The 219,739-nt window shown below is 60.9% G+C and carries 173 protein-coding genes (1 of these 173 running past the window's edge); 80 read left to right on the forward strand and 93 right to left on the reverse strand.

The window, feature by feature from the left end; all coding sequences use genetic code 11:
* The 4 genes from rnr to NG895_RS22800 all read right to left on the reverse strand — a co-directional run.
* On the reverse strand, positions 1-1,351 hold the 5' portion of the coding sequence (rnr, locus tag NG895_RS22785; RefSeq protein WP_252854847.1) for a ribonuclease R. The gene continues 995 nt to the left of window position 1, outside the view; only the first 1,351 of its 2,346 coding nucleotides appear in the window; the start codon lies at positions 1,349-1,351; its stop codon lies beyond the left edge, outside the window.
* 306 nt (positions 1,352-1,657) lie between these two features.
* Positions 1,658-1,993 carry a hypothetical protein gene (locus tag NG895_RS22790; protein ID WP_252854848.1) on the reverse strand — a complete coding sequence of 112 codons (336 nt, stop codon included), beginning with the start codon at positions 1,991-1,993 and terminating at the stop codon, positions 1,658-1,660.
* Positions 1,994-2,031: 38 nt separating this feature from the next.
* Positions 2,032-2,904: a TerC family protein gene (locus tag NG895_RS22795; protein WP_252854849.1), complete on the reverse strand. Its 873-nt coding sequence runs from the start codon at positions 2,902-2,904 to the stop codon at positions 2,032-2,034.
* A gap of 194 nt (positions 2,905-3,098) precedes the next feature.
* Positions 3,099-4,070, reverse strand: coding sequence for a 3'-5' exoribonuclease YhaM family protein (locus NG895_RS22800; RefSeq protein WP_252854850.1), 972 nt, complete (start codon positions 4,068-4,070; stop codon positions 3,099-3,101).
* Positions 4,071-4,255: 185 nt separating this feature from the next.
* Between NG895_RS22800 and proS the strand changes: the two genes are divergently transcribed.
* The 6 genes from proS (at position 4,256) to NG895_RS30960 (ending at position 11,536) form a co-directional block, all read left to right on the forward strand.
* Entirely contained in the window at positions 4,256-5,752 is a 1,497-nt protein-coding gene (gene proS / locus NG895_RS22805) for a proline--tRNA ligase (protein ID WP_252854851.1), read from the forward strand.
* Positions 5,753-5,897: 145 nt separating this feature from the next.
* Complete coding sequence (locus tag NG895_RS22810; protein ID WP_252854852.1) at positions 5,898-6,380, forward strand: hypothetical protein; 483 nt, start codon at positions 5,898-5,900, stop codon at positions 6,378-6,380.
* Positions 6,381-6,509: 129 nt separating this feature from the next.
* Complete coding sequence (locus NG895_RS22815) at positions 6,510-7,079, forward strand: DUF4416 family protein (protein WP_252854853.1); 570 nt, start codon at positions 6,510-6,512, stop codon at positions 7,077-7,079.
* 78 nt (positions 7,080-7,157) lie between these two features.
* Positions 7,158-8,330, forward strand: coding sequence for a DUF1573 domain-containing protein (locus NG895_RS22820; RefSeq protein WP_252854854.1), 1,173 nt, complete (start codon positions 7,158-7,160; stop codon positions 8,328-8,330).
* Between the two features lie 144 nt (positions 8,331-8,474).
* A complete protein-coding gene (locus NG895_RS22825) occupies positions 8,475-10,121 on the forward strand; it encodes a multiheme c-type cytochrome (RefSeq protein WP_252854855.1) in 1,647 nt (548 codons plus the stop codon).
* Positions 10,122-10,615: 494 nt separating this feature from the next.
* A complete protein-coding gene (locus NG895_RS30960) occupies positions 10,616-11,536 on the forward strand; it encodes an RHS repeat-associated core domain-containing protein (protein WP_425267248.1) in 921 nt (306 codons plus the stop codon).
* Between the two features lie 808 nt (positions 11,537-12,344).
* Here the strand turns inward: NG895_RS30960 and NG895_RS22830 are convergent.
* Entirely contained in the window at positions 12,345-12,677 is a 333-nt protein-coding gene (locus NG895_RS22830; protein ID WP_252854856.1) for a hypothetical protein, read from the reverse strand.
* Positions 12,678-12,977: 300 nt separating this feature from the next.
* Between NG895_RS22830 and NG895_RS22835 the strand changes: the two genes are divergently transcribed.
* The 4 genes from NG895_RS22835 to NG895_RS22850 all read left to right on the forward strand — a co-directional run bounded on the left by NG895_RS22835 (position 12,978) and on the right by NG895_RS22850 (position 16,588).
* Positions 12,978-13,388, forward strand: a complete 411-nt coding sequence (locus tag NG895_RS22835) for a hypothetical protein (protein WP_252854857.1) — start codon at positions 12,978-12,980, stop codon at positions 13,386-13,388.
* Between the two features lie 106 nt (positions 13,389-13,494).
* Positions 13,495-14,112 (forward strand): hypothetical protein, encoded by a 618-nt coding sequence (locus NG895_RS22840; protein WP_252854858.1) that lies wholly within the window; start codon positions 13,495-13,497, stop codon positions 14,110-14,112.
* 209 nt (positions 14,113-14,321) lie between these two features.
* On the forward strand, positions 14,322-15,854 hold the full coding sequence (locus NG895_RS22845; RefSeq protein ID WP_252854859.1) for an NBR1-Ig-like domain-containing protein: 1,533 nt from the start codon (positions 14,322-14,324) through the stop codon (positions 15,852-15,854).
* A 113-nt stretch (positions 15,855-15,967) separates the two neighbouring features.
* A complete protein-coding gene (locus NG895_RS22850; protein ID WP_252854860.1) occupies positions 15,968-16,588 on the forward strand; it encodes a PEP-CTERM sorting domain-containing protein in 621 nt (206 codons plus the stop codon).
* On the opposite strand, the gene NG895_RS22855 is transcribed toward NG895_RS22850, so the two are convergent.
* Positions 16,557-18,218 carry a hypothetical protein gene (locus NG895_RS22855; protein ID WP_252854861.1) on the reverse strand — a complete coding sequence of 554 codons (1,662 nt, stop codon included), beginning with the start codon at positions 18,216-18,218 and terminating at the stop codon, positions 16,557-16,559. The two genes, NG895_RS22850 and NG895_RS22855, sit on opposite strands and share 32 nt — an antisense overlap.
* 284 nt (positions 18,219-18,502) lie before the next feature.
* Between NG895_RS22855 and NG895_RS22860 the strand changes: the two genes are divergently transcribed.
* From NG895_RS22860 to NG895_RS22870, 3 genes are all read left to right on the forward strand, one after another.
* Positions 18,503-18,880, forward strand: a complete 378-nt coding sequence (locus tag NG895_RS22860; RefSeq protein WP_252854862.1) for a hypothetical protein — start codon at positions 18,503-18,505, stop codon at positions 18,878-18,880.
* Between the two features lie 106 nt (positions 18,881-18,986).
* A complete protein-coding gene (locus NG895_RS22865) occupies positions 18,987-19,748 on the forward strand; it encodes an MIP/aquaporin family protein (protein WP_252854863.1) in 762 nt (253 codons plus the stop codon).
* A gap of 202 nt (positions 19,749-19,950) precedes the next feature.
* The gene (locus tag NG895_RS22870) at positions 19,951-21,291 is read left to right on the forward strand and encodes an MFS transporter (protein ID WP_252854864.1); all 1,341 of its coding nucleotides are present in this window, start codon (positions 19,951-19,953) and stop codon (positions 21,289-21,291) included.
* A 153-nt stretch (positions 21,292-21,444) separates the two neighbouring features.
* Here NG895_RS22870 and NG895_RS22875 read toward each other — a convergent pair whose 3' ends face one another.
* From NG895_RS22875 to nusA, 7 genes are all read right to left on the reverse strand, one after another.
* Positions 21,445-22,119 carry a 3-keto-disaccharide hydrolase gene (locus tag NG895_RS22875; protein WP_252854865.1) on the reverse strand — a complete coding sequence of 225 codons (675 nt, stop codon included), beginning with the start codon at positions 22,117-22,119 and terminating at the stop codon, positions 21,445-21,447.
* A 197-nt stretch (positions 22,120-22,316) separates the two neighbouring features.
* On the reverse strand, positions 22,317-23,762 hold the full coding sequence (locus NG895_RS22880) for a sulfatase family protein (RefSeq protein WP_252854866.1): 1,446 nt from the start codon (positions 23,760-23,762) through the stop codon (positions 22,317-22,319).
* Positions 23,763-23,883: 121 nt separating this feature from the next.
* Positions 23,884-24,639 (reverse strand): YebC/PmpR family DNA-binding transcriptional regulator, encoded by a 756-nt coding sequence (locus NG895_RS22885; RefSeq protein WP_252854867.1) that lies wholly within the window; start codon positions 24,637-24,639, stop codon positions 23,884-23,886.
* Positions 24,640-24,722: 83 nt separating this feature from the next.
* Entirely contained in the window at positions 24,723-25,634 is a 912-nt protein-coding gene (locus NG895_RS22890) for a hypothetical protein (protein WP_252854868.1), read from the reverse strand.
* A gap of 100 nt (positions 25,635-25,734) precedes the next feature.
* Positions 25,735-26,163, reverse strand: coding sequence for a 30S ribosome-binding factor RbfA (gene rbfA, locus NG895_RS22895; RefSeq protein WP_252854869.1), 429 nt, complete (start codon positions 26,161-26,163; stop codon positions 25,735-25,737).
* 89 nt (positions 26,164-26,252) lie between these two features.
* The gene (gene infB / locus NG895_RS22900) at positions 26,253-29,102 is read right to left on the reverse strand and encodes a translation initiation factor IF-2 (RefSeq protein ID WP_252854870.1); all 2,850 of its coding nucleotides are present in this window, start codon (positions 29,100-29,102) and stop codon (positions 26,253-26,255) included.
* A gap of 273 nt (positions 29,103-29,375) precedes the next feature.
* Entirely contained in the window at positions 29,376-30,764 is a 1,389-nt protein-coding gene (gene nusA, locus NG895_RS22905; protein ID WP_252854871.1) for a transcription termination factor NusA, read from the reverse strand.
* A 484-nt stretch (positions 30,765-31,248) separates the two neighbouring features.
* Between nusA and NG895_RS30390 the strand changes: the two genes are divergently transcribed.
* Positions 31,249-31,383 carry a hypothetical protein gene (locus NG895_RS30390; protein ID WP_261361724.1) on the forward strand — a complete coding sequence of 45 codons (135 nt, stop codon included), beginning with the start codon at positions 31,249-31,251 and terminating at the stop codon, positions 31,381-31,383.
* A 27-nt stretch (positions 31,384-31,410) separates the two neighbouring features.
* On the opposite strand, the gene NG895_RS22910 is transcribed toward NG895_RS30390, so the two are convergent.
* Complete coding sequence (locus NG895_RS22910) at positions 31,411-32,298, reverse strand: sialate O-acetylesterase (protein WP_252854872.1); 888 nt, start codon at positions 32,296-32,298, stop codon at positions 31,411-31,413.
* A 257-nt stretch (positions 32,299-32,555) separates the two neighbouring features.
* Here NG895_RS22910 and NG895_RS22915 point away from each other — a divergent pair, with 257 nt between their 5' ends.
* Complete coding sequence (locus NG895_RS22915; protein ID WP_252854873.1) at positions 32,556-33,902, forward strand: aminotransferase class V-fold PLP-dependent enzyme; 1,347 nt, start codon at positions 32,556-32,558, stop codon at positions 33,900-33,902.
* A gap of 85 nt (positions 33,903-33,987) precedes the next feature.
* Here the strand turns inward: NG895_RS22915 and NG895_RS22920 are convergent, their stop codons facing one another.
* The 6 genes from NG895_RS22920 to NG895_RS22945 form a co-directional block, all read right to left on the reverse strand.
* On the reverse strand, positions 33,988-34,635 hold the full coding sequence (locus tag NG895_RS22920; protein ID WP_252854874.1) for an SIMPL domain-containing protein: 648 nt from the start codon (positions 34,633-34,635) through the stop codon (positions 33,988-33,990).
* A gap of 278 nt (positions 34,636-34,913) precedes the next feature.
* Positions 34,914-36,236 carry a beta-ketoacyl-[acyl-carrier-protein] synthase family protein gene (locus NG895_RS22925; protein ID WP_252854875.1) on the reverse strand — a complete coding sequence of 441 codons (1,323 nt, stop codon included), beginning with the start codon at positions 36,234-36,236 and terminating at the stop codon, positions 34,914-34,916.
* Positions 36,237-36,384: 148 nt separating this feature from the next.
* On the reverse strand, positions 36,385-37,686 hold the full coding sequence (locus NG895_RS22930) for a hypothetical protein (protein WP_252854876.1): 1,302 nt from the start codon (positions 37,684-37,686) through the stop codon (positions 36,385-36,387).
* Positions 37,687-38,127: 441 nt separating this feature from the next.
* A complete protein-coding gene (locus NG895_RS22935) occupies positions 38,128-38,670 on the reverse strand; it encodes a hypothetical protein (RefSeq protein ID WP_252854877.1) in 543 nt (180 codons plus the stop codon).
* A gap of 198 nt (positions 38,671-38,868) precedes the next feature.
* Positions 38,869-39,276 carry a hypothetical protein gene (locus NG895_RS22940; protein WP_252854878.1) on the reverse strand — a complete coding sequence of 136 codons (408 nt, stop codon included), beginning with the start codon at positions 39,274-39,276 and terminating at the stop codon, positions 38,869-38,871.
* Positions 39,277-39,368: 92 nt separating this feature from the next.
* Positions 39,369-39,827 carry a hypothetical protein gene (locus NG895_RS22945; RefSeq protein WP_252854879.1) on the reverse strand — a complete coding sequence of 153 codons (459 nt, stop codon included), beginning with the start codon at positions 39,825-39,827 and terminating at the stop codon, positions 39,369-39,371.
* A gap of 460 nt (positions 39,828-40,287) precedes the next feature.
* On the opposite strand from NG895_RS22945, the gene NG895_RS22950 reads away from it, so the two are divergent.
* Positions 40,288-42,069 carry an ankyrin repeat domain-containing protein gene (locus NG895_RS22950; RefSeq protein ID WP_252854880.1) on the forward strand — a complete coding sequence of 594 codons (1,782 nt, stop codon included), beginning with the start codon at positions 40,288-40,290 and terminating at the stop codon, positions 42,067-42,069.
* A gap of 641 nt (positions 42,070-42,710) precedes the next feature.
* Here the strand turns inward: NG895_RS22950 and NG895_RS22955 are convergent.
* The 6 genes from NG895_RS22955 to NG895_RS22980 form a co-directional block, all read right to left on the reverse strand.
* Complete coding sequence (locus NG895_RS22955) at positions 42,711-44,570, reverse strand: FAD-dependent oxidoreductase (RefSeq protein ID WP_279676594.1); 1,860 nt, start codon at positions 44,568-44,570, stop codon at positions 42,711-42,713.
* Between the two features lie 238 nt (positions 44,571-44,808).
* On the reverse strand, positions 44,809-45,726 hold the full coding sequence (locus NG895_RS22960) for a DUF302 domain-containing protein (RefSeq protein WP_252854881.1): 918 nt from the start codon (positions 45,724-45,726) through the stop codon (positions 44,809-44,811).
* A gap of 298 nt (positions 45,727-46,024) precedes the next feature.
* Positions 46,025-47,308, reverse strand: coding sequence for a hypothetical protein (locus NG895_RS22965; protein ID WP_252854882.1), 1,284 nt, complete (start codon positions 47,306-47,308; stop codon positions 46,025-46,027).
* Between the two features lie 276 nt (positions 47,309-47,584).
* The gene (locus tag NG895_RS22970; protein ID WP_252854883.1) at positions 47,585-49,354 is read right to left on the reverse strand and encodes a pentapeptide repeat-containing protein; all 1,770 of its coding nucleotides are present in this window, start codon (positions 49,352-49,354) and stop codon (positions 47,585-47,587) included.
* A 348-nt stretch (positions 49,355-49,702) separates the two neighbouring features.
* Positions 49,703-52,831, reverse strand: a complete 3,129-nt coding sequence (locus tag NG895_RS22975; RefSeq protein ID WP_252854884.1) for a pentapeptide repeat-containing protein — start codon at positions 52,829-52,831, stop codon at positions 49,703-49,705.
* A gap of 761 nt (positions 52,832-53,592) precedes the next feature.
* Positions 53,593-54,444 (reverse strand): TIGR01457 family HAD-type hydrolase, encoded by an 852-nt coding sequence (locus tag NG895_RS22980; protein WP_252854885.1) that lies wholly within the window; start codon positions 54,442-54,444, stop codon positions 53,593-53,595.
* A 381-nt stretch (positions 54,445-54,825) separates the two neighbouring features.
* On the opposite strand from NG895_RS22980, the gene NG895_RS22985 reads away from it, so the two are divergent.
* Positions 54,826-56,325 carry a sulfatase family protein gene (locus NG895_RS22985; protein ID WP_252854886.1) on the forward strand — a complete coding sequence of 500 codons (1,500 nt, stop codon included), beginning with the start codon at positions 54,826-54,828 and terminating at the stop codon, positions 56,323-56,325.
* Between the two features lie 106 nt (positions 56,326-56,431).
* A complete protein-coding gene (locus tag NG895_RS22990) occupies positions 56,432-57,442 on the forward strand; it encodes an aldo/keto reductase (RefSeq protein WP_252854887.1) in 1,011 nt (336 codons plus the stop codon).
* Positions 57,443-57,445: 3 nt separating this feature from the next.
* On the opposite strand, the gene NG895_RS22995 is transcribed toward NG895_RS22990, so the two are convergent.
* The 7 genes from NG895_RS22995 to rpmF form a co-directional block, all read right to left on the reverse strand.
* Positions 57,446-59,749: a glycosyl hydrolase family 18 protein gene (locus tag NG895_RS22995; protein WP_252854888.1), complete on the reverse strand. Its 2,304-nt coding sequence runs from the start codon at positions 59,747-59,749 to the stop codon at positions 57,446-57,448.
* A 127-nt stretch (positions 59,750-59,876) separates the two neighbouring features.
* A complete protein-coding gene (locus tag NG895_RS23000; protein ID WP_252854889.1) occupies positions 59,877-61,097 on the reverse strand; it encodes an SGNH/GDSL hydrolase family protein in 1,221 nt (406 codons plus the stop codon).
* 301 nt (positions 61,098-61,398) lie between these two features.
* Positions 61,399-62,634, reverse strand: a complete 1,236-nt coding sequence (gene fabF, locus NG895_RS23005; protein WP_252854890.1) for a beta-ketoacyl-ACP synthase II — start codon at positions 62,632-62,634, stop codon at positions 61,399-61,401.
* Positions 62,635-62,833: 199 nt separating this feature from the next.
* Positions 62,834-63,073 carry an acyl carrier protein gene (gene acpP / locus NG895_RS23010; RefSeq protein WP_252854891.1) on the reverse strand — a complete coding sequence of 80 codons (240 nt, stop codon included), beginning with the start codon at positions 63,071-63,073 and terminating at the stop codon, positions 62,834-62,836.
* Between the two features lie 241 nt (positions 63,074-63,314).
* A complete protein-coding gene (gene fabG / locus NG895_RS23015) occupies positions 63,315-64,076 on the reverse strand; it encodes a 3-oxoacyl-[acyl-carrier-protein] reductase (RefSeq protein WP_252854892.1) in 762 nt (253 codons plus the stop codon).
* A 119-nt stretch (positions 64,077-64,195) separates the two neighbouring features.
* Positions 64,196-65,107 carry an ACP S-malonyltransferase gene (gene fabD / locus NG895_RS23020; RefSeq protein ID WP_252854893.1) on the reverse strand — a complete coding sequence of 304 codons (912 nt, stop codon included), beginning with the start codon at positions 65,105-65,107 and terminating at the stop codon, positions 64,196-64,198.
* A 110-nt stretch (positions 65,108-65,217) separates the two neighbouring features.
* Positions 65,218-65,403: a 50S ribosomal protein L32 gene (rpmF, locus tag NG895_RS23025; RefSeq protein WP_252854894.1), complete on the reverse strand. Its 186-nt coding sequence runs from the start codon at positions 65,401-65,403 to the stop codon at positions 65,218-65,220.
* A 213-nt stretch (positions 65,404-65,616) separates the two neighbouring features.
* On the opposite strand from rpmF, the gene NG895_RS23030 reads away from it, so the two are divergent.
* From NG895_RS23030 to NG895_RS23055, 6 genes are all read left to right on the forward strand, one after another.
* Positions 65,617-66,114: a GNAT family N-acetyltransferase gene (locus NG895_RS23030; protein WP_252854895.1), complete on the forward strand. Its 498-nt coding sequence runs from the start codon at positions 65,617-65,619 to the stop codon at positions 66,112-66,114.
* Between the two features lie 77 nt (positions 66,115-66,191).
* Entirely contained in the window at positions 66,192-66,491 is a 300-nt protein-coding gene (locus NG895_RS23035) for a hypothetical protein (protein WP_252854896.1), read from the forward strand.
* Positions 66,492-66,623: 132 nt separating this feature from the next.
* Positions 66,624-67,025: a hypothetical protein gene (locus tag NG895_RS23040; RefSeq protein WP_252854897.1), complete on the forward strand. Its 402-nt coding sequence runs from the start codon at positions 66,624-66,626 to the stop codon at positions 67,023-67,025.
* Positions 67,018-67,308 (forward strand): hypothetical protein, encoded by a 291-nt coding sequence (locus NG895_RS23045; protein WP_252854898.1) that lies wholly within the window; start codon positions 67,018-67,020, stop codon positions 67,306-67,308. The genes NG895_RS23040 and NG895_RS23045 overlap by 8 nt, the downstream gene beginning before the upstream one ends.
* Positions 67,309-67,364: 56 nt before the next feature.
* Entirely contained in the window at positions 67,365-68,942 is a 1,578-nt protein-coding gene (locus NG895_RS23050; RefSeq protein ID WP_252854899.1) for a radical SAM protein, read from the forward strand.
* 33 nt (positions 68,943-68,975) lie between these two features.
* Positions 68,976-69,713 (forward strand): prolipoprotein diacylglyceryl transferase, encoded by a 738-nt coding sequence (locus NG895_RS23055; protein ID WP_252854900.1) that lies wholly within the window; start codon positions 68,976-68,978, stop codon positions 69,711-69,713.
* Here the strand turns inward: NG895_RS23055 and NG895_RS23060 are convergent.
* The 4 genes from NG895_RS23060 to ruvB all read right to left on the reverse strand — a co-directional run bounded on the left by NG895_RS23060 (position 69,703) and on the right by ruvB (position 75,254).
* The gene (locus NG895_RS23060) at positions 69,703-72,444 is read right to left on the reverse strand and encodes a DUF1559 family PulG-like putative transporter (protein ID WP_252854901.1); all 2,742 of its coding nucleotides are present in this window, start codon (positions 72,442-72,444) and stop codon (positions 69,703-69,705) included. The genes NG895_RS23055 and NG895_RS23060 overlap by 11 nt on opposite strands.
* Positions 72,441-72,824 carry a BlaI/MecI/CopY family transcriptional regulator gene (locus NG895_RS23065; protein WP_252854902.1) on the reverse strand — a complete coding sequence of 128 codons (384 nt, stop codon included), beginning with the start codon at positions 72,822-72,824 and terminating at the stop codon, positions 72,441-72,443. The genes NG895_RS23060 and NG895_RS23065 overlap by 4 nt, the downstream gene beginning before the upstream one ends.
* Before the next feature lie 187 nt (positions 72,825-73,011).
* Positions 73,012-73,830 (reverse strand): PEP-CTERM sorting domain-containing protein, encoded by an 819-nt coding sequence (locus NG895_RS23070; protein ID WP_252854903.1) that lies wholly within the window; start codon positions 73,828-73,830, stop codon positions 73,012-73,014.
* Positions 73,831-74,186: 356 nt separating this feature from the next.
* Positions 74,187-75,254, reverse strand: a complete 1,068-nt coding sequence (gene ruvB / locus NG895_RS23075; protein WP_252854904.1) for a Holliday junction branch migration DNA helicase RuvB — start codon at positions 75,252-75,254, stop codon at positions 74,187-74,189.
* A gap of 174 nt (positions 75,255-75,428) precedes the next feature.
* On the opposite strand from ruvB, the gene NG895_RS23080 reads away from it, so the two are divergent.
* On the forward strand, positions 75,429-76,544 hold the full coding sequence (locus NG895_RS23080) for a PrsW family glutamic-type intramembrane protease (RefSeq protein WP_252854905.1): 1,116 nt from the start codon (positions 75,429-75,431) through the stop codon (positions 76,542-76,544).
* A 13-nt stretch (positions 76,545-76,557) separates the two neighbouring features.
* Here the strand turns inward: NG895_RS23080 and NG895_RS23085 are convergent, their stop codons facing one another.
* The 12 genes from NG895_RS23085 to metK form a co-directional block, all read right to left on the reverse strand.
* Positions 76,558-77,400 carry an alpha/beta hydrolase gene (locus NG895_RS23085; RefSeq protein ID WP_252854906.1) on the reverse strand — a complete coding sequence of 281 codons (843 nt, stop codon included), beginning with the start codon at positions 77,398-77,400 and terminating at the stop codon, positions 76,558-76,560.
* Between the two features lie 226 nt (positions 77,401-77,626).
* Positions 77,627-78,445 (reverse strand): alpha/beta hydrolase, encoded by an 819-nt coding sequence (locus NG895_RS23090; RefSeq protein ID WP_252854907.1) that lies wholly within the window; start codon positions 78,443-78,445, stop codon positions 77,627-77,629.
* 134 nt (positions 78,446-78,579) lie between these two features.
* Positions 78,580-79,950: a hypothetical protein gene (locus tag NG895_RS23095; RefSeq protein ID WP_252854908.1), complete on the reverse strand. Its 1,371-nt coding sequence runs from the start codon at positions 79,948-79,950 to the stop codon at positions 78,580-78,582.
* A 172-nt stretch (positions 79,951-80,122) separates the two neighbouring features.
* Positions 80,123-80,746: a Holliday junction branch migration protein RuvA gene (gene ruvA / locus NG895_RS23100; protein WP_252854909.1), complete on the reverse strand. Its 624-nt coding sequence runs from the start codon at positions 80,744-80,746 to the stop codon at positions 80,123-80,125.
* A gap of 107 nt (positions 80,747-80,853) precedes the next feature.
* Positions 80,854-81,240 (reverse strand): DUF5615 family PIN-like protein, encoded by a 387-nt coding sequence (locus NG895_RS23105; protein ID WP_252854910.1) that lies wholly within the window; start codon positions 81,238-81,240, stop codon positions 80,854-80,856.
* Between the two features lie 3 nt (positions 81,241-81,243).
* A complete protein-coding gene (locus NG895_RS23110; RefSeq protein WP_252854911.1) occupies positions 81,244-81,468 on the reverse strand; it encodes a DUF433 domain-containing protein in 225 nt (74 codons plus the stop codon).
* 95 nt (positions 81,469-81,563) lie between these two features.
* Positions 81,564-82,067, reverse strand: coding sequence for a crossover junction endodeoxyribonuclease RuvC (gene ruvC / locus NG895_RS23115; protein WP_252854912.1), 504 nt, complete (start codon positions 82,065-82,067; stop codon positions 81,564-81,566).
* Positions 82,068-82,108: 41 nt separating this feature from the next.
* A complete protein-coding gene (locus tag NG895_RS23120; RefSeq protein WP_252854913.1) occupies positions 82,109-82,549 on the reverse strand; it encodes a hypothetical protein in 441 nt (146 codons plus the stop codon).
* 58 nt (positions 82,550-82,607) lie between these two features.
* Complete coding sequence (gene cysS, locus NG895_RS23125; protein ID WP_252854914.1) at positions 82,608-84,311, reverse strand: cysteine--tRNA ligase; 1,704 nt, start codon at positions 84,309-84,311, stop codon at positions 82,608-82,610.
* A 135-nt stretch (positions 84,312-84,446) separates the two neighbouring features.
* Positions 84,447-84,935, reverse strand: a complete 489-nt coding sequence (ispF, locus tag NG895_RS23130; protein ID WP_252854915.1) for a 2-C-methyl-D-erythritol 2,4-cyclodiphosphate synthase — start codon at positions 84,933-84,935, stop codon at positions 84,447-84,449.
* A gap of 127 nt (positions 84,936-85,062) precedes the next feature.
* The gene (locus NG895_RS23135) at positions 85,063-85,926 is read right to left on the reverse strand and encodes a hypothetical protein (RefSeq protein WP_252854916.1); all 864 of its coding nucleotides are present in this window, start codon (positions 85,924-85,926) and stop codon (positions 85,063-85,065) included.
* 173 nt (positions 85,927-86,099) lie between these two features.
* Complete coding sequence (gene metK / locus NG895_RS23140; protein WP_252854917.1) at positions 86,100-87,302, reverse strand: methionine adenosyltransferase; 1,203 nt, start codon at positions 87,300-87,302, stop codon at positions 86,100-86,102.
* 789 nt (positions 87,303-88,091) lie between these two features.
* Here metK and NG895_RS23145 point away from each other — a divergent pair.
* Positions 88,092-89,798 carry a choice-of-anchor Q domain-containing protein gene (locus NG895_RS23145; protein ID WP_252854918.1) on the forward strand — a complete coding sequence of 569 codons (1,707 nt, stop codon included), beginning with the start codon at positions 88,092-88,094 and terminating at the stop codon, positions 89,796-89,798.
* Here NG895_RS23145 and NG895_RS23150 read toward each other — a convergent pair.
* The gene (locus NG895_RS23150; protein WP_252854919.1) at positions 89,765-91,078 is read right to left on the reverse strand and encodes a TAXI family TRAP transporter solute-binding subunit; all 1,314 of its coding nucleotides are present in this window, start codon (positions 91,076-91,078) and stop codon (positions 89,765-89,767) included. The two genes, NG895_RS23145 and NG895_RS23150, sit on opposite strands and share 34 nt — an antisense overlap.
* Before the next feature lie 212 nt (positions 91,079-91,290).
* Here NG895_RS23150 and NG895_RS23155 point away from each other — a divergent pair, with 212 nt between their 5' ends.
* The 8 genes from NG895_RS23155 (at position 91,291) to NG895_RS23190 (ending at position 99,895) form a co-directional block, all read left to right on the forward strand.
* Complete coding sequence (locus tag NG895_RS23155) at positions 91,291-92,559, forward strand: dipeptidase (RefSeq protein ID WP_252854920.1); 1,269 nt, start codon at positions 91,291-91,293, stop codon at positions 92,557-92,559.
* A gap of 215 nt (positions 92,560-92,774) precedes the next feature.
* Positions 92,775-94,190 carry a UTP--glucose-1-phosphate uridylyltransferase gene (locus tag NG895_RS23160; protein ID WP_252854921.1) on the forward strand — a complete coding sequence of 472 codons (1,416 nt, stop codon included), beginning with the start codon at positions 92,775-92,777 and terminating at the stop codon, positions 94,188-94,190.
* 22 nt (positions 94,191-94,212) lie between these two features.
* Positions 94,213-94,761 carry a class IV adenylate cyclase gene (gene cyaB / locus NG895_RS23165; RefSeq protein WP_252854922.1) on the forward strand — a complete coding sequence of 183 codons (549 nt, stop codon included), beginning with the start codon at positions 94,213-94,215 and terminating at the stop codon, positions 94,759-94,761.
* A gap of 135 nt (positions 94,762-94,896) precedes the next feature.
* Positions 94,897-96,246, forward strand: coding sequence for an MFS transporter (locus NG895_RS23170; protein WP_252854923.1), 1,350 nt, complete (start codon positions 94,897-94,899; stop codon positions 96,244-96,246).
* Positions 96,247-96,355: 109 nt separating this feature from the next.
* Positions 96,356-97,558 (forward strand): lipid-A-disaccharide synthase, encoded by a 1,203-nt coding sequence (gene lpxB / locus NG895_RS23175; RefSeq protein WP_252854924.1) that lies wholly within the window; start codon positions 96,356-96,358, stop codon positions 97,556-97,558.
* A gap of 63 nt (positions 97,559-97,621) precedes the next feature.
* The gene (locus NG895_RS23180; RefSeq protein ID WP_252854925.1) at positions 97,622-98,425 is read left to right on the forward strand and encodes a site-2 protease family protein; all 804 of its coding nucleotides are present in this window, start codon (positions 97,622-97,624) and stop codon (positions 98,423-98,425) included.
* Between the two features lie 248 nt (positions 98,426-98,673).
* On the forward strand, positions 98,674-99,225 hold the full coding sequence (locus tag NG895_RS23185) for a hypothetical protein (protein ID WP_252854926.1): 552 nt from the start codon (positions 98,674-98,676) through the stop codon (positions 99,223-99,225).
* A 379-nt stretch (positions 99,226-99,604) separates the two neighbouring features.
* Entirely contained in the window at positions 99,605-99,895 is a 291-nt protein-coding gene (locus NG895_RS23190; protein ID WP_252854927.1) for a hypothetical protein, read from the forward strand.
* A 157-nt stretch (positions 99,896-100,052) separates the two neighbouring features.
* Here NG895_RS23190 and NG895_RS23195 read toward each other — a convergent pair whose 3' ends face one another.
* From NG895_RS23195 to NG895_RS23215, 5 genes are all read right to left on the reverse strand, one after another.
* Positions 100,053-101,129 (reverse strand): Mrp/NBP35 family ATP-binding protein, encoded by a 1,077-nt coding sequence (locus tag NG895_RS23195; RefSeq protein ID WP_252854928.1) that lies wholly within the window; start codon positions 101,127-101,129, stop codon positions 100,053-100,055.
* An 87-nt stretch (positions 101,130-101,216) separates the two neighbouring features.
* Positions 101,217-101,735 (reverse strand): hypothetical protein, encoded by a 519-nt coding sequence (locus NG895_RS23200; protein ID WP_252854929.1) that lies wholly within the window; start codon positions 101,733-101,735, stop codon positions 101,217-101,219.
* A 65-nt stretch (positions 101,736-101,800) separates the two neighbouring features.
* Positions 101,801-102,853, reverse strand: coding sequence for an AAA-type ATPase lid domain-containing protein (locus tag NG895_RS23205; protein ID WP_252854930.1), 1,053 nt, complete (start codon positions 102,851-102,853; stop codon positions 101,801-101,803).
* Positions 102,846-104,564, reverse strand: coding sequence for a dockerin type I domain-containing protein (locus NG895_RS23210; RefSeq protein ID WP_252854931.1), 1,719 nt, complete (start codon positions 104,562-104,564; stop codon positions 102,846-102,848). The genes NG895_RS23205 and NG895_RS23210 overlap by 8 nt, the downstream gene beginning before the upstream one ends.
* A 341-nt stretch (positions 104,565-104,905) precedes the next feature.
* On the reverse strand, positions 104,906-105,193 hold the full coding sequence (locus NG895_RS23215; RefSeq protein WP_252855014.1) for a calmodulin-binding protein: 288 nt from the start codon (positions 105,191-105,193) through the stop codon (positions 104,906-104,908).
* A 579-nt stretch (positions 105,194-105,772) separates the two neighbouring features.
* Between NG895_RS23215 and NG895_RS23220 the strand changes: the two genes are divergently transcribed.
* The gene (locus tag NG895_RS23220) at positions 105,773-106,879 is read left to right on the forward strand and encodes an FG-GAP repeat protein (protein ID WP_425267253.1); all 1,107 of its coding nucleotides are present in this window, start codon (positions 105,773-105,775) and stop codon (positions 106,877-106,879) included.
* A 76-nt stretch (positions 106,880-106,955) separates the two neighbouring features.
* Here NG895_RS23220 and NG895_RS23225 read toward each other — a convergent pair whose 3' ends face one another.
* The 9 genes from NG895_RS23225 to NG895_RS23265 all read right to left on the reverse strand — a co-directional run bounded on the left by NG895_RS23225 (position 106,956) and on the right by NG895_RS23265 (position 119,248).
* Positions 106,956-108,032 (reverse strand): TlpA disulfide reductase family protein, encoded by a 1,077-nt coding sequence (locus NG895_RS23225; protein WP_252854933.1) that lies wholly within the window; start codon positions 108,030-108,032, stop codon positions 106,956-106,958.
* A gap of 179 nt (positions 108,033-108,211) precedes the next feature.
* Positions 108,212-109,258: a TlpA disulfide reductase family protein gene (locus NG895_RS23230; protein ID WP_252854934.1), complete on the reverse strand. Its 1,047-nt coding sequence runs from the start codon at positions 109,256-109,258 to the stop codon at positions 108,212-108,214.
* Positions 109,259-109,437: 179 nt separating this feature from the next.
* Positions 109,438-110,580, reverse strand: a complete 1,143-nt coding sequence (locus NG895_RS23235; RefSeq protein ID WP_252854935.1) for a serine hydrolase domain-containing protein — start codon at positions 110,578-110,580, stop codon at positions 109,438-109,440.
* A 113-nt stretch (positions 110,581-110,693) separates the two neighbouring features.
* On the reverse strand, positions 110,694-111,479 hold the full coding sequence (locus tag NG895_RS23240; RefSeq protein ID WP_252854936.1) for an MBL fold metallo-hydrolase: 786 nt from the start codon (positions 111,477-111,479) through the stop codon (positions 110,694-110,696).
* A gap of 103 nt (positions 111,480-111,582) precedes the next feature.
* Positions 111,583-112,458, reverse strand: coding sequence for an SDR family oxidoreductase (locus NG895_RS23245; protein ID WP_252854937.1), 876 nt, complete (start codon positions 112,456-112,458; stop codon positions 111,583-111,585).
* 34 nt (positions 112,459-112,492) lie between these two features.
* Entirely contained in the window at positions 112,493-115,699 is a 3,207-nt protein-coding gene (locus NG895_RS23250) for an error-prone DNA polymerase (RefSeq protein ID WP_252854938.1), read from the reverse strand.
* A 789-nt stretch (positions 115,700-116,488) separates the two neighbouring features.
* Entirely contained in the window at positions 116,489-116,980 is a 492-nt protein-coding gene (locus tag NG895_RS23255; protein ID WP_252854939.1) for a GxxExxY protein, read from the reverse strand.
* 5 nt (positions 116,981-116,985) lie between these two features.
* Positions 116,986-118,533: a Y-family DNA polymerase gene (locus NG895_RS23260; protein WP_252854940.1), complete on the reverse strand. Its 1,548-nt coding sequence runs from the start codon at positions 118,531-118,533 to the stop codon at positions 116,986-116,988.
* On the reverse strand, positions 118,433-119,248 hold the full coding sequence (locus NG895_RS23265) for an ImuA family protein (protein ID WP_252854941.1): 816 nt from the start codon (positions 119,246-119,248) through the stop codon (positions 118,433-118,435). The genes NG895_RS23260 and NG895_RS23265 overlap by 101 nt, the downstream gene beginning before the upstream one ends.
* Positions 119,249-119,544: 296 nt before the next feature.
* Between NG895_RS23265 and NG895_RS23270 the strand changes: the two genes are divergently transcribed.
* Positions 119,545-121,704, forward strand: a complete 2,160-nt coding sequence (locus NG895_RS23270) for a S9 family peptidase (RefSeq protein WP_252854942.1) — start codon at positions 119,545-119,547, stop codon at positions 121,702-121,704.
* On the opposite strand, the gene NG895_RS23275 is transcribed toward NG895_RS23270, so the two are convergent.
* The 5 genes from NG895_RS23275 to NG895_RS23295 all read right to left on the reverse strand — a co-directional run bounded on the left by NG895_RS23275 (position 121,696) and on the right by NG895_RS23295 (position 126,675).
* Positions 121,696-122,580, reverse strand: a complete 885-nt coding sequence (locus tag NG895_RS23275; RefSeq protein WP_252854943.1) for a DUF72 domain-containing protein — start codon at positions 122,578-122,580, stop codon at positions 121,696-121,698. The two genes, NG895_RS23270 and NG895_RS23275, sit on opposite strands and share 9 nt — an antisense overlap.
* A 93-nt stretch (positions 122,581-122,673) precedes the next feature.
* Positions 122,674-123,120 (reverse strand): Holliday junction resolvase RuvX, encoded by a 447-nt coding sequence (gene ruvX / locus NG895_RS23280; protein ID WP_252854944.1) that lies wholly within the window; start codon positions 123,118-123,120, stop codon positions 122,674-122,676.
* A 123-nt stretch (positions 123,121-123,243) separates the two neighbouring features.
* Positions 123,244-124,278 carry an esterase/lipase family protein gene (locus NG895_RS23285; RefSeq protein ID WP_252854945.1) on the reverse strand — a complete coding sequence of 345 codons (1,035 nt, stop codon included), beginning with the start codon at positions 124,276-124,278 and terminating at the stop codon, positions 123,244-123,246.
* Between the two features lie 39 nt (positions 124,279-124,317).
* Positions 124,318-125,412: a mannose-1-phosphate guanylyltransferase gene (locus NG895_RS23290; protein WP_252854946.1), complete on the reverse strand. Its 1,095-nt coding sequence runs from the start codon at positions 125,410-125,412 to the stop codon at positions 124,318-124,320.
* A gap of 183 nt (positions 125,413-125,595) precedes the next feature.
* Complete coding sequence (locus tag NG895_RS23295) at positions 125,596-126,675, reverse strand: thiamine phosphate synthase (protein WP_252854947.1); 1,080 nt, start codon at positions 126,673-126,675, stop codon at positions 125,596-125,598.
* Between the two features lie 423 nt (positions 126,676-127,098).
* Between NG895_RS23295 and NG895_RS23300 the strand changes: the two genes are divergently transcribed.
* From NG895_RS23300 to NG895_RS23330, 7 genes are all read left to right on the forward strand, one after another.
* Positions 127,099-127,731, forward strand: coding sequence for a tetratricopeptide repeat protein (locus NG895_RS23300; RefSeq protein WP_252854948.1), 633 nt, complete (start codon positions 127,099-127,101; stop codon positions 127,729-127,731).
* A gap of 108 nt (positions 127,732-127,839) precedes the next feature.
* On the forward strand, positions 127,840-128,073 hold the full coding sequence (locus tag NG895_RS23305) for a Clp protease N-terminal domain-containing protein (protein ID WP_252854949.1): 234 nt from the start codon (positions 127,840-127,842) through the stop codon (positions 128,071-128,073).
* A 137-nt stretch (positions 128,074-128,210) separates the two neighbouring features.
* Entirely contained in the window at positions 128,211-130,790 is a 2,580-nt protein-coding gene (locus NG895_RS23310) for an ATP-dependent Clp protease ATP-binding subunit (protein ID WP_252854950.1), read from the forward strand.
* A 150-nt stretch (positions 130,791-130,940) separates the two neighbouring features.
* Entirely contained in the window at positions 130,941-131,480 is a 540-nt protein-coding gene (locus NG895_RS23315) for a hypothetical protein (protein WP_252854951.1), read from the forward strand.
* A 207-nt stretch (positions 131,481-131,687) separates the two neighbouring features.
* A complete protein-coding gene (locus NG895_RS23320) occupies positions 131,688-132,548 on the forward strand; it encodes an MlaE family ABC transporter permease (RefSeq protein ID WP_252854952.1) in 861 nt (286 codons plus the stop codon).
* A complete protein-coding gene (locus NG895_RS23325; RefSeq protein ID WP_252854953.1) occupies positions 132,545-133,411 on the forward strand; it encodes an ABC transporter ATP-binding protein in 867 nt (288 codons plus the stop codon). The genes NG895_RS23320 and NG895_RS23325 overlap by 4 nt, the downstream gene beginning before the upstream one ends.
* A gap of 17 nt (positions 133,412-133,428) precedes the next feature.
* Positions 133,429-134,589: an MlaD family protein gene (locus NG895_RS23330; RefSeq protein ID WP_252854954.1), complete on the forward strand. Its 1,161-nt coding sequence runs from the start codon at positions 133,429-133,431 to the stop codon at positions 134,587-134,589.
* Between the two features lie 80 nt (positions 134,590-134,669).
* Here NG895_RS23330 and NG895_RS23335 read toward each other — a convergent pair whose 3' ends face one another.
* Positions 134,670-135,269, reverse strand: coding sequence for a PEGA domain-containing protein (locus tag NG895_RS23335; protein ID WP_252854955.1), 600 nt, complete (start codon positions 135,267-135,269; stop codon positions 134,670-134,672).
* Positions 135,270-135,532: 263 nt separating this feature from the next.
* On the opposite strand from NG895_RS23335, the gene NG895_RS23340 reads away from it, so the two are divergent.
* The 4 genes from NG895_RS23340 (at position 135,533) to NG895_RS23355 (ending at position 141,468) form a co-directional block, all read left to right on the forward strand.
* Positions 135,533-136,747 (forward strand): PP2C family protein-serine/threonine phosphatase, encoded by a 1,215-nt coding sequence (locus NG895_RS23340; RefSeq protein ID WP_252854956.1) that lies wholly within the window; start codon positions 135,533-135,535, stop codon positions 136,745-136,747.
* Between the two features lie 201 nt (positions 136,748-136,948).
* Positions 136,949-138,130, forward strand: a complete 1,182-nt coding sequence (locus tag NG895_RS23345) for an LptF/LptG family permease (protein WP_252854957.1) — start codon at positions 136,949-136,951, stop codon at positions 138,128-138,130.
* A 201-nt stretch (positions 138,131-138,331) separates the two neighbouring features.
* Positions 138,332-140,017 carry a sensor histidine kinase gene (locus NG895_RS23350; RefSeq protein WP_252854958.1) on the forward strand — a complete coding sequence of 562 codons (1,686 nt, stop codon included), beginning with the start codon at positions 138,332-138,334 and terminating at the stop codon, positions 140,015-140,017.
* A gap of 68 nt (positions 140,018-140,085) precedes the next feature.
* Positions 140,086-141,468, forward strand: a complete 1,383-nt coding sequence (locus NG895_RS23355) for a sigma-54-dependent transcriptional regulator (protein WP_425267250.1) — start codon at positions 140,086-140,088, stop codon at positions 141,466-141,468.
* Positions 141,469-142,084: 616 nt separating this feature from the next.
* Here NG895_RS23355 and lexA read toward each other — a convergent pair.
* Complete coding sequence (lexA, locus tag NG895_RS23360; RefSeq protein ID WP_252854959.1) at positions 142,085-142,684, reverse strand: transcriptional repressor LexA; 600 nt, start codon at positions 142,682-142,684, stop codon at positions 142,085-142,087.
* A 317-nt stretch (positions 142,685-143,001) separates the two neighbouring features.
* On the opposite strand from lexA, the gene NG895_RS23365 reads away from it, so the two are divergent.
* The 5 genes from NG895_RS23365 to proB all read left to right on the forward strand — a co-directional run bounded on the left by NG895_RS23365 (position 143,002) and on the right by proB (position 148,919).
* Complete coding sequence (locus NG895_RS23365; RefSeq protein WP_252854960.1) at positions 143,002-144,537, forward strand: trypsin-like peptidase domain-containing protein; 1,536 nt, start codon at positions 143,002-143,004, stop codon at positions 144,535-144,537.
* Positions 144,534-145,679: a S1C family serine protease gene (locus NG895_RS23370; protein ID WP_252854961.1), complete on the forward strand. Its 1,146-nt coding sequence runs from the start codon at positions 144,534-144,536 to the stop codon at positions 145,677-145,679. The genes NG895_RS23365 and NG895_RS23370 overlap by 4 nt, the downstream gene beginning before the upstream one ends.
* An 88-nt stretch (positions 145,680-145,767) precedes the next feature.
* The gene (locus NG895_RS23375) at positions 145,768-147,171 is read left to right on the forward strand and encodes a WD40 repeat domain-containing protein (RefSeq protein ID WP_252854962.1); all 1,404 of its coding nucleotides are present in this window, start codon (positions 145,768-145,770) and stop codon (positions 147,169-147,171) included.
* 175 nt (positions 147,172-147,346) lie between these two features.
* The gene (locus NG895_RS23380) at positions 147,347-147,649 is read left to right on the forward strand and encodes a putative quinol monooxygenase (RefSeq protein ID WP_252855016.1); all 303 of its coding nucleotides are present in this window, start codon (positions 147,347-147,349) and stop codon (positions 147,647-147,649) included.
* 115 nt (positions 147,650-147,764) lie between these two features.
* Positions 147,765-148,919: a glutamate 5-kinase gene (gene proB, locus NG895_RS23385; RefSeq protein WP_252854963.1), complete on the forward strand. Its 1,155-nt coding sequence runs from the start codon at positions 147,765-147,767 to the stop codon at positions 148,917-148,919.
* A gap of 39 nt (positions 148,920-148,958) precedes the next feature.
* On the opposite strand, the gene NG895_RS23390 is transcribed toward proB, so the two are convergent.
* From NG895_RS23390 to NG895_RS23415, 6 genes are all read right to left on the reverse strand, one after another.
* A complete protein-coding gene (locus NG895_RS23390; protein WP_252854964.1) occupies positions 148,959-149,432 on the reverse strand; it encodes a type II toxin-antitoxin system VapC family toxin in 474 nt (157 codons plus the stop codon).
* Positions 149,429-149,683: a ribbon-helix-helix domain-containing protein gene (locus NG895_RS23395; RefSeq protein WP_252854965.1), complete on the reverse strand. Its 255-nt coding sequence runs from the start codon at positions 149,681-149,683 to the stop codon at positions 149,429-149,431. Before NG895_RS23395 ends, NG895_RS23390 begins: the two co-directional genes overlap by 4 nt.
* A 50-nt stretch (positions 149,684-149,733) precedes the next feature.
* Positions 149,734-150,693: a CNNM domain-containing protein gene (locus NG895_RS23400; protein WP_252854966.1), complete on the reverse strand. Its 960-nt coding sequence runs from the start codon at positions 150,691-150,693 to the stop codon at positions 149,734-149,736.
* Positions 150,690-151,982, reverse strand: coding sequence for a CNNM domain-containing protein (locus tag NG895_RS23405; RefSeq protein ID WP_252854967.1), 1,293 nt, complete (start codon positions 151,980-151,982; stop codon positions 150,690-150,692). Before NG895_RS23405 ends, NG895_RS23400 begins: the two co-directional genes overlap by 4 nt.
* A gap of 201 nt (positions 151,983-152,183) precedes the next feature.
* A complete protein-coding gene (locus tag NG895_RS23410) occupies positions 152,184-152,462 on the reverse strand; it encodes a hypothetical protein (protein ID WP_252854968.1) in 279 nt (92 codons plus the stop codon).
* A 97-nt stretch (positions 152,463-152,559) separates the two neighbouring features.
* Entirely contained in the window at positions 152,560-153,333 is a 774-nt protein-coding gene (locus NG895_RS23415; RefSeq protein WP_252854969.1) for an SGNH/GDSL hydrolase family protein, read from the reverse strand.
* Between the two features lie 175 nt (positions 153,334-153,508).
* On the opposite strand from NG895_RS23415, the gene NG895_RS23420 reads away from it, so the two are divergent.
* Both NG895_RS23420 and NG895_RS23425 read left to right on the forward strand, forming a co-directional pair.
* A complete protein-coding gene (locus NG895_RS23420; protein WP_252854970.1) occupies positions 153,509-156,532 on the forward strand; it encodes a VWA domain-containing protein in 3,024 nt (1,007 codons plus the stop codon).
* Between the two features lie 112 nt (positions 156,533-156,644).
* Entirely contained in the window at positions 156,645-157,145 is a 501-nt protein-coding gene (locus NG895_RS23425) for a hypothetical protein (RefSeq protein ID WP_252854971.1), read from the forward strand.
* Positions 157,146-157,736: 591 nt separating this feature from the next.
* On the opposite strand, the gene NG895_RS23430 is transcribed toward NG895_RS23425, so the two are convergent.
* Both NG895_RS23430 and NG895_RS23435 read right to left on the reverse strand, forming a co-directional pair.
* On the reverse strand, positions 157,737-158,477 hold the full coding sequence (locus NG895_RS23430; protein WP_252854972.1) for an ABC transporter permease: 741 nt from the start codon (positions 158,475-158,477) through the stop codon (positions 157,737-157,739).
* 55 nt (positions 158,478-158,532) lie between these two features.
* The gene (locus tag NG895_RS23435) at positions 158,533-159,090 is read right to left on the reverse strand and encodes a sigma-70 family RNA polymerase sigma factor (protein ID WP_252854973.1); all 558 of its coding nucleotides are present in this window, start codon (positions 159,088-159,090) and stop codon (positions 158,533-158,535) included.
* A gap of 512 nt (positions 159,091-159,602) precedes the next feature.
* On the opposite strand from NG895_RS23435, the gene NG895_RS23440 reads away from it, so the two are divergent.
* Positions 159,603-159,899, forward strand: a complete 297-nt coding sequence (locus tag NG895_RS23440; protein WP_252854974.1) for a hypothetical protein — start codon at positions 159,603-159,605, stop codon at positions 159,897-159,899.
* A 219-nt stretch (positions 159,900-160,118) separates the two neighbouring features.
* Here the strand turns inward: NG895_RS23440 and NG895_RS23445 are convergent, their stop codons facing one another.
* The 3 genes from NG895_RS23445 to NG895_RS23455 all read right to left on the reverse strand — a co-directional run bounded on the left by NG895_RS23445 (position 160,119) and on the right by NG895_RS23455 (position 162,847).
* Positions 160,119-160,649, reverse strand: a complete 531-nt coding sequence (locus NG895_RS23445) for an FHA domain-containing protein (RefSeq protein ID WP_252854975.1) — start codon at positions 160,647-160,649, stop codon at positions 160,119-160,121.
* Between the two features lie 513 nt (positions 160,650-161,162).
* Positions 161,163-162,629 (reverse strand): VCBS repeat-containing protein, encoded by a 1,467-nt coding sequence (locus tag NG895_RS23450; protein WP_252854976.1) that lies wholly within the window; start codon positions 162,627-162,629, stop codon positions 161,163-161,165.
* Positions 162,629-162,847 carry a hypothetical protein gene (locus NG895_RS23455; RefSeq protein WP_252854977.1) on the reverse strand — a complete coding sequence of 73 codons (219 nt, stop codon included), beginning with the start codon at positions 162,845-162,847 and terminating at the stop codon, positions 162,629-162,631. The genes NG895_RS23450 and NG895_RS23455 overlap by 1 nt, the downstream gene beginning before the upstream one ends.
* 211 nt (positions 162,848-163,058) lie before the next feature.
* Between NG895_RS23455 and NG895_RS23460 the strand changes: the two genes are divergently transcribed.
* From NG895_RS23460 to NG895_RS23470, 3 genes are all read left to right on the forward strand, one after another.
* A complete protein-coding gene (locus NG895_RS23460) occupies positions 163,059-163,241 on the forward strand; it encodes a hypothetical protein (RefSeq protein ID WP_252854978.1) in 183 nt (60 codons plus the stop codon).
* Positions 163,242-164,028: 787 nt separating this feature from the next.
* Complete coding sequence (locus NG895_RS23465) at positions 164,029-165,834, forward strand: CotH kinase family protein (RefSeq protein ID WP_252854979.1); 1,806 nt, start codon at positions 164,029-164,031, stop codon at positions 165,832-165,834.
* A gap of 236 nt (positions 165,835-166,070) precedes the next feature.
* Entirely contained in the window at positions 166,071-169,280 is a 3,210-nt protein-coding gene (locus NG895_RS23470; RefSeq protein ID WP_252854980.1) for a carboxypeptidase regulatory-like domain-containing protein, read from the forward strand.
* Positions 169,281-169,298: 18 nt separating this feature from the next.
* Here the strand turns inward: NG895_RS23470 and NG895_RS23475 are convergent, their stop codons facing one another.
* The 3 genes from NG895_RS23475 to pnuC all read right to left on the reverse strand — a co-directional run bounded on the left by NG895_RS23475 (position 169,299) and on the right by pnuC (position 176,024).
* Positions 169,299-173,972 (reverse strand): lamin tail domain-containing protein, encoded by a 4,674-nt coding sequence (locus NG895_RS23475; RefSeq protein WP_252854981.1) that lies wholly within the window; start codon positions 173,970-173,972, stop codon positions 169,299-169,301.
* 335 nt (positions 173,973-174,307) lie between these two features.
* Positions 174,308-175,318 (reverse strand): AAA family ATPase, encoded by a 1,011-nt coding sequence (locus NG895_RS23480; RefSeq protein ID WP_252854982.1) that lies wholly within the window; start codon positions 175,316-175,318, stop codon positions 174,308-174,310.
* Positions 175,281-176,024 carry a nicotinamide riboside transporter PnuC gene (gene pnuC / locus NG895_RS23485; protein WP_252854983.1) on the reverse strand — a complete coding sequence of 248 codons (744 nt, stop codon included), beginning with the start codon at positions 176,022-176,024 and terminating at the stop codon, positions 175,281-175,283. The genes NG895_RS23480 and pnuC overlap by 38 nt, the downstream gene beginning before the upstream one ends.
* Before the next feature lie 86 nt (positions 176,025-176,110).
* Here pnuC and NG895_RS23490 point away from each other — a divergent pair, with 86 nt between their 5' ends.
* The 3 genes from NG895_RS23490 to NG895_RS23500 are packed head-to-tail and all read left to right on the forward strand — an operon-like array spanning position 176,111 to position 180,339.
* Positions 176,111-177,112 (forward strand): AAA family ATPase, encoded by a 1,002-nt coding sequence (locus NG895_RS23490; protein ID WP_252854984.1) that lies wholly within the window; start codon positions 176,111-176,113, stop codon positions 177,110-177,112.
* A gap of 6 nt (positions 177,113-177,118) precedes the next feature.
* A complete protein-coding gene (locus tag NG895_RS23495; protein ID WP_252854985.1) occupies positions 177,119-178,426 on the forward strand; it encodes a DUF58 domain-containing protein in 1,308 nt (435 codons plus the stop codon).
* The gene (locus NG895_RS23500; protein ID WP_252854986.1) at positions 178,426-180,339 is read left to right on the forward strand and encodes a DUF4129 domain-containing protein; all 1,914 of its coding nucleotides are present in this window, start codon (positions 178,426-178,428) and stop codon (positions 180,337-180,339) included. Before NG895_RS23495 ends, NG895_RS23500 begins: the two co-directional genes overlap by 1 nt.
* Positions 180,340-180,413: 74 nt before the next feature.
* Here the strand turns inward: NG895_RS23500 and NG895_RS23505 are convergent, their stop codons facing one another.
* On the reverse strand, positions 180,414-180,998 hold the full coding sequence (locus tag NG895_RS23505) for a hypothetical protein (protein WP_252854987.1): 585 nt from the start codon (positions 180,996-180,998) through the stop codon (positions 180,414-180,416).
* 584 nt (positions 180,999-181,582) lie between these two features.
* Between NG895_RS23505 and NG895_RS23510 the strand changes: the two genes are divergently transcribed.
* A complete protein-coding gene (locus NG895_RS23510) occupies positions 181,583-182,848 on the forward strand; it encodes an MDR family MFS transporter (protein ID WP_252854988.1) in 1,266 nt (421 codons plus the stop codon).
* Between the two features lie 320 nt (positions 182,849-183,168).
* On the opposite strand, the gene NG895_RS23515 is transcribed toward NG895_RS23510, so the two are convergent.
* Positions 183,169-184,581 (reverse strand): tetratricopeptide repeat protein, encoded by a 1,413-nt coding sequence (locus tag NG895_RS23515; protein ID WP_252854989.1) that lies wholly within the window; start codon positions 184,579-184,581, stop codon positions 183,169-183,171.
* Positions 184,582-184,881: 300 nt separating this feature from the next.
* Here NG895_RS23515 and NG895_RS23520 point away from each other — a divergent pair, with 300 nt between their 5' ends.
* The 13 genes from NG895_RS23520 to NG895_RS23580 all read left to right on the forward strand — a co-directional run bounded on the left by NG895_RS23520 (position 184,882) and on the right by NG895_RS23580 (position 199,218).
* Positions 184,882-186,723 (forward strand): ABC transporter permease subunit, encoded by a 1,842-nt coding sequence (locus NG895_RS23520; RefSeq protein ID WP_252854990.1) that lies wholly within the window; start codon positions 184,882-184,884, stop codon positions 186,721-186,723.
* A 37-nt stretch (positions 186,724-186,760) separates the two neighbouring features.
* On the forward strand, positions 186,761-187,207 hold the full coding sequence (locus NG895_RS23525; protein WP_252854991.1) for a gamma-glutamylcyclotransferase family protein: 447 nt from the start codon (positions 186,761-186,763) through the stop codon (positions 187,205-187,207).
* Between the two features lie 88 nt (positions 187,208-187,295).
* Complete coding sequence (locus tag NG895_RS23530; protein ID WP_252854992.1) at positions 187,296-187,724, forward strand: hypothetical protein; 429 nt, start codon at positions 187,296-187,298, stop codon at positions 187,722-187,724.
* Positions 187,725-188,331: 607 nt separating this feature from the next.
* Entirely contained in the window at positions 188,332-190,197 is a 1,866-nt protein-coding gene (locus NG895_RS23535) for a patatin-like phospholipase family protein (protein WP_252854993.1), read from the forward strand.
* Positions 190,198-190,469: 272 nt separating this feature from the next.
* Entirely contained in the window at positions 190,470-191,447 is a 978-nt protein-coding gene (locus NG895_RS23540) for a PstS family phosphate ABC transporter substrate-binding protein (protein WP_252854994.1), read from the forward strand.
* Positions 191,448-191,531: 84 nt separating this feature from the next.
* Positions 191,532-192,467: a phosphate ABC transporter permease subunit PstC gene (gene pstC, locus NG895_RS23545; protein WP_252854995.1), complete on the forward strand. Its 936-nt coding sequence runs from the start codon at positions 191,532-191,534 to the stop codon at positions 192,465-192,467.
* On the forward strand, positions 192,464-193,354 hold the full coding sequence (gene pstA / locus NG895_RS23550; protein WP_252854996.1) for a phosphate ABC transporter permease PstA: 891 nt from the start codon (positions 192,464-192,466) through the stop codon (positions 193,352-193,354). Before pstC ends, pstA begins: the two co-directional genes overlap by 4 nt.
* A 107-nt stretch (positions 193,355-193,461) precedes the next feature.
* Positions 193,462-194,298, forward strand: coding sequence for a phosphate ABC transporter ATP-binding protein PstB (gene pstB / locus NG895_RS23555; protein ID WP_425267252.1), 837 nt, complete (start codon positions 193,462-193,464; stop codon positions 194,296-194,298).
* A gap of 63 nt (positions 194,299-194,361) precedes the next feature.
* Complete coding sequence (gene phoU / locus NG895_RS23560; protein ID WP_252854997.1) at positions 194,362-195,045, forward strand: phosphate signaling complex protein PhoU; 684 nt, start codon at positions 194,362-194,364, stop codon at positions 195,043-195,045.
* Between the two features lie 13 nt (positions 195,046-195,058).
* The gene (locus NG895_RS23565; RefSeq protein ID WP_252854998.1) at positions 195,059-195,769 is read left to right on the forward strand and encodes a winged helix-turn-helix domain-containing protein; all 711 of its coding nucleotides are present in this window, start codon (positions 195,059-195,061) and stop codon (positions 195,767-195,769) included.
* 186 nt (positions 195,770-195,955) lie between these two features.
* Positions 195,956-196,546, forward strand: a complete 591-nt coding sequence (locus tag NG895_RS23570) for a TetR/AcrR family transcriptional regulator (protein WP_252854999.1) — start codon at positions 195,956-195,958, stop codon at positions 196,544-196,546.
* Between the two features lie 51 nt (positions 196,547-196,597).
* The gene (locus NG895_RS23575) at positions 196,598-197,806 is read left to right on the forward strand and encodes a M24 family metallopeptidase (RefSeq protein ID WP_252855000.1); all 1,209 of its coding nucleotides are present in this window, start codon (positions 196,598-196,600) and stop codon (positions 197,804-197,806) included.
* A 386-nt stretch (positions 197,807-198,192) separates the two neighbouring features.
* Positions 198,193-199,218, forward strand: coding sequence for a helix-turn-helix domain-containing protein (locus NG895_RS23580; protein WP_252855001.1), 1,026 nt, complete (start codon positions 198,193-198,195; stop codon positions 199,216-199,218).
* A 181-nt stretch (positions 199,219-199,399) separates the two neighbouring features.
* On the opposite strand, the gene NG895_RS23585 is transcribed toward NG895_RS23580, so the two are convergent.
* Complete coding sequence (locus NG895_RS23585; protein WP_252855018.1) at positions 199,400-201,727, reverse strand: heavy metal translocating P-type ATPase; 2,328 nt, start codon at positions 201,725-201,727, stop codon at positions 199,400-199,402.
* Positions 201,728-201,945: 218 nt separating this feature from the next.
* Here NG895_RS23585 and NG895_RS23590 point away from each other — a divergent pair, with 218 nt between their 5' ends.
* Positions 201,946-202,875: a hypothetical protein gene (locus NG895_RS23590; RefSeq protein ID WP_252855002.1), complete on the forward strand. Its 930-nt coding sequence runs from the start codon at positions 201,946-201,948 to the stop codon at positions 202,873-202,875.
* A 32-nt stretch (positions 202,876-202,907) separates the two neighbouring features.
* Here the strand turns inward: NG895_RS23590 and NG895_RS23595 are convergent, their stop codons facing one another.
* Both NG895_RS23595 and NG895_RS23600 read right to left on the reverse strand, forming a co-directional pair.
* Positions 202,908-203,381 (reverse strand): hypothetical protein, encoded by a 474-nt coding sequence (locus tag NG895_RS23595; RefSeq protein WP_252855003.1) that lies wholly within the window; start codon positions 203,379-203,381, stop codon positions 202,908-202,910.
* 54 nt (positions 203,382-203,435) lie between these two features.
* Positions 203,436-204,266 carry an Fpg/Nei family DNA glycosylase gene (locus tag NG895_RS23600; protein WP_252855004.1) on the reverse strand — a complete coding sequence of 277 codons (831 nt, stop codon included), beginning with the start codon at positions 204,264-204,266 and terminating at the stop codon, positions 203,436-203,438.
* 622 nt (positions 204,267-204,888) lie between these two features.
* On the opposite strand from NG895_RS23600, the gene NG895_RS23605 reads away from it, so the two are divergent.
* A complete protein-coding gene (locus tag NG895_RS23605; protein WP_252855005.1) occupies positions 204,889-205,608 on the forward strand; it encodes a nuclear transport factor 2 family protein in 720 nt (239 codons plus the stop codon).
* Here NG895_RS23605 and NG895_RS23610 read toward each other — a convergent pair.
* Both NG895_RS23610 and NG895_RS23615 read right to left on the reverse strand, forming a co-directional pair.
* Complete coding sequence (locus NG895_RS23610; RefSeq protein WP_252855006.1) at positions 205,605-210,245, reverse strand: Lhr family helicase; 4,641 nt, start codon at positions 210,243-210,245, stop codon at positions 205,605-205,607. The genes NG895_RS23605 and NG895_RS23610 overlap by 4 nt on opposite strands.
* A 39-nt stretch (positions 210,246-210,284) precedes the next feature.
* The gene (locus NG895_RS23615) at positions 210,285-211,397 is read right to left on the reverse strand and encodes a lysyl oxidase family protein (RefSeq protein ID WP_252855007.1); all 1,113 of its coding nucleotides are present in this window, start codon (positions 211,395-211,397) and stop codon (positions 210,285-210,287) included.
* 250 nt (positions 211,398-211,647) lie between these two features.
* Between NG895_RS23615 and NG895_RS23620 the strand changes: the two genes are divergently transcribed.
* Positions 211,648-214,593 carry a PSD1 and planctomycete cytochrome C domain-containing protein gene (locus NG895_RS23620; protein WP_252855008.1) on the forward strand — a complete coding sequence of 982 codons (2,946 nt, stop codon included), beginning with the start codon at positions 211,648-211,650 and terminating at the stop codon, positions 214,591-214,593.
* A 42-nt stretch (positions 214,594-214,635) separates the two neighbouring features.
* Positions 214,636-216,108 (forward strand): DUF1501 domain-containing protein, encoded by a 1,473-nt coding sequence (locus tag NG895_RS23625; protein WP_252855009.1) that lies wholly within the window; start codon positions 214,636-214,638, stop codon positions 216,106-216,108.
* Between the two features lie 27 nt (positions 216,109-216,135).
* Here NG895_RS23625 and NG895_RS23630 read toward each other — a convergent pair whose 3' ends face one another.
* The gene (locus NG895_RS23630) at positions 216,136-216,759 is read right to left on the reverse strand and encodes a hypothetical protein (RefSeq protein ID WP_252855010.1); all 624 of its coding nucleotides are present in this window, start codon (positions 216,757-216,759) and stop codon (positions 216,136-216,138) included.
* Between the two features lie 343 nt (positions 216,760-217,102).
* Here NG895_RS23630 and sthA point away from each other — a divergent pair, with 343 nt between their 5' ends.
* Positions 217,103-218,521 carry a Si-specific NAD(P)(+) transhydrogenase gene (gene sthA, locus NG895_RS23635; protein ID WP_252855011.1) on the forward strand — a complete coding sequence of 473 codons (1,419 nt, stop codon included), beginning with the start codon at positions 217,103-217,105 and terminating at the stop codon, positions 218,519-218,521.
* Positions 218,522-219,739 lie beyond the last annotated feature (1,218 nt).

Below are 219,739 nucleotides of genomic sequence, written 5' to 3' on the forward strand. Positions count from 1 at the left end.
ATCGGCGGGCGCGGAGAATCATCGCCAGCTCGAACATGTCGCCCAGCAGCGTGTCGACTTCGGGCTTTAGGGTGTCGACAACTCCCTCGGCTTTGCGGGCAAGGGGGCGATCCACCAGTTTCTTGACCGACAGGTACTCGTCCACTTCTTCGTAGGTGAACCGGCGGCAGCTTTTGATGGCGCTCTTGAACACGTCCACGGCCACCGGTACACCCTCGGCCGATAGTTCGATTTCGCAGGTCATGGCGTAGCGAACCTTGCCGGGTTGCAGGCTCGCCAGGTTGTTCGAGATGATCTCCGGCAGCATCGGGATCACCGTGTCGGGCAGGTAGACGCTGGTCGCTCGGTTGTAGGCTTCGCTGTCGAGTGTCGTCTTCGGCGGCACGAAGTGACTGACGTCCGCGATGTGCACGCCCAGCAGCCAGTGGAAGCCTTCGCCGAACTTGCTGTCAATTCGCTTCAGCGAAATGGCGTCGTCGAAGTCCCGCGCAGTGGCCGGATCGATGGTGATGATGGTCTCGGCCGTCAGGTCACGGCGATCGGGGCCAATCGACTCGTCGAACTTGTCGGCCTGCGCGTGGGCGTCGGCAATCACTTCGTCGGAGAATTCGCCCGGCAGGCCGAATTCGTAGATGATGCTGGTGGTATCGACACCTGGCTCGCCCTTGCCGCCCAGCACCTGGACGATCACCGCTTCGCCATCGCGGCTGTGCGAAGGGAAGCGGACCATGTCGATCACCACCTTGTCGTCCGGCTTCACACCCTTGGCACCGGGGTCGCCGACGTAGATGGGATTGGTGAACACCTTGCCGTCGACCTCCACCAGTCCCATATCGGCCCGCTCGAAGTAGGTGCCGACGAACTGGCTGGTGGAACGTTCCACCACGTCGATTACGCGTCCCTCCGGCTTGCCCTTGTAGCCCGACTGTTTGTCGATCTTGATGCGAACCGTATCGCCGGTATGGGCGTCGAGCGCGGCCTTCTTGGCGATGTGGATATCGGCATCGCGGCCAGCGCTGGCCTGCGTGCCCGCAGGGCGGACGAACCCCTCGCCGGTCGACACCCGGCGGAAGGTGCCGACGATCTGGTTCGAGGTGTCCTCCCGCTTGGGTTTCTTCTTAGGCGCCAGGTTTGCCCGCGAGGGATGATCCTCGTCCACCGGCAGCACCAGGTGGTTTGGCCCGTACTCGAGCTCGCCGGCCTTTACCATCTTCTTGATGGTCCGCCGCACCGCCTTGATGCGGTCCTCCTCGATCAACCCCAGCCGCTCGGCGATCACCACCGGCTTAATCGGCTTGTAGGCCGGCTGATTGGTGTAGGTGAAGATGGCAACGCGAAGATCAGAATCCATCTGGGAGGGGCTGGGGGCTAGGGGCTAGGGACGAGGGACTCTAACGCAAGAGCCCCAATAGCTGGCGAGCGACGCCTCGCCGGACAGTCCTTTCATCGTACTCTTTATCCAGACCCGGTGTTAGCCGGTGGAGTTCACCCCAGCGAGCCGGAAGCGTCACCGCCCGGAGTGAACCACCGAGGAATTTTCAACCACGGAGAGCACAGAGGTCACGGAGAAGAGTTGGAACACTAATCCACGCTAATAACCACTACTTGTGTTAGCGAATATTAGCGCCGGTTAGTGTTTGATATGCCATCGGAACGGCTATTGATTCGCTTCAACTACGCGCCTCACCAAATCGGCACCTTGCTGCATATATTCTCGGATCGCAGGATCTTCGACATCAGATAGAGACTCCGATTCCATCACGATGATTTCTCCGAGCTCTACAAGCTCAGGATCGAGTGACGCACCTTTCGCTCCGTGGGCGATTACTATCTCGGTCAGGGAGCCAGGCACGTAGTCTTCCATATGTGCTGGTGGGCCCGCTTCCAGGTAATTTCGACACTCGATTTGCAAAGATGTTTGTCGGTGGCCGCAACCAGTCGTGACAACGAACAATGTGGTCGCCACCAAGATCCATTTCATCGTGTGTGGCATTGCAATCTCCTCTGCGCTCTCTGTGTCCTCCGTGGTGATTAAGCCGTGCCGCCGGCCTTGGCTTTGTTCATCGCCTGCAGCTTCTTCTGGTAGCGGCCTTGGACGATGTCGACTACCACCAGCACGGCGATCACGAAGTAGAAGGTGCTCTTGGCCATCGGCTCGACGATGTAGCCGAACAGGTGCAGGTGCGCCAGGTGGCCGCCTTCGGAGATCAGCAGCACGCCGACGATGAACAGGATGAACAGGCCGAGCACCTCGTACAGGCGGTTCTTCTTCAGGAAGGCCGACACGGTATCGGCCAGCACGATCATCAGTACGCCGCTGATGACGATGGCCACCGCCATGATCCAGAAGTCGTGCGTCAGGGCCATGGCCGACAGGATCGAGTCGAACGAAAACACCAGGTTCATCAGCACGATCCAAAAGATCACGGCGCCCACGCTTTTGCGGCCGCCCTCTTTCACATCGTGGCCCGGTTCGTCGATGGAGATCAGGTGATGAATCTCCTTGACGGCCGTATAAAGAATGAACGCCCCACCGGCCAGCGAAATCAGACTGTGCAGCGTGAACGCCCCGGATGTGTCGTGGTCTTTCGAGAGCCCCGGTATGGTGAAGCCAAAGAGCGGCTCCTGCACGTACTCCAAAACGCTGAGAATCACAAACAGCAGAATGATTCGCAGCACGATGGCAATGCCAATGCCCAGTCGCCGCACGTACGCCTGCTTCTCCTCGGGCGCCCGCTTCGACTCGATGGAGATGTACAGCAGGTTATCGAACCCCAGCACTGCCTGCAGCAACACGAGCATCAGCAGCGTGAACAAGCTATTCAGGGGATTGTCGATGATCGGCTGGAAGGAGAACATTTCCATCGGCAAGATGGCCAGGCTGGGGAGCATTGATTGGTGCATGGCGACGAAATCCATGTGGGAGGCGACGAAAGCAAAGCGGAGCGTAATGTATCAAAAAAAAGCCGACGAGGTGTAGCTCGTCGGCTATTGTTGCAGGTGAGTGATGTGCGTGGCGTGAAATTCAAGCACTGCGTTTTGGCAGATCCTGCGGGTCGCTGAACTCCCCCCCAGGATGACAAGACTTACTCACCTACTCACTCTTCCGTCACTCCCTTATACAACTTCCGCCCCAAGTTGCCAAAGTACTGTGTCCAGTTGCTGTCGGAGTTCGGGCAGTCGGCGATCAGGGTGCCGAAGCTGTTGATTTTGGCGTCCAGGTTGTCGAGGTGGTGCAAGGCGACCGCTTCGAGCGTCATCGGCAGCTTGGCGCTGCCGTATTCGTACTCGCCGTGGTGGCTGATGATCATGTGCTTGATTTCAATGGCCAGCGGCTTGGGGAACGGCTCGCCGGAGAGCCGCTCGGCCTCCACAATCTTACTGTCCAAGAGACTCATCGCCATGACCATATGCCCCAGCAGTTGGCCTTCGTCGGTGTAGCCAATCTCCCGATCGTACGACAGCTCGTCGATCTTGGAAGCGTCGTGCAAAAAAGCGCCGATCAGCAGCTTGTCTTCATCGATCTGCGGATACCGCGGGGCCACCAGCAGCACCAGTTCCATCACGCTCACCACGTGTTCCAGCAGGCCACCTTTGTAGGCGTGGTGGTTCTTCATGCCGGCTGGGGCGGTGGTGAACTTCTTCATGAACTCGTCGTCCATCAGGAAACACTCGGCCAGGTTCTTCAGCTCCGGTGTCTTGATGCCGCGGAGGAGCTCGGCCAGCCGCGTGGCGTACTGATCGATCTCGGCCGGCTGCCGGACCATGAAGTCCCCCTCATCCACCTCGTCGGGCCGAGCGCGGCGGATCGAGTTGATGATCAGTTGCATATTGCCCTGGAACAACTGCGTGCTGCCATCCACCAGCACGTAGTCGCCATTGTCGAAGTCCTTGTAATCCTTCTCGCTCGCATTCCACAGGCGGGAGTCGATCGAACCGCTGCGGTCCGCCAGCTGCAGTTGCAGGTAGTAATTGCCGTTGCGGTTGGGCCGCAGGTTCTTGTCGCTGGCAAGGAACGTCTGGTGAACGTGCTCGTTGTGGGCCAATTGGGTCGCGTAACGTCGGGACATTTGGGAGGATTCGGGGGTCAGAGGTCGGGGGTCAGGGAACCCAGGGTAACACGTTTTCTCGGTCGGAAACTAGCCGACGAGCTCCGACCTGCCCGTGGCCAGACTCGGATTTAACTGAACATGCGTGTGCTTTAGAATGTCGAATCTTGAAACCCTGACCCCCAACCCCCGAAACCCGACTCCTCATGGCCAAGACCGCTATCACCCCCACTCGCGAGCAAGATTACCCCGAATGGTACCAGCAGGTCATCAAAGCCGCTGATCTGGCCGAGACTTCCGACGTCCGCGGCTGCATGGTCATCAAACCGTGGGGCTACGCCATCTGGGAGAATATGCAGCGGAAGCTGGACGACATGTTCAAGGCCACCGGGCACGAGAACGCGTACTTCCCGCTGTTCATCCCCATGAGCTTCCTCGAAAAGGAAGCCGAGCACGTTGAGGGATTCGCCAAGGAATGCGCCGTGGTGACGCACCACCGGCTGGTCGATAATGGCTCCGGCGGCCTGATGCCTGATCCCCAGGCCAAGCTCGAAGAACCGCTGATCGTTCGCCCCACCAGCGAGACGATTATCGGCGCCACGTTCGCCCGCTGGGTGCAGAGCTACCGCGACTTGCCCATCCTGATCAATCAATGGGCCAATGTGGTCCGCTGGGAGATGCGGACCCGCATGTTCCTTCGCACGGCCGAGTTCCTCTGGCAGGAAGGCCACACGGTGCACGCTACGAGCGAGGAGGCCCAGGAGGAGACTCGGCAGATGCTCGACGTGTACGCCGACTTCGCCGAGAATTACATGGCGATGCCCGTGATCAAGGGGCGCAAGACCGCCGGCGAGCGGTTCCCTGGCGCCGTCGACACGCTTTCGATCGAAGCGATGATGCAGGATCGCAAAGCCCTGCAAGCTGGCACCAGCCACTTCCTGGGTCAGAACTTCGCCAAGGCGCAGGACATCAAGTTCCAAAGCGAGTCGGGTGACCTGACCCACGCTTGGACCACCAGTTGGGGCGTCTCGACGCGGCTCGTCGGTGGATTGATCATGAGCCACGCCGACGACGATGGCATGGTTATCCCGCCCAAGCTGGCCCCCGCGCACGTGGCGATTTTGCCCATCTACAAGAACGACGAAGAGCGAGCCGTGGTGCTGCCCTACTGCCAGTCGCTCAAGGCCGAGCTCGAAGCCCAGACATTCGACGGCGCGGCGGTCCGCGTGAAGCTGGACGATCGCGACATCCGCGGCGGCGACAAGAAGTGGCAATGGGTGAAGCGCGGCGTTCCGATCCGCGCCGAGATCGGCCCCCGCGACGTGAAGGGCGAGGGAGCGTTCGTCGCCCGTCGCGACATTGGCGGCAAAGGCACCGGTACGCCCCGCGGCGAACTGGTCGCTGGGATCACCAAGATGCTCGAGGAGATGCAGCAGAACCTGTACGACCGGGCCGCGAAGCTCCGCGAAGAGTCTACGGTCGAGCTCAACTCGATGGACGAGTTCCAGAAGTTCTTCGCCGAAGACGCCCCCGGTGGCATGGCCTACTGCCACTTCGTCGACGGGGCGGAGATGGAAGCGAAGCTCAAAGCGATGAAGCTCACCGCGCGCTGTATTCCTCTGGATGGGAAAGAGGAAAAAGGCAAGTGCATCTTCACCGGCGGCGAGAGCCAGCAGCGCGGGGTATTTGCGCGAGCGTACTAGGGGGTTGATAGGGCTGGTTCAAGGGAGAACCGCGTAGTTCGTTGACAGCGAAACGTGGTGGTGTTATTTTGTTCACGTTCTGGTGAATGGAGTCACTTCCCCCTAGCCGGACCGCCACGCGGTCCGCGAACAAGTCTCCCACACCATGCCCTGCTACCTCTTCACTTACCACGCGTACGGATCGTGGATGCCGAACCGCGAGCGGGGATACGTTCGTCGCGATGAGGGGCTCGTCGCGCAGGATGCCCATATGGATCGACTTTACGTCGAGTCGATGAAGGGCGATCAAATCCGTCTGACGGCTGAGCTTCAACGGGTAATCGCTCTTAGCGTTGTCGCTTCGCAAGAGAGGCAACGATTTGTTGCGTGCTATACCGCTACAGATATCTCTCATGCACACGTGCTTATCTCGTGGACCGACGGCCGAGACGCGGTGAAGATGCGAGGTCTCGTAAAAGGGTCGCTTAGCCGAGCCCTGAATGCCGCGTTTCGCTCGCAAAAGTGGTTCAGCGAGGGGGGAAGCCGTAAGCGAGTTCGCACTCGCAGTCATTTCGACTACCTGCTCGGCACTTATCTCCCTTCGCATCGCGGAGTAAAGTGGAGTCGCTACACAGGCTTTGTGACTTAGTCGCGGAGGGCGTGGCCCTCCGGCTATTGGGTACTCTACTGCAGCGTTTCCACTTGCATTCGACTTTAATACCGGACCGCCTCGCGTTCCGCGAATCCACCGCGCGTCTGCAATCCTAAACACATCCCCATGGGTTCCATCCACCCCCCACAACCGGTTCTCAGGCTCGTCGCGATCATCAGTCGGTACGACGAAGCACTCGCGTGGGCTCGCGAGCGCGTGGAAGCCGAGTGGGGGGAGCATGCGGTGGTGAGCGATGCGTTCGTGTTTCACGATACCGATTACTACGATGCCGAAATGGGCATTGAGCTGAAGAAGCAGTTCGTTTGCTCCGCGGTGCTCGCGAATCCCGGTGAGCTGGCCAGCGTGAAGCACCTCACCAATGGGTGGGAAGCCGAATATGCCGCCGCGGCCGATCATCCTGAGCCGCGGCCGCTGAATCTCGATCCCGGTTACATCGCCGAGTCGAAGCTGGTGCTGGCATCGACCAAGAATCACTCGCACCGCATCTACCTGTCGCGCGGCATCTACGCCGAAATTACGCTGGGGTATTCCCGCAGTTCGGGGTGGAAATCGATGCCGTGGACCTATCCGGATTACCAGCGGGACGACTTTCAGCAGTATTTCACCGCTGCCCGGGGGTATCTCCGCCAGCAGCTGCGGAGCCGGGCGCCGGGCGAAGAATTGCCCATTGATTGACCCGCCCCGCCGTGGCGGCCTAAGATTTGAAAAGGCCCCCATTTTTGTCCGTGTTGAATTTCCAGCGAGCTTTCTCCTATGCGTGCTCTCCCGATTGTGGTTGTGTCTCTTCTCATCGGTAGCAGCGTCGGCGCGTGGTCGGCGTATCAAAGTGTTGGCAGCCAGCGGTCGGCCGAAGAGATCAGTGCACTGCGGGGCGACACCACCGGTGACGAGTCCGATTATCCCAAGTTCGAGATCGACGCCGTGCAGTACGACTTTGGCTCCATGCAGCGGGGTACCTCTCGCAAGCACAGCTTTAAGGTCACCAACAAGGGGACCAAGCCGCTTACCGTGCAGGTGGTGAGCACCACTTGCAAATGCACGGCCGGCGACATGGCTAAGAACCCCATTCCGCCGGGCGAGACCGAAGACCTGACGCTCACCTGGGTAGCCAAAGTGAACGCCGGCACGTTTCGCCAGACCGCCACGCTGGAGACCAACGACCCCCGCGCCCGGCGGGTGGAGTTGACTGTCGAGGGCATGGTAAACAACGTCAGCACCGTCGAGCCGAACCAATGGTTCTTCGACAAGCTGCGGGCCGAAGACCAACGCACCGAGTCGTTGTACGTCATGTCGTTCGAGGACGAAGACCTCGAGATCGAATCGGCCAACATCGAAAACCCGGAGGATGAAGGCAAGTACAACATCGAAGTTGTCGAAGTGCCCCACGACGAACTGCCTGACGCCAAAGCCAAGGCCGGATATCGAGTGGATGTGACGCCGCTTGGCAAACTTCCGCTCGGACCGATTCACGACTGGGTCATGCTGCATACCAATATCAAGGAAGCCGAAGAACTGCGGGTGCCGATCATGGGCACCGTGGTGGGCGACATCGAACTTCGCGGCCCCGCGGCCTACAACGATGTGACCGGTTCGGTCCACTTTGGCGATGTCCAGAGCGAGGAGGGCGCCGAGGTCAAGCTGTTCCTCAACGTTGGTGGCGAGCATGCAGCCGATACCAAGTTCGAGGTGGCCGAGCTCGATCCCGAATACCTGGAAGTGGAACTGGGCGAGCCCCGCAAGCTGCGCGACGACCTGTATCACGTGCCGCTGACTCTGCGGCTGCCACCCGGCCTGCCGCCGGCTATTCGTAACGGTACCGGCCAGGGCGAAGGTGGCAGTGTGGTGCTGAAGACCAATCATCCCACCAGTCCCGAGATCAGCTTTGGCGTCCGGTTTGTGATTAAAGGTGCGGCTGTCACCAAATAGACCGGCCGGGCACACGCCGTGTGACCAACCCTCCCGCCTGCGGCGACTTTTCCAGCCCGCGTGGGTGGGGGTGGAGAAGTTTGCCGTAAGTTCCGACAATCCGAGTACGGCCCGTTCCGATACCCCCTCCCCCCGAATTACCACATGACGAAGCATCCCGCCATACGCCGTTCGCGTCCCTTCCTGGTTGTGCTGTTGTTGTTCGCCGCTCCCATGTGGGCGGCGTTTGCCTTTACCGACAATGCGGCCAGCGAAACGCCCCACGAGACCATCCGGGTAGGTCCCAAGTTCGAAGCCCGCTTTGTCGCCAAGCCCGTTGTCGAACTGGCCGCTGGTCACAAGCCCAAGCCCGATCCCATCGAAGCGAACGGCCCGATCTTCGTCGACTGGCCCAAGCCCGATCTGGCGATGGTGTTCACTGGCGAACAGATGGGCTTCCTCGAACCATGCGGCTGCGCCGGGCTCGAGAACCAAAAGGGGGGCTTCAAGCGGCGGATGACCATGATGAAGCAGCTTCGCGATCAGGGGTGGCCGATCGTTGCCATGGACACCGGCGGCCTGGTGCGGCGCTACGGCCCGCAAGCTCAAATCAAGCTCGGCAGGATCCTCGAAGGTTTGGTCGAGATGGATTACTCGGCCGTCGGCTTTGGCGAAAAGGAACTGAAGCTCGACATGCTGTCCGAAGCAGCGAACCTGAGCCCCAACCCGCTGGTATCGGCGAACGTGGTATTGGTGGATCCCGAGTTTGGTTTCACCCGACCTTACCGCGTCGTCGAAAAGAACGGTTTCAAAGTTGGTATGACCGCCGTGTTGGGCAAGCAAGGCATTGCTTCCGTCGCGTCGATGACCGACCTGGTGACCGTCTCGCCCGAGGAGGGCATTCAGCAAGTGCTGCCCAAACTGCTGGCCGAGAACTGCGACGAAATGGTGCTGTTGGTCTATGGCGAAGTGTCCGAGGCCAAGGCGCTGTCCGCCAAGTTCCCCCAGTTCCGCTGGGTTGTCGCCGGCAAGGGGGGCGACGAACCACCCAAGCAAGCAACACCTATCCCTGAGTCGGGCGCCAACCTGATCGAGATCGGTCACAAGGGCATGTACGCCGTGGTGATTGGTATCTACAAGCAAGGCCAGCCGCGGTACCGCTATCAAAAAGTGCCCATGGACCATCGCTTCGAAGATGCCCCCGAGATGCAACAACTGATGGTGCGTTATCAGAACCAGCTCAAGACGCTTGTCACCTCGGGCAAGGGGTGGGAACCTTTGACCGGCAAGCCGCTGGCAACGCCCGGTGGCGGTAGCGGCTTCGTCGGCAGCGAAGTCTGTGCCGACTGTCATACCGACGCCTGCGACGTGTTTATGAAGAGCCCGCACGCTCACGCCACCGAGACATTGGTGCAGCTCGACCCGCCCCGGCACTTCGACCCCGAGTGCGTCAGCTGCCATGTGACGGGCTGGAATCCCCAGGGCTTCGCTCCCTACGTGACGGGATACGAGAGCCTGGAGAAAACACCCCATCTCAAAATGCAGGGTTGCGAGAACTGCCATGGCCCGGCCAAGGATCACTACGATGCCGAGATGGGTAACATCGATGCAACCGACACCGAAATCGAGAACTTTCGGGCGGCCCTGCGGATGAAAGTGGTCGAGAACGAGGGCAACATGGAAGGTCAGGTGCTGGGCGACGTCGTGAAGAACTGCCTGGAGTGCCACGATCTGGACAACTCCCCCGACTTCGACTTCCAGGACTACTGGGATCGCGACGAGAACCCGGTGAAGCACGAAGGGAAGTATTGAGCGGCGCACGCCGTAGCTACCGTCGCCAGACGGTGGATTCCCCGCCGCGAGCCGGCTCGCGCACGGAAGTTTTGGGCCAACATCCGGGATCTACATCCATGGGCCCAAAACTCCAGCGGTTTTGTCCTCCCCCAGGTGGTGAAACCCCTTGTTTTCTCGGTAAAACCATTCGCGGCGTGCGACAAAACCCCGCGCGTTGTTCCCCGCATGTGTTTTGGGCCACCGCCGTGGGCCCAAAACTCCGTTGGCCCAAAACTCCAATAGTGGCCATTCGCTCCGCGAATGAGCGCCTCCGGCATTACGCTCGTTCGCGGAGCGAACGGCCACCAACGACCTCTGGCCTATAGCTTATAGCGCACAGCCAATCGCCATTCCGATTGCCAAACAGCCACGGCAGGTACAAACGGCCGCAACTCCATTGGACCAAACCGGCGGACGACTTCAACAGTCACTTTTTTACACGTGCTGTTTCTTACCCCCCGCAACCGCACAAGATGGCCTCTCCCGTGCTGGCGACGTCTTACCTGCGGGACATTGATAACGAGTTTCTCTATACCGGTAGGAGACTCGATCCCGAGACGGGGTTACAATATTCGAGGTATCGGTACTACCACCCGCAGCTTGGTCGGTTCGTGAATCGGGACCCGATTGGGTATCGCGGCGGGATGAATCTGTATGCCTATGTGGGGGGGATGCCAACTCGGTATACTGATCCGATGGGGTTGGTGATTTGCAAATGCATGTGTAAGGAGGAGGCTCAAGGACTGGGAGAAGGTGGCTATAATAAGCCAAAGCCAATTTTCGTTACGGCACCAAACCGCGCTGCTTGTGCCGCAAGTTGCACGAACTTGGATTACTCTTCGTTTATCGGAATTGCTGTGATCAGCAGGTCTTGCAAGAATTCTCCACTGACACCGGATGAGGGATCCGTTGAGGCGTTGTGTGCTGGTAATCCAAAGTGTGAATCTGCCTTTGTAGATATCATGCAGATTGTAGGCGACACAGGGCAGACTGGTGATCCACCTTGGCCCTACACAGGAAGCTGTTTCGAGTACCTTCAAGCAGTCAAAGACAAATTGCCTGAGAACACAGTATTACCCGGCGGCTGCACTGTAGAATACCTAATTGTGCTCCCGGAGGACTACGTCCTTGAAGACAGTTGGCTGTATGGGCCCGTAAGACCCACATACTATAATCGGCTTGGAATGATCACGCATGGGTTCATAGCACACGGTGTGGGCCGATTATGTTGTCCACAGAAAGATGGCACGAAAAAATGTATGTACTTTGATGTTGGTCATGGGACGATGAAGGGACAGTATGGGGGAGATGATCATTGGTTTTCACCGAACGACCCCGATTGGCTATTTGATATTGATCAAGATGGCATGAACCCATACATAGGTAACCAATAGTAGTTACTAGATGAAAATAAACTTCATCACGAACGCAAGTTGGCTGCTTGTGCTCAGCATGCTTTTGCTTGTGCAACTTGTTGGTGTCTATTGGATAGTGAGCCACTTGCGCACACCTTCCCTCCCTTCGCCGGCTAGGTTGTCGCTGATTGTGATGACTCAGCTTGCAGTGGACATATGGATATCAAAGCGATTGCCGATATTGAGAAAGCGGCTGAGCTACCAAGTCGGTCTTATCGTCGCGGTATATCTACTCTCATTATTATTGCTATATCCTTTCGCTCCGTCCGTGGATGGGATTAACATCGATACAGCTTTAATCAAGCATAAAATCGAAAGCGTGATATGTATCGTTGTCTTAATCGGTTTTGTGACGATGAACATTGTTCATATGTTAAGGTGGGTTCTGCTAAGAAAAAGCGACAAGTCCGCAACTCCAGAAGACTCAATCGTGTAAGCCCCGTAATGATGCCCAGTAGGAAGTCTCACCAGGTACGATAGCAACTTGACTCCCACAGAAGCGAAGAACCGCTGAACGATAACACCGAAGCATCGCGTGGTTCAAACTAAAAACCCGCCGCCCTCGAATGAGGGGCGACGGGCGTAACCAGATTTCTCTATCTGGCTTTCTGATTTAGCCCACAGTTGTTCCGCCGAATCGTGTTTGCCCAGACTCGGCGGCTGTGGGTCCGGTCGCGGCTGCTGGCCGTAGCATCGAATCACAATCTCACGACCGAAGATGGTTTAAAGCCACGCCTACCCCGGCTACTAATCTTTCTTCCATGGTGGGCAGGTGTGGCCTGGAGGATTACTCAGCCGATTCAGGATCGGCCAACGTGTCTAGCTCCGCGCTGTTGGCCTCTAGGTCCGCCTCTAGCTTGTCCCGCTGTTGCATTAGCTCAGCCTCTCGGTTGGCTTTCCTTGCCCCCATTACTAGGTCTACCTGTTTCAGCAGCCTCTGGGCTTCCACTGGGCAATGATCGGGCTCGGCAATTTGACGGCGGGCCTTATTGAGTAGCACCCGGAATCGCATGTCAGATTCTGGATCCCAATTCTCATCACCGATGAGTTTATCGAGCACCTCCAGTTTCGGGGCCACGCTCTTGAGGTGGTTGGCCTTGTGTTGCTTGGCTTGCAACACGACGGGTGGCACTGACTAGCCGCCACTTTTCTGTGTGCCACGGGCTCCGCCCGTGCTTTGAACTACCATGACGCCATGCACCGAGATCCCCAGTGAAAATGAGTCTGGCATTGTGAAGGGGCAAAGACAGGTGTAGTAGATTAACCGGAGTGGTGTGCAAGCCGAACACCAGTGGCTTGCACGGGCAGAGCCCGTGGCACACACCAGGACAGTGCCACCCAGCCGTAGAGTGGCACTCGCGGCTAGTGCCACCCGTCGACAAGTCCCGACGAAAAGAAGCGACCGCGTGAGGAGCCCCGGATGCATGTCGAGTTTTGGATAGTCGTTTCTGTTACGCTGTGGTTTGGTGTCGAACTGGGCGTTCGCCATCGCGGGCTTCGCGTTGCGCTGCAGAGTGTCATGGTGCTGGGGTTTTGCTTCGTGTTTTTCAGTGTCGGTTCACTCGTCGGGAAGTTCGAGCCAAACCTGGCAGCAAATAACCGGCTAAAGAATCTGACGCGCGGCCTGGTGGCGATTGCAGGCGATGAAGACTTCGACCGAGCTGAGTTTCTAGAGCGGTTGAAGCAACTCGAACAAGGAGTCATACCCACCTACGAGACTCAAAGCGACTCCCGGGAGGCTGTGGTTAGGTTTTTGGGTGCGTACAACATGGAGTTCGAAGACGAGATCCCGATCGAGGCTGACCAAGGTGTTGACTCCACCTCCGAGTAGGGCGAAGCTCGTTGAAGGGGCGACTTGACTCCGCCCCCTTCGAAGTCTGGGACTGCTCGGGCTGCGTCGATAGCGAGCCGGCCATTCTGGAAAACAGGAATACAAAATGAACACTAGATTACTACCAGCAAGGGCAACACGGTATCTTGGGTTAGCGCTACCATGCCTGTTGGTGTGGAGTTGTTCCGTCTCGGCACAGGACCTGGCAGACGCGCAATCGATTCCGACGAAAGCCTTCACGGAGTCGAAGGACCAGGCCAGTCAGGTTGTGGAAGTCACCTCGGAGAAGCAGCTACAGCAACTGTTGAAGGTACTTACGGCCAGTGAGCCGAGTGCAGCGACAGTTCGCGATGGCAGGGAGTATACGTTTCCAGGGCGTTATCTGATCCGTGGCCGTGTGCCAGGCTATGGGACGAAGTGTCCGGACGAGTTGAATGCTGGCTGGTATTCCTTTTCTCTCAGGCAAAGTTGGCCGGACAAGGTCTTCCGCGCGGGAGGCGAATACCCCACGGTCGTAGCGGTGGGGCGACTTTTCTATCGAACATCCTTCGAATACCAAGCACCCGATCCCAAGGAAGCGAGGCATCCAAAGGCCGATCGCCCATCGCAGTACAAGCCGGGCGATCAAGTCCCTGCCAAGTTCCGATTCGAAGTCGAAGAAGTCTGGACTCAACAGATTCTGAAGGAGAAGGAACCAGCTCCCCAGCAACTCCCGCAGAAGTGAGTCCGGCAAGCGCAATGTCGTTCTCGAACCGCGGCCCAGTTGTCTAACCGCAACCAAATGCAAATCGGACACAGTTGTCTTGCACTGCACCGGTGCGCGGCATTCTGTATGTAGCACGCCTGGTGGTTGGCTTACATCGCCCGACAACTGTGGTTAGCATTGCGGGTAGTAGACCTCGTACCTGTTTCCATTCTCTGGCGAGGTGTTGGATGCACACAATCGCGCGCAATTCATCCGCTAATTGGGTCCTGGCTCTGTCGGCGACGCTGCTGACTTTCGCCGCCAGCATCGCGTCGGCACAGCAAGTGCCCGCGGATCTCTCGACGCCGGGCAGGAGTTTTGAACTGGGCGACAAGATTGTCAGCACCAGTTTCTTCGTGTGGTATCGCTCCGACGGGGGTCAGCAGGACGGTCCCTGGCTGCCAATCGAGGGGCGTGAGAACTGGACCGGCGAGGTGCCGTTCTGGAAGACGCAGATCAAGCAGGTGATGGCGGCCAATATCGACGCGATGAACGTCCATTTGACGGACGACTTCCACCAGCAGCGGCGCAACCTGTTTGCCGCCCTGCGCGAACTGCGGCGCGAGGGGTACGACGTGCCGAAAGTGACGCCGTTTCTGGATCCCATCATCATCTGGGGGATGAACAACTCGCTCGATGTCTCCACGGCCGAGGGAAAAGACACCTTCGTCGGCATGTACAGCAAGTTCTACCAGCAGTACTTCGACACCAACCCCGACGAGCACGCCGATAGCTATCTCACCCACATCGATGGACGCACCGTGCTCGATGTGTGGCACGTTCACCATTCATTGGCCCATCTGTCGTCGCTCACCCGCGCGGAGGTCCAGGGGCGCCTGGCGGCAGAGTTCGCCGCCCAACACGCGATGTTCCACGACGACATCTACATGATCACTACGGCCGTCAGTCCGGCGACGCTCGGCTTCGCCGACGAAAAGGTGGTTCAGTTCGAAACCCAGGCCTACTTCGATCCGCGGAGCTACAACTCGCTCCGCACGGTGCAATTGAAACCAGGCTACTGGGACCAGAACATCCGCGATCCGGGGTACTTTCTGCCGCGAGCGGGCGGATCGCACTACGCGGCGGCCTGGGCCAAGGTTGCCAGTCAGAAGTCGTCCATCGACCGGGTGTACGTCGAGAGCTGGAACGAGTATGCCGAAGGCACCGGCATCTACGCGGCCGATACCCGCGGGGCCCAGGTGCTCGATCCGCCCAACGATAGCGGCAATACGGATACCTGGTCGAGCGACAACGATCCGTACCAGTACATCCGCACCACCGCCGAAGGGGCGCGGCAATACAACGACGTGGCCGATCTGGATGCGAGGATCCTCTGGCATAACCTTCCGGAGACCTTGCGTCCCGGACAGACGGTCACAGCCCAGGTGATCGTACGCAACACCGGTGATGTTCGCTGGACAGGGGCCGCGGGGTTTCAGTTTGGCCAGAACGAGCAACAAGACGTGGTACTGTTTGGCACCGGCCGTTATAAGCTGAACGACGAGGATAACGAGATACCGACGTACGGCGGCATCTTCCGCGGGCGTCCCGTCAAGTTCGATGTCACGCTCACCGCCCCCGCGAAGGCCGGCCGCTACGAGACCCACTGGCAGATGCTGCACGCGGGGGACGCCCGCTTCGGCGAGGAGTTGACCCACGCGATTGACGTGGTGGCGCCAGAAGACGCTCGGCACGAGGGAACCGCTGGCCTGGTCGATTGAGTTGCAATGCGAAGACATTAGCCCCTTCACCTTGTTGGAACCCAAGCCGACTTGCGAGTAGGATAAAGGTTGCTCGGCCGTTAAGCGACCATTGAGAATCAGGGGAAGGCACCATGTTGCGACAATTTATGGCACTCGTTGGAGTGTTCGGTTCACTGTTGGCCGCGGCACCTCCGTGTTCGGCCGCGCGAATCTATCAGATCGTCGATTACCCCGAGTTTCAGCAAGGCTATTCTTTGCGCGGTACGATCACCACCACCGACAATGCCCACCAGGATGGGACGCTCGATGGCGAGGAGATTCTCAACTGGCATTGGGCGGTAGATGGCCCCCAGGCGTTCGCATTTTCCAGCGGCGCCGGATCCTCTCTCGATTTCCAGGGTATCGGCATTACCGAAGAGGCCATCTCGCTGCCGCAAACCGAGATTGCCAGTGCCTACCTGCGAGGGATCGAAGGGGTCGGCAGGGGAGCCAGCACGTACACGTTGCAGTGGTATACGCAGAGGGGTACTAGAACTGGCGACTACTACTACATGACCTCGCTGTCCGGAATCATCGAGGGCGACATTGCGACGAGATTCTGGGACAGCTCTCAAGTAGGGGCAGGTGACGGCGTACACATGATCGCCCGCGCGGTGCCCGAGCCCGCAGCGATTCTGCTGCTTGCCGGGGCTGGGCTCTTGGGTGGGGCTGTGTGTGTAGCTACTCGCCGCCGATCGCCGGCCGGAGCGTGATAGCGCCGCCGTCGGGGGTGATGCGGAAGCCGCCGTCCGTCTGCGTGAAGCTTCCCTCGGTGGCGTTCACCCGGTAGTCGTGCGATTGGAACGAGCAGTCGAGCGACTTGGCTTGCACGCGGGTAAAGGGCAGATCCGCGTCGGGGGCGGCGCGGAACTCGGCCCACCAGTCGGCGCTCAAGCCTTCCAAAGCGATGTGCATGGTCCGTTCGGCAAGTTCGATCACCAACGCGCCTTCGACATTCGTCAGCGGCCACAAGATGCGTAGCTCGCCCGGTTGGGGGCTGGTGACTTCTGGCTCGCCGCCGGTCAACTCTACGTCTTGGCCATCGATGCGGGCTTTGAACACGATGCCGGCCAGCACCTCGCGGGAGCTCCAATGAAAACCGTCGACCACCGGCTGGGCGTAGAACTCCACCGCCGGGCTGGTGATCTTCTGCTTCAGGATGGGCGACTCGACCGACTCGTCGAACAGGTGGATGTCGCGAATTCTCAGGTGGCGATCCTGCCAGATGAGGCTGGTGCGATAAAAGCGGCTGTTGAACCACACCGTCTGGCGGGTGTCGTCACGCAGCGGCGATTGGTAGGTCATCGACGTCGCAGGCGTGGTCTCAAAGTTCCGGCGGAACCACTCGCCCGACTCGTGCAGCGTCTCAACGCGCACTTTGCCTTCGTCGCGCAGCTGGGCGATGAGCGGGAACTGGTACTCGAGGCCACGATGCATGCCGTCCCAGGTAAAGGAATTCTCCTGTCCGGCCTGGGTATAGTTGAAGGCCAGGCACTCGCCGTCGACAAAGTTCTCGAGGAACCAGTCGACCCATGCCGCATCGCCACCACTGTCGCCATACACGGGCTCCAGCGAAATCACGCCCTGGTGCGTGTGGCCAATGCCGTTGTCGTACTGCCGCAACGGATCGCTGCCGAGCATGCGGAACACGGGAACGGGTATCTGCTGCGACTCGGTCTGCGCGGGCATGTAGGCATTCACCTTGCTGGGGTAGTAGGCCTGATTCCAGTACCCGCCCCATAGGGTGTAGCCATCGGTGCCAACCTGGTCCTTGCAGTTGGCGCTGGCGACAATGCCGTAGCGATCGCGCATGTATTGCAGCGTATGAGCATCGATAAACCACGAAGCGACCGACTTGGGGTAGTAACCAAACGCTTTCTTGAAGTCGGCCATGTAGACGTCGACCAGCTTCTCGCGCTGCTCGGGCGTGTAGCCAGACGCGAACCCAACGTCGGCGTGCCAGTCCCAGGGAAAGCGGCCCCGCCACTCGAGCCCGGCCTTCTCCACCAGCGGCTGCGGCAGTTCCCACCAGGCGCCGATTTCGAACTGCTCGTCCGGCAGCCCCTCGAGCAACTGCTGATACCGCGATTCCATCAACGCGTCGTACTGCAACAGAAACGTACCGGGCAACTTGTGCTGCTTCATCAACTCGGTCTGCTTCACCACGGTCTCGTACAACACGTCCTCGGTAATGGCCTCGCTGCGGGGTTCGAGCAGCCGAATGAAGTTCACGATGTTCACGATCCGCGGCGCCCGGGCTTCGGCCTTGGAGTCTTCGGCCCGAGCCGTAATGCATGCGGTGAAGAGGAGAATCGTCGAACAAGCAATAGCAACGTATCGCATGGAATTCATCGGGGAAGTAGTGGGTCGGAAGGCGTTTCGCAGGAGTCGCAAGTTCGCCATGGAAGGTGAGGGCACACCCTTACGCTTTTATATGGTAACCGCGGCAGTTTTTGACAGGAAATCTTGCCAGGACCCTCAAGTATTAGGGACAGCAGTAATCGGAGGCCGCGGTCCAATACCCGTGGATCGTGCTTCGCTCGTGCCGGACCGGTGAGGCCGTTATAACCACGTGTTGGACGCCGAGGTCTAAGCGGTGCGTAAACTCGACAACCCAAGGTGGTTTGATGAACGACTCGAACGATCAACCGCTGCCCTGCATCGGCGCCATGGCGCTGGCCGTGGTGTTGCACGTAGTGGCCCTCGTTGCGCTGGTGATGGTGCTGGTGTTTGTGGTTCCGCTGCTACGGGAGGTGTACGCCGAGATGGACCTGCCACTGTCGCCGAACGTCCTCTGGCTGGTGCGGCTGTCGCAGTTGGCCGTCTCGTACTGGTACGCGCTGCTTGGCATGGGACTGATTGCCGATATCGCGCTGGTGTGCTTGTTGGGGTGGACCCGGTTTCTCGCCGACAAGGTGCTGCCGCTGGTGAACTACGCGGTGCTGCTGGGTACACTGCTGCTGGTCACCATGATGATGCTCGTGCTGATGACACCATTTGGATAGCAAGTGACTCCCCAACGGCTGCGCGAGCCGTTATAACTGTGTGAAACTCCCGCCGCCATCGCTTGGGCGGCCCACCGTAGGAGCCCACCAGACAAAGGCGGATTAGATGGAAGCGTATCTCGGCGAGTTTCTCGGTACCGCGCTGTTGATCCTGCTGGGAGGCGGCGTGTGCGCAAACGTGTCGCTGCCGCAGACCAAAGGGCAGGGTAGTGGCTGGATCGTCATCTCCTTCGGGTGGGCGATGGCCGTGTTCGTCGCGGTGTGGTGCGTGGGCGAGATGAGCGGCGCGCACATCAATCCGGCCGTGACGATTGGATTGGCCGCCGCCGACGAATTCGAGTGGGCCAAAGTGCCCGGCTTTCTCACCGCGCAACTGGCGGGGGCCATGGTCGGTGCGGCCGTGGTGTGGCTCGCTTATTACGACCACTTCAAGGCCTGCGACGAGCCGGCCACCAAGCTCGGCGTGTTTGCCACAGGGCCGGCGATTCGCAACTATCCCTTCAATGTACTCTCCGAAGTGGTGGGCACCTTCGTCTTGGTGCTGGCCGTGCTGTTGGCGGCCGATCCGTCGGTAGAGTGGCCCTCGCCGACTTCTTCGACTGCGGAAGAGCAGGTCACGACCAAGGTGGGCCTCGGTGCATTGGGGGCCCTGCCGGTTGGGCTGTTGGTGCTGGCGATTGGATTGAGCCTGGGCGGCACGACGGGCTACGCGATTAACCCGGCCCGCGACCTCGGTCCCCGCATCGCCCATGCCTTGCTGCCTATCCCGGCCAAGGGGTCCAGCGATTGGTCTTACGCGTGGGTGCCAATCGCCGGACCGCTGATCGGGGCCTTGCTGGCCGCCGTGGTTGTCCGCATCATCGGATGACGAAACGCCCGGCGTTGCCTAGAATGCCAGTAGACGCGTAGCATGGCGGCCGAACATCGGCAGCCACTGACGTGTCTCAACTCCCACCTGCAGCGCCGAACTCGGACCGCGGCGGCATGGATCAAGCCGCCCCCGTCGAGCGCCATCAAGCAATCGTGTCGCACGCTGCCGCGATTGTTCGTTTCGTGTCGAAGATAGGTTTATGGAAAACGACCCGCCCCCCGAGCCCAAGCACCTTCCGGATCCCACGCCGACTCACCCCCTGCAGATTTCCACATTCCGCGCTTACCTGGTGGTGCGACTTTGCACCATCGTCAGCGCCTCGGGCATGCGGCTGATTGTCGCCTGGCAGGCGTACAACGTGGCTCGCGAAACAATGTCCACGGCCGGTGCCGCGGCGCAGTTGGGTTTGATCGGTCTGATCCAGTTCGTCGCCCTGTTCCTGCTGACCCCGCTGGCGGGGCTTGTTGCCGATCGGTTCAAACGAACTCGCATCGCCAAAGTCACGCTGAGCATGCTGTTGGCTGTGGCCGCCGTGTTGGCCATGGCCAGCTACGAAGGCTGGATCAGCCTGCCGCTGATCTTCGTTCTGGCGGCCGTGCTGGGGGCGGTGCGAGCGTTTCAGGCGCCCGCCATTGGGTCGCTGGCGCCGAATATCGTGCCGCCGCTGCTGTTGCCGCGGGCGATCGCCTTCAGTTCCATCATCTGGCAGACCGGCAGCATCGTCGGCCCCGCGATTGCCGGCTACGCCTACGCCGTGCAGCCCCACTGGGCTTACCTGGTGAGCGCACTGTTGTTCGGCCTGGCCCTGATCGGCCTGTTCGTGGTGGGCCACGTTCCCCAATCGCCACCTCAGAAGGACCGCCATCCGATACGGCAGATCGTCGACGGGCTGAACTACGTCCGCACCAACCGACTGGTTTTCGGGGCCATCACGCTCGACCTGTTTGCGGTGCTGCTGGCCGGCACCACGGCGCTGCTGCCAGTGTATGCCCGCGACATTTTGCACGTGGGGTCCGAAGGACTGGGGCAACTGGCCGCCGCGCCGGGCATCGGTGCGGGGCTAACCGCACTGTGGTTTTCGTTCTGGCCGCTCAAGCATAACGTGGGACCCAAGATGATGTGGGCGGTGGTGGTGTTCGGTCTGGCCACAATGCTGTTCGGAGCCACCGCCTTCCTGCCGGCGTCGAATGCCCTGTGGGTGGCGCTGGCCGCGATGGCCGTGTGGGGCAGCGCCGACATGTTCTCGGTATTCGTGCGGCAGTCGCTCATCCAGATCCACACGCCCGATGCGATGCGGGGCCGCGTGAGCTCGGTGTCGATGCTCAGCATCTCGGCCTCCAACGAATTGGGCGAAGCCGAAAGCGGTTTTCTGGCCGCGCTCATTGGCCCGGTCGGCGCCGTAATTGCCGGCGGCGCCGGCGCCATCGTGGTAACCCTCGCCTGGCTGCGACTGTTCCCCGAGCTACGCTATGCACGGAGCTTTGATCCACCGGAGGACCTGCACGAGAAGCGGCTGGAAGGCGGGCTGCAGGCGTCCTGAGTGATGAAACGATTTCTGCTTGCGGGACGTCGATTTCAGTTGGTCGGGGGACGGTAGAGATATCTTCAATAGCAAACACCGGGGCAACGCTATCCATTTTGGACGGCGTTGTCCCGGCGAGTTATCTTCTGCCAGCAGTCTGCCTGCAGCTACTTACAGCTTCTTGATCCGCAAGTTCCGCCAGCGGACTTCATAAGGACCTTCATTCCCGCCGATGGCGTGCACCTGCAGGCCGATGAAACCCTTGGGGTGGGTCTTGTAGATTTCCTCGTCGGTCAGGTCGGCCACTGGCTCGCCGTTGACGAAGGTCTGAATCCGCGGGCCCTTGGCTACGATGCGGTAGTGGTTCCACTCGCCGTCTTTGAAATGCTTGTGCGGAATCAGCTTGTCGTCCGGGATCAGCCAACCGCGACCGGTGGCCTCGCCGTAGATGTAGCCGGCCTCGGCGCCTGCGCTGCCACTGGCTTCAATCTCCACCTGCGGTCCGTTCACGCGGCCCGTGTTGTAGACGGACTTGCCGGGACCTTTCTCTGTCTTCGAGCGAATCTGCACGCCCGAGTTCAGCGGGTTGTCGACCTTAACGTCGAACTCCAGTTCGAAGTCGCCGTAAGGCACCACCGAGCAGAGGAACGAGTTGGGGCTGCCAGGATTCGTGCGGCCGACGATCGCATCGTCCTCGACACTGTACTTGGCAGTGCCATTCTTGAGGGTCCAGCCTTCGAGCGTCTTGCCATTGAACATCGATGTCCATTCCTCCGCCGTGGCGGTGGTGCAGGTGGCAAGAACAAAGCAAAGTGACAGTGCCAGCGTGAGTTGCAATCGAGACATGAGGGGGCTCGCCTGGTAGGAGGGAAGGGAAGGTGGGAAGGCCCCATTGTAATCCACCGCCGAGGGCGCGAGCAAAGGCTTTTGGGTTGGAGAAGTCGGTGAATTGCCACGCTGATTCTGGTCAGCATACGTGCCAGCGAGAAAGCGGAGACGGTATGCGGAATGCTCACCTGCCGCGCCGGGCTGTCGAGGTGGTCCTAGTAGCCATTCTTCTCCAAATAGCTCTTTAGATACTTCGCGCGATAGGGATAGCCGTCGAACGGGGCGTCACCGTCGGTGAAGCGTGGGTCGCCCGTCGATTCGAGATACTTCACCAGCTGACCGCGGAGCTGCTCGACGGTCTCGGCGTGCGCCGGATCGTCGGCCAGGTTGTGGACCTGGTCGGGGTCCGCCTGGCAATCGTACAGTTCCACCGGCGGGCGCTTGGCGAAGCACAGCGCGTAGTAGGGGGCCACGTCAGGATCGTCCTGGTGGGCGATCAGCCACTGCTTGGTTGGGCCGTCGTCGCAATCCGCGTACTTGTCGATCGGATGGGTTGCTCCCTCGGGCACACCGGCTGGCCAGCGCTCGGGGTCGACGTTCAGGATCAGCAGCCATCGGTCGGTGCGAATCGCGCGAGCAGGATAGCCGTCCATGGTGGGTATCTTTTGGGCCGGCACGTGGCGTTCGCGGCCGTACACTACGAATTCGCGGCCGGCGGGCTGGCTCGGCTCTTCGACCCCCATTTCGCCCAGCAGCGAGTGCCCGGTCATTTCCTCGGGTATCGGTACGCCGGCCGCTTGGAGAAATGTGGGTGCGAGGTCCGTTAGCGAAACGAACTCTTCGAACTGTTGGCCCGGATTGATTTTTTTGCCCCAACGAATGGCCAGCGGCACGCGCGAACCCCAGTCGTACAGGTTGCCCTTGCACCGTGGGAAGGGCATGCCATGGTCGCCGGTCATCACGATGATGGTATTCTCCAACTCGCCCGCCTCTTCAATCAGCCGGATCGCGGCGGCGACGTCGCTGTCCCACCGCTGTACTTCAAAGTAATAGTCGGCGATGTCGCTGCGAATCTCGGGCTTATCGGGGTAGAAGCTGGGCACCGGCACCTTGGCCAGGTCCATGCCCGACTCGCCGCCGGAGCCTTTCTTGTAAGGACGGTGGGGATCGGAGGTGCCGAACCAGAAGCAGAACGGCTTATCCGCGTCACGCTGCTTCATGAACTTGGTGAACTTCGAGCCCGGGCCGCAGGGATGCTCCTTGTAGCCGAGCGCCGTGTGATCGCCGGGACCCCATGCCTTTCGCCAGTGGCCGATCTGATAGCCAGCGTCGCGCAACAGGAACATGAAGTTCGGGTGCGCCGGATCGAGCGAACTGTGCAGGTTTGCGCCCTGGCCGAGTCGATAGAACTGCTGACCGGTGAGGATCGCGTTGCGGCTGGGGGTGCAACTGGGGCTGGAGATGTACGCCCGATCGAACAACACGCCCTGGCGGGCCAGATCGTCGAACGTGGGCGTCTCGACTACCGGATCGCCATACACCCCGGCGTGGGGCCAGCCCCAATCGTCGGCCATGCAAAAGAGAATGTTCGGCCGCTCGTCGGCCAGCAGATTGCCTGTGAGAGCACACAGGACACACAGCATCACGGCTTGTCGAAACACGGTGGAACTCCGGTTGCAGAACTGGGGTAGCTCAATGCGAGTTAACTCCAGTTATAGCAAAGCCACAAGGGCCGTGCGCGTTTTCGACGCGTTAACGCTGCTGGTCCGACCGGGGGTGCACTCAGCCGGCAGCTTCGATTTCGGCCATCACTTCGTCCGAGATATCGAAGTTCGCCGCCACGTTCTGCACGTCGTCGTGGTCGTCGAGTCGCTCCATCAACTTCAGCACGTTGCGGGCGTCGTCCACGCTCAGGTCGATGGTGTCCTTGGGCACCCAGGTCAGGTCGCGGCTCTCGGTTTCGATCTCCGCGGCGGCGATAGCATCGCACACGTCGGAGTAAGCATCCGGCTCGCACACTACTTCGTAGCTGCCGTCTTCGTGGCGGACGTCGTCGGCACCGGCTTCGATGGCCAGTTCCATCAGCGATTCTTCGTTGGTCTTGTCGTCCGCGATGACAATCACGCCCTTGCGGTCGAACGTCCAGGCCGCGCAACCGGTGGCGCCGAGCTTGCCACCGCACACTTCGAACAGCTTGCGAATCTCGGGTGCGGTGCGATTGCGGTTGTCGGTCAGGATTTCGCACATGATGGCGACGCCGGCCGGGCCGATGCCTTCGTACAGCACCTCTTCCAGGTTGCCACCATCCAGTTCGCCGGTGCCTTTCTTGATGGCCCGCTCGATGTTGTCCTTGGGCATCGAGACCGCTTTGGCGTCGTTGATGGCGTAGCGAAGCCGGAGATTGGCATCCGGGTCGCCGCCACCCATTCGCGCAGCGACGATGATGGCCTTGGAGAGTTTGCTCCACACCTTGCCACGCTTGGCGTCGATAGCCGACTTTTTGCGGGCGATGTTCGCCCAGTGCGAATGTCCTGCCATACTCAGTCAGTGACCAATTGTCAATGAACAATGACCAATGTTCGCAAGCATTGGTCATTGGTCATTGGCGCTTGGCAACTCTCCTACTTTGGTTTGCGTTTTACTTTCTTCTTTTTCTTGCCGGCCACTTTCTTCGTGCCGCTGCCGGTGGCCTTCTTGGCCACCTTCTTCTTCACCTTCTTCTTGGTCGGTGCGTCGTCCGCCGCCGCGGTCTTCTTGACCTTCTTCTTTTTCTTGGTCGGCGTCGCGCCGCCGGCAACCTTCTTGGCTACCTTCTTCTTTTTCTTTGGCTTGGGCGGTTCCGGCTCGGGAGCGGGCTTCTTGGGCAGGCGGCTCTTGCTGTCCGGATCGATGGCCAACAGCGCTTTCTTGGCTGTCTGCCCATAAGGGTTCTTGCCGACCTCGACCCCCAACTGGTGCAGGATGGTGGCCATCTCGACACCCTTGCTCTTCGGCACGGCACGTTCCAGGCCCGGAATGTGCCAGCCGTCGGCTTCCTTCTGGCTGATAATGTCGAACACCAGAAACGCGGTCAGCAGGCCCTGATTGGCAGGGATGGCGTGGCCCCCCAAGGCGTTCTGAGTGACGAACGCCACGGTAAACGGCGAGGTCCCCTCGTACTTCTCGATGGTCTTCGTGGCCTGACCCAGGTTCTGCTTCTTCAGATGCTCGAGGTCGTAGACGTACACCGATTCGAACACGCTATGCAGGGTCCGCTTCAGCCGTTCGGCGGCCGTTTCGGGGTCGTTCAGCGTCTTGAGCGTCTCGGCCAGTTCCCGCTTGGTGCTCACGCGAACTTCGTTCCAGTCGAAGTACTCGGTCTTCAATCGCTCGAAAGCTTCCTCGGCTGCTTCATGGGGGGAGTTTTCCAGCAGGCACGCAAAGATCAAGTGCTCGATCAGCGTGCGATCTTTCGTCACGCCAACCGGCTTGTAGTGCTTCTTGATCTGTCCCAGAAGCTTGGTGATGCGAGTGCCGCGATTCTGTGCTGTCATGGTTGCCCCTCAGGCCGATCCACTTCTCGATTGTGCAGGTGAGGCGAGCTCTGTTGGCCGCTCGCGTTCGGCAGGTGCCGATTCCAATGGGGTGGGTAAGTTAGTTATCCGCCTCGGACGGCGGGTTCTCGATGCCAGCTTCCTCATCCATGGCTGCTTCATCGGGCGGAGTTGGCGCGACCTCGTCGTCGGGCAGCACCTCGCGGAGCATCTTGCTGATGGCAATCGACTGCTTCACGCCCTGGTCGAGTTCGAACTTCAGGCGGGGAGTGTAGCGGGTATCGATGCGTTGGGCGATCTTCGACTGCAGGTAGCCAGCCGAACTCTCCAGACCCTTCAGGCAGGTCTTTTGCTTGCTCTCGCTGCCCATCACCGACACGTGGACTTTCGCCCCGCGCATGTCGGGCGTGACTTCCACGTAGGTGACGGTCACGTCCTCGATACGAGGGTCGTGCAGATCCGTGAGAATCGCCATGCTGACGACTTCGCGGATGGCTTCGGCGGCTTTTAAGACTCGACGGGAGGGCATAAGGCGATTGAGCGGGGCTTATCGTTGAAAGGCCGGTGGACGAACGTCAGACGCTTCCCGCAGCTGTACCGGTCTGCGGGGCTCTGCGACTACTCATCAAACGTACGGCCGATCTCCTCTACCTTGTACACTTCGAACAGATCGCCTTCCTTCACGTCGTTAAAGCTGGACAGCTTGATACCGCACTCGTATCCTTCGCGGACCTCCTTGGCGTCATCCTTCTCGCGGCGAAGCGTGTCGATGGGGTAATCGCCGATCACGGTGCTGTCGCGGATCACTCGGGCGCGGGAGTTGCGTTCGATTACGCCCGCCAGCACACGGCAACCGGCCACCACTCCAATCCGGCTGATCTTGAATACCTGCTGCACCAGGGCGCGGCCGAGTTCGACCTCGCGTTCCTCGGGCCTCAGCATGCCCTCCAGGGCCAGCTTCAGATCGTCGGTGATCTTGTAAATGACGTCGTAGCGGCGAATCTGCACGCCCAGGCGGTCGGCCAACTGGCGCGCTTTTTCGTCGGGCACGACGTTGAACGCCAGGATCACTGCATCCGAAGCGTGTGCTAGTTGCACGTCGCCCTCGGTCACACCGCCGACGGTGGCCAGCAGCGTCTTGAGCTTTACTTCGGGGTGATCGAGTTTGGTGAATTCCTTCTGAATCGCTTCCAACGAACCACGCACGTCCGATCGCAGGATCAGATTGAGCGTTTGCACCTCTTCGGTGTGTTCGAGTCGATCGAACAGGTTTTCCAGCGTCACGTGAACCGGCCCCGTGCTGCCGAGCGTTTCCTTGCGGGTTTGCTCGCGCCGCGTTTCGGCCAGTTCGCGGGCCTGGGCGATGTCGTCCAGTACGTAGAAGTGCTCGCCAGCGGCCGGCGCGACGTCCAAGCCCAGCAGATTCACGGGCGTGCTGGGACCAGCTTCCTGGATGGCCAACTCCGGACGCAAGGTATCGAACATGGCTCGCACTTTGCCGTACGAGTCGCCACAGACCACGTTGTCGCCAACGCGGAGCGTGCCGTTCTCGACAATCACCTTGGCCACGACACCGTGACCCGATTCCTGTTGCGCTTCCAGCGAAGTGCCCAGGGCGGAACGGTGAGGGTTGGCCTTATACTCGTGCAGGTCGGCCACGGTCAGCAGCGTTTCGAGCAGGTCGTCCATGCCCTCGCCGGTGATGGCGCTACACTTTACGACTTCGATGTCGCCACCCCATTCGCTGGGCTGCAGCCCGTTGGCCGACAGATCGGCCATGGCCTTGTTGGGATCGATGCCGGGAATGTCGATCTTGTTCAGCGCCACGACGATCGGCACTTCGGCCGCCTTGGCGTGGCTGATGGCTTCCTCGGTCTGCGGCATCACACCGTCGTCGGCGGCCACCACCAGGACGGCAATGTCCGTCACGTTGGCACCGCGGGCACGCATTTCGGTAAACGCTTCGTGGCCCGGCGTATCGACGAACGAGATGCCAGCGCCGTCCTTCTCGATTTGATAGGCACGAATGTGCTGGGTGATGCCGCCGCTCTCGCCACTCACCACGTTGATGCCGATCAGGCGATCGAGCAGCGAGGTTTTTCCATGGTCGACGTGACCCAGGAACGTGATCACCGGCGGACGCGGTTCCAGTTGGTCTTCGGGATCCTCGGCCTCGCGAATCGAGGTCAGCAGTTGGTCTTCCAGCGTGACCGGTTGCACGAAGTCGACGTCGACGCCCAACTCGGCGGCGATGAACTCGGTGAGTTCCTCGTCCATCGTGTCGTTGATCTTCGCCATCACCCCTTCCTGCATCAGGATCCGCTGGATCTGCATGGCGGGGATACCGGCCGCTTCGCTCAAATCGCGAACTGTGCAGGGCAGTTGAACGGCAACGCGTTCCTTACGCGGGGCGGCCGTGCTGGCACCACTGCGACGCGAGGTGCGGCGAATGGTGCGGCGTCCACGTCCGCGTCCGCTGTCGTCGTCGTCGCTGCGATTGCTCCGCCGGCGACTCAGTTGGCGCTGTTCGCGACCACCCAGCATGGGGCGATCCTCTTCGCCGCGTCCGCGACCCTTGCCGCGTCCACGTCCCTTGCTGGCGTCGTCGCCATCGGTGAACCCGGGACCGGTCTTCCGCGCCTTTTCGGCCTCCAGGTTACGTTCGGCGCGGCGAAGGTGTGCCGCCAGCGGCTTGTCGCCCGCTTTGCCGCCCAGCACTTCGGCCGGCAGTCGCATGTCGGGCTTCTGCGCGGGGGCTTCGTCTTTTTTGGGTTTCGGCTTGGGGGGCTCGGAGGGGCCGGGTATCGGCGCCAGCTTGATCGCCGGGCGGGCGCGACCGCCAGAACCACCTGGCTTGGGCTTCTTCTTCACAGGTTGACCCATGACCGGCGGCTTGCCCTCGGCCGACGCGCCGGGGCCGATGTAGTCCTCCCGACGCACCATGCCAGCCAGCGGACCTTCCCCTTCGGGCGAGGGCGATGTGTCTTGCGTCACGGATTGCGACTCTTCGGTCTGCTTGGCCTGCTCCGTGGTCGGCTGCTCTTGCGGGGACTCGGCGGACTGGGCGGCCGCGGCCGTTTCTGCCGGTGCGGCGGGGCTCTCGGCTGCAGGAGTCTCGGTCTCGGTACCGGTGTCCGTGTCGGTGTCTGTCACCTTGGCCTCGCGGGCTGCCTTGACCGCTTCCAGCGGGGCAGGGGCCTTGGGAGTGACGATCACCTTGATGCGGTCGCCCTGGGCCGGAGCCGGCCTGGGACGCTCCATCGCCGGAGGCGCTCCGGAGGCTTTGGGCTGTTTGGCGGACTTTTTGCTGCCGCCATCGAGGAACTGCTTGACCTTCTCGACTTCGCTCTCGGTCAAGCTGGCCAGCGCAGAACCCTTACCGGGTATACCGGCGCGCGCGCAGATGTCAGCCAGCTCTTTCGTGTCAAGTTTTAGCTCTTTGGCAAGAGCGTAAATGCGAACCGCCAAGATGCGTTCTCCATTTGGCCTCGGTCAACAACCCTACTGCTGCGGGACACAGTCGCGGTTGCTTCGCCGTCGGCCTGACAATCGGTCACCGAATCATAGCCACGTCTCCCGTGATGATTGCGGATAAAAATCAGTAAACTGAAATGTACGTTACTCCCGGTACAAGGGCGCCAATCTGGTCGCTGCCCGTAGCCGCGAGGGAGCTCACGCGTGCCAGGAACCAGAATTGCCGTGGCGACTGCTTTCGCAGGCCGCCGAGCCCTGTACTATCGACTACGCGGGGGGCTGTTGTCCAGCGTCCTCCGCGGGTTTTTCACTCTCGCCCCCCTCGGGGACGGTCTCGACCTGGTCGGCCGATTCTGCTGTTTCGTCCGCTGGGGACTCGGTTTCGCCGTCGGCTTCAGCGGCCTCATCGCCGCTGCGGGCCTCGGCTGCGGCGGCTTCGGCCTGGGCCACTTCGGCCTCGAGCCGTTCCTGCTCGCGTTTCTGTCGCCGTGCCTCGGCAGCTGCTTCTTCAGCGGCTTCGGCTCGTTCTTCTGCCTGTTCGACGATCATATTCACTGTTTCTTCACTCAACGACCCCATTTGCATCAGGTCGTCCGGCTCGATGATCGATAGGTCGTCGTAGCTCAGGAAGCCTTCTTCCACCAGCTTCTCAGCCACTTCCAGGGTCATGCCCTCCAGTTGGCTGAAGCCCTCCACCGCCCGATCGATCGACTCGGCCAGCTCTTCCTGGGTCATGATTTCGATGTCCCAGCCTGATAGCTTGCTAGCCAGGCGGACATTTTGCCCCCGCCGGCCGATGGCCAGCGACAACTGATCTTCGCTCACCAGCACGATCGCCCGACCGAGCATCCGGCACAAGATCACTTGCTCGACCGTGGCGGGCGACAGGGCGTTGGGAATCAGCACCTCCAGGTCTTCATCCCAGCGGACGATGTCGATCCGCTCGCCGGCCAGTTCGTCGACGATGTTCTTGATGCGGTTACCACGCACACCCACGCAAGCACCCACGCAATCCACCCGCGCGTCGCTGCTGGAGACGGCCACCTTCGAGCGGTAGCCCGGCTCGCGCGAAATGCCGCGGACCTCGATCACACCGTCGGCGATTTCGGGAATCTCCTGCTCGAACAACCGCTGCACCAGACTGGGCGAGCGGCGGCTGAGGATCACCTTCACGCGGCTGCCCGCCTTGCGAACCTCGTATACGGTCGCACGGACCCTTTCGTTCGCGTGGTGGGTTTCGCCGGGGATCTGCTCGCTGCGGGGCAAGATGGCTTCGACGTTGGTCAGGGCCACGGTGGCCGCTCCCCCCTCGTACCGCTGAATGATGCCGCTGACCATGTGGTTCAGCAACTCTTCGTATTCCTCGTACAGGGCGTCCCGCTCCGCTTCGCGGATCTTCTGGATCATCACCTGCTTGGCGGTCTGGGCGCCGATGCGGCCCACGGCCTCTTCGGAATCGAGTTCCTCGCCATCGATGCTGGCACGAATCGTGCCGTCTTGGCGATCGATGTTAACCGTGATGTCGGACTCTTCGCCGTAGTGCTTCTTCGCTGCCGAGACGAGGGCCGCTTCAATTCCCTCGAACACAATCTCTTTGTCGATGTTCTTGTCGCGGTGTATGGCGTCGACGATTCTCAGCACTTCGTTGGCGTTCATGGCAGTCCCTGTTTCCCGCGGCCTATTCGCCTACCGCGCGAGGCAATTCGAGTTGTCGGATTGTGAGTCGGATTGTAGGCCACCTGCCTTCTGCCCCAACCGGTCCGGGTGACGAAACCCTTTATAGATTCAGGACTTAAAGCAGGCGGTAATCCGCTAGCCTACCTTGCTATATGGGTAGTGTCAACCGGGGCGGGCCGGGTGGAGCGGGTTATACAGCTTGGAATGCCCCATCTTGGCGAGATAAGCGATGCTTCCTCGTCCAGCTCTCGCTCTATCTCGCCATCACAGAACCCATTGGGCATGTCGCAGGTCCATCCCCCACTCAAGACCGCGGTCTAGCCGTTGCCGCGGTGCTTGCGGAGTTGGCCATCCGACGCGAGCTAGTGCGATAGTAGCGCCTGCTGAAGCTCGAAGACCAACTTGGTCGTCAGGTTGCCTTGCGTGGCAGGTCTCGTTGCATGAACGACGGCTGGAACAAGCGATGCTCCCGCGGCTCGACCAGGTCTCGCTGAAGTCCGATCGCGACCTGGCCAACTACTACATCGTTCGCGAGCCCCGCTGGGAGCCACTCCGCGGCGGGCTATTGTTTCCGGAGCTGCCGGTGCAGGAAGAGTGAGGAGGCCCTGTTGTGCTCACTCGTTAACTATTCTTTCGCCTGAAGTTCGCCGATCGCCTTGGCGAACTTCCGCCCCAATTGCAATTGCCCCGCCGCATTGTAGTGAACGTGGTCGGGCAGCAGCGGGCAGTCGTCGGTCGAGACCATCCGCGCTTGCGCGATGGCATCGGGCGTGCCTGAGTTGCCGTCGGCGCGGGCCATCGCAGCGCGGATTTCCGCGCGGTGCGTGAAGCGGGGCACGGGTGGTTCGTGGGGGCAGACCTGGCCGAACACCATCGGCAGTGGCTCATGGAGCGCGAGGTCCTCGACGATCCGGCGTTGTAGTCGCGCGAGACTCTCGGCGTACTTGGTGGCCGATGCCTCGTTCTTACTGTCCTGCTCGCCCTGCATCCAGAGGAAGCCGCGGACCCGGGGGGTGTGTCCCTCGCGCTCGAGCTGTGCGAGGCCATCCTTGAACAGGCGGATCATCTTGCGATAGAGCGTGCCTTGGTTCTTGTCGTCAGCGGACATGCCAGGATAAAAGTTGCGGCGACCGGCCGCCGGCTCGCCTCCTTCCCATTGGTTGCCATTCCACCCATGGTAGAGCGGCATGCCGCTGGCGTGATACTTGATCAGGTAGATGGGACGCTCGCTGGTTGCCGTGGCCAAGGCAAATCCCACCTCGGGGCCGAACTCACCGGCGCGGGTTGAGTTACGCGTCTTGCCGAGCACCAGCGGCTCGAACTCCTGGCCATTGAAAAAGTACGTGTGTGGAATCTCAGGCGACACGTCCTCCGGCAGGTTCTCCATTTTAGCGATGCCCTGCATGTTCGACTGCCCGCCGAGCAGGTAGACGTCGACCTCTTCGGCGATGGCCGATGAGAAAGGCAGGGCGACTGCGAGCAGGAGAACGTAACGGCAGGAAAGTTTAGTCATGGCTAGTGCAGCAGAGATAGAGTTATTGGACCAGCTGTCGGGTTCCATCGACTAGCTCAGGGAGGAACCAGAACGCGGTTACGTGCGCGGTGGTTCGTTCTCCGATCCGCGACAATCCGTTCTGATCCGCGCACATTTGCGATTCCTCAGCGAGTCGAAACGCCTGCAGTCCCAGGTTGATGATCACCTAGAGTCTATCCTCCCAACCGAACCCCGGCCAGTTTGCCCCGCATTGGCGGCCATCGGCTCGGTGGTGTATGCTCCGACGCATGACAAACACCCCGCCAGAGTCCCTCCCACCGACCTTCCCCCCAGCGCCGCCTGCCGCCCAGCATTGGCGGCTTGATCCGCAGCTCGTTTACGTAAACCACGGCTCGTTCGGCGCGTGTCCGCGCGAAGTGCTCGCCGCGCAAGACCAGTGGCGCGCGCGAATGGAAGCCGATGCCGTGTCGTTTTTCACGCAGCACCTGTTCGGTATGCTCGACCGCTCGCGCACCGCGCTAGCGAGTGTGATGGGTGGCCGGCCGGAGGACTATGTGTTTTGCCGGAACGCCACAACGGCCATTGCCACGATTCTGGATAACGTCGCGCGGGGGCATGGGCTGGCCGATAACAAACCGCTCGGACCGGGCGACGAGCTGTTGGCGCTCGACCACGAGTACACGGCCTGCGTGAATAACCTCCAGCGGGTAGCGGAGCGCACCGGCACGCAGGTTGTCACCGCCACGATGCCGATCGAGCGCGATGGCGGCCCGCTGATCGATGAAGATCAAATTGTCGACGCGTTGCTGGCGGCCGTGACCGCGAAGACACGAGTTTGCCTGTTAAGTCACATCACCAGCGCCAGCGGAGCCGTGCTGCCGGTGGCGAGAATCGTTCGCGAGCTTGATAGCCGCAGCGTCGTGACCATCGTCGATGGCGCTCACGGGCCGGGCGCCGTGGAGATGGACATCGAGACCCTGGGCTGCGCGTACTATACGTCGAACTGCCACAAGTGGCTCTGCTCGCCCAAGGGTTCGGCCTTGCTGTGGGTGCGGCCCGACCTGCAGCCCGGCTTCCGGCCGCTGGTGCTGAGCAACCACGCGCAGCCGAACGCCCAGCCGCCACTCGCCGCCCGGCCGCGGAGTCGCTTCCAGATGGAGTTCGACTACACCGGCACCGACGACTACACGGCCGCCGGCGCGATTGCCGACGCGGTGGAGGTGATGCCCAAAATCGCCGGCTGCGACTGGCCCGGCATCGTAGAGCGCAACCGCGCGCTGGTGCTCGAAGCTCGCGACGCAATCTGCGCGAAACTCGGCGCCGAAGCTCCTTATGCCGATGAACTGATCGGCCCACTGGCCACAATTCCGCTGCCAATCCTGCCCGAGCCACAGCGCGAGCAGCACCTCGCCCGACCGACGTACTTCCACGACGCCCTGCAGGACGAGCTACTGACCCGCCACCGCATCCAGGTGCCAATCATCCGCTCGCACTCGCCCGGCAAAGAGTGGAACGGCCGACGATACGTGCGGATTAGCGCGCAGCTTTATAACTGTTTGGAGCAGTATGAGTATTTGGCGGAGGCGCTGGTGGAAGAACTCGCGCGGGAGTTTCAGGGGTAGAAGAATTCGTCGCGGATCGACGCGGACTTGGGCGGATGGTCGCGGATTGATAGATTCGGAGGCCGATTTGCGAGTTGGCCGTCAGCTACGAACCGGCCACAAGAAAGTCTGCCGAGGTACTCACCGTTAAACGTGCCGTGTGCGTGAGTGACATTTGTGATAGTTCCGTCTCGGCCTGCTCCAATTTGCGTGTTCGCCTGGCTTTTCCAAAAGCGGAGGGCGGACGTGTCACGCCGTCGATGCCAGAGCTATCGTACGACAGTCGGTGAACTCCGGCGAGTGTTGTACCAAGTGCTTGAGCAATCTGTTCGGCCGATGCCTTTGCGTTTCGCACGGCCTGCTGCAATACATCCCGTTTCGCATCTTCTAGCGCCGAAAACCGCCACGTGATCGAATCCGTCGTGGCGTTCTTCTGGGAACTGATGGCAGCTAGCGTCGGCCCTATTGATTCCAGGGTGGTGAGCTTCACCCGCAGGATGTAAGTTGCCGACGACGACTTGGTCAGCAGACCAGACTCCACTTCGGTCAGCACGTTTACCAGGCTGATGTCGTCTTCGGCGACACCCAATTGTGTGAGGGAGGCCGTGAAATCGGCCACTTCTTTAGCCTTCTTAAAAGCCTCTTGGCCTGTGACAAACGACTGCCCAGCAATACGAACGACAATCTCCGCACCATCGGCCGTGAGCTCCCGCGAAGCCGACTCTTTGACCGAGATTAGATTCAATTCTGCCATCTAGGTACTCCAAGAAGAGACATGACCGCTTTGTTTGGAATATAGCAGGTTGTCTTGACTTGGTGCCGAGAAGAGTTCGTCGCGGAAGAACGCGGATCTTGGCGGATGGTCGCGGATGGATAGTTGAGGGGACTAGTGGGAAGCACCGATCCTTGTCCGACTCGAGATCTCCAAACCGCGACTCTGGCTTGGAACGACTGTCGGTTCTACACACCAGAGTTCGATCCGCGCTTCTCCGCATAAATCCGCGCAGATCCGCGTCTGATTCCAGCGGCAGCTTAGCCAGCCACTACGGCCAGCACCGATGCCTGGCCTTGCGGCGTGACGCTCAGGTTCAAGAAGCTGTTGCCGGGCTTTGCTTCGCCGGTGGCGACGTTCAGGTCGCACTCGGGGTCGGCCTCAGAGTAGTTCAGCGTGGCGGGAAGCTTGCCATGCTTCAGGGCCAAGAGGCTGCCGGCGAGTTCTACCACGCCGCTCGCCGCGCCAAGGTTGCCGAAGTAGCTCTTCAGCGCCGTGACGGGGACCTGCTTGCCGGCTTCGCCGAGCGCCGCGTTGATGGCGGCTGCTTCGCTCTTGTCGCCGGCGGTGGTTCCGAGGCCATGGGCATTGATGTGGCCAAGGTCGCCGGGCGTGAGTTCCGCATCGCGGAGGCACGCCTTGATGGCGTTGGCCATTGCCTTTTCGGTGTCGCCCACCAGGTTGCGATCGGCCACCAGGCTGGAGCCGATGCCGGTCACCTCGCCATAGATCGTGGCGCCGCGGGCCTTGGCCGCCTCGAGTTCCTCGAGCACCAAAACGCCAGAGCCTTCGCCGGCCACCATGCCCAGGCGATTCTTATCGAACGGGCGGCAGGCCTTGGCCGGATCGCAATCGTCGTCGGCCAGTTGTTCGGTCTGCATGGCGTGGATCGCCTGCATCGGGAGGATGCGGGTGCCAGTGGCGCCGGCCAGCATGAAGTCGGCGTGGCCGCGGGCGATGGTGGTGAACGCCTCGCCTACGGCCATGTTGCTGGAGGCCTCGCGGAGGGTGAGCGAGTTGTTTGGTCCCCGCAGGTCGTTGAGGATCGCGATGTGACTGGCCGGCATGTTCGGCAGGTACTTGAGCATCCACAGCGGGGTCATCTGGCTCAGGCCGTCGGTGCCCCAGTCCTCGTAGTCGAACTTGCCTTCCTCGGTGCACTTGTTGATGCCGTCGATGTAGTCCTCGGGCATGGTGAGCATGTAGTCGCTGCCCAGCACGACGCCGCTTCGCTCGGGGGCGAGCGAGCCTTCGGCCACCTTGGCGTCGACCAGGGCCAGCTCGGCCGCGGCCACGGCCATCTGCGTTTCGCGGCACATCATCTTCAGCGCCTTGCGGATGGTCTTCTTCTTGGCCTTTTCGAGCTCGCCAAAGTTGTCGATGTCGCCCGTGAACTGGCGGCACTCGCCGGCGTATTTCAGGGGCAGTTTGGCCGATTCGACCGGCAGCACGTCACAGGCCACGATGCCGCTGGTGCCGGTGGAGAGCGCACCCCACACCACCTCGGGCTGGCTGCCCAGTGGGCAGATGATCCCGATACCTGTAACCACAACGCGACGGCACTTAGCGGAGGACTCAGTCATAGTTTGCGCAGGATAGCAGGGAGGGGGCAGAAGGCGGAAGGGGGAACTGACGCGGTGACACGACCAATGTCGAATGATCAATGACCCAGTGCTTGGAAATTCGTGTCATTTTTCCCTCGTCCCTGATCCCTCGATCCTGGCCCCTCTATTAGTAGCGACCTTGGAACGTGGCCGGATTGCGGAGGGCCGTGGATACGGGGGCATTCGGTGCCGCCGGCGGCAGGACGCTGCCCTTGGCCTCGATGAACAACAGGGCGTCCGCCCGGGGGGGAGTCTTCAGGATGGGTAGCGCCGCCGTGAGGGCGTTATCCCGCGTAGGGCCCGGCGTGCCAATCACGCCCATCGACAGCAGCAGCACCTGGTCGGTCGGCCAACGGAACCGCTCGTGCAGGTTCGCCATGGTGACCTGGGGCACCTGAACCTCCATGCGTTGCGATTCGGCCACCGGCGTCTGCACGTCGAGTTTCACGGGCACCATCTTTTCCACCTGGTGTAGCTTCAGCTTGATCACCGCGTCGCAGGTCGCCTTGTCGAGCGCCAGCAGCGGACTGAACTCCAGCGAGAAGCCTTCCTGCAGTTGTCCCTGCTCGGGCTGGAAGCCGGGCCAGACCTGCGGGGTGGGCATGACGCCTTTGATGTAGCTCCGCGGCCGCATGGTGCTGATCAGGATCGATTGGCCGTTGCCCACCAGCTGCGTGGGCGAGTTGTATTCGCGGTAGTCGGTGCGGCGCGTCAGGTCGCTCAGCAGCACGGCCACGTTCTCCTTGGCCATGATCCAGCCCTGCACGCCAGGCGACTGCACGGGAATCGGCGTCATCAGCGGCAGCGCCTTCGACCGCCAGTTGGGATTGGTCACGGTGGCCACCCGCAGCGAGAACGCTTCGCTTTCGGACTGTTGATTGACGAACCGGTCGACGATGTCGGCCACCATGGCCTGCATCTCGGGCGTGTGATAAACCCGCAGCGTATCGCGGCCGGCGCTCAGGATACCCAAGGGTTCGCTGTGCCAGGCTTCGTAGCCGGTCTCGCGGAGGATCCAGTCGACTACCGCTTGTTCGGGCTTGGCCGAGCCTTGTGCGCGGGCCGTGTAGGGACGAATGTCGTACTCGCGCCACACTTGACCGTGATCGCGAGGCAACGTGCCCGAGCCCTTGGTCACGCGGGCCCGCGTGGGTGCGGGGCCAGCGATCGGGGCGAGTGGTGTCGTGGTGGCCGGTGCAGCGGCGGGTTGGGTGCTGCTGAGCGGAGCCGGCGTAGTCGCGGCGGGCGCTGCCGGTTGCGTGGCGGCGGGTGGCGTGGTCGTAGACAGCGGGGCCGTGGCCGCGGCCGGTTCGTTCGCGTAGCGGTTGTTGGCCATCGACTGCCAACCACCAGGTTGCTGAGCCACCGCCGTGGCGCAGCTTACGAGCAGCATGGCGAAGCAGTAGGCCACGTTTCGTTCGCCCATCATGTCGTTCTCCGTCCGTGGAAAAGTTGGGTAGCTAGCGCATGCGGGGTCACACGCGGGGGGCGAGTATAGGAACGCAGTACGGAGGACACAAGGCCGACGCATTTTCCACAGACAAGCACCAAGCGGCAGTAGCAATGCTAGCCCCGCGTCACCAGCCCCTAGCCCAGGGTAAGCTTGCCCGGGAGCAATCGAACGTTTGGGACTCTTATGGATGGCCAGCCGGGGAGCGGCGACAGCGCATAGCCCGGCGGCGAAGTCCCGGGAATCAGGTGGAAAGCATCTGAGAAAGCCACGCCAGTGGCGACAGCGACTGAGAATTGCTGAGGGGCTGTACACCGCGGGGGATTAGGACTTCGGCATAACGGCGGGCGTAACCGGGCGGGCGCCATCCGTTTTCCATTTCAGAAGACACGGATCGCCCGCTCCGTGTTCACGCCATGGTTATCCCTCTTCACAATACGCCGGGCCGTTTTGATCTGGAACGGGCTCAAGATTCGATCGTGCGTTTAGTTTTTCAACGCCGTCAATAATCCCACGAACATACGCATCTCGCAAGTCTTGGGACTTGAACGTGTACTTTCGCTTGCAATCAATATCGTGCCAATTCGTTACGTCACCACGATGCGAGACGCGAACGCCATCGAACATACCCGCACAGCCAGGTGCACCGCACGAACATGTCCAGATGAAGAACGTACCATCATTGTTCAAGCTAGATTTTAGCTGGGCCAAGTCAATATGCTCTGGGTCATCAACGTTGGCCTGCTCGCCATTGAACTCGAGTACCGCCACAAGTGAATCCGGTTCTCCGTCTTCAGTTTGAATGAGGTGACGCAGACGCACGGTCTTGACCACGACCGGCCGGATCGCTCGTGCAAGAATCCGTTGCACGAATTTGGGCCACTCAATGTGGACGTGAACAGGAACGGGCCAACGTAGCAATCTCATGATGGATAACGGGTTGGCGGATGAGCTGCCAAGCATGGATGCTTGTCCTCGATCCACGTGGTGCGCTTGGTCAGTTCCATCCGCCTTGATCGGCGCGCATCCATGCGGGCCAAATCCAGACGTTCTCCGCGCGGGAAAACGTCCGCCGAGGTAAGTGCGACTTGGGCCTCCAAGACCCCAGGTCGTAGTTGCGCGGCGGTGCGCCGCACCAGCAAGGTCAGCTCCATCCCAATGTTAGACGGCACCACGATATTCCACCATCGTTTCAAAGGCGAACAACTCGTCATTCGCGACACCCTCACGCGAAAACTCGACTTTACCAGTGCACTTAACTTCGTAGCGCGTCCCAATGCGGGTCAAGGTGAGTTTCTCAATCTGATACCAATTGTGCGCTGCGCCGACATAAATGGATGCTTCGACATCGGGAGTACGGCCCATCACGATCTCGATGCCATCAAGTGCCGCTGGATCATCGAGCCCTAAGTTTATCCACTCCACTACGAGTTCTGTACATTCAGGTTGCGACACGTAGTCCAGGCCAGAGTCGAACGATTCGAACGGAATTCGGATGCGGTGAAAGAGAGTCCTCGGGAGACCGATGTGCTCGTTTTCGAACCAGTAGCACTCAATGATGCCATCCAACGGTTTTGCTTTCGAATTGAGCCCTATGTTTTGCATTGAATTTCTTGATCCGGCAGCAGACGCTCGCGTCGACGTATCCGTGCCGTCTAACGTTACCGATCAGCCGGCGGCGACGATTGATCCTCTACTTTAAAACGCCCGACATCGCCGCTCGGTTGCATCGGATGGTTCGTCCGCTTTGTGCTCGCGGCGTCCAATGGGGACATCTTACCATCTTGCACCACGAAAAGATGACACCGGTCCAGATTAGCGCGGAGGCGATTGACGTCATCCACAGCCAGCTCACAGTTTTCGAATGCAATTCCAACCCAGCCTCGCATATTGTTGGCGATCCTGAGTTGATCCAATTGGTCTGGAGTCGGTAGCGAAGTCAATGTAATGCGGTATTCAGTGCCAAGTGGCCACAATGGAATCGACCCATTGCGCCCGCCGATTTGAGAGACGGCATGCGAAAGGAGGTTCTCTTTTCGCGTGACATTCCAATAGTCGATTGCAAGTGCAATGGCAGCCAAAGCAGCAAGCAGCAGGATGAATTTCGAGAATCGCTTCATTACTGGAGCCATCCTGCGGACGAACAATAAATGGACAGAAAGGATTCTGTTTATCTCTCAATTATTCTAGAAAAGCAGATTCCCCAAAGTCAAACCACCACAAGACTTGCGGCCAGATCGCTACATGTTTCGGTGGATATTGCAGAAATGGCTTCGAGTAGGGTACCCGCGACGTTGCCATTGCTTAGGCGCCGAGGATGTCACAACCGCTGTCGGATACAGAACTTGCGGAACCGCTGAGGTTGGGCACACCGCTGTTAGTTCGGTGGGTCGGCGAAAACTGCGTCTCACGATGTGGCCGAGGTACGCTGTGCAACATGGCATGAACAGTTTAACTCGTCGGCGCGATCCCAGTGCGTTATAGTGAATCTTTCCAACTCTATATGGGGCATTTGGTAAGAATCCCAGACAATAACAAGTTGCCTGCTTAGGCAGGCTGAGGGTTTACACGGACTTCACTATGGCTCGAATCTTATTTTTGCTTGCGCTAGCGACCACGTTGGGCCTTTCTCACGCGTGCTTCGCACAGACGCCACATGATCTTCTGTGGGACGGTACTCCACAGGAGGGGCAAAGAGCGCTTGAAATAATGAAACAGGACCCCACTTGGGTTGCTCGGCGAGATTCAAGACAGAGGACACCACTTCATGTCGCAGCCCGCTTCAACCACAAAGATGTTGTGGTGTGGCTTCTTGAAAATGGCGCTGATGTTGAAGCTCAAGCTTACAACAGATTCACGCCACTGCATGTGACCAAGAATCCCGAGATCGTCGAACTAATCCTGGGGAAGAAGCCAAACTTGCAACTTGAATCGGTTTCAGGCACGGTACTGCAAAGTGCGATTGATGACCTTAGGCATTGCATTGAGATTGCAGAACGATCGCCCACAATGAGACAGCAAACCGCCGATCTGCGGAAGATCGTCGACATGTATGTTGACCACCTTGGTGACGACATCGACCTGATTTCGGCGGTGAGGCTCGGTCAATTGCACACGGTCAAGAACCTTGTCGGCCGAAATCCAAGTGCTGCACATGGCCAAGAACACGGTCCGAATCCACTTCGAGAGGCCGCAAATTGGGGACACCTTGATATATGCAAATTCCTAATCGAAGAACATCAAGTCGACGTCGACGACTTTGAAGGTGGAACAGGTTATCCGATTATTAAAACGGCTTTGAAGTATCCAGATATAGTCAAATATCTCATCGAACAAGGAGCAAATTTGGAGACCCGCATTACCTGGAGAGGGGGAAGGACTGGTGTTTGGATTATCGGCGACGATGCAACGGCTCTTCACTTTGCCGCCCGCGATGGCGTGCCAGAGACGATCACAATTCTCTTAGATGCAGGCGTTGACGTATTTGCTACTGCACACGATCCGCTAGACGAAGAAGTCAATCAATCCGCGTTGGACGTCGCAGCGTACTTCGGAAAAACGGACAACGCCATGGCCATTCTCCATCATTCTCAGTTCAACGATGCTCGGGGAAAACTCCGCCAAGAAGTGTTGGATCGATCTTTGGCGATTGCTTCGTATCCCAGTTGGTTGGCCTTTGAGGCTCAGGACCGTTCTGAATTGATCGACGCTTTGATAACGCATGGCGCGAACGCAAGAACTACTGGCGACAAACGCTCGCCCATACAGATTGCCGTCAGCGGCATTCACCCAGAGGACAATGCGAAAAACGAAAGTATCAAGAAAATGGTCTCCGTATTACGAAAGCATGGAGCCGAACTGGATGTGTTCTCTGCAGTAGCAATCGGAGATTCCGATGCACTCGCGAAACTGCTTGAAAAGGATCCGAAGGTCTCAATCTCCTATTCGATTGAGGGCTATCCGGCAATGCATATGGCAATCCAAATGAATTATCCCAAGGCGGTGAAGATGTTGTTGGATGCCGGGTGCGACGTTGAGATCAAGAGCAAGAGCGAATCACACGGCTGGGATGAAGAAACTCCACTCTTGTGCGCCGCGTTTTGGGGGCACGATGAAATCGCGAAGATGCTCGTCAGGGCAGGGGCGAATGTCAACGCGAAGACTGAATCAGGTGTGACACCACTTCACGAGGCAGTCAGACTGGGCCATGTCGCAGTTGCAAAGCTCCTGCTGGAAAACGGAGCAAATCAAGAAGCGAAAGACCAAAAAGGAAAGATACCGTTAGAGTGGGCAAGCAACCAAGCTAGTGCCGAAGAATTCACCGCATTGTTCTCCAAGTTTGAAGAGTTTCCAACGGAGTAGCCAATAGGCGCGAAAGCAATGCGATCAGCTGCTGCCTTGGAGCCAGACTGCGGTTGGCTTGAGATTCAATGCTCGCGACCTGCATATCCCGGCGGTTGGTTGCCTCGGCGTGAAACGTCTACGCGTGTTTCGAGGTACCTACTCAAGCCACTGAGGTTGCCACAACCTCTATCAGTTACGGAACTTCCTATCTGCAGTCGTTGCAGCTCACCCCGGTGAGATAGCCTTCCCCAAAAATCGCACCAACAAACAGTCCAAAGCCTGTTTCAGAATCCCACCGCGGCCCGTTGCGGTCTCGGTCGCACTCCGGCTAGTGGAGAATCGGTTTCTCGACCGCTAGTTTGTGCTACTTAAACTTTCCAGGGTGGTGCTTGGCTCGCCATTTCTGCCACAAAACATGGCGCCGGCGCTTACCCTGGGCTTTCGAATTTCGCTCCTTCGGAGCTGGGCTTGGTCGACACGCCTCCTGCAAAGAATCCGTGTCCATCAGTGTTCATCCGTGGCTCAGTTGGTGATCGCCAGTCCTCAGATTATTAGCGTCAATCCGTGTTCCTCACTCTTTCTCTGTGCTTCTCCGTGCCCTCTGTGGTGCCTTTTTCTCGGCGACCGGCCGCGGCCTGTTGTGGTCTTGGCTTCCTGCGTTATTGCTTCCCCACGCCGGTGCGGAGCAGGGCCTTCAGTTCGTCCAGGTGGTTGATGTAGACGTCGCGGGGTTGGGTGTCGTGCTCATGACAGATCGAGGCTGCCATGCCGACCACTTCGCCCATCATGCCGCAGGTCCGCATTACCCGCACGGCGCCCAGGGCTTCGTGGTTGACGCTGATGTCGCGGCCCACCATGAACAGGTTGTCGATGTTGCGGCTGTACAAGCAGCGGTACGGCGCCCAGTAAGGACCGTCGTACTCGCCATAGGCGGCCTTCGAGATAAACGGGTCCTCATGCTTGTCGTATTTCGGATCGGCCAGGTGCAGGTCGAGCTTCCAGGTGCAGGGGAAGGCCGCGTCTTCGAACGGCGTGCCGTTGCGGAAGTCTTCGCCCGAGAGCACCACGTCGCCCAGCAGCCGCCGCGACTCCCGTTTGCCGGCGATAAAGGCGGACCACTTCAGTCGATGGTTGGGGTACTGGCCGTCGACGTTTTTCAGCGTGTCCCAGGCGCCGTACATCGCCCGCAGGTTCTGATCGCGGACTTGCTCCATGTCGGTGATGGGGTGCTTGTCGAAACCGCTCTCCCAGAACCAGCCGCCCAGCTTGCCCAGGTTCGGCTTGTTGTTGCCGGTCGCGCGACCGGGAAACGACTTTTCGCTCAGGTCCACCGCCCACGGACAGCGAGGAAAGGGCGCCGGCTCGTCGCTGGGGGTGAAGGCCAGCGACAGCGGGTCGTCGTCTTCGCACAAGCATTTCAGTTGATACTCGTTCTTTTCGACCGCCCCGACGTTCCACAGGTTGCTGGCGCCCAGGTGTGCGGCGGTGGTCATCTCGAAGTCGGCGCCCACCAGCGCGCCCAGCACGCCATCGCCTGTGGCGTCGACAAACCAGCGACCGCGAATCTGTTGGCGACGGCCGGAGCGCACGTCCTGGGCCACCACCGCATCGACCACCCCATCGGTGGCCGTGGCGGCGTTGACGCGATTCATGAGTAACAGCTTCAGGTTCGGTTCGGCCTTGGCCAGGTCGAGCTTCCGCTGGTCGTCGTATACCTGGGCGTCCTTGGCGTTGCCGTCGCCCGAGCCCTTGCTGCGGATCAGTTCCGAAACCAAGTCACCCACGTGCGGGTACGGTTCGAGGTTCGTCTTGCCTTCGGGCCATACACGAACTTCGCTGCTGGCGTTGCCACCGAGGACGGGGCGATCTTGAATCAAAGCCACCGACAGGCCCAGCCGCGCGGCGGATATCGCCGCGCAGGTGCCGGCGACGCCGCCACCCACCACCACCAGATCGTACTCGCCGCCATCGGCCGGCTCGTGGTCCCAGCCCAACAGTCGGCTACGCAGCACGGCCAGCGATCTACCGCCGTCCGGTGGAGTGAATTGCAGATCGCGGCTCAGCAGGATCGCGTCGCAGCGACCCTCGAAGCCGGTCAGGTCGTGCAGGGTGAGCGTGGTCTTTGCGCCGAGCTCGACAATGCCGCCGTCCTGCCAGTGCCACTCAGCGCCCTCGGTGCCGAACACCGTCTCGAGCGGCTTGCCATCCACCAGCAATTGAAACTTGCCGGGCGCACCTTCGACGTTCCATGGCGCCACCCAGTCGCGGGTCCGCACCCACACGCGATACCGACCGGCCGCGGGCAGCTCGACGGTGCTATGGGCGTCCAGTACCGGCTCGCCCAAGCCGTGCGCCAGCAGATAGGGTGACCCCATCAGGTCCATGAACTGCTGATCGATCACCCAGCCGCCCGTCTCGTCGAACGACTCGGGCTCAATTAGTACCAGATCGTTGGCCCGGCTACCGCTGACCAGACAGAACCCTACGAGCAGGAGCGCCCACTGAATACGCATCGACATTTCTTCCGCCTTTGGGAGACTGGCTTCGTGGTCCGCAGAGCGGGCGATTGCCCGCTACCAACAGTGGCCCACATTTTAACCGAATCGCGCGCCGGGTGCGCGATCGGCCGCCAGTCCAGCTGTTTGCTGGCGGCGGAGATGCAGAAATATTGCGGCAGTCTGGGTGTGAGTGCCGGCGGACTTGGCGTTACTCGCCTGGAGCCATCGGTGCTCCAGGCGAGTTGCCGCAAGGGCCAGCTTACCGGCCGCCAGCCACCTGCTTCAGCGCCACCTCGATGGCCGCCGGGCTCGGCCGCAGCTTCATGAAGCTGTTGGCGCCCATCATCTTCAAGTCGGGGTAGTGCACGGCCATGCGAAACCTCATGTGGAGGGCGACCACTTTGTTGCCATCGACGAGAATCTCGTAGGGCAGATAGGCGGTCCCCTTTCTGGTTTTGAAGTCGACGGTGCTCATGATGAACTGATCGTCCATGTATTGCTCGTTGCTCGTCGGCGCCTTGCGAGCGACTCCAAAGACCGTTGTCTGGTTGTTCAGGTCGAGGCGATACACCCCGGACATGCCGGCGACCTGCGTGTTGAGATTGTTTTGCACGGCGGCAACTGCCTCCGCGTGGCTGGAATACTCCGCCAGCTGGTAAACGTCATCGAACTGCTCCATACCCATCATGTAGCGATAGCTAGCCAGTGCATCTTTCGACTTCCCGTCCTGCGAACCAAAGCTCTCATGGGCGCCCAGGTAAGTGCGCAGACTCGCCGTGACCTGCGCCAGGTCCGATTTCAGGCGGTAGGCGTGGGCGATGTACTCCGGGTTGGCGTACGCCACCTGGTTAAGACCGCCCGCTTGCGTGACCGCAATCCGCCAGGGTGCTGCGAACGCACCGTATTTGGTCAACTGCGCAGCCTGTTTCAGTTCGCTATTTGTCACCACGATCACGTGAGCGTGATCGACAAACGTCTTCTCATACGGGGAGTACTCCCCGAGAATCTCAAAACCTGCTCGCTCGAGCCGCAGCTTGGTGTCCTGGACGGCTGTGGCAAAATCTCCTGGGGCGGCCGAAGCCAACACAAACGGTTTGAGTCCCTCGGCCAAGAGCTCTGACGCCGTGCTGGTCATCACCGCGGTCAAAAGTAGCAGGGATAGACGTGACCTCATCATGTTCGAACCTCCTTGTCGTAGTGTGGTCGCCGCTGAAAGGGCGTGCCGCATGCGGGCACGCCGTAGCGAACAAAAACATCGATAGCCTATATATCGTTAGGTAGCGATATATGGGATAGAGATTCTTGGGATTTTCTGGGGAGTCACCGCACGCAGCGCTATGAGGCGGTTTCCCGCGGGCGCGAACGCCAGCACTGCTTCACCGCGATAGTCTCACGAAGGCCCAGAGTTCGGCAACCAGTTTGATAGCTCAACCAGTCACATGGCCTCTGCACAACATTTGGCAAGCAGCCCGCGGCTACGGCATCGGCCAGCCTTTGTGGATGCCTTCCTGGGCAATCGCGCGCGCTTGTTTCTCCGTGACGCCGTGCCGGCTGGCGACGACCACGTAGGAGAGGTCGGGGTCCATGTCCGTGTCCTGTGCTTTGACCAGATCCCAGAAGATTTGTTGTTTCTTCGAAGTAGATAGACTCGTTGTTTTCACACCGTAGCTGGAGCGAGTTCCTAGCGCATTGCCGGCGGTGATGTTGAGACGCTTGCCGCCGGTGGCTGCCGACATCGTCGACCATTCTCCCCAAATGGCTTTGCCCGCGGTGAAATGACCATGGTGGTCGCTGTCGGGCAGGTAGAACAAAAACTCCACCGCGTGGGCGGAGGTGTACTGCGTGTTGCTGGCCAGGATCTCGCGGCAGATGCTGTCGATCTGGCTCTTGCTCAGCGAGCCTTGGACGCGAATTCTCAGCTGATAACGTCGCTTGCCCGGCAGGCTGAACTCCTCACGCTCCAGGACGCGATAGGTGGGAGGGCTGGAGCGACTACCAGTGCCGAAGGTCGACATGAGGGTCGTGGCACGTTGCTCGGCCGCCAACTCGGCTTCAATTTCGGCGAGGTCCTCGGCCGTCGGCTTCCAGAACACCCAACCGTTTTGCGGCTCTTCCTCTTCGGACTTGGCTACTTCCTCCGATTCGTTGTCATCGCTGCCAGTCAACTTCAGCTCGTTGTCCTCCGAAGCCGGTGTCGATTCCGGCACGATCTGCTGGGCTATCGCCGAGGCGATCTTGTCCTGTAGTTGCTCTTTCAGCGAGGTTCGCTCGATAGCAAGTACCCACATTCCGTCCGGGCTGGTCGCGGTGATGGTCCGGTCGCTATTGGGGAATGTCCAAATCGAACGTTCTCCTTCCACCTTGTGAGGTGCACCAAATCGGTCGACGGTTTGTTGCATCAACGTGTCCACTCCACCCAGTTCTGCGATGCGATCGCCGAAGTGGCTGGTGATGATGGACATCAGTTGTTCGTCCAGGAACTGGAATCCGACGACGCTCTGCTTCGAGCCATGATCCTGAATCGCATAGTGGGCGACTCCGTGCTCTGCATTGTCTTCGGTGGCATCCACTGCACCGCGGTAAGCCTGCCTGAACTCGGAGTGGGTGACGTCGAAGTCAACGTCCTCGTAGCCGATAGCTGCGATGGGATCGGCCGGTGGTGGCGAGGCCATACCGCTCTCTGGAGCACAGCCGGTGCTCGACGAAAGTAGCAAGAACGGCAGAGCGAGTACGATTGCCAGTGGTGTGTAGCGGCCCATGTTTTCCCCTGAAATCGGCTGCTGTGATGATATGCGGCCGCCAGCTCGTGGCGGCGCAGGTTTTCACAAACATAACCCACAGCCGAGCAGTTGCAGGTCGACGCTATTGGTAGCGGAAGAAGAGTCGGGTTATGCGGATCGTAGGTTGCGAGAAGGCAACATGCGTGGATGTGCGGCTTGCTAGATCAGTCGCAGCATGGGGCACCAGGCGACGGCGCCGCCGTCCCATTCTTGTCGCCAAGAGGAATGACGAGACACCCAGCGCCCGGCCGCTGCTCACGTTCGCCGTAGAGCCAACACGCCGAGTAGACCGATGGCCACCAACGCGAAACCAGTCGGTTCGGGCACCGTCGCCGGCACCGCCCATGGCGGGCCAACACGAGAGCCGAAGTTGTTCTTCCACACGGTGTAGTCGCCGGCGTCGACTCCACCGGTGCCGTTGCCTGCGCTGTTGATGGCCAGCTCGCTTGCCGCGCCCAGGTTGTTGCGCCACACGGTGTAGTCGGCCAGGTTCACTTGGCCGTCGTCATTGAAATCGCCGGGCAGTCCGCCCGCCGACAGCAGCGTGACTTCTCCCGTGGTATAGAGCTGTGAAGTATCCCAGGTGGTGTTGGGCTCCATTGCAATCTGGTCGAATGCACCGGTGGGCGAAACGCCGGCCCAGTCGAACAGCTGGAACGTGGTGCCTGCGAGCGATTCGGTGTCGACTTCGTCGTCCAGCAACAACTCGAGCGTTCCCCCCAGGGAGACCGGCACGCCTGCATCGAACGACAGCGTCGAGCCCCATTGGTCGTCTTCGAACACGGTGCGGAGTGTGCCGAGCGGGTCGATCGACATTCCATCTTCCACGACGATCGCAATCGGCGTTTCGTGGTGGTAGTCCCATAACCGCATGGTCTCGCCCGCGGCAATGTCGAGTCCCGCGACGTGGCCATCGAGGCGGATGAGGTTTTGCGTGGTGGACGAGGCCGTATTGAGGAACCTGGCCCCACGGGCGTCGGCGCCATTCAAGTTGGTGCCCGTCAGCGTGGCATCCTGGAACGAGACGTTGGTCAGATTGCTGCCAGAGAAGTTGGCGTTAGTTAGCGTAGCGTCGTAGAACACCGCGTCGGTAAAGTCTTGCGCAGAAAGATCCCACCCGGATAGGTCATCTTGGCCCAGTCGGACTCCGCTGAGGTCGCCCTGCTGGTAGCTGGCGGTCGAGTAAAGCTGCGAGGCGGTGATGCCATTGCCGGCATTCGAGTAGAGACTCGCACCCCGAATGATGGCACCAGTCAGGTTGGCACCCGTTAGCGTGGCGCTAGTGAGGTTCGCCCCGCTCAAGTCTTGGCCGGAGAGATCCCAGTCGGACAGATCCTCGTAGGTAAAGTTGATTTCGGTGAGGTCCCGCGCCTGGTAACTGGCAGTGGAGTAGAGTTGCGCCGCGCTGAGGCCCGGTTGGGTCTCCGAGGCGAAGTTCACGCCCCGAACGATGGCGCCAGTCAGGTTGGCGCCGGTGAGCGTGGAGCGATAGAAGTGCGCGTCGGTGAGGTCCTGCCCGGAGAAGTCCCACCCCGACAGGTTGTTGTAGCTGAGTTCAATACTGGTGAGGTCGCCTGCCTGGTAACTGGTGGTGGAGTAGAGCTGTGCCGAGACGAAACCGTTTTGAGTGACCGCGTGCAGACGCGCGCCGGCAACCACCGCGCCCGTCATCGTCGCGCCCGCGAGCTTGGCACTGACAAAGTTCGCGTCTTCGAGTTGGGCTCCCGTCAGGTCGGCATCCTCCAACGTGGCGAAACCAAAGTTGGCGCCGTTCAGATTGGCGCCGATCAGATACGCCTTGGTAAGGTTGTCGTTGGCCGCATTCAGGCCAGGACCCGCCGATAGCCCCGCGCCGTCGGGGCAAAGGACGTTCGATGGCTGCTTTCCTTGGGAAGGGTCCAGTGGATCGACCCACTCCCACTGGTAGATGTCACCTCGCACCAGGGATGTCGTGCAAGTGACGATGATGAGCGTGGAAAACGTGCGGACCAGCAGTTGGTAATGGATGGCCCGAAGATGCTTCACGAAAAGACGCTGGAACACATGGACCTCGCGTATTCTGGGGAGCAAAGACTAGGGTGCCGACACTTCAAACCGATATGCGGAGGTGCAGAAACACCCGCCCAGTATAGCCGTTCTCGCTTGGCCAGTGAAGGAATTCGGTGTCGCACGCGAAAAGCATGACGTGCAGGGCAGGTATCGAGTCCCGATGCCGGCGCTTCGCGGGTTTTTGCTGCTTTCCCTCGTTCGTGATAGCAATCTTACACCGAGTGCGGGAAAATACCGGGGGACGAATCGGGGGAGCTGCGCGGCGTCCGAGCGCTTGTGAGGAGGGCTGCGGGATGAGGGTGCGGGCTTAGCGCGGCGGTTGGCTCACGCTCGTCGAAGAGTCAACACGCAGATCAAGCCGAGTGCCAGCATTCCGCACGACATCGGCTCGGGCACGGCTGCTGGCGAGGATAGGGGGCCACCGGTGGAACCAAAGTTGCTCTTCCACACCGCGTAGTCGCTGGCATTAACGCCAGGCTGCCCATCGCCGGCGTTGTTGATGGCCGAGTCACTCGCCGCGCCCAGGTTGTTGCGCCACACAGTGTAGTCGGCCAAGTTCACGATGCCGTCGCCGTTGAAGTCGCCTGCGAGCACCGCAGCCGACAGCAGCGTGACTTCGCCAGTGGTGTAAAGCTGCGAGGTATCCCAGGTGGTGTCGGGTTCAAACACAAACTGGTCGAACGCGCCGGTTGGCGACACGCCGGACCAGTCGAACAGCTCGAACGTGGTGCCGACAAGCGTTCCGTGGGCCACGTCGTCGCCCAACAGCAACTCGAGCGTTCCGCCTAAGGAGACCGGCACGCCTGAATCGAACGAGAGCGTCGAGCCCCATTGGTCGTCCTCCAGCACGACGCGCAGCGTGCCGAGCGCGTCGATCGACATTCCTTGCTCAACAACGATCGCAATCGGCGTCTCGAGGTTGTAGTCCCATAGCCTCATTGTTTCGGCCGCAGAGATGTCGAGTCCCTCCACGTGGCCATCGGGGTGGATGAGGTTTTGACTGGCGGAAAAGCTCGTCTGAAGCAATTGTGAGCCCCGGGTGTCGGCACCAGTCAAGTTGCAGTCGATCGGCGTGTTGTTGTAGAAGTACGCACCGGTCAGGTTCGCGCCAGACAGATCGGTACCGTGAATATAGCTCGCCCGGAGGTTGGCTTCGCTAAGATTTTGGTTGGAGAGGTTCCACCCGGTGAGGTCGTTATAGCTAAGATCGACTGTTGCGAGGTCGTCCGATTGGTAGCTCGCCGTCGAGTAGAGCTGAACGGCCGTGAAGCCGGCGTCGGTTGTCGATCTTAAATTTGCGCCGCGAATCACTGCGCCAGTGAGGTCGGCGCCTGTCAGAATCGTGTCTCGGAGGTTTGCGCCGGTGAGATTCTGTCCGGAGAGGTCCCATCTGGCGAGGTTGTTGTAGCTAAGGTCGATTCCGGCAAGGTTACCCACCTGGTGGCTGGCGGTTGAGTAGAGCTGCTGTGCGGTGAAGCCGTAGGAGGTGCTCTCTTTAAAGAATGCACCGTGAATCACAGCACCAGTAAAGTTAGCGCCGGCGAGCGTAGCGTGTTCGAAGTTTGCGTCGGCGAGATCTTGAGCCGAGAAGTCCCATTCGGTGAGATCGTTATCGCCAAGGAAGATTCCAGTGAGGTTTCCCTGCTGGTAGCTGGCGGTCGAGTAGAGTTGCGCGGCGGTGAACCCGAAGTCGGTCGTTGAAAGAAACCGCGTGCCCTCAATAACGGCTCCAGTTAGGTTGGTGCCTGTCAGTGTGGCACTCGAGAAGTTTGCGTCGGTGAGATCTTGTGAGGTAAAGTCCCACCCGTTCAGCTCCATGTAGCTAAGGTCGATTCCGGCGAGATCCCTTGTTTGGTAGCTGGCAGTTGAGTAGAGCTGAACTGCGGCCAAGACGGCAGGAGACATACCTCCAAAGGTGGCGCCCTTAACAACCGCATCAGACAGGTCGGCACCCGTTAGCGTGGCGCGGGAGAAAACGGCATCGGTAAGGTTGATCTCGGAGAAGTCCCACCCGGAGAGGTTGTTGGAGCCCAGCTTGATTCCGGCGAGATTATGCTGCTGGTAACTTGCGGTCGAATAGAGCTGCGCCGCGGTGAAGCCGGAGTGGGTCGTGAAGTTAAAGCTCGTGCCTTGAACGGTTGCCCCAGACAGGTTGGCGTCGATCAGTGTGGCGTCGGTGAAGCTCGCCCCCGTGAGGTTTTGATTGGTGAAGTCCCACCCTGAGAGGTCGTTGGAGCCAAGCCTTACATAAGTGAGATCGCCTGTCTGGTAGCTGGCGGTCGAGTAGAGCTGTTCTGCAGTGAAGCCGAAGTCGGTTGAGCGGGAGAGGTGAGTTTCCTGGATGATCGCGCCGGTCAGGTTGGCGCCCGAGAGTGTGGAGCCATAGAAGTTCGTATCGGTGAGGTTTCTCCCAGCGAAGTCCCACCCGGAAAGGTCATTGTACCTCATGTCGATTCCGACGAGATCGCCCGCCTGATAGCTGGCGGTCGAGTAGAGTTGCGCTGCGGTGAAGCCGGAGTCGGTGGTCGAGTCAAGTTTCGTATGTCGAAGAATGGCATCCGTGAAGTTCACGCCTGAAAGCGTGGTGTCATCCAAGTTGGTGCGGGTCAGGTCGGCGCCGGACAGGTTGGCGCCTGTGAGTATGGCATCAGCGACCCATGCGCCGAACAGGGTGACCCCAGACAGGTTGGCGTTGGTCAAGTTGGTGTTGTTGAATGACACCTGCGTGAGATCGGCGCCAGAAAAGTCGGCGCCCGCTACCGTGGCGTAGGAGAAGAAGGCGCAGGTCAGGTTCTGTGTGGAGAAATCCCAGCCAGACAGGTCGTTGAAACTAAGGCTGATGCGAGCGAGCTTGCCTGTCTGGTAGCTGGCGGTCGAGTAGAGTTGCTCTGCGGTGAAGCCGGAATAAGTTGTCTCTCTGAAGGAGGCGTCCTGAATCACCGCACCAGCAAAGTTGGTGCCGGTGAGGGTCGCGTATTCGAAGTTGGCGCCGGTGAGATCTTGTGAGGAGAAGTCCCACCCGGTGAGATCGTTGCTGTCCAAGTGGATGCGGGCGAGGTTGCCCGCTTGGTAGCTGGCAGTGGAGTAGAGTTGTGTCGCGGTGAAGCCGGAGTCGGTCGTGGAGTAGAATTGCGCGCCCCCGACCACGGCACCAGTCAGGTCGGCGTCTTTCAGCGTCGTGGCACTTAACCTCGCGTTCGTTAGATCAGCGCCGATCAGATACGCCTTGGTAAGGTTGTCGTTGGCCGCGTTCAGGCCAGGACCCGCCGATAGCCCCGCACCGTCGGGGCAAAGGACATTCGATGGCTGCTTTCCTTGTGAAGGGTCCAGTGGATCGACCCACTCCCACTGGTAGATGTCACCTCGCACCAGGGATGTCGTGCAAGTGACGATGACGAGCATGAAAAACGTGCGGACCAGCAGTTGGTAATGGATGGCCCGAAGATGCTTCACGAAAAGACGCTGGAACACATGGACCTCGCGTATTCTGGGGAGCAAAGACTAGGGTGCCGACACTTCAAACCGATATGCGGAGGTGCAGAAACACCCGCCCAGTATAGCCGTTCTCGCTTGGCCAGTGAAGGAATTCGGAGTCGCAGGCGAAAAGCATGACGTGCAGGGCAGGTATGGAGTCCCTACGCCGGCACTTCGCGTTTTTTGCTGCTTTCCCCCGTTCGTTGTAGCAATCTTACACAACCTGCGGGAAAATATGGGGTGAGGCATTGTGAACCCGCGCGGCGTCCGAACTCTTGCGAGTCCGGCTACGGAGGAGGTGTGCGCTCGTTCGGCAGAGCCAGCGGCCACGATGGGAGTTTTGGTCCAACCGACTATTGGGCCAACTCGGCGAACATGCGGGGAACAACGCGGAGGGTTTTGGGCCCATGCTGTTGAGACGGACTCAGTAAAACACGAGGTTTTCGAAAGCCAGTGGGGACAAAACGGTGGGAGTTTTGGGCCCATGAATGTACTTGGCCCAGAGTTGTACCAAAAAGCGTTGCTGCAACCTGAACCGCTGAACCTTGGTGCGCTAGCTTGGTCGGGTTCAGCCCGGAGTGTGGTCGATGGGTGGCTGGGGGCTCGCGGAGCTCGACCCCAGCCACCTTCCCAGGATGAAATTGCGAGTGACAAAAAAACTCCCCCGAGCGCGAACGTTCGGGGGAGCGGAGGAGTTTTATGTTGTGGTTGCAGCCTCGGGTTCTGTCCGGCCCGAAATGTTAACCGGCGTGGGCTTTCGACCAGGCGTCGATGTCGTGCGGGGTGTCATCCTCGCGGTTGTAGGTGGGCAGCACCTGGTGGATCAGCACCGAGGTGTCGCACAGGTCGGCCACCGAGTCGACGATCAAATCAGGCTGGTAGGCGTAGTTGGCCAGGTCCTCGCGCTTAGTGCCACCGGACAGCACGAGCACCGTGCGGTAACCCATTTGGACGCCACCCAGGATGTCGGTCTCCATGGTGTCGCCCACCATGATGGTCTCGCTGGTGGCCATGCCGAGTTCCTTGCGCGCTTGCCGCATCATGACGGGGCTCGGCTTGCCAACGCTGAAGGCTTTAACGCCGGTGGCCTCTTCGATGAGGCTGACGATTGCGCCGCAGCCGGGGCGAGTGCCGTTCTTGGTGGGGCAGTTGGGATCGAGGTTCGTGGCGATCAGCTTCGCGCCGTCGAGCACCATCTGCACGGCCGTTTCCAGCATTTCGAACGACAGCGTGCGACCTTCGCCCACCACGACGTAGTCGGGCGACTTGTCGACCACGGCGTAGCCGTTCTTATGCAGGGCGGTCTGCAGACCACCCTCGCCAATTACGTACGCGGTGCCACCTGGCTGCTGCCGGGCCAGGTACCGCGCAGTGGCCATCGCGCACGTAAAGATGTGTTTTTCAGTAACCGGGATGCCCATTCGCTCGAGCTTGGTGGCAACGTCGCGACGGGTCCGCTGGCTGTTATTGGTCAGAAACATAAACGGGATATCGGACCGCTGCAGCGTGTCGATGAATTCCCGGGCGCCGGGAATCAGCTCGCTGGAGCGATAGATCACGCCATCCATGTCAATCAGAAAACCTTTTTGCATCGTCTCTTTTCGCGGGGGGGGAGGTAGGTGGGATAGGGAGGCAGGAGCCTCGACGGCGACTTGGTGGACGTCGGCGAGGCCGGGTTGAGGAAGGAAGCCGAACGGTTTGCAACCGTCGTGCCAATGAATGCGGATTCGCACCTATCCACACGCGAAGTGCCGTTTTCCCGAGAAGTTCTTCCAGAATTGCTACGCTTCCGCGCCTTAACAATGAAGAACCGATGAACTGCATTGACCTGGGACACGCGACGGTGCCCAATAAATGAGCAAGCGAGAAGCTAGCACCAGTCGTAAGTTGTCATTGCCATTCACGCGAACTTAATATGAGCTTCAAGACGCTTCCCACAGGGGAAGTCCAACCACCGTGCCAGCGGAGTTAGCATGATCGACATCGGGCGGATGAGTTTTTGGTGGGCCAGCGTGCTGTGCCTGGCTGCCGGGGCCAGCTACGTGGTGGCCAGCGAGCAGCCGAACATCTTGGTGATCATCTCGGAGGACAATGGTCCCGAGTTGGGCTGCTACGGCGATCCCTATGTCAGCACACCGGTGTTAGACAAGCTGGCCGACCGTGGCATTCGCTTCGAGCATGCGTACGTGCCGCAGGCGGGCTGCAGCCAGTCGCGGGCCGCGTATATGACGGGGCTCTACCCGCACCAGAACGGTCAGATCGGCCTGGCCACCTGGAAGTTTCGCATGTATCGCGAGGACACGCCGAACCTGGTCCGCAGCTTGAAGCAGGCCGGCTACCGCACCGGCATCATCGGCAAGCTGCACGTGAATCCCGAGTCGGCCTTTCCGTTCGACTTCCACGCGATTCCCAGCTCGAACTTCAGTCGCAACAACCTGGGCCGCTACGCCAAGCAGGCCGAGAAGTTCATCGCTGCCGGCGAGGCGCCGTTCTATCTGGCCGTGAACTATCCCGACGCCCATCGGCCGTTCACCCCGCGAAAGCCGAAGCTGCCGGTCACCAAGTTGACAGGGCAGGACGTCAAACCGCTGCCGTACATGGGGCTCGACTCCGACGAGCTGCGGCAGCAAACGGCCGACTACTACAATTGCATGAGTCGACTCGATTCGCTCGTTGGCGACTTGTTGGAGGTGCTCGAGCGATCGGGCAAGGCCGACAATACGCTGGTAGTCTACTTCGGCGATCACGGCGCCGACCTGCTGCGTGGCAAGCGGACCTCCTACGAAGGGGGCGTCCGCGTGCCGATGATTGCCTACTGGCCCGGTCACACCGCAGCTGGTGGGGTCCGCAACGAGCTGGTTTCGACGCTCGATCTGATGCCGACGTTTCTCGAAGTGGCTGGCGCCGAGCCGGTTGCCGGACTGGCGGGTAGCTCGCTGGTGCCGCTGCTGGGCGAGTCGCCGGCCGACTGGCGCGAGTACCTGTTTACGGAATTCCATACCCACTCCGCGCACAACTACTATCCCCAGCGGACGGTCCGCAACGAGCGGTTCAAGTTGATTCAGAGTCTGCTGGTGGGCGAAGAGAACCCCGACTACAGCTTCACATTGAGTTCGCACTTCCCCCAGGGATTCGCCGAGCGAGTGATTGAAACGGCCAGTCCGCCGATGCAAGCCGTGTACGCCCGGCAGCAGCACCCGCCCGAGTTCGAACTGTACGATTTGAGTTCCGATCCATACGAGCTTCGGAACCTGGCCGACGATCCCGAGTATGCCGAGGTGCTGGCCGAGTTGAAGGACCAACTGGCAGACTGGCGCGAACGCAGCCAGGACCCGTTGTTGGATGTGGAGAACCTGCAGCGATTGAAGAGCGAGATCGAAGCCTGTCGCGTGGAGGGAAAATTTCGCAAAGAGTTGTTGGAGCTCGATTATCCACAGTACTTCTTTGATGATGCGGCGAACGGCAAACCGTGATGCGAATTCGCCCTGCAGTGGCATCGTACTTGCACTGATGGGGGAGGGGGAAAGAACACACGTCGATTCGTTTCAATTTGGTTTACTCACTCCTGGAGAGGACACCATGCTCAATACTACCGATCGCCGTCAGTTTCTCCACACCGGAATGGTCTCGGGTGCGCTTCTGGCCATGGCCAACGAAGTGTTCGCCCAGCAGCGTGACGATGGCGCTGGTCTGCCCAAACGGCAACTGGGAAAGAATGGCCCGTTGGTCTCCGTGTTTGGACTCGGCGGACACCACATCGGCCAGTTAGGCAAGCGCGAAGGCGATCCGGCCGCCGTTAAGCTGATGCATCGCGCGCTCGACGAAGGGCTTACCTTCTTCGACAATGCCTGGGACTATCACGATGGCTACAGCGAACAGCTAATGGGCAAGGCCATTGCCGACCGCCGCGATAAGGTGTTCCTCATGACCAAGGTGTGCGACCGCGACTACGAGGGGGCCAAGCGCCAACTCGACGAGAGCCTGCAACGGCTGCAGACCGACGTGATCGACTTGTGGCAGTTCCACGAAATGGTATACGACAACGATCCTGATTGGGTGTTCGAAAAGGGCGGCATTCGCGCCGCCCGCGAGGCGGTGAAGGCCGGCAAGGTGCGGTACATCGGATTTACCGGTCACAAGGATCCCAGCATCCATCTGAAGATGCTCAACAAGCCACAGGCGTGGACCTCGTCCCAGATGCCGATAAACGTGTGTGATTACTTCTTCCGCAGCTTCCTGCACCAGGTGGCGCCGCAATGCCAGGCGCAAGGGACCGGCGTGATTGCCATGAAGACCATGGGCGGCGGGGCCGGCAACATTCCCAACAGCACCGGCGTGTCGCACCCCGACTGCCTGCGCTTCGCGCTGTCGCAACCGGTGAGCACCGCCGTGACGGGCATGACCAGCGATCGCGACCTCGACCAGGCGCTCGAGGTGGGGCGGAACTTCCAACCGCTGTCGGCCAAAGAACAAGCGGCCATGCTGGCCAAGGTCGAAGAGGTGGCCGCCGACGGTCGGCACGAGCTATTCAAAACCACCAAGAACTTCGACGGAGGGTACCACCGCAAGCAACACGGTTTTGCGACTTAAACGTCAGCGGCGACGAGCTACCAGACCCACTGCAGCGATGGCGACCAGCACTAGCGTATGGGGTTCAGGCACGCCAGTCGCCTGCGCCACAGCGGCGGCGGACGTACCGAAGTTCAGCTTCCACACCGCATAGTCGCCGGCGTCCACGGTGCCATTGCCGTCGGCATCGGCCGGCAGGTAGTCGCCCGAGATGCCCAGTGAGTTTCGCCATACCGAGTAGTCGGCCAGGTCTACCAGGCCATCGCCGTTGAAATCGCCTATCGCCGCCGACGGCAGGGCGAAGTAGTCGGCCGCAGTACCGATCCAGACATTGCTGACCGTGAAACTGCCCTCGTACAGACTTTGCAGGCCGAGTTTCGTGATCACAGGATTAAAGTCGGCGCTATTGTTCGCGGTGATGTCCCACGCAAAACTATCGGAGGCAAAGTTGCCGATGTTCGCACCCGCGGGCAACAGTGCAGCCGAGATGGAGTTCTCGCCGGCGCCGTTGCCGGCGATTCGACCGACCAGCATGAACGTCGTGTCGGGTGCGAAGCCGGTCGTCGAGACGTCCTCGCCCGAGCTATCCGCCTGGCTGCGGATGGATATTTGCTGCTGCTGGCCATGCAGGGCGATGTCGAATTGGTTATCGCCCGCGGCATCCAGAAACTGCAGCGCCAACTCGCGATTGGGGGATGACAACTGATTGCTAAGCAAAGGATCCGTGTTCTGCCGCACCAGCATGGTGAAGTATTGCTCGCCGTCGGTGCCCAGGTCGATGGGCGTTTCGAGCGGGATCTCCATCGTCCGTGGAGCGGTGTTGAGCTGGTCGTAACGCTCGGCCGCGTTTTGATTGCGAATGGTGATGGCGGCCGTGCTGTGCATTGCCGCGCCGATGCCGGTGGCAGTGTAGGACAGGTATCCGGCAGTGTGCTGGGTGAAGTTACCGGTCTCTTCCAGTGCGCCGCCAGTGTCGCGTCCTCCGAGCCAACGTCCCGTGGTTCCGCGGCCGTCGGCGAAGTTCTCAAAGGTGCCGGTGTAGGCAAGTCGGTCGGGCAGGGTGAGCCCCAGGGCGGTGAACCGGTCGGCCAGCCAGTCGGCGTCGTCCTGCCGCACGAAACCGTTGCCGTCGTGGTCGCCTTGTTCCCAGTTGCCGCGCATGTAGAAATTTTCGAACCGCGCCAAGGTGTTGGTGCCCGTCCAGCCTGGCACGCTGCCCATATGATCGGCCAGGATATTGGCATCCTGTTGATCGACCAAGCCATCGAGGTTCAGGTCGGGCGTCTGCGTGGCGAATATCGCGTAGTGATGGGCCACGCGGTGCAGGCTCATCTCGTTGGTGGCATCGTAGTGCAACGTCCACGACATCACGCCGGGCATGTTATTGTCGATGGCAAACTGCACCTTGTCCCGCACCTGATATCGGCTCTCGATGGTCCACGTACCGGTGCGAAGGGTACCATTCAGGTCACGCACCGAGCCGGTAAACGTGGTGGCGTCGGCCGGCAGATTGGGATTGGCCGCCACAATGTTCTTGAGGCTCACGGTCGCAGGTCCATCGGTGCCCCAGGTGCCAATGCCCGGCACCAGTTGCTCGTTGACGAAGGCCTTTTCCACACCTTGGTCGGTGAGATTGCGTTTGTAAGCGGCGAACGATTCGTAGTCGAGGTTCGTGCCGTTGTCGGCCGGATAGTGATAGCCCATGATGAACAGCTGATCGTAGGTCCGCGCGTCGAAAACCGGCGTGTCGTCCCAGTCGGAATCGGAGAATCCGAAATCGTCCACCGACACCTCTCGCGCCGTACCAAACGCTGCTTTCAGGTCCTTCGCCAGTTGGGTGTAGTTGGCCCACTCGGTATCAGTGCTGGGGCGTTCCCAGTCGAGGTTGAAACCCGACATGTCGTAGGTGTCCATCAAGTTGACGACGTTGGACACGAAATTGGCCCGGTTGGTGCTGTTTCCGACGATGGAGTTCCACACATCGTCCACGCTGCCACCCGAGACGGTGAACATGCTCATGTGCAGACGGAAGTCATGCGTGGCGGCGTGTGCCTTGAGCTTGCTCAGATGTTGCGCGCCGGCGGACGTCGTAACCAGGTTGCCACTTGAGGTGGGACGAACGCCACCAAAGTACAGCACGTCCGACACGTGGTCATACACTCCATCGCTGGAGAACGAAGTGACTTGCGACTGGGGGGTCCAGTCGGGCACGAAGCCCCAGATACGAAACTCCGCTGCGTCCCAAGCCGAGATGGCAGTATCCGCCAAGGCCGTCTTCACGCAGAAGGCTACCGCAACCGCGCAGATTGCGAGGCGGACGAGTTTCATGGCGTAAGAGGGGGAGGTTAGCTGCAGGTGAAAAGGGATGGGCATGTACGCATTCTGGCCATGAATTCCGTTAAGTGCAAACCAATGAAGCGACTCCACTGCAGTTTTTGTGGCTTCGCGAAGAACCCTATCGCTGAACAGAGATTCGCGTGCGCAAAAGGCTCATGTGGCCGCCCATATAGCTCATTGCCACGGCCAAACAGACAAGCACAAGGCCACCAGGCTCGGGGACTTGAGCGGGTGCAGATGGCGATGTCGTAGGAGGTTGCCAGCTACCGAAGTTGTCTTTCCATACGACGTAGTCGCCGGCGTCAATACCGGGCACGTCGTCGCCCGCCATGTTAATGAGCGAGTCGTCGGTCGCCCCCAGGTTGTTTCGCCACACGGTGTAGTCGGCCAGGTCCACCAGGCTATCGCCATTGAAGTCGCCGGCAAGTACTTCCGGCGTGGTAAGGAACTCATAGATGGCGTCGGCCAGGTGGGCATGCATTACGCGCGTGGGATGCACGTTGTCCCAGAATAGGTACTCATCGGGGTTCGCGACCACGTCACTATTGTCGTACGAGTAGGTACCTGGCTCGAGATCGGGCGCGGCGGACTCCGAGACGTTGGTCAGCCCATAGTCGCCGGGATTGGCGAGCACCTGGTCGAACAACGCCTCGATGTCGAACCGCCGGATCGAGGCGTCGCCGATGCTGGCCTCGAGGTCGTCCAACCCGCTGGCGAGCGTCGTATTGAACATCTGCGTGCGATTGTTCCAGTCGGCCTGGCTGGCGGCGGTGCCGTTGTACTCGGGCGTGGCTCCCAGCTTGGGCAGGTTCATTACCAGGAACTGCCGCGCGCCGTCGTCGTACAATTGTTGAATATCGTTGGTGATGTTGCCCACCGGGATCGACATGTTCATCTGGTTGTCGAACAGGTCGTTGGCCCCGGCCCATACGATGTACAACGCTTCGGGATCGCCGGTGCGATTGTCGACATAGTCGGCCACCTGCTCGCCCAAGTCGTTGAGGAACAGACCGGTGACCCAGTCGGAGCCGGACGTCTTGGCGCCGCCGTAGGCGAAATTGTCGCCACCGTTCGAGCTGCGCGTGAGTGTTCCCAAGCCGAGTTGCTGGGAAAGCAACTCGGAATAGACCTGGCCGTTGGAAAAGCGCCCCTCGTAGTAGGCCGAGCCGGGGTAGTTGCCAAACGGAATCCACGCAGTTGCCGCATCCGTATTGCCCACGTCGGACAGGCTATCGCCGAATACGAACAGATCGCTGAAAGCGTCGGCGTCGCTGCCGAGCAGGAGTGCTAACGTGACCGCACAGGCTAACAGACCGCGATGGAACATAAAGCTGAGCAACGAATAGTCCGCATGACTTGCCAACCTCCGGCGCAGATCGAGACCAATAGCAGAGTGCAGTTGGTCGCTGGCCCGGGGACGCGGCAGATTGTAGCACTTGCAGGAGTAGCCGTCGCCCCGAAGTTCTGCTGTTACACCACGCAGGCAGCCACTGGGGTACCGGGCATGCTGTCACCCGAATGTTGTCACCAAGTCACCGGCGAACTAGTCGCTGGGAACTCCGCGAGGCAAGGCAACTCGGCCAGCAGATGCCATGGCGAGAAACCGCAACGGTAGCGCGGCCTTGTCACTGCCAATCGCTCTAGATGCGGCCCGCCACGATACTGGCGTTGTGCCCTCCAAAGCCGAAGCTATTGCTCATCACGATGTTGAGCGGTTTCTCTTTGGGCTCGTTGGGGGTGTAGTCCAGATCGCACTCGGGATCAGGCGTCTGGAGGTTGATGGTCGGCGGGACCACGCTGTGCTTGAGCGCCATGAGGCTCAGAATCATCTCTACGCCACCGCTGGCGCCGAGCAGGTGGCCAAGTTCGCTCTTGGTGCTCGAGACACTCAACTTGTAGGCGTGGTCGCCGTACACGCGTTTGATGGCGGTCGACTCGGCCTTGTCGCCCAGCGGAGTGCTAGTGCCATGGGCGTTAATGTAGTCGACCTGGTCGGGCGAGATCTCGGCGTCCTTGAGGGCTTCGCTCATCGCGCGGCCAGCGCCGGTGCCTTCGGCATCGGGCTGGGTGATATGCCCACCGTCGGCGCTGGCTCCGTAGCCCAGCACTTCGGCGTAGATTTCCGCTCCGCGAGCCTTGGCGTGCTCGTACTCTTCGAACACCAACAGGCCGGCACCTTCGGAGAGCACAAAGCCATCGCGATCGACGTCAAACGGCCGGCTGGCACCTTGGGGATCGTCGTGGCGTTCGCTCAGCGCTTTCATGTTGGCAAAGCCAGCCAGTCCCATTGGCGTGCAAGCCGCTTCGGTGCCACCGGTGATGACAATATCGGTTTCGCCGGCGCGAATCGATTGGAAAGCCGATCCCATGGCGTTGGTGGCACTGGCACAGGCCGTGGCCACGGCGAAGTTGATGCCCCGCAGTCCGTAGCGAATGGAAACATGTCCGGCCGCTGCGTTGACCATTAACTTGGGAATGGTGAAGGCCGATACGCGGTCGGGACCTTTGGTGATGAGCCGGCCGACTTGCTCCTCAATCTCGTTAAGTCCGCCGATCCCCGAACCGATGATCACGCCACAGCGGAAGGGATCCTCCTGGGAGAAATCGAGACCCGAGTCGTTCACCGCGTCCACGGCACATACCAGGGCGAACTGCGTGAAGCGGTCGAGCTTCTTCAAGTCCTTGCGTTCGATATAGCCCTGTGGATTCCAGTCGTGGATGTCGCCGCCGAACTTTACCTTGTGATTCGAGGTATCGAACAGCTTGAGCTCATGAATACCGCTCTGGCCGGCGAGAATCTTTTGCCACAGATCATCCACCTTCAGGCTCAGTGAAGTCACTGTGCCCAATCCGGTTACTACCACGCGCCGTTTCATCGTCCTGTCGCTTTCCGGGTTGGTTGAGTAGCGTAGCGGGTGAGTGGGGATGCCGATGTCTCTCCACCAGTCTTGGGCTTCACCAACTCACATCCAGACCTTGTTCACAAAAAAAGGCGCACGTTTTTGAAGCGTGCGCCTTCGAAAGTTCTGCGCACCGCCACAAGGGTATCGGCGCGGTGTCGGTCGCCGGCGGCGATTAGCCGTTGCCGTTCGCCTCGATGTAATCCACCGCCTGACCGACGGTTTGGATCTTCTCCGCCGCGTCATCGGGGATGTTGATGTCGAATTCTTCTTCCAGTTCCATGACCAACTCGACGGTGTCGAGCGAGTCGGCGCCCAGGTCGTTCACGAACGACGTTTCGGGGGTGATTTTGTCTTTGTCGACGCCAAGTTGCTCGGCGACGATGTCTGCTACTCGTTCCAGAACTGAGGCCACGTCAGGTCCTCCTAAAATATCCGCACAATGTTGTCGAAACCGAGGAATCAGGAGTCCGGGGTCCGCCGCGGCGCCTGTTTATCCGGTGGGTACCGGCCTCGGGTGGTTACCGATTCTATGGTCGTGTGTAAGCCTCTCAAGATAGAGCGTCTACACAAGAGTGGTCAAGATATACCGCGTTTCCTCGCGGGTGTCTAGGCGGCTTCGGGGTTGGTTGCCGCTGTTTGTAAGTATTGCCCTGTTAGGCGGTTAGGCCACCATCCACGACCAGCACCTGCCCGGTAATGTAGCTGCCAGCATCGCTGGCCAGATACAGCACCGACTGGGCGATTTCGTCCGCTTCGCCGAGTCGCCCCAAAGGGATCTTCTCTTTGACCATCTGCTCCAGGGCCGGGCCCAGGGCTTCGGTCATGTCCGAGGCGATAAATCCAGGGCAAATAGCGTTGACCGTGATCTGCCGACGCTTGCTGCCCAGCTCGCGGGCCACCGTCTGCGTGAAGCCAATGATGCCCGCCTTGGAGGCCGAATAGTTGGCCTGGCCAGGATTACCCATCAGACCCGAGACGCTGGAGATGTTGATGATGCGGCCTTTCTTGGCCCGCATCATGGCTCCGGCCCCGGCCCTGGTATACAGGAACACGCTCCGCAGGTTGGTGGCCATCACAGCGTCCCAATCTTCGTCGCTCATCCGGGGCAGTAGGGTGTCGCGGGTGATGCCGGCGTTGTTCACCAGGATATCCAGCTGACCCCACTCCTCCACCACCTTGTCGACGGCCGCCTGGGCCGCTTCGCTGTCGGTGGCGTCGGCGGCAATCACGATGGCCTCGCCACCCGCTTGTTTGATTTCGTCCACCGTGGAGGCCAGCTTCTCGGCATTGCGGGCCAGGCAGGCCACCTTGGCTCCACTGGCAGCGAGCGACAAGGCGATGGCCTTGCCAATGCCTTGCGACGCGCCGGTCACCAGGGCAGTTTGGCCGGATAGATCAACTGTGAGGGAAGGCATAGGTGAATTGCTTGGTTGAGTTTGCTGTGAACAGCAGGGTGATTTTGAGTAAGCGGTGCGATGAACGATAAGCGCCGGGCGAGGACCACCGGAGTGGTGCCCAGCGTGTTGTTGGTAGCTTACGCCGTGATGCCTTCGCAGGGGAACTTTCGCTCGATGCGTTTCAGCAGCCCGCGCAATACGCGTCCTGGACCAATCTCCCAGCAGGTATCGACGCCGTAGTCGGCAAGCACCCGACGCATCGAGTCTTCCCAGCGTACGGCATTGACGACTTGCTCGCCCAGCAGGCGGCGAATCTCCACGGGGTCGTCGTGCGGTTGGGCGTCGACGTTGGAAATCACCGGAATGCGCGGCGGGCGCAGGTCCACCGTCTCCAGCACCGCTTCCAGTCGCGCGACGGCCGAACGCATTAGTTCGGTGTGAAACGCACCCGCGACGGCCAACGGTACCACTCGCATGGCGCCACCTTGTTCGGCCAGTTCCGCGGCACGCTCGCACGCGCTGTTGGCGCCGGAAACCACAATGTTGCCGGGGCACAGGTGATTGGCCACGGCCAGCACTTCGCCTTGCGAAGCTTCCGCGACAATTTTTTCGATGTCGGCCAACTCCATTCCCAGCACACTGACCATGCCGCTGGGCGAGGCCTCCGAGGCGTCCTGCATCGCGGCGCCGCGTTCGGCCACCACACGCAGGCCGTCGGCAAACGACAGCGACCCGGCGAACGTCAGCGCGGTGTACTCACCCAGGCTCAAGCCGGCGGTGACCACGCACGAGTCGACCACGTCGGGATGCTCGGCATCGAGTCGTTCGAGTGCCGCCAGGCTGGCAACGTAGATGGCAGGTTGGCTATGGGCCGTCGAGTCGAGTTGCTCGGCCGGTCCGTTGGTGCACAGGGCTAGCAAGTCGTAGCCCAGAATCTCCTGCGCCTGAGCGAATCGCTCTTTGGCCTGTGGGAACTCGGCACACAGCTCGGCTGCCATGCCCACCGTTTGAGCGCCTTGGCCCGGAAACAGGAATGCGGTCTTGCCCACGGAACTCCCTCGCGCGAGTGACAAGGAAAGGGGAAAATGCGACAGCCGGAAGAGGAATGACGAGAGCAGCTCGTGCCCGAGCTTTCAGTTTCCCCCCTCCGCCGCCGCGGTTAGGATGCCTCGGCGACCATCTGACGGCCCATGTAATGGCCGCAATGCTCGTTGGGGCAAACCACGTGGCTGGGCTTGGGCTCGCCGCACTTGGGGCAAGGTTGCAGTTGGCGGCCCTTCAGCTGGTCGTGCGAGCGACGCTTACCGGAACGCGAATTGGAGTGTTTACGTTTGGGGACAGCCATCGGACGGCCTCACGAGGGTAACATGCGGGAGCTTGGTAGTTGGGTAGAAACCAAGTAGGTTAACTCACGTGCCGGCGAGGTGTCAATGGGCTCGGAGGGGAGTCGAGGTGGCCCATTTTCCCTGAATTCGCGGTAAACTGGGCCCTCCGTTCGAAACCTTCCAAGCCAACGCCGCCCGGCGTGGTCCCCGTGAGAGTAGCCACCAGCCATCCGATGAACGCACATCCCACGCTCGAAATTCGCCTGGTCGATAAGGAGAATCCCGCCGACATTGAGGTGCTGGTGGCCATGATCGACGCCTACGCCCAGGACGTGATGGGGGGGGCCGAGCCGCTCGACGAGCGGGTTCGCGCCGAGCTGCCCCAGCGATTCTCGCTGCATCCTGCCACGCTGGGTTGGCTGGCCTGGCTGGGGGACGAACCCGTTGGGGCCGTGGCTGGTGTGTTGATGTTCGGTACTTTTGCCGCCCGCTCGCGGGTGAACATCCACGACCTGTCAGTCGTGGCCGGGCACCGCGACCAAGGCATTGGACGGAAGTTGCTCGCGGCCGTGGAAGACTACGCCCGGCGGAACGATTGCCATGCGCTGACCTTGGAAGTCCGCGCCGACAACGATCGTGGCAGGCATCTTTACTGGTCGTTCGGCTTCCGTGGCCCCACGGAGTGGTCGCCCCCCGAAAGTATGGCGTTCTGGAAAAAAGAGCTCGCCTGAAACTGGCGCCGCGCTGTGCGGGTATCCTATGCGGTGTTGAATCGATCAATTGATCCATTGCAACGCGGGGGCCCGGTTTGCATCGCTACCAGCGGCGACATCGTGAGAGACTCCGTGAACGCCAACGCAAGCGTCGCCGGCAGTGGCTGGTAGCGCTGGGGGTAGTGCCGGTGTTGCTGGCCGGTTTTATCTGGCTGGTTACCGTGTGTTCCACAGGCCGATTCAACCAATCTCCATCGCCGGACTCGCTGATCGAAATGCTTCTGAATGTCGTCGCGCAAACGAGCGTCGCCAATGCCGCGGGGCTGGCGCTGCTGGTGCTCTCGCTGCTGAAGCTCATCACCGGTTGGTGGCGGATGATTATGCGTCGCAGGTGAAGCGTGCGCGCCCACTGGCGGGCACCGCAGAAAATGTGTTGGCTCCTCAGCCCAATGTGGTCTAATGCGAGAGGTGAGCGGGGGGCATCCATTGTGGGCGTGGTTGCATGGACTACTGTGAGGAGGTCATCCATGGATAGCCAGCAACCACAACCAGAGGAGGATGAGAATCCTTATCAGGCACCCCAGCGACTTCCCGATCACGGTGAGCCGGGGCACCTGATGCGGCGGCTTTCACTTTTTGTCGGGTTTGTGTTTCTCACCCCACTAGCGATGTTGATTGCTTTTGGTGTGACTTGCGGGGCGACCGTGCTTGGCATGGAGATTATTGGCAACGCCGTGGGCACGGTGCTGCACTCGCCGCAGCTTGCAAGTGTTTGTGGCTCGGCCGGTTTTATCCTTGGGATTGTGCTGGGAGTACTGGTGGCGGGAAAGATTGCACAGACGAATCGCGAGCGATGGCGGCGATGGGGCAGTGTTGCAGAACCCGAAGATTCCAAAGGCGAGCAAACGCAGGGGACTCGTAATGAGTGACGATCAGACACCAATCGAAGAGCCGAATCCGTTCGAGTCGCCGAGAAACGGGATGCGAACTTCGGATTCGTCGCGGGCGACTGCCGTTCGCCGAGTGATCGTGGTGCTTGTTTCGGTAGTGCTCATTCCACCGGCCGTCATCATTGCCTTTTTCTTTGGTTGCCTGGCCAGCGGTTCCCCATTCGATTCGATGGCGATCGGGTGCGTTGGTGGCACCATCGCGGGGTTGGGCGTGTTGGTGGGGATGTGCTATGTCGCCAACAAGTTGTGGAAGAGGTCGTAGCTGGTGTCGGCTTCCCAGTGCGAGTCATTGCGGCCGTAGGGTTCTGGAAATTAATCATGAACTTTCGCAACTATCAATTCCTTGGCGCCACACAAAGTCTGTGTCCCGAGTGCTTGACGGTGGTCCCCGCAAAGATCCTCAACCGCGACGGGCGAGTTTACTTTCGCAAGCATTGCCAAGAGCATGGTATGCGTGAGGACTTTGTGTGCAGCGACGCCACGTGGTTCGATCGGCACGTCGGTAGCGCTCCCGGCAAAGTGCCGCTGGAAATGGCGGTGGAGCCCAATCGCGGCTGCCCCTACGACTGTGGGCTCTGCACCGAGCACGAGCAGCATACCTGTCTGGGTCTCTTGGAAATCACGGCCAACTGTAACCTCGAATGCCCGATGTGTTTTGCCTCCAGTGCGCCGGGACTCAAACACCTGTCGTACGACGACTGTGTCCGGGCGATCGACCATCTGGTGGCCGCCGAGGGGCAACCGGAAGTGCTGCAGCTTTCCGGCGGCGAGCCGACCATCCATCCTCGCTTCCTCGACCTTCTGGCTTACGCCTGCGATCAGCCGATCGACGTGGTGATGATCAACACCAATGGCGTACGGCTGGCCCGCGACCGAAGGTTCCTGGAAGTAGTCGCCGAGCATCGCAAGCGGGCGGAGGTCTATCTGCAGTTCGATGGCTTCGACAACACGGTGTACCAGTCGCTGCGTGGAGAGCCGCTTCTCGAATCGAAGCTTGCCTGCGTCCAGGCGTGTGGCGAACTTGGCATCAACGTCACCCTGGTGGCGACGCTCCAAGCCGGAGTGAACTTCGGGGCGAATTCCGATTCGTCGTGGCTCGGCCGCTTGCTCGACTTTGCTACCGAGCGACCCTGGGTGACGGGGGTGAGTTTCCAACCGGCCACGTACGTCGGGCGGCACTTTCTGCCCGAGGAACTCGAGCAGCGGGTGACGTTCCCCGATGTCATCCACGCCATCGAGCGCGAGACGGATGGGCGCTGGCAGGAGAGTGACTTCACGCCACTACCTTGTGCCCACCCCAACGCTCACACCGTGGCGTATGGCTACCGCGCTGGCGGACGGACTACGCCGTTGGCGCGGTTGATCGATATTGCCGAACACATCGACCTCTTGTCCGGCCGCATCACGTACACCCGCCCGCGGGCACGCGATTTGATTCAGGAAGTGATGAATCGCAGGTGCTGCGGTTCAGGTGGTTGCTGCGAACCTCGTGAGCCGAACGCGCTAGCGTCGGGTGAGTTGCCAGTGGTCTCGACGACGAGTAACAGGGTGAATTTGGGGAGGGAACCCGCGGCTAGCGCCTACGGCTCACAGTCGCTGGAAGAAATCGGTCAGGAATTCACCCTCCGCGCGCTCTCGGAGAATCTCGACCCTTGCGACATGTTCCGCATCACCACCACCAGCTTCATGGACGCCTACAATTTCGACATCCGCCAGTTGATGAAGTCGTGCGTCCACTTTGTCTTGCCGAGCGGCCATATCATCCCCTTTAGCGCGTACAACACGCTTTACCGCGAGGGCCACGTACCGCTGCCAGAACTGAAGGCGGCGTCCCTTTGTCATTCTGACGGGAGCTCCGCGACCGAAGAATCTCGTTTGCCTGTGAGAGAAGGTTGAGTAGTTCCTTCAGTCGCTTGCCGCTCCCTCTGGATGACAATCACCGTTCGCACCTTCGCCATTCCCGCCATGTATCCCCTCATCATGCTCGTGGCCGTCCTCTCAGGCGCTGCTTTGTTGCGGCTGTCGCAACGGTCGCTCGACATGATTTGGGAAGACAAGCTGGCCATTGGCATCGGCGCGTTTTGCGGGGCAATGATCGGCGCGAAGTTGCCCTTTGCATTGTTTGGCGACGCGGAGTTCTGGACCGCCGCGGCGTGGCTCTCCAACGGCAAGACGATCCTGGCCGGCCTCGTAGGTGGGTATGCGGGCGTAGAGTTTGTGAAGTGGGTGCTCGGCATCCGCACCAAAACGGGCGACTCGTTCGCCGCGCCGGTCGCGCTGTCGGTTGCTATTGGTCGGCTGGGATGCTTCTACGCCGGTTGTTGCTTTGGCACCCCAACCAACTTGCCGTGGGGCGTCGTGTATCCGGCGGTCGACACGGTGCCACGCCACCCGACGCAGATTTACGAATCGCTGTTTCACCTCATCATGGCCGTCGCGCTGCTGGTGCTGCAGCGACACGGGATGTTCCGCGGACAGCTCTTCAAGCTCTACATCATCACGTACGCGATGTACCGCCTGGTCACCGAGCAAATCCGCCCCGAGCCCGAAATGTGGGGTCAGCTGACCGCCTACCAATGGGCGTCGCTCGGTATTATCGCCGTATTCAGCTACCTGTGGTGGCGGGATAATAAGCAGCTGGCCAACATACAACCCGTCAGCGGTTGATGGCATTGCCATCGGCTTTCTCGAGCAGCCATCGCAACATCGTATCATCAATGCTTTGCGAAACAGCCTGAACACTCCCGTCGGCAATGCCAGCCAGGAAGATGTTTGGATGCCAACCGCCAAGTTCGGGTAACGGTTGCTCGGAGTCGTAGGCAATGTCTACTGGTTTAGTCCAGGGAACCTCGCGTTTGGCTTCGACCAGGGCGATCGTGTTGGACAGGCCATCCGTTACTTCGGCGAAACGCGTCCCTTTTTCGTTGTAGAACATTGTCTCAGGGCCAGTGATGGCAAAGTAGCTGGTGTTAGTGGACGCAATGTCATCCGATGGCGAACGGAACATGTCGGGTATCTTGGCCAGCACCTTCAGGTTCGCTTCGCTGTCCCAAGGCTCGTCCTTGCGATACTCCTTGGAGAGCCCCATATCTGCCCGCTCGAGGTACGGCAGAATTTCCACCCGCCAGCTGCGAGCGACTCGTTTGCCATCGGGCAACTCTTCATAGACGACCGCGGGCGGGAGGTGATTGTAGGCAGCGTGGTAGTTGTGCAGTGCGAGCATCAACTGCTTCATGTTGTTCATGCTCTGGGTCCGCCGCGCGGCTTCGCGCGAGGCTTCCAGTGCCGGCAGCAAGAAGCCTGAAGCAATCGCCAGTTTTTCGGCATCCATTTTCTGGCTGGCAAACTTCAAGGTTACCTGCTGATCGACGGATTCAATCTGCGACTCGCTGGTAAATTCGGCGGCCAGATCGAACAATGCGTCGACCGACGCCAAGTTGTGTTCGGGTATTCTCAAGTCGCTAGCTTCCCCTTTCGCGACTGCCCGCTGCTGCTGGACCATGTTGCCCATGAGTGTGATCGCTGCCTGGCTCGTCGCCGCTACGGAAGCGGCCGATTTTTCGTCGTTGCACTGCACCAAGGCGTCGAGCTTGAGCTGGTCGATGGCGTCCATCGAAGCGACAGCCCACTTTGTATCGGTCAGCAGGGGGGCAAACATCTGCATGGGGAAGCCACCCACCAACTGCGCTTGGTCCTGCGGACTCGCTTGTGCCTGGAACCGCTGCATATCGAAGGCCATGACAATTTGTTTATCCGCCGCCTGTTGCCACTGCTCGGCCCAAGCTCGCTTGGTTTGCACTGCCGGTGGCAAGCTGCGTTTCGCATCCGCTCTGCCGAACTGGTCGAAGACAATGGTTCGCGCGTCGATCTTCGTAAGCCGTTGGTATTTGGTCTGCCAAACGGTCGAACTTGGCGCGGTGTACTGCTCGTCGTCTTTCATTTTGTCTACCGTCGTGGCGACGAGTGCATCGCATGCCGGTGCGTCGACGAACCGGACGACGAACCGTGGTTCCTCCATTGGAAACCCATACACCAAGACCAAGAATTCAGCCACTTGGGCGACTGAGATGTTGCTGTTTTTTAGGCGACTGCTCTGAAGCACTTCGTCGATTTTTGGAACTAACTCCTTGAGCGAGGGCTGTCCCAAGAGCTCGGCCGGGCGTATGGAAACAGCGTATACGGTGCTGTCTGGAAAGACCTCCAGGCCGATGCGGGGTACCTTCTCCAACTTCTCAGCACTACCGCGCGGCCCCGTATCGGCAAGCAGTTCTGCCGCGTCTTGTCCAATCGCCACCTGGCGGACACCGGCCACGGCCACCGCCGCCAGGGCCAGGCTCACAGCAGCCACCGAGCGAGCCAGCGGGCCAATCGACTTACTGGAAGTTCGTTGCTTTGCTTCGCGTAACATTTCCACTCTCCTCATGAGTAGGGAGCGGCCGGGGATCAGAGTCCTCGCCGGTCCGGACAAGCGATGATTGGGAGTCGCCAGCGCCAAGGACGCCAGCGAATGGAGGTAGCTTTGCCGGTCGCCCACCAGTCGCACCGCCAGAGCGTCGGCGGCCAGTTCTTGTTCCATCTGCAGGCGGCCGGCCAGCCAATGCACCAGCGGATGGTAGAAGTGCACCGCCACGGCCAGTCGCGCGATCAGCCAGGAGCGGTAGTCGCGGGCAGCGATGTGCGCAAGTTCATGCGCCAGCACGACCTTTCGTTCATCGTCCGACCAGTCACGCCAGCGCGCCGGCAGCAAGATCGTCGGTCGCCACCAACCGACCGTGGCGGGGGTGGCGATGGTGGACGACTGACGCAACTGAACACCAGCGGTGGTGCCGAGCCTCGTCTGCAGATCAGCCAGCAGCGACAGAGTCGACGCATCTTCCGCGCCCAGTGGGCGACTTTCGGCCACCAGTCGTCGCACGATCCACACGCCCCATGCGAAGCGGGCGACACCAATCACCAAGCACGCGGCCAGCAACCACCGCGCGGCGGTTCGCCAGGAGAAAGTGATCGATGCCGGTTCGGCCGAGTCGGCTGGTGGAGCAAAATCGGACAGCGCATCGGTAAACGCGTCCCATGCCGCCAGGGCAGGGGAGAGCAGCGAGTCGTCTGTCGCCGGTGCAGAACTCGGTGCTACCGGCGTGGAATCCTCTGCAGCGGCTGCTTCCGTTGTAGCGGGAGTGGAAGTAGCCACTTCGCCCGCCGTGCGAGCCGGCGATAGTTCCCACCGCGGCCAGGGGCTGGCGGCCAGCGCTGTGAGCACGAGCACCAGCGTCAGACTGACCGACGCGGTGATCGAACCGAGCGAGGCGTGCAATCTTCTTGCCACCAGATACACCACGCCCGCCACCACGGCGAACAGCGTGACCTGCACCACGCACGACACAAGAACTGCTGTACTCATTGTTTGCCCCCTTCGAGAATCTGCTCCAGTACTTCGCGTTCTTTCTTGGTGAGCTTCCGCCCATCCAATAGCCGCACCAGCAGGGCCTCGCGCGAACCTTGGAATACCCGCTGCACCATGTCGGTGACCAGCCGTTTGGAGACGTCGTCGAAGTCCTTCAGCGGCTTATAGATGAACGGCCGGGCGTCGCCTGTTTGTTCGAGGAAGCCTTTGTCGACGAGAATCTTCACCAGTGTGGCGACCGTGGTGTACGCTAGGTCGCGGCCCCCCTGGGCCAACTGGTCGCGGGCATCCATGGCGGTCATGGCCCCCTGATCCCAAAACACATGCATCAATTCGAGCTCGCGCTCGGTGAGCTCGGTAGCCTTTGGCCGCGCCATTGCAGAGTCCCCGTGGCGTGATGTTTGGTTATTTAGATTTGGTTTTATCGACAAGCGTGGCGTGCGTCAAGCCTTTTCTGAGAATACAAGGAATTGATCTCCTATCCGTCGCGCAAAAAAAAGAACGCCACCCCAGGGGGGCGGCGTTCTTGGTTGTCACGCTTTCGATAGAAAACCTGGAGGAACGTTAGGCCAGGCGTTTGCACGCCAGGGCCGTCACGCCGGCAAGGGCCAGCATCAACATGGAGCCCGGCTCAGGAACTCTTTCGCCACTTAGTGCGAACACGGCCATGCGATCACCGCCCGTGTTGGTAATGGTCACGGAGGTCAGCGTCTTCGCGGCGTCTGCCGGGGTAAGATCGAAGAGCGACTCGTTGATGCTGATGATCGGGTTCTCTTGATAGAAGATGACGGTGTAGCCCTCTTCACTCTTGTTGGAAGCACGCCCGCCCACGTTGAAGGCCACGTCGGCGTTGGTGTTGAACCAGTCGGTGCCGATGCCAGTACCCGAATCGACGAAGTAGTCGGAGGTTGACGCGTCTTCGAACCCGAGGGTTACGGTTGCGGTCTTGGCGCCGAACCCGGATGCGCCATAGAGAGCGATCGAGCTGAACTGGCCGGGCTCGGCCAGAGTCAGCGTGCCCGAGGTGCCACCGTCGAGACCGATGACGTTGTTCTGATCGAAGGGCTGGAACTCAAAGGTCCCGTTGCCGGTCAGACTGCTGTGCGTTCCGGCGACGAGCCCCTGGACCTGCGTGTCGGGAACGCCTTGAGCGCCGTCCCACACCGTGAAGAGGCCCTCCTCGACCCAGGTTTGGTTCTCGGCTTGGCCGAATCCTCCGTCCATCGTTCCGGTGACCGATGTGTTGTAGGGCGCGGACCCTACTTCGATCACCATGTCATGGTTCCAGCCGGTCGCCGCGAGCGGAGTGACCGCGGCATTGGCGGAGTTGCTCGCGGCGGCGATCGCGCACGCGAGAGTAGCAAAAACCCAAAAGTCCCTCATTAGATCTTCCTCACATTGCAAGTACGTCAACAGAGCAGAAAAACACAGAAAAGCAAAACAGCGAAGAGACAGTCCCTCCCAGTTATGTAGATACCGCCGCCCGCGCTTTGGTTACAAAAAAAACGCAGAAAATTGCGGTTTTCCCGGAAAGCTCGCACACTGCACACATTCCGCCGAGTCGGCCGGTGCCTGAGTTAGTCGTCGACTTCCTGTGGCGGCGGTCCGCCGCAACGGTTCAAGAGAATCCCACCCCCGGTGCAACGGCCGTCCCACGGGGTACGGAGCATGCGTTGTGCGTCGGTATTCAGGCGGAGCCTTATTACAGGAGTTCGAGAGGCGATGGGCTCGCTCCATCCTCAGCTCGCAAACAGCGCCGTCTCACCAGGAGGCGATTGCCCCAGGTGCTCGTAACCCTTGGTGGTGAGTTTGCGGCCGCGGGGGGTGCGGACCACGAGTTCGGTCCGCAGCAGGAAGGGTTCCACTTCGTCGGTCAGCGTGTCGCACGCCGTGTTCAGCGTGTGGGCTACTGCTTCGACGCCCACTGGGCCGCCGTGGAACACGCGGAGGATGGTCTCCAGGTACTTGCGATCCTGCGGGTCGAGCCCCAGTTGGTCGACGCCCAGCATGTCGAGCGCCGCGGTGGCGATCTCGCCAGTCATGTCGCCGTCGGCTCGGCTCGTGGCGTAATCGCGCACCCACCGCAAGCGGTTGTTGGCGATGCGGGGCGTGCCGCGGCTGGCGCGGGCGATCTGCTGGGCTGCGTGGTCGTCCAGCACGGTGCGAAGCTTCGTCGCGTTGCGGTGGACGATCTCCATCAGTTCATCGAGGGAGTAGAAGTCGAGGTGCTCGCGAATCTGAAACCGGTCCCGCAGCGGTGCCGACAGCAAGCCGGTGCGAGTTGTGGCGCCAATCAGAGTGAACGGACGCAGGTTCATGTTCACCGTGCGGGCGTTGACCCCTTCGCCCAGCGTGATGTCGATGCGGAAGTCTTCCATCGCCGGGTACATGAACTCTTCCACGGCCTTGGGCAGGCGATGGATCTCGTCGATGAACAGCACCGATCCTTCTTCGGCGTTGGTGAGGTACGGCAGCAGGTCCTTCGGCGCGGCGAGCGCCGCGCCGCTGGCGATCTGCAGGCTCACCCCCAGGTCGCGGGGAATGCAGGTGGCGAAGGTGGTTTTGCCGAGTCCCGGTGGGCCGTCCAGCAGGATGTGCCCGAGCGGTTCGCCCCGCTTGGAGGCCGCATCGACGGCGATGCGGAGCCGCTCGGCCACCTGCCGTTGGCCAACCATCTCGTTCATGTGCTTGGGCCGCAGCGCAATGTCGTCCTCGCTGTTGCGTTCTGGCTGCACCGAGCCGAGCGTGCTTTCGGATTCGTCCTCGGGCCAGGAGTCGTCGGACGAAAGGATGGTTTCGCGGGGCATGGCAGCATAGGGGGCAAAAGTACAGGCGGTCCAGTTGTCCGATCATACCAAATCGCCCCACCAATGCGGAATGCGGATCGGCCAGAAGCGAGTGTGCCGGCGGTTTTCCTCGGCCCAGTCGTGCTATACTCGCTGTTTTCCGATCTGTGAACCGATTCTTCGACCCCGCTTGTCATGCAACTGCAGACCTACTTGCGTTCCCGTACCCGCCAGCCAGAGTTTCTTGGCCGCATGATGCTGATCATCCTGGCGGTAGGGCTGTTGCTGGCGTTTGTGGTGCAAGCATCCGAACCGAACTCGGAGGAGGGCGGGGCGTTGCTACGGGTGTCCGATCAGCAAGGCGCCATCTACGACAAGCTCACGCAGCTTTCGCAAAACCGCCAGTGGGTTGAGTACTGGTGGACGATTCCCCGCTACATGTGGCACTCTATCGTGCCAGGGCCGGCGCTGCTTGCGGGCCTGACCGGAATCTGCTGGTTTGTCTTCATCGTTCAGGCGGGTCAGCCGCATCGCCAGGGTGGAATTCGCTGGCCGCTGGCCGCCGTGGCGGTGGTGCTGGGGGTGCTTAGTATCTGGCCAACCTTGTTTGCCGTGGACTGGCAGAGGATCGAGTGGAACCTGGTGATGACGGATGACCTTCGCGGGGGACTCCGGTTCTTTATCCTGGGGGTCGGGCTGCGCGAGGAACTCTCGAAGTTGCTGTTGTTCCTGCCGCTGGTGCCTTGGATTATTCGTCGCGGCAGCGAGCGCGAAGCACTACTCGTGGCGGCCTGCGTGGGGCTGGGCTTTGCCATGGAAGAAAACATCGGCTACTTCTTGCGGGGTGAAGATGCTTCCGGCCGATTTTTGACCGCTAACTTCTTCCACATGGCGACCACTGGGTTGTGTGGATTGGCCGTGTGTCGGGCGATCTGGAACCCTCGCCAGCGATTGGGCGAAGCGATCGCCATCGTGCTGCTGATGATCGTCGGTCATGGCTTGTACGACGCCGTGATCGTGCTGCCGAGCCTGCAAATGTACGGCATCTTCAGCTTCCTCTTGATCGTGGGGCTAGCCTACTGGTTCTTTCACGAACTCCGCACCTGGTGGCAGTCGCCCGGTGAGACCATCAGCTTGACCGCCACGTTCCTGGCATCGGTATCGATCATCGTGGCCGCGACACTCGTCTACCTGTCTTCGCTGGTAGGGCTGCAACAGGCTGCACAGTTGGTGATCTTGCCGACCCTGGCACTCGGCTTGACGGTCTACATGTTCCTGCGCGAAATGCCCGAGTCGATCATCGACGTGTAGAGAGTGGGCTGTGCTAGTTCGCCTGCAGCACGTGGGACGAATCGTCCAACTGCTGGGTGTCCGAATTGTGGAACGAATGGCTGCGTTCGACACGGTTCAGGAACTTGTCGAGTGCCGTGTAGTAGTCGGGCGGCAACGGTTCGTTGTGCCGACCGCTCGGAATCTCGAAGAACTGCTTCAGGTAGCCCGGCGCGCGGTCGGTCAACTGTCGGGCGAGTGCCACGGGCACCACTTCGTCGGTGGTGCGATGGCTTTGGAACACGGGGCCCTCGTACCGTTGGATTCGCTCCAGCGAATCGTAGCGATCACGCATCAGGGTCTTTACGGGCAGCCACGGATAATTGTAGCTCGCGGCGTCGACCATTCTGGGGAACGTGGCGTGCAGCACCACGGCCTTGGCCGAACGTTCGGCAGCGATTGCTACGCTTATACCGCCACCCAGCGAACGACCCATCAGGATCACGTCGTCGGCTGCCATGCCGGTTCGCTTGAGCAACCACTCGTGCGCTGCCAGTCCGTCGGCAATCAAACCCTTTTCGGTCGGACGACCTTTGCTCTTGCCGTAGCCACGATAGTCGTACACGAACACCGTGGCGTCGAGCATCGACTGCAGCCGCAACAGCTGGTTCACCTGGTTGCCCACGTGCTCGTTATTGCCGTGCGAGTAAAGGATGACGTGCTTGGGCTCGGGGTGCGGTACGAACCAACCATGCAGCTCGGTACCATCGGCCGAAGGGAAGAAGACGTCTTCGTTCTCAATCCACTTCGGCGACCAATCGCCTGTGGAGGTCGAAGGAGACGGGTACACAAGTAGACGCTCGACGGCGCGAATCGGATTCAATGACAGGTGAGGCATGTTGGCCAGAAATGGGCCTGGGGGTGGGGAGGGCAGGTGTGCGGCTACCACACCTTCTATCGGAGGCAGGTGCCACAACACATCAGACTAGCTCATGGAGCCATTGGTGTCGATCGGGTAATCTGCGGGGATTTTGAGGGCGGCGGGAGCGGACATCCGCACGCGACACCTTTTTGCAGCCCTTTTTTCGACTTGCCGCCGACCGTTGGCTCGCCGAGCTGGCAAGTTAGAAATCCAAAAACTCGCGGAGCTTCGGGTAGTAATCGTCCGGCTGAGGTGTGTTGTGCAGACCGTCGGGAACATCGTACCACAGCTTGCGATCGGACTTCACCGACTTGAACAAAAGCTGAGCCTGACTGTAGGGAATCACTTCGTCGCTGGTGCCGTGACTTTGCAGTACCGGGCCATCGTAATCGGCCAGGCGGGCGACCGAATCGTAACGGTTGCGCATCACCAGCCGCACCGGCAGCCACGGATAGTGCACGGCCGCTGTATCGACCATGCAGGCAAACGTGCTTTGCAGCACCACGGCTTTCGCGCCGAGCTTGGCAGCCGCGGCTGCCGCCACACCGCCGCCCAGCGAACGCCCCATGAGCACGATCTCATCGGGTTCCACGCCCGCCTGCTCGGCAAGATGCTTTTGAGCCGCGATGCCATCGGCCACGACGCCCGCCTCGTGGGGCTTGCCCACGCTGTTGCCATAGCCGCGGTAGTCGAACACCATCACCGTGGCATCGAGCTCGTCACGCAGCCGCGACATCAGACGCACATTGTGAGCGACCAACTCGCCATTGCCGTGGCAGTACAGCACGATGTGCTGGGGGCTGGGGTGCTCGAACAACCAGCCATGCAGCCGAGTGCCGTCGGCTGAGTCGAACCAGACGTCCTGGTGATTGAATCCCTCGGGTTGCCAGTTCCCCGTTGATAGCTGCGGGGCAGGGTAAACGAGCCAGGTTTCCAGAAAGGTCATAATCAGCACCACAATCAGATAGGCCATCAGCAGCGGCCTTACAACACGCCAGGTTCGCCCAAGCATAGCGTACATAGTGGCTTCCTGAGTAGTGATATGTCCAGTGGACGATAGCAGTTGCTACTGCCAGCCGCACTAGCAAATGTCGGCCCCGGCATAGTAATTGTAGAGTTGCCCGTACAGATTCTCGCCAATGCTTGCACGACGATTCAGCGAGCCATCTTGGCCAGCAGTCCGCCCCCTACCATGAGGGCGATCACGGCAAGACGTACCAAGCCGACGTAACGGCGGGCCTTGGACGAACCGGTTTCGTCCACGACGTTGCCACTGCCGTCTTCCACGGTATCGATCGTGATGCCGCAGCCCGGGCACTTGCCGCCTGCTTTGAAGTTCGAGACGACCCAGGTGTGGTTGCACGACCCGCAAGTCATCGTTTGCACTAATTGCTCCTCTGGAACGTTCGCAGACGTGGGATAGGTGGGCGAAGACGATTGGGGCGCATTGAATCCCGGTGGCTGGAATCCGATGTCGTTGTCATTGGTGTGCGATGGCGAGGCGGTGGGAGCAGATGCCAAACGCTCATTAAGCCGCCGCTCGCGTTCCAGGCTGGCTTGCTCCAAGCGTCGCTGGTTCTCTCGGGCGCTAGCCAGTGCATCGTTCTGCGGCTGTCCCATTCCGGAGTTAGAGTGGGACCCCCCGGTGTTTGATCCGCCGAAGTGGGAGCTACCCATGTTCGAGTTACCCATGTTCGAGTTACCGAGCCCAGGGTTCATGCGGCCCCGGATGGCGTCTTGGGTGTTGTTGAAATTGTTGCCACCAGCCGAAGCAACTTGCGGCGCTGCCGGAGCGGTGGGTTGGCTTTGTTTGGCAACCTGGTCCAGCACATGTTCGCTCACCCAGATCTGATCTTCCGTCGAGAAATCCAAGATCGGTACCCGCCATTCTCGATTCTGGAAGAAGAGCACGATCTTGTCGCCTTCGAGTCCCCGATACTCGGCCTCGATGGTCTTGCCACGCACGTCGGTCCAGCTTCGTATCTCGCCCGAGCCTGGGATCACTCCGCTCTCCAGTCCGCGACCGCGAGAAACCCCGCCTGTTGGTCTGTTGGAGAGTCCGCCAATCGCAGGACTGCCAATATTGGGACTGCCTGCAGTGGGGCTATCGGTGCCATACACGGTCGCCAGCAGTTCGCGGTCGGCGTCGCTGAGCCCTTCGAGTGTTAGCTCGACCTGCTCGTTCAGGTCGCGATCGCTCAGCGTGATCTCGTCGCCTTCGATTTCCGACAGCTTGGCGCGGCGCGTGCTGCCATCGATCATGGTCCACTCGCGCCAGCGATTCAACTCGCGGACGTCCTTGATCCACTCCTTGTCGGCGTCGCTCAAACGACTGATCGGCGCGCGGACGATGTTGCCGTCCTGGTCGAGGATGGCCGTCGACCCGGAGACACGTAGCAGCTTGGCGTCGATTGTCTCCCCTTTGTCGTTGGTCCATTTACGGACCGGGTAGTCGTCGGCTTCTGCGGCGACTGGCAGGCCAACAGCGCAGCAAGCCATCAGGAGCAGAATGGATAAAAGACGCATGTCGTACCTTCCTCCCCGAAAGGCTACTCTCGACTCGAGAGGCGGATGATTGCAGAACCTGACTTGCCGCACCGACTGTTCTATTATCCTAGCAAAGCCGAGGTCCACTTTCACCTTTCGAGGGAGGCAAAATCGGAAAAAGCACGAAGGAATCTCGGGTAGTGGTTTACTGCTAAGCACCGCGGTTTTCGTACACGCCGCGTAGCAGGTCTTCCACGTCCTTGTACTTCTTCTTGCGGCCCATGGCCTCGTCCAGCAGTCGCCGGGCGTCTGCTTCGCTGTGCCCCAGGGCGCGGAGCGTCTCGAACGCCTCGCCGGCCAGATCGCGTTCCCGGGGGGCCACGTCGGGTGCGTCGCGGCCAATCAAAAGAGCGAACTTAGGTACTTTGCGGCGGAGTTTGGCGATTACCCGCTCGGCCGTGGCCGGACCGATGCCGGGCAGCGCTGCCAGGCCCTTGGCGTCCTGGTCTTCGATTAATGCGGCTACCTCCTGCACGGGGCGAACCATGGCCCTTAGCGCTTTCTTCACACCTACTCCGTCCACCTGGCAGAACAGCTCGAAGAACTCCCGTTCGATGCCGGAAGTGAACCCGACCATCCGCGGTGTCATCCGCCCCCGCGTGGGATCGCCTTCCATGTATTCGATGGTGTGCAGCGAGGTGTCCTTGCCAATCGTGTCCTGCAGCTTGCGGCGGGTGAACTCGGGGATAAGCACTTCATGCTCGTAGGGACCCACCGCCAAGGTGAGCGCGTCGCCAGCCAGGGAAACCAATCGTCCAGTGATTTTGGTGATCATTCGAAGGGGAGGGGGGAGGATTCAGGGGTCGGGGATCAGGGATGCTATAAGTTGCGGAGAGGATTCAACAGCCGGACCGCCACGCGGTCCGCAAGGAGCCAAGTGGACTACTTGGGTTGATTTGGTCGTCCTCCAAAGGGAAGCAATCGCACGCGCACATTGGAAGTGGTCACCGATACCGCAGCCCCTGTTTCAAGCTCATCGCTTGCAACTGTAAGAACTTTCAGAATGGTGATAGCTGCTTCAGGTCCCTTTAGACCTTCGATACGAATGCGAATAACCGACGGAGCTTGAGCGGATCGTTCTGCCAACAAACTGTGAAAGTCCGCGTCCAGCGTCACCACCACTCGATCCGACTCAACAGCAAAGTCAAGGATTTGCTCATCAGTGGCAGTCGACATTCCCAATTCGCCGACGTGTATTGCATCGAAGCCCGCTGTTTCCAGATGCCATTTGGCGCTTCTGGGCAGCCCTTGATCGAGTAGAAGCTTCATCACTTAATTCAATTCTACGACGCGATCGTCGAGGTTGGCCGCAGCAAAGGCTAGCGCCTGCCGAATGTCTTCCTCTTCGAGTTCCGGGTACTCCTTGGCAAGTTCGGCGCGATCGGGATACAAAGCCACTGCTTCCAGCACCCGCCGCACGGTCAGTCGCATGCCGCGAATACAGGGTTGGCCAGACATCACGTCTGGATTGATGGTGATTCGATCAAAAGCGTCCATACGTCCCTCGCACTATCCGGGGAGGCTAACAATGTTTGTGACTTGAATTGTATTCCCATCTGTCGTTGGGGACAGCACCTACTCTCTATCAGCCACTACTTACTACTCTCCACCGACAACCGGCAATCCAAGAACCAATGCGTCATCGCAATTGCCAGCGCATCGGCCACGTCGGCTGGTTCGGGCGGCGCGGGGAGGCCCAACTCGCGGGCGATTGCTTGTTGCATCTGCGTCTTCGGCGCGCGGCCGTTTCCGGTGAGCGTCTTCTTGATTTGCGTGGCCGCGTAGTGTTTTACCGATAGCCCGCCAAGCTGCCCGGCGAGGATGATCGCCCCCCGGGCGTGGCCCATCAGGATGGCGGTCTTCGGCCGATCGTAGTGCGAGTAGAGTTCCTCGATGGCCATCACCTCGGGCGCGTGGGTCTCGATCACCTCGGCCACGCCCTGATGCACTTCAGCTACCCGCTCGGCCAGCGTGCGATTGGACGAACTACCCCCTCGCACGACACCGGCCTCGACCAGCCGCACCCGCCGGCCGGCGGTTTCGATCACCCCGTAACCGGTGATATTGAGGCCAGGATCGATGCCGAGAATTTTCATAAAGCTGTAGCCGGATTCGCAAGAATTCGGAGATGTCGTGGTCAATCGTCGGCGTCAAATTCGTCTGGGTCAACCAGGATCGCAACTGCCGGTTCGAATTCTTCGACTTGGAGGATTCGAACTCCGGAACTAGTGATCTCCGCTTTGCATTCAATTGGCGTGTACGAACTAACGTATTCGGAGCTGAAGTAAATATCTGCTTGCAGTAATCCCTCCCGCTTGCCCTGTAGCCAGTCCGCGATGGATGGGTTCTCGTGCGAGAAGTTTTTCAAATCTAGCCGCTCGCCGGGGCCCAGCTTCCGTTTCTCAAACAAGTTCGATTCTTCCAGCATCCTCATTGCCGCTTCGTGGTCGCCTTGCTTGATGGCGTGTTGCAGTCGCTCAGCCACCACTTGTGGCTGGCTGCGAACGTAGCAAAATGCCGCCACGGCTGCCACTACGGTGATGACTCCCAGCAGGACTTTGAGCGAGAAGCGTGGCATGCCGTGAGGAATGGGTTAGACAGGTCCGAATTCTTGCGAATCCGGCTACGTTGATTGGCTATCCCCGCGTCCACTCGGTGCCGCCGGCGCGGTCTTCCAGCACGACGCCCAGGTCCTTCAAGCGGTCGCGGATTGCGTCGCCGGTGGCAAAGTCCTTGTTGGCCCGCGAGGTCTGCCGCAGTTCGATGAGCATCATCATCACGCCGTCGAGCGAGCCATCGTTGCCGCCGGACCACTCGGTGCCGCCGGCGCGGTCCTCGAGCACTATGCCGGTCGGAGCCAGCCCATCGCGGATGGCATCGGCCGTGGCGAAGTTCTTGGCCTGGCGGGCGTCGGCGCGAAGGTCGATCACCAGTTGCATCACCTGGCCCAGTAGCTCGTCCGAGCCACCGGCTGCCGCCGGGGGCTGGAGGAACAGTCCGAGGGTGTTCGAGAGCTCTTTGATGGTTTCCATCAGCAGATCGAGCACGGCATTGCTGGCGGCATCGCCGGCCCCCTTGCCCTCGAGGTCGGCTTCGTCGCAGTACTTGTTGGTGAGGCTCGCCAGTTCGAAAAGCTCGGCGATCGCGCCGCCGGTGTTGAAGTCGTCGTCCATCGAGGCGAGGAACTTCTTCTTTGCCTCGGCGGCGGCTGTGAGCGTGGGGTCGTTGCCCTGATCGATGGACGGCGCGCCACGCTTGGTTGGTGCGGTCAACGAGTAGAACTCGGCGCCCGTGATCCGCTTGTAACGTTTGAACAACCGGTAGAAGGACTCGAGTCCTTTGGCCGCTTCCTCGATGGCCGGCTCGCTGAACAACACCGTGCTGCGGTAGTGCGTCCGCAACAGGAAGAAGCGAATCCGCTCGCCACCTTGGCGGTCGATTAACTCGTGCAGTCCGCCTGCACCGGCGCTGCGGCTCATCTTGCCCCCGATCTTGCCGGCGGAGTTGTCCTTGCGCAACAGTCCGTTATGTGCCCAGTACTTGACCATCGGTTTGTGGTGGCAGCATTCGCTTTGGGCGATTTCGTTTTCGTGATGCGGGAACACCAGGTCGAGGCCGCCGCCGTGGATGTCGAAGGTCTCGCCCAGGATCTTCTTGCTCATGGCCGAGCACTCGATGTGCCAGCCGGGTCGGCCTTTGCCCCAGGGGCTGTCCCAGCTCGGCTCGTCCGGCTTGGCTGACTTCCACAAGGCGAAGTCGGCTGTGTTCTTTTTGCGATCGGCGGTGCCGCCACCCTCGCCCTGCATGGCGTCGAGCGAGCGGTTCGATAGCTTGCCGTACTCGCCGTCCTTGCCGACATCGAAGTACACGTCGCCCTCCGACGCATAGGCATAGCCCTGGTCTACGAGCGACTCGATGAACTCGATGATGTCGCCCATGCATTCGGTGGCCCGGGGGAACTGGTCGATTTGATCGACGCCCAACGCCGCGAGGTTCTTGTTGTAGTCGGCGATGTTCTCTTCGGCCACTTCCAGCATGGTGAGGCCACGCTCGTTGGCTTTGTGGATCAGCTTGTCGTCCACGTCGGTGATGTTCACCACCCAGGTCACATCGTACCCGCAGTACACCAGGTACCGCTTGATGCAATCGAATATCACCGGGCCGACCATGTGGCCGATGTGGGCCTCGGCGTACACCGTGGGGCCGCACAAGTAGATGCCCACCTTGCCGGGCAGCACCGGTTCGAAGGGGGTCTTCTTCTTGGTCAGCGTGTTATAAATCTGCAGCGAAGGATGGGCGGCAGTGCTAGCAGCGGTCATGGCTTGCGTGGCTGTGGACATAAGGCGAGGTGCGGGTTCGACAGATAGGACTCCATTCGGCGATCGAGGATCGCGCCCGTTAGGTTAAAGCCTTCCGGTGGTGTAGGGAAAGCCCAACCGGCCTGTGAGAGCTCGTGCAAGTCGGCTTGCAACGTGCTAATGAGGCTGCATTGATCGCTCGACGAGCACCACGGCGCGGGCTTCGATCGACTCGCCGCGGCCCACGGGGCCCACTTCTTCGCCCGTTTTGGCTTTGATGCCGATATCCAGGGGATTGGCCCCCAGTAGGCCGGCGATGCGGTGCCGCATGGCGTCCTTGTAGGGGCTGAGCTTCGGTGCCTGGGCGGCCACCACGCAGTCGGCATTCACCAGAGAGAACCCGGCCTCGCGGACCTTGGCGTAGGCCGCGGTAAGGAAGTCGGCCGAGTTGCGACCGCGGTTTTCCTCAGCCGTATTGGGGAACAGCTGCCCGATGTCCGGCAGGCCGGCCGCTCCCAGCAGCGCGTCGGTCAGGGCGTGCAGCAGCACGTCGGCGTCGCTGTGCCCCACCAGATGGTGGTCGTGCGGGATTTCGATGCCGCCCAGCACCAGGGGGCCACCCGCTGCCGTGCGGTGCGTGTCTTCACCCAGACCAATTCGGAACACGGTGGATTCGGGGGCAGGATTCGGGGGGCGGGGATTCCAAAGCGTAGCTTTGCACACTCAATCTGCGACTAGAATGGCAAGTATGGCTCGGAGACGCAACTTGCAATGGCGCTTCGGTTCCTTGCCCCTAGCCACTGACTCCTGAGCCCTCGCCTTCGTACGCGGCCACCTCCACGGTAACCACCGAGGCTTCCAGCTCAGCGGTGTCGAGTTCCACCTCGACTTGCACCCCATTGTGCAGGGTCTGCGTTACCTTGGCTACGGCCGCCGGACCTTCGATCACTTCGGCCTCGACCTCGGGCAGGGTCGGAAAGGGGGGGCAGAAGCCCACATGCAGGGTGGTCCGCCGCTGACCGGCGGCCAATTCGCCACGCAGCGTGGCGTGCACGTATTCGCGGCCATCGGCGTCGCGCACCCTCACAATGTGCTGCAGAACGATCTCGCCGTCTTCGCCTGGTTTCCCCGCGCCCAATGGTTCATCGCCCTCGGGTTCCTGGCCCAGGTGGCCTTCGCCCAGTTGTTCAAGCTCGTTCTCAGCGATCTCGGCCGTGGGCTCCAGGGCCTGGGGGGTCATCGATCCGCCCGGCGGTACCGGGGCATTGGCCACCGAAGAGTCCCCCGGGCGAAGCAAATGCATGAGCCACCAATCCGAGGCAATGGCCGCTGACCAGATGACCCAGGCCCCGGGTTGCGAACCAGGCCACGAGCAGACCACTGCCCAGAACAGCAGGACGGCGGTGGGCACCCAGGGAAAAATCGCCCCGGCGGCGGCCCTGCGAATGGCGTAAACCAACAGCAGGAGTACCGCCGCCGTGGCAAGGGTGGACCACAAGCTGAGCGGCTCGGCTTTAGCGAGCATTATGCGACGAACGGCCAATACCAGACCGAACGCGACGACAAGGCCAAGGGCAACGTGCGTAGCGGCCGCCATCGGGCGAACCAGCGGACGCACAGCCGATTGGCCAGCAAATTGTTGCTGGGCAACGTTCATTGAGTGGGCAGCTCTTTTAAGGTTGGCCAAGGCGCAAAACCAGCTGGCAGCAACTTGCGAGCAAGTCCTGCGTGCCGCACTCCGCTCAACCAGACTACAATGTCGCAGCCCGGCCATCCGATTTCAACCTTTTTCCCGGTTTTCGGGAAAATTCAGTTGAATCGAGGCCAGCATCAGGTGGCCGCCGTGGCAGCCTCGGCCGCTTCGGCCAGGGTCTTTGCCAGGTCGGTCTTCTCCCAGGAGAATTCCGGTTCGCTGCGACCGAAGTGCCCACCAGCAGCCGTCTTACGGAAAATCGGGCGACGCAGATCCAGGTGCTTGATGATGCCGCTGGGCGTGAGCGGGAAGTGCTCCCGCACCAGATCGCAGATCACCGAGTCGTCAATTCGTCCGGTGCCTTCGGTGTCGACATACACGCTCACAGGCTCCGAAACGCCAATGGCGTAGGCCAACTGCACTTCGCAGCGATCGGCCAGGCCCGAGGCCACGATGTTCTTTGCCACATAGCGGGCCATGTAGGCGGCCGAGCGGTCGACCTTCGTGGGGTCTTTTCCGCTAAATGCACCACCGCCGTGCCGGCCCCAACCGCCGTAGGTGTCGACGATGATCTTGCGACCCGTCAGACCGCAGTCGCCGTGAGGTCCACCCACGACGAACTTGCCCGTGGGATTGATGTGATAGGTAATGTCGTCGTTGGCCCAATCTTCCAGAGCCGGCTTGATCACCTCGTTGATGATCTCCTGCTTCGACTCGTCGTTCATCAGCTTTCCATCGGGCGTCAGCACGCTCTCGTCGTGCTGAGTGCTCACCACGACGGTATCGACCCGCAGCGGAGTGTTTTCATCGTACTCCACGGTGACTTGGCTCTTGCTATCGGGACGCAGCCAGGCCATTTTGCCGCTTTTCCGAGCTTCGGTCAGGCGATTCATGATGCGGTGCGACAGAGCGATCGGCAGCGGCATCAGCTCCTTGGTGTCGTTGCAGGCGTAGCCGAACATCAAGCCCTGGTCGCCGGCGCCCACGTCCTTGCCTTTTTCGTCGTCGCTGTCGACGCCCATCGCGATGTCGGGCGACTGCTCGTCGATGGCCACCATCACGGCGCAGTGATCGGCGCTGATGCCCATCGCGGAGTCGGTGTAGCCGACGTCTTTCACGACTTCGCGGACGATTTTCTGCATATCGACCGAAGCCTCGGTCGTGATCTCGCCGGCAATCACGACCACGCCAGTCGTAACCATGGTCTCGCAGGCAACGCGGCTATTAGGGTCCTGTTCGAACAGGGCGTCCAGTACGCCGTCGGAAATCTGGTCAGCGAGCTTGTCTGGATGGCCCATGCTCACCGCTTCACTGGTGAAAAGATACTTTCCGGATGCCACGAGGGAATCTCCACTAATAAAGTCAACAATTTTCAGAACTTGGTAGCACCACAGTATAAAGGTGCCGGGGAACCACTGGCAAGCCGCGGTACAATAGGTGCAGAAGCCGTTTGGTCCCGAGTAGGGAGTGCCACGCTAGCGTGGTTGGGCTCGGCCCGGCTGGCGACCTGCTCTTTTTGGGCCAACGTTTTGGGCCAACGATGGGGGATCTACATCCATGGGCCCAAAACTCCCACTGTTTTGGTCCCCTCGAGGCGCAAAAACCTCTGGTTTTCTCGACCAAACCACTTGGAGGGTGCGGCAAAACTCCCCGAGTTGTTCCCCGCGTGTGCACCGTGTTGGCCCAAAACCCTCCGTTGGCCCAAAACCCAGATAGTCGCCGCTGGCTCCGCCGAACGAGTGAAGAACCCACCACCGCGCTCTCTTGCGCGAGCAGACCAGAACTCCGAAGTGTATTCCGATTTCAGCGAACACATTGGACGGTCAACTTTCGCGGACGACGTGGTCGTCCGGCTACTCAAGACGGGACCGCGAAGGGCAAGCAAGTGGACTACCTACTCTCCAAGCTCACCCCGCATTATCCCCCACCGAGTGTAAGAAAACTACAAGCAACCTCGTAGGACGGAATTTATTCCGTTGCTGGCCCATCGGTTAACGGCATGAATTCTGTTCAACGGGTCTTCTTACTGCATTCACACCAATTTCGCTGCAATGTGCCGAGCGGCGGTGCAACCGGTTATACTGGGAGGACCATCGCACTTCTGAGTCATGCACTAAAACCGTCTCCCGATGCTCTTCCGCAACCGCAAGCTCCGCCTCGAACCGCTCGAAGACCGCCGCGTGCTCACCAGCGTCGTGGTGACCAACAACCTCGACACGGTGGACGGCGACACCTCGAGCCTCGCGGCCCTCGAACTCACGCCCGGTGACGATGGCATCAGCATTCGCGAAGCGATCGAAGCGGCCAACAACACGCCGGGCGCCGATGAGATCACGTTTGACTTTGGGCATGATGGGCCGGAGGTGATCTTGCTGACCGAGGGGGAGCTGGAGATTTCCGACTCGCTCTCGATCACGGGGGATGGGGCCAATCTACTGAGTTTGGACGCATCGGGCAGCGATCCAACACCCGCATTGGACAATGGTGATGGTAGTCGCGCGTTGCGTATTGGCGATGGCAATCCTGCCGACATCAAGCGGATCACCATAACTGGCGTCCATGTGACCGGCGGGGACCATCCTCATTTGGGCGGAGGTATTTTTACCACCGAGGATCTGCAGTTACGCCAGGTATGGATCGAAGGTAACACGGCCGTCCGAGGTGGCGGCATTGCGTCAAGCTTCGGGAACCCCAACTTTCCTGCCAGGCCTATCGAACTTGAGATAGTCGAAAGCACCATAAGCGGCAATTATGCACGCACGCAAAGCCTCCGCGATCCGGACGGAGGATACGGTGGGGCGATTTTTTCCAATGGCTTCCTCAGCACCCGGCTCCATCAAACGACCATCACCGGAAACATTGCGAGAAGCGGCGCCCTGCATGTGACCGGCGACATTACCATTTCGCGAAGCGTCGTCTACAGTCAAGGCGCAGACACCTTTGCATCGAGTGACGGTATCTGGCGTGGCTCATCCTATTTGCAGCCCGAATTATCCATTGAGATATCGAACTCTATCGTGAGTACCTTCGTCGCGCAGTTAGGAGGACCACTCGATGTGTCCTACAGCTTGATTGGCTATAGTTCAGATCCATGGTCGGACCTCGACGAAGCACCGGTCGGCATGCCCGACGCCAACGGCAACCTGGTTGGCGGCATTGTTCATGGCCCGATCGACCCCCAGCTCGGCCCGCTGGCCGATCACGGTGGACCGACCATGACGCGCGCCCTCCTCCCCGGTAGTCCGGCCCTCGATGCAGGTGACCCAAGCATTGCGTACGATCCGATGGAGTATGACCAGCGAGGCGCACCCTTTGCCCGCGTCGCCAACGGTGGCGATGGCCTCCGCATTGACATGGGCGCGTACGAGTCGCAAGGCGTGCCTGACTATCCCGTGGGCGACTACAACCATGATGGCATTGCGAATCTGGCCGACTATGTCGTATGGCGAAACCATCTGGGCAGCACGATGAACCTGGCGGCCGATGGTAGTGGTAACCAAGTGATCGACGCGGCCGACTACACGGTGTGGCGCGAGCACTTTGGCAACACACAGATTCCGCTGATAACGGTAGAAACGCCGACCGAGGCTGCGTTTGCGTTGTTCCTGTCGCCAACCGATGAAAGTGATACCGGTCCGCCCGCGGCGACGCCCAGCGAGGGGGCTGCCGAGGCGCGCTCCGACAGCGCATTGCTGCTACTGCGCAATCCATGGCGGCCTTCTCAGCGACGTGCAGACTCAAACCGTCTTGATTCGCAGCAGTCGGAATCGAAGGATTTGGAACGAGACGCCGCGGCAATCGATCAGTCTTTCGAAGTGCTGCCGATCTTGCGCTGAATCTTGCTGATCAGGTTGGCGCACTGCATCAGGAAGATGGAAAACGTGCGGTCGCCGCGCAGGTCTTCGTGCGTCAGGTTCGAGAGCGCCCGCAGTTTGATCTCGGTCACATCGTCCAGTAGTTTCTTTAGTTGTTGGACGTCGTCGACGCTCATCTGTTTGCGTTCGATGGCCAGTGTCTGCTCGAGGAATGTATCGAGCCGCTCTTTCTGACGATGCACCTGCTGCTGGTTTTCCTTCTCCTTGAGCCGCCGCCAGCGATCCCACGCCAGATAGACCGCCGCGCCCAGGGCGAACAACAGCTCCTTGCCGGCCGCCAGCCCTTCGAGAATGGTATGCATCAGTCCGTACTGGCCGAACGGGTCGTGGTAGCGGCGGGTCACGGGATGGAGGCGCGCCGGCGAGAGGTCGCGGGCCTCTTGCGGCGCGAACATCGTGGAGAAGTGCGACAGCAGGTTGTCTTCGAACAGCGAATCGAGCAGCAGTCGCACCAGCTTGTCGGATGCATCGTCACGCACCACCACCAGTGCCGAGGCGGCCACCGTGGGGATAGGTCGGTCGGGCACCGGCGGCCACATGTTCTGGGGGATCTCGTAAGGATCGAAGTGCCGATATCGCCGAGCGAGCGCCTGGGAGTCGAGCGGCACGAGGCCGAACTGTCCGCTGGAGAGAACGTTTCGCAGGTCGCCATTCTCCACCCCCGAAGTGATGATGGCCGCGTCCAGGGTGTCGTCGGTCAGGAGGTCCGTGAAATGCACTTCCCGCAGCGTCGCGCGATCCACCAGGTTGTAGTGGGTGAGCACATCACGGGCGCTGGGCTGCATGCCCGAGCCCGGCAGGCCGACCGAGATTCGTTTGCCCGCCAGGTCCATCATCGAGGTAACTTGTCCCTCGGCGGCGGACTCGTCGAGCAGTTCCCGGCGTACGACCACGTGTACCACGTCGTGGTGCAGGGGCGTGACGATCGCCAGACCGTTGAGCGACACGGTGCCGCTTTGAATGATGGCCACGTCGATGTCGCCATTTCGCAGTCGCTCGTAGTTTTCCTGCGATCCCGAGGTGGGAACCACTTCGGTGGGGTGACTGGTACGGCGATCGAGCGCCTCGGCGACACTCAGACCTTCCTCGTAGTACAGGCCGCCTTCGACAGCGGTGCCGATGCGAATCACTGGCGGCAACGTGTCGCGCATGAAGAACCAGGTGGCCAGCGACATCACCAGTACCAACGCCATCAACCAGGCGAACCACCTGCGGAGCAGACGCGAGAGAGGTTGGGTCATATTGCATCGATACCAGAAAGGCGAGCGGGCGAGCCGCGGTTTTCCGTCGATTATAGCCTTGGGGGTGCCTGGATGCGCATTTTCCAACACCACTGGTGACGAAATCTGCTTTCGCCTGGCGCGCGGACTCACTACGATAGCACGCAGCCCCGCCGGTGGACTGCCTTGTCCGCCCATGCCACCCGCCACCCGCAGCAGGACAGATTTGTGTCATGGCTATAAGTTTCCTCACCATCGTGCGCCACGGTCTGATCTTCAGCCTCGCGCTGGTCGCCTTGTTGTCCACTTCCGCAGTGCCGGCTGAAGAAGCAGAAGAAACCGTCACGGACGAGACCATGAACTACGGCGAACCAATCGTGCTGACCGAACGGGCCAAGAAGCTGCATTACGATTGCCTGCTGGTCGATGGCCACAACGACATGCCATGGGAGATTCGCGATACCTTCTCCAGTAGTCTGGCGAACGCCGATATCGCGCAGCGGCAGCCGAAGATGCATACCGACATCCCGCGCCTTCGCGAAGGGGGGGTAGGGGCGCAGTTTTGGAGCGTCTGGGTGCCTGTGAGCGCCGGCTATCGCGGCACCGCGCTGGGCGACACCATCGAGCAGATCAAGCTGGTCAAAGCGATCATCGCCCGTTACCCGAACGACTTCGAACTCGCGCTGTCGACCGACGACATCGAACGGATCCATGCCGAAGGGCGGATCGCTTCGATGATTGGCGTCGAGGGAGGGCATTGCATCGAGGAATCGATGTCGAATCTCAAAAACCTATACAACATGGGCGCGCGGTACATGACGCTCACCCATAGCGACACCTTGAGCTGGGCCGACTCGGCTACCGACGAGGGTAAGAATGACGGCCTCAACGAGTTCGGTGTGCAGGTGGTGAAGACCATGAACGACCTGGGCATGTTGGTCGACCTGTCGCATGTCTCGGTCGCCACGATGCACGACGCATTGGACGTGACCAAGGCACCGGTCATCTTCTCGCATTCCTCCGCCCGCGCCGTGGCGGGCACCAAACGCAATGTGCCCGACGACGTGCTAAAGCGACTGCCCGAGAACGGTGGTGTGGTGATGGTGAACTTCTACTCCGGATTCCTCGTGCCCGAGGCGGTGGAGAACTACGAACAGGGCATGGCGATGAAGCGCAAGCTGGAAGCGACCATGGACGAAGCCGAGGTCAAAGCCCAAATGCAGCGGTGGTACGCGGCGAACCCGATGCCCCGTGGCACGATTCACCATCTGCTCGACCATATCGACCACCTGGTGAAAGTGGCCGGCGTGGAGCACGTGGGCATTGGCTCGGACTACGATGGTGTCGACGCGCTGCCGCTACAACTCCAGGATGTAAGCACCTACCCTTACATCACGCAGGGATTGTTGGATCGCGGCTACTCGGATGAAGATATCCGAGCCATCATGGGTGGCAATCTGATGCGGGCGTTCCGCGCTGCCGAGAAAGCGGCCCAGCAGTAAGCCAGTTCGGCGAGCAGCGTCTGAAACACGGGCCGAGGCAACGGGGCTTTCGGTGCCGAGACCGCTGTGACGCGGCATTTTACCTGCCGCTAGCACGCTCGGCACCCTTGCAGCCGTCGGGCCCAGCCACGCAAGGCTAGGCATACCGGGCGCCGGCGCGGATAATCAACGGGAGTGCCCCCGTCCGTCCGTTGTTTCTCGATTTGCCGTAAACTATGCCTTCACAAGAACTTGCAAAGAGCCTGGAGTCGTTCGGTCAACAGCACCTGCTGGCGTTTTGGGACTCGCTCCCTGCCGAGCGGCAGGCCGAACTCGAGTCGCAACTCGAGTCGATCGACCTCGAATTGATCGCCGCACTGTTCAAGGGAGACGTCGATCAACCCGACTGGGCGGCCGAGGCCCGGCGGGCCACGCCGCCGCCGGCCATGCGTTTGGCCGATCGCCGTGGCGAGGGGACCTCGTCTCTGGGACTCGATCCGGTCGATGCGAAAAAGGCGGGCGCCGCAGCCATGGCCGCGGGCAAGTTGGGCATTTTGCTGGTTGCTGGAGGGCAGGGAAGTCGCCTTGGGTTCGAGCACCCCAAGGGAATGTACCCCATTGGTCCGGTGTCGGGCGCAACGCTGCTGGAGATTCACCTCCGCAAGGCGGTGGGCCTGGCCAAGAAGTACGGCAAGAGCGTGCCAGTGTACTTGATGACCAGCCCCGTGACGCACGCCGAAACGATCGCCTTCCTTGCCGATCACAATCGCTTTGGCATGCCCGAGGAGGATGTGTTTGTGTTCTGCCAGGGCACGATGCCCGCGGTGGATGAGAAAACCGGCAAGTTGCTGCTGGCCGACAAGCATCAACTGTTCTTGAGCCCCGACGGCCATGGTGGCACGGTGGCCGCGCTCGAGAAGAGCGGCGCGATTGCCAACATGAAGGCGCGCGGCATCGAGCAGTTGTTCTACTTCCAGGTGGACAATCCAATTGTACCGATGTGCGACGCCGAGCTGATCGGCTATCACCTGCTGAGCAAGTCGGAACTCACCAGCATCGCTGTGGCGAAGCAAACGCCTCAAGAGAAACTCGGCAACTTCGTGATGCTGGGCGATCGGCTGCACGTCATCGAGTACAGCGACTTCCCCGAGGACGTGGCCCAAGAGCTGAACGACGATGGTTCGCTGAAGTTCTGGGCCGGCAGCATTGCGATTCACGTGTTCGACGTGGCGTTCCTCGAGCGGATGTTGTCGTTCAAGGACGCGCTGCCGTTCCACGTGGCCCACAAGAAGGTGCCCCACCTGAATGCCGAGGGCAAACTTGTCGAACCGACCGAGCCCAACGCGCTGAAGTTCGAGCGGTTCATCTTCGATCTGCTGCCGCAGGCCGAGCGGCCGATTGTGGTGGAGTATACCGAGCAGGAGTGCTTCGCCCCGTTGAAGAATGCCCCCGGCGCGCCCAAGGACACCCCCGAGTACGTGCAGCAGTTTATGGTCGACCAACATCGCGAGTGGCTCGAGGCGGCCGGCGCGAAGGTCGACGGCGACGTGGCCGTGGAGATCGACCCCGTGTGGGCGGTCGACGCCGACGAAGTCGCCAAACGCGTGGATGCCGACACCACTTTTACCGAAGCGACCTACCTTCGCGATTAGCCCGCTTGGTGCGATCAACGTCATGCAGCTTGAAATCGAACAAAAATTCCGCGTTACCAATGCCGACGACTTGCTCGCGCGGATCGCTAACCTATCGCCGCAAGAACTCGCGCCGGTCGAGCAGCGCGATACCTATTACAACCACCCATCGCGCGACTTTCGCACCACCGACGAGGCGCTGCGCATCCGGCGTTCCGGCAATGGGGCTGTGGTTACCTACAAGGGGCCGAAGTACGACACGGTGGTGAAGACCCGCCCCGAGATCGAACTGCCGCTGGCCGAACCCGAGTCGTGGCCCGCGTTGCTCGAGGCGCTGGGGTTTGGTGAAGTCGCCACGGTGAGCAAGCACCGGCGACGATTCCAAGTGACCGCCGGCACGTTCGACGTCGAAGTAGCAATCGACCGGGTGGACGAGGTGGGGAAGTTCGCCGAAATCGAGATCGTCGCCGACCAGTCCCAGGCCGGCGAGGCTCAGAAGGTCGTGCTCGAGTTGGCTCAGCAGTTGGGGCTGGGCGAGGCCGAACCGCGTAGCTACCTGGGGATGCTGCTCGAACATCGCGAGACGATTTAAAGCTGCAGCGTCTCGCCTCGCGTAGAGCTGGCCCGGAGAGTTATCACTCAGGGGCCAATGTCGGAGAGTTCGAATGCAGGTTCGGGCTTTCGTAGCGGATCCCAGTCGCCACTTCTCCAGCCCCCGACTTTCATTTTGCGTTACTCTGACGAACTGCCAGTAGACGTCGAGCCTTACGCATCGCGGATGAAGGCCGACCCGCGGGAGCGGCGAGACGAAGCGGTGAACTTCTCGCTGCTGGCGCTACACCAGATCTTGTTGCGGGTGGGTTGGATCTTCAAGACCGAGAGCATCGTGATGCCGGTGTTCATGAGTGTCGTGGGGGGCGGGCCGGTGTTGCAGGCCTGCCTGGTGGTACTCAGTCGATTGGGGCTCAGCATTCCGCCGGTGTTGTTTTCGCGCACGCTGAAGATTGCTCACCGCAAGAAATGGTGGTACGCCGGCTGCAGCCTGGCCATGGCGGTGCCGTTCGGTGCGCTGGCCGTGCTGTGTGCGACCGGCTGGTGGCAAGACAACCAAGGGCAGCCGCGGTGGTGGATGCCCGCGGTGTACCTGGTGTTGTACGCATCGTTCTTTGCACTGACCGGCATGAACCAACTCACCGCCCACGCGCTGCAAGGCAAGTTGGTGCGTGTCGAGCGACGTGGCCGGTTGTTTACGGCTAGCGTGGTGGTGGGCTCGCCCATTGCGATTGTTGCTGCAATGTGGTGGATGCCGGGTTGGCTGGCGAGCCAGGAGCAGGGGTTCGCCGCACTGTTTGGTTGTTCGGCCGTGCTGTTCGCCCTGGCCGGCGTGGCCACGCTGTTTTTGCGTGAAGCGCCCGACGACTTCCGGCAGTCGCGTTCGCCGCTGTGGCGGTACTTCCATCATGCGTGGCAGGTGATCGAACACGATGCCAATGCCAGGGCCCTGGCCATTCTCACGGTGCTGTTCAGCACGTCGTTCATGTTGTTTCCGCACTATGTCAGCGCGGTGACCGACGGCGGCGCGTTCGATCTGCGGCGGATGACGCTGTGGGTCTGCATGCAGAACGCCGGCGTCGCCATGTTCAGTTTTATCGCCGGACCGCTGGCCGATCGCTACGGCAATCGCGCAGCACTGCATCTTACGGTGGCCGGCGCTACGATTGCGCCGCTGCTGGTGATCGCAGCGCTGTTGGGCTTCGAGCAGCTACGGGGCAACTACTCCTGGCTGGTCTTCGTGCCGCTGGGCTTCACGCCGGTGACGATACGCTTCCTCACGAATTACGCCCTGGAGATAGCCTCCCGGCACGACCATCCCAAGTACATCAGCGCTATTGGCCTGTGCATGGCGTTGCCGGTGGTGGTGGGCGCTCCGTTGGTGGGCCTGCTGGCCAAATGGGCGGGGTACCTGCCGGTCTTTACGCTGGGCTTCGTCGCGTTGCTGGTAGCGCTGTGGCAGACGTTCCGCATCGCCGAGCCCCGCCACGGCGAGTCGAGCATCATGCAGGAAGCCCTGAAATAGCCGAGTCGAATTGCGGTTTGCCCAGTTTCCCAATTCTGGGATACTCCGCGACGGATGCTGGCTGCCAGCAAGGCCGGCCCGATAAACGACTCCCCGCATGACTGCTGCGATGAAAATATTCTTTTCCGTTGGCGAACCGAGTGGCGACCTGCATGGTGCGAACCTGATTCGGGCGCTGTCCGAGCGCCAGGCGGGTGTCGAGTGCGTTGGTTTTGGTGGTCCTCGCATGGCGGCTGCCGGATGTGATCTGCACCAGGATCTCACGCAGCTCGCCATCATGTGGTTCGGCCGCGTGCTGCTGCACTTGCCCAAGTTCTTTGGCTACCTGCGCGAGGCCGACGAGTACTTCGAGCGCGAACGTCCCGACGCAGTGGTGTTGATTGACTATCCCGGCTTCAACTGGCACGTCGCCCGCAAGGCACACGATCGTGGCATTCCCGTGTTCTACTACGGTACACCCCAGCTATGGGGGTGGGCGCCCTGGCGGATCAAGAAGATGCGCCGCAGCGTAGACCATGCGTTGTGCAAGCTGCCGTTCGAGGAAAACTGGTTCCGCGAGCGCGGCGTGAACGCCACCTACGTGGGGCATCCTTACTTCGACGAACTCAGCGAGCGCCAGCTCGATGGCGAATTCATCGCCGCACAGCAGTCGGACGGCGCGCCGCTGGTCTCCATCCTGCCAGGATCGCGGACCCAAGAAGTGAAAAGCAATCTCCGCGACATGCTCAAGGCGGCCCAGTTGGTCCGCGAACAGGTGCCCGAGGTGCGTTTTGCGATTGCCTCGTTCAAGGACAGCCAGGCGAAGATGGCCCGCGGCATGTTGGCCGAGTGCGGTTTGGAGGCAGCAGTGCACGTTGGCCGTACGCCCGAGCTGATCGAGGCCGCCACGGCAACCATGGCCGTCTCGGGCTCGGTTTCGCTGGAGCTACTGTATCACACCAAGCCAACGGTCATCCTGTACCGCATTTCGCGCCTGGCCAACGCCCTGCAGCAGCGTTTCCGCAAGGTGCGGTATATTACGCTGGTGAATCTGCTGACAACCGACAATCTGTTTACCGACGCGCCCACGGTGTACGACCCTGCCTGTCCGGAAGACGCGCATGTGTTGATGCCCGAGTACCTGACCAGCGACGACCGTACGGGCGATCTCGCGCGGCATGTGGTCGAGTGGCTCACGGACCAACAGAAGCGTGACGATCTGGTCGGTCGGATGCGGCAATTGCGCGATCGCGTGGCGCTGGGTGGCGCTTCGCAGCGGGCGGCAGACTACATTACCGCTGAGCTGGGCCATCAGGGGGCCGCTGCAGCGTAAGCGCCGCAAAGGCTATACTCTACTCGAATCTTACCGCCCACCGCCCACGAGTCCGAACTCTTCATGCTTGGCGAACCTGCACCCACTCCGGCCGACATCCACTTTCGTATCGCCGGGTTTCCGGTCCGCATTCATCCACTGTTCTGGGTGATCGCGCTGCTGATCGGACTCAGCGCCTTCGATGGCGAGCCGGTTGCTTCCTTGCTGACGATGGGAGTGGTGTTCGTGTCGATTCTGGCGCACGAACTGGGCCACACCGTGATGCAGCGCAAATACGGCGGTCGGCCCCGCATTGTCTTGTGGGGCATGGGAGGACTGGCCATGTGCGACGATTGCGATCGTTCGCCTCGCAGCCAAATAATCATCTCGCTTGCCGGTCCGGTGGCGGGGTTTTTACTCGCGGCGGCCGTGCTGTTGATAGTGGGAGCGACGCGCTATATCGACTTTGTTCCGATGTGGGGTGAATTGTCGGAGCAAACGGACACACTCTACGATGAGGGACAGCTTATCCGATTGAGCCTGTTGGTCGGCAAGTTGTACTTCGAGCGGTTCGACTTGATGGCCAGTAATGTGATCGTTTGGATGCTGCTGTGGATTAACATCTTCTGGGGCCTGATGAATCTGCTGCCGGTTTATCCGCTCGACGGGGGGCAGGTGGCTCGCGAGCTGCTAACGCTGGGCCCGCGCAGTCCCCGGAACGGTATCGAACTGTCTCTGAAGATCTCCTTTGGTGTGGCAGTTGGCGTCGCCGTATTGAGTGTGATCATCACCAAAGACATCTTTCTGGCGATCCTGTTTGGCTTTCTCGCCTACAACAACTATCGCACGCTTCAGAGGTATACCGACGGTCCTGGATACGGATGGTGATGACCACAGTTGGCGTGAAAGAAACCACCGAACCAGTTGCTCGGTTGATCTTACTGGGGGCGAGCAACCTGCGGTTGGGGATCTCTACGTTGCTTCGCTCGGCGCTCGCAAGGTTTACCGGACCGTTGGAAGTTTACGTAGCGCATGGTTTCGGCCGATCGTACGGTTGGAAGTCGTCCATACCATGGCGCTCGCTGCCCGGCATCCTTCCATGTGGTCTGTGGGACGATGTGCGGAAACGACCAAGTTTGCCCACTTTCGCATTGGTGACCGATGTGGGAAACGACTTGTTGTATGGCGCGGAGGCTCAACAAATCGTTGATTGGGTTACCGAGTGCATCGCGCGACTCGAACAATTCAACGCGCGGATCGTGGTAACGGAACTGCCCATCGAATCGATTTTGGCCACTTCAAACGTCCGCTTCCAAATTTTTCGCACAATTTTTTTTCCACCGTCGCGGCTTACTCTTTCGAAGGCTCGCGACCTTGCGCAAAGAATCAATGAAGGGGTCATTGAAGTAGCCAATCGGCATGGTTGCCAGCGCTTAACTATGCCCGGTGCATGGTATGGCATCGATCCCATACACATTCGTCACAGGTATCGCCCCGTGGCGTGGCAAGCGGTAGTCGATCGCTGGCGAGAACCAAACGCTTTGCACGAAAAGTCTGTTTTTTCCAGCAAAAATCGATATCTGCTGAACACGGCACGTCCGCAAGAGCGATGCCTGTTGGGCAGGCATCAATGTTGTGCGCAACCTTCAATCGTACTTTCCGATGGTTCTCAGGTCGCTGTTTACTAGTTGCGCGACGCGCTGGTGAGCCGGTAACAGGGTGGCGTGTCGAGTGGTTGCGTTTGGCTGTTCGCTTGGCGCTCTCAACATGTTCGCGCGCGGTCGAAGTTGACCTTTCAAAGCGCTTGGAGCGCAAAAAAAGTGTTGAAGACATGTTGCATAAAGCGAAAGATTTCGTACAACTACCGACTAAGGATACATGGTAGCTTGGCGTGAGTTGCAACGTTGTGTTTGTCACGATTGTTTGTTTCACAAGTCAGGCTGCCGATGACCGTCGCGGAAGGACGGTCGTTTATTTCGCTGGCGGGTCCGGGAAGCGAACCACGAGGGTCCAACCAAGTGGCGAACTCTTCCCGACGTGCCACTTCCCGTTAATGGAGGATTGACTGTGGCCAAAAAGAAGAGGGTCAAGAAAAAGACCGCCAAGAAGAAGGCAACCAAGAAGAAGGCAACCAAAAAGAAGGCAACCAAGAAGAAGGCTGCCAAGAAGAAGAAGGCACCTAAGAAGAAGAAGGCTGCCAAGAAGAAGAAGGTAGCCAAGAAAAAGAAGAAGAAGGTAGCCAAGAAGAAGAAGGCCACTAAGAAGAAGAAGGCCACCAAAAAGAAGAAGGCTACCAAAAAGAAGAAGGCCACTAAGAAGAAGAAGGCCAAGCGGAAGACCGCGAAGAAGAGGAAGTAAAATAGAAACAGGACTCTGACGCCTTCTAGTCAGATCCTTTTGTAGTAACGAGAAAGAGCCGACGGCCCTACGCATCTGCGGACGGGCCGAACGGCTCTCTTTTTTTGCGCCTGCGGTTTTCTGCACGCCCCTCCCCAAGCCCATTGGGACGCTGGACTTACAGCACGGGAAGCGAACTGCTCGGCTGGTCGGTCCGGTTGCCGATGATGCTGTGGATCATCTGCGCCGCGATGGTCTGGAAGTAGCGGCTCGTCTCTTCGTCGGTCAGGTTGGACGAGGTCTCGCCCGCATCGCCACGTTCGCGGATGGCAATGTTGATCGGCACTTCGCCCAGGAAGGGCACGCCCAACTCGATGGCTTTGTCGCGCGCGCCGCCCGAACCGAAGATGTCGTAACGCTTGCCGTTGTCGGGGCAGAGGAAGTAACTCATGTTCTCCACGACGCCCAGCATGGGAATGTTCACCTTGTGGAACATCGCCACGGCCTTCACGGCGTCGAGCAGCGCGACATCCTGCGGAGTGCAAACCACGACTGCGCCAGACAAAGGGAGTAGTTGCGAAAGTGTCAGCGCGATATCGCCAGTGCCGGGTGGCATGTCGATGATCAGGTAGTCGAGGTCGCCCCACTCGGTGTCGCGCAGGAACTGCGTGATGGCGCCGTGTAACATCGGACCACGCCACACCACGGCTTCGCCTTCGGCGACCAGAAAGCCCATGCTCATGATCTTGAGGTCGTCTTTGACGATAGGCTGGAGCCGCTTTTCGATGACGTGCGGGCGTTGGTTGGCGCCCACCAGGTGTGGCACGCTGGGGCCGTAGACGTCGGCATCCATCAGGCCAACCTTGGCACCACTATTGCGCAGGGCATAGGCCAGCGACACGGCCACCGTGCTCTTGCCGACGCCACCTTTGCCCGATCCCACGGCAACCACGCTCTTGGCCGCCAGGCCAATCTGGCCGATGCGTTCGGCTGGCCGCTCGTGCTCGACGATCTCTACTTCCACCGCGACCTCGGCCGGCAACCGCTCGCGCAGGTGCGTCAGGCAATCCTGTCGCACCGCTTCGCGAATGGGCCCAGTCCAACTGGTGAGACCCAGTTGCACCGTTACACTGCTGTCGCTGACCTGAATATCCCGCACCTGCTCCATGCGGACGACGCTACGGCCGGTTTCAGGATCGTTAAAGTCGGCCAATGCCTGCCGAACGTCTTCTGTCTGGACGGGTGCTCCCGCCATAGTGATGCTCCATGGTTGCCGGTGGGAAAGGTGAGGGGGCGGCTCGCCGTGGTGGACGGCCGAGTGCCATAGTACAAACCGTAGGCGTCAGCGTGCCGCTTGCCAAGGCGGGGCCCAGCACGGTAGCGGCAATTCACCCAGGGAATTGGCCGCAGCGTTGGGCCGGGCCGTCAGCCAGGAGAACACCGCGGCCAGCCGCGGCACCTCGGGCGGGGCGGCGAGCACTTCCACCGCCCCCGCCTCGCGCAGCAGTTGCGTGGCTGCCGCTCGGTGATCCGGCTCGACAAGCGTCCGGCGGCACAGCAGCGCGGCTACCGGGTTTTTCTTTCGCCGCAGGTCGATCCATTCCGCCGCGGTGGACAATTGGCCGTTTGTTACCTCTACGATGTCCAGCAACTGCTGATCGTTCGCCGCGCTGTCGAGGTCCAGCAGCTCAGCAAACCGGGCCAGGGGCAGCTTCGATGGTTGCGTGCTTTGCCAGAGATTAACGCCTCGACGTACCGCGGCCATCCACACTGGGTCGTCGATCACGCACCGCACCGCTGGTCCGCGCAACTCGTGAGCGTGCGGCCAGGGAAAGGCGAGGCTGTCCGGTTGGTCTGGCATGTGGCGTCAGGCGGTCGGTCACAAGGTTTAACGTAAACTGGCGGATGCTGGGGGCAACACAGCACTCACTGCTCTTCATCGATTGGTAGAAACTCGATCCCCTCGTCGGCGTCGGGTGCCGAGGGTTCTTCCTGTGCGGTTGTCGGTTCGGTTGTGGGTTTGTCTCTTGGTGCGGCTGGTTCCACCAGTCCCATCTGTTCCAGCTTGCGATACAGGCGAGGTCGCGACACACCCAATAGTCGCGCGGCCTCGGCTTTGTTGCCGCCGGCCAGTTCTAATGCTCGCAGTACCAAAGCCGCTTCCACCCGCCCCAAATAGTCGTCCAAGTCGATCGGGGCGGGGCGATCCTCTGCCGCTGCGGCATGCTCCACGGCATGATGCAGCGTACGAGGCAGATTCTGCGGCGTCATCACGCGACCTCGGCACCGCGCGTGTGCCTTGGCCACCACGTGGCGCAGCTCCGCCAACTCGCCTGGCCAGACGTAGATCATCAACAGATCGAGTGCGTCGGGGGCCAGCTCCACGTTGGCATCGTCTTCGCGGTTGAGCTCCTTCAGCATTAGCTCGACCAGCGGGGGAATGTCCTCGGGCCGCTCGGCCAGGGGCGGCACTGCGATCTCGATGGTCGACAGCAGCGCGGATAGCTCGTCCGATATGCCGACGACCTCGGTTTGCGATTCGTCGGGCTGGGTGGCAACGATCGGCGCCGACCAATCGTCGCGGCCGCTGGCAGTCAGCAGTTCCACCTGTTGCTCGGCGGGCAGGTGATCGACCGACGAAATCAGCAGCGTGCCAGGTTCCTGGCTGCGATTCATGGCCTGTAGCACGCGGCTCAGTTCGTTGGGCAGCGCGTCCTCGGCGTCGACGGTCCACAGAGCGCCTTGGCCGTCGGGATGGCGTCGGTAGTGGATGGCCTCGGCAATTTCGTGCAGTTGCGCGGCGTCGGCGCCACGAATCATGACGCTGGCGCCACTGGCAGCGGCCGCGGCGATCTGATTGCGGACCTGCTTCATCGCAGGACTGTCGCCCGCCAAGGAAATGCACTGCTGGTCGGCGAAACGACTCGCCTGCTGCTGGCGAAAGCGAAACAGGGCGTCGGTGGGGGAGGGGTTACTCACGGCGAAATGCTGGACAGACTGCGAGTCGCGACGAAACCAACCAGGCAGCCGACAAAGCCACCACCTGCAGCCACGAGCCAGGTTCGGGCACCTGCAGTGTGGCGGCGGGCAAGGAGACTGGCTGCGTGTTGGCCAGGCCCAAGTTGGACTTCCAGATTGTATAGTCCGCGGCGTCCACCATGCCATTGCCACTGGCGTCGGCATGCGTGCCGCTGGTCACCGCGGCACCAAGTGTGTTTCGCCACACGGTATAATCGGCAAGGTCGACCAATCCATCGCGGTTGAAGTCGCCTTCGAGAATACTCACCGTGACTGCGAACACCATGTCCGAGGCAATCGAGGTCACATTCGGATCGAGGTTGCCCCGCACATGATCAGCATTGGCGGCCAGTCCACCAAACACGTGCCCCACCACCGTGTCGCCGGCAGGCAACTGGTCGAATTCGATGACGCCGTTGTCGAACGTCGGAATGCCCGGGGCGACGAAGAACTCGCCGTTTGCACCCAAACGCAGGTAGTAATCGTGCTCGTCGAGAATCACGGGAAACGCGCCTAGCAGGTGCTGCGTGTATTCGCCCTGGGCGTCGACCACGACGGAGGTGATCTGGCTGGTGTTCGGTGCGTCGTCGTCTTGCACGAAGGTGCCGGAGTTCCAGTCGTACTGATTGATGGTGATGCCGCCCATCAGCACCTCGTGCATGGCGCCGGCCGACTCGGAGTACATCCCAAACTTGGCCGAGTGGTACTGATTCATCGCCTGCTTGAAGGTGCCTGCCAGGTTGGGATCGGCCATCGTGGGGGTGCCCTGCTCGTCGATCTCTACCGGCACGGTCCACACGCCATCGTCTACGGTAAACACGCCCGACAGGGCCGTCAGTCCCTCGGTGGTGCCGCCACTGCCGTCGGGCCGCAGCACGGGGAACACGTTTAGGTCGCGGCGGCGGTATTCGTCCACGGGGGGCGTGCTCTCCGCGTCGGTGAAACTCAGCGTCGTGCCGTCGTCCACGATTTCGAAACTGCGTATCTGATTGGTGTAGGCCTGGGTTCCGTTCGGATAACCACCCGTCACGTTGTGGCCAAACACCAGATGAATCTTGTCATCCAGTTCGTACATGGCCCCGCCGGTGACTTCGAAGTGCGAATCGAACACCTGCCGGATGTGATCGCTGGCCGTGCCCGAGCCACCCTGCACCCAGTCGACCATGCCAGGCAGGTCGATGGCCGTCAGGGCGTTGATGGTGTCGTTGCCCGTGTAGCCGCCCGTCAGGTAGAGCCGATCGCCCAACTGCACGAACTGGTTGTTGGTGGTCCCGATGGAAGTGGCTTCGACGGAGCTCAGTCCCGAGTCCTCGTTGTCGTCCGGGTTCAGCGAGCGACGCCACGATTCCCCCGCCACGGGGTCGACCACCCACACGTCGTAACTGCGGTAGGCGGGCGGAAAGTTGGTATTGCCCGAGTTGGTAAAGCCATGCAGCCCGTTGGTCCGGCCGGCCACCAGCACCCATTTGCCATCGTATTCGGCCGCGGCGTACGACTGCAGTGTGGGCAGTTCGGCCGAACCGAACGAAGTTTCTGCTAGCTGCACTTGATAGGGCAGCACACCGCCGACCGACACGGGCGAGAACGTACTGGTCTGATGCTGAGCGAAGGTGGTGCTGGCGGAGATCAGGCAGCCGGCCAACAGCAGGGCGGGGCGAGAGCAATTCTTCATGGACGCGCAAGACAAGGAGGAGGCTCTGGGGGGCAGGCGCTGCTGTATCCGACACAGCGCGGCGTGTAGGCGAATCGTTGAACAGCCTATTTTAGACGAAACAGCCGCAGCTGGCGAAGATTTTGCTCAGCCGGCATTTCCGCGGGTTTTCGCCCGCTCTGCGGCGAGATGAGCGCAGTTTGGCCGTTTGCGACCCACCACAAAGCGAAACCGCGACGCCGGCCGGATGGCTGGCGCCGCGGTTTTCACGGTCCCTCATTCGCTTTGTCATTCAACCTGCGGTCGGTGCCAGTCCCCCCGAATTGACTCCGATGCAGTGGGCGGGCTCGAGAGCCCGATTGTTAAAAGACGTCGAGAATGAAGTGGTGTCCCGAGTGGTACTTGCGAGGCGACGGGTAGTAGTTGTGCCAACGCTTGTTGTAGACCGGAATCCGCATTTCTTGCGGATAGCGGTAGTACAGGCTGTCGGCACTGCGATAGTACTCGCTGCCCCAATAATTCTGCGGATAGTAGACGTACGGGTAGTGGTAAAAGCGGTTCCAGTCTTGGGTCGTGTACGTATGCCCCCAAGCCCGCCCATACGCCTGCTGGGCGTCGGCGTTTTGGGCCGACAGTCCGGCAAACAGCATCGCGGCCACGAAGGCGGCGATAGCAAAGCGGCGATGCATGGTTCCCCCCGAATGTATCAATGTCTTGTGCGGGTCATTCCCGGCGGGCTAGTGCTTTGGGTGCTCCTGGCTGCCGGTGCCTATAACATCGGCCGCCAGCGCGACCGGAATTGAGAGAAAATCCGTCACAACCGTTACAGCCGGACATTTGGGTGGGAGCGTAGGCGAGTCTGGAGCCTTTTGTAAGAGCGACGGAGCCTCAAACGATGGCGCCGGCAAGCGAATTGTTGACTCATCGCCGTCCCGGTCTAATACTGCAGACCGCACTTTTGGTCCCGATTCCTGCGGCAACGCACCGGCGGGACGGGGCTACTCTGAGTTGACATCTATTTGACGCTGTGACGTGGGAGGCGACCAATGCGAGCGAGTCGATGGGGTTTGTTAATTGTGGCGAATAGCGTACTGGGATCGCTCACAGCGTATGGCCTGCCGCCCGTCGCCGAAGTGCCGACTCTCCCTGCCGACCATGAAATCGACGGACCTCAAACCAATCACGATGGATTTGGCATCGCAGTTGGCGTTGCCGGCCAAATCGGCATTGTGGGCCGCCCCTACGCCGATGTTCAATCGGCAGTTGTTGGTGCAGCAACGCTCGTCGATCTTTCCACGGGCGAGTTGCGTGGAACCCTTGTTGCCCCCGATGGGGAGTCGGGCGACAACTTCGGCATTTCAGCAGACATCAGTGGTACAACGGCAATCGTTGGTGCTTGGAATCATAGTAGCAATGCAATTGGCTCTTCGGGCGCGGCATACCTCTTTGATGTCAGCGACCCGGACAATGCTCTCTTCCAACACAAGCTGGTCGCCTCCGATGCTCAATTGCTGGATGAGTTGGGAAAGTCGGTGGCCATCGACGGGCACGTCGCTATTGCTGGTGCTGCCGAAAACCAGGAGTCCGCTACTTCTCCCGGCGCGGCCTACGTGTTCGACACCACACTGGGTACCGAGTTAGCCATACTCACGCCAGACGATGGCGTGATTGGCGACCAGTTTGGTCTCTCGGTCGACGTCTCTGGCAATCTCGCCGTGGTGAGTAGCAACCGCGCGGCGTATCTGTTTGACGTCGATTCCGGAATGCAGCTCGCCAGGATTAATTCTCCGAGTGAACAATCGGGCGACGGCTTTGGCAGCTCAGTGGCCATTGATGGGCATACTGTCATCGTGGGAGCTAACGCCGATGATCAAAAGGGAAGTGGAGCCGGCGCTGCCTATTTGTTCGATGTTACCGATGTCGGATCGCCCGTGCTTACGTCCACACTTCGCGCGCCGGACCTCGATGAAGTGGCTCTTTTTGGGGGCTCCGTCGATATCGATGGTCAGGTGGCTGTGGTCGGAGCGAGGGGGGACGGTCGGTTCAGCAATCCCACCGGCGCTGCCTACCTGTTCGACGTGGCGAACGGAGACTTGATCGCGCGAACCGTGGCAAGCGACCTCGAACCCGATTCCGAGTTTGGTATCAGCGTCGCTATTGATGCGTCCAGGATCCTCGTAGGGTCAGACCTGGGCTCCGACTTCTTGGGCAGACCGGGCGCGGTGTTTGTGTACTCCCATCGCGTGCCGGAACCAAGTGCATGGTGCACAATCGGCTCGGCAACTGCGTGTTTGGTCGCAGGGGGGCGGTATCGCAAACTACGACGGCGGAACTGACCCTTCGTCAGTGCAGGGCGTCCTGTTGTTCTGGCTCCGCTTACAAGACGTCGATGCATGATGAGAACAACTAACTTCAGTTCTCGTCGGAACTCGCCGCGTCGCCCTTCTCCACCTGCTCCAGCAGCTTCTGTGCGTCGGCGGCGGCTTCGGTGTCGGGATAGTCTTCGATGAGTGCTTCGAGCATCCCCACCGCCTTCTTCACCGACGAGGCGGTGTTGCGCGAGCCGGTACGGATGGCGGCTGCCAGCTTCTTGGCGGCCTTGTTCTCGTTCTGCACTTCCTCCATCTGGCTGACCTGCTCGTGCTTTTCGGCAACGGCCGGGTGCATGGGGTAGCCGTCGTACTTGGCCAGGAACTGCTCGAGCGCTTGGTAGGCCGGCCAATTTTGTCCCGACTTGAGTTGCTGGCCGATGGCAGCTAGATCGGCGTTCATTGAGGCTTGTACGACGTCGAACAACTGCTTGGCAGCCACCTTGGTCGGCCCGTCGCCTTCGCGGCCGGCTCGCATGATGGCCCGCGAAGCAGAGCCATAGTTGCTGATTTCGACCTCGTGCCATGCGCGGCGCAAATCTTCCGGCATGCTGGTTGGGTCGACTAACCAACTGCCACCCTCGGAAGCTGTCGTGGCCGCGTTGTCGAGTTCGTCGGGGTTGGCCCCCTTCCACGTGCCTTTGGCGGTCAACATGCGGGCCTGGTAAATGTTCTGCAGACTGATGGTCATGCCCAGCGACGATTCTTCGAACGAGCGATCGGTATCGACAATCACGGGCCAGTCGATGTTGTTTCGCTTCAGGTATCCACGGATCTGATCCGGAGAATTTCCCGAGTTCACGGCAACAAATACCACGGGTTCGTCACGATGCCGTTCGGCCACTTCCAGGATGTCGGGCCAGCGTCCTTCGCACGTGGGGCATTGCTCTTCGAAATAGTAGAACACGATGCCCTTGCCCTGCAGGCTATCGAGCGACAACGGACCGCTGTTGAGCCATTGGTCAGGGGAGGTCGGCAAATCGGCCAACTTGCTGCTGGCGGCCGAGCTCGCTGGGGAAGACGCGGTGGTAGCGGGTTGCTGTCCCTGAACTCCCACAGGCAGAGCACCAAGACAAAGAGCCAGTACAGCAGCGCAGCTAGCAGGCAAAGAGCGTGACATGGGAATTACCTGGGGAGATGGGTTGAGTCGAGTACGTTCGGGCGATGATAACCCCGCTTGAATCAGGGGCCAAGCTTGGACGTCTCCAATCGATAAGACGTTCCTGGTTTTGCTTGAAAACGTCGGCAGAGTGCGTCGCCGTCGAAGGGGAATAGGTGAGCGGGGGGTTTTTGGTCCTCCTATCGCGGCGGTGCATGGGCCGCCGCTGCCGCTTGCGACTCGGCCACTTGCTGAAGGAGTCCCTCGGCCTTGCTGGCGGCTTCGGTGTCCGGGTACTCTGTTACGATCTTCGTCAGCATCGTTGTCGCCCGTTTAATAGCGGCCGGCGAGCCGGCCGAGCCAACACGATAGGCTTGCTGGAGTTTTTGCGCGGCCGTCTGTTCCTGCCGCACGGCGTCGGAGCTCTTGAGTTCCTTGAGTTGTTCTTCGAGCTGGGGATCGACCTCGTATCCCTGGTAGGCGTCGAGCAGCGAGCCGATCGCCTGATACGCCTGCCACTGTTCACCTTCGCTCAACAACTTGCCGATCGCGTCCTGCTCCTCGGCCAGCGACACACCTACCGCGTCGCGCAGGGCCGCAGCCGTTTGCTTCACTTCGTCGCTGCCGCGGCGTTCGTATCGCGAGATCATGGGCAGCGCTGCCGAGAAGTTGCCCAACTCCACCAGGCCCCATGCGGGGCGGAGTTCGGGCGGCACCGTGGTGGGCATGACTCGCCACCGGCCGCCCTTGGCGGCAGCTTCGATGGCGGCCGGCATCTGGCGACGAATGTTGGCTTCCCATTTGCCGTCCGCCTTGCGGATGCGGATGCCGTAGATGTTTTTCAGGCTGATGGTGCTGCCGAGCACCTGGCGTTCGAACGAGCGATCAATATCGACGATCACCGGCCAGGTGATTTGGTGTTCGCGCAAATATGCGGACAACTCCGCTGGCGGTGTGCCGGAGTTCACGCCGATCACGACCACAGGATCCAGCGCGTGCTCCTGCGCTTGCTCCAGCAGCGAGGGCCACTTCTTGGCGCAGGTGGGGCAGTCTTCCTCGAAGAAGTACAGCACGACACCCTTACCACCCAGACGTTCGAGCGACAGCGGGGGGAAGTTCAGCCACTGGTCGGGCGAGGTCGGCAGTCGGATGTCCGCGCCAATTTCGGCGGGGTCTGCCGCTGCGGCGACATGCATCGTCAAGGCGATCGCCAGACACAAGCATCCACCAAACAATCGCTGAATCACTGCAAGCCTCCCCGGAGTGTGTTCCTACTGGCCGCCTCAGCAGGTCTCATGCTGACTGTCTTGCCTATGACAGTTGAGCACCGATGACCTGCTCGCTACCCATGGATGGTACTCGCTTGGGCGCTGCGATGCCACCGACGAGGGAGGAAATGGCCCTGACGCAGTGAAAAAGGGGGATATTACTCGCCCGACGAATGCCACTTTTCTACCACCGCTTCCCACAGCGAGCGGCCTGCCACGGCGTTGGTCATGATGACGATGCCCGTGCCGGTTTCGGGGAAGAACTCGCTGTAACAGCGAAAACCGGTGCCATTCGAACCGCTGTGATAGACCTGCTGGCTCCCATCAACGGATCGCAGTCCCCACCCCAATCCCCACTCAGCCTGCTGGTCGTCGCGACGTGAGATCGGTGTCAGCATGCGCGTGCGCATGTCTGCGGAGATCGAATGCGGAGCCGAGCGATCGTCTTGCAGTATCTCTACCAGGAATCGGGCGTAGTCCTCCGACGTGGTGTACAGCGTGTAGGCGGCGTTCGCGTCGTGGTAGTATTTGCGAATTGGTTTCACGCGACCTTTGCTGTCGTGTCCGCAGGATGCATCGACGACGAACCGGTCGTCCCACACGTAACGCGTGTGATGGATGTCGAGTGGTTCGATCAACTGCTCGCGCGCCATCTTGTCGAGCCCCACGCCGGATACTTTTTCTACGGCCCGCTGCAGCATCAGGAACCCTTCACCCGAGTAACAGAACTCAGTGCCAGGATCGAAGGAGATCGCCAGCGGTCCGCCCGACCTCCAACCTCCTTCGCGCCAGTTAGGCAGGCCCGTTGTATGGGTGAGCGCCATCTGACCGGTGATCTGCTGTTGACGAGGCTCCGCATCGAGATAATCCTCTTCCAGGTAGTCGACCAACGAGTGGGACAGATCAAACTGTTGTTGCTCCACCATCTTCAGCAGCAGATACGCGAAGAAAGGTTTGCTCATGGAGCACGCCTCCATCACGGTGTCCGGGTCGACTTGATGTTGAGTGCCGGCACAGCGGACTCCATAGCCGCGCGACCACACGAGTTGGCGGTCGTCAATCAGCGAGACCGACACTCCCGGCACATGGTGCTCCTCCATCAAGCGTGGAATCTGTTCTTCGATCGCAGCGATCTTTGCTGCGACTGCGGGCCGAAGCTGCTGCGGGCCATAGGTCCGCACCGGCGAACGCAAACTGCTGGCGGTACCAGTGGCTGCCGGTTCTGCGTAACAGGGAGATACAACAAAGAAAGCCAAGCTGCCGATAAGTGCGAGCAGCCACGGCGATGGACGTTGAGGCATAGGGGGACTCCGCGCGAAAACAGACCGACCTGACGATGCGATTCTAACAGGTCGCGGCCCGCAATGCCCAAAGCGTCGCAAGTGCGCACGCAGAGTGCGATGGTGCGCAAGTGCTATTCGGGCGCTTTGCCTTCCAGCAGTTCTTGCTCCCATGTGTCCATCAGGGGCCAGTCGATCGCACAGGTGCCGAAGTCGGCCATGTGCAGATAGGTTTCCAGCCGGTCGATGGTCTTCTGGATCATCGCGTTGTCTTTACGGAACGCGGGACCGTGGCTGGGCAGCAGCCATTCGACGTCGCAGTCTTGTATGCGTTTGAGCGACTTGATGAAGTCGACGATGCTGCTTCCGTGATGGGCGTCGATCGCGCCCACCGAACCATCGCGGAAGACATTGTCGCCCGACAGTAGCAGGTTGCCCAGGCGGAAGGAAAGTTGCCCATCGGTGTGTCCCGGCGTGTGCCACACGTCGAGCTCCAAACTGCCCACGGCAATCTTATCGCCTTCGTCGACGCGGTGTTCGATTTCGACCTTCGGCATGTCGAGGTCGATGCCTTGCGCTTCGATGGCCGCAAACGTCGCCAGGCGGTCACCCGCTTCCAAATGGACGGCCGCCGCCGGATGGCAGAACACGCTGGCCTTGAGAATTTGTTTCGCCTTGGCCAGTCCCTGGATGTGGTCCACATCGGCGTGCGATGCAATCAGCCCCACGCACTTGGTGAACGGGAAGTCGAGCTGACGAATGAGTTCCAGCACTTCGTCCACGGCATCTTCGAACCCAATGTCGACCAGGGCCCAGTTGTTCTGATCGTCGTAGATCAGATAGACGCTGCAGGTGATTCGCCGCCGCGCCTGGTGGTTGAGCTCGATAACGTGGGGGAATAGTGGTTGACGCTGAAGCATAGGTAGTAAACGTACGATGACGGTTGGCGTGTAGAGTGGCCTTAGATGATAGAGGTCCAGCGGCGATTGGGCAACGAGCCCGATTGCTTACTGCAACCGAATCTCAATAGCAGCGGACGATGCTGGCCAATCCTTCTTTATAGGTCGGATATGACAGCTCGATTCCAACTGCTTCCAGCACACGCCGATTGCTCACCCGTTTGTCGGCCGCGGCCCTGGCCGCTCGGGGACTTTCCGCCGGGGGGGCAGCAAAGGTCGGCGCTGGAGCTCCCAGCAGTCGCGCCGCTTCGCGGTAATATTCGCCGCGAACTACGGGATGGCCATCGCTGACGCAGTAGGTCACAGGGCCTTGAATCTCGTGCGCCGGTTCGGCGAGCGCCATCGTGATGCGGGCGGCGTCGTGCACGTGAATGAGATTCAGGTAGCCAGCTTGCGGTGCTTCAATCGGTTCGGCGGCCTGCAATTTTTTCAGGTAGGGCAAGCGATTCGGTCCATAGATTCCGGCCAGACGCAGGATCGCTGCACGGTCGGCAAACTTGCTGGCGCGAATCAACTCTTCGGCCGCCAGCGATGCGATGCCGCCCGCGCGGCTGGGATTCGGCCGAGTCTCTTCATCGATCCACTCCCCACCCGCATCGCCATATACGCCGGTAGTGCTGATATAGAGGAATCGTCCCGTCTTTTCGGGCAGCGCGTTAAGCACGTTCTTTACCCCGCCGGTGCAAACTTCGTCGATCGATTGGTCGCTCGAACGGTCGTACCCCACCGCGAACAGCACCGTGTCGACGGTAGGAAGGTTGTTGAGTGTCGCGGGGTCGGTAACATCGGCCACTAGGGGCTGGAATCCGACGGCCGCAAACTCATCGGCAGTTGCGCTCGAGCGAGTCACCGCATGCACCTGCGCCCCCGCTTCGCGCAGGAACTCGGCAACTCGTTTGCCGACGTAGCCGCAGCCAAAGATGAGAGCAGAGTGGGGCATGGTGTAGTGCTGAGTCTCTTGTGTTGTTCGTCGCTCACCGAAAGTCCCTCGACCGGTGCTGCAGCTTGTCCATCTCGGTTTGCAGGTCGCGGATCTCGTGGACGATCACGTGAATGACGATGCCATCGCGTTCCAGGCGACCGGTCACCAGCATGGCGTTGGTGCGGCGGGCCACCAGTTCGTATCGCTCCCATGTTCGCAGGTGGATCACCAGGTTCATAGAGCCCGTTTCGTCTTCCAGCGTGACGAACGTGATGCCGCTGGCGGTGGCGGGCCGCTGCCGCATCAGCACCAACCCTGCTACGGTTACCCTACTGCCGTGGCGTAGTTCGGCAAGTCCCGCGGCCGTTGTCACGCCTCGCTGGGCGAGTCGCTCGCGGTAAAACGCCAGCGGGTGGTCGCGCAGCGACAGGCCCAGCGTGGCGTAGTCGGCGAACACCTGCTGCTGGCGCGTGAGCGGCGGCAGCTCCGGCGCCGGTGGCTCGTCATTGCTTGGGTTGTGGGTCACTTGATTGCCAAACAGCGGCATCCGCTCGGTGCTGAGTGGTTGATCGAGCGCCTGCCATAACGCGGCCCGGCGATCCTGCTCCAGCGAGTCGAGCGCGCCGGCGTCGGCCAGTTTCTCGAGCGTCGCTCGGCTCACACGCGTCCGCGTGGCTAACTCGGCCGCCGACTGGTAGGGCAGGGTTCGCTCGGCGACGATTCGCTGGGCATCGGCCTCTTTCAAGCCTCGCACCATCCGCATGCCCAGCCGCAGTGCTCCTTCGCTGCCATCGCCCGTCGACTCAAGCGTGCAATCCCAGTCGCTGCGGTTGATGTCGATCGGCCGAACTTCGACCCGATGATCGCGGGCGTCGCGAACCAGTTGCGCGGGGGCGTAAAAACCCATCGGTTGGCTGTTGATCAGGGCCGCGGCGAAGGCGGCAGGGTAGTAATGCTTGAGCCACGCCGAGACGTACACCAGCTTGGCGAAGCTGGCCGCGTGCGATTCGGGGAAGCCATACTCGCCAAAGCCACGAATCTGGTTGAACAACCCCTCGGCGAACTCGGGCGTGTAACCTTTGGCCAGCATGCCATCGATCAGCCTTTTGCGGTACGTGTCGATCATGCCAAGTCGCCGCCATGCTCCCATCGCTCGCCGCAGTTGGTCTGCCTCGCCCGGCGTAAAGCCGGCGGCCACCACGGCCAGTTGCATCGCTTGCTCTTGAAACAGCGGCACGCCCAGCGTCCGCTCCAGCACCTGTTCCACTTCGCGGCTGGGGTAGACGATCGGCTCTTCTCCGTTTCGCCGTCGCAAATAGGGATGCACCATGTTGCCCTGGATCGGACCGGGACGGACGATGGCCACCTCGATTACCAGGTCGTAAAACCGCCGCGGCTTGAGCCTGGGCAGCATGCTCATCTGGGCGCGGCTTTCGACCTGAAACACGCCCACCGTGTCGGCCAGGCAGATCATGTCGTACACCGCGGGATCCTCGGCCGGAAGCGTGGCGATGGACAACTGCCGGCAGGTCTGTTGGCTCACCAGGTCGAAGCACTTGCGAATGGCCGTCAGCATGCCGAGGCACAGGCAATCGACTTTCAGGATGCCCAGTTCGTCGAGGTCGTCCTTGTCCCACTCGATCACGGTGCGGTCGACCATGGCCGCGTTTTCGATGGGCACCAGTTCGCACAGCGGGCCGCGGGTGATGACCATGCCGCCGACATGCTGCGAGAGATGCCGGGGAAAGCCCAGCAGTTCGTTGACCAGCAGCAGCAACTGCCGCCCTAGCCGCGAGTTGGGATCGACACCACTCTGCTCGCATCGTTTGGGAAGCAGGGTGCGCTCGCCGCGGTAGTCGTAGTTCTTGGCCAACGCGTCGACGCAGTCGAGCGACAGACCAAGCGCCTTGCCGATGTCGCGAATCGCACTTCGCGGGCGGTACGTGATCACCGTGGCGGCCAGGCCCGCCCGGTCGCGGCCGTACTTGTTGTAGATGTACTGCAGCACTTCCTCGCGGCGCTCGTGCTCGAAGTCGACGTCGATGTCGGGTGCTTCGTTCCGCTCGGCGGACACAAACCGCTCGAACAGCAGTTCGTGCTCCGAAGGATCGACCGCCGTGACGCCCAGGCAATAGCAGACCACCGAGTTGGCCGCCGAACCGCGGCCCTGGCAGAGGATGTTTCGCGAGCGGGCGAAGCGGACGATGTCCTGGACGGTGAGGAAGAACGCCTCGTACTTGAGCTGTTCGATCAGCGACAGTTCGTGCTCCAACAGCCGGCAAACCTTCTCGGGTACGATCGTCGGGTACCGCTGCTTGGCCCCCTGCCAGGCGAGTTGGCTCAGGTACTGCATGGGCGTTTGGCCGGCCGGGGCGAGCTCCTTGGGGTATTCGTACCGTAGGTCGTCCAGCGAAAACTGGCAGCGGTTGGCCACTTCCATGGTTCGCCGCAGTGCCTCGGGAACGTCAGCGTAAATGCGGGCGATGTCGTCCAGCGGACGCAAGTGCCGTTCGGCGTTCGGCAGGCAGCGCTCGCCGAGTTGGGCCACCGTGGTGCCGTGACGAATGGCGGTGAGGGCGTGTTGCAGGGCCATCCGCTCGCGGACGTGGTAGTGCACGTCGCCCGCCGCCACGAGCGGCACGCCAGACGTTTCGCTCAGTTGCTCAAGCACCTCGAGCCGCCGGTGATCGTTGGTGCCATAGTGCAGCTCGGCGAGCAAGTAGGCCCGGTCGCCGAACAGTTCGCGGTAGTGATCGAGATGCTGCTCGAGTGATTCTTCTTGGGCGGTTTGCGGCTCGTCGGTGCTTCTGGTTGGCGCCACCAGCGCGAGTAATCCTTCGTGATGCTGAGCAAGATCGTCGAAGGTCAATTGGCACTCGCCTTTTTCCGCGCGCCGTCGGCCGGTGGTCAGCAGTCGACAGAGCCCGCCATAAGCCGCACGATCGGTGGCCAGCAGGACGACGCGCGGAGCATCGTCGGGCGTGACTTCCGCACCGATGAGGAGCTTGAGGCCGCAATCCTTCGCCGCCGTGTGAGCTCGCACCACACCGGCCAGGCTGTTGCGATCGGTAATGGCCAGCGCCTGGTAGCCGAGTTCCGCCGCAGTGACGACCAGCTCGTCGGCATGCGAAGCCCCTTCGAGGAACGTGAAATTGGTGAGGCAGTGCAGCTCCGCATAGCGAACAGAGGGCAGTGTTGCTGGCGACCTCTTGTCAGCTGGCAAAGGTTGGCGTTTCGGAAATACAGGTGGCTCGGGCACGGAAATCAGTCGGTCGAATCAGTCGTGGATGAAATCAGGTTCTTGAACAGAAGGCAACGAAGCGAACAAAGAACACAAAAACCGCAACCCTTGATCTTGCAGGTAACTGCTCGCCAATCCACGCGAAAGCTTGCGAAAAGGAGTCGAGTATTCCCAATATCTTTGCTTCCTTCGTTATCTTCTGTTCAAAAAAGCAGTGTTAATCCGCTCCAATCCGCGCTGAATTTCTTAAAAGTGCATTCAAGCACTCCATGTCGATGCCGCTGGTTGCGGCTGGTAAAGAATTAGTCGCGGATCCGCGCGGATTGTGGTGGGGTCTATAGGGGAACGCTAATCTTTGCTAATCAATGAAATCCATCTTGGTGATTAGTGTTGATTAGCGTTCCCACCTTCTTGGCTTCCTTTGTTTCCTTCTGTTAAAAAAATCCGCGTAAGTCCGCTCCAATCCGCGCTGGTCTGCGACGAATTTCTTAAAAGTGCATTCAAACACTCCATGTCGATACCGCTGGTTGCGGCTGGTAAAGAATTAGTCGCGGATCCGCGCGGATTGTGGTGGGGTCTATAGGGGAACGCTAATCTTCGCTAATCAATGAAATCCATCTTGGTGATTAGTGTTGATTAGTGTTCCCAACTTCTTGGCTTCCTTTGTTTCCTTCTGTTAAAAAAACCGCGTAAGTCCGCTCCAATCCGCGCGGATCCGCGTCGAATTTCTTAAAAGTGCACTCAAACACTCCATATCGATACCGCTGGTTGCGGCTGGTAAAGAATCAGTCGCGGATGGGCGCGGATCTAAGCGGATGTTCGCGGATTGAATGATTCAGCCGCCATGCTCTCGAAACGAGTCATCACCTTGCGCGTAAAACTTGGCTGCGGTCCGAAGTTGAACAGAATGCCCAACTCGGTTCCCGTAGCAGCTAAATAGTTAAGCAGTTGGCTCTTGTGGGCATCGCCAATTGCCTCGCTAATTTTGATCTCGATGATAATCAATTCGTTGATATAGAGGTCAGCAAAGTATTCACCAACGACCTGTCCATCAAACCGGACTTCGATAGGTCGTTGTTGCTGAACCGTGAGGCCGCGTTTGCGAAGCGCAGTGACCATCGCGTTTTCGTATACTTTCTCCAAGAATCCATGGCCTAGCGTGTTATACACCTCATAGAAAGCGGAGATGATTTTCTCCGTGAGTTCAGAGTGAATTAGATCTTTCGACATTGCATTCCCCTCATAAAAATCTGTGTTCATCCGCTCCAATCCGCGCTGATCCGCGTCGAATTTCTTCACCGTAGTTATTCATACGCCCCATGCAGGTACCACTTTTGGCGGCGGAGGCAGCGGAACAGCCAGAAGCGGCGGCCGGTGGTGGTTTCGACGCGGTAGTAGTCGCGGCGGATGCCTTGCTGACGCCACCAGCCGGTTTCGATGCGCTCCGGTCCGCGGTGATGGGCCACCACGTATTGCTGGCCGCCATGGGTGAAGCGGATGGGGGGGCCTTCGTGCAGGAACGACAAGGTCTCTACTCGTTGCGGTTTGGCAAAAAAGTGCAGTGGTCGATCGAGGGGGGCGAGCTTCACGGCAGATGGCTTGGTGGTCGACCTTCTTCTCGCCGTCAGGTTGCCCACGATCGTTTGTTCGGTATAGGCAAACTCGGCCTGGGCTTCGTGTTGCACTCGGCACTGGACCACGGCTTCGGGACCGAGCCGACCGGCGAGGCGGTCCACTAACGCGGCGATGCCCGTGGAGTGCCGCCAGTGCGATTCCCGCTCGAACAGCACCCGTTGCTGTCGGGCGAGCGGTGCGTGCCGGGCCACGTGCACTTTCACGGCGGTTACCGGGCTGGTGAGCAGCAGCCGTTCGGTCCGCAGGGCGACGATCTCCATCAGGTGCGCTGCGTCGGCGGTGGGGCGGAACAGTCGCACGTCGAACGCCACGTCTTTGCCCGTTTGGCATTCCAAATGGCAGGCCAGGTGCAGTGCCCCCGCGTCGCGAGTGGCGAGCAAGTGGGCCAGTTGTCGGAGCAGTTGCTGGATGACCTTGTTGATGTGCGTCCACTTGGTGAGTGGTGGTTCCAGCAGCCACTGGGTGATGAGCCGCTCGGAGTGCGCGACCGCGCGGATCACCTCGGCCTGGTTGCCCAATAGTTGATGGATGCGAGTGAGCAGCTCGGGCCCGAACCGCGAAGCGAGTTCCGTCCGTGGCAGCGCGAGCACCTCGCCGATGGATTCGATGCCCAGCCGCGAAAGCGTTTCGATCGTGATGTCCGGGAGGCGTAGCGCCGTGAGAGGAAGGTGGGCAACAGCCGCGATGCTTTCGCCAACAGGCACAAGGCTCGTGCAGGAGCAGTGCGCCAGGGCCCAGGCGGTGGCGATGTTGTCGGCCAGGGCGATGTGTGCGGTGAGGCCCAGCCGCGTGAGGCCTTGCGAGGTCTGCTGGACCAGCGGCTCTTCGCCACCATACAACGGGGCGAGGTTCGTGGCGTCCAACAGCAGCGTGTCGGCCCCTTCGATGCCCACGGTGGGGCTGAAACGATGGCACCAGTCGGCCAGTTTCTCCAGCGCTCGTTGGTCCGCATTGGCATTGTGTGGCAGGCGAACGGCATGCAGCGATGAAATGGCCGTGGCCTCAGCGACCAGCATACCGGGCTGCACACCAAACTCCCGCGCTTCGCGCGAGCAAGCGATCACTCGCTGGCCTCGAGACGAAGTGCTTTCGAGCATCAACGGCTGGCCACGCAGCTCAGGCTGTTTGCTCGTGAGGCGCTCGATGGGCCAGTTGGGCAGCCAGATGGCGAGTACTCGCTGGGAACCTGACGGTGGTTTGGTGCTTGGTGGCTTCATGGATGGTGCCCGTTTGTTCGTCCACTGCGAGCTCGATACTTTGACCCGGCCGGCCGCCGCGACTTCGCAGCACGGCGACGTTCAACCTCCAGCAGTCGGGCGGGGCGTCTGTTTCTGGTTGGGGGGGCCACGACGACTCATTCACATTGGCGGGCAGCGGCGAGATCAGCAGTCGCGCGGCGGCCCAGGTGGGTTCGTGCTGGGCGCGTTTGGGGCGCACGAGCAGACCGATCGCGCCGCTTGCTTCGGCGGCCAGTTGCAGGCGGCGGAACGTGAAGCTGTCGATGCGTTCGGGCCACGCCAGCACCGCTGCGACGTCCGGCGAGCGGAGGGCCTGGTCGATGGCCCACAGTTCGTCGGCTTCGGTCGTGGGGCGGATGACAATCGTGTGCTGTAAATCGACGCCCCACGCCGAAGCGGCGGGTGGATAAAAGTGCCCCTCTCGGTCGACCACCACAATCGCGCCGCCCGTGTGCTGCAGGTTCTTTAGGGCCGCCACTGGCAGCAAGCTGGCGCCGCTGCCTGGCCCGTCGGCCACCCACTCCACCAGCATTCCGCCCTGTAGCCCCCGCCGGGGCAGCAAGCGGTCGACTGCCGCGACGCCCGTAGACACAATGGGTCGCTCGTGGTCATATCGGGGAGCCTCGAGCCGCTCGAGCATTCCCCGCAGTTGCGGCAGCTCGGCGGGGGGCGGTGAAGTGGTGGCTGCAATCATGGTGAAGGCGGCGTGGTGGTGAATGGGTGTTCAGTTGCCATGAAGTATACGCACGTACACACTCTTGGCAAGCCATAAACGGGAAGAAGGACGCGCAGCGGGTGTTCGATTAGCCGCAAGCGGTGAAGTGCCCGCTCCGGCACGTTACGATGGAAGCGGGTTTTTCAGTTCCCTGTCACGCCATGTAGAGAAAACCAACCGAGATGCCGAATTCTTGCTATCAGAAAGAACGACCGTACCGCATGCCATTTGCCGCGGGTCTGTTCGTTGCCCTTGCCTGTCTAGGAATCTGTTCGATGAGTCTCGCCGACGAGCGTTTGCAGGATAATTTTCTCAAAGAGCACGCCCAGAGCCGCCGCTATAGCCTGGGTAACCCCACCTCGATCAAGGTGACGCCCGATGGCCAGGCGGTGCTGTTTCTCCGTTCGGGACCGACGTCCAAGGAGCACGATCTGTATGAGTACGACATTGCCACCGGCAAGGAGCGAAAGATCCTCACGGCCGAGCAGCTGCTGGGTGGCGCTGAGGAAGAGTTGACCGCCGAAGAGAAGGCGCGGCGCGAGCGGATGCGGATGACCGCGCGGGGCATCGTCGGGTACAGCCTGTCGCACGATGGAACGCAGATCCTGGTGCCGCTCTCCGGTTCGTTGTACCTGGTTGATCGCGTGACGGGCGAGCATCGCGAACTGGCGAGCGAAGCCGGCTACCCCATCGACGCGCGATTCTCGCCCGACGGCAAGAAGTTGGCCGTGGTGCGCGAGGGCGACTTGTTCGTGATGGACGTGGCGACCGGCGAAGAGACAAAGCTCACCAGCGGTTCGAGTGAGACGCTGACGTTTGGCGCCGCGGAGTTCGTGGCGCAAGAGGAAATGGACCGTATGCACGGCTACTGGTGGTCGCCCGACAGTCAGCACCTGGCCTATCAGGAGACCGACACTTCCGACGTAGAAGAGTGGTTCATCGCCGACCCGGCGAATCCCGACAAGAAGCCCGACGCCTGGCGGTATCCCCGGCCCGGCAAGCCCAACGCCAAGGTGCGATTGGGCATCATTGCGGCCACCGGTGGCGAGACCACTTGGGTCGATTGGGACCGCGAGGCATTTCCGTACCTGGCCAACGTAACTTGGGAGGAGAAGTCGCCGCTGACGATCGTCGTGCAGGATCGCCGGCAGACCGTTGAACAACTGCGAACGGTCGATCCGGCGGATGGATCGACCGAGAAATTGCTGGAAGAAACCGACGAGGCGTGGATCAACCTCGACGGCCACCTGCCCGAGTGGCTGCCCGAGGGAGATGGCTTCCTGTGGAGCACCGAGAAGAGCGGCGTCTGGCAACTGCTGCGTTACGACCGCGATGGAAAGCTGGTGGCCGAACTCACCACGCCCGAACTGAACTACCGTGGACTGGTAGGTATCGACAAAACATCCGGCACGGCCCTGATTGCCGCGGGCGAGGAGCCCACCGAGCGGCATCTGTACCGCATTGCCCTTACGGCCGATGGTCCCGCGCCGGAAAAGCTGACCACCGCGGGCGGAGTACATGGCGGTGTGCTGGGGTCGAAGTCGGGCGTGTACGTCACGTTTGGTCAGACGCTCGAAGGATCGCTGTCGTACCGCGTGTTGTCGGCCGAAGGCGAAGCGCTGGGTAAACTCGACAGCGTGGCGCTCACACCGCCATTCAAACCGAATGTTGAGCTGGTGAAGCTCGATTCCGATCCCGAAATGTGGGCCTCGATTGTCCGCCCCCGCGGCGACTGGCTGGCAAAGCACAAGCAGTTGCCGGTGTTGGTGAGCGTGTACGGCGGACCTCACTCCCAGGTGGTGACGGCCGATGGCTATCGCTATCTCATCCAGCAGTGGATGGCCGACCAGGGGTTCATCGTCGCGTCGATCGATGGCCGCGGCACGCCTGCTCGCGGTCGCGATTGGGAGCGGGCGATCAAGCACGACTTGATCAAGGTGCCGCTGGCCGATCAGGTGCAAGGACTCCAGGCACTGGGCGAGCGGTTCGAAGAGATGGACCTGTCGCGGGTGGGCATCTTCGGTTGGTCGTTCGGCGGTTACTTCTCGGCGATGGCCGTGATGCAACGCCCCGATGTGTATCACGTGGGCATTGCCGGCGCGCCGGTTATCGACTGGCACGACTACGACACCCACTACACCGAACGTTACATGGGTCTGCCCGAGGATAATGCCGAGGGTTATGACGCCGCGTCCGTGCTGACCTATGCACCACAGCTCGACCGACCGCTGCTGTTGATCCACGGCACCGCGGACGACAATGTCTACTTCCTGCACAGCACCAAGCTGGTGGATCGCCTATTGCACGAAGGTCGGCAGGTCGACTTCCTGCCGCTCCCCGGATCGACCCACATGGTGGCCGATCCAGACTTGTCGGCGATTTTGAACCTGCGACAGATCGATTATTTCATCCAGCACTTGCACGAATCAGAATAACGACTGCTGCCGCTGCACCTTTTGCCCAGGCCAGGCGGGCAGCGGGGGAATGGTCGGCACGCGTTCAATCAGTCGGGCGTGGAACAACGCCGCCACGGCCGGCGCCACGGCGTTGTTCGGCGCGTGCGTGAAAAAATACGGTGTGAGCCCCTGCGCCAGCCAGTCGGCCACGACGGCCGTCCATTCGTCCATCCAGCGGACGACGCTCGCAACGTCGTTGCGGGCGATGAAGCGGACCATGGGCGACGTGTTGGTCACGGTGAACCGGACAGGCACCTTCGGCTTGCGACCCTGCGACTCGACCTCGTATTCGTCGGTCGCTGGCGCAGAGAACAACGGGCGGCTATCGAACAGCACCCGATCGGCGCGGTATTCATGCAGCATGGCGTCGAACGCCTGCTCGGTCCCGCCCTCGGCGAAGTAGTCGTCGTGGCGCACTTCCACGGCGTAGGGAAACTCGCGAGGTAGGGCGGCCAGGAACGCCTCCAGGTTGTCGAGCTTCGTGGCGTCGAAGTACGGCGGCAGCTGAATCATCGAAGGACCCAGCTTGTCCGCCTCCTTCAGAATCGACAACAGCGACAGAAAGGCCTCGGTCTCTGCGTTAGCATCGACTAGCAGTTTGTCGTGTGTCACCGTGCGGGGAAACTTCAGGGCGAACCGAAACCCGTCGGCCGACTCGTCGGCCCAACGCTTCACGATGTCCGCAGTGGGCAACGCGTAGAATGTGCTGTTGCCCTCCACGGTGCCGAATGCCTGGGTGTAGTCGGCCAGCCACTTCGAACGCGACTTTCCGGCATACACCGTGCCCACCCAGGCATCGCAGTTCCACACAGGGCAACCTAGGTAATAGGGCAGGGCGGGCATGAGAAGTTTCAAAGGGTAGGTAGCTACTGTCGCCAGACGGTGGACAAATTGCTGATGGTCCTCCACGTTCTGGCGAACGTAGCTACAAGGGTTGTTGTTCCGACACTATCCCAACGAGCCCGGATTCTCCTCACTCCGCGCCCCCGCTTCCAGGTACGCCGTGAGCATGATCTGGGCGGCCAGGGCGTCGAGTTTCGCTTTGCGGCGTTTCTTCGTCAGATTGGCCGCTTGCAGCATCTCTTCGGCTTCGGACGAGGTGTAGCGCTCGTCGAACAGATCGACCGGCAGCTCGGTGATTTCGGTGAGCCACTTGGCGAATTGGCGGGCTTCGTACGACTTCTGGCTTTCTTCGCCGCTAAGGTGCACGGGCAGTCCGACGACGAACTTCACCAGCGCTTCTTCCCGGGCTAGCTTGCGAAAGTACTTGGCGTCCACGTCGGGCGTCTGACGCTGGTAGATCTCCAGCGGCGAGGCAATCGCCACCGACAGATCGGCAATGGCGATGCCAATGCGAACGGTGCCGTAATCGATGCCAGCGATGCGTTGGGCCATGGTGGTTGTGTCGCGCAGAGACGTAGAATGGGCGATTTTGCCGCCAGAAGATATGGAGTCTAGCAAAATACGGGGCCGGCAGGGTCACCCACCTTTGCCTCGATGCCAGCCACCCAGCATCCACTATTCAGTCGGCGACTGAATTTGAGAAACCTGTTGCTCCTTCGCTTCCAGCGGCTTGCGAGCGGTGGGCGATTCGAAGTAGCCGTGCTGCAGGAAGCGGGCGGTCATCTCTTGCGTGATGTCCTCGTCCATCATCGTGGCGTGGATCACTTTCAGCACGCGGAAGTCGCGCGCGCCGGTGAGCCGTGTTTCATCGACACCGACAATCATATCGTCGTCGCCAGGAATCAGCGGGTTATGCCCCGAATCGTCGCCCATGCCGCCGGCCAGGATGCCGAAGTCGAACGAAGGGGTCGCCAGCTTGGGCTCCAACTTTTCCCAATCGCTCTGCAACTCGATGCCTGCCTCGCCAGCGATGATGTGATGGGCGTCGATTGGCACCAGCGTTTGTGCCAGCGACGGACGGTGATTGGGCGGGCCGAGCATCACCATGCGGCCGGTCTCGCGCTGGCTCTTGGTCCACGCCCGCTGGTGGGCCTCGTTGCCCAGCCAGTAGCGAATCACCAGGTTGCCCAGGCTGTGGGCGACAAAGTGAATCTGCTTCACGTCGTCCAGATGGTTGATCACCTGCGACAGCATTTGGGCATGGTCGCCCACCGATCCACGAGTGGAGGGATAACCCAGCACGATCGGTTGCCAGTTGGTTTGCTGGGCCACATGGCGGGCGATGCGCGACATGCTCCAGCGGGTGCGGAATAAACCGTGCAGGAACACCACAGCGGTGGCCGAGTTCTTGAGTTCCGGCTGCTCGGCGCGAATGTCGGCGAGCGCGGCCTCACACGAATTGAGCGTGCCCCAGGCGATGCGGTGGTACTGGGGATTCAGCAATCGATAGTGGCCCGTCAGGGCGTGCTGCTGAATGCGATAGCCAGCGTGGTAGCGAACGTCGCCCCAGAACTGCTGTCCGCCGGAGGTCGAAGCCCGCACGTTAGGCAGCCCGCGGCGGCGTTTTGGCCTGCCTTCGGCTAGCGCGCGGGGGGCCACGCCGCCAGCTAGCAGGGCTGCCAGTCCGAGTTGGAAGTTACGTCGATTCATCGTCACTCCATTATACCGGGCCCAGCGGAACGATGGCTGCTACAAATGTTCGTGCCAGCCCAGCGATTCGAGCTGCTTGACTATCTTACGGATGGACTCTTCATCATGTTTGTTGGCCACCAGCGTGGCGTCGGGCGTGTGGACTACGATACAGTCCTCCAGCCCCAGCGTCACCACCAGATGTTCGTCGGTCGAGCGAACGATGGAGCCGGAGGTGCCCAGTCCCAAATGCCGGCCGACGATCGTGTTGCCCTCCTCGTCGACGCCCAGCCGGCGGGAAAGCGACTGCCAGCCCCCCAGGTCGTCCCACTCGAACGGTGCTTCGATCACCACGATGTGCTCGGCGTGCTCCATCACGGCGTAGTCGATCGAGATGCCCTCGATGGCGGTGAATTCCCGCTCGAAGACTTCCTGCTGCTCGCTGGTGCCCCAGGCGTCGGCGATTTTTTCCAGGTGGTCCAGCATCTGCGGTTGATGCTCGCGCAGCGCGTCGAGAATGGTCGACGCCCGCCAGACGAAGATGCCACTGTTCCAGTAGTACTCGCCCGACTCCAGGTATTCGGCCGCCGTTTCGGCGTCGGGCTTCTCGCGAAAGCCCTTCACGTGGTATGCGGGGGCCAGCGACTCGTCGGTCGACAGAGCCATCGGCACATCGCGATGGATGTAGCCAAAGATCTCGGCCGGGTAAGTTGGCTTGATGCCGTAGGTGACGATCAGCGAGGGATTGGCCTCGATCAACTCCACCGCCTGGCGAATCGCGTCCTGGAACGCTTCGGGCGGGTCGATCACATGGTCGGCCGGCATCACCGCCATGATGGCCTCTGGATCGTTCGCCACTTTGGTCACGAGCAGCGCGGCCAGCCCGATGCAGGGCGCGGTGTCGCGCTTAGCTGGTTCGCCCACCACTGCTTCGGGGGGCAGCTCGGGCAGTTGCTCGCGGACCGGCTCCACCAGTCTGGCATTGGTGACGACCAGGCAGTTCTCGGGCGGCGCCAGGTCGCCAAGCCGCCCCACGGTTTGGGCGATCATCGTGCCACCGGGCACCAGCGAAAGCAGTTGCTTGGGCGACATCTGGCGGCTAGCGGGCCAGAATCGAGTGCCGGAACCGCCGGCCATAATTACAGGGTGAAGCATTGGATTGCAATAACTCTTTACGAATGACCAAAACGCTTTCTACGCTACTCTCGTTCCCACGCTCTGTGTGGGAACACACTGCATGACCGCTCCGCGGTCGCTCCTTTACCTAATGGCCGCAGAGCGGCCGACCATTCTGTTCCCACGCAGAGCGTGAGAACGAGGGTCATATCCAAGTTCGCCCTATGATACTCCAGATGTCGTTCTGACTGCAGACGAATGTTGCAGAGCCTCCAGCAGCCGACTGGCCGACTCCGCCGGATGTTGCGCATTGGCGACAGCTCCCGCCACGGCCACCCGCTCGATGCCGGTAGCCAGCACCTGGTGCAGGTTATCGGGGGTGATGCCGCCGATGGCGAAGGTGGGGAGCGAAATCTCGCTGGCCACTTCGCGCAGGTACTCGAGCCCGGCGAACTCGCTGAACTGTTTGGTTGTGGAGGTGAACGTAGGGCCCGCGCCTAAGTAGTTGGCCCCGTCGAGCACCGCCTGGCGCGCTTGCTGGATGTTGTGCGTCGACACGCCCACCAGCATGTCGGGGCCCACGATCCGCCGCACGGCTGACACGCTCAAGTCGTCCTGTCCCAGGTGCACGCCATCGGCGTGGACCGCCGCGGCAATGTCGGCGCGATCGTTCACAATGGCCAAAGAAGTGGAGCCACGCGTGGCCGCGACCAATTGCTCGGCGCGGCTCAGCAACTGGCGGTCGTCGAGCGACTTGTCGCGGAGTTGTATCACCCCCACGCCGGCGGCCACCAGCGACTCGACCAACTCGGCAAACACCGCGGCCGAATCGCGGCCATCGATCAGCACGTACAGCCTTGCACCGGCTATGCGTTGCTGAGCATCGGCCGCGATGCCGGTGGTCTTCTCCAGTGTGTACAACTGGTACCGCATCGCCTCGCAGCGGCCAGCCAGCGGAGTGTCCAGCAGTTTGGCGTACTCCTCGATGGTACGCAGGGCTTCGGCCACTCGTCGGAAACTGGCGGCTGCCACATCGGCTGCGGTGCCGCGCGATTGTTCGCTGGGGGTCGTGTTCTGCGTGCCGACGTCGCCCAAAGTGTCTCGCGCCGCGAGCCGCGCCGATGGCTCGAGCGTGGCCGCCGCCAAGGACAGATCGTGCCGCAGCGACTTCGCCCGCCGCGCCAGGTGTCCATCGTCCAGCACCATCCGCAGGTAGTCCTCGACAACGCGCAGCCCTTCACCGGCGCGATTCAGCGCAGCGTCGATTATTCGGAGTACGGAGGTGTCGGGAAGATCGGTCATCGGTATTTTGCGGGCGAGGCGTAGGTCCTCGGTTGTTGGGGCGGCGAATTGGAAAGGGGATTTGGTAATTGGTAGGTCGAACCCGCTGGCTCACGCCTCCGGCTTGGCGATTTTCCTGTTCTGACCCCCGGCCCCTGAATCCTGACCTCAGGGGTCGCTAGCATCAATCGATCTCGCCGTTTGCCGCTACAGCCGCTATGTTCCTAATCATACGTACCGACTGCTCCGTCAGTTAGCGTGGGTTGTGTCGTTTCGTGGGGCCAGGGCCGATTCGCGGGAACGTTGATCGGCCGTAAGTTGTGGCTATTAGTCGAGTTGTCTTGAATCGTCCCCGTGTGGACCTAGACTTTGGCGGACTTACCAGTCCAGCCCGAGAGGGACGCCGAATCGGTCCGAACCGCGGGACAATCAGAAGAGTTTGCCTTGCCGTCGCCAAAGCCGAAAAAACGCCCCCCCTGGCTGGCCTACCTGTGGCCGGGACTCCCCCACCTGTGGGTCGAGGGGTCTTGGGCGGGTTTGGCACTCGCGATAGGATTTACTGCGCTGGTGAACCTCGCCATCGTCAACCTATTTATATGGCCCGAGCTGATGGAACCAAGGGCAAAATGGGTAGGCGGGGCAGCTTTGTTCGCGTTGTGGGTAGCCGCGCTGTGGGAAACACGGGGTGAACTCCGACGCCAGGCAGAGCGCCGCCGGGCTGCCGAAGAGGATCGGCCCGACCCGGAAACCGAGCAACTTGCCTTGCAGCAGGCCGAGGCCGACCAGCAGTTGATGGCCGCCCAGCGGTCGTACCTGGCGGGCGATTGGATTGCAGCCGAGCGGACTTTGCTCGAGTTGATAAAAGTCAACAAACACGACATCGAAGCACAACTATTACTGGCCACGTTGTGGCGACACCTGGGGCGAACCCGTCACGCCGTGCGGCGATTGGGGCGAATAGCACGACTGGACGCGGCCGCACCTTGGCGATTTGAAATCGAACAAGAACTGGCATTGGCCACTGCTGCCACGGTGGACGATACAAGACAAACCGACCAGGCGTCCGAAGCCGCTTAGAAAAACCGAATCGGAGTCCGCGATTGGATTATTGGTAGCCACCTGCCTAGAATTCCGCAGGTTTGCCTCCTTTGCCGGATTGCCCGCTTAACCAGGAGCCCTTTCAGCATGGCGATGTATGAACGTTTCGACGACTCGGCCCGCGAAGCCTTACAAAACGCAAATCGTGCCGCTCACATGTTGAGGCACGAATTCGTCGGAACAGAGCATCTGTTGCTGGGGTTACTGGAGAAGCAAGACAGCGTAGCGGTGCAGGCGATGGTGAACCGCGGCGTAACCCCCGACGACATTCGCCAGGAACTGCAACGGATCCTGGACGACAACGATAACAACCAGATCTGATACTCAAGCTTCGATAAATGGCGTTCAGGCGAAACGCGAGCCCCCTACACCTATACTACTTATCCACATAAATCACACGACGCTGTAGCCCCGATCGAACGACCCAGACCTTTCGATCACAGCAACGGAGATAGGCAATGTACGAACGATTCACCGACCGCGCCCGCAAGGTGATGCAACTGGCCAACCAGGAAGCGCAGCGGTTCAACCACGAATACATCGGCACCGAGCACGTGCTGCTGGGCCTCATTAAAGAGGGCAGCGGCGTGGCGGCCAACGTGTTGAAGAACCTGGACGTCGACCTGCGGAAGATCCGCCTGGAGGTCGAGAAGCTGGTGCAAAGTGGTCCCGACATGGTGACCATGGGCCGGCTGCCGCAAACGCCCCGCGCCAAGAAGGTGATCGAGTACTCGATGGAAGAGGCTCGCAACCTGAACCACAACTACGTCGGCACCGAGCACATCCTGCTGGGCCTGCTCCGCGAGCAGGAAGGCGTGGCTGCCCAGGTGTTGATGAACTTGGGCCTGAAGCTGGAAGAAGTCCGCGACGAAGTGCTCAACCTGCTGGGCCACGGCCTGGAAGGCGGCGACAGCGAACGGGGTGGCCGCACCCCCGCCGGTGGCGAGGAAGAAGGCGAAGGACGCGAAGGTGGCAAGAAGGGCAGCCGCAGCCGCACGCCAGCCCTCGACAGCTTCGGTCGCGACCTTACCGAGTTGGCTCGGGGCAGGAAGCTCGACCCCGTGATCGGCCGCGCCAAGGAAATCGAACGAGCCATCCAGGTGCTCTGCCGCCGCACGAAGAACAATCCGGTCCTGCTTGGTGAAGCGGGCGTTGGCAAGACGGCCATCGTCGAAGGTTTCGCCCAACGCGTGGTCGATGGCGACGTGCCGGAGCTGTTGCTCGATAAGCGAATCGTCGTCTTGGACCTGGCCATGATGGTGGCCGGCACCAAGTACCGCGGTCAGTTCGAAGAACGTATCAAGGCCGTGATGAACGAAGTTCGCCGGGCAAAGAACACCATCCTGTTCATCGACGAGCTGCACACCCTGGTCGGCGCCGGTGGTGCCGAGGGTGCGATCGACGCCTCGAACGTGCTGAAGCCCGCCCTCGCGCGTGGCGAAATCCAGTGCATCGGTGCCACGACGCTCGACGAGTACCGCAAGTACATCGAGAAGGACTCGGCACTGGCTCGCCGGTTCCAGGAAGTGCTGGTCGAACCGACCTCGCCGGAAGACACCGTAGAGATCCTCAAGGGTCTTCGCGACCGCTACGAGGAGCACCACCGCGTGCAAATCACCGACGACGCCATTCAGTCGGCCGTCGAATTCTCCGATCGTTACATCACGGGCCGTTGCCTGCCGGATAAGGCGATCGACGTGATCGACGAGGCGGGTGCCCGCGTGCGACTGAAGAGCATGTCGAAGCCGCCAAATCTGAAGGAAATCGACGAAGAGGTCGAGGCCCTGAACAATCAGAAGGAAGAGGCGGTCGCCAGCCAGGACTTCGAGAAGGCCGCCGCGCTTCGCGATCAGGCCGACAAGCTGAAGAAAAAGAAGCAGCAGATCCACAAGGAATGGCGCGAGAAGTCGCGCGAAAACGGTGGTGTCGTCGACGAGGACGTCATTGCTGAGGTCGTGTCGAAGATGACCGGCATTCCGCTCACCCGCATGAGCACCGAAGACAGCCTGCGGTTGATGCACATGGAAGAGGAACTGCATCAACGCGTGATCAGCCAGGACGAGGCCATCAAGGCCATCAGCAAGGCGGTCCGTCGCAGCCGAAGCGGTCTGCAGGATCCCAAGCGTCCGACTGGTGCGTTCATCTTCGCCGGCCCCACGGGTGTCGGTAAGACGCTCTTGGCCAAGGCCTTGGCCGAATTCATGTTCGGCGACGACGACGCGCTGATCCAGATCGACATGAGCGAGTACATGGAGAAGCACAATGTCAGCCGACTGATTGGTGCCCCTCCCGGCTACGTTGGTTACGAAGAAGGTGGTCAGCTCACCGAGCAGATCCGCCGCCGTCCGTACGCGGTGGTATTGCTCGACGAAATCGAGAAGGCCCACCCCGAAGTGTTCAACATGCTGTTGCAGATCATGGAAGAAGGCCGCCTGACCGACTCGTTCGGTCGCAACGTCGACTTCCGCAACGTCATTTTGATCATGACCACCAACGCCGGTGCCGATGCGATCAAGAACGAGTCGCAGTTTGGCTTCACTCGGCAGGACGACGATGCTTCCTACGATGGTATGAAAACCCGCGTGATGGACGAGATCGAAAAGGTCTTCCGCCCCGAATTTATCGGCCGCTGCAACGACGTGATCGTATTCCGCCACTTGCAGAACAAGGATCTGGAGCAGATCGTCGATCTCGAGCTTTCTAAGATCACCAGCCGCCTGGCCGAGAAGGGCCTGGAGTTGGTGCTTTCCGAAGAAGCCAAGCAGTTCCTGATCAAGAAGGGTTCGAACACCGACTTCGGTGCCCGCCCACTGCGTCGTGCTATCGAAACCTACGTCGAGGACCCGCTGGCCGAAGAGCTCCTGAAGGGCGAGTTCGCCGGAAAGGACACCGTCGAGGTGGAGGTCAAGAAGGTAGGCAACAAGAAGCAGCTGGTGTTCGAAGGCAAGACGCTCAAGCCGACCGAGCCCGCCGAACCGGTTGCCGCCGGCGTGAGTGGCGAAGGCGAATCGGAGGAATCCGAGAGCAACGAAGAGTAAGGCCGGCCCTACGAACCGCGTTCCACAACCCCGCGACTGCGAGCAGTCGCGGGGTTTTTTCATGCGCAACGCGTCCGGTGGTTTGCGGTGGTAAACGGGCCCCGGCCATCGAGTGGCCCCCATGCATCCGCTTGAAGTACAATCGGACACATGGCAGAGCCCCAGTCACCCTTCGACGAGCCCGATGACGTCGCAGTAGAGTTGTCTACATCGGGCGATAACGAGTCCTCGGACGAATTGCCGCCGCGCAAGTACAGTTTCATGATCCTCGGCGTCATGCTGTTCGTGTTGGTGTGGGTGCGCGAGTTTACTGGCATGGCACCCCAAGTGGTCATGGGCTGTGCGGTCGGCGTATTTCTCGTCTGGATATATATTCATCTTCACTGGTTCGTCCTTTTACCGAACCAGCCTTCGGTGGCACGTAACGGGACGGAACTCGAAGATATTCCGGGCCTGGGTTCCGCATCCTATGTCAGCACGGTGGACCCCAACTCGATTGCAAGCGAGCAGTCCGAGCAGCATCGCATGCTTGCCCGAGTGGCTCGTCGGGGGCAAGCCATGCTCTTTCTGGGGATGCTGGTCGGTATCTGGTCAGCTTACTTTGTGCCGCTGGGCCTCGTCGGGTTAACGGTGCTTGTGGTGGGACTCTTTCTCATTTCCGTTGTGATAGGCAGGGCGATCGAGGGTTAGAGCACGTTCCTCATTGCTGTATAAGCCGTGAGAGAGGTAAGACGCGTCTCAGTGATGGCACACCCCCTGCTAGCACTCGCATAACTTTGCGCAACCGTTAAACTCTACTCAAGCCGCACGGTCTGGTGCGACGAAATAGAACCTGAAGGCCTGCGCGTGCGCGCGAGGTGTTCAGGTCGCGACTCCCCCCAACGCGAAACACTTTTCATGTCCACTGGATCCGCTAGCATCGATCGTCGCCCTCCCGGTTTTTTTGGCCGGTTGTCCGAGGGGGTTGCCGACATTGGCGAAATCACCCTGGCGTGGGTCGAATCGGTGGGCGACATCACGCTGTTTGCCTGGCAAACGTTTGCCTGGATGGTGACGCGGCTACCCCGCAAGGACACGTTGGTATTTGCGTTCTACCAGATTGGTGTCCGCAGTCTGCCCGTCGTGGCGCTTACTGGCACCTTTATTGGCATGGTGCTGGCGGTGCAGTCTTACTCGCAGTTCCGTGCGTTCGGCCTTGAAACACAACTTGGCGCGGTGATCAACCGCTCGATGTTCCGCGAACTTGGTCCCGTGCTGGCGGCCACCATGCTGGCCGGTCGGGTGGGCAGTTCCGTGGCGGCCGAACTTGGCACCATGCGCGTTACCGAGCAGATTGATGCCCTGGTGGCGATGGGTGCGAACCCGATACGGTATCTGGTGGTGCCGCGATTCCTGGCCTGCCTGTTCATGATTCCCTCGCTCACCATCATGGCGGTGTTCATGGGCGTGGTGGGTGGTGGATTCTACTGCACTTACGTGCTGAATGTCGACTCGTTTTACTACGTCAACAACGCCCGCTACGCCGACGCCAACTGGGATCTGCTGTACGGCGTGTTCAAAAGCGTCTTCTTTGGCGCCGCAATCGCCATTTTGAGCTGCTATCGTGGCTTTAACTGCTTGCCCGGTGCCGAAGGCGTGGGGCGGGCATCGACCGCGGCCTTCGTGCAGTCGTTCGTCGTGATTCTGGTGCTTGATTTACTGCTGAGCATCGCGCTGGATAATGTCTATTACTTCATCTGGCCGGAGTACGCAGTATGAGCGAGTCGCACAGCAACGCACGAGCCGACGACAACGGCACCCTGATCGCCGCCCGCGATTTGACCGTCCGCTTTGGTCGGCAGAAGGTGCTGCGCAATATCACGCTGGAAGTTCCCCGTGGGCAGACATTGGCCATCATCGGCGAGAGCGGTTGTGGCAAGACCGTGCTGCTCAAATCGCTGATCGGCCTGGTGCGACCGACCGGGGGGCACGTCGCGTACGACGGTCAGCAGATCGACACGCTGAATGACAAGGAGCTGACCGCCCTGCGGACGCGTTATGGATTCGTGTTTCAGAACGCGGCGCTGTTCGACAGCCTGACCATTGCCGACAACGTGGCGTTTCCGCTGCGAGAGCATCGCCGCATCGGGCAGGAGGAGGCCTATCATCAGGTCCGCGACGCCCTGGCCATGGTGGGACTGCCCGCCAGTGTGATGGTCAAACGCCCGGCGGAACTGTCGGGCGGCATGCGCAAGCGCGTTGGCTTGGCGCGGGCGATCATCATGGAGCCGGAAATCCTGCTGTACGACGAGCCGACCACGGGGCTCGATCCAATCATGAGCGACGTGATCAACGAATTGATTATCCGCACTCGCGAGCAAGCGGAAGTGACAAGCATTGTCGTGACGCACGACATGACCAGTGCATTGAAGCTGGCCGACCGCATCGTCATGCTGTATCCCCTGGCACGGCTGGGGCAAGAGCAATCGCAGATCATCTTCGACGGCACGACCGACGAGATCGAGCGGTGCAAAGACAAACGCGTGGCGCAGTTCCTGCGAGGCGAAGCAGGCGAACGCCTGCAGGAAATGCGCGATAGCCACGAATCCTCACGCATGCACACCGCCTTGCAAGACCGGTGAGCACGGAGTAAGCGACCATGGACGAACGTAGAATGCAACGTCGGGTGGGTTGGGTGGTGCTGTTTACCATCACCTTCCTGGGCATTTTGCTGGTGATCAACAACCCGGCAGCCTCGCCGTTTGGCAGTCGCGGGTACGAGTTCGAGATCGATGTGCCCAGCGCCCCTGGCGTGGCCATTAACACTCCCGTGCGTAAGGACGGTGTGCTGGTGGGTCGGGTGTCGGGGCTTGAGTGGACGGCCACGGGCGTACGGCTGAAGGTCCGCATCAACCGCGATGTGGTCATCTACGAGAACGACCAACCGCAAGTCGAGCCCTCCAGCATCTTCGGCGATGCGGTGGTCACGTTCACGCGCAAGCCGGTGCTCGACGACCCCGACACTGGCGCCATGCAGCAACCGACCCTGCCCGGGGACAATCGCAAACCAATCCTCGCCGGTTCGGTGGTCGAAGGGCAGGTGACCGACGACCCGCTGACAGCCATTACCAAGCTGAATCAGAACCTGGGCCCCTCGATCGAAAAACTGGGCGAGGCGGGCGAAAAGGTGGCCATTCTGGCCGACAAGATGAACCAGGCGATCGGCGACGACATCAGCGGCACGCGGATCAGCCAGGTGCTCGACGAGGCCACCCTCACGCTACAGGACTTCCGCCGTACCACGAACAACTTCGACCAACTGCTGGCCGACAACGAGCTGCGGGGACAGTTGGCCGACGCCCTGCGGGAGTTCCCCGGCTTGATGACCGATGCCCGCGGTACGCTGCAACGCGCCGGACAGACGCTCGCCAACTTCGACCAGGTAATCGGCAGCGCCGATCGTAACCTGCAGAACATCGAGGGACTGACCGCTCCCTTGGGCGAGCGAGGCGAGGAGATCTCCGACCTGTTAATCTCGGCCATCGACAACCTCGACATCGTGATGAAGGACATGTCGCGATTCGCCGCTTCACTGAACAAGGGCGAGGGACTCCTGGGACGGCTGGTCCGCGACAAGAAACTCAGCAACGACGTCGACCTGCTGGTGCGCAACGCCACGGTACTGGTCTACAATGTGAACGAACGGGTGCGTGTCGACCTGGAACCGATCCTGTACAACGCGAGAGTCTTCACCGACAAGATCGCCCGCGAACCGGGACGCATTATCGGCGGTGCACTGAATCCCAGCATCGTGAAGTAGCGTCCAGCGACGCCGATCCGAGTGCAGTTGGCACCGCATAGCCGACGAGCTACGCCTCGTCCGCGAAAAACCCGGCTCCGCTAGGGCCAAGGCTCCGTAGGTGCCGGCGATGGGGCGGGAGTAAACCCGCCAGGCGGTGCGAGCGGCATCGACGGAGCGCCTTCGAAAGGCGAACCGGCATTGGGCACGCCTGGCTGCGTTACCACAGGGGCCCCCGTGCCCGAGGCCTGCATCACCTGGCCCGTTACCGTACGACTGCGAAGTTCCTCGCCACGGCGAATGACTTCTTCGACGGGCAGCATCATCTGCGGCTGCAGGTTGAAGCTTACCGTGCGGTCGTCGCGAATCTTGTGCAAGGCAAAGTTGTCGCTAACGAAGTCCAAGGGTGGCACCTGGTACCAGGGGGCGGGAATCGGTTGGTTGACGGTCAGCGTTTCGTAACCCGACTTGATCAAGCGAATTTCCCGTGTCCCGTAATAGGTAAAGTCCACCGAGCAGGGTGTGGTGCCGATCATCTGGTTATCGACATACACCAGCGCGCCAGGGGGATTGCTCCGCACGGTCAGGCGCCGCCGCACACAACCGGTGCTTGTCATCAGCACCAGGCACAGCAGCAACAACTGCGCAGCGCGCGGTTGCAGCAGGTGTGGGCGAATTGTGCAGGGGTTGGCCGTGTGCATCGACAAGTCGAGTGAATGGAGAAGCTGCCAGCTGGAACGGGGCGGCGGAGTATAGCGGCCAAGTGGGGTGCGCGGCCAGAGCGAATGTCCTGCTAGCAAAGCGGTGAATACCTGCGGCAACTTCGGTTGTCCCCACCGTGCTCAGCCCCTGCGTTTAGGGCAAAAAAGTGGTTCGCTATCACTTCGCACGTCAAGCGGTTAAAATGCTAGGTGGCAGCCCGGTCCCTGCTCGTCCGCCATCCCGTGACCTTTTCCCAACCTCAATGGCTATCCCTAAGACAACGTCTCCCGATGCGAGCACCTTTGAGGTGAACCATGCAGCCCTGTCGGATCTGGGCATGCGCCGGGCGAATAACCAGGATGCCATGGCCGTGGCCGAGGCCGACGAGCAGCAGTTCCAGGTGCGGGGGCACTTCTACATGGTGGCCGACGGCATGGGAGCCCACGCGGCCGGCGAACTCGCCAGCAAGTTGGCCGTCGACAACGTACCGCACACCTATCACAAGCTTCGTTCGCTGACACCGCCGGCCGCCTTGCGCCAAGCCGTACATAAGGCGAACAAGCTGATCTTCGACAAGGGGCAGTCGGCCGCCGAATTCAACGGCATGGGCACCACCTGCAGTTGCCTGGTGCTGTTGCCCAATGCCGCGCTGATTGCCCATGTGGGCGATAGCCGCGTCTATCGCTTGCGCTGCAACGACCTGGAGCAACTGACATTCGATCACAGCCTGGTGTGGGAAATGGCGGCCGCCAGCGATACGGCCGACGAAAACGTGCCAGCCTGCATCCCCAAGAACGTGATCACTCGCTCGCTGGGGCCGCACCCGATGGTGAACGTCGACCTGGAAGGACCATACGACGTTTGTCCCGGCGACAAATTCCTGCTGTGCAGCGACGGGCTGACCGGCGTGGTGGATAACGATCTGATGGCCACGCTGCTGGCGTGTCTCGAGCCCGACGAAGCGGCCGCCACGTTGGTGGATATCGCCAACCTGCGAGGTGGGCCCGACAACATAACCGTGATCGTGGCCAAGGTGTCGGGCGACAATACCGCGGTTTGCGCCGACAATGGCAAGCCACCCTGCTGCGGCGGCGACAACGACCGCGGATGGCTCGGCAAGCTGTTCGGCTGGATGTTCGGTGCCGCCGCCGGGCCGCAAGCGTACCACGAACTGGGCGGTCCTTACGGTAACGGTCCGTACCGCCATTACGAAAGCCATCCGACCACGACGGCCGTCGAAATGGCCGGACTGTGTCGCGAGTTGGGCGAACTCGAGCACGTCGAGCACTCGCCGCTGGCCGGTTGCGACGGCATCAACTGGTCGGCGTTCCACGAGCAATGCTCCCAGGGCCAGCAGGCCAGCGATGCCAAGGAGCCCACCCGGGCCATCCAGCTCTACGCCAAGGCGATTCGTACGCTGATGGAAGAGGTCCGGCGTCACGACGCCACCGCGGCCAGCGAAGATAGCGTGGTGTAAATCACTATCGCCGCCGGCAGTGCTAGCACGCCCGGAACTGTCGTTTGCTAACTTGCCCCGGCCTGCTACAGTTCCGCCAGCACTTCTATCTTGGAAGTTCCTCAAGAGAAGCTGGTGGTTGCTTTATCCCACAAATGGATAAGTGACGAAGTTACTCTTAAGTCGTCCCGTAGTGTTCCCTTTTGCGTTGGTGCCCCGGCTGTGCGCATCCTCACCAAGTACGTCCTCGGCGAACTGCTCAAAGTGTTCTTTATCACGCTCGGCGTGATGACGCTGATGATGTTCGTCGGTTTGTTGGGCAAGCAGGCCGTGGACGTGGGGCTGGGACTCGGCGGACTGCTGCAACTGACGCCGTATATCCTGCCCGAAGCCATGCAGTTCACGCTGCCTGGCGCATTGCTGCTGGCCGTCACCGGCGTGTACGGCCGCATTGCCAGCTCCAACGAACTGGTGGCCGTCAAATCGATGGGCATCTCGCCCATGGTGCTGGTCTGGCCCACGCTGGTGTTGTCGGTGCTGGTGAGCTTTACCGGCGTGTGGCTCAACGACCTGGCTGTTTCGTGGGGACGTCGCGGACAGGACCGCGTGATCCTCGAGTCGATGGAAGCCATCGCCTATGGCCAGCTACGCACGCGGGGCAGCTTCGAATATCGGGACTTCACGATGCACGTTGCAGGCGTGGAAGGGCGGACGTTAATCGGACCTCAGATCCTGATCAAACACCCTGGCGAAGTGCCCGAAGGAATCACGGCCGAGACGGCAGAGTTCACCGCCGATACCGAGAACGGCAAGCTTGCCATCCGGATGCGGAATCCAGAAGTCGAGGGGCGGGTCTTTCGCGGCTATCAGCCTGGTGTGTTCCAGCAGGAATGGCCACTGGATGAACTGCTGGACCTCAAGCGGAGGCATCGCAGCCCATCGGACTACGCCCTGGCCGAAATTGGCGATGCCAAGCAGGAAGAGCAGGAAACCATTCGCAAGGTGCAGCAGGACATGAGCACCGAAGCGGCCTTCGCTATGCTGACGGGCGAGTTCGACCAGCTTTCGGACGACGCCTGGCGGTCGCAGGATCGGGTGATTCGCAACTCAGAAAACCGCCTGAACCGTTTTTACACCGAGCCTTACCGGCGGTGGTCGAACGGCTTCAGTTGCCTGGCGTTTGTCGCCGTGGGCATACCGGTGGCCGTGTGGCTCCGCAAAGGGGAGATGCTGGCCAGCTTCTTCGCCTGTTTCCTGCCAATTCTACTGGTCTACTATCCGATGCTCATCGGCACCGTCGAGGCCGCCAAAAAGGGGAACCTGCCCCCGCAATGCGTCTGGCTGGGTAACATCGTGTTGCTGATAGTGGGCGCCTATTTGATGCGCAAGGAAGTCCGGCACTAACGGGTGGTGAACGACCGATCGTCTTCGTAGCCGGGTTTGCAAGAACTCGGACTGTCATGGAGCGCACCGAATTCTTGCGAATCCGGCTACCGGCTCTTTGCTAGCACTCGCTCAATCTATCTTGCCGCGGCTTGGCGAACGTTGGTAGACTTCCACTTGTGTGGACTCACGGACGAGTCCTCGACGCGTTATACGTGGGCGATGCCCGGAACCATCGCCACGCTCGTCGCTGCGACAAGGAGGTCGCCGTTGATCTCGCACTGGCCGATTCGCCTGAAACTTCGCGTAGGACTCGGCTTGATGGCCGTAAGTCTCTGCTTGCTGTTCGGGGCTGCGCTGTATGGTCTGTACGCCTACCGTGGCCTGGTGAAGAGCCTCAGCGCCCGCTCGCAAGAACTGCCGTTGGCGGACGAGCTGAGTGTGCACGTGGGCAACCTGCGGGTAATCCTGGCCGAGGCCAAGCAGCGGATCAACAGCCATAACGAAATCGAGTTCGGTACCTTCGAGCCGCTGGCCAATTCAGGGTTAACGGACAAATTAACCGCCAAGAACGAAACCCAACTGGCGGTGTTCCGCGAAAGATATCGCCAGGAGTTCGATGAGTTCATCATCACCCTGGCCGCTTATTGCGATCGCCTGGACGCCAACAGCCGGCGAGCCGGCGCCCGCATTGGCGACGACCAGGCCGAGCGAGCCACCATTAAGCAAATCCGCGCCGTGCTCGACCAGTTGGAGAAGGACCATCCACTGGAAGACTGGGTGCACGACGACCTCAGTTCGCTGGAAGAGAAGATCGATCGCTTGCGGCAACTGGCCGGCGAACTGCCGAGCCACTTGCGCAAACGATTGCAGCGTCTGGCCGGCGAAGTGCGAACGCAGTATCGCCTGGCGATTCCGCTGGCGTGGGTCACGTTCCTGCTGTCCGCCCTGGTGATGGGCATGGCGATTGTCGTGTTCCGCAAGACGATCGCGCGGCCCCTTCACATTCTGGTGGCCGGTTCGCGACGGGTCGCGGCGGGCGATTTTCAGCATCGCATCGCCCTCGACACCCGCGACGAGATGGGCGAGTTGGCCGTGGCCATGAACGACATGACGGCGCGGTTCCAAGAAACCCGCGACGACCTCGATCGCCAGGTGCAGGACCGCACCCGCGAGGTCGTGCGCAGCGAACAACTGGCCAGCGTCGGGTTCCTGGCCGCCGGCGTCGCGCATGAGATCAACAACCCGCTGGCGTCGATCGCCCTGTGCAGCGAGTCGCTTGAGGGGCGAGTCAAGCAAATCTTCAGCGACGATGGCGGCGAGCCGAGTCCGGAACGGGCCGTCGTGATCAGCTACCTGGAGATGATTCAGAAGGAAGCGTTCCGCTGCAAGCAGATCACCGAGAAGCTGCTCGATTTCTCCCGCATGGGCGACTCGCAGCGGCACGCCACGGAGCTTCGCGACCTGGTGGCTGGTGTGATTGAGATGCTGCAGCATCTGGGACGTTACAACAACAAACACGTCCGGCTGGAGCCGGGCGAGCCCGTGATTGCCGACGTCAATCCGCAGGAAATGAAACAGGTGGTGCTGAACCTGATCACCAATGGGCTGGACAGCCTGGACGAAGGTGGCGAGGTGACCGTCGCCGTCGAACGAGTGGGCAACGAAGCCCGCATCGTGGTCCGCGACCAGGGTTGCGGTATGACCGAGGAAGTCATCAAGCACCTGTTCGAGCCGTTCTTTACCCGCCGACGGGGAGGGCAGGGGACCGGGCTCGGACTGTCGATTACCTACCGAATTGTCAACGAACACGGCGGCCGCATCATCGCCACCAGCGAAGGCCTGAACCAGGGTTCGCAGTTCATTGTGACGCTGCCCGCCACCACCATGGTCGGCCAAGCAGCCTGAACCGCGACACCAACCTCAAATCACTCCCAATAGCTAGCGCCTAATTCCCAATGCCTCCCACTGCCAATATGAAATCTGAAGACAAACCTCAAGGGCTGACGATGTTGTTCGCGGACGACGAGCGTTCGCTGCAAGAGATCATGAAGCTCGAACTGCCGCTGATGGGCCACCGGGTCACAGTATGCCCCGATGGATTGACTGCCGCGGCGGCGTTGGAAAAGGACAACTTCGACTGCATTCTGGTCGACCTCGACATGCCCGGCATGAGCGGCATCGACGTGATCGCCAAGGCCAAGCAGTTGTGCCCCAGCACCGAGGCCATCGTGCTCACCGGCAAGGGCACGGTCGATACGGCCATTGCCGCCTTGCGGCACGGTGCGTTCGACTACCTGACCAAACCCTGCACGATGGTCGAGCTGGAAGCATTGCTCAAACGCGTGCAGGACAAACGCGAACTGACCAACAAGTACTATGCGTTGGTACATCGGCTGAAGAACATCGAGGGCACGCCCAAGCTGATTGGCGACACGCCCGGCATGAAGCAGGTGCAGACGATGATCGCCAAGGTGGCGCCGACCGATTCGACCGTGCTGATCCTCGGCGAGACCGGCACCGGCAAGGAACTGGTCGCCCGCGCGGTGCACGAAAACAGCACGCGGGCCGGTAAGCCCTTTGTCGCCGTGAACTGTGGCGCACTGCCAGAGACATTGATCGAGAGCGAACTGTTCGGCCACGCCAAGGGTTCGTTCACCGGTGCGGACGACCATCGTACCGGTTTGTTCGAAGTGGCCACCGGCGGCACCATCTTCCTGGACGAAATTGGCGAGCTGCCCAAGAGCATGCAGGCCAAGCTGCTGCGAGTATTGGAGAGTCGCGAGATCCGCCGCGTGGGTGAAAACAAGACCGTGATGGTCGACGTCCGCGTGGTGTGCGCGACGCACCGCAACCTGGAAGAGATGGTGGCCGAGGAAGAGTTCCGCGAAGACTTGATGTACCGCATCAACACGTTCGAGATTCACCTGCCGTCGCTCCGCGAACGGATCGACGACATTCCCCAACTGGCCGGCCACCTGCTACGGCGGTTCCGTCCCTCGGGCAAGGCGTTCGATCACGAACTGACCGACGGCGCGGTGCAGGCGCTCAAGGCTCATGTGTGGCCCGGCAACGTCCGCGAACTGGCCAATGTGATCGAGCACGCCACGATTCTGTGCGATGCGGGTCCCATCGACACCGAGCACCTGCCGCAGCACTTCAACCGTCGCCAACTTAGCGGCGGCGCCAAGTCGCAGTTGGGGCCGATGACTTTGCGCGAGCTGGAAATGGAAGCCATCCACCAATCGCTCGACCGTCACGCAGGCAACAAGCCGAAGGCCGCCGAAGAGCTCGGCATCAGCCTCAAGACGCTTTACAACAAGCTGAACCAAAGCAGCGGACTGGAGAAGTCGGCATAGTCTTGGTGCTTGGCGGCGCTAGATCAGTCGCGGATTCGCACGGATTTTGGCGGATAGACGCGGATCGGAGGTCGGCTACGCGTCAATCCAGTGGAGACCGCCTCCGCCGAAATCGCAAGTCTTGTGAAACGACTTCGCACCGCTGAGTGCTGTGTCCACATCTAGAATCCAGTGGCTGGGATAATCTCCCACTTGGCCACCGACTAACAACTACTCGTCCCGACTATTGCTCTCTTGTTGGTAAATGGCTGTCGGAAATCGCTCGTTATTGATCGAGCCTGTAACGAGATTGCGGTCGTTCCCTCCGCCACCTGCCAATCATGTTTCAAGATTGGCCGTGTGGGGTATCAGATACAGATCGTTACGACTCTGTTCGTCTGGTTCTCGAATCGCCTTGGCAACGTGCTCCCAAGTGGGGTTGGATTTGTCGTTGCTACGGAGGCGGGGACCATCCCAAACACAAACGGTGAGAAGTTCAACGGCCACAGTTTATTCCCGGCCGCCTGTCCAAGCGTGTTGGTGAGACAATGAATTGCGTTCCACTCTGATCCGCGCGAATCCGCCAGGATCCGCGCCAATCCGCGTCTAATTCAGAACCACCGCACAGAGTTCGAGCCTACAGCTTGCGGATCACACCGGTAACGACGCCCAGCACCTGCACGTCGCGGGCGTAGATGGGTTTCATGCTGCTGTTGGCCGGTTGCAGACGGACACGGTTCGATTCGGGGAACCAGTACTTTAGTGTCGCATCGCCTTCGCCGGTTTGGGCGACGACGATGTCTCCCTTGTGGGCCGTGCGGGCCTTGCGGCAGATGACAATGTCGCCGTCGGCGATTTGGGCCTCGATCATCGAGTCGCCCTTCACTCGCAGGGCGAAGTGGGCCTTCTTGGGCGGGAACCAATCGTCAAAGTCGAACCGTTCGGCATCTTCGATAGCTTCGGTAAGGCTACCAGCGGCAATTTGCCCTACCAGCGGCAGGCCCTGCTCGGCCAGCACGGCTTCGGACAACTGAATGGCCCGCGACATGTTCGGTTCGCGGTGAATGAGCCCCTTTTTTTCCAGGGCTTTCAGGTGGCACATCACCCCGTTAGGCGAGGCGATCTCAAAGTAGTCGCCAATCTCGCGGACCGTCGGACCGTACCCCCGATTCTCGATCTTGTCCTTAATGAACTCGAAAACTTCTTTCTGACGCGGGGTTAGATGATCCAGCAGCATGATGGGAATCGCCTTTGGGGCTGGGTGGTTTGGGCTAGTTTTATGGCGCGATCCGGTAGGATTTCCGCACCCGGCTGACTAAACTGAACACGGTGCGGCACACGGTAACCCGCCATAATTGGGTGGGGGGTAAACGGCCGCCCAGGTATTGAATTATGTACAGTATGTAATATACGGGCGTACATTTTCAAGAGCAAGGCTTTGTTTTTTACCACAAATTCTGTAGCTCGCCGTTTGTCCCACCTTGCTGGCAGTCATAGAATTGCCGCAGACCACCCCGCCGATCCCCCTTTCTGATGTTCTGTTGGAGCCTCCCGATGAAATGGAGTCCGTTGTTTACGGCGCTGCTTATCGCTGTTGCGCTGCCGCTATCGGCCACTGGTGTGCTGGCCCAGGAGCCCGCCGCCCCGCAGGCCGAGAAGCAGCAGCCCGAAATACAGCAAGCCCCGGATACTCCGCCGCAGGAAGAGCCCCAACCCGAAGCCGACCAACCCGCGCCTGAAGAGTCCGCGCCATCTAAGCCGGATGAACCAAAGCCGGAAGAGTCGAAGCCTGAAGAATCCAAGCCGACGGAGCCTAAAGCCGAAGAGCCCAAGCCCGAGGAAGACACACCCGAAGAAGACAAACCAGCCGAAGACAAACCAGCCGAAGACAAACCAGCCGAAGACAAACCAGCCGAAGACAAACCAGCCGAGCCGGAAAAGAAAGCGGAAGAGAAGGGAGACGAGAGCGAGGAAGGCAAACCACAGAAGAGCGACGAAGAAGACACTGACAAGGAGCCTGGCGAGGACAAAGACGGCGAAAGCGAAAAGACTGACGAAGAGAAGGCCAAGCAGGCAGAGTACAAGCCAGTTGAGTGGGACGAGGAAGTCGAGAAGGTCCTCACGCAGCGGTATCCCAAGAACACTTCCGACCTGAAGGTCATTCAGAAGCAGACGCAGCGGGTAATCGACCATGTCCGCCCGGCCGTGGTGTCGGTTCGCGTTGGCGCGGCATTTGGCAGCGCTGTGATCGTTAGTCCCGACGGCCTAGTGTTGACGGCGGGTCATGTGGTGGGCAAACCGGGAATGCCGGTTACTTTCATCTTCGAAGACGGATCGACCGCCCGTGGCAAGACGCTCGGCATGTTCCGCGAAATCGACAGCGGTATGATGAAGATTACCGACCCAGGTCCGTGGCCCTATGTGAAGATGGCCGAGGAGAACAACCTGAAGACCGGTGAGTGGGTGGTGGTGATGAGCCATCCCGGTGGTTTCGATCCCGAGCGAACTCCGCCCGTGCGATTAGGACGTGTGCTGTTTGCCAACGACCGGGTGATCAGCACCGACTGCACGCTGGTGGGTGGCGACTCGGGCGGGGCGTTGTTCAACATGCATGGCGACGTGGTCGGCATCAACAGCCGTATCGGCCGCCGGATTACCGACAACTTCCACGTACCGATCGGCACTTATCACGACACCTGGGACCGCTTGGTGGCAGGCGAGTCGTGGGGCGCTCCGCTGGGTGGAACCGAAGAACAAGCCGAGGCACGGCCCTTGTTGGGCGCCGCTGGCAACCCCAACGAACCCGAATGCAAGCTGTCGCAAGTATTCCCAGGCATGCCCGCCGATCGCGCTGGCTTGAAGGTGGGAGACATCGTCCGTTCGTTCAATGGGGAAGAGGTCGGCACATTCGACGACCTCAGCAAGAAGGTTTACAGTTGCCAGCCGGGCGATACGATCAAGCTGCTGATCGCTCGCGGCGAAGAGACAAAGGACGTGGAGCTTCGCCTGGGGGTGGCACGCACGCCGCTGCCGGGTAGCGCCGATATGCCGAAAGATCTGAAGTCGAAGGAGAAAGGGCAAAAGTCATGAAGCAGTGGAATGTTTCTTTCGGTTGGTTATGGGCCGCGTCTACGCTATTGGCCCTCGGTGCAAATGCATCGAGCCTGGCCCAGGAACGCGATCCGTTGCAGCAAGCTGGCGAAGCGTTTCGCAACGCCATGCAGCGGGTGATGATCCCGACCTCGAGTTTGACCGACGGTCCGCAGGTGCGGCGGGCGTTTCGCGACGCCGTGGCCGAGGCGGCGGATGCAACGGTCTACGTTCGTTCCGATGACAAACAGGTCGCCCTGGGGGGCATCGTGGGGAGCGATGGCTGGGTGATCACCAAGGCCGACGAACTGCAGGGCCCCGTGACCTGCAAGCTGAAAGACGGCCGCGAATTCGACGCCCGCGTGGTGGGGATCGATCGGGCGTACGACATGGCGATGCTGAAGATCGACGCCAAGGGATTGCCGGTGCTGAACCTGAAACGCGACGACGACGCCGAAGTGGGCGAGTGGGTTGCCACCGTAGCGGCGGCTCGCGATCCCGTGGCGATTGGCATCGTGGCGGTCGACACGCGGCGCATTCGCCCCCAGCGCGGCTGGCTCGGCATCCAGATGGATACCCAGCGCAACGAACCACGTATCGCCCTGGTATACGAGGGCTCGGCGGCCGAAGCCGCGGGCTTGTTGGTGAACGATCTGATCGTGGAGATCAACGAAGAGGAAACGCCCACCCGCGAAGCGCTGGTTCGCGTGATTGGCAAGTACACCGCGGGCGACGTGATTGAAGTGGAAGTGCTGCGAGGCAAGGAGCGGGTATCCATCAAGGCAGCGCTCACTCCGCCGGTTCGCGGCATGCCCAACGATCGCCGGATGATGCAAAACAGCCTGGGCAGCAAACTGAGCAATCGCCGGTTTGGCTTCGACCAGGCCTTCCAGCACGACACGGTGCTGAAGCCGGTCGACTGCGGTGGCCCATTGGTCGATCTGGAAGGTCGTGTCGTGGGATTCAACATTGCCCGCAGCGGCCGCACCGAGAGCTACGCCATTCCGGCCAATGTTGCGATTACGCGATTCTACGATCTAATGTCGGGCAACCTTTCGCCGGCCGAGGTGCCGGTGGACGATCCGCAGCCGGAGCCTTCGGAAGACGATGAGAAGGTGAAGGAAGAAGCGGCGGCCGAGTAATCCCGCCGGCTGTAACTTAGTGAGCGGTCCAGGCCTGCCTGCTCGAACTGTAATTGGACTCGATGGAGTTCTTTGGGGGGGAGGGGGCGTGGAGCAGCAGCCAGTCCGGCGTTTTCGTTTCAGGTGGCCACGTTTCCGGTTCGGTACGCGGACACTGTTCATCCTCTTCACGCTGCTGTCGGTCGGTATCGGCTGGGGCAGTTTGCACTTCTATCGTAACTACCGCCACGATCGGGCGATGGCCGCTATTCGCGAAGTGGGCGGGCGGATTGCCGGCGAAGCCGACGGAAAAGTCGAGCGGGTTTACCTCCGCAATCCCGACATCGACGACGCAAAGCTCATCGAGCTGCTGGCCCATCTGCGCTACGTCCGCGGCATGGAGGAACTCGACCTGGTCGAGTTGCCGATCACCGACGAAGTGGCGCAGCAGTTCTACGGCCTCCCTCGGCTCCAGCGACTGTACCTGTACCAGACCGATCTGTCGGCCCAAGCGGTGGAGCGAATCGCCAAAGCCCTGCCGCACGTGGAAGTGAAGCTCGACAAGCCTGATCCCGTGGCGTCGGGGCTGGCCAAGACCACCATCTACCGGCACGCCATCATGTCGCTGGCCGTGAGTTTCGATGGCACGCAGTTTGTCACCGGTAGCGGCGATGGAACGCTCCGCTGGTGGTCGATCCACAATTTGACCGACCCCGATATCATTGCTGCCCACAAGACGTGGACATTCGCCGCGGCCTATCACCCCGATGGCAAGCGGCTCGTAACGGGAGGTGGCGACAACATGATTCGCGTGTGGGACATCCAGACGCACCAGCAGCTTGCCGAGCTCGCCGGTCATGACGACGATGTCCATGCGCTCGGTTTCTCGCCCGACGGCGCGGAGCTCTACTCGGCCGGCGACGACATGACTCTGCGAAGTTGGAACTTGAACGATCCCGCATACGCCGCCGAAGTCGTTGGCATGCACGACGAACAGATTCCTTGCCTGACGGTCGCTGGTGTGTCGGGTGAGGTGTTGACCGGCAGTCGCGACGAAACGATTGGGTGGTGGCGCCCCGACTCCGGCGAGCGGCTGCGGACTCTTGCCGACCATACCGGCGATGTAATGTCGCTGGCGCTCGATGCACAGCAGGGGGTGCTGGCCTCGGCCAGTTACGATGGCACGGTCCGAATCTGGGACCTGGCCAATGGGCGACCGCAACACGTGCTATCTGGTCACCAAGGTCGGGTATTCCATGTGGCCCTGGACTCGACAGGCAGTCGCCTTGCTTCCTCCGGCGAGGATGGTGTGCAGGTGTGGGACCTGGAGGCCGATGCGCCGCTGTTCGCGTATGCGGGAGCCCGGTACGTCTCGACCATCGCCTTTGCGAACGGCGACAACTGGCTGTTGGCCGCAGACGCCGAAGGGTTTGTGCACGTGATCGATACCCTTAGTGGCAAGCTCTATCGCAAGATGGCTACCGCTCGCGCCCACGGGGCAGGCACCCGTTGAACCGCGGCCGCCATCTGCTCTAATTGTTCGTGCAGCAGGAAGCGGTCAGCGATCGACTTCTGCGACCACGCTGACGGTGGACGATCCATAACCGGCAGGTCATTCCCGCGCCGTAGGAAGTCGTCCCCACTTGCCTTCACCCCCGCTATTGTTCAGGAGGTTTCCCTTGATACACGTGCTTGCCGCCCTCTCCACCGTTCCGGGTAAACGCGACGAGTTGATCGCCGCATTCAAAGAACTGGCCCCTAAGGTCCATGCCGAACAGGGCTGTATCGAGTACGCCACAGCCGTCGACATCGAGACATCCCTGGGCGCCCAGGAACCGCTGCGTCCCGACGTGCTGATGGTGGTCGAGAAGTGGGAGAGCATCGCCGCGCTCGAAGCCCATCTGGCGGCGCCGCACATGGAAGAGTTCCGCAACGCGATGAGCGAAGTGCTTACCGGCATTTCCCTGCAAGTGCTGCAACCCGCCGAGTAGAGCCTCATTGGTTCTCGCGAGGTCCGCGGCACGGAGCGTCCGTATCCCACGGCGCTACGAGCCACCCGATGAGCCCCGTATCATACCTACTCACCTACTCCCCCACCGTTCCCGCATGTCCACCCGTCGATCGATCGCTGAAGCTGCCGACACCCTGGTGGTGAAAGTTGGCACCCGCGTGCTGACCGGTTCGACCGGTGCGCTCGACCTGGATCGTGTGGCGGGGTTGGCCGATCAACTGGCGCAGATCACCGGTAGCGGGCGACGGGTGTTGCTGGTGAGCTCTGGTGCGGTGGGGGCGGGCATTGGTCGGTTGCGGCTCGAAACGCGTCCCAGCGACTTGTCGGAGTTGCAGGCGGTGGCCAGCGTGGGGCAGAGCTGTTTGATCGAGGCCTACAACCGCGCCCTCGAAAAACATGGTCGTCACGCCGCCCAAGTGCTGCTGACGGCCGACGACTTCAACGACCGTTCGCGGTATCTGAATGTGCGCAACACGCTGTTCGCCCTGTTCCGACTGGGGGCGGTGCCGATTGTCAACGAGAACGATGCGGTCCGGGTGGACGAACTGCAGCGCAGCTTCGGCGACAACGACCGCCTGGCGGCCATGGTGACCAATCTGCTTCGCGCGCCGCTGTTGGTGCTACTGTCGGACGTGCAGGGGGTGTACGACCTCGATGCTTCGACCGCCGACGAGAAGGTGGTGATCCCCGAGATCGACCTAACCGGCACCGCGGCCGATGGATTGGTGCGACCGGACGTCGCACCGCACCAGACGGGGCCGCAGCTCAGCATTGGCGGCATGCACAGCAAACTTGAAGCGGCTCGGTTGGTTACGGCGGCGGGCGACAGCGTGGTGATCGCCAGCGGCCGGCGTCCCAACGTGCTGCTCGATATACTGGCCGGGCACGAAATCGGCACTCTGGTCGTCGGCGCAGATGGTTCGACCAACTCGCGGAAGCGTTGGATCAGTGCGGCCGCTCGCTGCCACGGACGGTTAGTGGTCGACGCCGGCGCGGCTCGTGCGGTGTGCCAGCGCGGCAGCAGCCTGCTGGCCGTGGGCGTGACGCAAGTAGTGGGCGAATTCAACAAGGGCGACGCCGTGGTGATCGAAGATTCCAGCGGCCGCGAAATCGCCCGCGGCCTGACGAACTACACCTCGGCCGAGCTGCTGAAGATCGCTGGCCAGCAAGCCGACCGCATTGCCGAGCTGTTGGGTCATTGCCCGTATACCGAAGTGGTGCATCGGGATAATCTAGCGCTGGTGGGGTAAGGCTCCGACTGCGAATGCGATGATTCTATTCGCAAGCACTTACGGACCTGTCGGACCAAGTGCCATACCGCTCACGACATCGTCCGGGTGTACGATAGTTATCTCGGTGTAGCGGGTGAAGTCGCCCGTGTTGAACGTCAGCAGATGAGTGATGCGATGACGTAGCATGGCAGCGACGAGGCGGGCGTCGTGCGTGGGCTTGCCCTGGACCTGATGATCCTCCACCAGTTTTCTCCATTGTGCAAGAATCCCACGCTCATCGAGCAGGATCTTGAACAGAGGAAGTGCGAGGCGATCGACTTCCAGCACAGACTCTTCGGTGGAAAGCCCAAGTCCATTGGCCTGGAGTGGACGTGTAGCCACGGCCCAGAACTCGAAAATATTCTGAGGTACCAATACGCACACATGTCCCGCCAAACGGATAGCCTTTAGTGCTTGAACTGCCGTGGTGTGCATTCTGTCCTGAGGGTTTACCCAACGCGTCAGAATGTTGGTATCCAGCAGGACGTTCATAGCCCGCGGTCGCCATAGATCGATTCGCGGCTATCGTCCATATGAGGGTTCCCTGCGGTGCGCGAGGCCGTGATGCGGTCAAACTCCTTGACCCATTCCATCGGGGGGAGCACTCCAGATGCTGCTGTGTCCTCTGATTGCTCAACAAGCAGACGAATGGCTTCCCCGAGGGCGGCGTCTTCCGATTGGAAGCGACCCGTTGCTACTAGTTTGCGGAGAAGTTCTTCGTTTTGAGGGGAGAGTGAAGTCATGGCGGAATCCTTTTCCTCAATCATACCATGCTGGTCGTAGAGGGCCAAACTTACTCCGCCAACAGCGCCAGTTGCAGTCGCGCCAGGGTGACGTAGCCCACGGTCTGTTGTTTGCGATTCACGACCCGGGCGATGGGGGCATCGACGGCCAGCATGTGGGACAGCGTCGACAGGTACGGCATTCGCTCTTTCACTTCCGGCATTACGCGGGTGGGAAGCTGTGGGCCCTGCGCCAGGATGCAATCGCTCACTCGGACATACGAGCCCGCGATACGTTTACCTCGGTGAGTGTCTTCCACCGGCAGCAGGGTCTGGCCGGTGCGGCGGGCGATGGTTACCACTTCGTCGGGCGGAGTGTCCTCGGTGATCCGCGGGAATCGCGAAGCGGGTTCCACGAAGCCGGCGATCGACTGCGCGCCAAGCGAAATCGTGGCTTGGGCAATCGCCTGTTGCGTGGGCTTCAAAAGTCCCACGGCCTGACCTTCGTCGAGCAATTCGCCCAGCTCGCGACGGGCAAGCACCATCTGCCAGGGTTCAGGCGACTTGCGGCCGACCGTTTCCAGCAGCTTGTTGAACAGCCACAGGATGAAGCTGACCGGCGCAAACAGCAGGCCCGCCATGCCGAAGGGGATGCCGCAGTGGCGGAGCATGCGATTCGGGGCGGCCAGGAACACGTTTTTGGGGACCAGCTCGCCGTAGATGAAGATGACTGGGGTAAGCAACAGCGGCAACACCATGTCGGCCCGCGCCCAGCCGCTAAACCCGGCGTCGGCAATCATCACGATCGAGGCCGACACCACGTAGTTAGCCACGTTGTTGCCCACCAGCGCCGTGGCGACGAACACCGACGGATTGTTGGCCGCCCACAACAGCCCTCGGCTGATCCAGTCGCCGTCCAGCGCGTTGATCAGTAGCCGTGCGCGGTTCAGGCGATAGAAGCCCGTCTCCGACCCGCTGAAGAACGCGCTGAGCATCATGCCGACCACAAACAGGACGATGGCCACGGTCATATGCCACCTCCGTTCGGTGGTACATCATCGGTGCGACGTTGTTCGGGCAGTTTCTCGACCGTCGCTGTCAACACGCCGGGGCGGGGCGAGTCGGTTACCAAAAACCGGCAGTTGCCCCACAGCACTTCGTCGCCCGGTTGCGGCAACCGCTGCAGGTTCTCCTGCAGCATGCCGGCCACGGTGACACTCTTGGCGGTCGGCAGTTCGAGATTCAACTGCTTGGCAAGTCGCCGTAGCGTGATCGCCCCGTTGAGTTCAAATGTGCTATCGGGAAGTGGCTCGATGGATTGCGCGGCCGAACGCGACGTGACACGAATCGTCGGGTTCGCGAACAAGGCGTGCATCACGTCGTCCAAGGTAACGATGCCAATGGTTTCGCCCAGTTCGTTGATCACCACGGCCAAACCGCCGCGGCTGTTGCTCAGCACGTCCAAGGTCGCCGCGCCCGTGGCGCACCAGGGAACGTACGGCACGCGCTCGCACTCAGTCTCCAGGCGGTTGGTCGTCACCCCCGACAGCTGCGATAGCGGCATCGCCCGATCGAATTCTTCACTATCGGGCTCGGCGACCAGCAGATAATCACAGTTGGGGGGATTTTCGCGGAGGTCGTTCATCGACACCGGCGCGTGGTAAAAGGTAAGCCCCAGCCGCGGCCGCATCAGCTCTTCGGCTTCCATCTCCGACAGCGACACAATCTGGTGAAGCACCAATTCTTCATGATGCGCCATGGTCTTGTCGGGCGTGCTGAGCGAGATGGCTCGTTCGATGTCGCGGAGTTCGAGGTACGCCTCGCGCTCGAAGTTGGGCAGTAGCGTCCGCAGCGAAATGCGGTTGATGGCCTGCAGCGTGGGTAGCACGGGCATCAGCGCCCAAATCGATGCGGATAGCGGCAGACTAACGGCCGTCGACAGCCAGCGGGGCCACAGTACCGCCAGATTCTTGGGCAGCATTTCGCTGCACAAGATGATGGTCAGCAGTGCGCCAACGGTGAAACCGGCCGCCGCGCTGGCATGGCCATCTCGCTCCAGCGCCAGGCCAATCCGCGAGGCGATGGAGAAGTAACCCACGTTGATCACCAGGTTCCAGAACAGGATGCTGGTCAGCAGCCGCTCGGGAGTCGACAGCAGATGCACCACCCGCTTTTGCGCCCGATTGCCATGCACGAACCGTTCACGGTCGTCGCGAGTCAGGTAGAAGAGCGCCGCCTCGCTGGAGGAGAAAAACGCCGATCCGACCAGCAGCACCAGCATGGCTGCCAACAGCGGACCGAACTGGACAATCAGACTCACAGCGGCGGAGCAGGGGGGACCAAGGAGCGTTGGAGGTTAGCCGACGAAGTGGAGCACAGTCGTAAATGCAGGGCAATTCCTGGCTGACGAGCTGCCGACGGGGGCAACATAGTATAGTTTGCGGTGCGGTCGCATGTCAGGCTCAGATTTTGTCTCCCGTCTCGCGGCGAAGCCCTCGCGTGAGCTCAGTCGTTTGGGCGCTCAATCGCTGCATTTCTTTTCAATCCGCGCCCCGAGCTTACCGCACGCCAGCCCCAGGACGAACGCCACCACGGCCGGCGGCAGGGCCAGCATCCACCAGGCAAGACTGAGAGCTACTACCGTCAGCGCGGTAGCCGAGAGGAAGCCGACGAGGCATGCCAGGCACCAACGCTGCAGCCGCAGTACCTCCGCATCCTTTGATGGCCACATCAGCCCCGCCACGCCCTGAAGAACGCCCATTGCGGGCTGGAAGACGGTCTCGGCGAGGAAGTCGAGCATGAAAATTCCCTGGCAAGCGGGTTCACGTAGTGGGAGTTGTCACCATGCAGACTTCGTTCACCACTGCGGATTCTTGCCAGGTTCCGCGGCGAGGAAATCAGGTTTCGTGGCGGCGATCCTTTAAGGCCTTTTCGATCACTTCGGCAACCTGCTTGCCTTGTGCCTTTTGCCCCTTGGCGGTGAAGTGCACGTTGCCTGGCGAGGTCCACCACTCGCTTTGGCGGGGCTTGGTGAACTCGTACAGGTCGTTCACGCCCACCTGGGGATACCGCTGCAGTACTTCGCGGGCCGCCTGGTTGTATCGGGCCGCGTCGCCGGCGGTGCGGCCGAAGGAGTTCTCCGGCACCGGCGTGGTCGTAGCGAAAATAATCTTGGCCTGCGGGGCCAGCTCCTGCAGGTAGTCCAGTGCCGCGGCCAGGTGCTGTTGATACTCGTCGCTCGAGTGCACCTGCGTGCCACCTTCGTTCACTAGCTTGCCGTCCTTGGCGTACTTCAAGTCGTGCAGGCCGACATTCACGTGAATCACGTCCCAAGTTGCCGGCCAGCGCTCGTCGGCGATAAACGGTGCCATGGTCTGCTGCAGCTTCTTCAATTTCGGAATCAGTGTCGAACTGTCGCCACCGTTGGTGTAAATTCGGTAGACGTTAGCTTTGCCCTCGAGGCCTTGCTGCACGTATCGCTGGTAGCCCATCGATATCGAGTCGCCATAGATGAACACCGACGGCAACTCGGGATTGTAGGTGGGCAGCTTGAACGCCTGCGAGTTGTGGTACTTCTGGTCCACCAGGCCGAGCCACGCTTGCTCCGCCTCGTCGCCATGAGCGCAATTGGCCAATGTCAGAAACAGGGCAGCACACAGTACGCTTCGCATGGTGGTAGATCCTCATGGGGCCGGAGTCGAGTCAGGTGTCTAGCATTCTACTCGGCGGCAATCCTCCTGCTCAACTGCACACAGCTGGCATCGCGACGTTTCTTGCTGGCCCGGCGGTGGATAACGTGTTTTAATGCACATTAGTAGAAATCGTCTAAGACAAGGAATTCGTCCGATGAACTCAGTCTGGCTGCACTTCGACAATACTCATTACTTGTGGCTCTTCACGCTGCTGCCGGTGTTCTGGTGGATCGGCCGCGGTGGCTTCAGCGGACTGCATGGCGGGCAGTGGATGGCGGCCGTCGCCGCCCGCAGCGGAGTGTTCGCCTTGGTGGTGCTGGCGCTGGCCGATACCCAGGTCATGCGCACCAACAACCAGCTGACGGTGCTGTACCTGCTGGATCAGTCGCACAGCATTCCGGACGATCAGCGCGAGGCCATGGTCGACTTTGTGAACGCGTCCATCGAAGCCCATCGCCAGAGCGAGGGATCCAACCGCGTAGGCGTGATGGTCTTTGGCCGCCAGCCGGAGATGGAGATCCCGCCGCTCGACGCGATGCCGGTGCTGGGGAGAATCCAATCGCTGGTCGATCCCGAGTACAGCGATCTCGAGGCGGCCCTCGCCCACGCCCGCGGTATGTTTCCCGGCGACACGGCCGGGCGCGTGGTGCTGGTGACCGATGGCAACGAGAACCTGGGCGACGCCGTGGCCGAGGCCAAAGTGCTGGCCGATGCTGGCATTAGTATCGACGTGGTGCCGGTACCGCTGCCGCAACAGATTGAAGTGGCCGTCGAAAAATTGATGCTGCCCGCCGTGGTCCGCGATGGCGAGCCCTTCGAAATCCGCGCGGTACTTCGCGCCGACATCCAATCCGACGATCGGCCTGCTGCCGGCACGGTGCGCATTGTGCGCCAGGCGTTTGGACGAGAGGAAATTGTGGCCGAACAAAGCGTCGAATTGCCGCCAGGGAAGACCGTGTTGGCCGTTAACGACGAACTCGGTCGCTCGGGTTTCTTTACGTACGAGGCGCAGTACTCGCCCGCCGATCCTCGCGCCGACGGCACTGCGCGAAACAATCGGGCGACTGCCTTCACGCAGATTGTCGGTTCGGGGCAGGTGCTCGTGATCGAGAACGCCGAGGAACGCGGCGCCCACGATCGTCTGGTCGACGCCCTGCGGCGGGGCGGGCTGGAGGTCGAGCTAATCGATACCACCATGCTGTTCAGTTCGCTGGCCGAGTTGCAGCGGTTCGACTGCGTGGTGTTGGCCGACGTGCCGCTGGCCAGTGGCGGTGCGGGCGACGAGGTCGTGGCGTTCTCCGACGCCCAGCTTCGTATGTTGGTGGAGAACACCGAAAGCCTTGGCTGCGGATTGGTGGTCGTCGGTGGCCCCAACAGCTACGGCGCCGGCGGTTGGGCCAGCAGCGAACTGGAGAAGGCCCTGCCCGTCGATTGCCAGATCAAGGACGCGCGAGTGGTGCCGGTGGGCGCACTGGGGCTGGTAATCGATCGTTCGGGGTCGATGGACGGCGAGAAAATCCAGCTCAGCAAGGCGGCCGCCATCGCCGCTGTGCGTTCGCTGGGCAAACGCGACATGGTAAGCGTCGTGGCATTCGACTCGACGGCCGTGCCGATCGCCCGGCTGCGGCAGGTCGACAATGGCGACCGCGTGAGCGCGGCCATTCAAAGGCTGTCGGCCGGCGGCGGTACCGACATGTATCCGGCATTCGCCCAAGTCATCGCCGACCTGGAGAAGGCCGAAGCCGCGGTGAAGCACATCATCGTCCTGACCGATGGCCAAACGCCCAATCGTCCATTCGACGAACTCTTGCAGCGTGCGAAGCAGGCCAAGATCACGGTCAGCGCCGTGGCCATTGGCGGCGACGCCCAGATTCCGCTGCTCACTAACATTGCTGGAGCCGGCGGAGGCCGCTTCTATGCGGTCCGCAGCCCGAAGGCAGTGCCGCGCATCTTCATGCGCGAGGCGCGGCGGGTGTCGCGTCCGTTGGTGCGCGACCTGAAACCGCCGCAAACTCCCGTGGTGGCGAGCGACCATCCGATTCTGGCCGGATTGAGCGAGGGTTTTCCGCCCATCCGCGGCTTCGTGATGACCACGCTGAAGGACAGCTCGCTGGTCGAGGTGGTACTCCGCTCGCCAGTGCCTCCCAACCCCGAGAACAGTACTCTGCTGGCCACCTGGAACTACGGCCTGGGACGCGTCGTGGCGTTCACTAGCGATGCCGGGCAGCGGTGGACCAACTCGTGGACCGGTTGGGAAGGTTACGACGCCTTCTTCACCAAGATGGTTCGCTCAACCATGCGTCCCACCGATGGGGTCCGAAACTACACGCTGGCCACCACCACCGACGATGGCGTGACCACGGTGGTGATCGATGCCTTGGACAACGAGGATAACTACGTCCATCAAACCACCGGCATGAGCGGCACCGTCGTGGGGCCCGATTCCGAGCCCATGCCGCTGGTGGTCGAACAGGTCGCGCCCGGTCGCTATGTCGGGCGGTTCGATTCTCGCCAGTCCGGCACCTACATTGTCGCGGTGGCGCCGCAGGGCGGGCCGACCCTGCGGACAGGCGTGAGCGTAGGTTACTCCCCCGAGTACCGTGCTCGCGAGATGAATCTGCCGCTGCTGGAAACGATTGCCGGGCTCGAACCGCGGGGCGGCGTGGCGGGGCAACTCGTCGGGGGCGCGACCCCTGGCAACCTCGATCAGACCGCCGAGCAGTTGGCCTCCGGGGCGTCGAACCCGTTCCGTCGCGATCTTCGCCAGGCCACGGCCGTCGACTCCATCTGGCCATGGCTTGTCATGGCGGCCGCCTGTTTGTTCGTGGGCGACGTTGGCGTTCGCCGCGTGCGATTCGACCTGGCCGCACTGTTTGGCCTGGCCAGTGACAAGGCCGGCAGCCTGCTGGGACGCCGCAATACGAACGACAGCCCCGCCACGATCACGCGCCTGCAAAGTCGCAAGCAGAGGCTCCGCGAAGAACTCGCCAGCCGCCGCGCAGCGGCCGAGGAAATAGATGCACCGCCGGTCGAGCAGTTTCAAGCACCCGCGCCCCCCGTTCCACCAACGACCACCCCCGCCACAACGCTTTCCACCGACGAGTCGAGCGATCCACCACCCGAGAGCTACACAGAACGCTTGCTAAAAGCCAAACGCGACGCGACCCAGCGAGAGTGAAGTCACCCAGGGCTCGATGGTGGTGAGCCGCCGCCGCGGGGTGGCACCGGCCCCGCCACGAGACCGCTGGAAGCGGAGATTTGCATCGTTCAATTGAGGAGGTGAATCGGCGATGAAGTGCCTGCCAATGCGATGTTTGATAGGTCTCGGCTTATTGGTCCTTGTCGGCTGCGATGTGTCGTCGTACGTTCCTACGCAAGAGAAGCTGCTCGCCAAGGAGAATCCTACAGGCTTTCTGCTGGACGGTGCCGATGACGTGAATGGCGTGTATGGCAATCTTGACGTCGACTGCGTCATCTATACAGCAACCTACGATCACCTCGATTCGGACGCCTTCTGGAAGTCAGTCGCTGAAAGCACGAGTAGCAGAGGCTGGAAGCTGACGGAGGAGGGCTCCAGCTATAGGGCGTATAAGCTCGACCCCAGCACGGGGGAACAGGAGCTTCGGATTGCCCACTCGGCGGATCAACACCTGGCAACAATCGGCTGGATCCAGATCGATGCCAGGCACGACTCGAAAGAGCAGGCAGAAGGCGCCGAACAGCACTTTGCGTCGACCAGCTTCTGGCCTCGCTTTGAGCAGGCCGTCAAGAACTCAGCAACTCCACAGTGACCCTCGGGCTAGTGGCGTGGGGATCGGTGGCAACGAGTCCGAGGTGCACCAAGCCACGAATGGCCGAAGACGACTGCAAAGAGCAGTACGCGATCGGCTTGGTTTCTGCAATTTATAGCAGCTGACATGGGAAGACCACATGGGGAGGAGATAGAGATGTTTGGGCGGCCGTTTTCTGGACGACCAATCCACCAGTGCCAAGTTCCTCGATAATGATGCCGCGGATCTAGCGAAGGCCCGAGCCCCGACTGCTTAACGTTGCAGGCAAACCTCAGCCGTAATCGAACATACAATCAGTACGACAAGCGAAAGTTTCCAGCCTATGATACCAGAGACCGCAAACGTACCGACTGCAAGTACCAACAACACCATTGCTCTGATTAGTAGTCCAGACATTTTCGTCGAAGGTTCTTTGGGAGACCTACTGGTTTATGTGAGTGAATGCGATCCAGAGTCCTCCCAAAGGCTGAGTACGAATTCAAAACCTAAGCGGAAGCCTTCCAGCCCACAGCAGGAATGTTAAGAGCGACATGACGCTATCCACCTGAGCAAGCACAATAGTCCTCCTGGATCGAAGTCCGATGGCAACCGTTAGTGCCGCGACAAGCTCGAATGCACGCGAATATCTTGATCCGGATGGTGTCGTTCAATGATGTTTCTGATGATCGCTTGTGTGTTCTCCACTTGGTCAAGGGTTTTCACATGAAATCGAAAACGATCGTAAGGTACCGGCGCGCTCTGGTCCGCTCCGGGACCAAACAGCCCCAACGGGACGTACGCATCGCGCGTAACGGCGGTCCCCCATGGAACGCCGTCACTCACTACACCGACGACGGTTAGCTCCTGACGTTCGAGAATCACCTTGCGATCGATCGGGTCAGCCTCGTCGAACAGCTTTTTCGCAAGACTGCCGCTCAGGACGACAATTCTGGCGCCCTCCGCGGCTTCGATGGTATCGAAGAAGCGTCCCTGCTGCAGTTCGACCCGGGCAACCTCTTTGAGCAGTTGAAAATACTCCGGTCTCGTTCCGCAGACGGTGGCTTCCGCCACATTATGTTCCGTCTCGATCTTTCCCGATTTCACGCGTTCAACGACAAAGGTTGAGATTGTGGGCAGCGCGTTTACGATTCTGTTCAAGTCGTCCTGATCAAGAATTGGGTTGGACTCTTCGTCCCGGCTGTTGGATTCCACGGTGATCCAGCGAGACGTCGCACTTTGACGCTGCTCCTCTTGCGAGGGAGGCGCGGGCGGACAACCACAGCAGGCAAGTGCTATGGCTGCGCAGAGCAAACTGATCGAACGCTTCGCCTGAACAGGAAGTAGGGTGTTCATGAATGGTTCATACCTGCAATTCGTGAGAGTCCAACGAGACTGCAATAAGTCCGATTCAGCTGGGTTGCATGATTTGGCGAAGTTGCGTTGTCCCACGAAAGATCAACGCTGCCACGGCTCCCTTCGTACGCTGCATGATTCGGCTGACGTCTTCCAAAGGAACTCCCTTCAGATGGTGTAACTCGATCGCTTCCCGTTGGGCATCAGGGAGCGAGGCGAGTGCTCCCGCCAACTGGAGTTCGTCCTCGGCCTGGACGGCCCGCTGACTTGGCGAAGGGGTATCGCTCTTCAGCCACACCTGTAGCCGTGAGGCGGACTGTTCCACCCGGTGAGACAGCGGTCGCTCGCGTCGCACGTCCCGCGCCTCGGTTCGGAACCTACGAATTTCATCTATCAAGTTGTTGGAGAATACCCGTCTCAGCCAGGGCAGTTTTTCCTGATCTTCAAAGGAGGCCCAATCCGATTCGCAAGCTTCAAGCATGGTCGCCTGGACGACACCGGACACATCGACCTTCGCTTGCAACATCGGGTCCAGTTGGAGCCGCCCCAGCAAGGCAAGGTAGTCCCGGTACTGGTTGAGAAGATTCGCCGTGTTGTCGTGCTGATTCGGCACCGTGATCGGTCACATGGGAAAGAGAAGCCTGCCACTAGATGAGTTGAGCGTGTGCTAGACCCCAGTATTACGGACTTTTTCCACAATTACCAATTTTTGCGTAATTGATCCTGCAGGGGATGCGCTTAGCCCCAGGCCCGCTCAGCGGATCTGATCACGGCCGACATTGCTTTTGGGCCGAACCAGATTCCTGAGCCGTCCGCGCTCGGCTTGTTGGTTGTTAGCGCATTCGGACTGTTGATTTCAGCCGGGAGTTGGAGCGGCAACTTATCCGGCGATTCAAGCGTTAAACTGTTGACAAGGATTTTGCTGATTCGGATGCGTTCCTTCTGGTCCGCCGCCCGGTTACCTTGAGGGTTCGACTCAGAATCAAGATCGAGGGTGCAACCCACGCTGAGTATGCGGCAAAGCGCTGCTGAACTTTCAGTAGGTGGAGATTAGGGTTTCTTCCCAACAAGGTGTCATGAGCTGTCACTGATATCTCCCCATGACATAAAGAAAGACGTGATGTTATGGAAGAGGATTACTTCATGCCGCTTTGCGACGAAGAAGCAAAGCTATTTCGGAAAGCGATTTCCGAACGTGGCTATTCGTTGAAATCGCTTGCTGACGCAATTTGGAACAGACATTACTCAGACGGCCAAACGACGTGGCTCCCTAGGCCCGAGTCTCTGTACGCAGCTTTGACGACGGGGTGGATGTCAGGGAGGATAGCCCTTTCCGGTGAACTGGTATCACATATTGAAGCGGAAACTGGCGTTTCGCTTGCTGAGGTGTTTAACAGCAAAGAACTGGGTGCGGAAGAGTAGAAGTTTCTTTTGATGTTGTAGATATCGCAACAAGAACAGAGGTCGAACAACTAGCTGAGCCGACGCCTCAGACGTTCTGGTCCGAGGCTTTACGTCGCTGCAAGTTCGCTCGATGCCCAACTTCGCGAGGATGATGCAATCGCGGCGCGTTCGTGACGCGTGAAACTGCTGTCGGTGCCCTATCCGTTGCAGGTTAGCAGACTCCATTCACGCGGTCGCCTACCAAAGCTGCCACCACTTCTTCTGCGGCGGTGATGGATTGCGGCGCGGTAAATCTTTGGTTCTCATCGGCACGGTTTCGTTGACTTCGCGAATGGACGGTTTCGGTTTGGGTTTCGGCTTGCCAAAATCGGTGTCCGAGATATATTCCACCCGAAGAATGATGCCCCCCAACTGCAGCCGGTCGCCGGTCATCAGCACGGACCGGCTCACTTTTTCATCGTTCAAGTACGTGCCATTCATCGAATTCAGATCGTGAACCACAAGTGAACCCTCGCCGTCGAGATTCAGTTCGCAATGGTAGCGGCTGATCGAATCGTGGTTGATAAAAATGTCGTTATTGGGGTCCCGGCCAATGGTGGACGGCAAGTGCACCGACCAACTACTTTCTACCATCCCCTTCACTGGATTGTCGGCAAACAATTTGTACTGCATTTTGACACCCGCCTTTGAAAAGCCTGAATATCGGTTGTCAATGGATGGCGCGCAAGCAACGCGCGAGACAAGTCCTCCACGGTCGATTATAATCAATAAGTTAACCGTCTATTAGCCGAGATTTTCCAGATAGTGCAGCGGGGAACCGCTCCCGGCACAATTGGCATTTATTGGCCCCGATTGGTTGAACCTGGCGTTCGTGCTGTTGCTGTAGGGCTTCCCAGGCCAGGTTCTGAGCGAAGACCATTCCCACCGAGCAGCCGTCGCGCGTTGGGTGGCTCATCTCGTTGCCCGTGAACAAAGCGCTTGTGGAGTCGAGGCTGGCGCGTGCTGCCAAGCGAGGAAGCGGCTCCCAGAGAAGTTCTTCGCGACGATCGCCCGCGCTGTCGGCCAGAGGCTTGAAGAGCGCGCCGAACAAGGGTGGTTGGTGGTGTGGGGACCGAGTGCAAGGTGCTTGCCCGGGCGAAGCCCGGGGAACACGAGATGCCGTGCCACTTGGCCGTGAGGTGTTGGAGCTGCGCAGGACGATGTGGCCGAAGTCGGATACGCGAACAGAATTCGCATCTGGCCAGAGGTCGAGAACCTCAGTCAACGTAGGTCAGACGCGCTTCACACGGGCCGGCCTAGGCGTCGGGCCCAGTGAACCAGTGGACAGCCTGCGATCAACAGCAGTGTGCACGTTGCAGGCTCGGGTACGGACGCGGACATGTAAACATAGATGCTACCCGAGTTCTCGCCGCCGAAGTCCGCCATCGCAGCGCCGACCGCGAAATCTCCCAGGCCGTCGTTGTTCAGGTCACCAAGCGGAACGACGGCGCGGCCGAATTGGTCATCTAGCGACTCGCCCCAGAGGCGGCCGAGGTAGGCCTGCCGCGTTGGGCTGTAGAACATAAGCAAGTCCTGCGATCCGATCCCTGCAGCGATCGCGATGTCAACCTGGCCATCGCCGTCCAGGTCACCGACATTCTCGACATTTCCGCGTAGATGGGTGATATCGGCGGGCCGTGGTAGTTCCCAGAGCATCTGCTGAGTGGCTCCGTCGTAGAAGTAAGCCGCGCCAGACCAGTCGTTCGGTCGGTTCGCAGTGAAGATGTAGTCCATCACACCGTCGCCGGTGAAATCACCGGCGGTCGCCAGTGGATTCTGCCCCTCGCCAGAGTCGCCGAGCACCACATCCTCCGCCGGGCCGTCGAAGTGCAGGGTCTCGATGTCGGCCAGCAACACGTGGCCTGTGGCCGACGAGGCACCGCTTACCAGCGAGACGCGGCCGCGCGATGAGCCGGTGAGTTGGGGAGGCGATTCGGGGACACCATCGTCGGTCGCGACTAGAAAGTCGTCGATCCCGTCGTTGCCGATGACGTCGCCGACGTTGCGGATCGCGGGGTCGTTGCGCCAGTGGTAACTCGCCTCGAGTACCGCTTTGACGCGAATGCTGCCGGTCCCATCGGGCTCGTACCAGTACACGTTGCTGCCGATGCCGCCAACGTTGGGCCGAGAGGCTTCGAGCAACTGGCCATTGCTGAGCCCGGCGAGGAACGTGCCGAGGTAGTGCGTGTCGCTACCGCCATACTCAATCGCCAGCACACCCGGGTGCGTGTCTTGCGTTCCGCCTATCGTCCGGTCGCTGCCGTCGGCCACGATAAACGTGTCGAAACGCGGGACGCCCGCTGCAAAGTCGGGCACGCCATCGCCGTTGACATCCGAAAGGCCGGCCACGGACCGTCCCATGGACGTACTCAAGGTGCTATCAATCCGGGATAGGATCGTTAGCTGGGCCCCCGTTTCTGCCAGCAGGTACACCGCGTCGTCACCCGCAGTACCCGTTGGGGCGCCCGCGACCATGTCGGCCCGACCATCGCCGTTCACGTCATCGATTCGCGACAAGGCATGGCCGAACGAATGCTGGCTCAGTTCGCTATCACGTCGATAAGCCAATTCGTAAGAGGGCAATAGACCGGACTCATTCGCGGCCATCGAGAGGCCCGGTTGCGAGTTTGCCACCGCCATGGTTGCCATTTGTGCGTACACAGTCGCCTGAACGGCGGCGAGAAGCAAGGTTGTAAGCTGTTTAGTCATTAGAACGATCCCCTGGTTGAATACAGCATTCCGGCAAGATACTCGCGATCGACCTGCATCAGGCCCCGCTCGATCTCATGGCATTGTACTAACTGAATCACCGCTTTGCTACGTCGTGCCAACGACGGGGGATACAGCCCACCGCCACTTTCCAGTGTGGCACCAGCACTGCGAAGGTCGTTGGCGAATGTCGGACTGCTGTTGTAGAGACCGATCACAAAGAGCTCGCCCGGGCGAAGTCCGGGGACACGAGTTGCAGTGCATCTCGGCCGTGACCTATTGGAGCTGTGCAGGTCGATGTGACCGGGGTAGGATGTGCGGCCAGCGTTTGCTGCACAGGATTTTCACGCCGACGCGGGTTAGAGTCGACGGGTTTCTGCGGAGTTGATGTGCCCAACGGTAGTTGCGAATAGCTGTTCTGCCGCACCAATGACACTGCACCTAGAGGCCAGCTATCGTCAGCACGACGACTCCAATTATCAAAAGCGGGGGAAGCAACAACAGAAACGCGATTACTCTATTCGCTCCGCTCCACGCTTTAAGATGGCCCTGTTCGTCAGCTTTGTCGTAGTAAATATTGCCTGTAACGAGAGCGAAACAGGTGATCAGTAGTAACGGGATGGCTCCTAGGGTCAACACGTGTACTAACATCAAAAAAGAATTGGTCCCAGACTTTCTGTACCAAGGCAAATCGTCGTATGAGGTGGGGACCTTCTCTTTTTTCTTCATCTGAATACTCCAGGTGGCACTCAAGTGCTCCATGACGTGATCGGCGAGCCACGGTTGTGATTTGTGCTGAGTATAGGCGTTATTGCTCCCGCAGCAAACGTCCCATCCTAACCTGCTTCGGCTTCATCCTCCTGGGCAGTTTCCCCTTGGTTTGTAATCGCCTTCGGCGTGACACGCCGAGGGCCTTTCGAGCTATCTCTGAAGCTGCAGGTTGCGGACGATATCCGGCGCGCTCGTTCGCGGAGTGACCGGCCACCAACTGAATGAATTTTTGAATCGCCGGGGGGCAGAACCTTTGAAGCTTTCGACATGCCCGGCTTGGTAACTTGTTGCCCCGTAGTGAGTTGGGAGTTCTAGCGGATCCAGAACTCGTCGCGCGCATTGTCGACGCTGTGCGAGCGAGTTGTCCATGCGTCCAAGCGATCGTGCTAAGCGCTTGGCGTTGTGGGAGTCGGCAGCAGCTGCGACGCACCTCAGCGAGTCCAACCCCGCGGGGTGTGTTCGGTTGTGTGCAGGGGCCGCGGTTTGCAGCGGAGGAAATTTTGGGCGTAGCGGTACCCAACGCCGGTTGCGTGGTTGCATACACTATCGGCCATGCGGAACGGCTGCTGCTTTGCTAGCTTCGCGTGCTGCCGAAAGTCTCCCCCACCCGAATTGGCTGTTGAACAAGATGCTCCAAAAACTGCTGTACTTGTTACCGTTGTTAGTTGCTGCCCCCGTGGTGCTGGCGCAGATGTTTGGTGGCCCGCCGCGTTTCGGAGGCGGAGGATTCGGCGGTGGCTTTGGTCCTCCGGGCGGAGCGCGCGGCGACCGGGAACTGGTCGACGAGTTCGACAAGGACGACAACGGCTGGCTCAACGCCGAGGAGCGCCAGGCGGCCCGCGAATCGATGGCCACTGGCGATGGTCAGCGTCGGCGCGGCGGTCGTGGCGGTGGTTTTGGTCGCGGTGGCAATCGCGAACCGGCCGAGCCCGGCCGTAAGGTGACGCCCGACCAGGTCGAGACGTTCCCCGACAAGCCGCTGTACGCCGCAGGCGTGCTGCGTACGCTGTTCCTGGAGTTCGACTCCGACGATTGGGAGTCGGAACTCGAAGCGTTCAAAGGCACCGACGTCGACGTGCCCGCCACGCTGAAGGTGGATGGCAAAACTTACCCGGGCGTGGGCGTTCACTTCCGCGGTATGTCGTCTTACATGATGGTTCCCACCGGTTACAAACGTTCGCTCAACCTGTCGCTCGACACGGTGGACGAGGACCAACGACTCTACGGCTACAAGACGCTAAACCTGCTGAACTGCTCCGGCGATTCGACATTGATGAGCACGGTACTGTACTCGGACCTCGCCAACGAACACGTGCCGACGCCGAAGGCCAACTTTGTCGAGGTGGTGATCAATGGCGAAAGTTGGGGCGTGTATGCCAGCGTGCAGCAGATGGACAAGATCTTCACCAAGGAGCACTTCGAAACGTCGAAGGGCACCCGGTGGAAGGTGCCGGGCAATCCCGGGGCCGACGGCGGGTTGCGATACCTGGGCGAGGACCTCGACGGGTACAAGTCGCGGTTCGAGATGAAGTCGGACGACGGCAAGAAGGAATGGAATTCGCTGGTGGAGCTCTGCCAGGTGCTGAACGAGACGCCCATCGAAAAGTTGCCGAAGAAGATCGAGCCGATCCTCGATGTCGACGAGGTGCTGTGGTTCCTGGCGTACGACGTCGCCCTGGTGAACAGCGACGGCTACTGGACCCGTGCTAGCGACTACTACCTGTTCCGCGATAGCGAGGGAGTGTTTCACACCATCCCGCACGACATGAACGAAGCGTTCATCGCCGGCCACGGCGGACCTCCCGGCTTTGGTCCCCCTGGCGGTCGGGGATTCGGGCGCGGCGATCGTCCCGACGGCGAAGGTCGTCCCGAGGATGGACCCCCTGGGTTCGGGCCACCCGGCTTTGGTCCTCCCGGCTTTGGCCCTCCTGGTGGGCGACCTCCTGCGGATGACGCTGGCGGCGACGGTGCCTTCTTGCAGTTTGGTGGTCCGCCGCGGCGTGGACCGGAAGGGCAGGGCGAACCACCCGCTGGGCAAGAGCGCGATCGCCGTGGCCGAGGTCGCTTTGGTCGCGGACCAGGCGGGTTCGGAGGACGTGGCGGCGGGCCGGGCGGTGGTGGCCCGAAGCTCGACCCGCTGGTCGGCATCGACAACGATCGCATGCCGCTTCGCAGTCGGTTGCTGCAAGTGCCCGAGTACCGCGAGCGCTACCTCGAGTACATCGACAGCATCGCCGAACAACAACTCGACTGGGCGCACTTCGGCCCCAAGGTTGAGCGCAATCGAGAGCTCATCGCCGACGCGGTGAAACAAGACACCCGCAAGCTCACCAGCACCGAAGCGTTCGAACAGGCAACCAGCGCCGACGGCTCGCTTCGCGAGTTCAGCGAGCAGCGGGCCGAGTACCTGAAGTCGTACCAGCCAGCAGAATAGCAGCAGCGAGAATCAAGGCGGCCAGCGGCGCGCATCGAGCGCCGTTGGCCGCCCGCTTTTCATGTGCGCTGAATGTCGCCTCAGGGGAATGGACCATCTCGCCCCTCTGGGGGACTGTGTCATGCTTGCGGTCTTGCGCGAGGTGCGGCTATGCTTACTTCGGGGGCAGGTGTCGGTGTCTAGCAGCTGACACGTGCCGAATCCTTGGTGTTTTCGCATCGTTGGGAGAAGCAAGCATGAACGATAACCTGCAGCAGGTAACCTCTTGCCGCGGACTCACATCGCCCGCTGGCGCCCGGTGGCAATATCGCCTGGCGATCGTGGTCGTCGTGGCCATTAGCGGAATGGCAGGCAGCACCCGCTTGCTCGCCCAACCCGCCACAGAGACCGAGCAGGACCCTGGAGTCGAAGCGGTACTGTCGGGCAGGGTTGTGGACCCGTCGGGCGCGCCGGTAACCGATGCCACTCTCAACCTGATGGGCAAGACTCGCAAGCCCGATGGTTCGATGGACTACCAGACGGCCAAGACCGATGCCGAGGGACGGTACGCCTTCGAGACGGTCGCCCAGATGGACACCTATCGGATGCAGATCGAGTCGACCAGGTGGGTGGGTCTCACCAACTGGCGTGAGCTGCCAGAGATGCAGTTGTCGCCGCTAAGCAGAATGAAGCGTGATTTCGAACTGGAGCCGGCGTGCGTGGCTCGCATCCAGGTGGTGGACGAGCAGGGCAATCCAGTGCCGCGCGTGCGTCTGTACGTGGCCCCTCTGAGCAACGAGCAATTTGTTAACGCCAATTCGGCCAGCACCGATGACGATGGATGGGCAACCGTGGGAGGTCTCGTGCCGTCGGAGCAGCAGTACCTCTGTGGCACCATGCACGACGACTATGCATTTGCCAAGTTGATCATGAAGCTGGACGATCCGGCAAAGAAGTACGAGGAAAAAATCGTCTTGTCGCCGGGCGTTGAAGTGTCGGGCGTCGCCCTATGTTCGGACGGCAAGCCGGCCGTGGGGTGGACCGTCAACGCCATGCCCAAGTGGTGGAACTTTACCAGCTCGCCGATGGGGCAGGCTATCGACAACGTGGGCGGCTTCACGCTGCCGCACGTCACGCCGGGGGAGTACGACGTGCATGTCAGCATCCCAACCGGCGAAGGCATGTACCGGCAGCACACTGCGCTGATCGATGCAAAGCTTCCACCGCCAAACGGGCCGCTGAAGCTGAATCTGTCGATCCCCTCACCCAAATCGATGGTGGCCATTATGGGGGTCGTGAAAGTGGAAGGTCAGCCGCGAAAAGAGAATATCAGCATCCACGCGAGCTCGGAGGATGGGAAGCACAGCGGCAATGGTTCGGTCGGCGTTGGCGAGCGCGAGTTTCGCATCTCGCCGCTTCCACCAGGGCGGTACACGCTCACGTTCAACTCGACCGAGGTCGAGCAAGTACGGCTCGACGGCATTGAAGCACCTACCGACGAAGTGGAGGTCACGCTGAAGTCCATCGGGCGACCACGCTTGTCGGGCAGTGTGGTTCGGGGCGATACCAAGGAACCACTGCAGCACTTTCGCGTGCGGGTGATGAAGGTTCGCTACTTGCGTGGTCCTGGCTACGTGCAGGACTCGAGCTGGCAGACGGTGGACGATCCGCTGGGGCTGTTTTCCATGGAAGTCGTGGGGCCGGGCATCTACCAGATCATGGTCGATGCCGACGGACTGGCACCCGCCAGGAGCGAACCGATCAACACCGACGACTACGATGGCAAGCCAGTGTGGCTGGAACTTAATGAAGGTGTCACCCTCCGCGGCACGGTCGTCGACCAGCAGGGTAACCCCGTCGACGGAGCCGTTATTACCACCTCGACTTACTCCAATGTTCCCACCGGCATCAATCAAGGAGCAACGTCGACGGCCGACAGTTCGGTGCGAACCATCGCGGGTAAGTTCGAGATTTCGCACCTTCCCGCTGGTGAAGAAACTCTCACGGTGAAGCATCCCGATTTCTGCTCGATGGCTACCGAACCGATCACCATTGGCGACTCGGATCTGGAGGTCGACCCAATTGTTCTCAACGCTGGCGGCACCGTTGAGGGGCGCGTCTACGATGGACGTGGCAAACCCGAAGCCAACGTGACGCTGTACGTGCAGTTGGGAAGCAGCAACAACGAGTCAGCCCGCCTGGCGACCGTGGTGACCGACCAGGATGGCTATTACCGTGCAGAGCACCTGCCGGAGATGCTTTGCGAAGTGCAGCGAGCCAAGGTGTGGGACTCGTTGGGCGTGGTCCGTACGAGGGTGCTTCCCACCAATGGTCAGATATCGCGAATCGACCTCGGTGGCCCTGAGGCAGCCACTGGCCGACTGCTGATCAACGGCCAGCCGCTGCAGAACGAACGGGTTCAGCTTGGCGGCGACCATCCCAATTTCAGCACCTGCGTGGCCTACGCCCAAACGGACGACGACGGCAACTTCACCTTCTGGGGCCCCGCGCCGGGCAAACGAGTGCTGTACTATCGCGCCCCTGGCACACGGGGCGACTGGATACGTGCCGGCGAGGTAATGGTGGTGCCCGGCGAACCGGCTTCGAGTATCCTTGGCGATATCGATATTCGCTCCGCCACCCTCACGGTACCGGTTGCCGGAGTTCCCGAGGATCAGTTGGCGAAGATTCGCATGATGCTCATTGAGTACCGACCCAGGTGGCCCTTCGGCAATGATGTGGGCGTGCTGCAGTCGCGCCAAGAACTCACTGATCCCTTTGTGTTCAATCGCGTACCACCCGGGCAGTACGAATTGGTGTGCCGGCGATTGGGGGACAATCTGTCGTTGCGAAAGCTGGTGGAAGTGACCGCCGACCAGCCCGAGCAAAGCGCCGCGATCGAATGGCCCGCAGCGACGGGCAAACTCGAAGTCCGCTTGGACGAGCAGGCACGCAGCCAAGAGGAGATCCGCTCACCCTACTTATGGAGTACAGATGGTCGGTTCTATACGTCCGTGGATCTAAGGGAGGAAGGCAAAACTCGCTACGAGAAATTGCCGGCGGGCGACTACTACCTGGCCACGGCCGGCACCCGCAATCCGCCACGCATCGCTGAGTTCTCGGTGGCACCTGATGAGGAAACCGTGCTCGAGCTAACCGAAGAACACTTCCAGTCGCCACCAAGAGACTTGGGCATGATCGTCGTGCAGTGTTTCACGCCCGACGGCCTGGTTCTTGATGGCTGCACGATCGACCTGAAGAGCGATTCTGGCAGTGTGCAGGAAAGCAGCAGTCAAGGTGGCCGAACCAACGTGATTGGCGATCCGGGTGAATACACCATGACGGTCTCGTACCCGGGGTTCGAGACCGCCCGGCAGCAGGTCACCATCAAGCCGGTCTTGCCGAATGGCCGAGTGGCGGGCGATGTGAGCGTGCACGTCCACATGGTCCCGGCGGACAACGGGTAGCCCGATCGCCTAAACCTGCTACGACTCGAGACCCCAATCGATGCCCAGGGCGGCGTCGGCCAGGCTGGCCTCGTCGTCGGTTGAACGTGTGGCGCCGGCGCTATCCATGAATACCTGCACTTCTTGCGGTTCGTCTGCCTCGGGCAATAGTGGCAGTTCGGCCTCGGCGGGCTCGTACAATTCCTCGATCGCCTGCTCGAGCGCCGTGGGGCTCGATTCGTCCTGCGTCGAATTGCCCGCAGCCGTCGGCGAGGTTCCAGAGAACGGATAGCTGCTCGCAGTGGACACGGTCGCTGTTTGCGACTGGTTTGGAGTGACATCCTGGTGTTCGGCGGCCAGGGTGCTCAGTGGCTGCGAGGGCTGCAAGGCCGTGAGGCCCAAGTGGTTTCGCCACACGATGAAGTCGGCCAGCGAGATCTCGCCGTCGCGGTTGCCGTCGGCGCCAAATCCCACGGTCGCGACACTCGAGCCAAACGCCGCTTTCCAAACCTGATAGTCGGCCTGATCGACCAGGCCGTTGGCATCGTAATCGCCCGGCAGGGGATAGCCTTCGTTACCGGGTGATCCGCCCCAGTACAGGCTCGCCCGCCAGTTTGCAGGATCGCTCGCATCGCCCAGCGGGTCGACGATCTCCAGCGACTGGCCCTGGCCGTCGGGCGAAGTGGGCCAGGGGGCGTCGTCGCTGTACTCGAAGCTTTGGATCAGCAGGCCATTGGCGTCCAGCAGCGTGATTCTCTCGCCACCGTTGCTCAGGTTGCGATCGCCAAAGCCTCCCAACGCCACGTTGAGATCGGTGCCGTAAACCGATTCGAAGGTCGCCACGTCTCGCGCGACAATGATGTAGTCGCCGGGGGCGAGCGTCTGCCCGCTAGCGAAAACGTACGCCTCGGACGCAAAGTCGGCGATCTGCACACCGCTCAGGTCGACCGGTTCGCTGCCGGTGTTCTTGATCTCGATGAACTCCTGGTCGTCCTCGTCCACCAGGCCAGGATTGTACGGATGGTAGTGCAGCTCGGTGATAGCCAGCGTGGGCAGCGAGTCGGACTCGCCGACGGCAAACTCCACCGGCTCCGACCAGTGACTCCAGCGACCGGTGTCGTCCTGGAATCTCACCCGTGCCCGGTGTGTAGCGCCAGCGGTCACTGCCGAAGCGGGCGGGGCGATGGATTCGCTGTAGGAGGTTATCGCGCCGGAGTCCCAACTGGCGGTCCATTCGTCCAGGAACAGTGTGTCGGGATCCAAGCCGGCCGAGGCGTCGGTTACCTCGGAGATGCGCCACTGGACGGCGGCAAAGTTGTCGCCCTGGGGGTCGACGAATGAAGTCGTCTGGAACTGCAGCCCACCGGCCCAGATGTTGGGGTCGCCCACGTAGGAGAGGGTGGGTGTCTGCGGAATGCGTCCCTCCTCGCCCGTGGCGGCCAGCAGGCTGTCGAGATAGGCAGCGCGGCCGCCGGGCCCCACGGTGCCACTGGAGGCCGTACCGCCGGAGGGCCAGTTGCCTCCGACGAAGGCGAAGTTCAGCATGTCCTCGACCAGGTTGTCGATCGAAACGATGCCGGCGCCGCCGAGTCCGTCGTAGTTGCCGGCCTCGTCGGGCGCACCTTGCCATCTCGCTCGATCGGCGGCCTCCAGGGGAAGCAGGTTCGAAGCCAATTCGGTGATCATGCCCTCGAGTTGATCGGGCTGCCAGATGAGGTCGCGCAGTTCTCGTAGCGTGTTGTAGAATTCCGGCAGAATCAGTTCATAGCGATACTGCGGGTCGTTGTTTTCGAACAAGGCGTCGTAGACGACGTCTTCTCCTTGGTTCCAGGTGGGCCCCCAGGTGGCGTCGGTATCCCAGGGCAGGATCCATAACTTGCCGAGGTAATCATTCTCGGCCAAGTAGTCCGGCTCGAAGTAGTAGGCCATGTTCTTGTTGGCATCCGGCCAATAGTCGTAATGGCGCACCGCCTCGGACACGGCGTGGTAGATGTAGTACTTCTCGAGGTTCACGCGGTACTCGATATCGGTACTGGACCGCGAAAGGACGTACTCGATGTAGTCGTGGTCCGAACCATCGGTTACCGCGTTGGGCGCTTGATAGTCCTGCTGGCGGAGGGCGTCCTGCGACTGGTTGATCAGCTTGTACAGGTTACCTTCTTCCAGTCCGTGAGCGTCGAGGAACCGTTTGTCGTAATCCTCCAGCGCGAAGTTGATGCCCCAGAAATCACCATTCCACTGGTCGGGCGCTTCGGCGGCGTTGTCGATCACCCGGAACTGGAACCAATGGGTTTCGATGGCAGGCAGCCCCATCATGTTGTAGAGCTGCATGGTCATCGCTTCGTTGAGCGCGTAGGTCAGGGTTTCGTGGTTGTCGAACCCCTTGCCTGTGGTAAGCGTCTTCCACTTTTCGGGATAGGGATTGCCTTGTTGGTCGGTGGGCTCGAACCAGTTGCCATCGTTAAAGCGGAACCGCATGCTCCGCTTGCCATCGCCATAGTAGCGACCGTTGGCGCCGCGCAATCGGTAGTGAATGTTGTCGTACACCTGGCCGTTGTAGACCATGGTGCCGGCCCAGTTCCACGTGAAGCGAGCTTCGGTGCCTTGGGCGATCTGGTCGCCGCCGTCGTAGGCCACGGCTTCCGAAAGATCGTCGGACCGCGTCAACAGATGGTACACCGGCAGCGATGCCAGGTCGTCCGCGTTGGCCAGCACGTCGCCCGAGTTGTTCTGATACTCTGGAACGCCGTCGTACACGAAGTAGGCAAAGTTCAGCGAGGCGTCGTCGGCGTAAGGGGCAAGGCTGCTGGCGCCCAGCGTGTCGGCCACCTCGATGCGGTACCGCACCAGGGTGCGATGCGCTTGCGCGGGGACGGCGGCCGTATAGATTCCATCGCCAGCCACCTGATCGGCACCCGTGCCATCGTCCACCATGGCGATGGTGGCCCAGTTGGCAAGATCGAAGTACTCCGGATTGGCCGTAGGCAGCAGCTCGGGATTCGCGAGCAACTCGTTGTGCGGAACGGGCAGCGTGGCCGGGATGTACTCGCCGGGCAGCACGATCTGATACTGCAGGTCGACCGAGGCCACGCCATCGGGATCGCTCACCTCGGCGGTGATGACTCCCGTCGAGGAAGAAGTTTCGCCACCACTGGACTGCACATCGGTGATGGCCGGTGCGGCGTTGTCTGCCAGCACGTTGTTCGGTGCACCCGGCGTGGCGCGCGGGGCGTTGACGGAAACGAACAGCGAACGGGTGGCCGTGCCTTGTTCGTTGGTGGCGGTGATCGTGTAGGTGGTCGAAGTGGTGGGGGCAACCATCACCTGCGACTGGCCCAGGACGTTGCCCACGTCGGGAGTGATGACGAGTGTATCGGCCTCCTGGACGTTCCAGGCCAAGGTGACCGACTGTCCGGGCACTACGTCCGAAGCATCGGCCACAAACGAACCGATGGTGGGGCCCGCAATCACGGCGTCGGCGCCCGCCGTGTAGCTGCTGGCGACTTCGCCGCTGGTGAGTGCCCGGCTGTAGATCCGGAACTCGTTGTGGCGGCCATCGAACAGGGCGTCGCCAAATTGCGAGCGGCCCAGCCAGTTGTTCACGTCGTCGAGGTCGTCCAGGTCGATCAGCGTGAGGCTGCTGCCGGCCGATTGACCGTTCACGTAGAGCGTTTGCGTGTTGTTAGCCCCGTCCCAGGTAACGGCGAAGTGCAGCTCGACGTGGGTGTCGGCGTCTTCGGTCCAGTCGACCCAGCTTTCGTTGCCGCTGCTTCCTTGGCGATGCGTCAGGCGAACCGTGTCGGCGCCGGACCGCGGAATGAGCGTAATGTAGCTCTGGTTGTTCGCGCCCGTCGATTGATCTTCGCCGCCCTGGCTACGGCCGAAGGAAAAGATTTCGGCCCACTCGCGGTTGCGAGTCACGGTGCCCCACCATTCGAACGTGGCGCTCTCGCCCAAGTCCGAGATAATGCCATTGGGCAGATCGACGTAGGCGCCCGACTGAAACACGGGACCTTGATCGGAGGATTGCCCACTGTTGGCGCTGACATCGAGTTGGCCACTGTGGAAGTCGGCCAGACCCGTGGGATCGACCAGCACGCCACTGGCCCCGCCAACGCTGTCGACCAGGTCGCCCGAGAAGCTCCAGCGGTGCAGCAGGTCGTTCAGCGATCCACTGGTTGCGGGTGGATCCTCCGATCCCTCGCCAAACAATGGCGCCGTGTAAGCGGGACGCCAGTTGCTGCCCAGGTTGTTATCGAGTTGTGGGTTGATGAGCTCCATCGACACACCCTCGCCATCGGGCGCGATGGGCCAGGGGAGCTCGGTGCCGTATTCCACCTCGTCTATCAGGTTGCCCAGCTCGTCGGATAGGGCGATCCGCTCGCCACCGTTACTCAGCCCGCCAGAGTAGGTACCCACCGCCACGGCGCCGAACTGCGAGAGCAGCGTGTCGGGATCCTGGGCCACGACCAAGTAGCCGCCAGCGGGAATGGTCTGGCCCTGGGCAAAGGTGAAGTCGATGCCATCGGTGAAGCTCCACCCCGAGATATCGACCGCCGTGGCGGCCGTGTTGTGCAGCTCGACGAACTCTTCGAAGCTGGTGTTGTCGTCGGCGTTGTAGTGCAGCTCGTTGATTACCACCGCCAGCAGATGGCGGTTCTCGAGCGACTCGATACGCAGCTTTCGCCTGCGGCCGCCTCGGCGACTACGCAAGTTGAATGAATGTGCCTCATTCCCGGAACCGAAAACCGCCATGCTCGCCTGATCCTGTTCTCGCTCGAATAGGTGCCGTCGTACACAAGCTCACGGCAAGTCAACGCGGGCGAGGCCAGCGCCGCCCTCGTTGCACCGCCCACACCAGTGTGTAGGGGGGGTACATAGGGCGGCCCATCAGCCCAGATTGCCCGCTACCTGCAATACGCCCAGGTGCGCGAGAGTGGAACAAAAACCCCCCGAGAGTGGCTGTTTTTGCCCCAGAACAGGCGAGAAAACTCGGTTGACCGAACCGCGGAGGCCATCTACCCGGCCGAATGCCTAGAAAACGCCACCTACTGGATCGCCATATGCCACTTGTCGAAGCGGGCCAAAACCTGCTCTACCTGCTCGATACGCTCCTGGAGCGAGCCCCGCAGCGTGACGTACGGCCGCCGCAGTCGACGCAGTTCGCCCAGCACACGCCGCTGCATGGTGCCGCGATTTGCCTCAACCGAGCGATCGGCCGTGTCGTCGTAGGGGATGTCGTCGTCGCACAGCAGGCACAGGTCGTACCGCTGTGGGGTCTGGTCGGCCAGTTCGCGAAGCGCCGCGGCCGGCTGCCCATGGTAGTAACCCGCGAACACGGCCGTCGTCGAGGCGTCGGTATCCACGAAGAAATACTCGCGTGCCTGGCCTACCAGCTGTTCCTCGCGGTGGCGATGCCCCTCCGCTATTTCCACCAGCTGCTCAGGCGTCAATCGCCGCTCGTGCTGGTGGGTGTCCCAGTACTCGCGGCCGTACTCGGGCATCCACACCGTGTCGTACCGCTGGGCGAGCGCCTCGCACAATGTGGTCTTGCCGGTCGAGGGAGCGCCAACCAGCACTACCCACGTGACCAGGTCGCGATACACCCATGGATCGACGAACTGACGAAAGCGGTAAGGCTCGTCGCGAATCTGTGTGGCCGAGATCGACACTTGCTGCCGCGCTTCGTCCACGCGACAGTCCTGGGCGCCGAGCGCGCGACTTACGTGGTCGCCATAGAACTCGCTGGAGTAGAAGTGCGTGATCGGTCGGCCCGCCAGGGTACGGAGGATGTACTGCTCATGCATCGCGCGAATCTCGGGTGTGTCGCCCACCTGCATTGGACCGTCCCAGCATTCGATCACTTCGACATCGGGATACAGGTGGCGGATCCAATCGGCTCGCACACCTAAGGGCACGGAAGTGAACTCCGGCGCATCGTAGATCAGCACCACGAGCGAGTCGCATTCGGCGAGCGCCCGCTCGATCACGGATTGATGCCCGCGGTGCAGCGGTGCGAACTTACCCAGTGTGAGTCCCGTCGTCATGCGTTTGCTCATGGGCACGATCTTTCCGCCAACTGGCCCGCCACGCGAAGAAACCGGCCGTTGCCATGCACAAGAACACGGCGTACAGCCCGGCGGTGAGCTGTAGGTCTTTCTGCAGGTATACGCCAATGGCCACCACATCCACGGCAATCCAGTACCACCACGATTCTAACCGCTTCTGGGCCAGCAGCCACTGGGCCACCAGACTGGTCACTGTGGTAAAGGCGTCGGGGTAGGGCAGTGAGGCGTCGGTGTAGTGGTGCATCACCCAACCCCATGCCGCCGTGCCCATCGCAACCACCAGCAAATACAGCAGGTTCGCCCGGTGCGAGATCCGGGTAACGGGCAACTGATTCTCCCGCTCCCCGCCGGCCAGCCAATGCCACCAGCCATAGATTTGCAGCACCACGTACACCACCTGCAGGATGACGTCGGAATAGAGCTTGGCCGCCGCAAAAATGTAAATGTAAAGCACCACCTGCACCAACCCCGTCGGCCAGCACCAGATATTCTGCCGGATGGTGAGCCACACGCAAAACACGCCTAGCACAACGGCAATCGGTTCGAGGTAGGCCATGGGTGTGGGCGAAGGCGTCGCCTGCTGGTTCGAGCGATCGGGGTGGTACGCCAGGAGTATACTGGGCCGAGCAGCGGGGGCACAGCAGCGCGGCAAGCAGCCAGCCTCGCGGGAGTTCCATTGATCCAAACGTCCAGGCACCTGGCCATCGCTGGGGAATTGTTTTCTCCCGAACTGCCGAATCGTTATGCTATGGGGAGACCATACAGCCACGGGAGCAGAGCAACGTGAGTGAAAAAACGGGTGCGACAGTCGATATCGGGGCGATCAGCCGGCGGATTATTGCCAACGTCGAGCAAGTGGTCGTCGGCAAGCGGCAGCAGATCATCAAGGTGCTGGTCGCCTGGTACTGCGAGGGCCACGTGCTGCTGGAAGACGTACCGGGCGTGGCCAAGACGGTGCTCGCACGGGCGTTTGCCGCCAGCATGGGCTGCACCTTCAAACGCCTGCAATGCACGCCCGACCTGTTGCCCACCGACGTGACCGGTGGATCGGTGTTCAATCAGAAGAGCAGCGAGTTTCAATTCCGCCCGGGGCCGATCTTCGCGCAACTGGTGCTGGCGGACGAAATCAACCGCGCCACGCCGCGTACGCAAGCAGCGCTGCTCGAGGCGATGGCCGAGTCGTCCGTTACCATCGATGGCACCACGCACACGCTGACGCCTCCCTTCCTGCTGATCGCCACGCAGAACCCGGTCGACCACGAGGGCACGTTTCCATTGCCCGAAGCCCAGCTCGATCGCTTCCTGATCAAGCTTTCGCTCGGCTACCCGACGCGGGAGGAAGAATCGCAGATGCTCGATATGCTCAAGCGTCAGCATCCGCTTTCGTCGCTCAAGCCGGTGGCCACGGCCGACCAGCTTGTCGCCTGCCAGCGGGCGATTCGCACCGTGCACGTGGACGAGAAGATTCGCAAGTACATTACCGACATTGTGCACGCCACGCGCGAGCACCACGACCTGGCGCTCGGCGGCAGCCCGCGGGCGTCGATCGCTTTGTATCGCACGTCGCAGGCCATTGCCGCGGTCCGCGGTCGCAACTACGTCGAGCCCGACGACGTCAAGCACATTTTGCCGTCGGTGCTGACGCATCGGTTGATCCTGAAACCCGAGAGCCGTTTGCAGAACGTAAAGATCGACGAGATCCTGGTCGACATCCTCGACGAAACCGAGGTGCCAATGATCCAACCGCCGCGGCAGCGGGTCGCAGCCAGTGGCACCGGGGGGTAAGGTTCCATGCGTTGGATCGTGGGAGCACTCATTCTTTTGCTGGTGGCCGTCACGTTTCGGCTGGGGCTATTGGCGTACAGCATGTACGCGCTGCTGGCGACAATCGCGTTGAGCCGCTTCTTCGCCAACCGCTGGTCGGGCGACCTGCAGGCCCAACGCCAGATGAATGCCACCCAGGTGGGCGTCGGGGCGAAGGTGGCCGTGGTGGTGCAGGTCGACAACCGTGGCAAGCTGCCGGTGCCCTGGATGCTGCTGGAGGACTTGCTGCCCCGCCGGGCTCTGATACACGTGCCCCCGCCCCTCGAAGTGACGGGCCAGCGCTTGCAGCTCGTCTCGTTTCGCAGCCAGGGCAAGAAAACCATCATGTACCAGATGAAGTGCCATCGGCGGGGCTACTACCAGATCGGCCCGCTGATTGCCGAGACGGGCGACGTGTTCGGCCTGTATCGCCGATATCGCGTGCTCAGCGAGCCGAGCTTTCTGACCGTGCTGCCCGAAGTGGTGCCGCTCACGGGATTCGACATCGCCTCGCGGCGGCCGATCGGCGAGGTGCTGATGTCGTACCAGTTGTTCGAGGACCCCACCCGCATTCGTGGTGTTCGCGAGTATCAGGCTGGCGACCCGTTCAATCGTATCCACTGGAAAGCCACCGCCAGCACCGGCACGCTGCACAGCAAGGTGTACGAACCATCGACCGTGGCTGGCGTGACAATGTTGCTCGACTTTCATAAGGACGGTTACGATCGGGCCGACGAACCAGTGCGGTCGGAGCTGGCGGTGACGGCCGCCGCCTCGATTGCCGGAGCCGTGTGCGAGATGGGGCAGCAGATCGGACTGTTTACCAATGGCCGCGACGCCGCCGATCGGATTCGTACCGAGGGTTGGACCCACCAGCAATTGCACTCGCGCCGCGAAGCCCAGGCGGCCGGCATGCGCGATCGCAGCGATCGGCTCCGCCCGGTGGTGGTGCCGACCGAGCGTGGCGACGTGCAGTTGATCCGCATTCTCGAAACACTGGCCCGTGTCGAAAAGACCGACGGCCTGACGTTTCCGCAACTGGTGCAGGAGTCGGCGGCACGCATGCCGCAAAGCGCCACCGTGGTGGCGATGCTGTCGATGGTCACCCCGCAGCATGCCATTGCCCTCAGCAATTTGCAGAACCGCGGCTTTGCGGTCACGGCCATTGTCAACGTGTTCGAAGAGCATCGGTTCGCGGAACTTGCCGGCCCGCTGGTTGCCGAAGGCATCGAGGTCCGCCAGCTAAAGGATCGCGCCGCGATACCCGACCTCTGTAACAACTGCATGGTGCATTGATGGCGAAGCGACTGTTCATGACGAGCGCCGATTACCTGGCCATTGCGGTCAGTCCCGCGCTGATCATGTTGCTGGTCGGCAGCCTGGTGTTTTTCTTGCTCGAAGTGCTGTACGTCGGCGAGTATCAGGCAAGGCTGAACTACGTATTCGCGTTGTTCGTGTTCGCCACGGTGCTGGTGGCGCGGATCTCCATCGAGATGGGCTCCGAACGGGCTGCGATGTACAGCGTACCACTCGCCTTGGCCACGTTTGTGGTACTGCAAAAGTTTGTCGAACACCCCAGTGTGTTCAGCCCGCTGATCAACATCGTGCTGATCGCCGTGGTGTGGTGGTGCGCCCACAAGCTGACGTGGGACTGCACCGTGATCGACGACAGTCAGGACGCCTCGGGCGAGGGGCTGATGCAGTTGGTGGGGGTGGACGATGCCGAAGTCCCGCAGCAGGGCGGCGCTCGGCAAGCCAACCAGTTGCTGCCCGATGGCGAGCCACCCAGCTTCTGGCAGCAGTTGTTCTCCATGGAGACAGGGCCGCACGCGCCGGGACTGTGGGTGTTGTACTTCTCGTTGGCCGCGCTGCCCATCTTTGGCATCGGGCAGGGGTTCATCCCCTCGTCCGATACGGCCGGCCGGCGGTACGCGTTCCTGCTGCTGTTTGTTTACGTGGCCTCCGGACTGCTGCTGCTGGTGACCACCAGCTTCCTGGGTTTTCGCCGGTACTTGCGTCAGCGGGGTGTCGACATGCCCAACCCGATGGCCGCCACCTGGGTAGGTGTGGGGGGCGTGCTGACGGCCATTGTGCTGGTGATCGCCATGTTGCTGCCCCGCCCCAACGCCGAGTTTGCCGTGGCCCAACCGCCGTGGCAAGCGAGTTCGCCCGATGGACTGTCGTCGTCGCGTTACGGGCGAGGTAGCGACGGGGCCGAGGACAACCAGCAGTCTTCTCAGGCGGTTACCAAAGAGGACGAGGACGCACCCACTGGCAACCAGACGAGTCCCGACGCCGAGAATCGACCACCGGGCGAAGCCTCCAAGGACGGTAAGCAGACGAGTGATTCGGGCGCACAAGGCGAACAAAGCCAATCGTCGGGCTCCAACCAACAGTCCTCGGACACCGGTGGAGATTCTTCCGCCGACGCGTCGCAGGGCGAGCAGCAAAATCAATCGGGCGACGAGGTGGGTAGTTCTGCGAGCGATCGCGAATCGGCCCAGCAAGGTGGAGAGCGCAACAGCAGCGATTCGACATCGGCCGAGCGTGAAGAGGGCACCGGCAACGATGCCCAATCGCAGTCGGGCGAGCCTAACGAGCAGCAGAGCGTGCAGCCACCAGAGCACTCGGGCGGTTCGAAAACCAACGTGGTGCAGGCCTTGCAGAGCGTGGTGGGCGGCATCACCGGGTTGATCAAGTGGCTGTTCTACCTGGTGCTAGCTCTGGTATTCGTGTACCTGCTGTGGAAGTATCGCCACGAGCTGCTGGCAGCCGCCCGCGACATCTGGCGCGACCTCAAGGCGCTGCTCGCCCGACTGATGGGGCGCGAGGTGGCCGACACGCCGCCGTCCGAATCAGAAGCTTCGTCGCCGCTTCAGCCCCGCAGGCGTTTTCGTGATTTCCAGAACCCCTTCATGACGGGCGCCTATCAAAAGGTGCCGGCCGCCGAGTTGGTGCGGTACACGTTCGACGCCCTGGAAGCATGGTCGGCCGATCGAGGTCGTCCCCGCCGCACCGACCAGACACCGCTGGAGTTCGTCGAAGCGGTGAGCGACGACACCAGCGAGATGTACCAACCGATGCGCAACCTCTGCCACTTATACGGCCGCGTCGCCTACGGCGGCGGGCGCGTCACGACGAAGGACCAGGAGGTACTGCGCGAGATATGGCAGCAGATGGAAGGATCGTCGGCACTGTCGGTGAGGTAAGAGGTAGCTACGCCCGCCAGAGCATGGAGAAGAGTTGTAGCTACGCTCGCCAGAGCGTGGATCGATCGCGGGAATCAATGAATTTCTTCGTCGCAGGGGCGAAATAGCCCAGCTTTGCGAAGAAAGGAGCAGGTTCGCCAGAACCGCGGCCAAAAATCCAATTGCCATAGGTCCAGTTCTGGATAGCCCGGTATCAGACAGCCTGTGTATTTGTAATCGCGGTACCTGTCTGCAGGTACCAGGCCTCTTCGTTCGGGGTTTCTTGCGATGTAATCGACGAGATTCTCAAACGCTGTTTCTTGCCGTTCGTCATCTTGAAGCACATGGTCGTGCGGCTGATGTTGAAACTCGAACCCTAACTTGGAAAGTGGTACGGCGAGTTGCTTACGGAAGTACCTAGTAGCTTTCAACTGGTCGCTGCGATCGTCAATGCCGATCCAAATCATGTGCAAGTGATCCGGCATCAGGCAATAGATAGGACACGCAATAGCGTATCGAAAGGCCGTGTGAGTCAAGAGTTCACGAAACTTGTAGTTAAAGGCTGGAATGAGCCAACCGGTTCGGCGGTCTCGAATCGTCATAGTCCAGTGGACATACGACGGGCCACGATAGGCGCTCTGTTCCAGCCGTGGCAAGTGACGCTTTTCATCCGACGGCATTGTGGTCCCCGGCAATCGAAGTGGGAATTGGCTGCGCTGGCCAGAGCGTGGATGGCCCCACTATGGTGAGGTGTTATCGCTATTGCAAAAATATTCTCGGGATTAGTCCTCCACCGTCTGGCGACGGTAGCTACATCCAATTCTCGGTTAATCGTTTCTCACGTGGTAGGAATTTTACACCCGCTGTGAGACAATCTGCTGGGTATGCGCGGATGCTTTCGGCGTGCTGCCTGTAATTCCCCGTCCACGGAATGCTGACCCCTTACTGTGTTTTGTCCCCACTGCGGTTAACCCATGGGGACAATGCCCCGTGTTTTGTCCCCTCCCCCTAATGGAAACCTCGAAAAAACAAGCCCCTTCGCCATTCGAGAGGGGCCCAAAACACCTGGAGTTTTGGGCCCACGGATGTTCATCCCCAGAGCTGGCCCAAAAAGCGGTTTTGGGCCAACCTGTCGTCGACCAGAGAAATGTGGCAAAACTCTTTGGACTCGTCAGGCGAACCCTGACGCGGCAAGCCATGTCGAAGCGGTTGTGATTATTGATTTCAAAACGGCCCTAGCCCCCAGCCCCTGCCACCCCTCCCCATGCTTCACATCGTTTACCGCCGTTACCGTGCCGCGTTCGAAGGGTTGCCCTTCGAACTGTGGGTAATGGCGCTGATGATGTTGGTGAATCGTGCCGGGGCGATGGTGCTGGCGTACCTGACGCTCTATCTGACCAGCGAGGTCGGCATGACCGAGGCGTCGGCCGGGCGAATGATCAGCGTGTTTGGCGCGGGGTCGATCGTGGGCTCCTACTTCGGGGGGCGGCTGGTCGATCGAGTGGGCGCGATTCGCGTGCAGACGTTGTGCCTGCTGGCCGCGGTGCCGGGGTACTTTCTGCTGCCGGTGTGGCACAACTCGTGGGCGATTACGCTGAATATCTTCCTGTTGAGTCTGGCGACCGAAGCAGTGCGGCCGGCGAACGCCGCGGTGATCACCAAGGTCACTCCGCCCGAGGATCGTGCGCGGGGATTCGCCCTGCAGCGCCTGGCGGCCAACCTGGGATTCGCCTGTGGTGGTGCGATCGGTGGTGTGCTGGCGGAGTTTGACTTCCGGCTGTTGTTCTACGTCGACGGAGGAACCACCTTCGCCGCGGCATGCATCCTGCTGTACTACTTTCGGCTGCGCCGTTTGCCGGGAGAATCATCAGGGGCCAGCTTGGCGGTGAACAACAGTCCCATGAGCGACAGGCCGTTCATGCTGTTTATGGGGTTGTTTATGCTATCGACGCTGGTGTTCTTTCAGTTCATCTCGACTTACACGTTGTACTTGAAAGACCACTATGCCCTGAAGGAATGGCAGATCGGATCGCTGTTCGCCGTGAACACGCTGGTGATCGTAGCGGTGGAGATGGTGCTGATCGACTACGTGAAGCGTTGGCCGCTGCTGCGGACCGTGGGCTGGGGATGCTTCCTCAGTTGCCTGGGGTTCGGGCTGCTGCCGTTCGGACACTCGTATGCATTTGCCGTGTTGGCGATCCTGGTGATGACCGTGGGCGAGATGCTATCGATGCCGCTCGCCGCCGGGTACGTGGCGAATCGCGCGCCCGAGGGTGGCGAAGGTCGCTACATGGGCTGGTGGGTGATGAGCATCGCGCTGGCGTTTGTGTTCGGCCCGATGATCGGGGCGGCCGTCTATCAGGTCGATCCCGATCAGGTGTGGTACATCGCCCTGGCGGTGGCCTTTACGGTGCTGGTGGGATATCACCTGCTGCCCGAGGCGGACAAGCCAGACGACAAGTCGCTGGCCACCGAGGAAGCGCTCGCGCCGACCGAGCCGGCCGACCTGATCGCCGAGTCGGCAAGTTGAGTTCGCGGAAACCGAGAGACGGCGGGACGCATGCGGCCGGCACCCACTTCCCCCTCCGCAGTGGGTGGGGTGGGGGCGTGCCGCTAGCATTTCCAGGGAGATTTCCTGCGGCGAGATTAGAACCAGCCGCTGTATTGCGTTTAGAACCGACAGTCAGAACAATCGGCCGATTCGATTAAAGAGGTGCCACGCGCCGTTCCGATATCTTCACTAGGATGATACGGGAGGGCGAAACACAGCTGTGTTTTGCTTCAGGATAGAGGTCATGGCAGGACGACGGATCGACCTGCCATGACCTTTTTTTATTGCGCCAGCGGCGGCTACTTCTTCAGCCCGGCGAGCAGCGCTTCGGCTTCGTTGCGATGCACGAAGATACCCTGTTGGTTCTTCAGAGCGCCTTCGAGGATGTTGCGGGCCACATCGTCGCGATTCTGCTCGGCCAGCAACTTGGCCACGATCAGCGACGAATCCTGGTTCAGGGCGCCCAGCCGCAGACCGTTCTGGTAAGCCCGGTTGGCTTCGGTACCGTTTCCGCGTTTGCGAAGCACCCAGGCCAGGGTGATGTTCGCGTCGGCGTTGTTCTGGTTGAGCTGCTGGTTGATGCGGGCGAGCTGCTCGGCGCGGGCCTGATCGTCGCTGTCTTCGCTGTCGATCAGCAGCAGGGCGAGCAGATTGCTGGCATCGCGATTACCGGGGGCCAGGGTCAACGTGCGGTTGTAGTGAGTCTTGGCTTCGTCCATCTTGCCAGTCATCTCCGCCACCACGCCACTGAGCAGCGCGACTTGAGGCGAATCGGGCTGTGCCTTGCGGGCGGCGGTCAGCACGGAGGCCGCCTCATCCAACTTGCCGTTGCGGGTGAGCCACTCGCTGTAGGCGACCAGCGTTGTCTCGTCGTTGGGGTTCTTCTTGTAGGCTTCCTGGAAGGCCTTCTGCGCCTTGGAGCGATAGGTGTCGGCCGTTTTCGTGTCTTCCGCACTCGCGGCCAGTTGCTGATACATGGAAGCGGCCGAGACGAAAGGCGAGGGCAGTTCGTCGTTGATGCCCTTGGCCTTTGTGAAGGAGTCGTAGCCATCTTGCTCGCGACCCTGCATGAACAGCACCGCGCCCAGGCGATTGTGAGCATTGGCCTCATCGGGATCGGCTTCGATCCATGCGCGGATATCCTTCTCCGCGGCTTCCCAATCGCGCCACCGCTGCAGCACGGTGGAACGGCCGGCCCGACCGCGAATGACGAACTTCCGCTTGCGGAGCTCGTTGGCCTCGTACTTGTCGGTCAGGGCGATGGCCTTGTCGTACAGGGCGAGTGCCTCGACCGCCTGGCCTTGCCGGTTGGCCTGGTCGGCCAGCAGCAGGTAGGGCTCGGGATCGTCGGGCACGTCGCGGGCGGTAATCTCCAGGGCTCGCAAACCCGACTCGTTCTGATTGCTCAGGAAGTACAGCTTGGCCAGCATCAAGTCGGCCGGCGGCAGGCGATCGTCCTTCCGCTTGGCTGCTTCGAGGAACTGCTGGGCGCCGAGTACATCTTTGTTCTGGTAGCGGCGGATCGCCTCTTGGATGTCCGAATAACGCTGGGCGTCTGGATCGCTCACCGCGTCGCCAATCAGCGCTTCGGAGGTGATCTGTGCGGTGGCCGCCCGGGCACCAATCAGCATGGCGGTGACAGCCAACAGGGCCACGCCCAGGCGGGGAGCCAAGTGAAGGGTTAAATGGTAGCGATCAGTAGTTGTCGCCATGGAGGTGGGTCCTTTGATTTGCTATGCGGGGGTGTGCGGGTACAAGCTGGGGCCGGCAAGCCGAAGAGTGCGGAGGTAAACGCCGCCCTGCTTAGATTCTATGCAAAAGTCCCCAACTACGCACCCGGCAAGGGAAGATCGCAGGGGGTTTCGTTAGCACTAGATAAAGTTGTACGGATTGTACCGGCTATAGGTTCGCGCGGCCGCTCGACCCTCCGCCCGTGCGAGCCTATATTTTAAGTCGTGCCGACCCGACACCCTCGATTGGCGCGGCGGTTTTTCAGTTTTCCCCCTCCCGCGATGCTCAGCGAGGCACCTTTGTTCATCGGGCCGGTATTCACACGCGAGGCGATGACCGCACCGCGTGGTGCGCGATTCTACGCGGTACCTGCCGTGGCGGTTGGCACGCTGCTCTGCCTGCTGTGGACCTATTGGCAGATTGTCACCGGCAGCCAACCCTCGCAGACCGCTGGCATGTCGGCCCGGTTTGGGTCGGAGGTATTCGCCCTGCTGGCCCCGCTGGAGATGGCCGTCGCGATGCTGATGGCCGCGGTGCTCACGTCCGCCGCGGTGGCGCAGGAGAAGGACCGCAAGACCCTGATTCTGCTGCTGCTTTCGCGGCTTACCAATAGCGAGTTGGTCCTCGGCCGGTTGTTGGCCAGCCTGCTGGTGGTGCTGGTGGTGGTGGCCGCCGCGGTACCATTCTTCTTCCTGCTGGTGCTCCTGGGAGGCATCTCCTACGGACAGGTGGCTCGCGTGACGGCCGTCACCGTGATGAGCGCCCTGGCCGCCGGTAGCCTGGGGTCGACCCTGGCCCTGTGGCGTGACAAGACGTTTCAGGCACTGGCCATGACCTTCCTGGCGCTGATGCTGTGGCTGCTGGCCTGGGAGGGCGTAGCCACCGGCGCGTTGGGCGAGACCGTCTTGGGCGTCAACGCCGAAGCGCTGGCCACCGCCATGAGTCCCTGGCGGGCCGTCCTGGCCGCAGCCCAATCGGACTTGTTCGCCACGATGCCGGGTACGCCCACCCTGTTCGGGTTGCCACCGGTGAGGGCATTCCTGGTTACTTCGGCGATTGGCATCGTGGTGCTGAACGGGCTGGCCATCGGGTTGGTGCGAGTGTGGAATCCGTCGCGCGAAACTCGCACTCAGGAGCGTGAGGAGGACGAAGCCCGCGCCATTTGGAGCCAACCACAAGCCGACGACGCGGCGAACACCGCCGCGCGGGCCGAGGCCCACCGTGCGCCAGGCCGAGTGCGCGAGGTCTGGGACAATCCCATCCTGTGGCGCGAGATCCGTACGGGGGCGTACGGCAAGAAGATCCTGATCATCCGCCTGGGGTACCTGGTGGTCGTGGCCCTGTCGGCCTTGGCGCTACACACGTTGTTGACCGGCGACACCGGACCGGTCGAACTGGGGCTCACCATTCCTGCGGCCGCCAAGCCGCTTGCGCCGCTCATGGCGTTGAGCGTGGTGCTGGTTAACGCCCTGGCAGTGACATCGCTGACCAGCGAACGCGACAGCCGCGCGCTCGATCTGCTGTTGGTGACCGATCTGACGCCCAAGGAGATCATCTTTGGCAAGTTGGGAGGCGTCATCTACAACAGCAAGGAGATGCTCATCCTGCCGCTGGTGCTGTGTGGTTACGTCTGGTGGCTGGGGTATTCCAATCTCGAAAATCTGGTGTTCCTGATCATTGGCTACCTGGTGATGCAACTGTTCGCAGCCGTGTTGGGGTTGCATTGCGGTATGACTTACCTCAACTCGCGGCAGGCCGCCGGCGTGAGCGTCGGCACGTTGCTCTATTTGTTCATCGGCATCCTGGTCTGCATGCGGATGATGGTCGCCGCGGGGGACAATTTCCTGACTCAGTTGCCAACCTTCGCGGGGTTCATCCTCGGCGGCGGATTGGCAATGTACGTGGCGCTCGGCTGGAGGCTCGACTCCAAGGCCTTGAGGCTGGCATGCGGACTCGCCCCCTTCGCCACATTCTATGTCATCACCAGCTTTCTCGAACAACAGTACGGGTCGGTCTTCTTCGTCACGGTGGTCGCCTATGGCTTCGCCACCGCCGCGATGCTGGTCCCCGCGGTAGCCGAGTTCGACGTGGCCACCGGACGAACAGGCGAGCGTACCGGCTAACTTTCAGGCTGACATCCCACGCGCGAGACCGCTGCCCATGTCACACGTATTTGTTTATGGCACCTTAATCGCGCCGGAGATGATCAGCGCCGTGACGGGCCAGTTGTTCCACGGCACCACGGCTGTGGCGCCAGGCTTCAAGCGGGCCTATCTCACGGAGCGAGTCTATCCCGGCATCGTGGTGGACCCCGCGAGCGAGGTGGAGGGACTCGTCTACTTGGACGTGGACGAAGAGTCGCTTCGCCGGCTCGACTATTTCGAGGGACCAGAGTACGTGCGTGGTACCTTGGCCGTTCGATTGGAAGATGGACGCCAGGTGCAGGCCCAGGCCTATATCATTCCCGCGGCCAATGGTCATCTAATGACCGAGCGGCCCTGGAGCGTGGAGTACTTCGTGGCCCAGGACCTCAGCGGCTTCGTCGAACGCGCTAGGCTCTGCATGGAAAACTACGAGCCCGGCAAGGCACCCAACCGCGTTCCATAGGGTGCCTCATGGTCCTCCATCGCCGGGGTCGGTAAGATGAACTTATCGGCTCTCCGACCACCGACCCCAGAATCCCTCGCTCTTCCTCATGCCCCAGTTTTACGACAAGCATGGCCTTCGCTTCGCCTACCCCGACAACTGGACGGTCGAGGAGGACGCCCAGGGCACGGCCGACGCTGCGGTCACCGTCACCAGTGAGCATACAGCGTTCTGGTCGGTCATGCTGTATCGCGGCGAGCGGGATCTCGAGCACTTGGCCGGCACCGTGGTCGGGGCCCTCAAGTCGGAGTATCCGCAGGTAGAGGTCGACGAAGTCAACATTATGAGCGACGGCGCACCGGTCTGCGGCTACGACCTGAGCTTTTCCTACGTCGACCTGCTGAACACCGCTTGCGTGCGGGCATTCTATCATGCTGGCGATACCTACGTGGTGCTGAGCCAGACCGAGGACCACGAGCTGGCTGCGGTCGAGCCCGTGTTCGCCGCCATGACGGCCAGCCTGACCCGCGAAATGTAACCGGGCGGCCGGATTGTAGGACTTACAATCCGGTTTTGGTCATAGTTTGCAATTCTTACCGCTGGCTGCCCGCGGGTACTATTGTCGTAAAACCCTGAAAAACCAGGGTGCGAACATTTCTTTGGCGCCGCCACTCGCTTTTGGCACGCCCCGTGCATTAACCTTCCGACAGTCTCCAATGCCCCGCACGACCGGCCGAGGGCGCGGCCTTCGGCCGGTCTGCTAAGGCAACCCAGGGGACCACACACAACGTTCAACTCCTTTCTCCGGAAAAGTTCGCGCACGACAGAGCCGCCCACACTTGCAGAATTTGCCACCAAGGTACGGTGGCCATCGCCCGCCACGGGAAACTGCACAACAGCGGCCAAAGAGAACCCGGTTGGCATCCTCGCAGGGCCAACCGGGTTCTTTGTTTTATGCGTGCACCGCCCAGGGAGGCAGACCGCCAGACTCCGCCGCCTGCGCTACGACCAGGCATGCTGCTCCTCCGGTTCGCTAGCACCGATTGCCATTGGCCGTTGGTGCGGGAAACGGTACCCTCGGCCCCCCGAGTTTCTCGGCTGCACGCTAGCGCATGCGCGTGCAACATGCACTGAGGGCCAAGCTGGTGACTTGCTTACCGATCCATATCCGTCGCAGCAATTTGTTCGGGTCGTTGTCCGATGCCGAGGTGCGCGACATCCTCGCTTCGTGTCGTACCGTGACGCTGCACAGCGGACAGCTCGCCTGCCGGCAGGGCGAAGTCGGTGAGAGCATGTTTGTCATCGTCAGCGGCCGCGTGAGCATCAGCATCGATCAGCCGGGCGGCGGGCAGCGCGTGCTCAATCACTTGCGACCTGGCGATCACTTCGGCGAGATGTCGCTGTTGGTGGGCGGATCGCGGTCGGCCAACGTCACGGCCGTCATGGATACCGAACTGCTGGAACTCACCCGCAGCGACTTCGAACGCAGCCTGGCTCGAGTGCCGGGGTTTGCCGCCAACTTGTGTCGTTCGCTGGGCCAGTGGCTGCAGGGGCAGATCAGCGGTGGACCACGGCACGAACAGATGCACGTGGCCGTCGTGCGGGGCGGGACCGCGGCCGCTCGGTTGACCCCACAAATCGCTACCACGGTCGCCGCCGAAGGCGGCAAGTTGCACGTGCTGAGCGATCAGTCGCCGGGCCTTCTAGTGTCGGACTGGCGGCGCGTGAAAGAGGGACCAGACTTCGAAAAGAGTCTGCTGGGCAACCTGTCGGCCGCCGTGGCATCCAACCGACGAACCGTAGTCGACATCGACCATCTGCATGCCACCTCCGGACTATTGATGCAACATGAGCTGGTGCTGTGGGTTCTGGATCACGACAACCCCAGGCAATGTCAGCAATCGCTCGATCGATTGAGCTCGCTGCTCACCGCCACGCCAAGCGGATTGGCCGAGCGCATCCAGTTGGTTGAAGTGTTCCGCGACAACGACCAACTTCCACCGGTCCTCAAACTTCCCAGCGAGTTGACCAGCCAGCCGTTTCGGCAGCCTGTGCTCCGCGTACAACACAGCGGCGGGCAAGAGCCTGAATTCCACCCCCGCGATCTGGCGCGGCTGATTCGCACGATGCGCGGCATCCAGGTCGGACTGGCGCTGGGAGGTGGCGGTGCCCGGGGCATTGCTCACCTGGGCGTACTGGAAGTGCTGGAGCGCGAAGGCATCTACTTCGATCGCGTTGCCGGAACCAGCGCCGGCGCTATCGTGGCCACGGCCTACGCTGCGGGTATTCCGCTCCAGCGCATTCGCAGCGTATTCGAACGCGAGATGACCCCACCGCGGTCGATTGCCTGGCTGCCGAAGTCGCGGCAATGGTACATGTTGGGCGTCTTTCGATTGGGGCTGGCAGAGAAGAAGTTCCGCCGCTACTTGAATCATTACTCTTTCGACGAGTTGCTGACCCCGGCCCAGACTGTCACGGTCGACCTGATCAGTGGCGAGCATCGTATCCGCGAAGCGGGCGACGTCGTAAGGTCGGTGCTCGAGAGCATCAATCATCCCGTGTTCGGGGCGCCCATCCTGCGCGATGGCGAAGCACTCGTCGATGGCGGCGTGTTGATGAACGTGCCGGTTACCGCTCTGCGGCAAAAGGGCGTCGACTTCAGCGTGGCCGTGGATGTCAGCAAGCAGCTCTCGCGAGACTTCGCTGGCAACACCAGCGAAACGGCCACCGCCAAGATGCGCAAACCGGGCTACTTGAGCACGCTATTGCGTGTGACCGATGTCGAGCTCATCAACCTCGCCAGGCTGCATGGTTCGCAGTGCGACTTTCTGTTTGCTCCCGATACCGCGGAGTTCCCATTCGACGACTTCACCCAGGCCGAGGGCTTGGTCGAAGCGGGGCGGCGGGCCGCCGAGGCCGATGTACCCCGGCTGAAAGAGGCCCTCGCCCGCGTCCTGTCCTGGGATCGCCCGCTCTCTGCGACCTCGTCGTCGTCGCAGCAGGTTGCCTAGGCACACCGGTCTGTGGCCAGGGTTCCCCTGTATTTTCCGCATTGCATCGGATGGGGATACGCGCGTCCGGTTACGCGATGGGCCCCACCCTGCAAAAAGTGCTTGTTTCCAGCAGGTTGTCGCGCCGTAGCTTCCAAGGTTCCTCATCGAATCTTCATATTGCCTTAACACTGGGGCCTTAACATTGCGAGCTGTGGGTGCTCAGGCGTGGCCAGCTTAGGGGGGCGTCGCACCCAGGAGTTGCGAATTCATCCCAGTTCGAGGAGTTGATGGTGGAACGGTTACAGAGATTCGGCAGCTTGGCACTGGTTCTCTCGATGGGCCTGGCGATAACAGGCTGTCGCCGACCTTCGAGCGGTGCGGACGTTCAGGTCGATGGATCCAGCACGGTTTATCCCATCACCGAGGCGGTCGCCGAAGAGATTCGCGACGCGTTTCCCGATATTCGCGTCACGGTGGCCAAGAGCGGCACCGGTGGCGGGATGAAGAAGTTCGGCAAGGGCGAAATCGACATCTGCGATGCTTCGCGTGAGATCAAGAGCGGCGAAGCCGAGGTCTGTAAGGAAAACGGCATCACCTACGACCACTTCATGGTGGCCTACGACGGCATCGCCGTGTGCGTTAACCCCCAGAACGACTGGTGCGACACCCTGACCGTCGAGCAACTTAAAGACATTTTCAAGCTGGACAGCCCGATCAAGACCTGGAAGGACCTGAACGAAGCGTGGCCCGACGAGGAGATCAAGCTCTACGGACCCGGTGCCGATTCGGGTACCTACGATTCGTTCAACGAGCAAGTGCTGGGCAAGGGCACCAAGATCCGGACCGGCTATACCCAGAGCGAAGAAGATAACGTGCTGGTCAATGGCATCGCGCAAGAGAAGTACGCCCTGGGGTACTTCGGCTTCGCCTACTACGTCGAGAACGAAAGCGACCTGAAAGTGCTCGCTGTCGATCCCGGCGATGGCAATCCCATCAAACCCACGATGGAGACCATTCGCGAGAAGACCTACGCCCCGCTGTCGCGGCCGCTGTTCATCTATGTGAATCTCGATTCGTTCAAGGAGCCCAAGGTCCAGCAGTTCGTGAAGTTCTACTTGGATCACACGGCGGCCCTGTCGAAGGAAGTGGGGTACGTTCCCGTAGCCGAAGAAATCGCCATCGAGAACCAGGACAAGTTCAGCAAGCTCACCTCGGGTGGTTCTGAAGAAACGGAGAGCTCTGAGGAAGCATCGGAGCCCAACGCCTAGTTCTTACACCGCGGAATCCAATCGGCTGGTTTGCGAGCGGTTCTCTGCTCGCAAACCGGTCGTTCGAACTACCTGTCTGGACCTATGAGTTCCATTCTCTCCACCGCCGACAAGCGAATCCTCCACGAGGAATCCGCCTCGCGAATTTGGCGTAAGCGCCTGGAAGCGGTGATTCGCTATGTCTTGATGTTCTGTGCCGGCGTGTCGGTGCTCACCACGGTGGGTATCGTTGTGCTGCTATTGTTCGAGTCGCTTCAATTTTTCGGGGAAGTCTCGATCATCGAGTTTCTGACCGGCACCGAGTGGGCGCCGCAGAACCAGCAATTTGGCATCCTGCCGTTGTTTTGCGGCACCATGCTGGTCACCGTTGGTGCGGCCATCGTGGCGGTGCCGCTCGGCCTCGGTACGGCGATCTACCTCAGCGAGTACGCCACGCCGCTGGTTCGCGAAACGGTGAAGCCGGCACTCGAAATCCTGGCGGGCGTTCCATCCGTCGTGTTCGGCTACTTGGCGATCATCGTCATTTCTCCGTTTATTCGCGATCGTTTTCCCAGCGCCGACCCCGCCAACGCCGCCGCCGCGGCGATTGTGGTCGGCTTCATGATATTGCCCACGATTATCTCCTTGTCCGAAGATGTCCTGCGATCCGTACCCCGCAGCCTTCGCGAAGGAGCGTACGCCCTGGGCGCCACCAAATACGACGTCACCGTGAAAGTCGTGGTGCCGGCCGCACTATCCGGCATCGTTGCCTCGTTCCTGCTGGCCGTGTCGCGGGCCATCGGCGAGACAATGGCCGTTACGCTGGCCGCCGGTGGCACCCCGCGCATTACGCTGAATCCTCTGGAAAGCATTCAAACCATGACCGCCTACATCGTCCAAAAGACGGCAGGCGACAATCCCTACGGTACGCTCGAGTACCGCACGATCTTCGCGGTGGGTCTCACGTTGTTCGTTTCCACAATGCTGCTGAATCTGGCTGCCCAGTGGATCCTGTCTCGTGTGCGGGAGAAATACGAATGAACATCACCGCCGAAGAACGCGCTTACATGGAGCGGTACCGCAAACACAAGTGGTTGCTCTCCAAGTGCTTCAGTGTGTTGTGCCTCGCAGCCATGTTGAGTTGCCTGGGCATCCTGCTCTTGCTGCTGGGTAGTGTGCTCTATCGGGGAATGCACTACCTCGACTGGCAGTTTATCGAAGGCCTGCCTTCCCGCAATGCCGAGAAGGCGGGCATGTGGGTGTACTTGATCGGTAGCCTGTGGCTGATCGGTCTCACGGCGCTGTTTTCGGTGCCGCTGGGCGTGGGGGCCGCGCTGTATCTGGAAGAGTACGCCGCCGACACCCGCTGGAAGCGAGCCGTGCAGGTCAACATCGCCAACCTGGCCGGTGTGCCGTCCATTGTGTACGGCCTCCTCGGACTGGGCGTATTTGCCTGGGCTCTGAACCTGGGGCACAGCATTCTGGCCGGTGCGTTGACGCTCACGCTGGTGGTGCTGCCCATTGTGATTCTCGCTACGCAGGAGGCCTTGCGGTCGGTGCCTGGTTCCATCCGGCAGGCCTCGTATGCTCTGGGCGCCACGCGGTGGCAGACCACCTGGCGGCAAGTGCTTCCGGCCGCCACGCCTGGCATCATGACGGGCGTGATCCTGGCCATTTCCCGCGCGCTGGGCGAGGCCGCCCCGCTGGTGGCCATGGGTGCGGTACAATACGTGGACCGGGCGCCCGACTCCATTTGGTCTACCTTTACCGCCTTGCCGCTGGCCATTTTCGAATGGGCCGGCCGGGCTCAGCCCGAGTTCCACGACCTCTCGGCCGCCGCGATTGTCGTGTTGCTGGCCGTGCTAATTACCCTGAATATGGGGGCCGCTTTGGTCCGATACCGGTTCGGCAAGCACATCCGATGGTAGCCGAGTATCGCCGGTTCCAACGACACACCGCTGGTAACCCGACGGGAAAGCGAGCAAACTGATATATGTCGACATCAACCTCTCCGAGAAACGGGAGCGTATCCACTGTGGACGACCCCCAAATAGGCATCCGCCGACCCGAAGTGTCGTCCAACAAACCGGGGCGCACCGCCAGCGAACTGGCGCAGTATCCCAAGAAGTTTGCCACCAAGGGTGTGAACTTCTGGTACGGTTCGCACCACGCCCTGCACGACATCAGCCTCATCATTCCCCAGAACTGTGTCACCGCGCTGATCGGTCCTTCGGGCTGCGGCAAGAGCACCTACTTGCGTTGCTTGAACCGCATGAACGACATGATCGAGCACACCCGCGTCGAAGGCGAGATCCTGCTCGACGGTCAGGAGATTCGCGGGCCCAAGGTCGACGTGGTCGAACTTCGCAAACGGGTCGGCATGGTCTTCCAGAAGTCCAATCCGTTCCCCAAATCGATCTTCGAGAACATCGCCTACGGACCACGCGTGGCCGGTTTGCGTTCCCGCGCCCGGCTCGAAGAGATTGTCGAAAGCTCGCTCAAACATGCGGCCCTGTGGGACGAAGTGAAAGATCGCCTGAACGATTCGGCCCTCGCACTTTCCGGTGGGCAGCAGCAGCGGCTCTGCATTGCTCGCGCGCTGGCCACCGATCCCGATGTATTGCTGATGGACGAACCCGCCTCGGCGCTCGATCCCACCAGCACGTCGCGCATCGAAGACCTGATCTTCGAACTCAAAGACGACTACACCATTGTGATTGTCACCCACAACATGCAGCAAGCTGCTCGCGTGTCGGACCAAACCGCGTTCTTCTACGAAGGACGCTTAATCGAGGCGGGGCCCACCACCGAGGTGTTTACCAACCCCACCAAGCAAGAAACCGAAGACTACATTACTGGCCGCTTCGGCTAGTCGTGGGTCCGCTGATTTTCATGTTGTCACTTTGGGATCACTTAACAAGGTGGTAAGGTTGTTATGAGCAGACATCTCGAACGCGATCTGCAGAATCTCGAGCGGGCGCTGCTGACGCAGGCCTCGGTCGTCGAGGGCATGATCCGCACGGCCACCCGCGCACTGTGCGAACGCCAGGCCGATCTCGTGTGGGAAGTGCTCCAACAGGAGCAACTCGTGAATGCCCGCGAAGTGACCATCGAAGAAGAGTGCCTGAAGATCCTGGCGCTCAACCAACCGGTCGCCATCGATCTTCGCCGCACCGCCGCGGTGCTGAAGATCAACGGCGACCTCGAGCGCATTGCCGACCTGGCCGTAAACCTGGGCGAGCGGGCCCGGTCGCTGGCCGAGCAACCCGACTTTTACGTCTCCGAGAACCTCGAGAAGATGGCCAACATGGCGGTCGAGATGGTTCGCGAGGCGCTCGACGCCTTTGTGGAGTTCGACGCCAACGCGGCCGCCGACGTCTGCCGTCGCGACAACGAGGTCGACCAGCTCAATCTGCAATTGATCGAAGAAGTGCACGAAGTGATGCGAACCCGCAGCGACCTGGTCGAGGCCGCGCTGCACTTCTTCTCCGCCACCCGGCATATCGAACGCATTGCCGACCATGCAACCAATATTGCTGAAGACGTTATCTACCTGGTGGACGGCGAAATCGCGCGACACCGGCATGAGGACCTCAGGCAGGACAGCTCCGCAGGATAATCGGTAAAGAGTCATGGCTAAACCCTCTGTATTGATCGTGGAGGATGATCGGTCGCTGGCCGACGTCTTGGATTACAACCTCCGCCAGGATGGTTACGAGACCATTGTCGCGCGGGATGGGCAGGAAGGGCTGACCCAGGCGCGGCTCAAGGGACCGCAGCTCATCGTGCTCGATCTGATGTTGCCGCTGGTCAACGGGCTCGAGATTTGCCGCCGGTTGCGATCCGACCCCGCCACGGCCGGCATGCTCATCCTGATGCTCACCGCCAAGGCGGAAGAGACCGATCAGGTGGCTGGCTTCAGCGTCGGTGCAGACGACTACGTTACCAAGCCGTTCAGCGTCAAAGTGCTGCTCGAACGCATCCGCGCTCTGCTCCGCCGACGCAAAGGGTCGGCCAGTTCCGGCGACACCCTGGTCAGCCAGGGCATCATGGTCGATCGCGAACGCCACCGGGTAACGGCCGGCGAGGAGTTGCTCGACCTGACGCCCAGCGAGTTCAGTCTGCTGGAATCGCTCATCCGCCATCCCGGCCGCGTATTCAGCCGCGCCGAACTGATCGACTCCGCCCTGGGCGGCGACTCTCTGGTGCTCGAGCGAACCATCGACGTCCACATTCGCGCACTCCGCAAGAAGCTCGATAAACACGCCGACCTCATCGAAACCGTCCGCGGCGTCGGCTACCGCTTCCGCGACCCCGCCTCGGTGGTGCAAGCGTCTTGCTGACCCGAGCGGACCTAGCCGCCGGACCCAGCATCGCCAGCACCCAGGTGGATTCGCCACACGGCGTGGTCGGCGCGTCACGGTGCGATTGGTCGTGCGACGATTGAAAGGTTGGCTTGACGAATTTTTTCGACCTTGGTATTTTGTAAGTGTTCACTTACTGACAGCCTTTCTGGGAGTCCACCCACCATGGGACGACCGAGCACGCTTGAAGAGCGACGCAAAACTCTGTTGCCCGTGCTGACGGAAGTCTTCAGCGAACTCGGGTATCGCAGAACGACGATTGCGGAATTAGCAGAACGCTGTGGAGTGCAGGAGAACATTCTTTATCGAATGTGGTCCGACAAAAAAGCGATGTTTCTCGCGGCGATCGACTTTCTGTTCTGGAGACGGATGGCAAAGTGGCAGCAGGCCCTGGAGTCGGATTCCAGCGGTGATCGAGTCGCCAGGTTGATCGACCTCACTGCCAATGATCTCGGTGAGCAAGGGCTCTATCGAATTATCTTTTCAGCACTTGGTGAAACGGATGACGCAGATTTCAAGGAGGCGTTGAAGCAGCTTTATCTGCGATATCACCAACGCATCCGAGCCGAAGTTGCGGCCTATCGCGCCGAGAGGACGTCGAATAACTCACCTGGCGAGGCCGATACGGCCTGGGCCCTGATTGCGATGGTGGCGTTCTTGAATATTGCGATCGAATTGGATTTGCTGTCCCCGACGGGACGCAAGCGCCTGTTTCAGACGATCAGCAAATTCTTGTTAGATGATGGGAGCGATTGACGATCTCTATTTAGTCGTTTTGTAAGTAATTAATTACAAAAGGAGGGAGTCGTGGTAACTGCTATCCCCCAAAGCGAATATCGTCAGCGTCTTGAGGACCTGCAAAAGGAGGTCTGTCGCCGCGATCTGGCAGCGTTTCTGGTTAGCTCGATGGAGAGCATCTACTACCTGACGGGGGCAGCATTCGCCCCATTGGAGCGCCCCTTCTTTCTGTTGGTGGTGCCAGGGCGACCGCCAGCGCTGCTTGTACCCAGGCTCGATCGAGACCATATGTCGAAGGCCATTGGTATTGAAGTTGGCGATATTCATGCGTACCGCGAGTACCCCGCGCCAACTGGAGCCAGGTGGTCTGATCGGCTGGGGGAACTGCTTCCCAGCAGCGGTGAAATCGGAGTTGAGCCATCGACGGCGGCGTACATTGGTGATGCCATCGAAGGACGCTCGCTTCGCTGCGAGTCCCTTGTCGAACGCCAGCGTCTGGTCAAGTCGGCAGCAGAAATTGACATGATCCGGCGCGCAGCGCTCTACGCTGACAAAGGGGTCAACCGGTTGATTGCAGCTTCCTACAACGGAGCGGTGGTGGCGGAAGGATTTGCAGAAACTCGCCATGTGACCAAAGCCATTATTCGATCGGTGCCCGATTGGGATGCCCTCGCGAACGACGTCTTGATGGCAATCTGGGCGGCGCCGAGAAGTGCCATGCCGCACTCAGTACCGATGCTTGCGGATCGCCTGAATAACGGTCCGCACGAGGCCCTCGTGCTCACCCGAGTGAATGGATACTCGGCGGAGAGCGAGAGAACCTTCTTTACGCGCAGTCCCTGCAAGGAGTCGAGACGGGCGTTTGCAGCCATGTGCGAGGCACGGCGCCAGGCGTTCTCGATGCTCAGGCCAGGAGTTCGCTGCAGCGAGATCGACAATGCAATAACAGAATTTCTTAATCGAGAAGGGTATCAAGGGGAAAAGAAGAGGCTGCACCGAGTAGGACACGGTATTGGTCTTGGCACGCATGAAGGTCCTTGGATCGCTGATGGAAGCGATGACTGCCTGGCAGAAAATATGGTCGTCAGCGTCGAACCTGGGGTGTACTTGTATGGTCTGGGCGGTTTTCGACATTCGGACACCGTGTTAATCACGAACGAAGGTTACGAAAGACTCACGAAGGTTCCGGATGACCTAGATTCTCTTACGACGCACGGACTCAAACTGGCAGCACGAACCAAAGGATGGATGATACGCAAGCAACTTGGGCTGTTTTGACAAGTGGACCAGGTGAGGCGCCACCCCGTCGCCGGGTGCCATGGGCACCGGCTGTGGCTTGACGTGTCATCAAGCAACGCCCCGAGAGCCCCATCCTATTTTCTTTGCTTCCTTCGTTACCTTCTGTTCAAGTTCCCCTGCAGATGTGCCGTAACTGCGCGGGGCTTGTTACGGCCTACGGTGCTTCTTTGCTGGCACCTCGCGGAGCTCGTTCCCAGGCACGCTGCGGTCCGAATTCTTGCGAATCCGGCTACGAATGTGTCCACGTGAAAACTCGGCGTTTTGGCTTGGTTTACGCTCATTTTTTTACACTCTGCGGGGTATAACGGGGATGCGGCATGAAGTGTACGCATGTTTATTTCCCCCGAGAGCTGGAGAACCGAAAAATGGCACGACCACGAGTGTTGGACGATGTGAAAAAAGGCGAGATCACCGCGCTGTTATCGGCCGGGATGAGCATGGCGAGCATTGCTCGCTACGTCGATTGCGATCGCAAGACGATTAAGCGGGAGCGCACTGTTGATGAAGATTTCGACCTCCGCGTACGGCGGGCGGAGATGGCGGTGCAGCTCAAACCGCTGCAGGCCATTCAGCGGAAGGCGGATACGCATTGGCGGGCGGCGGCGTGGTTGCTCGATCGGCAGGAGAAACGGCGTTTAGAGCGGCAAGCGCGTCGCGATGCGGCCAATGCGGCCGATAAAGTGACGCTCACGCGCGTCGAACTGGTGAAACTTGCGGGGCAGGTTAAGGATGCGGTGCTCTGTGCGGCCGTGTTTCGCGAGGACGAGGCGTATCTTGGGCGGAAGATCGACCAGGCGTTCGTGAACCTGGTGCCGGAATTGGCTGCGAAGCCGGACGACACCCTGCCACCCTACGAACCTGCGTGGTGGCCGCGCGATTATGCGCCGGGTGAAAGGACCAGCGATCCTACCACCAGCGATGCCGCGGCTGACGCCGCCCACGCCTCTTCCGACGCCTCCTCGAAAGATGCTTCCAACGATGGCACAACAAATCCTCCCGGTGCCTCGGCCGAGGCTATGTCGGAGACGTTGCCGCCGATGGACGGGCAGGTCGCGAAGCCGAAGTGGGTTCCGCCGCGCGGGCAGACGTGGCAGCAGTCGGCCAGGAATCTGGAGAAGCTCAACCCGGCACGGTATGGCAAACAGCCGGCGCCCGGCCTGGTGGTCGATTGGGAGGCGCTGCAGAAATTTCGCGACGACTTGATTGGGGTGATCAAGAAACAACGCGCTGAGTCAGCCTCTGCATCGGCCTCGGAACCATGCGGGGAACAACGCGGGGGGACAAACTCTTCGCAGGCACCACAAACGTCGGAAAAAGCAGCGGTTTGCCAGCCGTCGCCGACCAAATCACCAGGGGGTTTTGGGCCCACGAATCTAGATCCCGGAAGTTGACCCAAAATTAATCAGCTGAAATAGCCGGACCGCCACGCGGTCCGCGAGGAGTTTTCGCTCGGCTGAATGCTGGTTGTTTGCTGGGGGCTCGCGGAGCTCGACTCCAGGCACCCTTTGACGTTGATGGTTGGGGCCAACGTTGGGCGATGGCAGCGGAGCCAAGCATGCGCCGGCTGATTCGTCAGAGCTTGGTTGCCCGCAGTCGCAAGGCGTTGCCGATCACCGAGACGCTGCTGAGGCTCATCGCGGCCGCGGCGATCATGGGGCTCAGCAGCCAGCCGAACACCGGGTACAGCACACCGGCGGCGATGGGGATGCCCAGGGCGTTGTAGCCGAAAGCGAAGGCCAGATTTTGACGAATGTTACTCATCGTGGCGCGGCTCAGGGCCGTGGCCTTTACGACGCCGCGCAAGTCGCCGCCTACCAGCGTGACGCCGGCCGACTCGATGGCAACGTCGCTGCCGGTGCCCATGGCGACGCCCACGTCGGCTGCCGCCAGGGCAGGGGCGTCGTTGATACCATCGCCGGCCATGGCTACCACGCGGCCCTGGTTGCGAAGCTGTTCGACGAAGTCGTGTTTTTCCTCGGGCGACACGCCCGCGTGGTACTCGTCGATGTTCAGTTTCTCGGCCACCGCTTTGGCAGTCGCCTCGGCGTCGCCAGTGAGCATGACAAGCTTGAGCCCCAGGTCGTGAATCCGCTCGATCACCTGTGGTGTGGACTCCTTGATGGGATCGGAAATGGCCACCATACCGAGCAGCTGTTGATCGCGGGCAACGTACACCACGGTGCGGCCTTCGCTTTGCAGGTTGTGACTCTGCTGAGTGGCGTCCGGCGAGAGGTCGACTCCGCTATCGGTCATGAAGCCAGGTTTGCCCACCCGGATGCGAGCTCCGTCGACCGTGGACTCCACGCCACCTCCGGTGGTGCTGCTGAAGTCGCTGGACTTAGGCAGGTCGAGTTCGCGGTCATTCGCCGCGTCGACGATCGATCGCGCGAGTGGGTGCTCGCTGCTTTGTTCGACGGCGGCCGCCAGGGCAAGCAACTGGTCTTCGCTGGTGTCGCCGGCCGAAAGCACTTCGGTGACGCGCGGCTTGCCTTCGGTGAGCGTACCGGTTTTGTCGACCACCACGGTGTCGACGCGTTCCATGGTCTCCAGTACCTGGGCGTCCTTGATCAACACGCCTTCGCGAGCGCCGCGACCAACGCCTACCATGATCGACATCGGCGTGGCCAGGCCCAGCGCGCAGGGGCAGGCGATGATCAGTACCGAGATGGCCGCGAGCAGGGCGTGGGCGAACCGTGGCGCGGGACCGATGGTGGCCCAGACCGCGAACGCGATGATGGCCGATACGATCACGGCCGGCACAAACCAGGCGGCCACGACGTCGACCAGACGTTGGATCGGTGCGCGGCTCCGCTGTGCGGCCGCCACCATGTCGACAATGCGACTGAGCACCGTTTCGGAGCCGACTTGTTGGGCCTCGATCACCAGCGTACCAGTCTGGTTGAGCGTGCCGGCCACGACCTTATCGCCTTGCTGTTTCTCGACCGGCAGAGGCTCGCCGGTGAGCATCGACTCGTCCACCGAACTGCTGCCTTCGTGCACCACGCCGTCGACGGGCATCTTCTCGCCGGGGCGGACCCGCAGTCGATCGCCTTTATGCACCTGGTCGAGCGCAACGTCCTGCTCGCCGGAATCGGTGATGCGATGAGCAATGTCGGGCGCCAGCTCCAGCAATGCGCGGATTGCGCCGCTGGTTCGTTTGCGGGCGCGGAGTTCGAGCACCTGGCCCAACAGCACGAGCGTGATGATCACGGCGGCCGCTTCGAAGTAGAGCGGCGCCCGACCGTCTTCGTAGAAGGCCTTGGGAATCCAGCTTGGCAGCAATACGGAGAACAAGCTGAACACGTAAGCGGTGAGCGTGCCAATGGCGATTAGCGTAAACATGTTGGGGCTGCGATGGACGATGGATTGCCAGCCCCGTACCAGCAGAGGCCATCCGCACCACCACACCACCGGCGTGGCGAGCACCAGTTGCAGCCAGCCGCCAACGGTAGGAGATAGCCAATCGTGGATCGGCAGCCCGATCATTGGTCCCATGGTGAGCACCAACAGCGGCGCGCTCAGCGCTACGCCGACCCAGAACCTGCGAGTCATATCGGCTTCGGCGCCATCGTCCTGGTCGTCGAGCGAGACGCTCTTCGGTTCGAGGTCCATGCCACACTTGGGACAACTGCCGGGGCCCACCTGCTCGATCTCCGGATGCATGGGGCAAGTGTAGATCCGCTGATCGGCCGCATCCGGCTGGTTGGTCGCATGATGATCGTGGTGGTGCTCCGCCGCGCGGTGGTCGTGCGAATGGTGGCAATGCGAGTCGTGCTGCGGGGGTGTCGCCTCACTCGATTCCCGCGAGGCGACAAACTTTGACTTGCAGCCGTCGCTGCAGAAGTAGAAGGTCTCCGCACCATCGGCGTAAGAGATCGCCGTCGCGGGATCGACGCGCATGCCGCACACAGGATCGGTGACTTCGTCCACGATAGTCCTCGGTTGGGGGTGCGATTGGGGAAGACGATTATAACAAGTGCAAATATGACGCCAGCCGGGGGGAGCTAGTGATGTGGGGTTTCGGTTACGCCACCAGACTTCGCCTGTTCGCCGTCGAGGGTCCGTGATAGCCTGAGCAGGTGCCCCGAACCGAGAACCGATTTTTATGAGCGACTGCCGTGCCACGTAAACTTGCCATCCTTGCGATACTGTTGTGCTTGTCGAGTTCGGCTTCTGCGAGCAAGGTCGAGATTGTCGTGTCGGGTAGTGTGGAGTTTAACCAGATTCGAGCGAGTGACTCATCGTTGGGCCTGGCGGTCGAAGGTGACCCGGTAGAGATCCGCTTTTACGTAGACTCCGAGTCGTTTACCGACAGTGCGAGCATTCCGACGCGGGGCTATCCCATCCAGCCGGACACCTTCCGGTTCACAGCGGGGGCGTACTCTGCTGGGCTACGGGCTGTAGAGCCATCGGCAGCGGCGCCACTGTGGGGGATTCGCAACGACGATCCAGCCGTGGATGGGTTCTTCCTGTCGGACGACGTCAGCTTTCCGCTCGGGGTGGCGACCGACCAGGACGGCAGATTTGGTCCGTTTCGTACCGCGTTTAGCGTGACGTACGGACCGCTGGCCCTGCCGTCGCTGGATGTGTTGGATGCCGTGGGCAACTACGACCTCACGGGCCTGCAGGTGTTCGACTTTGCCATCATGGATGGATCGAACTACGCGCTGGGGGCGGTCTTCGAGCGGCTGACCATCGGCCCGGCGGTGCAGACGCTGCCCGGCGATTTTAACGACGACGGGTCGGTGGACATCGCCGATTATGTTGTATGGCGCAACCTGTTGGGCGCCGCGGAATCGGCTTTGCCCAGCGGCAGCACAACGGACGATTCGGAAGTGATCGACCTGGGCGAGTACACGATTTGGAAGTCCAACTTTGCCGCCCCGGGCAGTTCGATAGCCAGTGCAGCAGACGCCGCCGTACCCGAGCCAAGTTCGGTTGTGACGAGCCTGATGCTGGTGCTGGGTGGCTTCGCCATACGTAACTACCTCCGCACTCTCCAGCCAACGTTGCAGCAACCGCAACAGGCAGCAGTGAGTACCTCATGATATGGCAAGCCATCTCGCTGCTATTCCGTCGGCTATTCGATCACGCGCCGTCGCGCCGACTTCAGATGTTCGTTGAGCAAGTTCAACTGCTCGACGGTCGCCGTCTTGGCGGTCTGAAAGTCGCCTTCCTCCAACTTGGCAGCAGTGAGCGTCGACCACATCGATTTGCGTGCAGTGGCCAGCAGCAGGAGCGCTTCGAGTTCCAGCACCCGCGATAGATCGGTGTAATGCAGCAAGCTGCCGTTGAATTTGAACCGGCCGAGTTTCTCGGCCATCCAACTGCCGGCTTGTTTCAATCGGCTGGGGTGGCCTGCCATGGTAGCCAGCAATCGCCGCACCCCTTGTTGTTGCAGGTCGAGCGTTTCCAGGTAGTCGGACAGGAACGACGAGAGCGGCGTCTCGCGATTCTCCCGCCGGACGCGCCGTGCTAGTTCCGCCTCGCCCACCATCAGCGCCAGGTGGTCGCCAAGATAGATCTTCAAGTTACTCCGGCAGGATTTGGTCATGGCATCTACTTTCCAATTAACGGAGGTACCATGGAAGCAGGCAAGGACGCGGTGTCACGCCTGGTCGTGCTCCTCGGCTTGCGGCTGTGTCGAACCGTCGGCAGGTGGCTGGCAGGAACTACACCAATAGGTCGTGCGGCCCAGGTCGCCTTGGCGGCGTAAGCGAATGTTGGTGCCACACAAGTAGCAGGGCTCGCCCCGCCGGCCATACACCCATAGCTTACCGCCATCGCCAGCGAAGCGGGTGGTGCGTGTGGGGCCTTGCAGATTGTGTTGCATCAGGTCGCGTGCCAGATCGAGCAGGTCGGCCAAGGCCAGGTCATCGAGTTGGGCTACTGGGGCGAAGGGGTCGATGTTCTGCAGGAACAGCAATTCCGACTTATAGATGTTGCCGATACCGCAGCATAGTGTCTGGTTCATCACCGCTTCGCCAATTGGCGCGTGGTTCTGGGTGCGAAATCGGGCGATCACTTCTTCCACGTCCAGTTGCTCGCCGAGCAGGTCGGGGCCCAGGCGAGAGAGATGTGGATGGCGTCTCAGTTGTGTGGGCGAGAGCAATTCCAGCACATTAGGATTGAAGAACACAACGGCAAGTTGATCGGTCTCGAGCACCAAGGCGGCGCGGCGCGCGGGCTTGAGCCAGCGCTCGCCATGGGGATAGAGATGCCAGGAGCCAGTCATGCCACTGTGCCCATGCACGACGCGCGCGTCGTCCAGGTGAAGTAGCAGGTGCTTGCCGCGTGCCTCGATAGCGGTAACTTCGCGGTCTACTAGCGAGGCAAACTCGAGCCAGTCGCTCCACCCGTCGGCGGCCAGAATCTTCTTGCCGACCAACCAGGGCCGCAACGTGATGGCGGTGCGATGGATGGTGTCGCCTTCGGGCATAGGGCGAACCTGCGGATGGGTGCATGGTTGACCGTGCGCGATTCCGCCATTTAGGTTGCGAAACGCCGCGCTACTGCCCCCATGATTACTTGCGGCACACCGTCCGCAAGAGGGTGGCGGTGAGAAGAAGAAAAGCGAACAAAAGCAGCCCCGGGCTTCGGTAAACCGGAAGAACTATTTCATCTTCGGCAGGAACCGGAGGCCTCGAGGCTACTCATGAAACTCGAAGTTGGGGTGAAACCACCAAGATTTAACCAATCGATTGGTGTTAATTTAACTCGTTTCTTGCTAGATTTTGCAAAGCCCAGCCGGGAGTCCTGGCCCCCCTGCGGTTATCCCAGGACTTCCCAGGCCAGGCAATCTGCAGTGTTGTACTAGTCTTTAGGCCGAAAAGTTTCATTCGGCAATGTAGTGATTTTCTTGGTTGCCAATATTGGAAGCGGTGTAAGAGCCCTACTTCTGCGGCGGGACTACTGATATCTTTGTCGTCCACACGCTACTGTGAGTCAATGAACGCAAGATGAACGAAAGGTACGGGGAGAGGCAACAACGCTCCCACTTCCATTCATCAACTCGTTCAAAGAAAGGGATCTTGTCGCGCAGTTTGGGGGGCGCAAACACGATGGCATGGAAACAGCAGCCGGCTGGCCGTTCGTTGCGGTGCAATGGGGAGATACTTCGATACCACCGTGAGCACCATGGATGGACCCAGGCTCAGCTTGCCAGACGGGCCGGGTACTCTGCCCGGGTCATTGCCAAGGCGGAGGGCGATGGCACCCTGAGACCCGATACCATTGAGCACTTGGCTGATGCGCTGAGTACATCCGTCCATCCGGTCTATCCCGAAGACCTGGTAGCAGTGCCCAAGGCCATCGCTCGGCAGATTATCGAGAACTACGCTCGGTACGAAGCGGATTGTGCTCGGTACTGTCAGGAGCTAATTGCCGACGACATCGAGCTGGTCGTCCCCGGTGACCCCAGCGTACTCCCGTTTTGCGGCACTTATAGCGGCCGCGAAGGGTTCGACCAGTTCTGGCGCAACTTCTTCGCTGTCATGGAGCGACACGACAAAGAACTGGTTCTCCGCACCATGCGCGTGTTTGCCGAAGGTAATCATGTGGTGTTGTTCCTGCGCGAGTGTGGTTCGTTCGCCGGATCGTCTACTCATCACACGACGCCCATCGCCTTGTTGTTGGAGTTTGAACGAGGGAAGGTTAAGCGAATGGAAGACCACTTCAATGCAGTGGTGGCCGAAGAGCGAGTCCGTGAGTTGTTGGTCGACTCGCAGGAGGCCCGAGACGCATTGCGGAATGCCCTGGACGACCCGCAGAACGGTGACTAACGCCGACGTCGTCTTGGCATGTGCTCGTTGGGATGATCGCGATACAAATAGCCGCGACTGGTGGGTTCGAAGCCCGCTTGGCGTAGTGGCTCGGCCAGCTCGCTTCCAGCGATTGGTTGGTTGTCCACTTTGCTGAGCATCACGGGCTCGCCGAAGCTTGCACAGTCGACCAGCGCCGCCACAATGGCCCGCACCGCGGTGGTGCGTTCCGGTTCGCCGAAGGGCAGTAGCGTCGTCAACTGCCCTCCGCTGCTGCTAAGGTGGCCGACAAGCTGTCCCTGATGGATGATGACTCGCGCTCCGGCCGTGCGACCGAGTCGTCCCGCCGCTTCGTCGCGCTGCGGCCAAGGGATAGCCGCTCCGTACGGATTGGCGGGATCGGTGGCAGCCAGCAACGTCGCGCGAGGTTCGCTCTCGGAGTCGTTTTTGCCAATGGGACGTCGCAGCAAGTCGTCGGCACCCGGCGCTGCGAACTGTGCGCCGCCAAGTCCTTCGACCAGGTAGCCGCGCCGCAGCTTGCCGGCTTCTTCCATTTGCTTCAGCACCGGATAGATCGCGGCGAAGCCACCGGGCACAATCTCCTTGCTGACCGCGTTCTTGGTAAGCACGCCATGGCGGGCCACCAACTGCGATGCCAACGCGAGTGATCGTTCGGTGGGCGAAGGCCAGTGGTCGCCGTGATGCGGCAACAGCGACCACCGTCCTTCGCTGCCAGGTAGTCGCGTGATGCGGCGGGATCGGAACGATCGACCACGGCGGCGTTCGCGCCGGCGAGTTTCGCTCCGCCCGGTGCGAGTTAGTGATCGCAACGGAGCAAGGGTGTCGTTGGTCACCAGGCCGGCCCAGACCAATCGCCACACCGCATCGAGCACGTCCTGGGAGAAGGCTCCGGTGGTCCGCGTGAACTGGTCGAACAACAACGCCCCTCGCTCACGGAGCAATTCCAGCACCCGCGTGGCGAGCTCGTCTTCCGCCAGATCCGCCAGGTCGCCCACGGCCGGCGCAAGCAGCGGGTACTGGTCGGCGAGATACAGGGCGATACGTCCGTCGCTGGTGCCGATTGACTCGATGCCCCGCCAAGTGACTTCGCCAGCGAGAAACAGCTCGTCGAGGTCGCCGGCCGTGTAGTCGCGAACCCGTGTTGGCAGAATGTCGCTTTCCAGCACACTCACCGGCAGTGGCGCTCCCTGCAGTTGTTCGATGGCATCGAGCAACGCGTCGAGTCCCGCACGTGGTTCATCGAGCCCATGCCAGGTGGTGAGGAATCGCGCCAACGCGGCGGGGGGCACGGCCTCCACTTCCTTACGCAGCCGCGCCAGCGAACGCCGTTTGAGCGTCCGCAGCACCTCGGCGTCGCACCACTCGCGGCCCCGTCCGCCGGGTAAGAACTCGCCCTCAACCAGTCGGCCGCGCTCGGCCAGTCGCCGCAAGACGGCGACCACCGGTGCTTCGCCCAAGCCAAACCGTGTGGCCACGTCGAAGGCGGTGAACGGCCCGTGGGTTCGCGCGTGGCGGGCCACCAGGTCGCCCAATGGATCGTCGACCGATTCGAGGAACGCCTCGGGTAGGCCGGGCGGTGGGTTCGCGCCGAGCGCATCGCGCAACCGCGCGGCATCCTCCGCCGCCGCATAGTGATCGCCCGTCGATAGACGAATGGCAATCACTCGTCGGGCGGACGTCAACTCGTCGAGCCAGTGGTCGAGTTCCGCCAGGTAAGCTTCGTCGGTTCGTTGGCGAATCCCCTCGGCGGATAGTGGTCCCTGACGGAGCAACAGGTCGTGTACATCGTCGGGATGTTTGACGACCGGACGGTGCAATTGTTGGAGCTCACGGTCCAGCTCGGCAAGCACCTCGACGTCGAACAGCTCCCGCAGGTCGGCCGAGCCTAGCAGTTCGCGGAGCTGTGCATGGTCGAGCGTCAGGGCCTGCGCGCGGCGTTCCGCCAGCGGCACGTCTCCTTCGTAAACGAAATTGCCCGTGTACGAAAACAGCAAGGCCGCAGCAAACGGCGAGGCGGCCGACGTCTCGACGCTGCGCACGGTGATCTCACGACGTTCGATCTCGCTCAGGATCTTTACCGCGCCGGGCAGATCGAACACATCTCGCATTACTTCGCGATAGGTTTCCAGCAGCAACGGAAACGCCGGGTAACGCGCGGCAACCGACAGCAAGTCGGCCGCGCGGCGGCGTTGTTGCCACAGCGGTGTGCGGCGGTCGGGGCGGCGGCGTGGCAGCAACAGACTGCGGGCAGCGTTTTCGCGGAACCTGGCGGCGAACAACGCCGTGGAGCCGACCTGCCGGGCCACTTCGTCCTCGATCTCGTCGCTGCGGGGCACAAACCAATCGGTGGGCGGCGCACCATCCGATTCGGGCAGGCGGAACACGATGCCGTCGTCGGCCCACATGAAGTCGACCTCGTCGATGCCTTCGCTCCGTAGCCGGGCAGCCACCGCCATGGCCCACGGCGCGTGCACCCGAGCACCGTACGGAGTGAGCACCACCACTCGCCAGTCGCCGATTTCGTCGAGGAATGCCTCGACAACCACCGTGCGATCGCTCGGCACTTCGCCGGTGGCCTCGGTTTGATCGCCCAGGTAACGCAACAAGTTCACCGCCGCACGGCGATCGAGCGCGTGATCGGCCTGGAGTTGGGCGATGGCCTGCTCACTATTCATTTGCACCAATTGCCGTGCGAGCGAACCAATCGCTTTGCCAAACTCTAGCGGTCGCCCGGGACCTTCACCACGCCAGAACGGCATCCGTCCTGGCTCGCCCGGCGCGGGGACCACGATCACACGATCGCGGGTGATGTCGATCACCCTCCAGCTCGATGCCCCCAACAGGAAGACGTCCCCCGGGTTAGTTTCGAACACCATCTCTTCGTCCAGCTCGCCGACGCGACTGCCGGTAGTGCCATCGTCGGATGCCAGGAACACGCCATATAAACCACGATCGGGAATCGTGCCGGCGTTCAGCACCGCAATGCGCTGCGAGTTGCGCCGCCCCGAGAGTGTTCCGGCGATGCGGTCCCAGTTGAGCCGCGGTCGGAGTTCGGCGAACTCGTCCGAAGGGTAACGTCCAGCGAGCAAGTCGAGCACGCCTTCGAAGCTGGAACGTGGCAGGTCGGCCAGTGACGCTGCACCGCGCAGAGTGGCGTACAGCTCGTCCACGTCGATTGTCTCCATGGCAACCATGGCCACGATCTGCTGGGCGACGATGTCGAGCGGGTTGCGCGGATAGTATGTTTCTTCCACATGGCCAGCGAGCATGCGCCCCGTGGCACCGGCGCAGGCCACCAGGTCGCCGCGGTACTTGGGAAAGATCACCCCTTTGCTGGTAGCGCCGATCTGGTGGCCGGCACGACCAATGCGCTGCATGCCTGAGGCGATGGACGGCGGCGCTTCGATTTGAATCACCAAGTCGACCGCGCCCATGTCGATGCCGAGTTCCAGCGAACTGGTGGCGACAATGGCTGGCAGCACTCCGCGCTTGAGTCGGTCTTCGATATCCGCACGCTTATCCTTGGCGACTGAACCGTGATGCGCCAGGGCAATTTCTTCGTCGGCCAATTCGTTGATGGCCGCTGCCAGTCGCTCGGCCAGTCGCCGGCTGTTGACGAAGATCATCGTCGAGCGATGTTCGCGAATCAGCTTTACCAGTCGTGGATGAATGGCGGGCCAGATCGAGGGAACCGTGGGGCCAGCGGCAGGACCCGAAGGAATTGGCAGCTGTGCTGGCTGCTGGTCGTCTGTATCATCCGCATGCTTCGTGCCAGCCTGCTCGAGCGGCTCCCCTAATCGTGCCATGTCCTCCACGGGCACTTCGACACGAAGTTCAAACTGCTTGGGTTCGCTGGCGTCGACGATCTCCACCGGTCGGGGGCGGACTGGTCGGTCAATGTCGGCTGTGGCCTCCGCTCCGCCCAGCAGCCGCGCGATCTCGTCCAGCGGGCGCTGGGTGGCGCTCAAGCCGACGCGCTGCAGCGGTGGTGCGTTGGGATTGGCTTGACGCCGGAGTCGTTCGAGTCGCTCAAGCGTGACGAACAGGTGCGCGCCACGCTTGCCGGCGACCATCACGTGAATCTCGTCGACAATCACCGTTTCGACCTCGGCCAGCGACTCGCGGGCTTTCGAGGTGAGCATCAAGTACAGCGACTCGGGGGTAGTGATCAGGATCTCGGGGGGATCGCGCTGAATGCGGGCGCGTTCGGGGGGCGGAGTGTCGCCGCTGCGCACGGCGACGCTGGGCAGATGGTACGCAACACCGAGTCGATCGGCTACGGCCCGCAGGCCGGCGATGGGTGTTCGCAAGTTGCGATCGACGTCGACCCCCAGCGCCTTGAGCGGCGAGATGTAGAGGACGCGGACTTTGGACCTTTGCTTCTTGTTGTTCAGGCCATCTACTTTCGTTGATGGCGGGGTGAACATCATGTTGTCGAGTGATGCCAGGAAAGCAGCCAGCGTTTTGCCAGAGCCGGTCGGTGCAAGCAGCAGGGTACTTTGCCCCGAGCCGATCGCCGGCCAGGCAAGTTGCTGCGCCCGAGTTGGCGCGGCGAATGCCTGCGCAAACCATGCCTGGGTAACCGGGTGGAATCCGGCCAGGGCAGCGTGCGACGGGGGGGCGGTGCTGGTGGGCATGGGAGCGGGACTTCAATGCGTGAACATTTCTCTACCCACTCAGTATTGCGCCCTACGCGGTGCTGACAAGTCACGACTCCTCGTCACCCGCAGAACCAAGCCCGCCAGCAATGCACCCATTGGCACAATGGCTGCAGGTTCGGGTACCTGCAGCTGGGATTCTGAGCTTTCTGGAGTCGTTTGACCGAAGTTCGTTTTCCAAACTTCATAGTCGAGGGACGTGATGATGCCGTCACGATTGGCGTCGGCGTCGGTGCCGGTAGCCACGACGTTGCCTAACGTGTTTCGCCATACGACGTAGTCGACCAGGTCGACCACGCCATCGTCGTTATTGTCGCCCGGTGTTTTGGCGACAGGCACTTCGAGGTCGACCAGGATCTGCGAGGTGTTGTTCAGTTCGTCGACTTCCAGTACTCGATCGTACGGATCGACATGCACCTCGAGCCAGTACTGACCGCTGGCCAGGTCCGTGACATCGATCCACTGTCCCGGGAGTCCCGCGCCGTATAGATCGGCATAGCCGATCGAGATACCCAGTACGTCGGCATCTGCCGAGTCATAAACACTGCTCGGTGGCTTGCCGGGCACTGGCTGGTTGTAAGCAATGCTGTCGACGATACCCATGCTGAGCTTGTCATTCGAACGCACTTGGCTACCGACATCGGGCGTGGCGCCGCCGTTGACGATGGCTTCGTATAAGTTGTATTGAGCAAGACCGGGCAAGCGTAAGTGGCCGAAACCATTGACCACCTCGGGGGGATAGTCGAACGTACCGATGGTGCGATCGCGAAACGTATTGCCGCCGCCCGATTGCAGGATTTGTTGCGTGATGGTCTGTGTGGTTTTCACGCCATTTTCTTCGGCGGTCTGCTCGACCACTTGGAGCGGCCCCGCACCCACGTTGGCCAGGGCGGCGCGGAATCGGTACAGCACGCGCCCCGCGACCGTGGTGTCGAAGTATCCGCCGTACACGATGTCGAGTCCAGGCGGCGACCCCTCCTCGGAGAGGTCGTGATCCCAGGCAATCAAGTCGGGCAGCAGGTCCTCGCCATCGCACCGCGACGAGAAGCTGACACTCAGCGCGGCGAACGCCAACACTAGACAGTTTGCGGCCCAGCGAGCTGCATCAGAGCGTATCGGGAGCCAGATCATGTGCTGTGAGACTCGGATGCGGAAGGCTGTAGAGCGACGCTATCAGTTGGAGTGCCAAGAGGCTTATTCTATCGTTTCAGGCGAAGGCCCGCGAGTTTTTGGCCGCGAAAGCCACTTTGTGCGGAAACTCCTTACGATTGCTGCGACCGGCCATGTGTACCGGGCTGGACGAGGAAGTTAGAATACAGGTACCTGCCCTTTGCCGCGGTTCGCGCGGCCCATCACCTCCGGATTTGGTGAAACTTTTTCGATGCACCGCTTGCTCAACCCAAGAATCTGTATTGTGTCGGCCGTGCTGCTGGTCGCACTGGTCGCGTCGCACCTGCTCACGCCAAGTCGCGCGGCGGAAGAACCTGCAGGGGCGGCGCCCCGACAAGTGAGCTTCAACGAGCACATCCGGCCCATCTTCGCCAAACACTGCGTCGCGTGCCACGGTGGTGTGAAGCAAGCCAGCGGCATCTCGCTGATCTATCGCGACAAAGCGCTCGCCGAAGGCGACTCGGGCATGCGGGCCATCGTGCCTGGCGACGTCGAGGAGAGCTACCTTGTGGAGCGGATTGCCGATCCGGACCCCGACTATCGAATGCCACCGGCCGAACACGGGTCTGCCTTGAGCGACCGCGAGATTTCGCTGGTCAAGCAATGGGTTGCCGAGGGGGCAAAGTGGGAGGAACACTGGTCGTTCGTGCCGCCGCGTCCGCAGGAGCTGCCGACCACCCGCGCAAAGTGGGGTAACAACCGCATCGATTCGTTCGTACTGGCGCGGTTGGAAGCCGAAGGCCTGGCCCCATCGCCCGCCGCTGAGAAGAGCGAATGGTTGCGGCGCGTGACGTTCGACCTGGTGGGAGTTCCCCCCACGGCCCAGCAGCACGACGCCTTTCTGGCCGACGACTCACCGGAGGCTTACGAGCGGGTGGTCGAGCGACTGTTGGCGTCGCCCAAGTTTGGCGAGCGGTGGGCTGCCATGTGGCTCGACCTCGCGCGGTACTCCGACACGATGGGTTTCGAAAAAGATCCCCACCGCGACATTTGGCCATATCGCGATTGGCTCATCCGCGCGCTGAACGATGATATGCCTTACAACCAGTTCCTCATCAAGCAGCTTGCCGGCGATCTGTTGCCCGAGGCCACGATGGACGACCGCGTGGCGGCCGCATTTCATCGCAACACACAAACCAATACCGAAGGGGGCACCGATGACGAGGAGTTTCGCACCGCGGCGGTGCTCGACCGGGTGAACACTACCTGGCAGGTGTTTGGCGGATTGACGTTTGGTTGCACGCAGTGCCACTCGCATCCGTACGATCCGATCGAAAACCAGGAGTACTACCAGTTCGTCGCCGTGTTCAACACGACCCGCGATTGGGACCGCGACGAGGAAACGCCCAGGCTGCGGGTGCCCAAGAACCAAGAGGATTGGGAGCAGGCGAACGAACTGGACCGTCGCATCTCGCAGTTGAAGCAGCAATTGCACGCCGCGGGATTGCCGCTGGCGGAAGACTCCAACCAATGGAAGTCACTGTCCATCGAGCACGCCCTGTCGACTGGCGAAACGAAGCTGAAAGTTCGTGACGATCCGAACCGGGCAGGCAATGAATACGTCACCCAGGGGACCGTGACCGCCGGATCGGTATTCACGATCGATCTGGTGCCTGGCGATGTCCAGCGTTTGACGGCCATTCGCATCGATTCGTTGCCGATGGACCTCGAGAAGGCCCTGCGCAATCCCGAGGCAGGCTTCGCCGTGACCCGGCTGCGAGCCTGGGTGGTCACGCCAGGCAAAACGCCACCTCGCGAGGTGAGCTTCTATCTGGCCATGTGCGACGAGGCGGATCCGATTCTCGATCCGGCCGGCAGTTTGAAGGACAACAACGACGGGTGGGGCGTGTACCCCAAGCTCGACCGGCCGCGGTGGGCGGTGTTCGTGCCGAGCCAGCCCGTGGAGCTGCCTGAAGACGCGCGCATCCGGCTGCAACTGAAGCAGAACCGCAGCGCCACTGGAATGATCGCTCAGGTAATGAACCGCGGCCGATTCGCCGTGTCCGATAGCCAGGCATGGACCAATCTGCTGGCCGACCCCGAGTATCGGCAACTGGAAGACAAACTGGCCGCGGCCGAGCGAGAGCGGGCGGCAATTGCCTCGGTGTCGATGCCTGCCATCGAAGAGCAAGCCCAGCAATCCCATCGCCATACGTATCTTTTCGAACGTGGCAACTGGCTCTCCAAGGGCGACGAGGTTCAGCCTGGTGTGCCCGCGGTATTTCCCGCAATCGAGACGGACGAGGCCGTCGACCGCCTGGATGTCGCGCGTTGGTTTGCTTCCACGGAGCATCCACTTACCGCCCGCGTGCTGGTGAACCGCTTTTGGGAACAGCTCTTCGGCACCGGCATCGTCGAAACGGTGGGCGACTTCGGTACCAGTGGTATCCTGCCATCGCACCCGCAGTTGCTCGACGATCTGGCCGCGCGGTTCCAGCACGAAATGAGTTGGAGCACCAAGCAGCTACTCCGCGAGATAGTACTTTCGGCCACCTACCGACAGAGTTCGCAGGCGGGTGCCGAATTGGCGAAGCTTGACCCGCGGAACCGCTTGCTTGCCCGGGGGCCACGATTGCGACTGACGGCCGAGATGGTACGCGACCAGGCGCTCATGCTGAGCGGCAGGGCATCCGACAAAATGTTTGGCCCCTCGGTGATGCCGCCCCAGCCCGATGGCATCTGGCGAAGCGTCTACTCGGGAGCGCAGTGGGTCACCGCCAAAGGCGAAGATCGCTACCGACGAGCGATCTACACTTACTGGAAGCGGACGAGTCCCTACCCGTCGATGATGACGTTCGACGCCCCCAGCCGCGAGGTGTGCAGCGTCCGCCGTATCGCCACGAACACGCCGTTGCAGCCGTTGGTGACAATGAACGACCCTGTGTTTGTGGAGTGTGCCCAGGGCTTTGCCGAGCGTATGGCTGCCGAAGGTGGCTCGACGCCGCGCGAGCAGATCGCCTGGGCGCTGGAGCAAGCCACTGGCGACGCCCCGCGCGCGGCTGCCGTGACGGCGATGACTGCCTTGTACGACGATGCCCTGCAGAGCTTCGATGCTGCCAACGAGGAAATGGCCGCGCTCGGCTCGACACCCGAGTCCTACGCCCTCACCATTGTGGCAAGCGCGGTGATGAACCTGGACGACGTGATTACGCGATAGCCCCCACCCCGGTCCTACCCCGGACGGGGAAGGAGATTTGCCATGAACCTCACCGATCACCTGCAGCTCGCGACGCTCCAGCACCACACCCGGCGGCACTTCCTCCAAGGGGGCATGGCGGGTTTGGGGGCGTATTGGCTGGCGGCCAATGCCGCGCAGGCATCGTCTGGGGCCGTCGAGCACGATCCCGCGCACCCGCTCGAGGTGCGGCAGCCGCACTTCACGCCCCGCGCAAAGCGTGTGATCTTTCTCCACATGGCCGGCGCGCCGAGCCAATTGGAGCTGTTCGAGCACAAGCCCGATCTCGACCGACTGAACGGCCAGGACTGCCCGCAGGAGTTCCTCGAAGGTCAACGGTTTGCGTTCATTCGCGGTGTTCCCAAGCTTTTGGGGTCCTGCTATCCGTTCCACCAGGCGGGGGGGGCAGGGCAGTGGATCTCCGACCGCCTGCCGCACTTCGAGCAAGTGATCGACAAGGTCACCTTCATCCGCTCGATGACCTCCGATCAGTTCAATCACGCCCCTGCGCAACTGCTGATGCACACGGGCAATCAGAACTTGGGCTACGCCTCGATGGGCTCCTGGCTCGGCTATGGCCTCGGTAGCGAGAACCAGAACCTGCCGGGTTTCATGGTGCTGGTGTCAGGCGGCCGAGTGCCGAGTGCCGGTAAGAGCGCCTGGGGGGCAGGCTTTCTGCCGTCGGTCTATCAAGGCGTGCAGTGTCGCAGCGAGGGCGACCCCGTACTGTTCCTTTCCAATCCCAAGGGCATCGACCGCGCGATGCGCGAGCGCATCCTCTCGGCTATCAATCAGGTGAACCAGGATACCTACCAGGAGTTCGGCGATCCCGAGACGCTCACTCGCATCGCCCAGTACGAGATGGCCGCCAACATGCAGCTAACGGCCTCTGCGGCGATGGACCTGGCAGACGAGCCCGAGCACATTCACCAGCTCTATGGCACCCAGCCGGGCCGCGAGAGCTTTGCCAATAACTGCGTGCTGGCGCGGCGGCTGGTGGAACGAGGCGTGCGATTCGTGCAGCTCTTCCACTGGGGTTGGGATTCCCACGGCGCTTCGCAAGGCGAGGCGCTCAACAGTGGCTTCAAGCAGCGCTGTGCCGAAGTCGATCAACCGATGGCCGCTCTGCTGACCGATCTCGAGCAACGCGGACTACTGGAAGACACCCTGGTGGTGTTCGCTGGCGAGTTCGGTCGCACGCCAATGCGCGAGAACCGCGGCGGTCGCGAGATGCAGTTTGTCGGCCGCGACCACCATCCGCACGCCTTTACCATCTGGCTGGCCGGCGGCGGCGTGAAGCAAGGGTTCAGCTACGGCGAAACCGATCCCATCGGCTATCACGTTACCAAGGACCCGGTCGAGGTCCGCGACCTGCACGCCACGCTCTGGCACCTACTGGGCCTCGACCACCAAAAGCTGGTTTACCCACACCAGGGACTCAACCAAAAGCTCACCGGCGTGAAACCGGCCCGCGTGGTGCACGACATCGTTGCTTAAGAGCTGATGGCAGATAGCCAGCAGCCATCAATAGCCGTAGTGCGCCACGGAGTGCAGTTTGGCCATTTCGACGTCGTTCAGGCCTTTGATCCGCTTGGCGTCGAAACCGTGGTCGCGGGTCAGGTGCGTCCAGACGGTCATGCCGCTGACGCCGACATCCGGCACGTCGACATCCGGCAGCCACAGCCGTAGCTCCTCGGCGTACAAGCTCCGCAACCATTTGCTGGGGGGCCGCCCGTCGCGCGCCCGGCGGTGCACGGCTGCCTCGCCGTAGTCGTCCTCATCCTCGTCGGCGAGCTCGTGTTGCGGGTGCTCGACCTCTTCGCCGAATCGCACTTCGTCCGGCACCAGGCTGTCGTCCAGGTAGCCTTCGTATTTGGTGAACGCCTCGCCCGTGCGGCGGTCGATCGGTCGGGTGCGTCCGGTCAGTTCCCATTGACCGTCAATCAGCGTCTCGCGTTCGAACCACCGCCAGCGGCTGTCCTGGTGATAGCTCCACCGTTCTTCTTCGACGACCACCTGGCCATCCACCAGCGTCTCGGAGCACTGCATCACCACGGCGGCCAACGTGTCGAGTGTCTCGGCGTGCAGTCGCTCGCCAAGGCTGAAGAGTCCAGCACCAATCCAATAGGCAAACTGTCGGCGGTTCATGATTCGTTAACTTTGTGAGAAACTTCGTCTTTCCTGACCCAGTCCCTCACCGAGTTTAGGGACCGGGACAGGGGACTGTTTGGGGGCTAAACCAGCCAAAACATAGGCCGAAATTAACAACTGGCAAGCTGTTTTTGTTCGCAGTCGGTGCGACCCTCACTAGCGGTGCATTCAACTCGGAATCCCTCAATTACCGCATCCGCAGACTCGCTAACGCTGTAGTTTTGCGATAACATCAGTCGATTGAGGCGGTAACGAGTCATTGCGGGGTAGCAGTGCGATCGGTACCGATATGCACTTGCCGCCATCCTGAACCTGATCCCTGACCCCCACCCCTCGCGTTATGAAACACTACGATTGCGTCGTCATCGGCACTGGTCCCGCGGGCCAAAAGGGAGCCATCCAGGCCGCCAAGCTTGGTAAACGGGTTGCCATTATCGAGAAGAACCGCGTGCTGGGCGGCGCTCAAATCAACACGGGCACCATTCCCTCCAAGGCGCTGCGCGAAGCCGTGCTGCACCTCACGGGAGCTGCCCAACGAGGTCTGTTCGGCGCCAGCTACCGCGTCAAGAAGCACATCACCATCGCCGATCTCGGCTCCGTGTCGCAAACCGTCATGCGTCATGAGTGGGACCTCATTCAAAACCAATTCGAGCGAAACCACATCGACCTGCTGTGGGGCGCCGCCCGCTTTACCGGATCCCACGAACTGGTGGTCGAAGGCCCGGAAGCGGCCGAGCAAATTACGGCCGACAAATTCCTGGTGGCGGTCGGTACCCGACCCGCGCGGCCAGCGTCGATTCCGTTCAACGAGAATACCATTCTCACGAGCGACGAACTGCTGAAGCTGAACCACTTGCCCAAAAGCATGATCGTGGTCGGCGGCGGCGTGATTGGCACCGAGTACGCCTGCATCATGGCCACGCTCGGCGTCAAGGTCACACTGGTCGAAGGTCGCCGGCAGGTGCTCGGCTTCCTCGACCGCGAAATCGGCGACGCCTTCCACTACTTCATGCGGCAGCGGGGCATCACACTGCGGCTGAGCGAGAAGGTCGAATCGATTGCCGAGATTGAGATCCTCAACGGCAAGGCTCGCCATCTGGTGGAAGCCAAGCTCGAGAGCGGCAAAACGCTGCGCGCCGAAACGCTGCTGTACGCCGTGGGACGCCAGGGCGTGTGCGGATCGTTGGGGCTCGACAACGTTGGTATCGAGTTCGACGACCGCGAGCGCCTGCATGTGAACGACCAGTATCAAACGAACATCGATTACGTCTACGCCGCGGGCGACGTGATCGGCTTCCCGGCACTTGCATCGACCAGCATGGAGCAGGGCCGCCGCGCCATTTGCCACGCGTTCGGTCAGTGCGAAGTCGGCAACTACAACACCGAACTCTTCCCGTTCGGCATTTATGCCATTCCCGAGATCTCGATGGTCGGCAAGACCGAAGAGCAGCTTACCCAGGAAGGCATCCCCTACGAGGCCGGCATCGCCCACTATCGCGAGATCGCCCGCGCGCAACTGCTCGGCGATACACTCGGTATGTTGAAGTTGTTGATTCATTCCGACACGCACAAGATCCTGGGCGTCCACGTCATTGGCGCCGGCGCCACCGAGCTGATTCACATCGGCCAGGCCGTGATGGCCCTGGATGGCGACGCCGAGTTCTTCATCAACAATGTGTTCAACTTCCCCACGCTGGCCGAGTGCTACAAAGTGGCCGCCTACAACGGATTGAACAAGCTGAACCTGGTCTACGCCTAAGCGAGCGGACAGATCTCGTAGCTACCGTCGCCAGACGGTGGACTCCTTACAGCGAGCTGGCTCGTCCCCGAGCCCGGAGAACTCTCGACGTCAATTGCGAATACCGACCAGCCTTATCCGGGGCCGGTGACGGTCCGACTCGCGCGCGTTTTCTGGACCCGAGAGTTTTGGGCCCACTTCCCCGATTCAAATCCGTGGTCCCAAAACTCCAACCGTTTTGGTCCCCCCCAGGTGGTGAAACCACTTGTTTTACCGGGAATACCAATCGGGGGAGGGGACAAAACCCTCCACGTTGTTCTCCGCATGTTCCGCGAGTTGTCCCAATACTCGGCCAGTTGTCCCAAAACTCCTTAAGTGGCCATTCGCTCCGCGAATGAGCGCAGGTTCCCTCCCCCGGGCGATTTCGCTTGTGGGAGCTTTCCCCTCCTCGAACCTCCGACCGCAAAATCGTTTGGGGGAGGGCTAGGGGGGCGTACCGGTAGCGCAAACCTCTGGCCTACAGCATAGCCCAGAGCCTACAGCCCAACTTGGATTGCCAATCAGCCGCGCGGACCTCCCGCCACACCCCCATTGGACCAAATCGCTGAGCGGTTTCTACAGCGATTTTCTTACTACGGCCGATTCAACAACTTCGACGCAATTTCCAGGTAGCCGGATTCGCAAGAATTCGGACCGAAGCGTTGACGGCGTGACCAAACGACACGCCAATTCAACGGCGTCGAAGTCTCACGCCAAGGCAACGATGATGACCACCTATCTTGCTGAGGTGATGTACCCCGCGGGGAACTACGGATGGGACCGCAGAGCCTTTGCGCCGTATCGCGCAACTGCGGGAGGTGTCTTTGCCCAGCGGACACCTCTGCAATTTGGCATTGGACGTAACTTGCCGAAGCTGGTCCAACCGCTGTCTCCAAGGCTCTCCCTAGTTGAGGGCGGTGGAAGAGGCATTCGCAGCGTCAGTGATAGATAGATGGTATGAACTCGCTGAACGAAGAGGCACAAAGTTGCTCGGGACGAAGGGGTGGCGAAGTTCAGCGTCAGTGGGGAAAAAAGATCGCTTTTGGAGAATTTACCACACCGATTGATACCGGCGGTTGAACTTGACTCCAGCTAGCCCATAGTGGCGAAACGGCGGCCGTGAACCGCCGAAGGCGGCAGAGGCAAGGAAGATGGCCGTCAGCAGGCGGACAAATTGTCGAAGAAAATGTTGACACCCCC

Source organism: Aeoliella straminimaris (assembly GCF_024054565.1).
Classification (GTDB): domain Bacteria; phylum Planctomycetota; class Planctomycetia; order Pirellulales; family Lacipirellulaceae; genus Aeoliella; species Aeoliella straminimaris.

Coding starts and splice junctions, on each gene's coding strand:
- NG895_RS22790 (WP_252854848.1), bottom strand. CDS start 1,993: ATGCCACACACGATGAAATGGATCTTGGTGGCGACCACATTGTTCGTT.
- NG895_RS22795 (WP_252854849.1), bottom strand. CDS start 2,904: ATGCACCAATCAATGCTCCCCAGCCTGGCCATCTTGCCGATGGAAATG.
- NG895_RS22800 (WP_252854850.1), bottom strand. CDS start 4,070: ATGTCCCGACGTTACGCGACCCAATTGGCCCACAACGAGCACGTTCAC.
- proS (WP_252854851.1), top strand. CDS start 4,256: ATGGCCAAGACCGCTATCACCCCCACTCGCGAGCAAGATTACCCCGAA.
- NG895_RS22810 (WP_252854852.1), top strand. CDS start 5,898: ATGCCCTGCTACCTCTTCACTTACCACGCGTACGGATCGTGGATGCCG.
- NG895_RS22815 (WP_252854853.1), top strand. CDS start 6,510: ATGGGTTCCATCCACCCCCCACAACCGGTTCTCAGGCTCGTCGCGATC.
- NG895_RS22820 (WP_252854854.1), top strand. CDS start 7,158: ATGCGTGCTCTCCCGATTGTGGTTGTGTCTCTTCTCATCGGTAGCAGC.
- NG895_RS22825 (WP_252854855.1), top strand. CDS start 8,475: ATGACGAAGCATCCCGCCATACGCCGTTCGCGTCCCTTCCTGGTTGTG.
- NG895_RS30960 (WP_425267248.1), top strand. CDS start 10,616: ATGGCCTCTCCCGTGCTGGCGACGTCTTACCTGCGGGACATTGATAAC.
- NG895_RS22835 (WP_252854857.1), top strand. CDS start 12,978: ATGCATGTCGAGTTTTGGATAGTCGTTTCTGTTACGCTGTGGTTTGGT.
- NG895_RS22840 (WP_252854858.1), top strand. CDS start 13,495: ATGAACACTAGATTACTACCAGCAAGGGCAACACGGTATCTTGGGTTA.
- NG895_RS22845 (WP_252854859.1), top strand. CDS start 14,322: ATGCACACAATCGCGCGCAATTCATCCGCTAATTGGGTCCTGGCTCTG.
- NG895_RS22850 (WP_252854860.1), top strand. CDS start 15,968: ATGTTGCGACAATTTATGGCACTCGTTGGAGTGTTCGGTTCACTGTTG.
- NG895_RS22855 (WP_252854861.1), bottom strand. CDS start 18,218: ATGCGATACGTTGCTATTGCTTGTTCGACGATTCTCCTCTTCACCGCA.
- NG895_RS22860 (WP_252854862.1), top strand. CDS start 18,503: ATGAACGACTCGAACGATCAACCGCTGCCCTGCATCGGCGCCATGGCG.
- NG895_RS22865 (WP_252854863.1), top strand. CDS start 18,987: ATGGAAGCGTATCTCGGCGAGTTTCTCGGTACCGCGCTGTTGATCCTG.
- NG895_RS22870 (WP_252854864.1), top strand. CDS start 19,951: ATGGAAAACGACCCGCCCCCCGAGCCCAAGCACCTTCCGGATCCCACG.
- NG895_RS22875 (WP_252854865.1), bottom strand. CDS start 22,119: ATGTCTCGATTGCAACTCACGCTGGCACTGTCACTTTGCTTTGTTCTT.
- NG895_RS22885 (WP_252854867.1), bottom strand. CDS start 24,639: ATGGCAGGACATTCGCACTGGGCGAACATCGCCCGCAAAAAGTCGGCT.
- NG895_RS22890 (WP_252854868.1), bottom strand. CDS start 25,634: ATGACAGCACAGAATCGCGGCACTCGCATCACCAAGCTTCTGGGACAG.
- rbfA (WP_252854869.1), bottom strand. CDS start 26,163: ATGCCCTCCCGTCGAGTCTTAAAAGCCGCCGAAGCCATCCGCGAAGTC.
- nusA (WP_252854871.1), bottom strand. CDS start 30,764: ATGAACGCCAACGAAGTGCTGAGAATCGTCGACGCCATACACCGCGAC.
- NG895_RS30390 (WP_261361724.1), top strand. CDS start 31,249: ATGCTCCCGCGGCTCGACCAGGTCTCGCTGAAGTCCGATCGCGACCTG.
- NG895_RS22910 (WP_252854872.1), bottom strand. CDS start 32,298: ATGACTAAACTTTCCTGCCGTTACGTTCTCCTGCTCGCAGTCGCCCTG.
- NG895_RS22915 (WP_252854873.1), top strand. CDS start 32,556: ATGCTCCGACGCATGACAAACACCCCGCCAGAGTCCCTCCCACCGACC.
- NG895_RS22920 (WP_252854874.1), bottom strand. CDS start 34,635: ATGGCAGAATTGAATCTAATCTCGGTCAAAGAGTCGGCTTCGCGGGAG.
- NG895_RS22925 (WP_252854875.1), bottom strand. CDS start 36,236: ATGACTGAGTCCTCCGCTAAGTGCCGTCGCGTTGTGGTTACAGGTATC.
- NG895_RS22930 (WP_252854876.1), bottom strand. CDS start 37,686: ATGATGGGCGAACGAAACGTGGCCTACTGCTTCGCCATGCTGCTCGTA.
- NG895_RS22935 (WP_252854877.1), bottom strand. CDS start 38,670: ATGCTTGGCAGCTCATCCGCCAACCCGTTATCCATCATGAGATTGCTA.
- NG895_RS22945 (WP_252854879.1), bottom strand. CDS start 39,827: ATGAAGCGATTCTCGAAATTCATCCTGCTGCTTGCTGCTTTGGCTGCC.
- NG895_RS22950 (WP_252854880.1), top strand. CDS start 40,288: ATGGCTCGAATCTTATTTTTGCTTGCGCTAGCGACCACGTTGGGCCTT.
- NG895_RS22955 (WP_279676594.1), bottom strand. CDS start 44,570: ATGTCGATGCGTATTCAGTGGGCGCTCCTGCTCGTAGGGTTCTGTCTG.
- NG895_RS22960 (WP_252854881.1), bottom strand. CDS start 45,726: ATGATGAGGTCACGTCTATCCCTGCTACTTTTGACCGCGGTGATGACC.
- NG895_RS22965 (WP_252854882.1), bottom strand. CDS start 47,308: ATGGGCCGCTACACACCACTGGCAATCGTACTCGCTCTGCCGTTCTTG.
- NG895_RS22980 (WP_252854885.1), bottom strand. CDS start 54,444: ATGCAAAAAGGTTTTCTGATTGACATGGATGGCGTGATCTATCGCTCC.
- NG895_RS22985 (WP_252854886.1), top strand. CDS start 54,826: ATGATCGACATCGGGCGGATGAGTTTTTGGTGGGCCAGCGTGCTGTGC.
- NG895_RS22990 (WP_252854887.1), top strand. CDS start 56,432: ATGCTCAATACTACCGATCGCCGTCAGTTTCTCCACACCGGAATGGTC.
- NG895_RS22995 (WP_252854888.1), bottom strand. CDS start 59,749: ATGAAACTCGTCCGCCTCGCAATCTGCGCGGTTGCGGTAGCCTTCTGC.
- fabF (WP_252854890.1), bottom strand. CDS start 62,634: ATGAAACGGCGCGTGGTAGTAACCGGATTGGGCACAGTGACTTCACTG.
- fabG (WP_252854892.1), bottom strand. CDS start 64,076: ATGCCTTCCCTCACAGTTGATCTATCCGGCCAAACTGCCCTGGTGACC.
- rpmF (WP_252854894.1), bottom strand. CDS start 65,403: ATGGCTGTCCCCAAACGTAAACACTCCAATTCGCGTTCCGGTAAGCGT.
- NG895_RS23030 (WP_252854895.1), top strand. CDS start 65,617: ATGAACGCACATCCCACGCTCGAAATTCGCCTGGTCGATAAGGAGAAT.
- NG895_RS23040 (WP_252854897.1), top strand. CDS start 66,624: ATGGATAGCCAGCAACCACAACCAGAGGAGGATGAGAATCCTTATCAG.
- NG895_RS23045 (WP_252854898.1), top strand. CDS start 67,018: ATGAGTGACGATCAGACACCAATCGAAGAGCCGAATCCGTTCGAGTCG.
- NG895_RS23050 (WP_252854899.1), top strand. CDS start 67,365: ATGAACTTTCGCAACTATCAATTCCTTGGCGCCACACAAAGTCTGTGT.
- NG895_RS23055 (WP_252854900.1), top strand. CDS start 68,976: ATGACAATCACCGTTCGCACCTTCGCCATTCCCGCCATGTATCCCCTC.
- NG895_RS23060 (WP_252854901.1), bottom strand. CDS start 72,444: ATGAGTACAGCAGTTCTTGTGTCGTGCGTGGTGCAGGTCACGCTGTTC.
- NG895_RS23065 (WP_252854902.1), bottom strand. CDS start 72,824: ATGGCGCGGCCAAAGGCTACCGAGCTCACCGAGCGCGAGCTCGAATTG.
- NG895_RS23070 (WP_252854903.1), bottom strand. CDS start 73,830: ATGAGGGACTTTTGGGTTTTTGCTACTCTCGCGTGCGCGATCGCCGCC.
- ruvB (WP_252854904.1), bottom strand. CDS start 75,254: ATGCCCCGCGAAACCATCCTTTCGTCCGACGACTCCTGGCCCGAGGAC.
- NG895_RS23080 (WP_252854905.1), top strand. CDS start 75,429: ATGCAACTGCAGACCTACTTGCGTTCCCGTACCCGCCAGCCAGAGTTT.
- NG895_RS23085 (WP_252854906.1), bottom strand. CDS start 77,400: ATGCCTCACCTGTCATTGAATCCGATTCGCGCCGTCGAGCGTCTACTT.
- NG895_RS23090 (WP_252854907.1), bottom strand. CDS start 78,445: ATGTACGCTATGCTTGGGCGAACCTGGCGTGTTGTAAGGCCGCTGCTG.
- NG895_RS23095 (WP_252854908.1), bottom strand. CDS start 79,950: ATGCGTCTTTTATCCATTCTGCTCCTGATGGCTTGCTGCGCTGTTGGC.
- ruvA (WP_252854909.1), bottom strand. CDS start 80,746: ATGATCACCAAAATCACTGGACGATTGGTTTCCCTGGCTGGCGACGCG.
- NG895_RS23105 (WP_252854910.1), bottom strand. CDS start 81,240: ATGAAGCTTCTACTCGATCAAGGGCTGCCCAGAAGCGCCAAATGGCAT.
- NG895_RS23110 (WP_252854911.1), bottom strand. CDS start 81,468: ATGGACGCTTTTGATCGAATCACCATCAATCCAGACGTGATGTCTGGC.
- ruvC (WP_252854912.1), bottom strand. CDS start 82,067: ATGAAAATTCTCGGCATCGATCCTGGCCTCAATATCACCGGTTACGGG.
- NG895_RS23120 (WP_252854913.1), bottom strand. CDS start 82,549: ATGCCACGCTTCTCGCTCAAAGTCCTGCTGGGAGTCATCACCGTAGTG.
- cysS (WP_252854914.1), bottom strand. CDS start 84,311: ATGTCCACAGCCACGCAAGCCATGACCGCTGCTAGCACTGCCGCCCAT.
- NG895_RS23135 (WP_252854916.1), bottom strand. CDS start 85,926: ATGAACGTTGCCCAGCAACAATTTGCTGGCCAATCGGCTGTGCGTCCG.
- NG895_RS23145 (WP_252854918.1), top strand. CDS start 88,092: ATGCTCTTCCGCAACCGCAAGCTCCGCCTCGAACCGCTCGAAGACCGC.
- NG895_RS23150 (WP_252854919.1), bottom strand. CDS start 91,078: ATGACCCAACCTCTCTCGCGTCTGCTCCGCAGGTGGTTCGCCTGGTTG.
- NG895_RS23155 (WP_252854920.1), top strand. CDS start 91,291: ATGGCTATAAGTTTCCTCACCATCGTGCGCCACGGTCTGATCTTCAGC.
- NG895_RS23160 (WP_252854921.1), top strand. CDS start 92,775: ATGCCTTCACAAGAACTTGCAAAGAGCCTGGAGTCGTTCGGTCAACAG.
- cyaB (WP_252854922.1), top strand. CDS start 94,213: ATGCAGCTTGAAATCGAACAAAAATTCCGCGTTACCAATGCCGACGAC.
- lpxB (WP_252854924.1), top strand. CDS start 96,356: ATGAAAATATTCTTTTCCGTTGGCGAACCGAGTGGCGACCTGCATGGT.
- NG895_RS23180 (WP_252854925.1), top strand. CDS start 97,622: ATGCTTGGCGAACCTGCACCCACTCCGGCCGACATCCACTTTCGTATC.
- NG895_RS23195 (WP_252854928.1), bottom strand. CDS start 101,129: ATGGCGGGAGCACCCGTCCAGACAGAAGACGTTCGGCAGGCATTGGCC.
- NG895_RS23200 (WP_252854929.1), bottom strand. CDS start 101,735: ATGCCAGACCAACCGGACAGCCTCGCCTTTCCCTGGCCGCACGCTCAC.
- NG895_RS23210 (WP_252854931.1), bottom strand. CDS start 104,564: ATGAAGAATTGCTCTCGCCCCGCCCTGCTGTTGGCCGGCTGCCTGATC.
- NG895_RS23215 (WP_252855014.1), bottom strand. CDS start 105,193: ATGCTGTTTGCCGGACTGTCGGCCCAAAACGCCGACGCCCAGCAGGCG.
- NG895_RS23225 (WP_252854933.1), bottom strand. CDS start 108,032: ATGTCACGCTCTTTGCCTGCTAGCTGCGCTGCTGTACTGGCTCTTTGT.
- NG895_RS23235 (WP_252854935.1), bottom strand. CDS start 110,580: ATGCCTCAACGTCCATCGCCGTGGCTGCTCGCACTTATCGGCAGCTTG.
- NG895_RS23240 (WP_252854936.1), bottom strand. CDS start 111,479: ATGCTTCAGCGTCAACCACTATTCCCCCACGTTATCGAGCTCAACCAC.
- NG895_RS23245 (WP_252854937.1), bottom strand. CDS start 112,458: ATGCCCCACTCTGCTCTCATCTTTGGCTGCGGCTACGTCGGCAAACGA.
- NG895_RS23260 (WP_252854940.1), bottom strand. CDS start 118,533: ATGAAGCCACCAAGCACCAAACCACCGTCAGGTTCCCAGCGAGTACTC.
- NG895_RS23265 (WP_252854941.1), bottom strand. CDS start 119,248: ATGATTGCAGCCACCACTTCACCGCCCCCCGCCGAGCTGCCGCAACTG.
- NG895_RS23270 (WP_252854942.1), top strand. CDS start 119,545: ATGAGTCTCGCCGACGAGCGTTTGCAGGATAATTTTCTCAAAGAGCAC.
- ruvX (WP_252854944.1), bottom strand. CDS start 123,120: ATGGCCCAACGCATCGCTGGCATCGATTACGGCACCGTTCGCATTGGC.
- NG895_RS23285 (WP_252854945.1), bottom strand. CDS start 124,278: ATGAATCGACGTAACTTCCAACTCGGACTGGCAGCCCTGCTAGCTGGC.
- NG895_RS23290 (WP_252854946.1), bottom strand. CDS start 125,412: ATGCTTCACCCTGTAATTATGGCCGGCGGTTCCGGCACTCGATTCTGG.
- NG895_RS23295 (WP_252854947.1), bottom strand. CDS start 126,675: ATGACCGATCTTCCCGACACCTCCGTACTCCGAATAATCGACGCTGCG.
- NG895_RS23305 (WP_252854949.1), top strand. CDS start 127,840: ATGGCGATGTATGAACGTTTCGACGACTCGGCCCGCGAAGCCTTACAA.
- NG895_RS23310 (WP_252854950.1), top strand. CDS start 128,211: ATGTACGAACGATTCACCGACCGCGCCCGCAAGGTGATGCAACTGGCC.
- NG895_RS23315 (WP_252854951.1), top strand. CDS start 130,941: ATGGCAGAGCCCCAGTCACCCTTCGACGAGCCCGATGACGTCGCAGTA.
- NG895_RS23320 (WP_252854952.1), top strand. CDS start 131,688: ATGTCCACTGGATCCGCTAGCATCGATCGTCGCCCTCCCGGTTTTTTT.
- NG895_RS23325 (WP_252854953.1), top strand. CDS start 132,545: ATGAGCGAGTCGCACAGCAACGCACGAGCCGACGACAACGGCACCCTG.
- NG895_RS23330 (WP_252854954.1), top strand. CDS start 133,429: ATGGACGAACGTAGAATGCAACGTCGGGTGGGTTGGGTGGTGCTGTTT.
- NG895_RS23335 (WP_252854955.1), bottom strand. CDS start 135,269: ATGCACACGGCCAACCCCTGCACAATTCGCCCACACCTGCTGCAACCG.
- NG895_RS23340 (WP_252854956.1), top strand. CDS start 135,533: ATGGCTATCCCTAAGACAACGTCTCCCGATGCGAGCACCTTTGAGGTG.
- NG895_RS23350 (WP_252854958.1), top strand. CDS start 138,332: ATGCCCGGAACCATCGCCACGCTCGTCGCTGCGACAAGGAGGTCGCCG.
- NG895_RS23355 (WP_425267250.1), top strand. CDS start 140,086: ATGAAATCTGAAGACAAACCTCAAGGGCTGACGATGTTGTTCGCGGAC.
- lexA (WP_252854959.1), bottom strand. CDS start 142,684: ATGCTGCTGGATCATCTAACCCCGCGTCAGAAAGAAGTTTTCGAGTTC.
- NG895_RS23365 (WP_252854960.1), top strand. CDS start 143,002: ATGAAATGGAGTCCGTTGTTTACGGCGCTGCTTATCGCTGTTGCGCTG.
- NG895_RS23370 (WP_252854961.1), top strand. CDS start 144,534: ATGAAGCAGTGGAATGTTTCTTTCGGTTGGTTATGGGCCGCGTCTACG.
- proB (WP_252854963.1), top strand. CDS start 147,765: ATGTCCACCCGTCGATCGATCGCTGAAGCTGCCGACACCCTGGTGGTG.
- NG895_RS23390 (WP_252854964.1), bottom strand. CDS start 149,432: ATGAACGTCCTGCTGGATACCAACATTCTGACGCGTTGGGTAAACCCT.
- NG895_RS23395 (WP_252854965.1), bottom strand. CDS start 149,683: ATGACTTCACTCTCCCCTCAAAACGAAGAACTTCTCCGCAAACTAGTA.
- NG895_RS23400 (WP_252854966.1), bottom strand. CDS start 150,693: ATGACCGTGGCCATCGTCCTGTTTGTGGTCGGCATGATGCTCAGCGCG.
- NG895_RS23410 (WP_252854968.1), bottom strand. CDS start 152,462: ATGCTCGACTTCCTCGCCGAGACCGTCTTCCAGCCCGCAATGGGCGTT.
- NG895_RS23415 (WP_252854969.1), bottom strand. CDS start 153,333: ATGCGAAGCGTACTGTGTGCTGCCCTGTTTCTGACATTGGCCAATTGC.
- NG895_RS23420 (WP_252854970.1), top strand. CDS start 153,509: ATGAACTCAGTCTGGCTGCACTTCGACAATACTCATTACTTGTGGCTC.
- NG895_RS23425 (WP_252854971.1), top strand. CDS start 156,645: ATGAAGTGCCTGCCAATGCGATGTTTGATAGGTCTCGGCTTATTGGTC.
- NG895_RS23430 (WP_252854972.1), bottom strand. CDS start 158,477: ATGAACACCCTACTTCCTGTTCAGGCGAAGCGTTCGATCAGTTTGCTC.
- NG895_RS23440 (WP_252854974.1), top strand. CDS start 159,603: ATGGAAGAGGATTACTTCATGCCGCTTTGCGACGAAGAAGCAAAGCTA.
- NG895_RS23450 (WP_252854976.1), bottom strand. CDS start 162,629: ATGACTAAACAGCTTACAACCTTGCTTCTCGCCGCCGTTCAGGCGACT.
- NG895_RS23460 (WP_252854978.1), top strand. CDS start 163,059: ATGACACTGCACCTAGAGGCCAGCTATCGTCAGCACGACGACTCCAAT.
- NG895_RS23465 (WP_252854979.1), top strand. CDS start 164,029: ATGCTCCAAAAACTGCTGTACTTGTTACCGTTGTTAGTTGCTGCCCCC.
- NG895_RS23470 (WP_252854980.1), top strand. CDS start 166,071: ATGAACGATAACCTGCAGCAGGTAACCTCTTGCCGCGGACTCACATCG.
- NG895_RS23480 (WP_252854982.1), bottom strand. CDS start 175,318: ATGAGCAAACGCATGACGACGGGACTCACACTGGGTAAGTTCGCACCG.
- NG895_RS23495 (WP_252854985.1), top strand. CDS start 177,119: ATGCGTTGGATCGTGGGAGCACTCATTCTTTTGCTGGTGGCCGTCACG.
- NG895_RS23500 (WP_252854986.1), top strand. CDS start 178,426: ATGGCGAAGCGACTGTTCATGACGAGCGCCGATTACCTGGCCATTGCG.
- NG895_RS23505 (WP_252854987.1), bottom strand. CDS start 180,998: ATGCCGTCGGATGAAAAGCGTCACTTGCCACGGCTGGAACAGAGCGCC.
- NG895_RS23510 (WP_252854988.1), top strand. CDS start 181,583: ATGCTTCACATCGTTTACCGCCGTTACCGTGCCGCGTTCGAAGGGTTG.
- NG895_RS23515 (WP_252854989.1), bottom strand. CDS start 184,581: ATGGCGACAACTACTGATCGCTACCATTTAACCCTTCACTTGGCTCCC.
- NG895_RS23520 (WP_252854990.1), top strand. CDS start 184,882: ATGCTCAGCGAGGCACCTTTGTTCATCGGGCCGGTATTCACACGCGAG.
- NG895_RS23525 (WP_252854991.1), top strand. CDS start 186,761: ATGTCACACGTATTTGTTTATGGCACCTTAATCGCGCCGGAGATGATC.
- NG895_RS23530 (WP_252854992.1), top strand. CDS start 187,296: ATGCCCCAGTTTTACGACAAGCATGGCCTTCGCTTCGCCTACCCCGAC.
- pstC (WP_252854995.1), top strand. CDS start 191,532: ATGAGTTCCATTCTCTCCACCGCCGACAAGCGAATCCTCCACGAGGAA.
- pstA (WP_252854996.1), top strand. CDS start 192,464: ATGAACATCACCGCCGAAGAACGCGCTTACATGGAGCGGTACCGCAAA.
- phoU (WP_252854997.1), top strand. CDS start 194,362: ATGAGCAGACATCTCGAACGCGATCTGCAGAATCTCGAGCGGGCGCTG.
- NG895_RS23565 (WP_252854998.1), top strand. CDS start 195,059: ATGGCTAAACCCTCTGTATTGATCGTGGAGGATGATCGGTCGCTGGCC.
- NG895_RS23570 (WP_252854999.1), top strand. CDS start 195,956: ATGGGACGACCGAGCACGCTTGAAGAGCGACGCAAAACTCTGTTGCCC.
- NG895_RS23580 (WP_252855001.1), top strand. CDS start 198,193: ATGGCACGACCACGAGTGTTGGACGATGTGAAAAAAGGCGAGATCACC.
- NG895_RS23585 (WP_252855018.1), bottom strand. CDS start 201,727: ATGCGCGTCGATCCCGCGACGGCGATCTCTTACGCCGATGGTGCGGAG.
- NG895_RS23595 (WP_252855003.1), bottom strand. CDS start 203,381: ATGACCAAATCCTGCCGGAGTAACTTGAAGATCTATCTTGGCGACCAC.
- NG895_RS23600 (WP_252855004.1), bottom strand. CDS start 204,266: ATGCCCGAAGGCGACACCATCCATCGCACCGCCATCACGTTGCGGCCC.
- NG895_RS23605 (WP_252855005.1), top strand. CDS start 204,889: ATGGCATGGAAACAGCAGCCGGCTGGCCGTTCGTTGCGGTGCAATGGG.
- NG895_RS23610 (WP_252855006.1), bottom strand. CDS start 210,245: ATGCCCACCAGCACCGCCCCCCCGTCGCACGCTGCCCTGGCCGGATTC.
- NG895_RS23615 (WP_252855007.1), bottom strand. CDS start 211,397: ATGATCTGGCTCCCGATACGCTCTGATGCAGCTCGCTGGGCCGCAAAC.
- NG895_RS23620 (WP_252855008.1), top strand. CDS start 211,648: ATGCACCGCTTGCTCAACCCAAGAATCTGTATTGTGTCGGCCGTGCTG.
- NG895_RS23625 (WP_252855009.1), top strand. CDS start 214,636: ATGAACCTCACCGATCACCTGCAGCTCGCGACGCTCCAGCACCACACC.
- NG895_RS23630 (WP_252855010.1), bottom strand. CDS start 216,759: ATGAACCGCCGACAGTTTGCCTATTGGATTGGTGCTGGACTCTTCAGC.
- sthA (WP_252855011.1), top strand. CDS start 217,103: ATGAAACACTACGATTGCGTCGTCATCGGCACTGGTCCCGCGGGCCAA.